At 56.8% G+C, this 202,662-nt stretch carries 177 protein-coding genes (1 of these 177 cut by a window edge); 111 read left to right on the forward strand and 66 right to left on the reverse strand.

Annotated features, from left to right (window positions below):
* A protein-coding gene (locus tag FAES_RS10845; RefSeq protein WP_015331255.1) for an acyl-ACP desaturase crosses the window boundary here: on the forward strand, window positions 1–552 show its 3' portion. It extends 414 nt beyond the left edge of the window; 552 of the gene's 966 nt are visible here — the last part of the coding sequence; its start codon lies beyond the left edge, outside the window; it ends in the stop codon at window positions 550–552.
* A 90-nt stretch (window positions 553–642) separates the two neighbouring features.
* Here FAES_RS10845 and FAES_RS10850 read toward each other — a convergent pair whose 3' ends face one another.
* From FAES_RS10850 to FAES_RS10860, 3 genes are all read right to left on the reverse strand, one after another.
* Entirely contained in the window at window positions 643–1,479 is an 837-nt protein-coding gene (locus FAES_RS10850) for an SDR family NAD(P)-dependent oxidoreductase (protein ID WP_015331257.1), read from the reverse strand.
* Window positions 1,480–1,594: 115 nt separating this feature from the next.
* On the reverse strand, window positions 1,595–3,286 hold the full coding sequence (locus FAES_RS10855) for a maltokinase N-terminal cap-like domain-containing protein (RefSeq protein ID WP_015331258.1): 1,692 nt from the start codon (window positions 3,284–3,286) through the stop codon (window positions 1,595–1,597).
* A 241-nt stretch (window positions 3,287–3,527) separates the two neighbouring features.
* The gene (locus FAES_RS10860; protein WP_015331259.1) at window positions 3,528–5,000 is read right to left on the reverse strand and encodes an amidohydrolase; all 1,473 of its coding nucleotides are present in this window, start codon (window positions 4,998–5,000) and stop codon (window positions 3,528–3,530) included.
* Window positions 5,001–5,108: 108 nt separating this feature from the next.
* Here FAES_RS10860 and FAES_RS10865 point away from each other — a divergent pair, with 108 nt between their 5' ends.
* Together FAES_RS10865 and FAES_RS10870 are read left to right on the forward strand one after the other, a co-directional pair.
* Window positions 5,109–5,837: a DUF72 domain-containing protein gene (locus FAES_RS10865; protein ID WP_015331260.1), complete on the forward strand. Its 729-nt coding sequence runs from the start codon at window positions 5,109–5,111 to the stop codon at window positions 5,835–5,837.
* Between the two features lie 61 nt (window positions 5,838–5,898).
* The gene (locus FAES_RS10870; protein WP_015331261.1) at window positions 5,899–6,882 is read left to right on the forward strand and encodes an HNH endonuclease; all 984 of its coding nucleotides are present in this window, start codon (window positions 5,899–5,901) and stop codon (window positions 6,880–6,882) included.
* Window positions 6,883–6,886: 4 nt separating this feature from the next.
* Here the strand turns inward: FAES_RS10870 and FAES_RS10875 are convergent, their stop codons facing one another.
* From FAES_RS10875 to FAES_RS10885, 3 genes are all read right to left on the reverse strand, one after another.
* Window positions 6,887–7,702: an endonuclease domain-containing protein gene (locus FAES_RS10875; RefSeq protein ID WP_041257763.1), complete on the reverse strand. Its 816-nt coding sequence runs from the start codon at window positions 7,700–7,702 to the stop codon at window positions 6,887–6,889.
* 175 nt (window positions 7,703–7,877) lie between these two features.
* The gene (locus FAES_RS29560; protein ID WP_229364460.1) at window positions 7,878–8,207 is read right to left on the reverse strand and encodes a DUF4143 domain-containing protein; all 330 of its coding nucleotides are present in this window, start codon (window positions 8,205–8,207) and stop codon (window positions 7,878–7,880) included.
* 133 nt (window positions 8,208–8,340) lie between these two features.
* On the reverse strand, window positions 8,341–9,402 hold the full coding sequence (locus tag FAES_RS10885) for an alpha/beta fold hydrolase (RefSeq protein WP_015331264.1): 1,062 nt from the start codon (window positions 9,400–9,402) through the stop codon (window positions 8,341–8,343).
* Window positions 9,403–9,569: 167 nt separating this feature from the next.
* On the opposite strand from FAES_RS10885, the gene FAES_RS10890 reads away from it, so the two are divergent.
* Both FAES_RS10890 and FAES_RS10895 read left to right on the forward strand, forming a co-directional pair.
* Window positions 9,570–9,830 (forward strand): hypothetical protein, encoded by a 261-nt coding sequence (locus FAES_RS10890; protein WP_015331265.1) that lies wholly within the window; start codon window positions 9,570–9,572, stop codon window positions 9,828–9,830.
* Window positions 9,831–9,969: 139 nt separating this feature from the next.
* Window positions 9,970–11,460, forward strand: coding sequence for an MFS transporter (locus tag FAES_RS10895; protein ID WP_229364562.1), 1,491 nt, complete (start codon window positions 9,970–9,972; stop codon window positions 11,458–11,460).
* Between the two features lie 158 nt (window positions 11,461–11,618).
* Here the strand turns inward: FAES_RS10895 and FAES_RS10900 are convergent, their stop codons facing one another.
* The 8 genes from FAES_RS10900 to FAES_RS10935 form a co-directional block, all read right to left on the reverse strand.
* Window positions 11,619–13,037, reverse strand: coding sequence for a glycoside hydrolase family 125 protein (locus FAES_RS10900; RefSeq protein ID WP_015331267.1), 1,419 nt, complete (start codon window positions 13,035–13,037; stop codon window positions 11,619–11,621).
* Between the two features lie 106 nt (window positions 13,038–13,143).
* Entirely contained in the window at window positions 13,144–14,274 is a 1,131-nt protein-coding gene (locus tag FAES_RS10905; RefSeq protein WP_015331268.1) for a glycoside hydrolase family 76 protein, read from the reverse strand.
* A 199-nt stretch (window positions 14,275–14,473) separates the two neighbouring features.
* Window positions 14,474–15,601 (reverse strand): SusE domain-containing protein, encoded by a 1,128-nt coding sequence (locus tag FAES_RS10910; protein WP_041257766.1) that lies wholly within the window; start codon window positions 15,599–15,601, stop codon window positions 14,474–14,476.
* A 137-nt stretch (window positions 15,602–15,738) separates the two neighbouring features.
* Window positions 15,739–17,364, reverse strand: coding sequence for a RagB/SusD family nutrient uptake outer membrane protein (locus FAES_RS10915; RefSeq protein WP_041258818.1), 1,626 nt, complete (start codon window positions 17,362–17,364; stop codon window positions 15,739–15,741).
* Window positions 17,365–17,496: 132 nt separating this feature from the next.
* Window positions 17,497–20,961, reverse strand: a complete 3,465-nt coding sequence (locus FAES_RS10920; protein ID WP_015331271.1) for a SusC/RagA family TonB-linked outer membrane protein — start codon at window positions 20,959–20,961, stop codon at window positions 17,497–17,499.
* A 90-nt stretch (window positions 20,962–21,051) separates the two neighbouring features.
* On the reverse strand, window positions 21,052–22,080 hold the full coding sequence (locus FAES_RS10925; RefSeq protein WP_015331272.1) for a FecR family protein: 1,029 nt from the start codon (window positions 22,078–22,080) through the stop codon (window positions 21,052–21,054).
* Window positions 22,081–22,171: 91 nt separating this feature from the next.
* On the reverse strand, window positions 22,172–22,882 hold the full coding sequence (locus FAES_RS10930) for an RNA polymerase sigma-70 factor (RefSeq protein WP_015331273.1): 711 nt from the start codon (window positions 22,880–22,882) through the stop codon (window positions 22,172–22,174).
* A 170-nt stretch (window positions 22,883–23,052) separates the two neighbouring features.
* Window positions 23,053–23,241 (reverse strand): hypothetical protein, encoded by a 189-nt coding sequence (locus tag FAES_RS10935; RefSeq protein WP_015331274.1) that lies wholly within the window; start codon window positions 23,239–23,241, stop codon window positions 23,053–23,055.
* Window positions 23,242–23,419: 178 nt separating this feature from the next.
* On the opposite strand from FAES_RS10935, the gene FAES_RS10940 reads away from it, so the two are divergent.
* From FAES_RS10940 to FAES_RS30020, 6 genes are all read left to right on the forward strand, one after another.
* Window positions 23,420–26,371: a M16 family metallopeptidase gene (locus FAES_RS10940; RefSeq protein ID WP_015331275.1), complete on the forward strand. Its 2,952-nt coding sequence runs from the start codon at window positions 23,420–23,422 to the stop codon at window positions 26,369–26,371.
* A 234-nt stretch (window positions 26,372–26,605) separates the two neighbouring features.
* Entirely contained in the window at window positions 26,606–29,902 is a 3,297-nt protein-coding gene (locus FAES_RS10945; protein ID WP_015331276.1) for a S41 family peptidase, read from the forward strand.
* Window positions 29,903–30,088: 186 nt separating this feature from the next.
* The gene (locus FAES_RS10950) at window positions 30,089–30,529 is read left to right on the forward strand and encodes a hypothetical protein (protein WP_041257767.1); all 441 of its coding nucleotides are present in this window, start codon (window positions 30,089–30,091) and stop codon (window positions 30,527–30,529) included.
* Window positions 30,530–31,447: 918 nt separating this feature from the next.
* A complete protein-coding gene (locus FAES_RS30885; RefSeq protein ID WP_083891481.1) occupies window positions 31,448–31,684 on the forward strand; it encodes a DUF8617 domain-containing protein in 237 nt (78 codons plus the stop codon).
* Window positions 31,685–31,716: 32 nt separating this feature from the next.
* Window positions 31,717–31,983, forward strand: coding sequence for a hypothetical protein (locus tag FAES_RS10965; RefSeq protein WP_041257772.1), 267 nt, complete (start codon window positions 31,717–31,719; stop codon window positions 31,981–31,983).
* A 442-nt stretch (window positions 31,984–32,425) separates the two neighbouring features.
* Window positions 32,426–32,758, forward strand: a complete 333-nt coding sequence (locus tag FAES_RS30020; protein ID WP_148289339.1) for a hypothetical protein — start codon at window positions 32,426–32,428, stop codon at window positions 32,756–32,758.
* A gap of 389 nt (window positions 32,759–33,147) precedes the next feature.
* Here FAES_RS30020 and FAES_RS10970 read toward each other — a convergent pair whose 3' ends face one another.
* Both FAES_RS10970 and ruvC read right to left on the reverse strand, forming a co-directional pair.
* Window positions 33,148–34,515 (reverse strand): PhoPQ-activated protein PqaA family protein, encoded by a 1,368-nt coding sequence (locus FAES_RS10970; RefSeq protein ID WP_015331277.1) that lies wholly within the window; start codon window positions 34,513–34,515, stop codon window positions 33,148–33,150.
* A 229-nt stretch (window positions 34,516–34,744) separates the two neighbouring features.
* Window positions 34,745–35,338: a crossover junction endodeoxyribonuclease RuvC gene (gene ruvC, locus FAES_RS10975; RefSeq protein ID WP_015331278.1), complete on the reverse strand. Its 594-nt coding sequence runs from the start codon at window positions 35,336–35,338 to the stop codon at window positions 34,745–34,747.
* 32 nt (window positions 35,339–35,370) lie between these two features.
* Between ruvC and FAES_RS10980 the strand changes: the two genes are divergently transcribed.
* On the forward strand, window positions 35,371–36,363 hold the full coding sequence (locus tag FAES_RS10980; protein WP_015331279.1) for a lysylphosphatidylglycerol synthase domain-containing protein: 993 nt from the start codon (window positions 35,371–35,373) through the stop codon (window positions 36,361–36,363).
* A gap of 74 nt (window positions 36,364–36,437) precedes the next feature.
* Here FAES_RS10980 and FAES_RS10985 read toward each other — a convergent pair whose 3' ends face one another.
* The 6 genes from FAES_RS10985 to FAES_RS11010 form a co-directional block, all read right to left on the reverse strand.
* Window positions 36,438–36,782, reverse strand: coding sequence for a XisI protein (locus tag FAES_RS10985; protein WP_015331280.1), 345 nt, complete (start codon window positions 36,780–36,782; stop codon window positions 36,438–36,440).
* 7 nt (window positions 36,783–36,789) lie between these two features.
* A complete protein-coding gene (locus FAES_RS10990; protein WP_041257774.1) occupies window positions 36,790–37,206 on the reverse strand; it encodes an element excision factor XisH family protein in 417 nt (138 codons plus the stop codon).
* Between the two features lie 91 nt (window positions 37,207–37,297).
* Complete coding sequence (locus tag FAES_RS10995) at window positions 37,298–40,732, reverse strand: efflux RND transporter permease subunit (RefSeq protein WP_015331282.1); 3,435 nt, start codon at window positions 40,730–40,732, stop codon at window positions 37,298–37,300.
* 80 nt (window positions 40,733–40,812) lie between these two features.
* Window positions 40,813–41,964, reverse strand: a complete 1,152-nt coding sequence (locus FAES_RS11000; RefSeq protein ID WP_015331283.1) for an efflux RND transporter periplasmic adaptor subunit — start codon at window positions 41,962–41,964, stop codon at window positions 40,813–40,815.
* A gap of 98 nt (window positions 41,965–42,062) precedes the next feature.
* A complete protein-coding gene (locus FAES_RS11005) occupies window positions 42,063–43,745 on the reverse strand; it encodes a TolC family protein (RefSeq protein WP_015331284.1) in 1,683 nt (560 codons plus the stop codon).
* A complete protein-coding gene (locus FAES_RS11010; RefSeq protein ID WP_015331285.1) occupies window positions 43,732–44,361 on the reverse strand; it encodes a TetR/AcrR family transcriptional regulator in 630 nt (209 codons plus the stop codon). The genes FAES_RS11005 and FAES_RS11010 overlap by 14 nt, the downstream gene beginning before the upstream one ends.
* Window positions 44,362–44,563: 202 nt before the next feature.
* Here FAES_RS11010 and FAES_RS11015 point away from each other — a divergent pair, with 202 nt between their 5' ends.
* Window positions 44,564–45,985: a high affinity choline transporter 1 gene (locus FAES_RS11015; RefSeq protein WP_041258825.1), complete on the forward strand. Its 1,422-nt coding sequence runs from the start codon at window positions 44,564–44,566 to the stop codon at window positions 45,983–45,985.
* Between the two features lie 139 nt (window positions 45,986–46,124).
* Window positions 46,125–47,936, forward strand: a complete 1,812-nt coding sequence (locus FAES_RS11020) for an ABC transporter ATP-binding protein (protein WP_015331287.1) — start codon at window positions 46,125–46,127, stop codon at window positions 47,934–47,936.
* Here FAES_RS11020 and FAES_RS11025 read toward each other — a convergent pair.
* From FAES_RS11025 to FAES_RS11040, 4 genes are all read right to left on the reverse strand, one after another.
* A complete protein-coding gene (locus FAES_RS11025) occupies window positions 47,923–48,756 on the reverse strand; it encodes a TatD family hydrolase (RefSeq protein WP_015331288.1) in 834 nt (277 codons plus the stop codon). The genes FAES_RS11020 and FAES_RS11025 overlap by 14 nt on opposite strands.
* Before the next feature lie 55 nt (window positions 48,757–48,811).
* Window positions 48,812–49,825, reverse strand: coding sequence for a glycosyltransferase (locus tag FAES_RS11030; RefSeq protein ID WP_015331289.1), 1,014 nt, complete (start codon window positions 49,823–49,825; stop codon window positions 48,812–48,814).
* Window positions 49,818–50,495 (reverse strand): polysaccharide deacetylase family protein, encoded by a 678-nt coding sequence (locus tag FAES_RS11035; RefSeq protein ID WP_051054071.1) that lies wholly within the window; start codon window positions 50,493–50,495, stop codon window positions 49,818–49,820. The genes FAES_RS11030 and FAES_RS11035 overlap by 8 nt, the downstream gene beginning before the upstream one ends.
* A gap of 182 nt (window positions 50,496–50,677) precedes the next feature.
* A complete protein-coding gene (locus FAES_RS11040; RefSeq protein WP_015331291.1) occupies window positions 50,678–51,805 on the reverse strand; it encodes a glycosyltransferase in 1,128 nt (375 codons plus the stop codon).
* 134 nt (window positions 51,806–51,939) lie between these two features.
* Here FAES_RS11040 and FAES_RS11045 point away from each other — a divergent pair, with 134 nt between their 5' ends.
* Window positions 51,940–52,458: a pyridoxamine 5'-phosphate oxidase family protein gene (locus tag FAES_RS11045; protein ID WP_015331292.1), complete on the forward strand. Its 519-nt coding sequence runs from the start codon at window positions 51,940–51,942 to the stop codon at window positions 52,456–52,458.
* Between the two features lie 9 nt (window positions 52,459–52,467).
* Here the strand turns inward: FAES_RS11045 and FAES_RS11050 are convergent, their stop codons facing one another.
* Complete coding sequence (locus tag FAES_RS11050) at window positions 52,468–52,938, reverse strand: GAF domain-containing protein (RefSeq protein WP_015331293.1); 471 nt, start codon at window positions 52,936–52,938, stop codon at window positions 52,468–52,470.
* Between the two features lie 172 nt (window positions 52,939–53,110).
* On the opposite strand from FAES_RS11050, the gene FAES_RS11055 reads away from it, so the two are divergent.
* Together FAES_RS11055 and moaA are read left to right on the forward strand one after the other, a co-directional pair.
* Window positions 53,111–53,569, forward strand: a complete 459-nt coding sequence (locus FAES_RS11055) for a hypothetical protein (RefSeq protein ID WP_015331294.1) — start codon at window positions 53,111–53,113, stop codon at window positions 53,567–53,569.
* A gap of 87 nt (window positions 53,570–53,656) precedes the next feature.
* On the forward strand, window positions 53,657–54,637 hold the full coding sequence (gene moaA / locus FAES_RS11060; protein WP_015331295.1) for a GTP 3',8-cyclase MoaA: 981 nt from the start codon (window positions 53,657–53,659) through the stop codon (window positions 54,635–54,637).
* Window positions 54,638–54,734: 97 nt separating this feature from the next.
* Here the strand turns inward: moaA and FAES_RS11065 are convergent, their stop codons facing one another.
* From FAES_RS11065 to FAES_RS11080, 3 genes are all read right to left on the reverse strand, one after another.
* Entirely contained in the window at window positions 54,735–55,316 is a 582-nt protein-coding gene (locus FAES_RS11065) for a type 1 glutamine amidotransferase domain-containing protein (RefSeq protein WP_015331296.1), read from the reverse strand.
* Between the two features lie 217 nt (window positions 55,317–55,533).
* Window positions 55,534–58,305 carry a P-loop NTPase family protein gene (locus FAES_RS11075; RefSeq protein WP_148289340.1) on the reverse strand — a complete coding sequence of 924 codons (2,772 nt, stop codon included), beginning with the start codon at window positions 58,303–58,305 and terminating at the stop codon, window positions 55,534–55,536.
* Window positions 58,306–58,558: 253 nt separating this feature from the next.
* Window positions 58,559–59,752, reverse strand: coding sequence for a Gfo/Idh/MocA family protein (locus FAES_RS11080; RefSeq protein WP_015331298.1), 1,194 nt, complete (start codon window positions 59,750–59,752; stop codon window positions 58,559–58,561).
* 131 nt (window positions 59,753–59,883) lie between these two features.
* Between FAES_RS11080 and pnuC the strand changes: the two genes are divergently transcribed.
* The 12 genes from pnuC to FAES_RS11135 all read left to right on the forward strand — a co-directional run bounded on the left by pnuC (window position 59,884) and on the right by FAES_RS11135 (window position 71,717).
* The gene (pnuC, locus tag FAES_RS11085) at window positions 59,884–60,540 is read left to right on the forward strand and encodes a nicotinamide riboside transporter PnuC (protein ID WP_015331299.1); all 657 of its coding nucleotides are present in this window, start codon (window positions 59,884–59,886) and stop codon (window positions 60,538–60,540) included.
* The gene (locus tag FAES_RS11090; RefSeq protein ID WP_041258834.1) at window positions 60,537–61,013 is read left to right on the forward strand and encodes an adenylyltransferase/cytidyltransferase family protein; all 477 of its coding nucleotides are present in this window, start codon (window positions 60,537–60,539) and stop codon (window positions 61,011–61,013) included. The genes pnuC and FAES_RS11090 overlap by 4 nt, the downstream gene beginning before the upstream one ends.
* A gap of 122 nt (window positions 61,014–61,135) precedes the next feature.
* Window positions 61,136–61,300, forward strand: a complete 165-nt coding sequence (locus tag FAES_RS30355) for a hypothetical protein (protein ID WP_158408766.1) — start codon at window positions 61,136–61,138, stop codon at window positions 61,298–61,300.
* Window positions 61,301–61,400: 100 nt separating this feature from the next.
* Complete coding sequence (locus tag FAES_RS11095; RefSeq protein WP_015331300.1) at window positions 61,401–61,997, forward strand: hypothetical protein; 597 nt, start codon at window positions 61,401–61,403, stop codon at window positions 61,995–61,997.
* A gap of 265 nt (window positions 61,998–62,262) precedes the next feature.
* On the forward strand, window positions 62,263–63,261 hold the full coding sequence (locus tag FAES_RS11100) for a glycosyltransferase family 2 protein (protein WP_262493778.1): 999 nt from the start codon (window positions 62,263–62,265) through the stop codon (window positions 63,259–63,261).
* Window positions 63,261–64,034, forward strand: a complete 774-nt coding sequence (locus FAES_RS11105) for a DUF5672 family protein (protein WP_051054073.1) — start codon at window positions 63,261–63,263, stop codon at window positions 64,032–64,034. Before FAES_RS11100 ends, FAES_RS11105 begins: the two co-directional genes overlap by 1 nt.
* 35 nt (window positions 64,035–64,069) lie before the next feature.
* Entirely contained in the window at window positions 64,070–65,053 is a 984-nt protein-coding gene (locus tag FAES_RS11110; RefSeq protein WP_015331303.1) for a polyprenyl synthetase family protein, read from the forward strand.
* A 1-nt stretch (window position 65,054) separates the two neighbouring features.
* A complete protein-coding gene (locus FAES_RS11115; protein ID WP_015331304.1) occupies window positions 65,055–65,678 on the forward strand; it encodes a rhomboid family intramembrane serine protease in 624 nt (207 codons plus the stop codon).
* A 12-nt stretch (window positions 65,679–65,690) separates the two neighbouring features.
* Entirely contained in the window at window positions 65,691–66,584 is an 894-nt protein-coding gene (locus tag FAES_RS11120) for a LytR/AlgR family response regulator transcription factor (RefSeq protein ID WP_015331305.1), read from the forward strand.
* Between the two features lie 101 nt (window positions 66,585–66,685).
* Entirely contained in the window at window positions 66,686–67,369 is a 684-nt protein-coding gene (locus tag FAES_RS11125; protein ID WP_015331306.1) for a DUF2306 domain-containing protein, read from the forward strand.
* Between the two features lie 55 nt (window positions 67,370–67,424).
* On the forward strand, window positions 67,425–68,153 hold the full coding sequence (locus FAES_RS11130) for a metallophosphoesterase family protein (protein ID WP_015331307.1): 729 nt from the start codon (window positions 67,425–67,427) through the stop codon (window positions 68,151–68,153).
* Between the two features lie 150 nt (window positions 68,154–68,303).
* The gene (locus FAES_RS11135) at window positions 68,304–71,717 is read left to right on the forward strand and encodes a M36 family metallopeptidase (protein ID WP_015331308.1); all 3,414 of its coding nucleotides are present in this window, start codon (window positions 68,304–68,306) and stop codon (window positions 71,715–71,717) included.
* A gap of 72 nt (window positions 71,718–71,789) precedes the next feature.
* Here the strand turns inward: FAES_RS11135 and guaB are convergent, their stop codons facing one another.
* From guaB to FAES_RS30360, 3 genes are all read right to left on the reverse strand, one after another.
* Window positions 71,790–73,262 (reverse strand): IMP dehydrogenase, encoded by a 1,473-nt coding sequence (gene guaB / locus FAES_RS11140; protein WP_015331309.1) that lies wholly within the window; start codon window positions 73,260–73,262, stop codon window positions 71,790–71,792.
* A 72-nt stretch (window positions 73,263–73,334) separates the two neighbouring features.
* Window positions 73,335–73,565: a VF530 family protein gene (locus FAES_RS11145; RefSeq protein ID WP_015331310.1), complete on the reverse strand. Its 231-nt coding sequence runs from the start codon at window positions 73,563–73,565 to the stop codon at window positions 73,335–73,337.
* Between the two features lie 91 nt (window positions 73,566–73,656).
* Window positions 73,657–73,818 (reverse strand): hypothetical protein, encoded by a 162-nt coding sequence (locus FAES_RS30360; RefSeq protein ID WP_015331311.1) that lies wholly within the window; start codon window positions 73,816–73,818, stop codon window positions 73,657–73,659.
* A 19-nt stretch (window positions 73,819–73,837) separates the two neighbouring features.
* Here FAES_RS30360 and FAES_RS11150 point away from each other — a divergent pair, with 19 nt between their 5' ends.
* The 6 genes from FAES_RS11150 (at window position 73,838) to FAES_RS11175 (ending at window position 79,592) form a co-directional block, all read left to right on the forward strand.
* Window positions 73,838–74,611 (forward strand): LOG family protein, encoded by a 774-nt coding sequence (locus tag FAES_RS11150; protein WP_015331312.1) that lies wholly within the window; start codon window positions 73,838–73,840, stop codon window positions 74,609–74,611.
* Between the two features lie 67 nt (window positions 74,612–74,678).
* Entirely contained in the window at window positions 74,679–75,998 is a 1,320-nt protein-coding gene (locus tag FAES_RS11155; RefSeq protein ID WP_015331313.1) for a TolC family protein, read from the forward strand.
* The gene (locus FAES_RS11160) at window positions 75,940–77,094 is read left to right on the forward strand and encodes an efflux RND transporter periplasmic adaptor subunit (protein ID WP_015331314.1); all 1,155 of its coding nucleotides are present in this window, start codon (window positions 75,940–75,942) and stop codon (window positions 77,092–77,094) included. Before FAES_RS11155 ends, FAES_RS11160 begins: the two co-directional genes overlap by 59 nt.
* 91 nt (window positions 77,095–77,185) lie before the next feature.
* On the forward strand, window positions 77,186–78,436 hold the full coding sequence (locus FAES_RS11165; RefSeq protein WP_015331315.1) for an ABC transporter permease: 1,251 nt from the start codon (window positions 77,186–77,188) through the stop codon (window positions 78,434–78,436).
* Between the two features lie 53 nt (window positions 78,437–78,489).
* Window positions 78,490–78,867 carry a four helix bundle protein gene (locus FAES_RS11170; protein ID WP_015331316.1) on the forward strand — a complete coding sequence of 126 codons (378 nt, stop codon included), beginning with the start codon at window positions 78,490–78,492 and terminating at the stop codon, window positions 78,865–78,867.
* Between the two features lie 56 nt (window positions 78,868–78,923).
* The gene (locus FAES_RS11175) at window positions 78,924–79,592 is read left to right on the forward strand and encodes an ABC transporter ATP-binding protein (RefSeq protein ID WP_041258837.1); all 669 of its coding nucleotides are present in this window, start codon (window positions 78,924–78,926) and stop codon (window positions 79,590–79,592) included.
* A gap of 424 nt (window positions 79,593–80,016) precedes the next feature.
* On the opposite strand, the gene mnmE is transcribed toward FAES_RS11175, so the two are convergent.
* From mnmE to FAES_RS11195, 4 genes are all read right to left on the reverse strand, one after another.
* The gene (gene mnmE, locus FAES_RS11180) at window positions 80,017–81,384 is read right to left on the reverse strand and encodes a tRNA uridine-5-carboxymethylaminomethyl(34) synthesis GTPase MnmE (RefSeq protein ID WP_229364563.1); all 1,368 of its coding nucleotides are present in this window, start codon (window positions 81,382–81,384) and stop codon (window positions 80,017–80,019) included.
* Between the two features lie 82 nt (window positions 81,385–81,466).
* Complete coding sequence (locus tag FAES_RS11185; RefSeq protein WP_015331319.1) at window positions 81,467–82,504, reverse strand: oxygenase MpaB family protein; 1,038 nt, start codon at window positions 82,502–82,504, stop codon at window positions 81,467–81,469.
* A 39-nt stretch (window positions 82,505–82,543) separates the two neighbouring features.
* Entirely contained in the window at window positions 82,544–83,305 is a 762-nt protein-coding gene (locus tag FAES_RS11190; protein WP_015331320.1) for an MBL fold metallo-hydrolase, read from the reverse strand.
* A 76-nt stretch (window positions 83,306–83,381) separates the two neighbouring features.
* Complete coding sequence (locus FAES_RS11195) at window positions 83,382–83,762, reverse strand: response regulator (RefSeq protein ID WP_015331321.1); 381 nt, start codon at window positions 83,760–83,762, stop codon at window positions 83,382–83,384.
* 216 nt (window positions 83,763–83,978) lie between these two features.
* Here FAES_RS11195 and FAES_RS11200 point away from each other — a divergent pair, with 216 nt between their 5' ends.
* Window positions 83,979–84,419, forward strand: a complete 441-nt coding sequence (locus FAES_RS11200; protein WP_015331322.1) for a WapI family immunity protein — start codon at window positions 83,979–83,981, stop codon at window positions 84,417–84,419.
* A gap of 9 nt (window positions 84,420–84,428) precedes the next feature.
* Here the strand turns inward: FAES_RS11200 and FAES_RS11205 are convergent, their stop codons facing one another.
* Both FAES_RS11205 and FAES_RS11210 read right to left on the reverse strand, forming a co-directional pair.
* On the reverse strand, window positions 84,429–85,868 hold the full coding sequence (locus FAES_RS11205) for a glycoside hydrolase family 30 protein (protein ID WP_015331323.1): 1,440 nt from the start codon (window positions 85,866–85,868) through the stop codon (window positions 84,429–84,431).
* A 56-nt stretch (window positions 85,869–85,924) separates the two neighbouring features.
* Window positions 85,925–89,590, reverse strand: coding sequence for a PAS domain S-box protein (locus FAES_RS11210; protein WP_015331324.1), 3,666 nt, complete (start codon window positions 89,588–89,590; stop codon window positions 85,925–85,927).
* Between the two features lie 958 nt (window positions 89,591–90,548).
* On the opposite strand from FAES_RS11210, the gene FAES_RS11215 reads away from it, so the two are divergent.
* The 5 genes from FAES_RS11215 (at window position 90,549) to FAES_RS11235 (ending at window position 96,178) form a co-directional block, all read left to right on the forward strand.
* Window positions 90,549–91,808, forward strand: coding sequence for an arsenic transporter (locus tag FAES_RS11215; protein WP_015331326.1), 1,260 nt, complete (start codon window positions 90,549–90,551; stop codon window positions 91,806–91,808).
* Between the two features lie 117 nt (window positions 91,809–91,925).
* Window positions 91,926–92,657 (forward strand): hypothetical protein, encoded by a 732-nt coding sequence (locus tag FAES_RS11220; protein WP_015331327.1) that lies wholly within the window; start codon window positions 91,926–91,928, stop codon window positions 92,655–92,657.
* A 138-nt stretch (window positions 92,658–92,795) separates the two neighbouring features.
* Entirely contained in the window at window positions 92,796–94,040 is a 1,245-nt protein-coding gene (locus tag FAES_RS11225; protein ID WP_015331328.1) for an MFS transporter, read from the forward strand.
* Window positions 94,041–94,076: 36 nt separating this feature from the next.
* Window positions 94,077–95,117 (forward strand): hypothetical protein, encoded by a 1,041-nt coding sequence (locus FAES_RS11230; protein ID WP_148289341.1) that lies wholly within the window; start codon window positions 94,077–94,079, stop codon window positions 95,115–95,117.
* 80 nt (window positions 95,118–95,197) lie between these two features.
* Complete coding sequence (locus FAES_RS11235) at window positions 95,198–96,178, forward strand: hypothetical protein (protein ID WP_015331330.1); 981 nt, start codon at window positions 95,198–95,200, stop codon at window positions 96,176–96,178.
* Between the two features lie 44 nt (window positions 96,179–96,222).
* On the opposite strand, the gene FAES_RS11240 is transcribed toward FAES_RS11235, so the two are convergent.
* The 4 genes from FAES_RS11240 to FAES_RS11255 all read right to left on the reverse strand — a co-directional run bounded on the left by FAES_RS11240 (window position 96,223) and on the right by FAES_RS11255 (window position 99,372).
* A complete protein-coding gene (locus FAES_RS11240) occupies window positions 96,223–97,572 on the reverse strand; it encodes a sensor histidine kinase (RefSeq protein ID WP_015331331.1) in 1,350 nt (449 codons plus the stop codon).
* A 14-nt stretch (window positions 97,573–97,586) separates the two neighbouring features.
* Window positions 97,587–98,270 carry a response regulator transcription factor gene (locus FAES_RS11245; RefSeq protein ID WP_015331332.1) on the reverse strand — a complete coding sequence of 228 codons (684 nt, stop codon included), beginning with the start codon at window positions 98,268–98,270 and terminating at the stop codon, window positions 97,587–97,589.
* Window positions 98,271–98,924: a hypothetical protein gene (locus FAES_RS11250; protein WP_015331333.1), complete on the reverse strand. Its 654-nt coding sequence runs from the start codon at window positions 98,922–98,924 to the stop codon at window positions 98,271–98,273.
* Between the two features lie 70 nt (window positions 98,925–98,994).
* Entirely contained in the window at window positions 98,995–99,372 is a 378-nt protein-coding gene (locus tag FAES_RS11255) for an MGMT family protein (protein ID WP_015331334.1), read from the reverse strand.
* A gap of 77 nt (window positions 99,373–99,449) precedes the next feature.
* Between FAES_RS11255 and FAES_RS11260 the strand changes: the two genes are divergently transcribed.
* Complete coding sequence (locus tag FAES_RS11260) at window positions 99,450–100,199, forward strand: DUF1223 domain-containing protein (protein ID WP_015331335.1); 750 nt, start codon at window positions 99,450–99,452, stop codon at window positions 100,197–100,199.
* A gap of 17 nt (window positions 100,200–100,216) precedes the next feature.
* On the opposite strand, the gene FAES_RS11265 is transcribed toward FAES_RS11260, so the two are convergent.
* Window positions 100,217–102,940 carry a VWA domain-containing protein gene (locus tag FAES_RS11265; RefSeq protein WP_015331336.1) on the reverse strand — a complete coding sequence of 908 codons (2,724 nt, stop codon included), beginning with the start codon at window positions 102,938–102,940 and terminating at the stop codon, window positions 100,217–100,219.
* 81 nt (window positions 102,941–103,021) lie between these two features.
* A complete protein-coding gene (locus FAES_RS11270) occupies window positions 103,022–103,726 on the reverse strand; it encodes a hypothetical protein (RefSeq protein ID WP_015331337.1) in 705 nt (234 codons plus the stop codon).
* A gap of 265 nt (window positions 103,727–103,991) precedes the next feature.
* Between FAES_RS11270 and FAES_RS11275 the strand changes: the two genes are divergently transcribed.
* From FAES_RS11275 to FAES_RS11295, 5 genes are all read left to right on the forward strand, one after another.
* The gene (locus FAES_RS11275; protein WP_173401288.1) at window positions 103,992–104,270 is read left to right on the forward strand and encodes a co-chaperone GroES; all 279 of its coding nucleotides are present in this window, start codon (window positions 103,992–103,994) and stop codon (window positions 104,268–104,270) included.
* Between the two features lie 111 nt (window positions 104,271–104,381).
* The gene (groL, locus tag FAES_RS11280; RefSeq protein ID WP_015331339.1) at window positions 104,382–106,016 is read left to right on the forward strand and encodes a chaperonin GroEL; all 1,635 of its coding nucleotides are present in this window, start codon (window positions 104,382–104,384) and stop codon (window positions 106,014–106,016) included.
* 233 nt (window positions 106,017–106,249) lie between these two features.
* Window positions 106,250–107,116: an inositol oxygenase family protein gene (locus tag FAES_RS11285; RefSeq protein ID WP_015331340.1), complete on the forward strand. Its 867-nt coding sequence runs from the start codon at window positions 106,250–106,252 to the stop codon at window positions 107,114–107,116.
* A 135-nt stretch (window positions 107,117–107,251) separates the two neighbouring features.
* Window positions 107,252–108,361: a Nif3-like dinuclear metal center hexameric protein gene (locus FAES_RS11290; RefSeq protein ID WP_015331341.1), complete on the forward strand. Its 1,110-nt coding sequence runs from the start codon at window positions 107,252–107,254 to the stop codon at window positions 108,359–108,361.
* A gap of 109 nt (window positions 108,362–108,470) precedes the next feature.
* The gene (locus FAES_RS11295; protein WP_015331342.1) at window positions 108,471–109,226 is read left to right on the forward strand and encodes a zinc ribbon domain-containing protein; all 756 of its coding nucleotides are present in this window, start codon (window positions 108,471–108,473) and stop codon (window positions 109,224–109,226) included.
* 104 nt (window positions 109,227–109,330) lie between these two features.
* On the opposite strand, the gene FAES_RS11300 is transcribed toward FAES_RS11295, so the two are convergent.
* Window positions 109,331–110,254, reverse strand: a complete 924-nt coding sequence (locus tag FAES_RS11300; protein WP_015331343.1) for a DUF58 domain-containing protein — start codon at window positions 110,252–110,254, stop codon at window positions 109,331–109,333.
* A 250-nt stretch (window positions 110,255–110,504) separates the two neighbouring features.
* On the reverse strand, window positions 110,505–110,951 hold the full coding sequence (locus FAES_RS11305; RefSeq protein ID WP_015331344.1) for a septal ring lytic transglycosylase RlpA family protein: 447 nt from the start codon (window positions 110,949–110,951) through the stop codon (window positions 110,505–110,507).
* Between the two features lie 268 nt (window positions 110,952–111,219).
* On the opposite strand from FAES_RS11305, the gene FAES_RS11310 reads away from it, so the two are divergent.
* From FAES_RS11310 to FAES_RS11320, 3 genes are all read left to right on the forward strand, one after another.
* The gene (locus FAES_RS11310; protein WP_015331345.1) at window positions 111,220–111,543 is read left to right on the forward strand and encodes a DUF3276 family protein; all 324 of its coding nucleotides are present in this window, start codon (window positions 111,220–111,222) and stop codon (window positions 111,541–111,543) included.
* A 173-nt stretch (window positions 111,544–111,716) separates the two neighbouring features.
* The gene (gene ychF / locus FAES_RS11315) at window positions 111,717–112,817 is read left to right on the forward strand and encodes a redox-regulated ATPase YchF (protein ID WP_015331346.1); all 1,101 of its coding nucleotides are present in this window, start codon (window positions 111,717–111,719) and stop codon (window positions 112,815–112,817) included.
* Window positions 112,818–112,901: 84 nt separating this feature from the next.
* Window positions 112,902–113,474: a TetR/AcrR family transcriptional regulator gene (locus FAES_RS11320; RefSeq protein WP_015331347.1), complete on the forward strand. Its 573-nt coding sequence runs from the start codon at window positions 112,902–112,904 to the stop codon at window positions 113,472–113,474.
* A 37-nt stretch (window positions 113,475–113,511) separates the two neighbouring features.
* Here FAES_RS11320 and FAES_RS11325 read toward each other — a convergent pair whose 3' ends face one another.
* The 3 genes from FAES_RS11325 to FAES_RS11335 all read right to left on the reverse strand — a co-directional run bounded on the left by FAES_RS11325 (window position 113,512) and on the right by FAES_RS11335 (window position 116,508).
* Window positions 113,512–114,912 carry an alpha-L-fucosidase gene (locus FAES_RS11325; RefSeq protein ID WP_015331348.1) on the reverse strand — a complete coding sequence of 467 codons (1,401 nt, stop codon included), beginning with the start codon at window positions 114,910–114,912 and terminating at the stop codon, window positions 113,512–113,514.
* 135 nt (window positions 114,913–115,047) lie between these two features.
* A complete protein-coding gene (locus FAES_RS11330; protein ID WP_015331349.1) occupies window positions 115,048–115,773 on the reverse strand; it encodes a porin family protein in 726 nt (241 codons plus the stop codon).
* Between the two features lie 30 nt (window positions 115,774–115,803).
* Complete coding sequence (locus FAES_RS11335; protein ID WP_015331350.1) at window positions 115,804–116,508, reverse strand: porin family protein; 705 nt, start codon at window positions 116,506–116,508, stop codon at window positions 115,804–115,806.
* A 242-nt stretch (window positions 116,509–116,750) separates the two neighbouring features.
* On the opposite strand from FAES_RS11335, the gene FAES_RS11340 reads away from it, so the two are divergent.
* Entirely contained in the window at window positions 116,751–117,926 is a 1,176-nt protein-coding gene (locus FAES_RS11340; protein WP_015331351.1) for an acyl-CoA dehydrogenase family protein, read from the forward strand.
* A gap of 21 nt (window positions 117,927–117,947) precedes the next feature.
* Here FAES_RS11340 and FAES_RS28965 read toward each other — a convergent pair whose 3' ends face one another.
* The gene (locus FAES_RS28965) at window positions 117,948–118,652 is read right to left on the reverse strand and encodes a hypothetical protein (protein WP_015331352.1); all 705 of its coding nucleotides are present in this window, start codon (window positions 118,650–118,652) and stop codon (window positions 117,948–117,950) included.
* Window positions 118,649–119,248, reverse strand: a complete 600-nt coding sequence (locus tag FAES_RS11350; protein WP_015331353.1) for an RNA polymerase sigma factor — start codon at window positions 119,246–119,248, stop codon at window positions 118,649–118,651. The genes FAES_RS28965 and FAES_RS11350 overlap by 4 nt, the downstream gene beginning before the upstream one ends.
* A gap of 223 nt (window positions 119,249–119,471) precedes the next feature.
* Between FAES_RS11350 and FAES_RS11355 the strand changes: the two genes are divergently transcribed.
* Window positions 119,472–121,985: a bifunctional YncE family protein/alkaline phosphatase family protein gene (locus FAES_RS11355; RefSeq protein ID WP_015331355.1), complete on the forward strand. Its 2,514-nt coding sequence runs from the start codon at window positions 119,472–119,474 to the stop codon at window positions 121,983–121,985.
* Between the two features lie 446 nt (window positions 121,986–122,431).
* Here the strand turns inward: FAES_RS11355 and FAES_RS28970 are convergent, their stop codons facing one another.
* From FAES_RS28970 to FAES_RS11370, 3 genes are all read right to left on the reverse strand, one after another.
* Complete coding sequence (locus FAES_RS28970; RefSeq protein ID WP_015331357.1) at window positions 122,432–127,825, reverse strand: cellulose binding domain-containing protein; 5,394 nt, start codon at window positions 127,823–127,825, stop codon at window positions 122,432–122,434.
* A gap of 106 nt (window positions 127,826–127,931) precedes the next feature.
* Window positions 127,932–129,554: a RagB/SusD family nutrient uptake outer membrane protein gene (locus tag FAES_RS11365; protein WP_015331358.1), complete on the reverse strand. Its 1,623-nt coding sequence runs from the start codon at window positions 129,552–129,554 to the stop codon at window positions 127,932–127,934.
* 34 nt (window positions 129,555–129,588) lie between these two features.
* Window positions 129,589–132,627, reverse strand: coding sequence for a SusC/RagA family TonB-linked outer membrane protein (locus tag FAES_RS11370; RefSeq protein ID WP_229364462.1), 3,039 nt, complete (start codon window positions 132,625–132,627; stop codon window positions 129,589–129,591).
* 657 nt (window positions 132,628–133,284) lie between these two features.
* On the opposite strand from FAES_RS11370, the gene FAES_RS11375 reads away from it, so the two are divergent.
* Window positions 133,285–137,292, forward strand: a complete 4,008-nt coding sequence (locus tag FAES_RS11375) for a hybrid sensor histidine kinase/response regulator transcription factor (protein ID WP_262493806.1) — start codon at window positions 133,285–133,287, stop codon at window positions 137,290–137,292.
* Window positions 137,293–137,645: 353 nt separating this feature from the next.
* Here the strand turns inward: FAES_RS11375 and FAES_RS11380 are convergent, their stop codons facing one another.
* Complete coding sequence (locus tag FAES_RS11380; RefSeq protein ID WP_015331361.1) at window positions 137,646–140,636, reverse strand: serine hydrolase domain-containing protein; 2,991 nt, start codon at window positions 140,634–140,636, stop codon at window positions 137,646–137,648.
* 307 nt (window positions 140,637–140,943) lie between these two features.
* Here FAES_RS11380 and FAES_RS11385 point away from each other — a divergent pair, with 307 nt between their 5' ends.
* Window positions 140,944–141,321 (forward strand): hypothetical protein, encoded by a 378-nt coding sequence (locus tag FAES_RS11385; RefSeq protein ID WP_015331362.1) that lies wholly within the window; start codon window positions 140,944–140,946, stop codon window positions 141,319–141,321.
* A gap of 127 nt (window positions 141,322–141,448) precedes the next feature.
* Here the strand turns inward: FAES_RS11385 and FAES_RS11390 are convergent, their stop codons facing one another.
* Complete coding sequence (locus FAES_RS11390) at window positions 141,449–142,027, reverse strand: hypothetical protein (RefSeq protein ID WP_015331363.1); 579 nt, start codon at window positions 142,025–142,027, stop codon at window positions 141,449–141,451.
* Between the two features lie 40 nt (window positions 142,028–142,067).
* Between FAES_RS11390 and FAES_RS11395 the strand changes: the two genes are divergently transcribed.
* Window positions 142,068–142,772: an SGNH/GDSL hydrolase family protein gene (locus FAES_RS11395; protein WP_015331364.1), complete on the forward strand. Its 705-nt coding sequence runs from the start codon at window positions 142,068–142,070 to the stop codon at window positions 142,770–142,772.
* Window positions 142,773–142,786: 14 nt separating this feature from the next.
* Here the strand turns inward: FAES_RS11395 and mazG are convergent, their stop codons facing one another.
* Window positions 142,787–143,617, reverse strand: a complete 831-nt coding sequence (gene mazG / locus FAES_RS11400; protein WP_041257781.1) for a nucleoside triphosphate pyrophosphohydrolase — start codon at window positions 143,615–143,617, stop codon at window positions 142,787–142,789.
* Between the two features lie 117 nt (window positions 143,618–143,734).
* Between mazG and FAES_RS11405 the strand changes: the two genes are divergently transcribed.
* Together FAES_RS11405 and FAES_RS11410 are read left to right on the forward strand one after the other, a co-directional pair.
* The gene (locus tag FAES_RS11405; RefSeq protein ID WP_015331366.1) at window positions 143,735–144,961 is read left to right on the forward strand and encodes an MFS transporter; all 1,227 of its coding nucleotides are present in this window, start codon (window positions 143,735–143,737) and stop codon (window positions 144,959–144,961) included.
* 153 nt (window positions 144,962–145,114) lie between these two features.
* Window positions 145,115–147,619 carry a glycosyltransferase family 2 protein gene (locus FAES_RS11410; RefSeq protein WP_015331367.1) on the forward strand — a complete coding sequence of 835 codons (2,505 nt, stop codon included), beginning with the start codon at window positions 145,115–145,117 and terminating at the stop codon, window positions 147,617–147,619.
* Between the two features lie 20 nt (window positions 147,620–147,639).
* On the opposite strand, the gene FAES_RS11415 is transcribed toward FAES_RS11410, so the two are convergent.
* The 3 genes from FAES_RS11415 to FAES_RS11425 all read right to left on the reverse strand — a co-directional run bounded on the left by FAES_RS11415 (window position 147,640) and on the right by FAES_RS11425 (window position 150,136).
* Window positions 147,640–148,839 (reverse strand): glycoside hydrolase family 2 TIM barrel-domain containing protein, encoded by a 1,200-nt coding sequence (locus FAES_RS11415; RefSeq protein WP_229364463.1) that lies wholly within the window; start codon window positions 148,837–148,839, stop codon window positions 147,640–147,642.
* A 287-nt stretch (window positions 148,840–149,126) separates the two neighbouring features.
* Window positions 149,127–149,783, reverse strand: a complete 657-nt coding sequence (locus tag FAES_RS11420) for an SDR family NAD(P)-dependent oxidoreductase (RefSeq protein WP_015331369.1) — start codon at window positions 149,781–149,783, stop codon at window positions 149,127–149,129.
* Window positions 149,784–149,935: 152 nt separating this feature from the next.
* On the reverse strand, window positions 149,936–150,136 hold the full coding sequence (locus tag FAES_RS11425) for a KH domain-containing protein (RefSeq protein WP_015331370.1): 201 nt from the start codon (window positions 150,134–150,136) through the stop codon (window positions 149,936–149,938).
* A 488-nt stretch (window positions 150,137–150,624) separates the two neighbouring features.
* Between FAES_RS11425 and FAES_RS11430 the strand changes: the two genes are divergently transcribed.
* Together FAES_RS11430 and FAES_RS11435 are read left to right on the forward strand one after the other, a co-directional pair.
* Entirely contained in the window at window positions 150,625–151,002 is a 378-nt protein-coding gene (locus FAES_RS11430; RefSeq protein WP_015331372.1) for a recombinase family protein, read from the forward strand.
* Between the two features lie 74 nt (window positions 151,003–151,076).
* Complete coding sequence (locus tag FAES_RS11435; RefSeq protein WP_015331373.1) at window positions 151,077–152,408, forward strand: tetratricopeptide repeat protein; 1,332 nt, start codon at window positions 151,077–151,079, stop codon at window positions 152,406–152,408.
* A 364-nt stretch (window positions 152,409–152,772) separates the two neighbouring features.
* On the opposite strand, the gene FAES_RS11440 is transcribed toward FAES_RS11435, so the two are convergent.
* Window positions 152,773–155,337 (reverse strand): DUF7133 domain-containing protein, encoded by a 2,565-nt coding sequence (locus FAES_RS11440; protein ID WP_229364464.1) that lies wholly within the window; start codon window positions 155,335–155,337, stop codon window positions 152,773–152,775.
* Window positions 155,338–155,657: 320 nt separating this feature from the next.
* Between FAES_RS11440 and FAES_RS11445 the strand changes: the two genes are divergently transcribed.
* The 3 genes from FAES_RS11445 to FAES_RS11455 all read left to right on the forward strand — a co-directional run bounded on the left by FAES_RS11445 (window position 155,658) and on the right by FAES_RS11455 (window position 157,203).
* Window positions 155,658–156,233 carry a Crp/Fnr family transcriptional regulator gene (locus FAES_RS11445; RefSeq protein WP_015331375.1) on the forward strand — a complete coding sequence of 192 codons (576 nt, stop codon included), beginning with the start codon at window positions 155,658–155,660 and terminating at the stop codon, window positions 156,231–156,233.
* Between the two features lie 74 nt (window positions 156,234–156,307).
* Entirely contained in the window at window positions 156,308–156,727 is a 420-nt protein-coding gene (locus FAES_RS11450; RefSeq protein ID WP_015331376.1) for a DUF4267 domain-containing protein, read from the forward strand.
* Window positions 156,727–157,203, forward strand: coding sequence for a DUF2214 family protein (locus FAES_RS11455; protein WP_015331377.1), 477 nt, complete (start codon window positions 156,727–156,729; stop codon window positions 157,201–157,203). Before FAES_RS11450 ends, FAES_RS11455 begins: the two co-directional genes overlap by 1 nt.
* A 572-nt stretch (window positions 157,204–157,775) precedes the next feature.
* Here the strand turns inward: FAES_RS11455 and FAES_RS28975 are convergent.
* Together FAES_RS28975 and FAES_RS11465 are read right to left on the reverse strand one after the other, a co-directional pair.
* Complete coding sequence (locus FAES_RS28975) at window positions 157,776–158,414, reverse strand: hypothetical protein (RefSeq protein ID WP_051054081.1); 639 nt, start codon at window positions 158,412–158,414, stop codon at window positions 157,776–157,778.
* Between the two features lie 77 nt (window positions 158,415–158,491).
* Window positions 158,492–158,812, reverse strand: coding sequence for a helix-turn-helix domain-containing protein (locus FAES_RS11465; RefSeq protein ID WP_051054084.1), 321 nt, complete (start codon window positions 158,810–158,812; stop codon window positions 158,492–158,494).
* 129 nt (window positions 158,813–158,941) lie between these two features.
* Between FAES_RS11465 and FAES_RS11470 the strand changes: the two genes are divergently transcribed.
* The 49 genes from FAES_RS11470 to FAES_RS11705 all read left to right on the forward strand — a co-directional run bounded on the left by FAES_RS11470 (window position 158,942) and on the right by FAES_RS11705 (window position 200,298).
* Entirely contained in the window at window positions 158,942–159,238 is a 297-nt protein-coding gene (locus FAES_RS11470; RefSeq protein ID WP_041257783.1) for a hypothetical protein, read from the forward strand.
* A gap of 54 nt (window positions 159,239–159,292) precedes the next feature.
* Complete coding sequence (locus tag FAES_RS30365; RefSeq protein WP_015331378.1) at window positions 159,293–159,451, forward strand: hypothetical protein; 159 nt, start codon at window positions 159,293–159,295, stop codon at window positions 159,449–159,451.
* Window positions 159,448–159,714, forward strand: a complete 267-nt coding sequence (locus tag FAES_RS11475) for a hypothetical protein (protein WP_015331379.1) — start codon at window positions 159,448–159,450, stop codon at window positions 159,712–159,714. Before FAES_RS30365 ends, FAES_RS11475 begins: the two co-directional genes overlap by 4 nt.
* 130 nt (window positions 159,715–159,844) lie before the next feature.
* Complete coding sequence (locus tag FAES_RS11480) at window positions 159,845–162,796, forward strand: primase-helicase family protein (protein ID WP_015331380.1); 2,952 nt, start codon at window positions 159,845–159,847, stop codon at window positions 162,794–162,796.
* Between the two features lie 108 nt (window positions 162,797–162,904).
* Complete coding sequence (locus tag FAES_RS11485) at window positions 162,905–163,144, forward strand: hypothetical protein (RefSeq protein WP_158408768.1); 240 nt, start codon at window positions 162,905–162,907, stop codon at window positions 163,142–163,144.
* The gene (locus FAES_RS11490; RefSeq protein ID WP_041257784.1) at window positions 163,137–163,316 is read left to right on the forward strand and encodes a hypothetical protein; all 180 of its coding nucleotides are present in this window, start codon (window positions 163,137–163,139) and stop codon (window positions 163,314–163,316) included. Before FAES_RS11485 ends, FAES_RS11490 begins: the two co-directional genes overlap by 8 nt.
* 282 nt (window positions 163,317–163,598) lie before the next feature.
* Window positions 163,599–164,189: a hypothetical protein gene (locus FAES_RS11500; protein ID WP_041257787.1), complete on the forward strand. Its 591-nt coding sequence runs from the start codon at window positions 163,599–163,601 to the stop codon at window positions 164,187–164,189.
* Window positions 164,189–164,485, forward strand: coding sequence for a hypothetical protein (locus FAES_RS11505; RefSeq protein WP_041257788.1), 297 nt, complete (start codon window positions 164,189–164,191; stop codon window positions 164,483–164,485). The genes FAES_RS11500 and FAES_RS11505 overlap by 1 nt, the downstream gene beginning before the upstream one ends.
* A 309-nt stretch (window positions 164,486–164,794) precedes the next feature.
* Window positions 164,795–165,217 carry a hypothetical protein gene (locus FAES_RS11515; RefSeq protein WP_015331385.1) on the forward strand — a complete coding sequence of 141 codons (423 nt, stop codon included), beginning with the start codon at window positions 164,795–164,797 and terminating at the stop codon, window positions 165,215–165,217.
* Complete coding sequence (locus FAES_RS11520) at window positions 165,214–165,711, forward strand: hypothetical protein (RefSeq protein WP_041257790.1); 498 nt, start codon at window positions 165,214–165,216, stop codon at window positions 165,709–165,711. The genes FAES_RS11515 and FAES_RS11520 overlap by 4 nt, the downstream gene beginning before the upstream one ends.
* Complete coding sequence (locus tag FAES_RS11525) at window positions 165,662–165,874, forward strand: hypothetical protein (RefSeq protein WP_148289344.1); 213 nt, start codon at window positions 165,662–165,664, stop codon at window positions 165,872–165,874. The genes FAES_RS11520 and FAES_RS11525 overlap by 50 nt, the downstream gene beginning before the upstream one ends.
* A gap of 592 nt (window positions 165,875–166,466) precedes the next feature.
* On the forward strand, window positions 166,467–166,943 hold the full coding sequence (locus FAES_RS11530) for a hypothetical protein (RefSeq protein ID WP_015331387.1): 477 nt from the start codon (window positions 166,467–166,469) through the stop codon (window positions 166,941–166,943).
* 188 nt (window positions 166,944–167,131) lie between these two features.
* The gene (locus FAES_RS11535) at window positions 167,132–167,713 is read left to right on the forward strand and encodes a hypothetical protein (RefSeq protein ID WP_015331388.1); all 582 of its coding nucleotides are present in this window, start codon (window positions 167,132–167,134) and stop codon (window positions 167,711–167,713) included.
* Between the two features lie 3 nt (window positions 167,714–167,716).
* Entirely contained in the window at window positions 167,717–170,587 is a 2,871-nt protein-coding gene (locus FAES_RS11540; protein WP_015331389.1) for a phage tail-like protein, read from the forward strand.
* Window positions 170,588–170,600: 13 nt separating this feature from the next.
* On the forward strand, window positions 170,601–171,044 hold the full coding sequence (locus FAES_RS11545) for a hypothetical protein (protein ID WP_015331390.1): 444 nt from the start codon (window positions 170,601–170,603) through the stop codon (window positions 171,042–171,044).
* Between the two features lie 41 nt (window positions 171,045–171,085).
* Complete coding sequence (locus FAES_RS11550) at window positions 171,086–171,541, forward strand: DUF1353 domain-containing protein (RefSeq protein ID WP_158408769.1); 456 nt, start codon at window positions 171,086–171,088, stop codon at window positions 171,539–171,541.
* An 86-nt stretch (window positions 171,542–171,627) separates the two neighbouring features.
* Window positions 171,628–171,912 carry a hypothetical protein gene (locus FAES_RS11555; protein ID WP_148289345.1) on the forward strand — a complete coding sequence of 95 codons (285 nt, stop codon included), beginning with the start codon at window positions 171,628–171,630 and terminating at the stop codon, window positions 171,910–171,912.
* Window positions 171,913–172,071: 159 nt separating this feature from the next.
* Window positions 172,072–172,968 carry a S49 family peptidase gene (locus FAES_RS11560; RefSeq protein WP_015331392.1) on the forward strand — a complete coding sequence of 299 codons (897 nt, stop codon included), beginning with the start codon at window positions 172,072–172,074 and terminating at the stop codon, window positions 172,966–172,968.
* Window positions 172,968–173,468, forward strand: a complete 501-nt coding sequence (locus FAES_RS11565; RefSeq protein ID WP_015331393.1) for a hypothetical protein — start codon at window positions 172,968–172,970, stop codon at window positions 173,466–173,468. The genes FAES_RS11560 and FAES_RS11565 overlap by 1 nt, the downstream gene beginning before the upstream one ends.
* A 59-nt stretch (window positions 173,469–173,527) precedes the next feature.
* Window positions 173,528–174,520 carry a hypothetical protein gene (locus FAES_RS11570; protein WP_015331394.1) on the forward strand — a complete coding sequence of 331 codons (993 nt, stop codon included), beginning with the start codon at window positions 173,528–173,530 and terminating at the stop codon, window positions 174,518–174,520.
* Window positions 174,521–174,612: 92 nt separating this feature from the next.
* Complete coding sequence (locus FAES_RS11575) at window positions 174,613–175,287, forward strand: hypothetical protein (RefSeq protein ID WP_015331395.1); 675 nt, start codon at window positions 174,613–174,615, stop codon at window positions 175,285–175,287.
* A 66-nt stretch (window positions 175,288–175,353) separates the two neighbouring features.
* On the forward strand, window positions 175,354–175,554 hold the full coding sequence (locus FAES_RS30025) for a hypothetical protein (RefSeq protein ID WP_015331396.1): 201 nt from the start codon (window positions 175,354–175,356) through the stop codon (window positions 175,552–175,554).
* Between the two features lie 9 nt (window positions 175,555–175,563).
* Window positions 175,564–175,950, forward strand: coding sequence for a hypothetical protein (locus FAES_RS11580; protein ID WP_015331397.1), 387 nt, complete (start codon window positions 175,564–175,566; stop codon window positions 175,948–175,950).
* Between the two features lie 180 nt (window positions 175,951–176,130).
* The gene (locus FAES_RS11585; protein ID WP_015331398.1) at window positions 176,131–176,382 is read left to right on the forward strand and encodes a hypothetical protein; all 252 of its coding nucleotides are present in this window, start codon (window positions 176,131–176,133) and stop codon (window positions 176,380–176,382) included.
* A gap of 45 nt (window positions 176,383–176,427) precedes the next feature.
* The gene (locus FAES_RS11590) at window positions 176,428–177,081 is read left to right on the forward strand and encodes a hypothetical protein (RefSeq protein ID WP_015331399.1); all 654 of its coding nucleotides are present in this window, start codon (window positions 176,428–176,430) and stop codon (window positions 177,079–177,081) included.
* An 18-nt stretch (window positions 177,082–177,099) separates the two neighbouring features.
* A complete protein-coding gene (locus FAES_RS11595) occupies window positions 177,100–177,723 on the forward strand; it encodes a ParB N-terminal domain-containing protein (protein ID WP_015331400.1) in 624 nt (207 codons plus the stop codon).
* Window positions 177,702–178,445 carry a GREB1-related protein gene (locus tag FAES_RS11600; protein WP_015331401.1) on the forward strand — a complete coding sequence of 248 codons (744 nt, stop codon included), beginning with the start codon at window positions 177,702–177,704 and terminating at the stop codon, window positions 178,443–178,445. Before FAES_RS11595 ends, FAES_RS11600 begins: the two co-directional genes overlap by 22 nt.
* Window positions 178,446–178,851: 406 nt before the next feature.
* On the forward strand, window positions 178,852–179,553 hold the full coding sequence (locus FAES_RS11605; protein WP_148289347.1) for a hypothetical protein: 702 nt from the start codon (window positions 178,852–178,854) through the stop codon (window positions 179,551–179,553).
* A 43-nt stretch (window positions 179,554–179,596) separates the two neighbouring features.
* On the forward strand, window positions 179,597–180,406 hold the full coding sequence (locus FAES_RS11610; protein WP_015331403.1) for an N-6 DNA methylase: 810 nt from the start codon (window positions 179,597–179,599) through the stop codon (window positions 180,404–180,406).
* 110 nt (window positions 180,407–180,516) lie between these two features.
* Window positions 180,517–180,675 (forward strand): hypothetical protein, encoded by a 159-nt coding sequence (locus tag FAES_RS30370; protein WP_158408770.1) that lies wholly within the window; start codon window positions 180,517–180,519, stop codon window positions 180,673–180,675.
* 1 nt (window position 180,676) lies between these two features.
* Complete coding sequence (locus FAES_RS11615; RefSeq protein WP_015331404.1) at window positions 180,677–180,883, forward strand: hypothetical protein; 207 nt, start codon at window positions 180,677–180,679, stop codon at window positions 180,881–180,883.
* 70 nt (window positions 180,884–180,953) lie between these two features.
* Entirely contained in the window at window positions 180,954–181,133 is a 180-nt protein-coding gene (locus tag FAES_RS29575) for a SymE family type I addiction module toxin (protein WP_158408771.1), read from the forward strand.
* Window positions 181,130–181,720 carry an AAA family ATPase gene (locus FAES_RS11620; protein ID WP_015331406.1) on the forward strand — a complete coding sequence of 197 codons (591 nt, stop codon included), beginning with the start codon at window positions 181,130–181,132 and terminating at the stop codon, window positions 181,718–181,720. The genes FAES_RS29575 and FAES_RS11620 overlap by 4 nt, the downstream gene beginning before the upstream one ends.
* Window positions 181,721–181,775: 55 nt before the next feature.
* Window positions 181,776–182,300, forward strand: a complete 525-nt coding sequence (locus FAES_RS11625; RefSeq protein WP_015331407.1) for a hypothetical protein — start codon at window positions 181,776–181,778, stop codon at window positions 182,298–182,300.
* Window positions 182,293–183,852 carry a terminase large subunit domain-containing protein gene (locus FAES_RS11630; protein WP_015331408.1) on the forward strand — a complete coding sequence of 520 codons (1,560 nt, stop codon included), beginning with the start codon at window positions 182,293–182,295 and terminating at the stop codon, window positions 183,850–183,852. Before FAES_RS11625 ends, FAES_RS11630 begins: the two co-directional genes overlap by 8 nt.
* A 335-nt stretch (window positions 183,853–184,187) precedes the next feature.
* Window positions 184,188–184,484, forward strand: a complete 297-nt coding sequence (locus tag FAES_RS11635) for a hypothetical protein (RefSeq protein ID WP_015331410.1) — start codon at window positions 184,188–184,190, stop codon at window positions 184,482–184,484.
* Window positions 184,485–184,486: 2 nt separating this feature from the next.
* Window positions 184,487–185,803: a hypothetical protein gene (locus FAES_RS11640; RefSeq protein WP_041257795.1), complete on the forward strand. Its 1,317-nt coding sequence runs from the start codon at window positions 184,487–184,489 to the stop codon at window positions 185,801–185,803.
* Window positions 185,800–186,792: a DUF6712 family protein gene (locus tag FAES_RS11645; RefSeq protein WP_015331411.1), complete on the forward strand. Its 993-nt coding sequence runs from the start codon at window positions 185,800–185,802 to the stop codon at window positions 186,790–186,792. Before FAES_RS11640 ends, FAES_RS11645 begins: the two co-directional genes overlap by 4 nt.
* Window positions 186,793–186,818: 26 nt before the next feature.
* A complete protein-coding gene (locus FAES_RS11650) occupies window positions 186,819–187,622 on the forward strand; it encodes a hypothetical protein (RefSeq protein ID WP_015331412.1) in 804 nt (267 codons plus the stop codon).
* A gap of 56 nt (window positions 187,623–187,678) precedes the next feature.
* Window positions 187,679–188,107, forward strand: coding sequence for a hypothetical protein (locus FAES_RS11655; RefSeq protein ID WP_229364465.1), 429 nt, complete (start codon window positions 187,679–187,681; stop codon window positions 188,105–188,107).
* A gap of 309 nt (window positions 188,108–188,416) precedes the next feature.
* Window positions 188,417–188,791, forward strand: a complete 375-nt coding sequence (locus FAES_RS30375; RefSeq protein ID WP_158408772.1) for a hypothetical protein — start codon at window positions 188,417–188,419, stop codon at window positions 188,789–188,791.
* Window positions 188,725–189,165, forward strand: a complete 441-nt coding sequence (locus FAES_RS30380; protein ID WP_158408773.1) for a glucosaminidase domain-containing protein — start codon at window positions 188,725–188,727, stop codon at window positions 189,163–189,165. The genes FAES_RS30375 and FAES_RS30380 overlap by 67 nt, the downstream gene beginning before the upstream one ends.
* A complete protein-coding gene (locus FAES_RS11670; RefSeq protein WP_015331415.1) occupies window positions 189,165–189,392 on the forward strand; it encodes a hypothetical protein in 228 nt (75 codons plus the stop codon). The genes FAES_RS30380 and FAES_RS11670 overlap by 1 nt, the downstream gene beginning before the upstream one ends.
* Window positions 189,389–190,240: a hypothetical protein gene (locus FAES_RS11675; RefSeq protein ID WP_015331416.1), complete on the forward strand. Its 852-nt coding sequence runs from the start codon at window positions 189,389–189,391 to the stop codon at window positions 190,238–190,240. The genes FAES_RS11670 and FAES_RS11675 overlap by 4 nt, the downstream gene beginning before the upstream one ends.
* A complete protein-coding gene (locus tag FAES_RS11680) occupies window positions 190,237–190,758 on the forward strand; it encodes a hypothetical protein (RefSeq protein WP_015331417.1) in 522 nt (173 codons plus the stop codon). The genes FAES_RS11675 and FAES_RS11680 overlap by 4 nt, the downstream gene beginning before the upstream one ends.
* Window positions 190,746–192,803 carry a DUF5977 domain-containing protein gene (locus FAES_RS11685; protein WP_015331418.1) on the forward strand — a complete coding sequence of 686 codons (2,058 nt, stop codon included), beginning with the start codon at window positions 190,746–190,748 and terminating at the stop codon, window positions 192,801–192,803. Before FAES_RS11680 ends, FAES_RS11685 begins: the two co-directional genes overlap by 13 nt.
* Window positions 192,794–193,354 (forward strand): hypothetical protein, encoded by a 561-nt coding sequence (locus FAES_RS11690; RefSeq protein WP_015331419.1) that lies wholly within the window; start codon window positions 192,794–192,796, stop codon window positions 193,352–193,354. The genes FAES_RS11685 and FAES_RS11690 overlap by 10 nt, the downstream gene beginning before the upstream one ends.
* Before the next feature lie 306 nt (window positions 193,355–193,660).
* The gene (locus FAES_RS11700) at window positions 193,661–198,892 is read left to right on the forward strand and encodes a hypothetical protein (RefSeq protein ID WP_015331420.1); all 5,232 of its coding nucleotides are present in this window, start codon (window positions 193,661–193,663) and stop codon (window positions 198,890–198,892) included.
* Window positions 198,892–200,298, forward strand: a complete 1,407-nt coding sequence (locus FAES_RS11705; RefSeq protein ID WP_015331421.1) for a hypothetical protein — start codon at window positions 198,892–198,894, stop codon at window positions 200,296–200,298. Before FAES_RS11700 ends, FAES_RS11705 begins: the two co-directional genes overlap by 1 nt.
* A 606-nt stretch (window positions 200,299–200,904) precedes the next feature.
* Here FAES_RS11705 and FAES_RS11710 read toward each other — a convergent pair.
* Together FAES_RS11710 and FAES_RS11715 are read right to left on the reverse strand one after the other, a co-directional pair.
* A complete protein-coding gene (locus tag FAES_RS11710) occupies window positions 200,905–201,372 on the reverse strand; it encodes a hypothetical protein (protein WP_041257800.1) in 468 nt (155 codons plus the stop codon).
* A 28-nt stretch (window positions 201,373–201,400) separates the two neighbouring features.
* A complete protein-coding gene (locus FAES_RS11715; RefSeq protein WP_015331422.1) occupies window positions 201,401–202,561 on the reverse strand; it encodes a tyrosine-type recombinase/integrase in 1,161 nt (386 codons plus the stop codon).
* Window positions 202,562–202,662: the final 101 nt, after the last annotated feature.

Raw genomic sequence — 202,662 nt, forward strand, 5'->3', positions numbered from 1 at the left:
GCCGATGGCTTCGACATCGGCACGGGTAGCGACCCTTACCGCAACTTCGTTTACACGTCGTTTCAGGAGCTGGCGACCAACCTCTCGCACCGCCGCACGGCCACCCTGGCCAAGCAGGCGGGTAGCCCCATTCTGTCGCAGATGTGCGGCGTGATTGCCGCCGACGAAATGCGCCACGCCAAAGCATATAAGGCGTTTGTGAGCGAAATTTTCGCGCTCGACCCGTCCAACATGATGCTGGCCTTTGACGATATGATGCGTAAGAAGATTGTCATGCCGGCCCATTTCCTCCGCGAAACCGGCGTGAAGATCGGCGAGACGTTTGCCCACTTCTCGGATGCCGCCCAACGCCTGGGTGTTTACACCGTGCACGACTACATCCGTATTCTGGAGTCGCTATTGATCGACTGGAAGATCGACGTCATCGCCGACCTCTCCGACGAAGCGCAGCGCGCCCGCGATTACCTGATGGCGCTACCCGCCCGCCTAACCCGCGTAGCCGAGCGCACTAAAACACCCTCCCTGTCCTACGAGTTTAGCTGGATTGGGTAGGGGGCAGGGTGCTCCGCGCCGGGAATAGCCGGGGTAGCTGGGTACGTCCCAACTACCCCGGCTATTCCCGGCGCGGAGCACCCTGTTTTTTTATTGTTCGTACGTAAACGCCTTCTGAATCTGGCGTTTGATAATGGATACGTAGCGGGTAGGGAATAGGCGCGTGACCCACTCAATTTGACGGGCGTCGGCACCGATCAGCACGCGGGCTTTCCGCCGTGCCACGCCATCGAGAATGATCGAGGCGGCCTGCTGCGGTGTCGTTTTGGCGGCCTCGGCGAAACTAGCTGTCCCCTGTTTATGCATGGCTTCAGTCACGAAACCGCCCTGGCCAAGCCGGGCGCTGGCGGCGATGTTGGTTTTGATGCCACCCGGATGCACGCAGGTGACCCCAATGCCGGTGTCGAGTAGTTCCATGCGCAGCACGTCGGAAAAGCCGCGCACGCCGAACTTAGCCGTGCAATAGGCCGACTGATTTTCGACCCCCGCCAACCCGAACACACTGCTGAGATTGACGATCTGCCCCCGGTTATGCTGCTGCATGAACGGCAGAAAGGCTTTCGTCATCCGAATTACGCCCATCAGGTTGATGCTCAGCAACCACTCGAAATCGACCAGATCGGTTTGGGCGAACGGCCCACTGGCCAGCGCGACGCCCGCGTTATTAACCAAGATCAACGGACTTGCTGGATTTAGCGTCGGAATCACCCGCTCGGCAAAGGCCTGAATCGCCGCCGCATCGCCTACATCGAGCAGGTACGTTGCCAATCTCCCTCCGGCCAGTTGGTTCGTTTCGGCGAGCGTAGCTTCGTTGATGTCGGTGGCGATCACGATGGCACCCCGCTCAACCGCCTGCCGGGCCAGTTCGCGTCCGATGCCCGACCCCGCGCCGGTAATGAGAATCGTTTTGCCAGTGAAATAGCTCATAGGAGGAGAGTGAATAATGTACGATGTACAATGTACAATGGGGCTGACGCAGTGGTAACACTAGTACCAGTTCCATTGCATTGTACGATGTACATTGTACATCGTGCATTACCCATTATACCAGATGAAGCGGTGCCGAGGCCATCTGGCGGTGGTGGCCGCCGGGCTGTAACTTTTCGATTTCGCGGATCACGTCGACGATGCCTTTGAGCGGAATTTTCACCCAGGTAGGGCGGTAGCTGATCTCGTAGCCCAGTTCGTATACCGCTTTTTCGAGTAAGTAAATCAGCAGCAGGTAGTTGATCTCGCCGTTGTCGTAGAACATCGGGTGCGGCGATCCGAACGTGCCGAGGTAGGCGTCCAGGTACGTGTCGCGAATGAGCTTGTACCAGCGGTCCGAAACGATCTGGAGTTTTTCGGGGTCAATGCCCTCCGTCTCGACGGAATTGAACAGCTTGGCCGACACGGCGTAGTGATACGACCGGATCATGCCCGCCACGTCTTTGAGCGGCGAATGCTTGATCTTCCGGTCGGTGATCGTGCTTTCGGGTTCACCTTCAAAGTCGATGATGACATAATCCCGATGGCCGGTATGGTCGCCCACAGCCAGCACTTGCCCGAGGTGATAATCGCCGTGGACCCGAATGCGGCATGACCCGAGCCAGCGCGTCTGGAAATCCGCCACGAAATCGTCGATCATCTCTTTGGCTTCCATGAACACCCACGCCAGCCGCTGCGCCTGCGCGTCGAGCCGACTGTAATTGTTGACCAGCAGGTCGTAGCGGCGGTCGAGCAGGTCCGTGAACCGGCCCGTCAGGAAGCGGCGGTACTCGTCGGTGAAGGGTTCCGACTGGAAGGCCGGGTCGTCGGTTTTGGCGTAGAGCGCCAGGTGCATTTCGGCGGTGCGTTGCCCCAGCAAGGCTACTTTCTCGAACACATCTTCCTTAACCGCAAAGAGCCGGTTGGGCACCGCATACAGGAAATCGTTGAGGTAATCGCCGGTCATGGCCCAACTGTCTTTGTCGTTGGGCACCATCCGCTGCATCATACCCAGCGTGATGTCGGGTTGCGGCCCGGCTGCGTTCGTCCGTTGCCACGTAAACCGCCCTGCATAGGCCGGAATGGCTCCAAAACCGCCCGTTTCGGTCAGGAAGGCGACCATCTCGACCTCCGGGTTGGTCTGCTCGAACAGCTTCCGGTAGAGTTTCAGAAAGAACAGTTCGCCCGACGGCTGACTGGGCAGAGCATAGCCAAACACCAGCGCCGAATTGCTCGAATCGACCGGCAACACGCGCGAGGTGAGCGTGGCCCCGGCTTCGGCGTCGATCAGGCCCCGCCCCCGCTGAAACGCCAACGTACCTGACGCGGAACTGCCGGACGCCGAATTGCCGGGCTGCGTAACCGAGTCGTTGGCGGCTATATGCTTAAATAGTGCGTCCCGAAACCCCGCTACATAAATGGCATCGACCAACGTACCGGGCATATCCGAAAAACGAGCTTCGGTCAGCACGCCTTTGTCAGGTACGTCGGTGAGGTCGGCGACCAAGGCGAGCGGAAGCAGGTATTGTTCGGGTTCGCCGTCGGCGTAGTGCGCATCAAGGATAAGCAGGTAAAAAGGTTGCTGTCCCGTGCCTGGCAGCGCCAGCATGGCACTGATGTGGATACCCGTTTGCTGCCGGGCTTTTCCGGCAAACCAGCGGCAGGTATTCACGTAGGGGAGTAAAATGGTCTCAGTAAGCTGCTGATGGGCGTCGGTATCGTCAAGAAAAGTAGACCACGGTTGGGTGGAGGTCAGGAAAGAGAGCATAGCGCGATTGGGTACGTTCAGAAGGCCTGCCTGCGGGTCAGCAGGAGCCGGGCAAAGTAATCGATGTCTAGCTATAATCGGTAAAAGGCCCTATTGTTTATCCGATTTGTACCATGAACCGGGTTGATAAAAGGCCCCGCCTACCCATTGGCTGATGGCCGGTTGCTACGGTGAGCGCCTTCAACCAACGGGTGGGCAGGGCCGAAACGACACGGGGTGCCAGGCGGCTGGCCGCGTGCAGCTACTTCCGGTAATCGAGGGCGGGTTTGCGATCGCCGAGCAGGGCTTCGTAGTTGAAGTTGGCACCGCGTTTCTGGACCCACTCGGCGCGCGCTTTCTCGATAAGGGCGGGGTTGTTGTACAGATCGAGGGCGGTGAGCGCCAGCGTTTTGGCCGCGACGATCATGCCTTTCTGGCCGATGCTCATGCCGCTGGCGGCCGTCGACTGCCAGCTGTGGGCGCTCGACCCCGGCACCCAGGTGGCGGTTTGCAGGCCAACCGTTGGGACGGCCCAACTCACGTCGCCCACGTCGGTGGAGCCGCCGCTGGTGGCGCTGGCCGAGGCGTCGCGGAAGTCTTTGATCTGCGCGGCGTTGGTGATGGGCACTTTCTGGTCGTCGGGGAAGGTGCTACGGATTTTCTCGGCGAAGGCGGTCTCTTCGGGCGTGTAGGTGAGGCCGCCCACCGTTTTCAGGTTCTGGTGCATCACCTCGGCCAGCGTCACGTTGGGCAGCAGGTTGTAGACGCCCCCCAGAATTTCCCACTCCACCTTCGTGCCGGTGCCTTTGGCGGCTCCTTCGGCGGCGTTCTCGATGCGCTTCCAGACACTTTGCAGGATGTCGCGGTCTTTGTGCCGGGCGTAATAATACACCTCGGCAAAGGCAGGAACCACGTTGGGCGCTTCCCCGCCTTTCGTAATGACGTAGTGGATGCGGGTGTCGCTGGGTACGTGTTCGCGCATCATGTTGACCATGTAGTTCATCGCCTCGACGCCATCAAGCGCCGACCGGCCCCGTTCGGGCGACGCGGCGGCGTGGGCGGCGATGCCCCGGAAGCGGAATTTGGCGTTTTTGTTAGCCAGCGACGTACCCGCGTCGGCGGCGTTTTGCGAGCCGGGGTGCCAGTGCAGTACCACGTCGACGTCGTTGAACAGGCCTTCGCGCACCATGTACACCTTACCCGCCCCGCCTTCTTCGGCCGGGCAGCCGTAGATTTTGACCGTACCGGCATGGCCCGACGCCTTCAGCCAGTTTTTGACTTCGACCGCCGCCGCGACCGAGGCCGTCCCGAACAGGTTATGCCCGCAGCCGTGCCCGCCTTTCTGGCCGGGGATGGGCGTGAAATCGGGTTTGGCTTCGGTGGCGAGGCCGGGCAACGCGTCGTATTCGCCCAGAATACCGATCACCGGTTTGCCCGCGCCGTAGGTGGCCACGAAGGCCGTGGGGATACCCGCCACGCCTGCCTGTACGGCAAAGCCTTCTTTCTTGAGTTGTTCCTGAAGCAGTAACGAGCTTTTTTCTTCCTGGTAGCCCAGTTCGGCGAAGTCCCAGATTTGTTTGGAGAGACCGGCGTATTCGGCAAAGCGCCCGTTGAGGTTGGCGATGACGGTCTGTTTGTCTTTGTCGACGGTGGGGGCGGTGGCCTTTTTAGCCTTCGATTGGCCCAATGCCAAGACGGGCAGCAGCAGGACGGCAGTGAGGAGCGATGAACGCATAGGATTGAATCGCCGGGGCGATGATGGAGTAGGTTGCAACAGCGATACTAAGCAAAAAGGAAGAAACTTGGCCACGCTAGTTATAGCCCAAAGTCAGCAACAACAAACATGAGCAGTCACATAGGCACGTCGGGCTGGAGCTACGACCACTGGCAGGGCGTTCTGTATCCGCCAGGTACTTCGGTGGCCAAACGACTAGGCTATTACCTGGCGCAGTTCGACACGGTCGAGCTAAACAGCAGCTTTTATCGATGGCCCAAACCCAGCGCCTTTGCGGGCTGGCGCGAGAAGCTCCCGGCTACGTTTCGGCTGTGCGTGAAAGCCCCTCGCTGGCTGACACACTACGGCAACCTGACTAACCCCGAACGCTGGCTCGACCGCATCAACGAAGGTTGGCACGAACTGGGCGATAAGCGGGCTATTCTGCTGGTGCAACTGTCGCCCAACTTTGCCTATAACCACGAGCGGCTGGCCCATTTCCTGAGCCTGCTACCCGACTGGATGCCGACGGCTGTGGAGTTTCGGCACCCGAGCTGGCATCAGGAGGCCGTCTATACCCTGCTCGAACAGCACCAGGTCGCTTACTGCGTGATGAGCGGGGCGGGCCTGCCGTGCATCCTGCGCGCAACGGCGCCGTTTGTCTATGTACGCCTACACGGGCCCGAGGGGCACACGCTCTACGGTGGCTCGTATTCCGACGATGACCTGCGCTGGTGGGCCGACCGCATCCGCGAATGGACCGAGCAGCAACGCGACGTGTACGTTTATTTCAACAACGACATCGGCGGCCACGCCGTCAGGAACGCGCTGAGATTACGGGAGTTGGTAAGTGAGTAGTGCAGCGCCTTGTAACGAACCGGACAATCAGACTACCTTGCGCTTGTAACTGGTGGCGCTCATGGCTGATAGGATGCTGAATTTTTACATACATGCTTTTTCAAACCTGAACGTAGGCGGCGGAAAGTTGAATGAGAAAGCCCCACATAAGCCTATACTGCTGCTGACGGTTGTTCAGGCTTACGAAACAGGGCTGCTGACGGATAACCAGATACCGATTACGCCTGAGCTAACTAGCTTGTTTAAGTCGAACTGGAACCGGATCGTGACAAGCGGGCACACATTAGGCTTTGCGTTGCCGTTTTTCCACCTGAAAAATGAGAAAGGCAGTTGGTGGGAACTGGTCGCGAATCCGGGTTGCGAACTGTGGGTACAATATGGCCGACTTACGTCTTTTGGCAATCTAAGCGTGGCAGTTGCTCAGGCGCAGATTGATCCCAATCTGGCTCAACTCCTGATGGATGAAACTACGCGACAGGTCCTGCGAGGTACGTTGCTGGATACTTATTTTCCCGGTCAGTCGGTCGTGCACATGGCTTTGCCTGCTGAAGAAATAGACGGATTGACACGCGAGATGGTTGACGAATCGCCGACCGAATACCGCGCCCGGCTAAAAGACTTAAAAACGCGGCTCGATCCCGAAACGTACCAGATCGAAATCTATACCCGCGACACCGTTTTTCGGCGCGAGGTTGTCCGGCTTTACGACGACACCTGCTGCGTGACAGGCGTGCGTGTCTCGGCCCCGTACTCGTTCTCGATGGTCGACGCCTGCCATATCATGCCATTTGCAAAAACGTTCAATAATCATCCGACCAACGGCATTGCGCTCTGCCCGAATCTGCACCGGGCGTTTGACAAGGGAGCTATTTCGGTCGATGAGCACTACCGGGTGATCGTATCAGATACGTTCGTAGAAAACGAAAGCAGTCTGTACAGCTTGAAATCATTGGCCGGTACGTCGATCAACCTGCCAGGTGATGCGCGATATCAGCCTGATTTGGCTGCCTTTGCCTGGCATCGGACGCATGTTTTTAGGAGTTAGTAGCTTAATCGAATAAATTCAACTGCCCGTCTTGTTTAGAAACGTACCGATACGATACTTCATCCTCACTGACCACTTGTATGCCACCCAATTTGTCGATTTTACGCTTAATCGTTCGAATCGTCTCTGGCATTTCATGAATTAAATGCTTGGTAGTGAATCGTAAAGGTGTCCAGTTAGCTACGGCAGAAATTTGGTTGTTTCGATTTTTATCATAAACTACCTGTTCGGGCTTCATATGGTATTCATCTCCATCGCACTCAACATTTATGTTGCCATTTTTGCAAAATATTGCGAAGTCACAAATCCAATTGTCAGAATTAGTCTGTAAGTAAAACTGACGCTCAGCAGGAAGTCGATGCTTTTTTAATTCAGACCACAGCAAATCTTCCAGGGGGCTGTCAGCGAAAACGTCGTTTATTTCGTCGGCCTGTTGTAGTTTGGTAAGTGTCGTTGGAATAAATAATAGTTGTCTACCCCGAAGGCTGAGAATGGGCCTTGGTAACGCTTGTAAAAGGCCAAAGCTGATTTTGTAATAAGTATTGTTGGATTTAGCGTTTATCGTTTCGGTTGGAAACAATAAACGCCGTTTTACTATAGACACACTATCTACTTGTGCTACGTGACGAATTGAGTATTTCCAGTCCCCGAAACTTTTTTTGAAGTAAAAGGCGATATAACGCATGCCGCCGTTCTTAACCAATTCAGGTACGCGTGAACTCGTTGGAATGCGATACCAACCCTCATCACGGGCAATCAAAAAATCTGATTTGTCTTTAAATAGAGCTACGAGCGTATCGTTGGGCAGGCGTTTGCTCATATGTAATGTGATCTGAAGCAAACTTAGTCGTAATTGCTTAAAGTAACGATGGTAATATATCCCTGATGCAGTTGTGAAACGGGGACAATCAAGCGCCTAGTACCCCATACGGAGTCAGGTATTTCCAGAGCGTGGTTAGACTACATACCTGAACCTGTTCGGCGGGCCGGAAATCCTAGGCTGACGGCGTAACGACGAGAATCGGGATGCCGCCCAAATCGCGGCTGGCAATGTAATTTCCCCGGCTTAGCGTGGGTGCATTCGTGTATTTGATGTCAAGACCCACCACCGGTCGACCGCCGCGTACCAACACTAAATCCAGCTCCGATCCCTCGGCGGTGCGGTAATAATACGGTCGTGTGTCGTAGGCTAGCGTGGCAATAACCTGTTGAATCACGTAACCCTCCCATGAGCTACCCACATACAGACTTCCACTGAGCGCTTCAGGCGTTTGAACAGCCGCTAAGGCATGAAACAGTCCACTGTCCCGATGGTCTGTCGTCAACCAGTTCGACAAATTCGTTTGTGATCAAGCGACTAATCATAACCCTGCAATTTTAAAGTACAATTTTAAATTTGCAGGGTTATGACCTTGAACGAAAGCCTTTAGCGCACCCGATACTTCCGTTTCCCTAGCGCTACTTCAAGGCTGCTTTATCGGTCGCTGTTGCCAGCTTTTCCTTCACGAGCGCGTTGAATTTCTGCGGCTCTTCCCAGCAGGGGAGGTGGGCCGACTCCTCGAACCAGATGAGCTCTTTATGGGGCGCTTGGACGGATGCAACATAATCCGCCACCAGGGTAGACGGGCAGTTGTTGTCGTAGCGTCCCAGGCAGAAATAGACTGGTACGTTGACCGCTGGAATCTGTTGCTTAAGGTCGAGGGCTGGCCACAGGGTTTCTACCATCGGGTAAGAAAGTTGCTGGATCTTGTTGGCCTTCAGCAGACTGAGCAAGCTATATTCTTTGGACCGCAAATAGATTTGAGAGCCGGGCATACGGAGGTGCGTATGAACCACACCGCCGTACTTCTGTACCAGATCCCGCTGCTTTTTTAGCGCATCGAGTCCGTCTTTATACAGTCCGTTTTCGGGCGGGCCGATTTGTTGCAGCGTTGCCAAAGCACTGCCATCCTGTTTTTGCTGGGCGTTGCTGAGCGCGAATTCGTACGACAACTGTTCACTTACGGGCCCGTTCGAAATGGGCGATACAGCCATAAACGCCTGATAATCGTCGGGGTGTTTCGCGATGACGTGCATGCCCAATAGCCCGCCCCAAGAATGGCCGACCAGTACGATTTTAGGCTGATTAAAGCGTTGTTTCAGCCAGGCCGTCAAGGCATGCGTATCGGCAACGAACTGATCCAGGGTCATTGTTTCGGCAGGGATCCGCGAGGAGTAGGACTTGCCGGAGCCGCGCTGATCCCAATAAACGACCGTGAAGTGATCTTCTAACGGCGCATTGTAATGCATGTATAACGGCATCGACAGATTGCCCGGCCCGCCATGTAGCCATAGCAGCACCGGGTTACGTCGATCGCTGCCTCGTATGGTCACGAACTGCCTAACGCCGTTGATGGGAACCCGTTGCATCTCGGCAATACTGGTGTCTAGTATCGTGCCATCGGCCGCTTTGAAGGGGCGGGTAGTACGACAGGCCCCACAGAAGATGAGCAGAATCAGGGAGAGGGCTTTCAGACGCATAGTAGTTGACAGAGAGCATGGTAACGCCAAGATGCGGAAAACGACAGAGAGGTTGCTTCGGGCAAGCAACAACTGATAACGAGTGCGCTGGTCGAAACGCACAGCCCGGTTTTAAACAGTTAGCCGATTACGTTGTCTAAGCTGGACAACATAAACTCTGTTCGATTATGAAAACGAGTACGATTGATCTCAAATCGTTTTGCCTGGGTGTGCTCGCTATGGGCGCGGTGCTGCTGATGGCCAACAAACCCGCCGCTCAACCCGTAGCGCAAGCGCAGCCCTGCGACGATACCCGCCGCTACCAGGCTGTCGGCGTGGACAAATATGCCATCATCATCGATACAAAAACAGGTCGGTTCCTCTACGAGTACGGGCGGCCAAACTGGCGTAAAGGCGATTTTGAAACGGTTATTGAGGCTGCTAAATAAACGCGCCGGTTGGTAGATGGGCTGGTAGTAGTGGTCTGTGTTCGTAATGGCCGGGCTGAAACGGGCTTTAAATCGGCGCGACAAACATCAGGGCGGGCGGCGGGTTACGATAAAAGACTGTTTTAAACGTTTGCTGCCCGTGATAGCCAATCCGCCTGTATCGCCCACCGCGACACCAACCCCCAACAAATGGCTGGTACTGGCCACGCTGGCCTTCGGTACGTTCATGGCGACGCTCGACAGCAGTATCGTCAACATTGCCCTGCCCACCATCCGGCGGGAACTCGATGCCGGTGACAGCGTGGAATGGGTGGTGCTCAGTTACCTGCTCACCACCACCAGCACGTTGCTCATCATGGGCAAACTCTCGGACTGGCTGGGTCGGAAAAATATGTACGTGACGGGGTTCGGCATTTTTGTGTTGGGCTCGCTGCTGTGTGGCCTGTCGTGGAATATCGGCTCGCTGATCGGGTTTCGGGTGGTGCAGGGGCTGGGGGCGGCCATGATTTTTGCCATCGGCCCCGCCATCATTTCCGACACCTTCCAGCCTAACGAACGCGGGCAGGCGCTGGGCCTGATGGGCGCTATCGTGGCAGCGGGTTCCAGCACGGGGCCGGTCGTGGGCGGGTTGCTGCTGGGTAAATTCGGCTGGTCGAGTATTTTCTTCGTGAACGTACCCATCGGCCTGATCGCCATCTGGCGGGCGCTGGTGGTGCTGCCCACGAGCTCGCGGCAGGCCCGCGGCGCGTTTGACCTAGTGGGAGCAGGGTTGTTTCTGGTGGGCGTCGTGACGTTGCTCGTTGGCCTCGACTTCGGCCCGGAGCCCGACTACGGCTGGGGCAACCCGCTGGTGATGGGCCTGCTGGGAACGGGTGCCGTGCTGCTGGGGCTGTTTATCTATTGGGAATCGCGCACGCCCGCGCCCATGTTGCAACTGAGTCTGTTTCGGGTACGTCCCTACACGTCGGCGATTCTGGCGGCGTTGCTGGGCTTCATGGCGTCGGGTGGTAACTTGTTCATCATCCCGTTTTTTCTGCAACAGTTGCTCGGCTTTTCGCCCCAAACGGCGGGGCTGGTGCTGCTGGCTGGTCCGCTGACGCTGAGCATTGTAGCGCCCATCGGCGGGTACCTGTCGAGCCGGGTCAGTACGCGCTGGCTGGCCAGTACGGGGCTATTGCTGGCAGCAGCGGGCTACTTTTCACTGTCGTTCCTGCAAACCGACTGGAATTGGCACAACGTGGTCTGGCGAACGGCGCTGGTCAGCTTCGGCTTTGCGTTGTTTCAGTCGCCCAACAGCAGCAGCGCGCTCAATGCGGCCCCGCTGCCCCAACGGGGCGTGGCCAGCAGTGTGATTGCGTTTATGCGGAACATGGGGCTGGTGGTGGGCATTGCCCTGGCCGCGGCGGTCTGGTATAGCACCCGAAATGTCTACGCCCGCATGCACCAGGCCGACCCCATGAGCGACGTCGCGCAACTCACTGGGATGCGGGCCGTTTACTGGGTGCTGACGGGACTAATTATCACGGCCGCCCTCATCTCCTTCTCGCGGGGCAAAACCCTACCCGAGCCGCACCATGCCGGCGACGTACCTGGTGAAGGCCTGGCTACGCTGGCAGGGGATAAGGTGTGATAATGGATAATGTACAATGAACGATGTACAATGGTAGGATGCGGTCTGCTGCTGCGGTACAACTAGTTACGCGGACGGGAAATAAGCCATGATAAAGGCGCGTTTACGCCACAGCGGCACGGCGTACCAGTGTACACCGTGCCGCTGTGGTGAAGAACTTACGACAACAGCGCGCGGCGTTCGTTGAAAGTTTTCAGGATAAACTCGCCGAAGAGCGTGTTGGCCCAGGCAAACCACTTGCGCGTGAACTTACTGGGGTCGTTTTTGTGGAACGACTCGTGCATGAATCCCGTGCCCGCATGGATTTTCTGCAACGTCTGAATACACTGCCGGATTTCGGCATCACTCGTGCTGGTCAGGCCCCGGATAATGATGCTCATGGGCCAGATCATGTCCATACCGGCGTGGGGACCGCCGATGCCTTCACCCGCTGTACCTTTGAAGAAAAACGGATTTTCGTCGCTCAGCACCAGCCGACGGGTATTCTGGTAAATGGGGTCGCTCACCGCTACGGCCCCCAGGTAGGGCATCGCCAGCAGGCTGGGTACGTTGGCGTCGTCCATAAGGTTATACGAACCGTAGCCGTTGACCTCGTAGGCGTACACTTTCCCAAAACGCGGGTGTGTCGTAATGGCGTGCTGCTTCAGGGCTGTTTCTACTTCGGCAGCCATCGACCGGGCTTCCGTGGCGAGCGGGGCGTTGGCGCGAATGGCCGTCAGCAGCTCGGCCATCTGCCGCAGCGAGGTTACCGCAAAGAAATTCGACGGAATCAGGTAGGGGTAGATGGTGGCGTCATCGCTGGGCCGGAACATTGAGCAGATCAGGCCGTTGGGCTTGACCGGGTAGCCGTAGCCGCCCAGCGGCACGCCGTCGGTGGCCCAGGCGGTTCGCCGCTCGAATTTGTAGGGGCCGGGACCCGTCTTGCGCTGTTGCTCGCGGAAGGTCTGCACCACCAGGCGCATGGCCTCCTGCCAGTTGGCATCGAAGGGCGCGGTGTCGCCGGTTTGTTTCCAGTAGTAGTAGCCGAGCCGGATGGGGTAGCACAGGCTGTCGATTTCCCACTTCCGCTCGTGCAGGCCCGGCTTCATGTCGGTGACGTCGTCTTTCCACTCGCCCACTTTGGTCGTTTCCTTGTAAAAGGCGTTGGCGTACGGATCAAACCGGATGCAACGCGCCTGCCGGGCAATCACGCCCGCCACCAGTTGTTGGAGGGGTTTGTCGCCCTTCATCAGGGGCAGGTAGGGCCACACCTGCGCCGTTGAGTCGCGCAGCCACATGGCGTCGATGTCGCCCGTAATCACGTAGGTGTCGGGTTTGCCGCCGTCCATGGTATGCTCTACGGTGGTGTCGAGCGTGTTGGGGAAGCAGTTTTCAAACAGCCAGGCCATTTCGGGATTGTTGATCCCTTTCCTGACGGCGGCGATGGTCTGCTCAACGGCTTCTGACCGAAAATTACGTTGGGCGGCTGCTACCCGAACGGTCGGATAATCGGCGGATGAGCGAGCGGTGGCGAATTGCCCTGAAGCCAGTGCGGCGGTGGTGAGGGCCGTGTTTTGAATGAATGTTCGGCGGTTCATAAGGGGAAAAAGAATGAACAATGTACGATGGACAATGTATAATGGGCTTGACGCACAGGTAAGGGCTTGCTACACCATTATACATTGTCCATCGTACAGTGTCCATTCACTTCAATCGGGTCATGGCTTCGAGCAGCATAGCGCCGCTGAGCTGGGTGGTGAGGTCGGTTTTGCCACTGGCGGGGCGGCTCGCCCAGTTTGGCCCGAAAACGACCTGCGGTTTCTGGGTGCCGCTCCGCCAGAGCGTTTCGGCGTTGAACGTTAGAAAATTAACATAGCGGGTGCGGGTGTCGGCGGGCACGGCGGGTTCGATGGCCAGCAGCGCAAGGTAGCGAACGAGCACGGCTTTAAACAAGCCCCCGTCGCCATCGCCTTCCGCTTTCAGCAGGCCGGAGCCCGACAAGTCGGGGTCGGCGAGGGTGAAATTGGCGGTTTTGGTGGCGTCGTTCAGGTACGTTGCCGTCTGGGTTGCCCGGTACATTTCCAGCCCGGCCCCGATGAGCAGCCCCTGGTTGTAGGTGAATTTCCAGCCCAGATCAATCTTGCCATCGTTCTGCCGGTTGATGCCGTCATACACCATGCCCGTTGCCGGATCGACCAGCGTTTTGACTTGCCAATCGTAGATATTTTTGGCCCAGTCGAGGTCAGTTTGGCGTTTCAGGCGCTGGTAGAGGCGGGCCGCCAGAATGACGGCGGGGGCGTTGGCCGGTGTGTTTTTGTAATAACGCTGGTTCTTCTGCCAAGCAATCCCGCCACCCATCACGTCGCTCCAGCCGAGTTTGATGTCGTCCCACAGCAGCTGCGTGGCATCGAGCCATTTTTTGTCGTTGGTGGCGTCGTAGGCGCGTAGCATGGCCAGCGCATTCCAAAGCATGTCGTCGTAATAGGTATTCAGAAAAGTGTTGCCGTTTTTGACGGGCACCCCTGCATACCAGTCGTTCATGTAGATCAGGTACTGGTTGTCTTTGGTGCGCGTGTAGGCGTCCACCAGCACGTCGAGCGCGTGGGCCTGGGGCCAATAGTTGAATTTGGTGCTGCCGTTGTTATTCTCGTTGTAATAGCGGCCCTGATCGTTGAAGAACTGCGCGTTCAGCGCCCGGCTACTGCTGTCGGCGATGGTGGTCCAGTTGAAAACGGTGGGCTTGGTGGCCGGACCGGCCCCCTGCCCGATGCTGTTGTCTTTGCACGACAGGCTGAGGCAGGCAATGAGGATGAAGACTTTGTTGAGTAGGTGCATATGGAAAAAGGATTGTTCGTCGCTGGGTACGTTTGGGATGATTCGGTTGCCAAAAGACTGAACGCCCGGAACAAAGGCCGAGCGTCGAGTACGTGATTAAACTAAATCTAAAAGGGGATAGAATGGATAATGTATGATGTACAATGCACAATTGGCTGACGCACCTTCATTGTGCATTGTACATCATACATTATCCATTCTATTTGACGGTAACGCGGTGGAAGTACGTCGATGTGGGGGCCAGGGAAACCAGCAGATCTACGTTTTTGCCATCGACGGCACTGTTGAATTTATACGAGTAGTCCCACTGGCTCTGGGGAATGCTGAACAGGTTGTAATAGGCGGCGGCGGTGTTGGCGTCGGGGCGAGAGTTGTCGGAGTTGCTGCTGCCCAGCCACTCGAAGGCATCTTTTCCGTCGGCACCCACCGTCGTCAGGCGGAACTTATAACGCTCTTCGCGGCCGTAGGAAACGGGAACGAAATCGATTTTCGTGTTCGACAGCGTCCAGGTGCCGTTGCCCGTGTAGGTCAGCGGGAAGCGCACGGCGTTGTCGGCACCATACCACAGGCCCAGCGATTTGATCTCGGTGAGGCGGGCGGCGGCGTTGTTAAAATCGAGGCTGATGCGGTACGTTTTGGTAGCGCCCGTCACGGTCGTAGTCCCGTTTTCGCCGATGTTCGTGCCCGTCACATTGTAGGTTTTGGCGGTGCCCGTTGTCCGGTCCACAAATTGATACGACCCGGCTTTCAGGGAGGTGTAGACTTCAAACTCACCCGGCCGGACGGCTTTCAGCTTAATCGCTTTCGCCAGGTCGGTGCCTCCTTCGGTAGCGTCGCCCGTGAGGTATACTTCGGCCGGAATTTCGGCAAACCCCGCCGGACGTTCTACCTGCAACAGACGGCTCTGACCCGCCGGTTTCACGTTGATCCCCCGCGACGCGTTGACGGTCCACTTCAGTTTACCCGTACCCAGCGAGCCAATCCCCGCCAGTGCCGCAATTTTGTTCAGAATCGCATGGGTCACGGTCGCTTTGTTCTGCACGCCGTTCTGGTCCGACGTCAGCTTGTAGATCGGCTTCGAGAAGTCGCCGCTTTCTTTGTCGAACGCCAGTTCGTAGAGCACGAGCGTCCCGTCTTCAGCCCGTGCCTGATCCCACTCGAAGACCACGGCAGCCGGGGTAGCGGGTTGTAGTTTAACCGCCTGGTTGTCGTTGGGCGCAAAAAACGTCGTGACGGTGCTGATGTTCGTATTGAGGTCGCGGCCGGGATCTTTGCACTGCATCAGCAGGCCCGCCAGACAAAACAGAAGGAGCAGGTTATGTTTCATGGGGAAAGGACCCCACCCCCAGCCCCTCCCCTGAAAACAGGGGAGGGAAGACGTGATACCGTAAGGCTCGGCCAACGTGTGGCGCATTGCCCCCCTCCTCTGTTTTCAGGGGAGGGGCCGGGGGTGGGGTATTTAGTTTACCATTTCGGATTTTGGGACAGATTGTTGTTTAAGTCGCGTTCGAGCTGGGGGATGGGCCAGAGGTAGTGCTTTTCTTTGTCGAAGGTGCGGCGGTCGACGCGCACGTAGCCATTATCGATGGTAGGGTCGCCAAATTTGGCGCCGTGGGCAAAGGTGTTCAGTACGGTTTCGGCGATGCGCCAGCGGCGGATGTCAAACACCCGCAGCCCTTCCAGCGCCAGTTCGGAGCGACGTTCGCGGCGGACAATGTCGCGCAGCGTAGCCTGGGTTGCGCCCGTTGGGAAGGTCAGGGCCGCGGGGTCCGTGAAGCCCGCCCGGCGGCGCAGCGCCCCGATCGTCTTGTCCCAGATGGCGGCGGTGAGTTGGCCCTGCTCATTCTTTGCTTCGGCATACATCAGCAGTACGTCGGCGTAGCGAATCAGCATCAGATCGATCGCCGACTGGAAGGTGGCGTTGGCTGTGGGGTCGTAATACTTGCGCACGTAGTAGCCCGTGGTCGAGGCGTTCTGCTTGCCAAACTCGTTGCGCGCATCGGCGTTGGCGGGTGTCGAACCGGGGCGAATGTAGATCGTCGTGGTGCTGCCGTCGGGTCTGCGCCACAAATAGCCATCATACACGACGGTCGCCGCCAGTCGTGGGTCGCGGTTGGTGTACGGCGTGGTTTCGACGTACCCGGAACCGGCTTCGGCAATGCCTTTGCCGTTGGTCGTGATGTAATCGTTGACCAGTTCCTGCGTGGGGGCGAGGTTGTTGACCCGGTCGCCGATGCTGATGGGCACAAAGTCGCGGAAGTTGCTGTGGGTACGTACCTCCGGCGCGTAGCCCAGCGCCAGAATGCTCTCCGAGCTGTTTTCGGCGGCCGGTAAAAACAGGCCTTCGTAACTCGGATACAGCGCGTAGGTGCCGTTGGCGGTATTGTCGATCAACTGCTCGCAGGTGGTCACCACGTCGGCCCAGCGGCTTTCGTAAAGTTGCACCCGCGCTTTCAGGGCAATGGCGGCTCCTTTGGTGATCCGGCCCCGATCGGCGGCGGCATACTGCACGTTGGTCGGCAGGTTGGGCGCGACGGCATCCAACTCCGACAGCACAAACGCGAGCACCTCGGCGCGGGGCGACCGGGCGATCGTCCGCGATTCCTCGATGGTTACGTCTTTGGTGAAGAACGGCACGTCGCCATACCAGGTCAGCAACTGGAAATAATGAAACGCCCGGATAAAGCGCGTTTCGGCAATGATGCGGGCTTTCAGCGTCGGGTCCATGTTGGGCACCCGGTCGATGTTTTCCAGCAGAATGTGGTTCGTTTTGATCCCGCCGTAATGGAAATTCCACTCGTCGCGAATCCGGCCTAGGGCAGCGTCATAAGCACCCCGCGCGATGGAGTTGGCCCCCTGAAAATCACCCAGCTGATTGTAGGCGTTGTCGGATAGGGCGTCGTTGGCAAAGAAAAAATCGGCGGTATACAGCCCACCATAGGCCGAGTTCAGCACGGTCAGCGCCCGGTCGGCATTGGTCCAGTAGGTGGCTTCGGTGAAGCGGTCGGTGGGGGCCAGATCGAGGTCTTTGCACCCCCCCAGCCACAGCGCCGCTGCCACTACGCCAACTAGTTTATGTGATCGTTTCATGTGTTGTTCGTTGTCATTAATGCGGTCATTAGTAGTCATTTGCCTTCGGCGTCATTGTTTGTCATTCGTAGTAAAACGATAAATGACCAGTAATGACGCCGAAGGCAAATGACGGCGCAGCCTAATGACTCTCTAAAAGGTCACATCAAGCCCGATTCCGTTGAATTTGGGGTTGGGATATACCCGACCGGAGTTCACGCTGCCGTTGGAAAAGCCCAGGCTGTTATTGAACTCGGTCGCTTCGGGGTCGATACCCACCTGCATGTTGGTGAGCGTAACCAGGTTCTGGCCGGTGTAGTAGATGCGTAACCGGCTGACACCGACTTTATTGGTGAGGCGGCTCGGCAGCGTGTAACCTACCTGTAGGTTTTTGAGGCGGGCGTAGGCGGCATCTTGCAGGAAGCGGTCAGACCCCACCCCCCAGTTGTTGCGCGAGGCGCCGCCCAGCGTCAGGCGGGGGTAGGCGGCGTCGGGGTTGGTGGGCGTCCAGTAGTCGGTCTGGTGTTTGAAGATGGCATCCTGATACGGCCCGTGGAAAGGCTCGACGGCTTCGCCCCGCAGGAACAGCGACCGTTGCCCCACGCCCTGCACGAAGATGTTGACGTCGAAACCACGCCAGGCCACGTTATACGTCACGCCGTAGGTGTAGCGCGGGAAGGGGTTACCCAGCACCACCCGATCGGCCTCGTCGATGCGGCCATCGCCGTTCTGATCAACGTACCTGACGTCGCCGGGGCGCAGATCGCCGGGCGACACGAACGTGGGCGTCGGGCCAGCCCCCAGCTGCTCCAGCGTCTGGAAGTAGCCGTTGCTCTGGTAGCCGAAATACGACCGCACGGGCAGCCCTTCGCGCAGGATCGTGGCCAGTTCGCCGATGTAGCTGACGTCGGTTTTCCCATCCACGGCCACCACCCGGTTCCTGCTGTCGGCGAGGTTGAGCGTCAGGTTATGCCGGACGTCGCCCGTGGTGTGGCGCAGCGTGGCGGCCACTTCCCAACCCTGGTTACGTACCTGCGCGGCGTTGTAGTTCGGTACCGAGCCACCATACAGCCCCGGCACCGACGGGTTGATGAGGATGTCTTTCGTCAGCTTGTCGAAATAATCGAACGAGAACGTTACCCGGTTGCGCCATACGGAGGCGTCGAGGCCGAGGTTGAAGGTCTGCGCCCGTTCCCAGGTAATGTTGGGGTTGGCCAGCGTCAGCCCCGTACCGGCCACGCCTGCGTTGTTGAACGCATAGGCGTTGGCGAAGTTGAAATAGGTGCTCTGGTACTGGAAATCCCCTACGTTCTGGTTACCCAACACGCCGTACGAAGCCCGTAGTTTCCAGTCGCCGAAGCGATCGCGGAAGTTATTGGCGAAGGCCTCTTCGGTAATCCGCCAGGCCAGCGCCGCCGACGGGAAGAAGCCCCAGCGGTTGGCCTTCGCAAAGCGCGACGAGCCGTCGTATCGGAAGTTGACCTCGGCGATGTAGCGGTCGGCAAAGGTGTAGTTGACCCGGCCAAACACGCTCGACAGCGCATTTTGCGAAGTACGTTGGTTCGAGTTGTAGGAAACCGGCTGGATGATGGTCCGTGAAATATCCGTGCCCAGATCGTTGTCGACGTCGCGCTTGAAGAGGCCACTCGCCTGCGACGTAAAGCCTTCGTTTGACAGCCCTACCAGCCCGTTGAAACTGTGTTTGCCAATGCTCTTTTCGTAGGACGCCAGCAACTGCACGTTGGTGAACAGCGACTTGTAGTTTTCGTCTTTTACGCTGGCGATGTTGTCGGTGCCACCCACATACGGCAGGTAGTTGATGGCCCGCTGAAACTGATACTGGTGGTTGGCGTTCAGCTCACCGCCGAAAATGCCGCGTAGTTTGAAGCCGTTGAACACCTCCCATTCGGCCGACACATTGCCGTAGACATTGTCATTGTCATACTGGCGGTAACCGCCCTGCTCGAGCCGCGCCAGCGGGTTGCTCTCCGACAGAATCGGCGACAGCACGTAGCGGCCCAGCGAATCGGTGATGGGGTAGGTGCGGGGCATCCGGGCGGCATCCACCAGCAACACGTCCGACGAAAAGGCGTGTTCCTTGATCTGATTGCGGGCGTAGGCCAGAATCCCCGTGAACTTCACCTTGCTCAGTTGTTGCGTTAGGTTCAGGCGGTAGTTATAGCGTTTTAGACCAAAATCGGGGCCTTTGAACAGGTTATTCTGGTTCAGGAAACCGGCCGAGAAATGGTAGGTCGTGTTGGCATTGCCGCCCGATACGCTCAGGTTGTGGTTTTGCTGCGGTGCCTGGTCTTTAAGGATCTCGTTCAAATACCAGGGCGACGATCCCCGCTGCTGGAAACCAGCGATCTGATCGGGGGTAAACTGCGGTGATAGTCCCGAATTGACCAGCGCCTCGTTTTTCAGCATAGCGTACTCCCAGGCCTCCACCGACTGCCGGAGCAGGGTGGGCGTCTGCATCCCGTAGGTGCCGTTGTAGGTCACCGTGGTCCGCCCGTTTTTAGCGCCTTTTTTCGTCGTAATCAGGATCACGCCGTTGGCCGACCGCGAGCCGTAGATAGCGGCTGAACCGGCATCTTTCAGGACCGAAATCGACTCAATATCCGACGGGTTCAGCACGTCGATGGAACCGGGAATGCCGTCGACAATCACCAACGGGCTGTTGTTACCCAGCGTGCTGATGCCCCGGATGTTGATGTTCAGCGGGGCGCCCGGCTCACCCGACGCCTGCTGCACGATGAGGTTCGGCGATACGCCCTGCAAGGCCTGCGACACGTTGGTGACGGGGCGCCCTTCCAGCGCCTGCTGCCCCACCTGATCGACCGCGCCCGTCACACTCGCCCGGCGCTGAGTGCCGTAGCCTACCACCACCACTTCGCTGAGTGATTTGGTGTCGGGCAGCAGTTTTACGTCGAACGTGGTGCGGTTGCCCACCTCCAACTGCTGGGTAACGTACCCAATGAAGCTGAAAATCAGCGTCGACTGGGGGTTGGCCACGTTGAGCGTAAACTGCCCCTGCGCGTTGGTCGTGGTGCCGTTCTGGGTGCCGCGTTCGATGACGCTCACGCCCACCAGCGGCCCGCCCGTTTCGTCGACGATCGTGCCGGTCACCGTTACCAGCGCCTTGTCGGTAGCGACGGTCAGCGTACTTAGCTCGCGCTCAGGTACGTTCGGCGTGCTGCGGCCAGGCAGTGTCGAGAGGCGCAGCGACGTCAGCGCGCCGTCGGTCAGGCGAAGGGGAAGTGCGCTGCCCGAGCGGTTGTGATCGACTACGATGGAGTAATACTTATCGGCTACCCGCTCAAAACGCAGCCCCACCGGCTGGAGAATCTGTTGCAGTTCAGCGTCGAGGGAGGTGAGTTGCGGCAGGTCGGCGTTGACCAGTTTGCCGCGCACCACTTTGCTTTCGTACGAGAAGAAGACTTTGTGTTTCCGTTCGAGGTCGAGCAGCACATCGCGCAACGCCCGCTGCCGGGCCGGGGCAGGCCGCACGAGCCGCGCCCGGGTCGAGGCCGTTTCCTGAGCCAGTGCTGTCGACTGCTGGAATAATACCATCCCAAACAAACCGTAACACAATCGTCGATTCAAAGATCTGTTCATAATGATTGAGGAAAGAGAGGTTCATACGGATCGGCTCAGGTACGTGGCAGAGCCGGGGCGACCAGCAACGTACCTGGCTTGCTGAACCGGTTACTGTGGCTTGAGCACCACCTGATCAACCCGGCGTTCGACCGCCAGATTGTACGAAACGGAAAGGGAACGGAGCACTACGTTGAGGTCATTGTTGGGAAGCGTGCCGGTGAGTTCGCGGCGGGCCAGTTCGCGGCTGCTGACCACCACCCGGATGCCGTAATAATCCTGAATGGCCGAGGCCACCTTGCTCAGCGGCGTATCGGTGAAAACGAGCCGATTCTGGCGGTAGGCTGCCACCTGCTCGGGCAGGGCCACCACCCTGCGGTGGAATGCCGTATCGCCCTCGGCCAGCGTCGCCTGGTCGCCGGGTTTCAGCGTAAGCGGGTGGGCGGGGGCTTTGGGTTGCACCAGCTGCACCTTGCCCTCATCCAGCACCACTTCGGTTTGGCCACTGCGCGTGTTGACGTTGAAGCGCGTGCCCAGCACCTGGACGTCGAGGTTGGGCGTGTGCACCGTGAATGTATGGTCGCGGGTGGTGTGGCGCACGCTGAAGTAGCCTTCGCCGGTGAGCCAGACGTGGCGGTCGCTGTTGCCAAAGCCAAAGCGGGGCACCCGCAGCGACGAGTGGGCGTTGAGCGTAACGTCGGACCCGTCGGCGAGGGTGATGGTGGTCGTTTGCCCAAACGGCGCGTCGATTTTTTCGTAAGCCCATTGGTCGTGCGTAACGTACCCAAGGCCCACCACGGCGAGCAGGGAGGCGGCCATGCCCAGCACCCAGCGCGTAGCGGGCCAGTTTCGCCGGGCTTGTGCGCTGCCAGAGACTGTAAAGACGGATGTTTCCGAACGCGGCCCGACCTGATGCCGGGGGTAGGGGTGGCCCTTCATGAACTGCTCGAAATTGGTCAGGGCGCGGGCGGTATCGGGTTCATACTGCGCGTGTTTGGCTTCGTAACGGGCCAGCAACTGGTAATACACTTCCCGGTTTTCGGCCGTTCGCAACCATTCTTCCACGGCCTGCTTTTGCAGCGGCGTAGCCCGACCCGCGAAAAGGTCGTAAAGTGTATGTTCGATAGACGGTCCGTTCATGAGGCAACAATTGAGTGAGTCAATGCCATGACAAGTTGGGCTAGAGCCACCCTATGTCTGGCTGAAGTAGTTTTTGGTTGGCGGCGTAGGGCTACGAAGCAAAAAAGTCACGAATGGCGGCCGCCACTGCGGTCACTTGCAGGCAGAGCAGGACGACGAATTCATTCCGCAGCATGGTACGCAGAGCGCTGAGCGCCCGGCTGATGTTGGCCTCGACGGCTTTCACGCTGATGCCCATTTCGGCGGCAATGTCGCGGTAAGGCTTCTGTTCAAAGCGCGACATCAGGAAGGTGCGGCGGCACTGCGGCGGCAGGCCGGCGATGGTCTCGTTGATCTTCTGGTAGAGTTCGTCAAACTGCACCATCTCGGCGGGCGTCTGGGCTTCGCTGCTGAAGGCCGTCGTGGCCGCGTCGCTGATGGCATCGGAGTCGCTCTTGCGGCTCAGCTCCCAGCGCAGGTAATTGTAGGCCCGGTTGCGCACGGCCGTGAACAGATAGGCCCGGTAGGAAGTCGTTATGCCTGCGTAACCTTTGTCGGTCCAGAGGGCGCAGAACACCTCGCCCACGATGTCTTCGGCCACTTCGCGTGAGTAAACGAAGCGGAGCGCGTGGTTGCACAGGGGCTGGTAATAACGCCGGAAAAGCCAGCTACAAGCCGCTTCGGGGTCGGTCTGAAACAGTTGCCGGGCCAGTACCTCGTCGTCGAGCATAATGGGTTGGGGGGCGTCGCTGCCTGAGAAAGGGTCACGCAGGTGTACCGGCTGCTGTTCGGTGAATGGGCGCATCGGTAACGGTTGAATCATAACGTAGGTGTACTGGCCTTTCGCCGTATAACGATTTACAGACAAGTTTGCACTGCCTTACCCTACACGCCGTACCAGCCAATCTGAGGCACAAAAATACGAATGGCTCCGCCAGCAGCCGTAATCGACTGTGACAGAGCCAATCAATGCATGATCCTCAGTTGGTTACGCTACTCTTTTTTTGCGTGCGCGCGGCCTGAACCGCTCTTTTTTCCACCGCCCGACTCTTTATTGACCGTGGCCCAGGCGCGGCGTTCGGCCTCTTCTTCCGATACGCCCCGGTTTTCGTAACTCTCCTCAATGTGCTCGGCCTGCCGTTTTTGCTTGTCCGTGTAAGCCGATTTGTCTCCGCGTGGCATAAGCTGATCCGTTTTGTTGAACACTCAATTTGCCGCTTAAACGACCGGCTCCGTGAATTGTTTGGTTTGGTGCGCAGGCGGCCTAAAGTGTCGTTACCGACCGCCTGACAAATCCCCATGCAACTTGCGGTGGTGTTTTTGTATCTTTAGTCGACTCACAAACTCATCCTTCTTCTTTATGCTTCACTTTGTTCGGTTACAGCTAGCGGCCTGGTTGCTCGTAGCGGGTGGCCTGGTTGCCCATGCGCAGTCGGCCAAATCCTACGACTGGAAAACAGGTACGTCGCCGGGGGGCTATACCTATAAATACCTGGCCAATGACCCCATGCAGGCCCGGTTCTACACGCTCAAAAATGGCCTGACGGTCATTCTGAGCGAAAACAAAAAGGAACCGCGCATCTACACCTTTATCCCGACGCGGGCCGGCTCCACCACCGATCCGCGCACCAACACCGGGCTGGCGCACTACCTCGAACACATGCTGTTTAAAGGGACCGACAAATACGGCTCGCTCGACTGGGCGAAGGAAAAACCGCTGCTCGACAAGATCGACGGGCTGTATGAGCAGTACAACAAAACGACCGACTCGACCAAACGGAAGGCCATTTACAAGCAGATCGACCAAACGGCGGGTGAGGCGGCCAAGTATGCCATTGCCAACGAGTATGATAAGCTGATGGCGTCGATGGGCGCGCAGGGCTCCAACGCCTTTACGTCCTACGAGCAGACGGTGTACCTAGAAGATATTCCGTCTAACGCCGTTGACCGCTACCTGGCGGTACAGGCCGAGCGGTTCCGCAAACCGGTGCTGCGCATTTTCCACACCGAGCTCGAAGCCGTATACGAAGAGAAAAACCGCTCGCTCGACAACGATGGCCGTAAGGTGAACGAAGCCCTGATGGCCGCCCTCTTCCCAACGCATAATTACGGGCAGCAGACGACGATCGGGACCGTGGAGCACCTGAAAAACCCGTCGCTGGTCGAAATTCGCAACTACTTTAATAAGTACTACGTACCCAACAACATGGCGGTGATCATGGCCGGCGACTTCAATGCCGATCAGGTCATCGGCAAGGTCGACAAGGCGTTTGCTTACATGCAGCGCAAGCCGGTGCAACTCTACACACCCGCGCCCGAGAAGCCGCTGACTGCCGTGCAGACCCGCGAGGTATACGGCCCCACCCCCGAACTGGTGCAAATTGGCTACCGGTTTCCGGGCGGGCTGGCCGCTAACCGGGCCGTAGCGGTGATGGTCGACGAACTGATGTCGAACTCAGCGGCGGGCCTCATCGACCTCAACCTCAACAAAGCACAGAAGATTCTGGGCGGTGGGTCGTCGCCGCAGTTCATGAAAGACTACGGCGTCTGGATGATGTATGGCCGACCCAAGAAAGGGCAGTCGCTCGACGAGGTGAAAACCTTGCTGCTGGCCGAAGTGGAAAAGCTCAAGAGCGGGAACTTCGACCCGAAGGTGATGGGCTCGATCGTCAACAATTACAAGAAGAACCAGATCGAGTCGTTTGAATCCAACTACGGCCGGGCCGATGAACTGCTGGACGCCTTCATCCTGTCGGGGGGTAATTCGTATCCCAGCCTGCTGAGCCTGAACGATCAGCTGGCCCGCGTGACCAAGCAGCAGGTGATGGACTTCGCCAAGGAGTACCTGCGCGACAACTACGTGGTGGTCTACAAACGCAAGGGCGAAGACAAGAGCATCGTGAAGGTCGACAAACCAGCCATTACGCCCGTGGAAATGAACCGGGAAGCGCAGTCGCCCTTCCTGAAGCAGGTCAACAACATACCGATGAGCGACGTACAGCCCGTCTGGCTCGATTACGGGAAAGACATTCAGCGCGGTAAGGCAGGCAATGCGGAGATTTTATACGTCAATAACCCCGACAATGACCTGTTCCGGATGGGGTACCGTATTCCGATGGGTACGTACCACAGCAAGTTGCTGCCGCTGGCGACCCAGTACCTGTCGTTTTTGAGCACGGATAAGTACTCGGCCGAAGAGTTGAGCAAGGCGTTCTACGACCTGGCCAGCAATTACAACATCTATTCGTCGGGCGATTACACGACCGTGCGGCTGTCGGGGTTGCAGGAAAATTTCGCCAAAAGCGTGGCCCTGCTCGACCACGTGTTGCGCAACTGCCAGGCGGACGAACAGGCCCTGGCCGACCTGAAAGAGCGGACCCTAAAGGCGCGGGCCGACAACAAACTGAACAAAGGGTTGATTCTGCAAGGGCTGCTGAGCTACGCGCAGTACGGTCCCAAGAACCCGTACAACAACCAACTCACCAACGACGACGTACAGGCGGTTACGTCGGCGCAGTTGCTGGATGTACTCCACACGCTGTTCGATTATCCGCAACGGGTAATCTACTACGGCCCGCAACCGCTGGCGGCGCTGGGTACGTCGCTGACGCAGGCGCATCAGATGCCCGCGCAGTTCAAGGCCGTGCCTGCCCGCAACAATTTCAAACAAGTGGCGCAGCAGTCGCCGGAGGTGCTCTTCGCCGATTACGACATGGTGCAGTCGGAGATTTTCTGGGTACGTAACACGGCCGATTTCGACCCGGCGCAACTCCCGACCATCGACCTGTTCAACAACTACTTCGGGGGCGGCATGGCGTCGGTGGTGTTCCAGACCCTGCGCGAATCGAAGGCGCTGGCCTACTCGACCTATGCCTACTACGACACGCCGAGCCGGAAAGATCAGCAGTATTCGGTGAATGCCTACATCGGCAGCCAGGCCGACAAGTTCCACGAGGCGATTGCGGGCATGAGCGAACTGCTCAACGGCCTGCCCGAGTCGGCCAAGTTGCTCGAAACGGCGCAGGTCAACATGAAGAAAAACCTGCAAACGGAGCGCATCCGGCAGGACAATATCATCTACAACTACCTCGACGCCCAGGAGCGGGGCATCGACTACGATGTGCGCCAGAAGACCTACGAAGCCCTCGATAAGATGAGCTACGCCGACCTGAAGAAGTTCTCCGATACGCAGCTGGCCAATAAGCCGTATACGCTCTGTGTGGTGGCCTCCGAAAAGCGCGTCACGCCCACCGATCTGGCCAAATACGGCTCTGTCAAAAAACTCTCGCTGGACGAGATTTTTGGGTATTGATTTAAGTGATAAGCCGATTGTCTTTGTCATCCCGACCGGGGCGCGTAGCCACAGGAGGGACCTTGAACTTCCCTTAGTCACAAGTTAGGAAAGCTCAAGATCCCTCCTGTGGCTACGCGCCCCGGTCGGGATGACAAAGACAGTCGATTAAACTGTAACTTACGACTGGCTAATTGAGGGTGATGAATCCCTCGTTAGCCAGTCTCTTTTTTGCTCGTCAACCAACCTGATTTCATGCAACACTCTACTCAACTGCGGCTACTTGGCGTGGCGTTGAGCCTATGGCTGGGTAACCGCCCGCTGGCGGTGGCGCAACGTACCCCGGTCGCGCAGTATGCTTTTGCCGAACCCGGCATTTCGCCTAACGGCGCTGAAATTGCCTTCGTCTCGGGCGGCGACATCTGGACCGTGCCCGCTACGGGCGGCGAAGCCCGGCTGCTGGTAGCTCATGCCGACAATGAGTCGCGCCCGCTGTATTCGCCCGACGGCAAGTACCTGGCCTTTAGCTCGACCCGCTCGGGCAACGGCGACATCTACCTGCTGACGCTGGAAACCGGCGACCTGCGGCGACTCACCTACGACGACGGGGCCGAAAGCCTCACGGCCTGGTCGAAAGACGGGAAGATGCTCTATTTCCAGTCGACGAGCCGGGATATCTCCGGCATGAACGACATCTACCGGGTGGCTGTCACAGGCGGCACACCCATGCCCGTCACGGCTGACCGCTACGCCAGTGAGTTCTTCGGCGTTCCCTCGCCCGATGGCGCCACGCTGGCGTTCTCGGCGCGGGGTATTGCGGCGGCGCAGTGGTGGCGCAAAGGCAGCAGCCACCTCGATCAGACCGAAATCTGGACGTGCAAAATCGGCACGAAAAAAGGCGACAAACTCACCTACGAACGCCTGACGGAGGGCGGGGCCAAGGAGCTGTGGCCGCTCTGGAGCCCCGACGGGCAGACGCTCTACTACATGTCGGACCGCAGCGGGAGCCAGAACCTGTGGGCCAAACCACTAAAAGGCCAACCCACGATGCTGACGACGTTCAAGGGCGGACGCGTGTTGTGGCCGTCGATGAGCCTGGATGGGCGCACGATCGTGTTTGAGCGCGATTTCCAACTCTGGACGTACGACGTTGCTGCGAAACAGGCCAAGCCGATGGCTATTCGGTTGCGGGGTGCCGCGGCCGGTTCGTCGGTCGATCACCAGAAGCTGACGAGTCAGTTTCGAGACCTGGCCGTATCGCCCGATGGCAAGAAAGTGGCATTTACGGCGCATGGTGAAGTGTTTGCGGCCTCGGCCAAAGACGGCGGCGATGCCATGCGCGTGAGCAACAGCCCGGCGGTCGAATCGCAACTGGCCTGGACGCCCAACAGCCGCAGCCTGTTGTATGTGAGTACGCGCCACGGCATGGCCAACCTGTTTCAGTACGATTTTGCCACCCGCGCCGAAACCCGCCTCACCGATTCGCCGCTTGACGACGGTGCGCCGGTACTGTCGCCCGATGGGCAGTCGGTGGCGTTCATGCGCAATGGGCAGGAGTTGCGGCTGCTGGACCTGACCACGAAGAAAGACCGGGTGCTGTACAAAGGGTATCTGGGTCGGCCGCCCTTCGCGGGCACTGGCACGGTGGCGTTCTCGCCCGATGGCAAATGGCTGGCGTTTGTGGCCTACGGGGCCAAAACCTTCCGCAACGTGTGGGTGGTGCCGGCAACGGGCGGCGATGCCAAACCGATCAGCTTCATTGCCAATACGTTTGGTGGTAACGTCAGCTGGAGCCCCGACGGCAAGTACATCCTGTTTGGCACGAACCAACGGACCGAAACGGCGCAGATTGCCCGCGTCGATCTGGTGCCCCGCACGCCCAAATTCCGCGAGGAGCAGTTCCGCGATCTGTTCAACGAGGAGGTCCCCCGCAACGTGCGCCCCACCCCGACGGCCCCTACCGCCGTGACCTCGACCGCCCCCGGCCGTAGCTCGCTCGACACGGTCGCGACGGGTAAAGCCAAAGGAGCCGGAAAAGAAGCAACGACCATTGTGTTTGATGGCATTCGGCAGCGCCTGAGCCTGTTGCCGGTGGGCATCGAAGTTGATGGACAGTCGATCAGCAAAGACGGGAAAACGTTGCTGCTGGTAGCCAGCGTGGCCGGTCGGCAGAACCTCTACACCTATTCGCTCGACGAAACCAGCGCCGAACGCCCCGTCGCCCGGCAGTTGACCACCACCGCCGGGTCGAAGAGCAACGCGCAGTTTACGGCTGATGGCAAAGAGGTCTTTTACCTCGAACAGGGCCGCATCCAGTCGATCTCGCTCGAACGGCGCGAACCCAAACCCATCGCGGTCACGGCCGAACTCGACGTGGATTTCGCCACCGAAAAGCTACAGGTATTCAGTCAGGCGTGGGATGTGCAGAACAAGGGCTTTTACGACCCCGAGTTTCACGGCACCAACTGGAATGCCGTTAAAACCACCTACGAACCCTTTGCCGCCGGGGCCCGTACGCCCGACGAACTGCGCCGCCTGCTGAACCTGATGGTGGGCGAACTGAACGCCTCGCACTCGGGTGTTGCCGGGCCGCAGGGCACCACCGACATCACGACGGGACGGCTGGGTCTGCGCTTCGACCGGATTACCTACGAAAACACGGGCAAGCTGCTCATCACCGAAGTGGTGAACCTAGGGCCGGCGTCGCTGAGCGGCACCATCAAACCCGGCGATCACCTGCTGGCGATTGACGGCACTACCATCGACGCGACGACCAACGTGGATTTCCTGCTGAACAATAAGATCAACCGGCAGGTCACGCTGGCGGTGGCCGCTAGTCCCACCGCTGCGCCGCGCGAGGTGAGCGTGATGCCCGTAAACCTGGCGACCGAAAAGGGGCTTCTCTACAAACAGTGGGTGCAGCAACAGCGCGACTTTGTGGACAAAGCGAGCGGCGGGCGGCTTGGGTACGTGCACATGTTCGATATGTCGGCCGAATCGCTCAATCAACTGTACATCGACCTCGACGCCGACAATCACGCCCGCGACGGGGTGGTAGTCGATGTGCGCAACAACAACGGCGGCTTTGTGAACCCCTACGCCATCGACGTGTTTGCCCGTAAAGGCTACTTGACCATGACCTCGCGCGGCCTGCCATCGGCACCGGCGCGGTCGCAACTGGGCCAACGGGCGCTCGAAACCCCGACAATTATGGTAACGAATCAGCACTCGCTATCCGACGCCGAAGACTTCACGGAAGGGTTCCGCACGTTGAAACTGGGCAAGGTGGTAGGCGAACCCACGGCGGGCTGGATCATCTTCACCTCGGCCGCGCAACTGATCGATGGCTCCTCAATCCGATTGCCGTTCTCGAAGATCACCGACAACACGGGCAAGAACATGGAGCTGGCTCCCCGCCCCGTCGACGTACCCGTGACGCGCCCCATCGGCGAAAGCTACACCGACCAGAACACGCAGTTGACCGTCGCCGTCAAAGAGCTACTCAAACAACTTGACGACGCCAAAGCCGGTAAATCGGTGAGTGGTAAATAAACGCAAAAGCCCCGCAACAGGTACGTTGCGGGGCTTTCTTTGGTATGCTGGTGTTGCTTGATGGCTAGCACAAACGTTTCGAACTGCTCGTAGCGTAACTTATTGCTGTTTGCATAGGGATTATGACAGAACGGGATACGTTGATAAGTGTCTAAAACGTTTTGGCTGTACACATGTCTGCTCTCTATGAAATCGATCTTTCTGGCCCTAGGATGTCTTACGGTTGCTACAAGCAATTTGCTAGCTCAGGCTTCACCGGCTACGTCAAAACCACGGGTTGCCGTAACAGTCTTCTCGGACGGCAAGCCAGTTAATCAGCAAACTGGGCTAAAAGCCGATGCAAAGGAAATTCGCTTTAAAGCGCTGTTGGACACAAGTACCAATGGCCCCTTTACGGCTTTTAAGCCAGCATTAGTAATTAAGAACAAGGAAGCTTTCTTTGTTCGGAATGGCCGCCAAATCGCTCAATTGACCGTAACGGATAAAGAGCTGCCACCTGCTTTCTTCCAAGAGGCCCAACCCGACGATCATATAGTATTCAAACTTACGTTGGTCGCGCAACGAACGAATGGCGAGTTAGTACCCCTGCCCGAGCAACCTATTTACAAGTTTACGATCCGAAAATAGAGTCATGTAACGACTATGCATAAGCAGATATGCTTTCAGGTCTAACAGGGGACAGATTACCTTTACACGTTACTGTCGATCAAATTGTGTTGATCAATTAATCAGCGATTAGCAGCTGCACTTGACTAAAAGCCAACCACTATGTGTTATCAGTGCAAATCAATCGAGCATAACATTTGATACTACAGCAAGGAAAGTGATACACGCATCAGTTATTGTCGCCTGTCAACTTGTCTTAAATTTAATTTGCAGCTACTTTCTAATCGGTAACCAACGAAAGAAATGGAAGATTTTTGCAATGATAGGCTTCCCTGTCTTGGTGTTGCTATGGCCTTTCGCCTTAATCGCTTGTGAGGTTATTCAGATGCGAGATGAAAACATAAGTTTGTGGGTTGACTTTGGAAATGGTGTGAGTTGGCTACTACCAGTTCTAGGAGCAGCCATTATTCAACTTGTTCTGAATCGTTTCCTCTTTGCTCGTATAGATAAAGCAAATGCTTAACACACCTCTTGATTGTGTACCTTTTTTATGAATAAAACCCGTCTACTACTGTTCTTCTGCTTGAGTTTTTCTAAGCTCTACGCGTTAACGGATATAACCACTAAAACGTATTCCAGGCAGGATACTGCTCTGGCTGTGCGGGCGCTATTTACCGATAAGCGATCATCGGGCAATATAGTTGCCATGGTAGGTAGCTGTTTCGTAGTGGGAGGTCTGTTCACCGCCCCCCTATTAGTGGTTGGTGCCGTACCCACTAGTATTGGTCTTATTAGGCAAATTCGCTTTAGACATCATTCTGAAGAAAAGTTGATTAAAAAGTACCAAGAGGGTGCTGAGCTACCTAAACGTATCCAGCGTCGATTAAAGGCGTGGCATTTCAGGTAGGCTAACAGGACGCAAATTATACAACTGTAGAAATGCCAAAATTTCTATGCAGATGCGGTCATATAATTCCTGCTGGTGAAATCCCTACACCTGATCAATGGAATATGATATCCGATGTAGAGTACGATAGCTTTAGTGGGTTAATAGATGCTGAAGAACTGTACAAGAGAATGACAATCGTGCTAAAGTGTCCCTTTTGTCATCGCTTGTATATATTTTGGAGTGGTTGGCAAGCAGATCCTACCTGTTACGAAACGAGTTTAGACTAAGATGATTAAGATTATACAACGGACTTTTAGCTATGATCTACCAAGTAGAGTTGGTTTTTAGTATCAAGAACGATACACTATTTGTCATAGGAGTTGAGCCACAGGATTTAATTACTGATGTACGTCCCGGAATGGTTCTACGTCGAAAGCAAAATACAGTTGAAGCAATTATTAATGGTATTGAGTACATTGACAGGCCTGAGGGTGTGTTAGTTGGACTCACTATTAGGAAGGAGAACGAGATAACTTGGAGCCGAGTAAAAACGCTGGCCCAAGGCGATCAGATTATTCTAGAGTAGCCTATTTCAGATGGCACGAAAGCAATGGCACCATGTTTTGAGGAAATAACTTTCCCAGATCAACCCCCTACAATTGAAGAAGTCTTAGTTCGTCTTAATCAGCGAACTGGCGTACAGGTTGTTTGTCGGCAACAGGAGCCTGGCTCATTCGCTGAAGTGTATACATTGTCTAATCCTGAAGACGACGGAGACGATATAGAAATATTTTATGATCAGGGCGGCCAGCTCTGTTTAGCTTGGGTAGCACCAACGACCTATCTGGTAGGAGCTGCTCTACAAACACTTGTAGCAATGGGGGGCATTACGACTCAACAATTCCAGCTTGGACTTCTAAAAAGTGGTTGGAAGTAGCTGAAAAAGTAAAATCTTTACCAAGATATGATCACCCGGATTGGGCGTTTGATTAACATATTTGCACTTATACAACAACTAAAAACTAGTTATGCCTTCAAAGAAGTGGCCTAAAAAGGAGTGGGCAGATGTTAAAAGGCGACTTACAGCTAATTTTCCACCACACTTTCAAACAGACAAAACAATTGAATTGCTTGAGCAATGTGTTTTAAGTGACCAACTGAAAGAACTTACTCCCTATATAAGTCTGGGTCGTTTATGCTTAAGTCGTAATACGAATCTTACAGGTTCTGGCTGCCCTTGCATGTATTTTCATAACCACCAATATACCGTTTCAACTTACGATAACAAGAATAAATGGTACTTTGATAGTACAGAAGAAGTAATTGAGTTTGTCAAACAGAATATACCTCTTGTTGTATAATTCGAGGAATACTTGTTTGCCAGCAAATTGGTCATTCTATTCTAAATCGAATAACATACGATTAGTTAGTTACGCGACTCAGCTTAAAAAAGAGCAATTCACAGAATATAAGGCAAATTGAACGATAGTCTGTCGCACTACAAACCAAGACAGGCTTACAGTATGACCTAATGCCACACAAGTAGGAGAGCGTATGGCGATCCCACTCCCGTTAGTATCGCTTTGTTACATGAACCGGTCGCCGTTCTCGCTGACGAAGGCACCCTAAGCTCCTTTCTTGGTCGAGCGGGTGGAGAGGGCGTGTTTGCCGATTTTTACATACCGATTTGTTACAGTATACATCTCTGGCCCAAGCTTTCAAATAGGCCGTTTAAGTTTATAATAAAGAATCATCTGCTTTTTATGACGTAGGGTATAGTTGATAATATGAAGTTTTTCGATTGGTTAGCAAACTCAACCTCACCAATCAGAGCCATATATCCGGATGCAGGTTCATCAATCTCTAGTACAAACCACTTAAAAGGCTTCTTTTTTTGAGCTATTGAATCAACGGTTAAAACTACCGACTGAGCTACCCATTGACTTTCTCGGAAGTCTTGAGTCGATGAATGAGTTCGCCAAACACGGGCTGTCGAAGCCGATTCGTCAGTTGTGATAATCAGCTTGATTTTACCTTTCTGCTGCTCAAGATTACTTTGCAGATTGGGCAGAGTTTCTCCTTTTGCTGTGGCTTGAATAAAAGCGTAGGCCGTCGGAAAGAGCCTGGCATCGTTGTTGGCTCCAACATGGTCAGTATTTGTTAGCGATAGAACCGATTTAGAACCCCGTAAACCAGACCAATACAAATTCAAGGCATCGACCGGCGTATAGTCATCATTAGTGCCAACGATGAGTAGCTTGGGCAACATTAACTGGTCTCGATACGTGTAGGCATCGACAATCTGGAGCAGATTCTGACCTTGGTTCGTATTTATTTGCTCGATTACTTTTTTTGCAGCCAAAGCGGATTGATTGAGTTCACCATAAACAGCTAAGTAATGCGGAATTTGAGCTACTGAATTTAGTGTATTGAATCCCTGAATAACGAGTCCGGTTACACGCTTGTCTACTGCAGCCGTAAGCCAAGCTGTATGACCTCGTTTAGAGTGGCCAGCAAGAATGAAATGCTCAAGAATAGGAAAAGCTTGTTGCTTAGTTAGCGCTTGAAGCGCATCTATCGCCCGAACGGCTCCCTTAACCATTGGAAGTAGCAAAGGCCAAGTACCCTCTCCGGTTTGCAGATAGCGCTCGAAGGTGTAATTAAGGAGTTCATCTTCCCATTTTCCATCAAATAGAGGCTGATTGGGTACGTCACCTAGTATGGCACAGGGCATGCCCGTAGCTTGAGCAGCTTGTAACAGTCCAGTATAAGCCTGATCGGGCTCAAACGACATTTGTAAGGATAAGAATCCCGTCGTTGATGAGTACGAAACCGGGAAGAACACGAATAAATTATGCTTCCAGCGAATGTTTCGCCACCTCTGTGATACAAGCGATAGCTGAAAGAAAGTACCCTTGTTCGTAGTTGACCGCTGGATTATTTCCCACTGATAGGCAGAGTCTGATTCACTGACGTACTGCGGTAAAATAGTATGAGGGTCTGTCTGAACGTTTCGTGTCGCAAGGGGCCCGGGTGGTTGCGAAAACGCACAAAATATACTTGTGATAAAGAACAGAGCGCTAGCCAGTAATCTGCTCAAAAAAGTATTAATAACCATACTGAGCTCGGTCTATCGTAATGTTTTTTAAGGCTGCTTCGGACTTGCACTACCTGAAAACAATCGCTTAACAGAAAAACCTTCTGCGACTCCGCTTAAAAAATTGCCATTCACAGGGGCAAGGCACATTGAGCTTTAGTCCGTCTCAAGACAAACTAAGGTAGGCTTTTAGCAAGACGAGTCTAATCTAATGCCACACGATTAAGAAAGCTGTCAAGATCACGTCCTGTCACATGACCCGGTCGCCGTTCTCGCTGACGAAAGCCCCCCAGGCACCTTTCTTGGTCGATTTAGTCGAGCGGGTGGGTAGGGCGTTTTCGTGGAAATGATGGCAGATGGCGATGGCGAGCGCGTCGGTCGCGTCGAAGAACTGCGGTTCCAGGTCCACTTTCAGCAGGTGCGACACCATGTGCGCGACCTGATCTTTTGAGGCGTTGCCGTTCCCCGTCACCGACTGCTTCACCCGGCGCGGTGCGTACTCGACAATCGGAATGTTGCGCGATAGGGCGGCGGCCATGACCACGCCCTGCGCCCGACCCAATTTCAGCATGGCCTGCACGTTTTTACCGAAAAACGGATCTTCGATCGACATCTCGTCGGGGTGGTGTTCCTCGATGAGGCGCAGCATCGTTTCGTGCAGTTTCTGAAGCTTGAGCTGGTGGGTCGTATATTTGGTGAGGTTCACCACGCCGTATTGCAGCATCCGCATCACCCCGGCCCGAACCGAGATAACCCCGTAACCGGCGATCTGCGTGCCGGGGTCAACGCCAAGAATAATTTTCTCGGGCAAATCGGGTGGTGAAGCTTTTGTCTGCAAGGCCATACGTGCAAGGTAACGCTAAGGAATCGGTTTCAATGCCCAGTTTTGCTAAAAAAATCACTTTCTGGGCCAAACTGGCGACGTTTTTCGGGCTGCTGCTCTTCATCGCCTATACCGTCCGTCAGCAACCCACCGACTGGCGAATCCTCGCCCAACAACTCCGACGAACGGATTGGACGTCGCCCAACGCGCTGATCCTGCTCGCACTAACGCCACTGAACTGGTCGGTCGAAGCCTTGAAATGGCAGTGGCTGGCCCGGCGGGTGCAACCCCTGCGTTTTTCGGAAGCGCTGGGCGGCGTGCTGGCGGGGCTGTCGCTCGGCATGGCGCTGCCCGGTCCGCTGGGCGACACCGCCGGGCGGGTCTTTTCCATCCGGGCGCGTCGCGGGCCGGGCAACGTACCTGAGCGGGGGGCGGCCATCGGGGCGGCGCTGGTCTCGGGTGGGATGCAGTTCTACGTCGCGGTGATTGTGGGGGCGGTGGCCTGGGCAACGTACCTGGCCTATGCACCTGTCCGCGATACCACGGGTGGGCGGGTGCTGCTGGGCCTGCTGGGTACGTTGTCGGCGGCTGGCGTCGTGTTGAATTTTTACCGGCATCGGTTCGTCAGCTGGTCGGAGCGGTGGCCGAGGCTGGGTACGTATGCCCGCTATTGGGCCGTGATCGGGCAGTATAGCCACGCCGATATGGCCGGGGCGTTTGGGCTGGCGTTGCTGCGGCATCTGATCTTTTCGATGCAATTGGTCGCTGCCTTCCGACTGTATGGCGTTGACCTGGCGGCGGTTCCATTGGCGGCTGGCGTCGGCGTCATCTATCTGGTGAAAACCATCGCGCCGGCGTTCAACTGGCTTAGTGATCTGGGCATCCGGGAAGCCGCCGCGCTCTGGGTCTTTGCGCCGTTTGGCTTACCGGCGCCGCTCTTGCTCACCGCCACGTTGACGCTCTGGCTGATCAACATCCTGCTCCCGGTCCTGATTGGGCTGGCGTTCGTTGGGCGGACGGTGGGCCGGGCGGTAGGGGAGCGGTAGTATCTGGCCGTTTTCTCAAACGCTACCAGTTGCGCTAGCCGTTAAAGCCATCAGCATCAATACAGTCGAAAAGGTCAGGCTGTAGCGTAACCTGTATAAGGCCGGTAACGTGGTGGTTGAAAGCCCAATACGATGTCCGTTTTCTCAATGCCGCGTTCTACCAGTTCAGCTGCAATGTCTGTATCTGTCCAGTTGGCCTGAATCCACACCTTATCATCCGCTTTTATGTCGAAGTGGAAGATGGTATTGTGAACAAACGCGTCGTTTCGCCAGCCAAGCCTGACGAGTTGAAAATGGTCTCGTTGAAGATCGGCTATTACTTGCCCCTCTGCTTCTGCCAGATTCGCAGGCGTATAGGCAGCCCACTGATTAAGCAGGGCTAATAAAATGGCCCGATATTGCTCTCGTTTGTTGCTCATAAAGTGCTCAAGGTAGTACCCATTCGACAACTGTCTGCGATATATCGTTGTAAACAAGCAGATTAAGATTGAAGTCTTTGACGGCTTCGGCGACATCGGCTTTCAAGAAAAACGAGTAATAAGCGCTCTCAGGTACTGCTAAAAACAAACGCCGAGCAGGATCGTTTTTGCGTAGGCCACGCAGGTAATTCATGTATTGCCCTAATGCTAAATGAAAATCATAGACCAGCGATGGACCAATGAAACTTTTAACTTCTACGGCAATATACTCTTTACCTCGTTGGGCACCGATTAACTTTTCGGCTCCAAGATCAATCTGAATATCTGTTCCTAAAGCTTCCAGAAAGTAGGGATCATGGGTGATCTCCCAACCTTCTTTTTGCAACGCAATTTTTACAGCCTCATGAAACAGATCCTTCGCCACGTCTTTTCTGAGAAAAAATTTAAGGAATGAATATAAGATAAAACGCCCCCAATCGTGTGATCGGGGGCGTTTTACGTTTTAGGTACGTTGGCTATACTTCGGCCGGTTCTTCCTGATGAGCCGGTACGGTCGCTTGGTTGCCTTTGCGGAACCACTTGTCGCGGACGCGCTCGTTGATCCAGTAGAGGCAGGGCACAATCACCAGCGTCAGGACGGTCGAGAAGGTCAGGCCGTAGATGATCGTCCAGGCCAGGATGTTCCAGAAGACCGAAGAGGCCCCGCCGATGATCAGGTTCGCGTCGAAGTCGCGGAAGAGGCTCACGAAGTTCATCGAGATACCAAACGCCAGGGGCACCAGACCGAGTACCGCCGCCGCTGCCGTCAGCAATACCGGCGTCAGACGAGTGCCGCCCGCTTCGATGATGGCCTCGCGCGTCGGGATGCCCCGGCCGCGTAACTCTTCGATAAACTCGATGAGCAGAATGCCATTTTTTACCACGATACCCGCCAGGGCGATAATCCCAACGCCCGACATGATCACCGAGAAATCTTTGCCCGTAATCATGAAGCCGAGGAACACACCAATCAGCGACAGCAAAATCGTGGTGAAGATGATGAACGGCTTGATCACCGAGTTGAACTGCGTTGCCAGGATCAGGTAGATCAGCAGAATGGCGATGCCGAAGGCCGACACCAGGAAGTTCATTGACTCCTGTTGGTCTTCCTGCTCACCACCCATGCGGATGCTATAGCCGTTGGGTACGTCCATGTCGTTGACCAACTGCTGGATCTGCGCTACAATCTGGTTGGCGTTGTAGCCCGCCACCACGTCGGAACTGAGGGTAACCACCCGCTCCTGATTCTTGCGGTTGATCTGGCTGAAGGTCGTCGAATACTGCACGTCCACGACCGAGGTCAGCGGTACCTGCCGCAGCGCGCCGCCCGAGTTCATGTCGCGGTACACGATGTTCTGGCTCAGCAGCCGCTCAATCTGGCCACGGTTGTCTTTCTTCAGCCGGAGCATGATCGGGTATTCGTCTTTCGGGTCGCGGAACTTCGAGATTTCCGTACCGAACAGGGCCGTACGGATGCTAAAGGCCACCTGCTGCGAGCTGATGCCTTCCCGCTCCGCCTTGTCGCGGTTGATGTTCAGGACAATCTCCGGCTTGTTGGTCACGAGGTCCGACTTCAACTGCTCGATGCCTTCGATGCCCGCCTGCTGAATACGCTGACGTACCTGCTTCTCCAACTGTTGGAGCGTGGCAAAATCGTCGCCCGCAATCTCGACCGCGATGGGTTTACCCGTTGGGGGGCCGTTGCTTTCGCGCTGCACCGAAATTTCGGTACCGGGAATGCCCTGCATGGCCACTCTGACCTTCGACAGGATGGAGTCGGTCGGGAGGCCGTCGCGGTGCTGCGAGCCTTTGAACGCGACCGTCACCTTCGATTTCTGGGGCGTGGCGTTGCGGTCGGGGTTCTGTGGGTCACCGGCGTTTTTACCCACGTTGGAGATCACCGAGTTGACGGCCGCCATCGCGTTGTTGTCGTTGAGGACCTTGTACACCCGCTTCTCGATCACCTTCGTCAGTGAATCGGTCACTTTAGCGTCGGTGCCCTGAGGCATCTCATTGTAGACGTAGATGTAATCAGGCTCACCACTGGGGAAGAAGATTACCGTCGGGGGGAAAACACCCATCAGCAGGAACGTCATCACCAGCAAACCAAAGGCCGCCGCCACCGCGCCCACCGGCCGCCAGCCGACGAGCAGGAACGAGATCAGGCGCCGGTAGCCATTTTTTAGCTTCGGCAGCAGATTTTCCTGGAACGGTACGATCAGGTACGGCGTCAGCACATAGTGGTTGAACACATACAGCACGATGAACAGCACGAACAGGTTGCCCAGCCCCCGGTCCATCACGTACCCAATCACGGCCAGCACGGTCATCACGATCAGCGGCCGTTTGATGGCGTCGAAACCCTGGTTGTCTTCGTGGTGATCGTCGTCGTGGCGGTTCATGAACGACACCGCAAAGACGGGGTTGATCACGTAGGCCACAAACAGCGAGGCGAAGAGCGTCAGGATGAGCGTCAGGGGCAGGAATTTCATGAATTCGCCCACGATACCCGGCCAGAATAGCAGCGGGAAGAAGGGCGCGATGGTTGTCAACGTACCCGAGAGTACGGGAATGAACACCTCACCGGCGGCTGCTTTTACGGCCTGCTGAATCGTCCAGTCTTTGTTCTGGTTGAAAAGCCGGTGCGTGTTTTCGATCACCACGATGGCATCATCGACCACCAGGCCCAACCCGAGCAGGAAGGCAAACAGCACGATCGTGTTCAGCGTAAAGGCCGTGCCCACAATTGGCCCCAGAATGGGCATCAACACGAAGGCCACCAGCGCCGAGAGCGGCACCGACAGGCCCACGAAGATGGCGTCACGCACACCCATGAAGAACATCAGCACCAATACCACGAAGATGAAGCCCAGTACCACCGTGTTTACCAGGTCATTGACGTCTTCTTTCGTCCGCTCCGACTGGTCAGCCGTGATCTTGATGTCGAGCCCCTGCGGGAAGCGGTCGGCTTTGTATTCTTCGATCGTGTGCTCGATTTTCTCCGATGCCGACAGCAGGTTGGCCCCGGCGCGCTTGATCACGTTGAGGGTCACGACCGTCTTGTTGTCGAGGCGGGCGAAATCCTGCTGCTCTTCGAAGCTGTCCTGCACGTCGGCCACGTCGCCCAGGCGCAGGGTTGCGCCGGTTGCGGTGCGGATCTGCAACTGCCGGATCTGATCGACGTTGGTAAACTCACCTTTCACGCGCAGCGTGCGGCGCACACCGTCCACGTCGAGGTCACCGCCCGACACGTTGATGTTTTCGCCCTGAACGGCACTCTGAATGTCGTAGAACGCCAGGCCCGACGACTGCATCCGGGGTAGATCCACGTTGATCTGGATCTCCCGTTTCAGCGCACCCACGATGTCGACCCGGCTAATTTCGGGCATGGCCTCGATGGCGTCCTGCATGTCTTCGGCGTAGTCCTTCAGCTGGTTCAGCGAGAAGTTACCGGCCAGGTTGATGTTCATGATCGGGAACTCCGAGAAGTTCACGTCCTGCGCCGTTGGGCCGCTGTCGACCTTCTGCGGCAGGTCGCGTTTCGCCTTGTCGATGGCGTCACGGACCCGTTGGAGGGCTTCGGGCACCTGCACGTCGGGGTTAAACTCGACGGTGATGAGCGAGAAGTCCTGCAAGGCGTTTGATTTCACCCGCTTCACGCCGGTGATCGACTTGATCTGCTTCTCAATCGGCTTGTTGATGGTATTCTCGATATCGGCGGGTGCCGTACCGAAATACACCGTCTGCACGATGATCGTCGGGATCTTGATGTCGGGAAACTGCTCTTTCGGCAGGTTGTTGTACACAAACAGCCCCCCCAGCGTAATGAGGATGGTGAAAATGTAGACTGCCGTCCGGTTCTCGACGCACCAGTTGGTAAAGCCGAGGGTTTTGTAGTCTGAAAAGCGCATGCGCTTGTTGGGGTTTACTGTTCAAGGTCCAACGTCCAAGGTTCAAAATGGCTCTGAACATTGAACGTTAAACCTTGAACTTAAAATGAAATGGCCTGTCCATCCGTCACTTCCTGGTAGCCTTGCGTGATGAGCTGGTCACCAGTGCTCAGGCCCTGCTTGATCTCAATCTGGCCACCATAACTCTGGCCCGTCGTTACTTTGCGGGCCTTCGCCACGCGCTTCCCGCCCTCGTTGACAGCCACATAGACGAGCTGTCCGTTCTCCGTATTCTGAATCAGGTTCTGGTTAATGACAACGGCATTGGGCGTCGAGGCATCGTTGATTTTAACCTGCGCCAGCATGTTCGGTTTCAGGTCGCTACTCGACGGCAGCGGAGCCTCGATCGTGAAGGTGCGGCTCAGCGGATCAACTGAAGTCGACACGAAACTGATGCGGGCGTTCAACTGCCGGTTGATGTCGGGGAAGTTGATCTGCACGGCGTCGCCTTTCCGAACGGTACCTGCATACGTATCGGCTACTTTCGCCACCACTTTCAGTTGCGAGAGGTTCACGATCCGCACGATACCCATGCCCGGTGCGGCCGTCATGCCCACCTTCGCGTTCACCTGATCGACCACACCCGAGATCGGCGCCGTTACGTTCGACTGCCCAATCTGCGCCTTGATGGTAGCGATGCGGCGCTCCAGCGACTCTTTGTTGCTCTTGGCCTGCAAGTACTGCAACTCGGTGCCGATCTGCTGCTTCCAGAGGTTCGCCTGCTTTTCGTAGACCGTGTTGGCCAGTGCCAGCTGCGTCTGCACTTCGTTGAGCGACTCGCGCACGATCTGATCGTCGAGCTTGGCAATCACCTGCCCGGCCCGCACCGGCGTTCCTTCCGTCACGTACATGGCCGTGATGGTGCCACCGGCTCCTTTGGGTGACACCTGCACGTTGTTCTTGGCGTCGATCGAGCCCTGCAACTCCACAAAGTGGCGGAAGGTCGTGGCCGTTACCGGCGATACGGACACCGCTTTTACTTTGGCTTCTTCCCGCTTCACCGGGTCCAGCTTGGCCAGTTCGGTTTCCAGCGTCTTGATCTTGGCGTTCAGGTCGCCCTGCTCTCCTTTGAGCTTGGCCAGCTCTTCTTTCTTGGTTTGAAGATCGCTCTTCTTCTCCCCACCGCAACTCGTCAGCAACGTACCTGAGGCGGTCGCCGCAAGCAAGAATATGGTTAAATAGGTATGTTTCATGGTTCTTTCAAATGTATAAGGGACAATGTATAATGAACAATGGGCGCTTGACGGCTGGCTACATTGTACATCATACAGTGTGCATTGTACATTCTGATTTATTGTCCGATGTATAGCCGACCCAGTGCTTTATCCTGATCCACCTTGGCGATGAGGAAATCGTATAGGGAGGCGAAATAATTGGTTTGGGCTTCGCGAAGCGAGGTTTCAGCGTTCAACACCTCGATGTTGGAACCGACGCCTTCTTTGTACTTGATTCGGGTAACGCGTACAATTTCCTGAGCCAGGTCGCGGTTGCGTTGCTGGGTTTGCAGCGTCTGAAACCCGTTGTTGAGCGTGATGCTCGACTGCCGGATTTGCAGGTCGATGGAGTTCCGCAGCAACTCGCCGCTGTTCTGTGCTTTCTGGAGCGTAATTCGCTTCTGCGCGATCTGGTACTTTTTCAGGCCACCATCGAACACCGGAATTTGCAGGCTCAACCCCGCCGTCGAGAAGTTGGGGTAAGGCGTTGTAAACATCTGCCCGATCTTACTCCGGCCGTTGTTGTAGCCGTAGTTGACAAACGCCGAAAGCGTAGGAAAATAACCTTTCTGCGTGCCTTCGATGTCGAGTTGGGCCAGCTTGATCTGCGTTTCGAGCGTCGAAAACTCAATCCGGCTGCTGTACTGGAACGTCGGGTCGGGCGCAATCAATTGCCGCAGTTCGTCGAGGTTCCGTTCCTGAAGCTGTTCCGTCAGGGCGATATCGTCATTGACACTCAGGCCCATCTGAAACTTCAGCAGCGCGTAGCTTAGCTGAATCAGGTTCTGCACGTTCTGCCGCTCGGCCCGCAGGTTGTTAGCCTGCACTTCAAGGCGTTGCACGTCGAGCTTTTCCACGAACCCCTGTTTGTTCAGGGCGTTGGTTTCGCGCAGTAGCGTGTCGAGCCGCCCAATGTTCAGATCGAGCAGTTTGGCCCGTTCCTGAGCCACCAATACGCCATAATAGGCTTTTGATACCTGTTCCGCCACGGTAATCTTGGTGGCCTGAATGGTCCGTTGAGCCAGTTCACGATAGGTGGCGGCAGCCCGCAGGCCTACGTTCAGGCTGGCGCTGTAGAGCAACTGATTCAGCGTCGCCGAGGCGTTGGCCGAATACGGCACCCCAAACTCAACGGCAATGTCGGGGGCATCGGCCGGTGCTGTTGGGTTGAACGTCTTGGCTGGTAAAAAGGCCCGCTGAATGATCAGGTTGTCGGTAAACGAACCGCTGATGCTGATCTGCGGCAGGGCCGAGGACTTCACCTCGCGAATGCGCGCTTCAGAGCTGACCGCGTCGAGCTGGCTGTTCCGCACATTGACGTTTTGCTTAACGGCAAAGTCGATGGCTTCCTGCAAGGTAAACGGCTGTCCCGAACCTGACTGCCCGTTGGGGTTAAGGCCCGTTGGTGCCGGGGCCAGGCCCGAGTTGATCGTTGCGGGTACGTTGGCCGGTTGTAGATTGACCGGCGTGTTCGACACGCCCGGTTGAGGGGTGCCGGGTAGAGTCGAGGGCTGCGACGGCACCACGGCCCCCGTACCGGGTGTGCCGGGTTGCACGATAACGGCCCCCGTGCCGGCAGGCTGTTGGGCACTGGGTTGTTGGCCACTAGGGGCGCCGCCGGTAGGCTGTTGCCCCACCGATGGCTGCGTGGGCACCGTACCCGCAGGTACCTGTGCCATAGCGATGCCCAGCGTCGAGGCGCTCAACCAACCCGCCAGCAGCCAACCCGGTAGCAAGCGAATGGTATTATTTGTTTTCATAGATACTCAGGTTGTACTCGTTCACTTTTGTTTTTAATGCCTCATAACTAGCCAGCCCGCTCGCCGACAGAATGCCCCGGATGTAGTGGTCGAGGAGCTGATCCTGGGTGGTGTACACATCCCGCTGGTGGGGAAAAACGCGCTCATCGAAGCCAAGCTGTATCAACTCAATCCGTAGCCGGGCCATCGTCTCAATGTCGAAATCGGACCGGTAAAGTCCCTGCTCCACGCCGCGTTGCAGGTTGTCGATCAGGTCTTTGGTGATGTGGTTTTCCTTGTGTTTCAGAAAGACCTCCCAGGCTTTGGGGAAGTAGCGTTGTACATCCAGCAGTAAACTCGGGTTGACTTTGTCTGCGTGCTGACGCATCATGTTGGAGGCCAGCACAATTTCTTCGATGGGATTTAACTCTTTTTCTTTCAGCCGACAGTAGTCGTTTTGCTCATGGGTCATGTGCCATTCAACGACTTGATAGACAATGTCTTCCTTGTCGGTAAAATGCTGATAGATCGTCTTCTTGGAGATGGCCAGCCGCCGGGCGATGTCGTCCATCGTAATCGTCCGAACGCCATATTTCCAGAAGAGCCGTTCTGCTTCAGCCAATATCTTTTCTTTCATTGCATGGGTAATCAACTTGGGTGTCGTTACGCATGGAACGGGGGAAACTATCGGATGGTTCGCAGCTTCCTCCGTTTTTTAGGGCATCTTTGAAAGATTAAGGAAGAACTATGAATTGTAACATCTGGGCCGTTAGCTGGCCGGTGCGGCAGCCCCTTTTTAACTCAACATGTCTGATGCCTAACTGCCATCTATACCCATGATTCTCATCGTCTGCATCAGCCTCTATCTGCTGTCCAACATTGCCATTGGCGCCTGGGCGGCGCGGCGCGTCACCACCACGCAGGACTTTGTGCTGGCGGGGCGGGGACTATCGCTGGCGCTGGCTACGTCGGTCACGTTTGCGACCTGGTTCGGCTCGGAAAGCATCATGGGAGCCCCGGCCAAGTTTGTCGAGGGAGCGCCGGGGGGCGGGGTGTTGAGCATCATCGAAGAACCGTTTGGATCGGCGTTGTGCCTGTTTCTGGTCGGTGCTTTTTTTGCCCGACCTTTATACAACGAAGGTATTACCACCTTTTCCGACTACTTCCGGGTTCGGTATGGGCGGTCGGCTGAGTTGATGAGCGCCCTCATCGTGATCCCGTCGTATTTCAGCTGGATTGCCGCGCAGTACATCGCCATCGGCATCGTGCTCAACGTCGTGATTGGGATTCCGATGGCGTGGGGCATTGTGGTAAGTGCCTCGATCGTGATGATTTATACCTTGCTGGGTGGTATGTGGTCCATCTCTATCACTGACTTTCTGCACAACCTGATCATCATTCTGGCGCTGGTGGTGCTGGCCGTGGTGCTGTATCCGCAGGTGGGCGGTATTGGGGGCGTGGTGGCCCGGATGCCCGCCGGGTTCTTTCAGTTTCTGCCCAGCAGCAATGTACCGGCGGCGCACGAACACGGCTGGGCAACGTACCTGGCCGCCTGGATGACGATCGGGCTGGGCAGCATTCCCCAGCAGGATATTTTCCAGCGGGTGATGTCGGCCAAATCGGCGTCGGTGTCGGTGCGGGCGTCGTATCTGGCCTCAGGGCTCTACCTGACGGTAGCGGCCCTGCCCCTTTTCATCGCCGTGGCAGCCCGCCTGCTTCACCCCGACCTGGCCGGTGCCGATGAACAAAGCCGACAACTGATCATCCCGAATATGGTGATGCGGCACGGTAGCCTGCCCTTGCAAATTCTGTTTTTCGGCGCACTCACGTCGGCTATCCTGAGCGTATCGAGCGGCGCGATTCTGGCCCCCGCCACGGTCTTTGGCGAAAACATCGTGAAGTTTTTCCGACCCAACCTGACCGACGTTCGCCTGTTGCGCACCATACGCTGGGCGATCGTAGTTATCTCGGTCATTTGCGTAGGCATGACGCTGGGTCGCTCCACCAGCATTTTCGATCTGGTGGGCGAGTCGTCGGCGTTTAGTCTGGTATCGCTGTTTATCCCACTGGCGGCAGGTATCTATTGGAAACGGGCCAACCTGCCCGGCTGCCTCTGGTCGATTATGCTGGGGTTCGGCGTGTGGCTGCTCTGTCTTTGGCTGGGTACGTCCTTCCCGCCGATGCTCTGGGGCCTGATCGCCAGCACGGTGGGGATGGCAGTGGGAAGTTTATTCATGGGTGAAAAGCCAAGGGAAAGCTGAACTCCTTTGGGCTGCGTCCGCGTTCAGCAATGGGTTCGCCTGACCGGCCAATTCTTGGCTCGGTCCGTATATGGGTTGCCTGGGATAATGCCAGGGCACCTTTCGCGGAGAAACTACCAACAAATACACACTCTTTTTCATGAAACTACTCTACTCGTATTTGCGCCGCTATTGGGGCCTGCTGATTCTGGCGCTGGTGCTGGCGGCGGTCAATCAGGTATTCTCGCTGCTTGACCCGTACATTTTTCGCAAAATCATTGACCAGTACGTGGTGAAGCCTGGTGGTTCGCTACGGGACGTCAATTTCTGGGGCTTCCTCGAAGCAGGGGCGGGCTTGCTGATTTTGCAGGCACTGGGCGTGGCAATGGTCAGCCGGATTGCCAAGAATTTTCAGGACTACTACGTCAACGTGATCACGCAGCGGCTGGGTGCCCAACTCTACACCGACGGCCTGCGGCACTCGCTCGATTTGCCCTATCAGGTGTTTGAAGACCAGCGGTCGGGCGAAACGCTGGGTAAACTCCAGAAGGTCCGCACCGACGTGGAGAAGCTCATCCAGTCGTTTGTCAACGTGCTCTTTACGTCCATCGTGGGCATCATCTTCGTGATGTGGTACGCCGCCACGGTCTACTGGCCCATCGCCCCGGCCTACTTCCTGACCATTCCGCTGCTGGGCTTTGTGAGTTCGTTGCTGAGCAAAAAAATCAAGAAAGTACAGCAGACGATTGTAGCCGAAACCACCGCGCTGGCCGGATCAACCACCGAAAGCCTGCGGAACATCGAACTGGTGAAGAGCCTCGGGCTGGCGCAGCAGGAAACCGAACGGCTCAACAGCACGACGGGCAAGATTCTGAAGCTCGAACTGAAAAAGGTGCGCTACATCCGGTCGCTGTCGTTTATTCAGGGCACGTTCGTCAACCTGCTCCGCAACGCCATCATGCTGTTGATGCTGTTCCTGGTGGTGCAGGGCGACATCACGGTGGGTGAATTCTTCTCGTTGTTCATCTACTCGTTTGCCATCTTCGGGCCACTGCAGGAGCTGGGTAACATCATCAATATCTACCGCGAAACGGAAGCCTCGCTGGCCAATTACCAGCAGATCCTCGACACGCCCCGCGACGTACGCCCCGCCCACCCGAAAAACATCGGTACGCTGCAAAAACTGGCCTTCGCCGACGTGCATTTCAAACACCTGACGGCCAGCAACCCCGCCCTCGACGGCATCACGTTCGACGCCGAAGTGGGCGAAACCATCGCGTTTGTCGGGCCGAGCGGTAGCGGAAAAACCACGCTGGTGAAGCTACTGGTGGGCCTGTACCCGCCGCTGAGCGGTCAGATTCTGTACAACGACGTACCTGGCGCCGAGATCGACCTTGACCAACTGCGCGAACAGATCGGTTTCGTCACGCAGGATACTCAGCTTTTTGCCGGCACCATCCGCGAAAACCTGCGCTTCGTGGCACCCAACGCGACGGACGAACAGTGTCTTAACGCCCTGCATCAGGCCGCGGCCGACTCGCTGCTGGCCCGTGCGCCACAGGGGCTCGACACGGTCATTGGTGAAGGTGGCGTGAAGGTATCGGGCGGCGAAAAACAGCGCCTGAGCATTGCCCGTGCGTTGTTGCGGAACCCGTCGCTGCTGGTCTTCGATGAGGCCACGTCGGCCCTCGACTCGCTCACGGAAGAAGAAATTACCAACACCGTCCGGAAGCTGTCGGGCCTGCACCAGCACATTACCATCCTGATCGCGCACCGCCTCAGCACCATCCTGCACGCCGACCGCATTTTCGTGCTCGAACGCGGCCATATTGCCGAGCAGGGACGCCACGAGGAATTGCTGGCGCAGAAAGGCCTGTATTACGCCATGTGGCGGCAGCAGATCGGCGAGCGCAAGGGCGGTACGGCTACCCCAATACCCCAACCGAAAGACGGCGTGCTCACACAGGCATAGGCCGGTTGCTGTTCTTCAGGCGAAGCGCATTGTCCGTCGTTGCCTGGGCTACCTCTTCGACCGACGTACCCAGCAACTCGGCCACGCGCCCGGCCACGTAACGTGTGTAGGCGGGTTCGTTGCGTTTGCCCCGGAACGGGATGGGGGCGAGGTAAGGCGCGTCGGTTTCGAGCACCAGATGCTCGAGGCCAATGTGCGGAATCACCTTGTCGAGCCCACCATTCTTGAAGGTAGCAACGCCGCCAATACCGAGCAGAAAGCCCATCTCGATGGCACGGTGGGCTTCGTCGAGCGTACCGACGAAACAATGGAAAATGCCCCGCAGGCCCGGCAGCGCCAGTTTGTCAATCAGATCGGCGGCTTCCAGCATGGCATTGCGGTCGTGCCCCGACCGCGTGTGCAGCGACACAAACAGGCCGCGCTCGGCGGCCCAGCGGAGTTGCGTTTCAAACGCCATGAACTGCTGCGGTACGAAGGTCATATCCCAATAGAAATCCAGCCCGATCTCGCCGACGGCCAGGAAGTTGGTCTGCGCCAGTTGTTGCTCCACAAAGGCCAATTCCGTTTCGACCGTCTCGCTCACGTAGGTCGGGTGCAGGCCCATCATGGGCAGGCAGCGGTTGGGATATTGGTGGGCGAGGGCCATCATGCCAGATACGGTCTCGGCGGCGCAGTTGGGCATCCATATTTCCGAAATGCCCTCCGCAAAAGCGCGTTGCAACATATCGTCGCGGGTGCCCTGCGGTTGGCCATCCACCATCCGGTCGGCGTCAAATTTCTCGTCGTAACTGTGCGCGTGTGTATCAATCAGCGAAATCATACTGCAAAGGTAGGGGTGGTGAGTGTTGTTTGACGGTTAAGGTTTAACCTCAAACTCAACTATACGCTCTCCCTTTCCAGCGTATGGGGATGGGGAGGAGGTAGTAGAGAAACGACAACGTACCCAGCCCGATCTGGCAGGGCTCGTAGAGGAACAAGTCGGGCCAGCGGTGGCCTTGCCCGGTACGGTGTAGGGTCCAGAAAGCCACGCCTGTCTGGAACAGCCACTTCGCCCCATAAATGCACAGGGCTGTTTTGGGGGCAAATAAGGCGACAGCCAGCAGGATCGGCACGAGCAGGTATTGAAACAGGACGCCACCCAGCAGCGGGATCGGCAACGAAAAAGCGCCCTGCATCCAGCGTTTGCGCTGTTGCAGGTACGTACCCAGCGTGGGCGTCGGCAGCGTTTCGGCCAGCACGTCGGGGCGGAGGCGATGGGCATGCCTGTAGCCTTTGGCCACAATGGCCTGAAAAAGCGTGTAATCTTCCACCACCGAAAACGGAGGCCCCGCAAACCCACCCACAGCGTCGTAGGCTACCCGCCGCACGGCCATGTTGTTGCCCGACCCGGTGAGGGGTAGGCGCAGGTACGTGGCCAGTTGGATAAGGCCAAACGCCAGCAGCCAGTCGATGGCTTGTAGTCGAGCCCAAAAGCTTGTTCCCTGCACCAGCGTCGTGCCCGTGACGATGCCTGTATCCGGGCCAAACTCGGCCAGCAGGCCCGTCAGCCAGGAGGGCGGCACCCGCACGTCGGCATCGGTGATGCACAGCAGCTCGCCCCGCGCCTGTTGGGCCAGTTGGGCCAGCACGTTGGCTTTGCCGTTGAGCCGGGCCGGAACGTCCGTTGGCTGGGGCCGGACGTCGATCAGGTGAACGTGTGGGTGGCCCGCGACGAAACGAAGAGCCACGAACGCCGTTTCGTCGGTCGATTGGTCGTTGCCAACCAGCACTTCGTAGCGGTCGGTGGGGTAGTCGAGGCGGGTCAGGGCCGTCAGGCAGTCGCCCAGTGTATCGGCTTCGTTGCGAGCTGCCACCAGTACCGACACAAACGGCAGGGCAGGCTCAGACATAAGCCGGTGGGCGGGTCGGCAGCGGCGTGATGGGCAGGTCGATGGGCAGCGCCTTGAATTGATACCCTAAACGGGCAAATTCATCCAGGTAGCGGGGCAAAACGTAGTGCAGGTTCGGCCACGCCTTTATGCTGTCGTGAAACACCACGATCGACCCCGGCTCGGTGTACTGGATGCTCTTTTGCAGCACCGTTTCTTTCGCCAGCGTACGGTCGAAATCGCCGGTGAGCACGTCCCACATCACCACCGTCAGGTCGGCCCGGATACCTGCCGCTTGGCTTTTTTTGATCTTTCCGTAGGGAGGGCGGAAGAGGGGCGTCGGAATACCCAGTTGCCGCTGGCACTTACGGATGTTGGCCCAATACACGTCATCGTGGGTTTTCCAGCCGTTGAGGTGGTTAAACGTGTGATTGCCGATGAGGTGGCCCGCTTCGATGATTTTGTAAAACACGTCCCGGTGCTTACCCACATTGTCGCCGATGCAGAAAAACGTAGCCTGCGCCGCATACTGCTCCAACTGATCGAGCACAAACTCCGTTACGCCCGGAATGGGGCCATCGTCGAACGTCAGATAAATCGTCGGTTCGGCCGGGTCCGCGTCGAGCCGCCACCAGAAATCGGGGTAGACTGTGCGAAACAGGAAGTTCGATTTATGCAGAAACAGGGACATGGGGAGTGAAGAATGAATAATGTATAATGAATGATGTACAATGAATGATGTCCGATGCCTCAGCATGGAGGCACAATGGCTGAATGTCAACGGTTGTGGCTAATTATCGGCCAGTCAATGTACCGCAGCGGCTAGGTGCCCCCGGCGGACCGCATTATTCATCATACATTATTCATTATACATTACTGTAGCCGTCTGCCTTTCCAGATAACGCCGGGTTGCTGGGCGGCGAGGCCGAAAAAGACGACGTAAAACGGGTAAATCAATTGCGTGGCGGGTATCCACCACAGGGCCGATCGTTTCCGCAAAAAGAGTAGGACCGACACCAGAAACAACCATTCGGGGACAATCTTCAGCAGAATAACAGCCAACGCCGCGTCTGCTGAAACAGTCCCCAACGCCCAGCCGGCCAGTGCCAACAGCGGCGTGAGATTACACAAAAAAACAACTACCGCCAGCATCGTCGGGAACAGCGAGGTATACGTGCGCCACTTGCCCGCCCATCGTTTGCGCTGCCGGTAGAAGGCAATGAGTGACGCATGCGCCGCCGTCTCGACGATCGCGTCCCGGTCTTTCAGGAACCGCACGCCACCGGGATACTGCGCTGCGATCTTGTGCATCAGCAGTTCATCATCGCCTGACGCCACCTGATCGATGCCCGAAAACCCACCCACGTCCCGAAAAACCGCTTTCTGGTAGCAAAGGTTAGCGCCGTTGCACATGGTGGGCCGGGCGTGGGCCATCGTGGCCGCGCCAGCCCCAATCAGCGAGGCAAATTCCACCGTTTGTAAAGAGCCAAAAACGGAGCGATCGGTTGTAAACGTGACGGGCCCGCTCACGAGTTTGGCCCCGCTCCGTGCCTGAAACCGGGCGATTGTGTTGAGCCAGCGCGGGCCTACCCGGCAGTCGCCGTCGGTCGTGACGATCAACGTACCCGTGGCCCGCTCGATGCTCTGGGCGATGGCCCGTTTTTTGGGCGAGGCTACCGTGGGGTCGTCGGCCAGTGCCAATACCGTGAGCGGGTAAGGAGCCGTTTGAGCAAAGGTCTGGGCGAGGGTAACGGTCGCGTCGGTCGAGGCATCGTCGGCAACGATGACCTCAAAGTTTCGGTAGGTCTGCTGGTTCAGGTCGGCCAGCAGATTGGGCAGGTTGGCCGCTTCGTTCCGCACCGGAATCACCACCGTCAGTGATGGAAGTGAGGCGGGGTCGTTGGATGCCGCCGTTGGCATGGGCAGCCATTGCCAACCCCAAAACAACCACAATGTACCAAGCGCATACGTACCCGCCAACGCCCACAGAAACCAGATCATGGGGTAAAGGTAAGCAGGTGCGAAAAAGAAGAAGGCGGGGTGGCCGCGTCAGCAGGTTCTTTTCCCATTCAATAGGTCGGGATGGCGGGGATTGTCTCTCTAGTGTTTCGGTAGAGTACTAACACAACAAGACCATGCAGGCACAGGCAGCTCCCCAACTGAAGGCTCACGAACTGGATACCCTTCGGGAAAAAATCAACGACATCCGCATTACGATGATGACCACGCAGGAGCCCAACGGTGATTTTCACACGCGCCCCATGGCGACCCACGAAATGGACCCCGACGGCTCGCTGTGGTTTTTCGCCTACGACGACAGCAACAAAGTTCGGGAGATCGGTCGGAACAGCCGGGTGGCCCTTGGCTATTCCGACCCCGGCCCTGAAACCTACGTATCGCTATCAGGCCGGGCCGAAGTCTCGAAAGACAGGGCCAAGATCGACGAACTCTGGAACGATGGCCTTAAAACGTGGTTCCCGAATGGCAAAGACGACCCCCGCATTTGCCTGATCAAAGTAAACGCGCACGCTGGCGAATACTGGGACCGTCCCGGCGGAAAGATGATGACCCTGTTTGAGATGGCCAAAGGCGCACTGACGGGCCAACCCGATTCGTCGGGACGGAATGAAAAGCTGGGCGACGAGCCTCGATAACCGACTCGGTTAGGCGAGGGCGCGGCTCATGGCATCGCCAATCTGTTCCAAAGCAGCTATCTCCTCCGCGGGGAAGTCATACGGAACGGGTTTGGCGATGCCGAGTGTGCCATACAGCGTGCCGTCGAGCAGCAGGGGCAGGGCAATGGAGCCTTCCACTTTAGTGTCGCGGGCGGCGGGCCGAGCCACACCCGATTCGTCGGTTTGCAGGTTGCAGAGCTGCACAGCTTCGCGGCGTTCGGCGGCAATACCGGCCATGCCTTTGCCAATCGGAATCTGGCTGATTTTGGGCAGTAAAAACTCGGGCATCCCGGCGTAGGCCACCAGCGTGAGCAGCCCCGTTTCGGGGTCGAGGCGGTGGATGGTGCCGGTGGTGCAATCGAACGCCTGGAGAATCTGATTGAGGGTAGCCGTCCAGTCGGGGGCGGTGCCGGTCGATGTCAGCGCGTCGAGTATGGGCTGAATGTTCGTGGTTGTCATCAGGTACGTTGGCTCACCCGTTGGGCAAGCATTTGGGTGTTTACGTAGCGAGTAAAGGTACGAACGGCCGTTTAACTACCGGTCCAATCGGGGCGGGTTACGCTATGGGCGACGCAACCGATCGTTGCTGGTTTTCGTATGGACGGCTAAATCGACGAAACCCCGTACGACCATGAAAACCCTCCTCCTCGCCGCCTCGCTGATCCTGACGACGGCCCTTGCTTCGTGCAAAAAAAGCGACGATGCTGCTCCTGCAACCACGACGACAACCGCCGACGATGTGAAACCGGTGTTGACGACAGGTACGTGGTCGGTAAGCCTGTATCGGCAACGCACCGAAATAAAGACCGCCGATTATTCGGGCATCACCTTTACGTTTTTGGCCGATGGTACGCTGACAGCCACCGAGAAAGGGAAGACTATCCGGGGTACGTGGACCTCGACGCCCGGCGGCGTAACGTACTACGGCGCGGCCCCGTCGGTTGCTACGCTGACCATCAACCTGGGCAAGGACAAACCCTACGACCGCATCAGCCAAAGCTGGAACGTCAACGCTGCCACCGTGGCGAGCAACATTAAACTTGATTACAAAGAGCCGGCCGACGACGAACACCTCGAATTGGTGCGATGAGGGGTCGCAAACCGGGTTCCGAAGCCAGCTGTAAATGAGTTATCTTGCATCAGCAACATTCCGGCGCTCGCTGCTGTTGTTTCGCTGATGCTCTTCGATAATCACAATCGCCCAATTACGTACCTGCGGCTGGCCGTCACCGACCGCTGCAACCTGCGCTGTTTCTATTGCATGCCCGAGTCGGGGATTAAGTACCTGCCTAAACACCAGGTGCTGACCTACGAGGAGATGGAACGGATTGTGGCGGTGCTGGCCCGGATGGGCGTGTCGAAGGTGCGGCTGACGGGTGGCGAACCGTTTGTGCGGGCTGGCCTGATGCCGTTTATGGAGCGCCTCGCCGCCACGCCCGGTCTGAGCGAGCTGCACATGACTACCAACGGCGTGCTGACGGCACCGCACGTGGCCGAGATGGCCCGCCTGGGTATGAAATCGGTGAATCTGAGCCTCGACAGCCTCGACCGGGCGCGTTTCCACGAGATCACCCGCCGTGATGAGTTGCCCGCCGTGCTGGGTACGTTGGCTAAGCTGCTGGATCATAACATCCGGGTGAAGATCAACGCCGTGGTGATGGATGGCAAAAACATCGATGACTTGTACCCGCTGGCCGAACTGGCCCGCACGCAGCCGATCGACGTTCGGTTTATCGAAGAAATGCCGTTCAATGGGGAGGGTAACCACTACCCCAAACTGACCTGGACGCATCAGCGCATTTTACAGGAACTGCGCACGTTTTACCCGGACTTACAAGCGCTACCCGCCGAACCCCACGCGACGGCAGCGGTGTATCAGGCACCGGGCCATGTGGGTACGTTGGGCGTGATTGCCGCTTACACGCGTACCTTCTGCGGCTCCTGCAACCGCATCCGCCTGACGGCACAGGGTACCCTCAAAACTTGCCTGTACGACAACGGCGTACTCGACGTACGGGCCTTACTCCGCTCCGGCGCAACCGACGCCGACCTGACAGCGACCTTCCTGAAAGCCTTTGCGCACCGCCCCAAAAACGGCTTCGAAGCCGAAGCCAACCGCCCTGAAGTGAGCGAATCCATGGCTACGATTGGAGGTTAAGAATTGATAATGGATAATGAACAATGTACAATGGCTTGCGCAGGCTCACTCCTCAGTCATTGTACATTGTTCATTATCCATTATTCATTATCAGTTCTTAACTCATCTCGCCTACGCCGGCGCGTTTGCCTTCTTTCAGGACGTTGATGAAGGCCTGGTTGAAGGCCGGGATGTCGTGGGGGTTACGGCTGGTGATCAGGTTGCCATCCGTCACCACTTCGCGGTCGACCCAGTTAGCACCGGCGTTGCGCAGGTCGGTTTTGATGCTGGGGAATGACGTAATTTCTTTCCCGCGCACCACGTCGGCTTCGATCAGCATAATGGGCGCGTGGCAAATGGCGGCTACGGGCTTCTTCGCCTCGAAGAAATGCTGCACAAACTTCACCGCTTTGGGCTCCTGCCGCAGGCTGTCGGGGTTGATGACGCCACCGGGGAGCAGCAGCGCATCGTATTGAGCCGGGTCAGCACCGTCGAGGGGCAGGTCGGTCGGGAAGGTGTCGCCCCATTCGGTTTCATCCCAGCCCTTTACCTCGCCCTGTTTGGGCGAGATCAGGTGCGTCTGAAAGCCAGCGGCTTCCAGGGCTTTGCGGGGTTCGGTCATTTCGACCTGCTCGAACCCGTCGGTGAGCAGAATCGCAATCTTTTTTTCAACGCTTCCGTCGTCTTGTCGATTTTCCATGATGTTGAGTTTTATTTTTCTCCATATAACCAAAGCCCCATCGAAGAGTTGGAAAATACTAGCGGGTAGCCAGGATATTGGGTTGGCTATCTTTAAAAAACTCAGGCAGCTAGGGAAACCTCTGATAAGGGTAAATCCGACGTTGCTATGCGAATGTGGGTTGGCGGCATCCCGCGAGACCCCATTATGGGTGTGGAAGTGAATCTGGGCTACCTGTTCAGGTGAGTTCAGCCGCTAAAACGTCTTTCAACACCGGCAAATATTCTTCCCAAACCGAACTTTGCCCAAATCGCTGAATCAATTCGGCCAGTCGGTCAACGAGGGCGGCACGGTTTTCAATAATGGCTGGTGCCTCTTGGGTGAAAGCTAAAAAGGCACCCATTGCTTTGGCTGCTTCGTAACCAATCGCTTCATCGCTGCTAAATAGTTCGGCCAGTTGGCGTGCATCGTCAACCTTCGCCCCGGCTTGCTGCCAGTATTCATTCCGACAATACGTTAAGGTCAGATTATATGCCGCCATCGCTCTTTGTAACGCGATGGGGGGATCGTGGGCAAAGGCTTCTGACTCGTTGAGGGCTTTGAGGTCCTCGTACTTGCGCTCGGCGGCAGGCAGGTTCTTGTCGTCCCCGTAGTATTTGGTCAGATTATATGCCGCCATCGCTCTGTGTAACGCGATGGGGGGATCGTGGGCAAAGGCTTCTGACTCGTTGAGGGCTTTGAGGTCCTCGTACTTGCGCTCGGCAGCAGGCAGGTTCTTGTCGTCCCCGTAGTATTTGGTCAGATTGACTGCCGCCCTCGCTCTTCGTAACGCGATGGGGGGATCGTGGGCAAAGGCTTCTGACTCGTTGAGGGCTTTGAGGTCCTCGTACTTGCGCTCGGCAGCAGGCAGGTTCTTGTCGTCCCCGTAGTATTTGGTCAGATTATATGCCGCCATCGCTCTTTGTAACGCGATGGGGGCATCGTGGACAAAGGCTTCTGACTCGTTGAGGGTTTTTACTTTCTGGTAATGCCGTTCTTTGTCAGGTACTTGAGAGTCTGTATGTGCCAGATTGTATTGCCACTGCGACCAATACAGAGCATCCTCAGCCGATGCCGATTGAGGAAGGTCAGTCAGCGTCAGGCTGGGGATAGCCGTTGTGGCAAAGTAGGGGTAAAAGTCCTCCACGGCCATCCAGCACATCCACCATACGTCACTGGCCTTCACGCTCCACGCAGCTTGTAGTAATGATTCGGCTTTTTGGCGGCCATTTGGCTGCCTCAATAACTCGGTAAGCTGTTTTAAAACAAAGTACTCGCCGACCAGATCGGGCTGTAGACCTGCGTATTCGACGGGGCTGTTTACGGCATCACGTACTACTGTGGCCATTCGCTCGTAAAGGTCTGAGTCAATCTGTTCCGGGAGTCCAGCGATTGCCGTCGCGTATAAATCATCTATCTTCTCGGCTGGAATTCCCCGCGCCAGCGTAGCCAACATGAGCAGGTTTTTGTGTGCCTGTCCATTGTGTTGGTAGCTAGGATGTTTTTTCCAAAACTTATCTTCGTATCGCTTGAGCAGGTTAGTCAATAATTGCTCAACATTCCAATGCCGTATATCCCCGTCGGCGGCCAGAGCCAACCCGACCAGAAAGGCGAAGAGAGGGCGGCGCTCAGGGTCCAGATCGGCCAGTTTAGCTAGCGTCTCATCTTTGTCGGCGTGCAGCGGTCCTTTCCCCTCTTTCTGGTACACTTCGGTAATAATATTCCAGATGCGTTCATCATCAAACGGAGGTAAGTCGAGAAGGGGATGATCAATACCGCCATACCGGCTTTGGTGTATGGCCGGGTCATTCTCAAAACCAGCCCACCAGTCTTCACGAGTTTCCCGTTCCAGCAACAAAACCCGAACTCGATGAGGCAACTGTCTGGCGCAGCGTTGCAGGATACCCAGCATATCCTGTACAGAAGACGCATAGGCCGCCACGTAGTCGATGACAATAAGCGTGGGGCGAGTAGGTCGCCATCGGCTCCAGCCTACAGCCTGCGCGAAACCACCTTCCAGATCACTCTTTTCCAGAAAACCGATGTGATAGCTTAGCCCACTCATGGTCTGGCAAAACTCAAATGCCAGCCGACTTTTGCCCATACCCCCCGGCCCCGTCACCATCCACCATTGAAAAGGCTTGTCTGGCTGGCTATTCATAAACTGCAACAGGGCTTCCATCTCCGGCTCGCGACCCAGAAAGGTGGTATGTTGCAGGTGGTAGTCGAGTAACTGATTGCGCGGCTGTTTGCTGAGATCATAAACCGGCAGGGTTAGGACAGGCTCCTGACGTTCATTAAGCTGACCAAGCAAGGCCTCAAAATCGCGCCGGTATGCACGAAAGTCGATCCCCTGCTTTCGGTGGTATTCCTGCATCAGTTGCAGGCTGTGCAGCACCTGTCGAAGTAAGTCGAGGCCTGTTTGCTGATGACTGGCAATATCGCCCAGCGCATCGGCTAGCTGATCGAGCTGTTCGCGCGTTCGGCGGCTGTCGAGGGCGCACTGCTCTAACAACGCTATCGAGTACCCTACCTCCGTATTATGGTCGCGTTTAAGCTCTTCCAGAAAGTACAACCCCAGTTTCTTTTCCAGGTGAATGACCAGCCAGGCAAGCAAATGCTGGCTCCGGTCGGTTGATAAGTCGGGGGTATAGGCCTGTTCGCTCCGTTCGTTCAGTAGTTGCTCTACGAAAGCGGCCCTGTCATGCACGTACCTATCGATCAGATTATCTGGTAAGTCGGCACGAGAAAGTTGGTAGGCTAACGAAGTGAAGTATCGCCCAATTTCTACACGCTCCTTTTTAGAAATCGCCTCTGGCTGCGAGCCTATATAATCAGCAGCCAATTGCTCCGGCGCGCCCTCCAACGCGGCCCGGAAGGCTTTCTCAACGTTGTGATTAATGCCAAAGCCCGACAAAGCCCGCACATCTTTCCAATAATCGCTGGTGCGGTTTCCTGCCAGGCTTTGCAATTGAGCGCAGATGCTGTCAAGGTTATCGCTGCGGAGGCCACACGTTGCCAAAAAACCAGCCAGTTCCGGGCTGTGGGTCAGGTGTTGTGCCGTGGCATATACGCCAAGCCAGGCGGCCAACTTACCCAGAGGCAGAGTCATTTTTTTGGCAACCGTACTCATGGTGGGACAGGGAAACAGGGTTAGGCCGTTTACCCTTCCAAAATACAAAAAAAGTACACAAAAAAACGGGCGATGTTGCCCGTTTTTGCTGTTACGATACTTCCCGCTCGATAATCTGGCCCGTGGCTTTCTCTTTCAGGATGAGCTTCTTCTTGCCGTAATGGGTCATTTCTTCTTTGATCAGGTAATGGTCGGCGTCGTAGTCGACGAGGTTGCTGGCCTGCTCCACGCCTTCCTGCCCGCGCCACACGGGTAGCTGCACCGGCTCCCATTGCTTCGTTTCGGCCGATTTATAGGCCGCGTCGAGAATGGCGTTCACCACGTATCCATCGTAGAAGGTTTCGGCGGGTTCGCGACCGGCCTCGCAGGCGCTGAACATGTCGGTAAACATGTGGTTGTAGCCCAGGTCGTTCACTTCATCGCCGACGGGGAAGAGCCAGCCCGCGTTGCTTTCGGCTTTTTCGGCTACGTAGTCGCTTGCTTTGCCGGTCGTGAACATCTCGAAGCCGGTGCGCAGGAAGTTGTTGATCCAGATGGTGCCTTCGGTGCCCATCACTTCGTCGCGCAGGTCCATACCGCCCCGGAACGTCCAGCTCACTTCAAACTGACCGATAGCGCCGTTTTCATATTTCACCAGCGCGATGGCGTGGTCTTCGGCGTCGATGGGTTTTACCTGCGTGGCCGCCCAGCACATCACCTCGACGGGCCGGATGTCTTTCCCGATGAAATTGCGGGCGATTTCGACGCAGTGGCAACCCAGATCGAGCATGCAACCGCCGCCCGCCTGCTCTTTGTCCCAGAACCAGTTGGAGTGAGGGCCGGGGTGGGTCTCGCGCGATTTGGCCCAGAGAATTCGGCCCAACGCCCCATTTTTAACGGTATCGAGGGCCTTCAGGAACTTAGGCGAGTAGCAGAGATCTTCGAGGTAACCGCCAAAAATGCCCGCTTCTTCGACCAACTGCATCATGTGGAGGGCTTCGGCGGCGGTGCGGCCCAACGGCTTGGTACAGACGACGTTCTTTTTGTGTTTGGCGCAGAGTTCAACGGCGGGTGCGTGCAGGTTGTTGGGCAGGGCAATGCACACCATCGTCACGTCGGGATGGGCGATGACGGCCTCCATATCCGTCGACTGGAACGTACAGCCGTAATCGGCGGCAAACTGCTGCGCTGTTTCTTCGCGGCGGGCATAAATGGCCACCACCTTGTCGCGGCTGCGCTGGCCCTGTAAGGATTCGGCGTAGAAGCGGCCAATGAAGCCGCCGCCGAGCATGGCAATTTGTTGCATAGGCTATGGAGTTTGACGTTTGATGTCTGATGTTTGGGGTTTAATGGCTACCGCATGGAAGGCGTATGTCCGACAGGGGCGCGAATCAACGTCAAACGGTAGACATCAAACGTCAAACCTAACCAGTTCTAATGCCTGCTTTCTTCGACATCAACACCATCTTTTTTACCCTGTGGGGCTACCCCATGAGTTACCTCGAATTTTTTGGGGTGGTGATTGGCGGTGTGGCCGTCTGGTTGTCGGCGCAGGCCAATGTCTGGAGCTGGCCGGTGGGAGCGGTGAGCGTGGCCCTGTTTTTCTTTCTTTTCTACCAGATTCAGTTGTACCCCGACATGGGCCTGCAGGTGTTTTTCTTCGTGACGAATATCCAGGGCTGGTGGCGCTGGACGCACCCCAAACCGGGCGAAGAAAACCGGCAGGACGAACTGCGCGTGACCCGGATGCCACCCCGGCAGGCGCTGACTTGGGTGCTGCTGGGACTACTGGGTACGTTGGCGCTGGGTACGTTCGCCCAAAACCTGCACACGCTGTTGCCGGTGGTGTTCAGCCAGCCCAGCGCGTTCCCCTACATCGACTCGTTTACGACGGTGATGAGCGTGGTGGCCACCTACATGATGGTGCAGAAACGGGTCGAGTGCTGGTATGTCTGGCTGGTGGTCGATATCATCCTGACCTATGTGTATTTTGCCAAGGGCGTGAAGCTGGTGGCCGCCGAATACGTGATTTTCTGCGGGATTGCTGTGCAGGGCGCGTATTTGTGGACGAAAGAATACCGACAATACCAATGACGACGGGACTGGTTTTTGGCAAGTTCATGCCGGTACATAACGGCCATCTGGCCCTGATCGAGTTTGCCCGGCAGCAGTGCGATCATCTGATCGTGTCGATGAGCTACACGCCCGACGACCCCATCCCGCCCGATCTGCGGTTGACGTGGCTGAAGAGCCTGCTGGGTACGTACCCAACGATCGAACTGGCCTGCGAAGCCGACGATTTTCACGACCCGACGCTCCCGCTCTGGGAGGCCACCAAAACGTGGGCCGCGTTCATCAACCGCCGTTTCCCGACGGTATCGGTCTTTTTTGCGTCGGAAGCTTACGGCGAACCGTTGGCTCACCATAGCGGACTGCGCTTTGTGGCGTTCGATCCGGCCCGGCAGCGGGTACCGGTGTCGGCTACCCAGATTCGAGCCAATCCGGCTGCGTACTGGGATTATATTCCGGCCGTTGTGCAGCCGTATTTCGGTCGTCAACCCATATAACCAAATCTCACCGGCCGGTAAGGAATGGGGCCCTTCAGTTGTCGGGCGATTGGGTAGGTAACTCGTTGGTCGACAGGAAAGATTGGCTATCTTGTAGGCACGAACGAAACCTCGTTCCGGTCATGAATAAAAACCGACAGGCGCAGTTCGGCTTTGCCCTGGGCTCGCTACCCTCGCTTTTGCTCTTTCTGAGGGTGGTAACCAGTAGTACGTGGTGGCCGGGCTGTTTTTTGTGGCTGGTAGGCTGGCTCGGTGGCCCCGATCCCGAAGCCAGCAGATTGGCTTGACTGTGCACGGGGACGACCTAGTGAAAAAGAATTGACTGGCTACACCAGTTGCTGATACACCTACGTTACTTTTCCGATCTTTTCTTAAACCGATCAACGTATGAAGCACCTCTGCTTGCTGATTTGCTGCTTACTGGTTGTGGTGACGGGATACGCGCAAGGGCCGTATCTGCGGGCCAAGAACGTGATTCAACTTGGGCCCGATTATTTGGGAATCGATCCGGCCAACGGCCTGAAATACCGCTATGCTTTTGAATACCGGCGCTATGTAGCCCGCGATCGGGTGAGTATTGGGGCTACGGTCGGGTTTATGAGCAGTCAGCGCCAGACGGTACTGGTGCCCGATCTGGTGAGTGTCGGGGCCAATTCCCGCCGCCGGGCTACCATCGATCTGACCACGAGCTACAACCTGCTTCAGGCCATCCATCATACCCTTCGGCTGGGCGTAGGACCGTCCATCTGGTATCTCCGCGACGATCTGTTCGATAAAGTCGACCCGTACCCCATCCCCGGCGGCACCGAACCGTTGGTCAAACGGCGGCATTCGGAAGGCTGGAACATCGGCGCGCACGGCCTGATCGAATACACCTACGCGCTCTCCCTCGATACACAGGTGAGCCTGCACACGGGGGCCGCCTACGTTGGCCCGTCGGGTCTGGCTCCCCTTTTCGGCCTCCGGGCTGGCTATCGGTTCTAGGGGTATTCGCCTTCAGCGTTATTGATTTGGTGGTCATTGATAGTCATTCGTGGTCATTAGGCTGCGCCGTCATTGGTAGTCATTCATGGTCATTCATCGTAAGAAGGCAACGAATGACCATGAATGACTACCAATGACGCGCAGCCTAATGACAACAAAGCCTAATGACCCAACGGGTTGGCTTGGTGTATAGCTGGTATGTACCTTTGCGGCACAGGTATGCCCCTACTTGGAGCGTGGCAGCCTTTTTTGATAGATTGTTGCATTGAGTACACCCGCCCATACGCTATCGGTAGCCTTATGTACGTACAATGGCATGCGCTACCTGCCCGAACAGTTAGCCAGCATCATCGCCCAGACGCGGTTGCCGGATGAACTGGTGTTGGTCGACGATTGCTCAACCGACGATACCGTTGCTTATCTGCAACATTGGGCGGCTACGGCGCCTTTTCCGGTACACATTTACCCGAACGAGCAAAACCTTGGTTCGACGAAAAGCTTCGAGCGGGCCGTAACGCATTGCACGGGTGATATCGTCGTGCTGTCGGATCAGGACGATGTCTGGCGGGCCGATCGGCTGCAAAAAACAGCCGACTGGTTTGCGGCGCACCCGGCCATGGACGCCGTCTTTTCGGACGCCGATCTGATCGACGACGACTCGCGGCAAACGGGCCATCGCATCTGGGAAGTGGTGCAGTTTACGCCCGAAGCGCAGCAGCAGTGGCAGGCCGGGAAAGGCTACGAACTGTTGTTCAGTGGGTACGTGGTCACGGGCGCAACGATGGCCATTCGCCGGTCGGCACTGGCGTCGCTGCTGCCGTTTCCAACCCATGTTCAATACCTGATTCACGATGCCTGGATGTCGTTGGTGCTGGCCCTGAAAGGCCGGATCGGCTTCATCAACGAACCGCTGATCCAGTACCGGCAGCACAGCAGCCAACAGGTCGGTTTCAAGCCCGCCCGCGCCAAAGTGACGCTGGCCGATCGCCTGCGCCGCGACCGGACCGAACGGATGGAGCCCATTCTAAAACTGGCCGACCGCTACCAGAAACTATACGAATTGCTCCGGGCCCGCACCGATATCGACCCGCAACGGCTGGCAAGGCTGGCGCAGATGGCCGACCACCTGAAGCAACGGGTGCAGTTGCCCGTTTTTCGCGTGTTTCGCTGGCCGTCGGTACTCGCTGAGGCAGCGCGGGGCCGCTACCAATTATTTCCGGGGCATTGGTGGAAAACCGTCCTGGGCGATTTGCTCGAACCCTAGTGAACTCACCGTTGAATACCGCTCAGCCTCCTTCTGTTATCGTTGTCATTCCGGCCTACCGGGCGTCGCTCACGCCCCACGAACGGATCTCGTTGCAGCAATGCGTAACGATGCTGGGCCATTATCCGCTGACGGTGGTGAAACCCGAAGGGCTCGATCTGTCGGGCTGGCTGGCCGACTTCCCCACGTTGCAGTTCGATTCGTTTGCCGATGCCTATTTTACCAGCATTGCGGGGTACAACGAATTGCTTTGTTCCGAGCTGTTTTATGAGCGGTTTCTGGCGTACGACTATATGCTCATCTGCCAGCTCGACGCATTTATCCTGCGCGATACCCTGGCCGACTGGTGCCGACGTGGGTACGATTACATCGGCGCGCCGCAGTTTGCTGACGTTCGGCCGGTGCGCGACGAGCCGGAAACGCTCCGCACCCGGGTGTCGAAGGTGTTTCAGCGTCCGCTGTTCAATGGTGGGCTGTCGTTGCGCCGAGTACGTGCCTGCCTGCGATTATTGCGTAGCTACCACCGGTTTCACGGGCGGTGGCCGGGTAACGAAGACGGCTTCTTCTCCCTACATTACCCGCGCCTGATCCCGTACCGCCACCTCATCCGGTCGCCCAAGCCAGACGAAGCCCTGCATTTTGCCATTGAACTGGAACCGGCGCGCAGCCTGGCCCTCAACGATGGTCAACTGCCGATGGGATGCCACGCCTGGGACAAATACGATCTGGATTTCTGGCGACCGATCCTGCGGCAATTTGGTCATGAGGTGTAGCGGCCTTAGCTTTAGCCCCGAACAACACCCATTGCATGAATCCAATAGAGTTAGCGGACGCTTTACAACGCCAATTCGAGCTTACCGAGTACGGCCGGCAACCGGCCGAGCTATACGACCCTATTCGCTACATCATGAGTCTTGGCGGCAAGCGCCTGCGCCCGCTGATGACCCTGATGACCACCGCCTTGTTTACCGACAACTGGCAGCTGGCGCTGAAGCCCGCCGTTGCCGTGGAGGTATTCCATAATTTCACGCTGCTGCACGACGACATCATGGACAAGGCGCCCCTGCGCCGGGGGCAGCCCACCGTTCATGAAAAATGGAACGCCAACATCGCTATCCTGTCGGGCGACGTCATGCTGGTGCGGGCGTTTGAGCAACTGCTCGACGTGCAACCGGCCCAACTGCGCACCGTGCTGAAACGCTTCAGCCAGACCGCTGCCGAGGTCTGCGAAGGGCAGCAGATGGACATGAATTTCGAAACCCGCGACGTGCTGACCAACGCCGTGTCGGAGGTCGAATACATCGAAATGATCCGGCTGAAAACGTCGGTGCTGCTGGGCTTCGCCATGGAGCTGGGCGGACTCATCGCCGGGGCCGATACCGACAGTACGCACCACTTATACGAAGCGGGTGTGAACATTGGCATTGGTTTTCAGCTTAAAGATGACCTGCTCGATGTCTACGGCGACCCGGCCAAATTTGGCAAACAGGTGGGCGGCGACATCATCGCCAACAAAAAAACCTTTATGCTGATTGAAGCCCTCGAACGGGCCGAAGGCGACACACGTACCCAACTGCTCGGCTGGCTGGCCTGTGATACGTTTGACAAGGCCGAGAAAGTAGCCGCCGTAACGCAGATTTATGACCAACTGGGCATTCGGCAACTGGCTGAGCAGCGGGTGGCCGAGTACGTCAACAAAGGGTTTGCCAACCTGGAACAGGTCGAAGCCGACCCCGACCGCAAGGCCATTCTCCTTGATTTTGCCCATCAGTTAGTCGAACGCGAATCCTGATATGTCGATCACACTCCTCCTTATCCTTGTCACGGTCGGCATCAGTCTGGCGGCCTGGAACAACCCCGGTCTCATGGATCGTTGGATCATGAACCCGTATGCGGTGGCGCATCAGGGCCAGTATTACCGGCTGGTGACGTCGGGATTCCTGCATGCCGACCTGAGCCACCTGCTGTTCAATATGCTCAGCTTTTACTTTTTCGGCGGGACTGTCGAGGCCATTTTTTCGCAGCTTTTCCCGGGTGTCGGGGGTATCGTGCTGGTGGTATTTTACCTGATCGCCATCATCATCTCCGACATCCCGACGCTGATCAAGCACAAAGACAACAGCCGCTACAATTCACTGGGCGCCTCGGGCGGGGTATCGGCCATCATCTTTGCCACCATCCTGGTCTTCCCGCTGACGGGTATTTACTTCTTCTTTATCCCCGTCCCGATTCCGGGGTTCATCTTCGCGATTCTGTATCTGGGCTATTCCTACTACGCCGCGCGGCAGGGTAGTTCGGGCATCAACCACGATGCCCACTTGTACGGGGCCCTGTTTGGTATCCTGTTTATGGCCGTGGTTTTCCCGCAGGCTATTCCCAGCTTTTTCGAGCAGGTTGGTAACTGGCGACCCTTTTAAGCCAACGGTTGGGTGAATAAGCTGGTCACATTCCTGCGGCAACCCTATCCCGGTCACGAGTCGACAGGGCAGATGCTAGGACGAAGTGGGCTGATCGGGGCTTTTGTCGGGCTGTTTCTGCTGGTGTTTCAGCCGTTTGGGATCAACGACTGGCAATTACCCTTTAAGTCGCTCAAAATTCTGGGTTTCGGGCTGGTTACCTTCGGGGTGTTGCTGCTCGATTCACTGGTGTTGCCCCGGCTGTTTCCCCGGCCATTTAGTGAAGCGAACTGGACGGTTGGCCGCGAGATCGCCTACATTCTGACCCACATTCTGCTCATCACGGTGGCCAACCGGCTGTATCTGGGCTGGCTGACGGGCCATTCGCTGGCGGGTGGCTGGGGCTGGGTGCTGGGTATGACGTTCCTGATCGGTGTGTTCCCGGCGGTGGGCGTTGTCTTGACCAACTACATCATTCAGCTCCGGCGCTACACCCGCGAGGCCACAACGTTGTCGGACGAACTCGAGACGCAACCCGCCCACACGCCCCCGGCCATCCCGGCTCCCTTGCTGACGCTGCTGGCTGAAAACGGAAAAGACGCGCTGACCCTGGCCCCCGACGATCTGCTGGCCATCGAATCGAGCGATAACTATTGCACGGTTTATTACCTGAAGCAGGCGCAAGCGGCCAAAGAGCTAATGCGCAGCAGCCTCAGCCGCTTGGAAACGCAGCTCGATGAGCAGCTCCCCGCCGATGGGCGGCCGTTTGTGCGCTGCCACCGTTCCTACGTCGTCAACCTCGATTACGTCGACCGGGTGTCGGGCAATGCGCAGGGCTACAAACTGCATCTGGCGCACGGGTCGTTGGTGGTGCCGGTAGCCCGTAAATACAACGACACGCTGATTCGGCGGCTTCACGCTGGCTAAGGCCTTTGCCAAACGTCCCAAACCGTGCCGAACGCCCCATTGGGCTGGCGTTGTGCCCATCGAGCCGCTACGTTTGTTCAACGCAAACGCACAAGCTGCTTATGAAAACGCTGCTAACCTCTCTGACGATTACCCATATTCTGGCCGGTGTCATTGCCCTGCTCGTCGGTGTTATCCCGATGCTGGTTCAAAAAGGAAACCGCCTGCACAACCGCGCCGGGCTGGTGTATGTCTGGTGCATGATCGTGGTGGCCGTAACGGCCATACTCCTTTGTACGCTGCAACCCTTCAGGATGATGCGCCTGTTTCTGTCAGGCATTGCCATGCTCAGCTTTTATTTCTGCATGTCGGGCTGGCGAGCTACCAAACAGAAAAAGGGGCAGGTAACCCTGTTTGACCGGGCGCTGGTCTATACGGCACTGGGCTGCGGGCTGGCAATGGCGCTGTTCGGCACGTACCTGCTCGCGCGGCACGGCTTTCAGTTTCTGCCCATCGTCTTCACTTTTTTTGGGCTGCTGTTAACCCGTTTTGGCGTACAGGATGTACAACAAATGCGGCAGCCCGCCGAAAAGATGCACTGGTTTTTTCAGCACTTTACCCGCATGGGCGCCTCGTACATCGCTACGTTTACCGCCGCTGCCGTTACCAACCAGCGCCTGCTGACGCCCGCCGACGCGCCCGAATGGGTCGCAACGGCGGTCTGGATTGCGCCGTCGATACTGGGCGGGGTGCTGATCGGGCGGACGGTGGCGTACTACAAACAGAAGTTTGCGCCCGCCATCTGAGCGGATAAACCCGGTTGGTTGGCCCAACAACCCGATTAATTACTAATTTGGGTGCATGAAAATTGCATTCATCACCGACATTCACATTGGCGCCGAAGGCGAGATGCCGGCGGGCGTCGATGTGCGGGCCAATTTCCTGAAAACACTCGATGCCATCCGGGCCTCCAAGCCTAACTGCCTGGTGCTGGGCGGCGACCTGTGTTTCGATGTCGGGGTGCGCGAGATTTACCGCTGGATCTACGAGCAGCTTCAGGATTTACCCTGCATGTGGTTCGCCATTCCGGGTAATCACGACGACTCGGTGATGCTGGCCGAAGAGCTGCACCTGACGCGCCACCTCAACGGCAACGAACTCTACAGCGCCACTCCGCTCGAAGGCTATCCGGCGTTGTTTCTCGATTCGTCGCGCGGGGTTTTTTCGGATGCCCAATGGACCTGGCTGGCTGATGAACTGGCCGCGATTCACCATAATGCACTGATCTTCTGTCACCACCCGGTGCTGCCTGCCGATACCAAGTTCATGGATGTCAAGTACCCGTTCAAACAGCAGGATCTGTGGCTCGAAATCACGGAAGAACTGCCCTGCCGGATGCAGGTGATTAGCGGGCATTACCACTGCGAGGCGGTGGCGCAGCGGGCCAATACCACGGTGTTTATTACCCCCTCCACCTACATTCAGCTCGACCCGGATACCGCCGATCTGAAGCTGGACAAAACTCCGCCCTACTACCGCGAAATCACGGTAACCCCCCACGGTCTGACTACCCGGGTTATCAGCGTTTAGGAGAACGTATTGTCGAGGCGATGAAGGAATAGCACAAAACGTGACCAACAGGTAAATAGGGATGGGTTTTCGGGTAAACTGTTGGGTGTCAGTCAAGGAACGAGTAGCTTAGATTAGCCTAAGCGATCCTGCACCTGTGACTATTCGTTTATGAATCCACCGTTTACCGGACGTACCCCGTTTGCTGCTATACTGCTGACGCTACTCTGCCTGGCGGGTTATGGGGCCTACGCCCAGTCTGACATCGAAACGGCGAAGCAGTATGTGCGCCAGTATGGGCAAGCCCAGGCAATCAGCCCGGCCGATGTCGACGAACTGATTGTATCGAGCGCTTACCTGTCGCCGACCACGGGTTGGTACCACGTTTATTTCAATCAGGGCTATCGGTCGATTGAGGTCTACAACCGGTTAATGAACGTGGTGCTAACGGGCGGGCAGGTAACGTACCTGACGCATAATTTTGTCCCTATTTCGGCCGACTTGCCCACGATTGGCTCAATCAAAAACACCCTGACGCCCCTCGACGCGCTCCGGAAAGCGACGGCTCATGTAGGGATGCCCGCGCTCGATGCGGGTCCGATTCGGGAACTCAATACGGTCAGGCTGGGTGATGGCACGCTCACGAAGACGGTGTACGCCGCCGCTGCCGTTTCCCACGACCCCGTCAACGTGAAGCTTTGCTGGCTGCCAATCGACGTGGACCGGAAGGGTGAGAGCGTGGTCGATAAACTACAACTCACCTGGAACGTAACGTTTCTGACCCCCGACGGCAAAAACCGCTGGAACATCCACCTAGACGCCAATACGGGGGTGGTGGTGCGGCAGTTCGATGAACTCATTCACTGCGAGTTCGGTACGCCCGCCCATGCGCATACTCCGCTGGTGAGCCCTGGTAAAGTACCTGATCGTGCGGTTGGCTTGCCCGCCAGGCCTTTGGCTGCCAACAGCTACACGGTGTTTGATCATCCGCTGGAAAGTCCCAGTTTCGGCGCGCGCACTGTTTCAACTAATCCGTATACCCGTTTCGTACCCAGTGGTACGGGGCCGGGCGCTACCAACGGCTGGCACACGGATGGCAGTACGAGCTACACCATCACCCGGGGCAACAATGTCTGGGCGCAGGAAGATACCAATGCCAACGATGGGGTAGGGGCCAGCCCTGCATCGGCCACGCTGGACTTCGACTACCCGTATACGCAGGGGCTAAACACCGCCGCGGCCAACCAGAATGCCGCTATAACCAACCTGTTTTACTGGAGCAACGTGATCCACGATGTGCTCTGGCGGTATGGCTTCGACGAGCCCAGCGGGAATTTTCAGCAGACCAACCTGGACCGGGGCGGAGCCGGTAACGACCACGTACTGGCCGACGCCCAGGATGGCGCAGGCACCAACAATGCCAATTTTTCGATCCCACCCGATGGGGGCAACGGCCGGATGCAGATGTATCTGTGGACGGGAAACAGCTACCAGCCCGACGGTTCGTTCGACAATGGCATTGTTTCGCACGAATACGGCCACGGCTGGTCGGTTCGCCTGACGGGTGGCCCGGCCAACTCGTCGTGCCTGCAAAACGTGGAGCAGCCGGGCGAGGGCTGGAGCGATTACTTGGCCTTGATGCTGACAACCAACTGGTCGTCGCTGAGTGCCAACGTCGCCAGTGCGAACGTGCCCCGCGGCATCGGCACCTACGTGCTGGGCCAGCCAACCACCGGGTCAGGCATCCGGCTGTATCGCTATTCGTACGATAAGGCAACCGTCAACAACCCGGTCACGTATGCGAAGGTGGGCGACGTCAGTTTTTCGCGGCCCCACGGTATCGGCTCGATCTGGGCGACGATGCTGTGGGATATGACCTGGGAAATCATCTTGCAGGATGGGCAGATCGAAGCGACCATCTACAGCACCCCAGCCAACGTAACGGCGATGCGCGGCAACGTGGCGGCGCTGAAGCTGGTCAACGAAGGGCTGCGCCTGCAACCATGTAGCCCCAGTTTTGTGCAGTCGCGGGATGCCATCCTGCAGGCCGATCAGCTGCTGTTCAATGGCCGCTACCGCTGCGCCATCGGTCGGGCGTTTGCGCGGCGCGGGCTGGGGGCCAACGCCTCAACGGGCAATTCGTCGAACGACCGGATCGTGATTGAAGATTTTACGCCCATCGATGGAGCCAACCTGAGCTCGCCCACCACCGCCACGATCTGCACGGGAACGGTTTTTGCCTACACGGCTACCTCCGGCACGGCGGGCCTGACCTACGCCTGGTCGCGGCCTGCGGTGTCGGGTATCAGCAACACCAGCGCCACGGGCAGTTCGGCCACCGTCAATGAAACGCTCGTCAATACCACCAATTCACCCATCACCGTCACCTACAGCTTTTCGATCAGCCCGAATGCGTGCGGCGCCGTATCGGTCGTGCCGGTCAATGTACTGGTCAGCCCCATCGTGACGCCGACGGTAGGTACCTATTCGATTTGCCAGAATGCCACCGTGCCCGCCGGTCAGGGGCTGGTGGTACCGATCAGCCTGCTGGGTACGTTGAGCGGAACCCTAACTACCAGTTCACCCACCTATGCCCATGCTACCGGCGACAATGTAACGGTATACAGCCCCGGTTCGACGGTATACTACCGCTCATACACGTTTACGGCTCCGGCCAGTGGTACCCAAACGTTTGAGATCACCGCCGCTGCCCTAAGCGACGGGGGGAACAACGACACGTACCTGGCGCTGTATCAGACGACGTTTAACCCGGCGAGCCCCGGCATTAATTTTCTGCGGGGCGACGATGACAGCGGCGTCGACCGGTTGTCGAAACTAACGCATTCGCTGGTGCAGGGGACCACCTATGTCATCGTGGTGTCGGCGTATAACAATGGCGTAACGGGCAGTTATACCATGCAGGCAAGCACCCCCCTGTTTGTGGGCGGCACGCCAAACTGGTTCACCAGCGCCAGTGGTGGGTCGGCTATCTTCACCGGCACCGTCTTCAATCCGGTGGGCGTTGCAGGGGCGGGGGTACCCAATACGGCAACGCCGGGAACTACCACCTTCTACGTCTCGACGGCCGAGTCGGTAGCTTGCCGTCGCGCTACCACGTTTACCATCCTGACTACCGCCCCGCCTACGGTGACCAGCACCACCCTCACGCAGGGGAACTCGGTGGTGCTGAGCGCCAGCGGGTGTACAGGCACAACGGCCCTACTCCGATGGTACCAGACGGTTGGCGATGGTGAGGTGAGTATGCCCGTCTCCCCCACCGTTACCACCCAGTACTACGCCCGCTGCCAGCGAACAACGGGTAGCCTGACCTGCCTGAGCGACAAGAGCCTCAATAGCACCGTTATGGTTGTGCCCGGTACGTCCGTTGAGTCGGTGACCTCGGGCCTTTGGAACGCGCCGTCGACCTGGAGCTGCAACTGCGTTCCCAATGGTACCCTGCCCGTCCGGATCTTGCATACCGTGACGGTACCCGATGCCTACACGGGGCAGGCCAAAGGCATTCGGTTCAGCGGGAATGGAAAACTATCGGTGCAGGGGTCGGGGCAGGTAGCGACGCTCAACTAAACCCGAACCCGTAGAAGCCACGAAGGGGAAACGGCCAGGCCGTTTCCCCTTCGTGATCATGAACAGCAGCGATTACCGCGACGAATAATTCGGCGCTTCTTTCGAAATCTGAATGTCGTGCGGGTGGCTCTCTTTGGAACCGGCCGTGGTGATTTTCACAAACTTGGCCTCCTGTAACGCTTCGATGGAAGCGGCGCCACAGTACCCCATACCGGCTTTCAATCCACCGACCATCTGGTAAACGATCTCCGACACTTTGCCTTTGAATGGCACCCGGCCCACGATGCCTTCCGGCACGAGCTTCTTGATGTCGTCTTCGGCATCCTGGAAGTAGCGGTCTTTCGAGCCGTCTTCCATCGCTTCGACCGAACCCATGCCCCGGTAGCTTTTGAAGCGGCGGCCTTCGTAGAGGACTACCTCACCGGGCGCCTCTTCCGTGCCGGCCAGTAGCGAGCCAATCATGACCGTGCTGGCCCCACCGGCAATGGCCTTGGTAATGTCGCCCGAGAAACGGATGCCACCGTCGGCCACCACCGGCACCCCCGTGCCACGCAGGGCTTTAGCCGCTTCATAAACGGCCGTCAGCTGCGGCATCCCGATCCCGGCAATAATCCGCGTGGTGCAGATACTGCCCGGTCCAACGCCCACTTTCACGGCGTCGGCACCGGCATCGGCGAGGGCTTTGGCCCCTTCACCCGTCGCCACGTTGCCCGCGATTACCTGGAGTTTCGGGTACGTTGCTTTGATGTTCTGCACGGCATCCAGGACACCGCGTGAATGGCCGTGGGCCGTGTCAACGCTGATCACATCGACGCCCGCTTTCACCAGCGCCTCAATGCGTTGCAGCAGGTCGGGCGTGACGCCAACGGCGGCCCCCACGCGCAGCCGGCCCAGTTCGTCTTTGCAGGCGTTGGGGTGGCTTTTGCGCTTCAGAATGTCTTTGTAGGTAATCAGGCCCACCAGCTTGTACTGATCGTCGACGATGGGCAGTTTCTCGATTTTGTATTCCTGCAAAATGCTTTCGGCATCTTCCAGCGAGAGCCCGGCTTTGGCCGTGATCAGGTTTTCGCGGGTCATGATCGCCGTAACGGGCTGCGACAGATCGCGCTGGAAACGCAGGTCGCGGTTGGTCAGGATACCAATGAGCGTGCCGTTGTCGTCAATGACGGGAATGCCGCCGATTTTGGATTCGCGCATGATCCGGTGCGCGTCGGCGAGGGTAGAGCCTTCGGTGAGCGTGATGGGGTCAATGATCATCCCACTCTCTGAGCGTTTCACCTTGCGGACCTGCTCGGCCTGCCGTTCGATGCTCATGTTTTTGTGGATAATACCGATACCGCCTTCTTGTGCCATCGCAATGGCCAGATCCGACTCGGTGACGGTGTCCATCGCGGCAGACACAAGCGGCACATTCAGGCGAATGGCGCGGGTAAGCTGGGCGTTGGTGTTGGTGTCTCTCGGCAGAACCTCCGAGTAGGCGGGGAGCAGCAGTACGTCGTCGTAGGTAAGCGCTTCGTACAGAAACTTGCTGGCGTCTAAGCTCATGGCAAATAAACAGGGAGTGTTATTTGCCGGACAAATCTACGAAGAATCTTTGGAAGTTAAGTCATGGAATTGTTAAGACTGCGTTTGTCGCCTCAGCTTCAGGTACAAGCCTTCCACGCGCTCCCGGGCCCAGGGCGTCTTCCGCAGGAACGTCAGGCTCGATTTCAGGCTGGGGTTACTGCGAAAACAGTTGATCGGAATGCGTTCGGCCAGTTCCTGCCAGCCATAATGCTGCACCAACTGCTCAAGAATCTGGGCGAGTGTGATACCGTGCAGCGGGTTATTGGGTTGCTCCTGAGGCATTGAGTACAGTTTCTTACTTGGATAAAAGGATTAGATGCACCGTTCGGGCGTAACAACGGAGCGCTAAAAACGCCCTGACTCAGGTGCCCGTTTACCGCTCCATTTCCCCGAAACCCTGCAAACCTACGGAAGGAACGCCAAATCGGAACGTACCCAGCCCATCGGTGACGATCTGAGCAAAGTCAGCCGGGGGCCTGATCCGGGCGCATAGCCAGGTACGTTGTCTGCCCGTACGTTTGGTGGCTAAACGCAAGTGGCTACCCCCGATCGATATGGCTGTTTCTGCACCGCCCCCAACCGTCAGCGACGCTGTTTCGTCGAAAACGCCCCCGCTGCTCGACGCGCTGACGCAAGCCCTGGAGGGGCCCAAAAGCCGCCAGTCGGAGTTGCGGTTTATCGTTCAGGTTGGCTGGCAATTTCTGAAAGGCCTGCGGACGCTGCACTTCGTGGGGTCCTGCGTGACGGTATTTGGCTCGGCCCGGTTCGGCGAAGGGCACCCCTATTATGAACTGGCGCGGCAGATGGGAGGGCGGATTCAGGCGCTCGGCTTCACGGTGATGACGGGCGGTGGCCCCGGCCTGATGGAAGCCGCCAACCGGGGTGCCTACGAAGCGGGTGGTCGTTCGGTAGGCTGTAACATTCGCCTGCCGTTTGAACAACTCCCCAACCCGTATTTGCACACCAGCGTCACCATCGATTTTTTCTTTGTCAGAAAAGTACTGTTGCTGAAATATTCATACGCCTTTGTGGTGATGCCCGGCGGCTGGGGCACGATGGACGAACTGTTTGAAACCCTGACGCTGGTACAAACGGGCGTGGTGCATCAGTTTCCGGTCGTGCTGATGGGCCGCGACTATTACCAGCCGTTGCTCGACTACATGCAGCAAATGATCCGGGCGGGCACCATCAGCGAAACGGACCTGAAACTCGTTTGCCTGACCGACGATGTGGACCAGGCTCAGGCCCATATTCAGGCGTATGTGCAACAGCATTATACGATTGTCCGGCGGCAGAAACCGCTGTGGTGGTTGCTGGAACGCGTCTGATGAATAAGGGTGAGTCGCCGATTTGTTTTTCGCCGAACTGTTGTTGCTTTGAGTAAAAAATCGCGCTATGAGTAGAAACGGTACACTCTTGTTGCTCACGACCTTATGGATGGGGACGGCTTGGGGACAAACCGTGGTGCCGACGGTGCAGGAGGCGCTGGCATTGGCCCGGCGCAACAACCCTGAACTCATCAACGCCCGCCAAAACCGGCTGGTGCAGGAGCAGCAACGGGTGGCTAGCCGGGCCGCCCTGCGCCCACAAGCCCGGCTCTACAGCAACCTCGATTACAACTACGCGCTGCCTGTGCAACTGATTCCGCTCAGCCTGTTTGGCGGTGGCAGTGATGAGTACCGGAGCGTGCGGTTTGGGCTGCCTTTTGTGCTGCTGGCAACGGGCGAAATCACGGCGCCACTCGTCAACCGGGCCGCCCGGGCTGACCTGGCGCTGGCCGAGCAAAACCTGCGCATCATCGACGATCAGACGCTGGTCTTGCAGGATGAAATCTCGACGCAGACAGCGCGGGTGTACCACGCGGCGCTGCTGACGCGCGCCGCCATTGCCCTGACCCGGCGTAACCTGCTGGCCGCCGATACACTCGTGCAGATTGCCCGCGCCCGGCTCGACAAAGGCCAAATCGAACCCCTCGAATACAACCGCATCCGGCAGGTGCAGCTCACGACCGCCGACGTGCTGTCACAGAATCAGTTAAGCTATGGTCGTAATCTGGCGCAGTTAAAGCTGCTGCTGGGTCTGGCCCCGACCGACAGCCTGCTGTTAACCGACGACTTGTTGAAAGCTTCCCAAGCGCCTGGCCCACTCCCCGACGCTACCTCCCTCGACCGACCGCAGCTCAGCATGCGCCGCGCTCAACTCGACCTGGCCCGGAGGCAGATCGGCCGGGAACAACTGGCGTTCTGGCCTACACTGGCTGCCTACGGGCGCTACTCGCAGCAGGCGCAGCGCGATCAGTTCAATTTTCTGAATGTGTCGCAGCGGTGGTTCGAGATTGGCGTGGTGGGTGTGCAGTTCAATCTGCCGCTCTACACGGGTGGCCTGCGACAGGGTAACCTGGCTCGGGCGCGGCTGCTAGTGCAACTGGCCGAATCGCAATTGGCCTACGAGCAGCACCGTCAGCAAACCGATACCGACGATATCCGGCAGGCGTATGATCAGGCCTTGCGCTCGCTCGAACTGAACCGGCAAAATGACGAACTAAGCCGCCAGAATGTACAGATCGCCCTTGTCAAATACCGGTCGGGGCTGTTTGCCTATGACCAGTATCTGAACGTGTTTAACGAAACCTTGACGGCACAAAATCGCTACCTGAATGCGCTCTCGACCCTGTTTATTAACCAGACCCTCTGGCAGATTCGGTTTGGGCAGTAAGCCCCACCTGATCACGCATGGGTTTGTCTTTTTGGCGTTGTTGTCCGGCTGTCAACCTCGTCAGGAAACCACCCGCCCGGCCTACAACGACCTTACCGAAGCGGTGTATGCTTCGGGTAATGTGTTGCCCCGCGATGAATACATCCTGCGGGCCGACGCCGACGGGACGCTGCAACAGCGGCTGGTGAACGAAGGGGATACCGTGCGGAAAGGCCAGCTCCTGTTTGTGCTCGAAAGCGCCACCGAAGAAGCCCGTCGGCAGGCCGCCGCGGCGGTACTGCGGCAGTCGCAGGCCAATTTGCAACGCGATTCACCAGTGCTGGCCGAACTGGAAAATGGGGTACACAACGCCCGTACCCGGCTGCGTAACGATTCGGTCAACTACGTTCGGTTTCGTGAATTATACGCCCAGAACGCTACCTCCCGCGCCGAACTCGAACGGGCCGAGCTGAACTACACGCTGGCGCAAAATACCTTGCGGGCCCAGCAGAATACGCTGCAACGTACCCGGAACCAACTGGGCGTCGACGTGGCCAACAGCCGGAGCCAACTGGTGACGACTGAAGTGGCAGGCCAGAATACCCGTATCCGCAGTTTCGTGGACGGCAAGGTATACGAGGTCTACAAAGACCCCGGCGAACTGGTTCGGCCCGGCGATCAACTGGCCCTGCTGGGCAGTGGTCGCCGCCTGTATGCCCAATTGTCGGTCGATGAAAGTGATTTCGGACGGCTACGGGCCGGTCAGGAGGTGCTCTTGAAAACCGATGCCTACGGCGACCGCGTGTTTAAGGCCCGCGTGACGAAGGTGTATCCCAAGCTAAACCGCGCGGATCAATCGTTTCGGGTCGATGCCGAATTCTCCGACGGGCAGCCCGACGCCTATTACGGACTAACGCTGGAAGCGAATATCATCATCAACCAGCATCGGCGCGTGCTGACCATTCCGAAAACCTACGTGGTCGGTACCGACAGTGTCTGGATCGACCAGGCCGGAAAACCGCAGAAAATCCGCTTCCGAAAAGGCGCCGAAAACTTTGATCTAGTCGAAGTGAAAGGCGGCCTGACGGAGAACACGACACTGATTAGTAAAGAGTGAAAGAGCGAATGAGTGCAAAGGCCTCCGCAGGTACGTTCCGGGTATTGCTATCACTCATTCACTCTTCCGCCCATTCACTCATTCGCTCCCTATGAATCTTCGCATTGCTGCTCAAATCGCCCAAACGCATCTGCTGGCCAAAAAACGGCAGACGCTCATCGCCATGCTGGGCGTGACGTTTGGCATTGCCATGTTCATCACCATGATTTCGTTCATGCAGGGCGTCAACCAGTTTCTGGAAGACTCGGCCCTCGACGCCAGCCCGCACATTCGGCTATACAACGAAGTCAATACCCAGCGACCCAGCCTGATCGATCAGCTGCGCCCCGGTGGCTTCAACGTCACCCACCACCAGAAACCAAAAAACGAACTGGCACGCATCAAAAACGGGCTGACCATCGCCAACCGCATCGAGCGCCAAAGCGGGGTGCTGGGTGTTTCGCCGCAGGTGGCGACGCAGGCCTTCTACAACAATGGCCCCATCCAGCTATCGGGCACGATTTCGGGCGTCGACATTGCGCGCGAAGACCGGCTGTATGGCCTGAAAAGCCGACTGAAATCGGGGAGCGTCAACGCCCTGCGCAGTAACCCCGACGGGCTGATTATGGGCACCACGCTGGCCCGCAAGCTGAATGTCGTGACCGGCGATAAGGTGACCGTGACAACGCCTACCGGCACCACGCGGGTGTTGCGGGTGGTGGGTACGTTCGGCTTTGGCATTGGTACCATCGACAACACGAAAAGCTACGCCAACCTGCCCACTGTGCAGGAACTGCTCGGCAAAGATCCCAGCTACATCACCGATATCCACGTGAAGATGCTCGATCCCATGCAGGCCATTCCGCTCGGTCGGCGGCTGCAAACGCAGTATGGGTATCACGCCGAAGACTGGGCTACAGCCAACGCCGCCATTCTGGCGGGCGAAAAAATCAGGAACATGCTCACCTACGTGGTGTCGATCACCCTGCTGGTGGTGGCGGGTTTCGGCATCTACAACATCATGAACATGACCGTCGTCAACAAAATCAAAGACATTGCGATTCTAAAGGCGACCGGCTTCGAGGGACACGATATTGTGGCTATTTTTCTGCTTCAGGCCCTGTTTATTGGGCTGTCGGGCGGGCTGCTGGGGCTGGGTATCGGCTTTTGCCTCAGCTACCTGCTGTCGATTACGCCGTTCGACGCGGGCGATTTTCTAAGCATGAAAACGTTCCCGGTTATTTTCGAGCCGAAGTACTACATCAACGGCCTGCTGTTTGGTATCATCACCACCGTGCTGGCAGGTTATTTCCCCTCCCGCAAAGCCGCCAAAGTAGACCCGGTGGCAATTCTCCGCGGATAGAAATGGGGAATTGATGAATGATAAGTGATGAATGAGGAATAAACGGATGAGTAATGAAAAAGGAACAGCGTGATCCACTCCGAGAGAAGACAATGAACATGGCTATCCGTGTTGTCAATTTAGCTCGGTATCTCAAAGAGACAAAGGCTGAACATGTGCTGAGTAAGCAAGTGTTGCGAGCTGGTACGAATCCGGGGGCGATGGTTTGTGAAGCAGCCAACGCTGAGACCGGACAGGATTTTGTGCATAAGCTAGGGGTTGCGCAAAAAGAAACAGCCGAAACGTTGTATTGGCTCGAACTCTTGTTTCGGACGAGCTACCTGTCAGCAAGTGAGTATGAGTCGATTCGCAGTGATGCGGAAGAGGTGATGCGGTTGCTCCGAAGCTCTATACTTACCAAAAAGAAGCGTATGGCTACAGGAAAGCCGTGATGTCGCCACGAAAGCCAGCATTCATCATTTATCATTCATCGCTCATCATTTTAAAGATGGTTCTCTCGGCCCGGCATCTGAATAAGTACTTCTATGATCCCGAGAAGTTTCGGGTGTTGAACGACATTACGTTTGATATACAACAGGGTGAGTTTGTCTCGATCGTAGGCAAATCGGGTTGTGGCAAATCGACGCTGCTGTACCTGCTCTCAACGATGGATACCGACTACGAGGGGCAGATTGAATTGGCCGGTACGTTGCTGACCGGCCGTAGCCAGGATTTTCTGGCGCATTTCCGGAACGAACACCTGGGCTTCGTGTTTCAATTTCATTTTCTACTACCCGAATTCACCGCCCTGCAAAACGTGATGCTGCCCGCCCTGAAACTGGGCAAATACACGGCAGGTGAGATCGAAGAACGGGCTATGCAGAAACTCCGGCTGGTGGGCATGGCTGATTACGCCCGTAAACCAACCAGCAAGCTATCGGGTGGGCAGCAGCAGCGGGTGGCTATTGCCCGCGCGATGGTCAACGACCCTACCATCATCATGGGCGACGAACCCACCGGTAACCTGGACAAGGCTAATACGAATAATGTATTCGGTATTTTTCGTGATCTGGCCGCCCAGGGGCAGACCATCATTGCCGTTACGCACGACCCCGACTTTGCGGCCGGCACAGACCGGATTATCGAGATGTCAGACGGGCAGATTGTAAAAGCATAGGCCGATTGAGTTACCGAATTTATTTGATCGATAAAATATTTTTTACAAATAGTTATAAATACAAACATCCGTACTGCGCGCAACACCGTTAGTATAGTCAACTGCACGTCGTAAGTACGTGGTTACAAAAGACTTACTTAAAAGTCCCTATAAAAAAGTAAGTAAAAAGCGATGAAGATGTGACCATGTGTTAGGGGCAAAGTCTAAGGATTATCACTACGTATAATGCGCTAAAATTACCATGAAACTCACGCGTTCTTATCCTGCTAACACCTTTACGCACTCGTTTGATTGGGTAAATACACTTACCTGGAGTGTCGTTGCACTGATCGCCACAGTTCTAAGCAGTTCACTCATCCTTTTGGTCACTAGCGTCATCTTTGGCTGATCGGTGCTGAGTGTAAAGTGAGTCGCTGATTAATTGCTACTTGCCAATGCAAAACCGGCTGAAAATTGAGTCGAGCAGATCGTCGGTAGTCACTTCGCCGGTGAGCTCGCCCAACTCGCGCAGGGCCACGCGCAGATCCATCGCCAGCCAATCGGCCGACGTACCTGCGTCGAGTGCGCTCAGGGCGCGGGCAATGGCTTCATCGGTGGCCAGCAAGTGCTGCAAATGACGTGCGTTCGTCACGACCGCGCTACCCGTCTGCATGGCGGTATTGCCCCGTGCCTGTGCCGATAGAGCCACTTTCAGCGCGTCGATCTGTGCATCTTTGGCCGATATCCACAAAACAGGCTGATTGTCGCTCAACGCCTGCCGGTTGGCATCCGACGTTGCGTCGGCTTTGTTGCCAACCAGCACATACGGTTTGCCCGACCTGTTCAGCTCGGCTACCATGTCCTGTAATTCATCGGGTGTGGTGGTGCTACCATCGAACAGGTAGACGACCAGCGCGGCTTTCTCGATCTGCTGCCGGGTACGTTCCACGCCAATTGCTTCGATCGTATCGGTGGTGTCGCGGAGGCCCGCCGTGTCGATCAGCCGGAACCGGATGCCGTCGATGAAAAGTTCGTCCTCGATGACGTCGCGGGTGGTGCCGGGAATGTCGGAAACAATCGCCTTTTCTTCGTTCAACAACGCGTTGAGCAGCGTCGATTTGCCCGCGTTGGGTTTGCCGACGATCACCGTCGGAACGCCGTTCTTGATGACGTTACCCGCCGAGAACGACTCGATCAGCGGCTGAACAACTGCCCGGATAGCCTGCATCAGTTGCCGGAGCTGATCGCGCTTGGCAAACTCGACGTCTTCTTCGCCGAAATCCAGTTCCAGCTCAACCAGCGCTACAAAGTCGATCAGTTGCTGGCGCAGGTCTTTCAACTGCTTTGAAAAACCACCCCGTAGCTGACTCAGCGCCGCCCGATGGCTCGCCGCCGAGTCGGCCGCAATCACGTCGGCTACGGCTTCGGCCTGCACCAGGTCGAACTGCCCATTCAGGAAGGCGCGTTGGGTAAACTCGCCGGGTTTGGCCAGCCGGGCGCCCGCCTGCGTGAGCTCGGTCAGGATCTGCCGGATGATGTATTCCGAGCCGTGGCACGAAATCTCGACCACATCTTCTTTGGTAAAGGAACTTGGGCTGCGGAACACCGTGACGAGCACTTCGTCGATCAGTAGGCCGGCTGCCGTACGAAACGTGCCGAAATGGGCCGTATGGCTTGGTTGCTGCGTGAGGTCTTTGCCCCGAAACAGCCGGGCCGTCAGGTCAATAGCGCCGTCGCCCGACACGCGCACGACGGCGATAGCCCCAATGCCGGGGGCCGTAGCCAGCGCCGCAATAGGTTCGAGTTGGTGGATCAAAATAAGTTTTAGGTTCAACGTCCAATGTCCAAGGTTGTACGTCACGTCATAGTAGACGTTGCACATTGGACGTTGGACCTCACACTGTTTTTGGTATCAGTTTGGGGAAGATAGGAAGTCGGTTGACCACTCCCACCAGCGACTCTTCGACCGGTACGTTGGGGATGCCCAGCGCGTCGGCATGATCGGAGCCGAGGAAAAAACGCATTTGAGCGGCCGCGAGGTTCCGCGTCGACGGGTTACCGCTGATTGTTGCGATGGCATCGAGCAGCGCTTTGGTCAGGCCCCGCCCCGCCTCTGAGGCGGCAAACTGCCGCCGCGCAATGAGCTTGTCGAGGTGAAAGGCCTCGCGCAAGTTGCGGGGGAGGAGTTCGTCAGATACCCCGTTGATAAAGCCGATTACGTTGATGTGGTGCAAATAATCTTCCTCGTCGGCCTCGGTCATGGGTACGCCCATTTTGCGCAGCCCCCGCAGCACGATGTAGCTGAAGGCGCCCATCGTGCCGACCATGTCTTCCTGGCAGACCGGTACGCCCCAGGCCTCGTTCCAGCGCGGCACGCCGTTGGTATTAGCCTGATAGGCGTACCAGCGGGCAGCGGCGTGGATTAGTCTGATTTTCAGGGTGTAGGCCACGGCTTTGGGGGGCGCATTGTGGGTTGAAGGGCGCAGCCAGTTTTTGGGTTCATTGACCGCAAAAACCCACTCGCCCGTTTCCTGAAGGCGGCGCGGTGTGTCGGTCTTGATGCGTTCGGTGAGCCAGAGCAACTGAATGCCGTTGGCACCCAGGTACGTGTAGGGTAGCGACAACGTACCCAGCGCAAGGCCAATGGCACCGGCATGTCGCTGAAAAAACGCCATGCCCCGCTGCATGCGCTTCCCGTCGGCCCAAGCGGGCAGGTGTGCGTAATCGACAAAAAATTGCCGCACGGCCTCGGGTTGATCAGCTGTGTCAACGGTATCAGTATTAGCCAGCCAGCGCATCAACTGCCCCACGGCCGGGTGGTGCCCCTGCGCGGCTACGGCGGCAATAACGGCATCGGCGGGTGGGTCGCCCTGCAACCGGGCATTAGCCAGTTGGGCATCCGTAAAAACGCGGGTCGGTTTGATGGCGATCATACCGGTACAACAACGCGAACGGTGGATGGGTTGCCGTTCCTACAGGTTGATTTGCAGGCCATCGTAGCCGAGCCGCACGCCCTCGGGGAGGGTCTGGTTGACCTCGCGGTGCAGGCCCATCTGATGGCTGATGTGTGTCAGGTACGTTCGTTCGGGCTGTATCCGTTCCACCAGAGCCAGCGCCTCGGCCAGCGTGAAATGCGACAGGTGTGGTTCGAGCCGAAGGGCGTCGAGCATCAGCACCCGAGTGCCGCGCACTTTCTCCAGCTCGCTGTCGCTGATGTAATTAAGGTCAGTCAGGTACGTAAAATCGCCGATGCGGAAACCGAAAACCGGCAGTTTGTGGTGCATCACCTCGATGGGTAGAATCGGGACACCCTGCACCTCGAACGGCTCATTGCGGATCACGTGGGTAGTGATGCGGGGAACGCCGGGATACCTGAATTCGGCAAAGATGTAGGCAAACTCGCGCTCCAGCTGCTGCAACACACTCTCCCGGGCATAGATGGGCATATCCTGCCCCGACCGGAAGTTGTAGGCCCGCACCTCGTCGAGACCGGCGGTGTGGTCTTTGTGTTCGTGCGTGAAAAGAACGGCGTCGAGGGTCAGCAGGCCCAGGCGCAGCACCTGCTGCCGAAAATCAGGCCCGGTATCGATCACGAAGCTTTTCCCTGCTACGGCAATATGAACCGACGTGCGGAGTCGTTTGTCGCGAAAGTCGACCGACCGACACACGGGACACTGACAGCCGATCAGCGGAACACCCGATGACGTGCCCGTGCCGAGGAGGGTGATGCGCATAAAGAGTGAAAGTGTGAAAGAGCGAAAGAGCGAAAGACGTCAGGCAGCACTCTTTCACTCTTTCTTCTTTCACTCTTTATTTATCAGTTAGGTGGTTGACGACTTCAACAAGGCGGTCAAAATTGAGCGGTTTCACCAGCACATCGTTGAAACCGGCTGCCTTGAACTCTTCCTCGGTGTAGTTGCGGGCGTTGCCAGTGATGGCGACAACGGGGATATTCGCCTTCGTTTGGTCGCTAAGGGCACGTACCTGCCGAACGCACTCCATGCCATCCATAACGGGCATGTTGATGTCGAGCAGCAGAATCGAGAAGTCCTCTTTGTCAAGAATTTGCATGACCTGCTCCCCATTCTTTACCGCCGTGATGTCGTAGTTCTGAAACTCCAGAATTTTGCGGGCCAGGTTTTGAATAACGGAACTGTCTTCGGCGATCAGGACGCGCTTCGAGGATGCCATACGGGTAAAAAGGTCTGTTTTAGGTCGGTGAAATTAACGCAAAAAGACCAACCACCGCCACCCCAGTTTAAAATCAGCGGGATAAATTTTCGCTACACGGGTAGCTATTGCGGCGTGCTTTGGCTAACTTTATCTGGCTTGCCTATCGTATTTATCGGTTTTATCTGTGGGCAACAAACAACGGGTGAAACCGGCCTCTTTGTGTAATCAACGACTATGAAACTAACTGGGCCTCAGGGTAATTTTGAACTGAATATACTCGACTATGAGTATAGTGATTCGGCTGATTTTCTGGATCGTAATTGGTTAATCGTCAGTTTGGTAACAAAGGAGGGCGAGCAGCAATCGACCCGTACGCTAACGTTTCTGTCGACCTGGGAATTGGAAATGCTCCACGACTGGATGCAATCGGTGATCGACAACGCCGAACTGGCTCCCAAGTTGACCTTCATTGAACCTACGCTAAGTTTTTGCAATCTGTCGGACGGGAAGGAACATTACGTGTTCCGCATTCGCATGAGCGACAACGCCACCCCTGCCTGGCACGACGACGATACCCGGCCCTATTGGCTTCCCGTGACGCCCAACAAAGACGAACTGCGGCAGGCCATCGGCGATCTGGCCCGTCAGCTCGACAAGTTTCCCGTGCGGGCCTGATTCGCCTCTTTACCAGACATACGTACCGACACTTCCGCCCGGCAGGGTTGCGATGATGGATCGCCGACCTTGCCGGATCGTGACTGTTTGCGGGGTATCCCGTTCATTCTGTACGATCAGCACCTTTTTTCCGTCGGGCGTTTTGAACGCCACAGAAGGCAGGGCGCCCAACTCGGTCGATCCAATCCTGACCGAACCCGGCCTGACAACTTTCGACGCGTGGGCGATGATGTAATACGCTACGTTGCGGGTTATCCGGTTGCCGTCGATGGTCAGTGCCCCCAGGCATTCGGTACAGCCCCCGTCGGTATGCGGATTCAGGGCCGGATCGGCGGCCAGGTTCCACTCCAGCACCGTCCGGCACCAGTTGCGGGGTGCCCCGATGATCAGGTTCCTAACGTGCCAGTTCAGGTCGCCCTGAAAGGTGCCTTTAGCGCCCGTCCACTGCTCGGTGAAATACAGATTTTTGGTTGGAAACTGGTCGTGTACCTTGCCTAAAGCGCTGATCGGGCCGTTGTAGAGGTGAAAGGCGCTTCCGTCGGCATACTGCGCCGCTTCCCGATCGGCCAGAATGTCGGTGACGTATTCGGGGTGGTCGGCGTTGTGGTCGTAGAGAATAATTTTGGTCGACAGCCCCGCCTTTCGGAAAGCTGGTCCCAGGCTTTTCTTTAGAAAATCGGCCTGCTCGGCGCTGGTCATCAGCAAGCTCGGGTTGTTGCCGGGATGCAGCGGCTCGTTCTGGATCGTGACGGCGTCGATGGGAATGCCTTCAGCCTGCATCGCCTGAACGTACCTGACGAAATACTGGGCATACACGTCGTAACAAGCCGGTTTGAGGCTGCCTCCCTTCGAACTGCCGTTCGTTTTCATCCAGACGGGCGGTGTCCAGGGCGTGGCCAGAATCGTCAGCCTGGGGTTGATGGCGAGCATTTGCTTCAGGACCGGCAGCAGATCGGCTCGTTCGGGTTCCAGGCTAAACCGGCTCAGCGTGAGATCGGTTTCACCCGCCGGTACGTCGTCATAGGTGAACACGCGGTCACTCAGGTCCGACGCCCCGATGCTGATGCGCAGGTAACTGATGCCGATGCCATCGGGGCTGATCAACTCCCGCAATAGGGCAGCGCGGTCGTCTGGTTTCAGCCGGTTGATCAGCATGGCGCTGCCGCCCGTGAGCGTGTAGCCGAATCCGTCCATCGACTGAAACGTCTGCGTCGTGTCGACTTCGATAACGGCCCCCTGACTGGCTGTCGGGCTAAAAGCGAATCCCTTTTGTTGTTGAAAAAACAGGTTTAGGGCCGGCGCCGTTAGCCAGCAGGCCACATCCGCTCGGGCAGATGTAGTCGGGGCGGTCGAAGGGGTTTGGCAGGGGGCGATCGAGCCGCCCAGCGTTACCCAAACTGGTAACGCCAGCCAGCGGCGCCAATGCCTAAAACGGGCTAATGTTGTCATGCGGGAAAGCAGGTACGTTGGCAAATAGGTAGGTTCGGTTGAGCAACGTACCTGGGTTAGGGTCTGGGCGTGGCTAGAAACTCGGCGAAGGCGGCTTCGAGGGCCTTTAACTCCTGCGCCAATTGGCTCGTATCCTGTACTTTAAGCTTACCCTCGGCTTCGCGGGCAATACGGGCCAGCCGGGCAACGCCCACTGTGCCCGCGCTGCCTTTCAGCGTGTGCAGGTGGCCCTTGACGGTGGCAATGTCGCCCGCCGCAAAGGCCGACAGCGACTCGGTGACCAGTTCGGTAGCCTCGGTAACGAAGTCATCAAACACACTCTCGACCAGTTCGGCCCCGCCAATGTCGCGGAGCTGCCCCAGAATGTCATGGTCGATGATCGGTTCAGCCTGGTAGGGAAGCAGCAGGGGAGAGGGCGCAAGGGGCTCGGGACTGGGGGCTGGGGGCGTCGTTGGGGGCGCTTCATTTCGTGGCGTTTCGCCTGGCACGCCCTTCCCCTGGCTCTTGATCAGGTCATTGACTTTAGCAATCAGGCCCTGCGCCCGGATGGGCTTGGGAATGTAGTCGTCGAGGCCCTGGCTGAGAAACCGCTCGCGGTCTTCGCGCATCGAATAGGCCGTCATCGCCACAATGGGCGGTAGCTGATTGTCGAATTGCTGCCGGAGGAACCGCGTCGTTTCAACCCCATCCATGTCGGGCATCTGAATGTCCATAAAGATGATGTCGAACGGGAGCATGGGAGAGAGGCCGGCCTCCCGTTCCTCCATCCTCCTTTTATACGCGTCGATTGCTTCGGGGCCGCTTGAAGCCGTCGTGACCTCGCAGCCGGCTTTACGCAGGATTTCGCTGGCGACTTTTCGGTTTACGGCGTTATCGTCGACCAGCAGAATCACGGGGTGATAATCGGTGAAGAAATCGGTCACCTTCATGTCGGCGGCGGCTTCCTGCGGGCTTTGGGTAGGGCTGATGGCCGTTTCTTTTAGTTCAACCGTGAACCAGAACGTACTACCCATCCCCACCGTCGATTCGACGCCCACTTCGCCTTTCATCAGGTGGGCCAGTTCTTTCGAAATCGAGAGTCCCAGCCCGGTACCGCCAAAGGTTTTCCGCGACGACGTATCGACCTGGCTGAACGAATTGAACAGCAGCCCGATGTTCTCCGGCGAAATACCGATGCCTGAGTCGCGCACTTCCACCCGGATCCGGTTGAATTTACCCCGCTTGCTCACCAGCGACGCCGCCACCTCGACAGTGCCCTGCTCCGTGAATTTCAAGGCGTTGGACGTTAGGTTCGACAGAATCTGCAACAGCCGGGTCTGGTCGGCAATGACGTACTGAGGCAACTCGGGCGTCAGCGTGTAGAATAGCCGGTTTTGCTTGGCGTTGGCCTGCTGCCCGAAGAGGGCGATCAGCTTCTCGAAAATTTCGGAGAGCGTAACCGGTGCTTCGTGGAGTACCATCTTCCCCGCCTCAATTTTCGACAGGTCGAGAATGTCGTTGAGGATGTTGAGCAGTGTTTCCGACGACCGGCGGATGGTGCGGACATAGTCGCGCTGTTCGTCGTTGAGGACGGTGTCGTTGAGCAGATCCACCATGCCGATCACGCCGTTCATGGGGGTACGTATCTCGTGGCTCATGTTGGCCAAAAACCGCTCTTTCACCTTCAGTGAGCGTTCGGCTTCTTCTTTGGCCTTCACCAGTTCGGCCGATTGCCGCTTCAGTTCGGTGATGTCGCGGGCCAGCGCCGCCACCACCGAGTAGCGCCCGTCTTCGTCTTTGAGCAGCAGCATGTTGAACATAAACTGCCGTTCGGTCCCGTCTTTGCGGCGGAGGGTGGCCTCGAAATTCCGTACCGACCGGGTACGTACCAGCTTGAACAGCGCCCGCCGGATGACACCGGGGTCAACGAAGTAGTTGAGCGCGTTTTCGCCCAGCACTTCGTCGGGGGTATAACCGCTGCGTTTGAAGACCGAGGGGCTGACCATCGTGACGTGGCCATGCCGGTCGACCCGCACGTAGATGTCCTGTAGGTTTTCAAAAATGCCCCTGAATTTCTCTTCGCTGCGTTCGAGGTTGAGCTGGGCGACCTTCCGGTTCGTGATGTCGCGCGCGATACCCGACACTTCCTCGATGACGCCGCCCGTGAGCAGAATGGGGTTCAGGTGAAGTTCAAGCCAGCTTTCTTTACCCGCCACCTCGAAACGCATCTCAAAGTTCTGCCGCTGCCCGCGGAACGCCTGCTTATAGCGCTCGTCGAGCAGCCGCCGATTGTCGTCGCCCACGCCGCGCCAGCCTTGCTTTTCGGCGCTGAGAAACAACCGGGGTTTTTCGTTGGTCAACTGCTCGATCAGTTGGGCGTAGTTCTGGTTGAAGGTCGTCAGCTGCATTGCCTTGTTGACCGACCAGATCAGGTACGTACTGCTGTCGAAAATGGCGTTGAGCCGGGCCGTTTGCTTGTTCAGGGCGGCTTCGGCCTGTTTGCGGGCGATGGCCAGCGCCACCTGCCCCGAAATGAATTCGAGCAGTTCAAGGTCGCGCGGGCCGTAGCGGTTGGGGTCATTGTATGACTTCACGCCGATGATGCCCGTGATTTCATCCCCGATCCGCAGCGGGGCCGTCAGCATGAGCTTGGGCTGCTGTTGGCCGTACAGATCGATCTGGTGTTCCTGCGCGAGCCGGTAGATGTCGGTATCGTGCAGGAAAAGCGGTTTGTTGGCCCGGATCGTGTATTCGGTCAGGCCGCTGCCGAGGCGCTTTTTGGTGAAGCGCATGTTGCCCTGAAACGACTCATCGACGTAGTAAGGGAAGATGAGGTAGCGTTTGCTTTGGTCGTAAAGGGCGATAAAAAAGTTGCTGGCATCGATGATGTTGCCCAGCTCGCGGTGAACGCGCTGGTAAAAATCATCGAGGTTGGGCGTGTTGAGCGTCCAGCTGGCAATGCTGTAATAGAGTCGTTGCGCTTTTTCGGCCCTGATTTTCTGCGTGATGTCGCGCAGAATGCACCGGAAGGCAGTGGGTTTTCCCTGATCATACCGACAGTTGACGCTGCCCGACAGAAACAACGTCCGGCCTTCTTTGGTCTTGAACACGGTTTCGAACGATGGGTTCGGCTCGCCTTCCTGCACCCGCTGTAGCCGGTCGAGGGTGCTCTTCACGAAGTCGGGGTGCAGCACGTCGAGCAAAGAGAGCGAGGCAATCTGGTCGGCGCTGTAACCCAGAACCTCACGCCAGGCCCGGTTTACGAAAATGAACTTGCCATCGAGGGTGATCAGTTGAATCAGGTCGCTGGTGTTGTCGACCAGGTCCTGCAACTGCGCGTTGGTGTTGCTCAGCGCCGAGGCGACCCGCCGTTTGTTGGTTAGGTCTTCGCCGATGAGCGTAAAGGCGTCGGTGCGGCCACCGGTGCCGCTGGGAATGAAGGAGTTGAGGTGAACGTTACGGGTCGATCCTGAGCGGGTCAGGATATGGATTTCGCGTTGCTCGGGGAAGCTACCCCGCAGCAAGGCTTCCTGAAAGAGTTTTTTCAGCGTGGTTCGGTCGGCGGCGGGCACCAGCACCTCGAAGAAATTCCGGCCAATAATTTCGTCCATCGACCAGGCCGTCACCCGTAATGTGTACGGGTTTACGTACGACACCGAGCCATCGTGTTCGACGGTTAACCCAATCAGATTCAGCTGATCGACGGTTTTTCGTACATCAAAAGGTTGGGTGGTGATCGTCATCAGAAACAGAGGGGCTCGTTTGTGGTCATTGGTGGTTACTCATCGCTACTCCTGGCAATGAGTAACTAAATTACTTCAAGACAAACGGATTAGCCAGCAAAAGGACGAATGCATTGAAAAAAGGCGGGAATAAATAGAACGGACCAAAGCCGGAAAGCGCCCCGATGCCTGATCGTCCACGGCCACTGGTAGCAAGGGGCGTAGGTACGTTGCCTGTCGCCATTGGAAGGAATCAGGCCGTTAATAGATACGGACAGTGTGCGCAAAAAAAGCGTAAACAGAGACAGCCTAATCGATTAATTCCGGTTTAACTGTTGATGTGTTCGCGTGATCAAAAAGAGAAAACGAGTTGACTCATCTTTGTGCGTTTTTGGTTTTCAATTACCAAAACAAACCCGTTAGTAAGCTGGCTTTCAGGAAACGTAGATAAACGTATCATTTAGACAAATAGCCGCCGATAAAGACAGCATTGAAACGCATTTGTATATATTAAATCTCGATTAATTGCTACACCAGAAAGTAGGTACTTACTGAACACATAATTTTGTTTGTTGTGATGGTATTGTGTTGTAAATCAGCTGATTGATTAGGGGGTTTTAGATTAAAAACAGTTTGCTGGTTCGCTAGAATTGCGAAACAATAAACGATAGGGTGGGTATATGTACTACGCAGAGCCGATGAGCGAATTGTACCCACGTCGGGCATTTAGACCACCCTGTATCGGTTCGTCTTAACAGGAAGTATCGTCATTAATTTCAACTCAACGTCATCATAAGTTGCTGGTTATAAATGAGAAAAGTTGCTGCCGCGTGCGTTTTTTTGATGCCTCATTTTACGCACCTAGTCGCGTTTTCTCGCTGAAGGCGTCAAACCCAATCAGCTAAGCCCGCGAAACAACCCCAACACTGTCGGCTGGCCGCAGCGACTTTGCCCCATTCACATCATCACATTCGTCTACATGGTCATTAGTAGTATCTGGATTATTGCGTTGCTTGCCATTGCCGGCATTATTATCCGTCCGTTTAACGTACCTGAGTTTGTCTGGGCCGTGGCTGGTGCCGTGTTGCTCCTCCTACTGGGCCTGATCACGCCGACCGACGCGCTGGCGGGCATCGGAAAAGGAACCGATGTGTATCTGTTTCTGACGGGTATGATGCTGCTGGCTGAAACGGCCCGTGATCAGCAACTCTTCAACTGGCTGGCGGCGCTGGCGACCAACCGGGCCGATGGGTCGGCCGGGCGACTGTTTACGCTGGTCTATCTGGTCGGGATCGTGGTCACGACGTTTCTATCGAACGATGCGACGGCGGTCGTGCTGACGCCGGCGGTGGCAGCGGCGGTGAGGGCTGCCAACGTGGAGCGGCCATTGCCTTACCTGTTCATCTGCGCGTTCATTGCCAACGCCGCATCGTTCGTGCTGCCCATCTCCAACCCGGCCAATCTGGTTATCTACGGCACTCATATGCCTTCGTTGGGGCACTGGCTGGCGCAATATGGGCCGCCCTCGCTCGTGTCGATTGCGGTTACCTATGCCGTGTTGCGCTACACCCAGCGGGCGAGTTTGCAGGGAAGCGTAGCCCGGGCCATTCCGGTGCCTGCGCTGCCTGCGGGGGGAAAGCTGGCGCTTGGCGGTATTGCCCTGACGGCGCTGGTGCTGCTGGGGGCGTCGGCGCTGGATGCCGAACTCGGCCTGCCGACAGCCGTGGCGGGTGTGCTGACCTCACTGGTCGTATTGGCTAAAGCCAGAACGAATCCGTGGCGGGTAGTCAGGCAGGTGTCGTGGTCGGTGTTGCCGCTGGTGGCCGGTCTGTTCGTGCTGGTGGAAGGACTCAATAAAACGGGCCTTGTTGGCTATCTGGCGGCATTGTTGCAGCAGGAGGCCGCGCAATCGATAACCCAAACGGCCTGGCTGAGTGGGGGCGGTCTGGCCCTGGCCTGTAACCTGATGAACAACCTCCCGGCGGGCCTGATCGTGGGGTCGGTTATTCAGGCTGGCGCCGTGCCTGACATGATCAAAAGCTTTCTGCTGATTGGCATCGACCTGGGGCCGAACCTGTCGGTAACGGGGTCGCTGGCGACGATTCTGTGGCTGGTGGCGCTACGGCGCGAGGGCCTACACGTCAGTGCTTGGGCGTTTCTCAAACTAGGTATTCCGGTGATGCTGCTGGCCCTGTTGGCCAGTCTGGCGACCGTATGGGCTTATTACCAACTGCCTTGAGAGCGTAACCAGCCGTTGCCCAGGCAGCGAGCGGGCTTAAGAAAACTTAATGCTTTGTTCAGGTTGGCCTCAGTTGGCGCCGATAGGTTTGCCAGCGAAACTAACTCGTTAACGCCCATGCAAACGAACCAGATTGCCCTATATACCGCCCTGCTGATAGGCACCTGTATGACATCGATTACGCACGCCCAGAGTCCGGCCGCTTCGCCGGCCCCGCCAAGTCAACTGGCCGGTGGTGGACCAACACCACCCCGTCCTGGTGGGGGGCACCCGATTCAACCCCAGGCGATTATGTCGCTGACGACGCTGTCGGGAACGGTGGGCCAACTGACGGCCAACGAAGACGGTATCCTGAACGGCTTTACGCTGAACACCAACGCTACGCCGCAGCCCGTGCGGTTTAGTACCCACCTCGGTCAGCAGGTCGAGGCGGCAATTAAAGCCGGCAGCCGGGTCACGGTCATGGGGTACAACAAGGTCAGCCCGCAGGGGGAAACGCTGTTTCAATTGGTAAAACTGGATGCGGGAAAAACGCAGCTGGTGGATGCGCCTCCGGCCATTCCCCAGCCGCCAACGACGCCCAGCAGACAGACGATCAGCGGTAAGGTGACCGACTTTCAGTTGGACCGTGAGGGCCGGGCCAACGGACTGGTTCTGACCGATGGAACGGTGGTGAAAATGCCGCCGCACGTAGCCGGGCAGCTAACGACGCTGGCGCCTAAAGGAAGCACCGTGACCGTGGACGGCTACGCCCAGCCGCTGGGCGACGGGCAGGTCCAACTTCAGAAGCATACGATCGTACGCGCCTCCGTGCTGACGGTGGGCGGGCAATCGTACCTGATTCAGTAATGATCAGGCCGGGGCCGGTCGAGGCTGGCTCCGGCCTGATTGATTAAGTGCCTGTCGCGACGAGGGCACATCGCGAATAGGTTGGCGACCCAGCCGGGGCATCGTGCCCGATAGATTACCAGTACTCAACGCTATACGATGATCGATACACTACCTGCTTCCCGCACCCGGCAACCGGGGAAGGGCACCCTGCGTGCGCTCGACGCCGCCAACTTTTTTCTGGCCGACGTCCGCGACGGCCTCGGGCCTTACCTGGCCATCTACCTGCTCACAACCCTGCACTGGGATGCCCAAAGCATCGGTATTGCCATGTCGGTCATGGGCATTGCTACCGTGGCGGCCCAAACCCCCGCCGGGGCGCTGGTCGACCGGACGCGCTATAAACGGCTGTTTTCGGTCGTGGCTTCCCTGCTGATTGCGTCGGCGGCGTTGCTAACCATCTCGTTTCCGGTATACGGTGTCATTATCGGCGGGCAGGTCGCCATGGGCGTAGCGGCAGCCTGGTTCACGCCCGCCGTGGCGGCCATCACGCTGGGGATCGTCGGCCCGAAGGCGCTGGACGGGCGCGTTGGCCGCAATGAGACGTTCAATCACGCGGGTAACGTATTTGCCGCCTTGCTGGCCGGTCTGATTGGCTACTACGTCAGCAGCGCCGGTATTTTCGTCTTGCTGTCGGTCATGTCGCTCATCAGTAGTTTCTCCATCTGGCAGATCCAGGAAAAAGACATCGACCATGAGCTGGCGCGGGGTTGCCCCGACGAATCCGGCGACAACGATGCGGACGATAAGCCTTCGAGCTGGCGGGCTGTCTTTGGCAACCGCTCCGTTCTGTTTTTTGCGCTGGCCTGCGTGCTGTTTCACTTCGCCAATGCGGCCATGTTGCCGCTATTGGGGCAGCGACTGGCGCAGGGTATCGATGCCGGTACGTCGTCGGCCTACATGTCGGCCTGTATCATCGTGGCGCAGGTCGTGATGATTCCCGTTAGTCACTGGGCCGGTAAGCTGGCGCCATCGGGTCGTAAACGGCTGCTGCTGATCGCCTTTGCCGTACTGCCCATTCGGGGCCTGCTGTACACCCTCACCAACGAACCCACGCTGCTGGTCGCTATTCAGGTGCTCGACGGGGTGGGGGCGGGCATCTTCGGCGTATTGTCGATACTGGTCGTTTCGGACCTGACGCGGGGTAGTGGCCTGTTCAACACCACTCAAGGCGCCATTGCCACCGCCGTGGGGCTGGGGGCGTCATTGAGTAACGCCTTCGCGGGAAGCATCCTGCAACGGAGCAATTACAACACGGCCTTTCTGGTGTTGGCCGGGATTGCCGTAGCTGCCGTGGCCGTACTCTGGTTTTTTGTGCCGGAAACGGTTGACAAAAGGGCTTGATACAAGCCACCTGAACAACTGAATAAACACGTTTTTATGAACCGATTTTACTGCGTAGCAGCGAGCCACTCGCTGTTGGGAGGGCTACTTATGCTATCGGCAACTAGCTGTATGACTGGTCGGCGGGCGTCAGAGGCCCTGCAACGGATGGCGCAGGATCAGTGCGCGATCGATTCGAGCCATACGTCTGGGTACGTGTTCCGGCCGGCCGCGCTCCTGGCGGGCTCTGCCGACGAAACCCTGTTACGGGGCCGCTACGGACCGCGGGCGCTGCAAATGGCGCAGGCGGTGGGGTTGATCCCGCTGCTGGTGCAACTAACCCGGTTGGAGGCCACCGAAAGCAGCGCACTACCGGCTGGGCAACCGGAAGCCGCGCCATCAACCACGTACCTGGCCGTGCGGCAGCGGATTACGGATCAACTGCAACTTGCTACCGCCGACATTGCGACGGCCGCGGCGCTGCTCGACTGCGACACCAAGCGGGCTACCCTGACGGCCACGTTGCTGACGCGCCGGGAGAACGTCCGGGAGAAACGCATGACCATCAGTGCCATTACCATCGGGGCCGTCGCCATTATCGGGGCCAGCCTGCTGAACCTGCACGAGCGGCACGTGGCCGCAGACTGGTTGCATGTGGCCGGGGGCCTAGGCGAAGGTGGGTTGGGCGTGCTGGCCCTGCGCCAGAAACCACCCCGCATTGCCTATCTGCACGGTCGCAACCCACTGCGCGACATCTGGGAGCGCCCTGATCAATCGACTCAGTTTGCGCCTTTAGTGTGGTTTTATCTGAACCAGCCCAAAACCGGTGTAACCGGCACGCCCCGGTCGGTCGCCGCTGACTTACGCGAACGCTGGGAGATACTGATCGCGCTCGATGCCGTTGGAAAACGCGCCCGCAAGCCTCACCACGAGGTTGCTTACTTCGGCGAGGGAGGTGACTACGACGCCGAAGCGCTGACGTTGCGCGCCACCATGGTGGGGCAGCTGGAAACCGAAATCAGACTGATGAATAATGACTTAACCATTCTGCTTAACGAAATCGTGAGCCCCAAAAAAGGCCAGGCACCGCGTCGTTGAGGCATTGGGTGAATTAATTCTTTCTTAAGCCTTTCTTCATACGGGCTGGGGATTTTTGGTTCGTTAAACCGACGAAACCAATGAAACGAATCATCCTCACCGCCTCCGTGCTGGTAACGATGCTGATCACGGGCTGTAGCCCAACCGCTACGGTCAACCCCGATGAGCCATCGGTAACCAACGCCCGGGCCGGTGCCTCGAGCCAAACCCTTGCCCTGATTACGCCGCTGCCCACCTCGACCTTGCCCGGTGGGGTAAAAACATACCTCGACCAGAATTACGCGGGGTATTCGCTCATTAAAGTGGATCGCAGACGGGAGCCCGGCACCACGACGCTGACGGGGACAACCGTAAAATTCCTGCAAAACGGGACGGTGATTCGTCTGGATTTCGACGCCAGCAACGCCCTGGTCGCTAAGCCCGCCGGGCCCCAGGGTGGTCCAACGCCGCCAGCGGCTCCCGCGGGCAATCACTCGGTCAGCTACCTGGCGCGGCCGGAATTGCCGGCAGCCGTGGCCAGCGTCGTTACCAGCAGTACGTATGCTGCTTATACGTATGGTTGGTCTGAACTGCACGTTCATGATGGCGTGACGCAGTACGATGTTAAACTGTTTAATGACAACCTGCCCGTAACGTTGCACTTAAGCGCCAGCGGGGCCACTGTCACCCCGGCACCGCCCGCCGGTCCGGCAGCTCCTGGTTCGGGTACCGCTACGGCACCAGTATCGGGTACGGCCACGCCGCCTAAACCGGCTGGTCCGGTGTCAGGTACGGCTACGGCGCCTAAATCACCCGTACCGACTGGTCCCGGTTCATCGACGGCTACGCCACCCGCGCCCGCTAACCGCACGTTTATCATGGACGCCAGCAAGCTACCGTCGGCAGTGGGAACGTACCTGCAAACGAATTTCAGCGGGTACACCTTCCTTGGGGCTGAACTGGCAACGCCACCGACGGGCGCTACTGGCGAGTATACGCTCGACATCGCCGTAGGTAAGCAACTCTACAAGGTCCGCGTTACGGCAACGGGCGAACTGGTAATGGCCGAAGCCCGCAGCTAGCCGGTTACCAACCAAACCGTGTCAATTTTGCGAGGGGATGTTCGTCAGGCGGGCATCCCCTCGCTGCTAGGTAGTCGTATCTCGGTCCGGAACCGACCTTCCGCGCCTGAAACGTGCAGCGTGCCTTCCATGAGTCGTGTCACCTGGTGGCTGATCCACAAACCAAGCCCATAGCCATCATGGTGCGGGTCAGCCTGGTAGAATTCGCGACTGAGTTTGTCTGGGTCGGGAATCGGGGCGGTGGTCTGGTTGCTCAGCGTCCAGCTCAGCTGATCGGCCTGCTGGGTCAGGCTGAGGTCGAGGCGGGTACCGGGCGTCGCATATTTCACGGCATTGTCGAGCAGGTTCAGCAAGACGTTGGTCAGCTTATCCAGGTCGGCCCAGGCGGTCAGGTGGTCAGCGGTTTCGTCAAACGAAATCGCCAGGAACAGGTGACGTTCGTTGAGGGTTCGCTGATAGCGTTCGGCCAGGTGGAGTGTCAGATCGTCGAGAGCAATGCGCTCGGGGCGAAGACGCAACGTACCTGCCCGCAATTGACTCATCGCCAGCAGATCGTCGACTAGTCGGCTAAGGCGGCGTAACTCGGTTAGCTGGCTGTGCAGAAAGCCCCGCTCGCGATCAGTAATGGCCTCGCGCAGCGTGACTTCGATCTCCGTGCGAAGGATGCTCAGCGGGGTCCGAAGCTCGTGTGAAGCGGCCGCAAAGAAAGCGTGTTGCGTATCGACAGCCTGCCCGATTCGGGTCAGCATCTGGTTGATGGTTTCGGCCAGTTCCTGCAATTCATCGCCGGAGTTGGGAATGGGGATGGGCGTGGTGTGCTCGGCCCGACTGACCGACTGAGCGGAGGTAATGATGGCCCGCAGTGGCCGCAGGAGCCAGCCACTCAGCCACCAGGCGCTCAGCCCCGACACCAGTATACTGGCCAGCAACGTGAGCAGGAGCAATAAGCCCATACTGCGTAGCTCGCGGTGAAGCGGTCGGCTGCTATGGCCCACCAACGTAATGAGCGTGCCGTAGCCGTCGTCGGCGTGGCGCACCGAACGGGCCAGCCGGAACGTGTCGGCTTCAACAACGGCGGCACTTGTCAGCAAGGATGAATCGGCTGGAAAGCGGGGCGATTGATAGAGCCGTTTGCGGGCGTTGCCACTGATCAGCCACAGGGCCATCACCTCGCCCCGGTCGGGTAGGGGAATGACCAGCGGGTATACCGAAGTGCGGTCTGAGAGCCGCCCTGCCCGTTCGGCAAGGGTGCGGTTATCCTGCTCAACCAGCACCGCCCTGACGCGTTTGAACAGGTACCCGGCGGCCCCGGTGAACCCCAGAAAAAACGTAGCCCCGAAAACCAGCCCCATTTTGAAGCGGATGCTGCGGGCCGGGCGGATGGCGGTCATCATGATTATGGGCCGGGTCAGGCAGACGTCAACGTACCCCGCAGCCGGTAGCCAACGCCCACCACCGTTTCGAGCAGGGGTGTCGCGAAGCCTTTGTCGATTTTTTTGCGAAGCTGATGCATGTGCACTTCCACCACGTTACTACCCCGGTCGAAATCCGAATCCCAGACTTTCTCGGTCAGTTGGGCCTTGGACAGCACCCGCCCCGGCTGGCGCATAAACTGCTCCAGCAACTGAAACTCGCGGGGTGTCAGCGCGATGGATTTTCCGGCACGGCTCACTTCGCGGGTTGTCAGGTCCATGGTCAGATCGGCCACGTGCCAGATAGGCAGACGGCTACCGGCCTGCCCCCGCTGCACCGTTCGGATACGCGCCAGCAGTTCGTCGAGTTCAAAAGGTTTACGCAGGTAATCGACGGCCCCCAGATCGAGCCCCCGCACCACGTGTTGCGACTGGTTGAGCGCACTCAGAATCATAACCGGCGTGTCGATGCCGAAGTCGCGCAGGTTACGTAGCAAATCGAAACCGGTGGTGCCGGGCAACATCAGGTCGAGGAGAATCAGGTCATGGGTGCCCAGCGCCGCCTGTTCTAGTCCGGCTGACCCGGATAGGGCCACGTCGACCGAATAACCCGCCTGATTGAGCCCTTTTTGCAAGTGCAGGGCTAGCTTCTCTTCGTCGTCGATCAGGAGTATTCGCATTTATAACGCAAACGTTTGTCCGTTGATAGTCAGTGTTGTGGGGTGGAGTAAGGTCCGTCCCGTTTTGTTTACAAACCCCGGTTCGGTGCGCTCGTAACCCGTCAGTTCCAGTCGACTCACCCCCACCAGTAGCGCCTGAATCGACTCGCCCTGATGGGGTTTGAGTTCGATCACGAACCGGCTGGTTAGCAGCGCCACCAACCGACCGGCCTCGTCGCGCAACTGACCCGTCAGCGGCTCTTCGGCCTGGGTCAGTCGGCCCCGGGTAGGCAGGGGTGGTGGAACGTCGGCAATCTGAACGCTCGTTTTTCTGGCCTGCTGCTGAAGGCGCACCAATTGGTAACCAGGACCCGCAGGTGCCTGTGCGCCACCGGGGGGGGCGGGTGGTTCCGGTGGGTGGGGTGCTCTGACCACTGTGGCGCTGACGGCCTGTCCTACAGGGGCGAGCTTCAGCACCTGCGCGGCCGCGTGGGGCGGAAACCGGATCCACAGCACACCGGCAGTGGTACGCAGTTGCAAGCCATCGTAATCGCCAATTCGGTTCGCCATATAACCCTGCACCCGCCCCGACAGCGTCTGGGAAGGCTGCGCGCTCAGGGCGAATGTCCAGAAAAGTCCGATACAGGTGTAGCGATAGCGTCGGTGCCAGTTCATGAGTGGGAAAGGTAGGCGCCTGCTATGAAGAAGGGCTTAACCTGCTATTAAGAAAACTTCAGGTACGTGGTTAGGAGGCTAATTCGATCGAAGGATCCCACAGGCGGTTCTTGAAGTCGACCACGGTGTCGTCGTCGACGGCTACGCCTTCGGCTTCGAGCAATTCCTGCATGCGGGTAGGAGAGCCAAAGAAGTTTTTGCCTGATAAAATGCCCAGCCGATTCACCACCCGGTGTGCCGGTACGTCGTCGCGGCCGTGGGCGGCGGTCATGGCCCAGCCTACCATGCGCGCACCGGCCCGCAGGCTGAGATACTGGGCAATGGAGCCGTAGGTGGTGACGCGGCCAACGGGCACCTGTTTGACCACCTCATACACATCCTCGAAATAGTCGCGCTGCGGATCGGCCACCGAACCGTCCGCCGTGGTTAGTTTTCGTTTGTCAGCCATACACGAAAGTACGACCAAAACGCACCGATCGCGCCGCTTACGCGTTTCAGATCCATACCGCTATCGCCTCGACGACTATGTCTACGCAACGCCTCGTGCTGCTCCTGCTGGCGGGTGTCAGCCTGTTTATCTGCAACGCCAACCGGGTGTTTACCAACGCCCCAAAACCCGTGGCGGTCATCGAACTCTTTACGTCGCAGGGCTGCTCAAGTTGCCCCGCCGCCGACCGCCTGCTGGGCGAGACCATCCGGCAGGCCAACGCCGAGGGGCAGGCTGTGTATGCGCTCTCCTTCCACGTCGACTACTGGGATCGGCTGGGCTGGCGCGACCCCTTCAGCGGGCATCAGTACACCGAGCGGCAACGCCGCTACGCGCAGCTGTTCAAGCTCCAGACGGTCTATACACCGCAGGCCGTGCTGAATGGCAGGCAGGAGTTTGTGGGTTCCAACCGGGCACGGCTTAAAGCTCTGATGGACAATGCGTTGCAGGACGGCGCGCGCGTGGGTGTCCAACTCGCCACGCAACGGAAAGGCAATACCATCACGGTCGACTATAGCCTCACGGGTAATCTGTCAGGTACGTTGCTCAACGTCGCCTTAGTGAGTGGGTCGGTCAGTACGGACATAGGGCGGGGCGAAAATGCGGGGCGCAAGCTCGTGAACAACAACGTGGTGCGGGCTTTCGCTACGGTACCCGGCCGGGAGCACGGGCAGGCTACGCTCGTGGCACCCGCCAACTTCGATCCGGACGACGGGGCGGTAATCGCCTACGTGCAACAGGAAAAAACGCTGACGACGCTGGGGGCCAGCCAGATTGCGCTGAGGTGAAACCGCCCCGCGCTCGGTTAGCGCGCCGGTAGTTTTTTGGCCTGTGCTTCCAGAATCAGTTGCAGGCTGGCGGTTTCGGGCGTGACGTGCGCGAAGGTGCCCTTGCCCCGTTCAGCTAATTGCTTGAGACGCTGCCCCATGATGGGGTTCTTGCCGAAGGTAAATACCGTCAGGTAGATGTCCTGCCGGGCAAAGTCGCTGATGAGTTGGGTCGTTTCGTCGCTGACGGGGAATTCGCCATCGGTGGCCAGCACAATGCGGTTGTTGCCCGCCCGGAGGTAGTTTTTGTTCGCCACTTTATAAGCGAGGCGCAGGCCTTTGTTGCCGTCGGTGTCGCCATCGGATTCCAGCTCGTCGATGACGCGGGCAATGTCGCTCGCCCATTTGCCCGACGTTGGTTCCAGCACTACCCGCGCTTTGCCCGAATATACCACCACCGAGATCTGGTCCTCGGGCCGAAGCAGCTTCAGCAACGATTTGATAGATCGTTTGAGCAGGGGCAGTTTCTCGGGCGCGTCCATCGACCCCGATACATCCAGCAAAAACACCATGTTGTTGGCCGCGAAGCCAGCCAATGAGGGCACCACTTCTGCCGGGCGACCACGGTCGACGTACACCGTATCGACCCGGGTACGTTCCACATACACCGTATCACGGCCCGCTACGGTCTTTTGCGGGGCGGAGCCCGGTTGCTTGGCGGGTTTGTCGGCTCGGCCAAGGAGAGGCTGGTCGGCTGGCTGGGTACGTTGCGGCGACGGAGGTAAACCGCCCGACGCGGCTACCCGCTGGAAAACAAACACGTCGGGTTGGATGACGGCTTTGAGCAGGGGCTCTTTGGCCAGTTCGGTGAATCGGTTATAGTCGTCGACCAGGTGATTGAAGCCGTAATAAACCGATTGGTAGGGGTGTTCACCCGTTCGCGCCAAAAGAGGCCGGGCCTTTCTGATCTGCCCGGCCAATTGAATAGAGGCTTCGGCAATGTCTTCGTAGCGCGAGTAGGGGCACAGGCCGTTGCTGCGGCCCAGCCGGGTTAGGTTGTTCAGGTTGGCATATTCGTTGGCGATCAGGTGGCGAGCGGCCGAGTCGATCGGGGCGGTTGGCGGCAGTTGCGCGGCGCGTAGGCTGTAGAAGTCCCTGACGCCAAACAGGGCGGCTTTATCGTGGTCGAGCAGGGCAAGTAACGCTTTGCCCGATCGGTTCCAGGGGCTGGCTGGCACGGCAACCCGGTAGCGCTCGAACACGCGCCGAACATCGGCGTACAAGGTTTCTTTACGCTGATCGAACCGCTCGAATAGGTAGGCGTAGCGGTCCAGAATGGCGTCGGCGCGCTGCCACCGATCCTGTTGGTACTGCTTGCCGGTGGTGTAGCCTGTTAACTCAATACTCAACTGATCCAGCTCGGTCAGCATCGCCAGCAAGACCTCGGCCTGCGTCGTCAGCGACGTACGGTAGGGCTCGGGAATCGCCTGGCTGTTGCGGAGCAGCAGGCGGTAATCGGCCGTGGGTACGTGGTAGTTGTCGTGTGAATAGGTCAGGTCGGCTCTACGTTGGGGCCGATCGCGGTACAGGGCTATCGACGACTGGTAATCGCGGGCGACGACCTGAAGCTGATGCAACTGCCGCAACGATTCGTTGATAACGTCGACGTAAGCGTTCAGCACCCGGAACGTACCTGAGCTGATGGGTGTAGTCGCGGGCTGGACCGTAAAGGGTGGGGCTGGTTTATCGGTGAACGGCGTCGGCTGGGTACGTGTCGGCGGCGCATCGGGCTGGGCGGTTAGCCGAAACCTGGGGCAGTAAGTGGGGTAGTTGAGCAGCGGCCTGGCCGACTGACTGTAGCCAACAAAGGCCCGATGGCTGGCGATGAGGTCGCCGTTGACGTGATTGATCAGGTCCAGGTAAACCTGATTGCCGTACCTGGCCGACTGCCGGGCGGCAAAGGTGTACTCATTGACAGCCTGCCGTTTTACGGCCTGAATCGCCCGTAGCGCTTCCCGGAAACGACCGACCATGTCGGAAGCCGGATAGGCGAGTTGGGCATTGGTCTTCCCGAAACTGGCCAGGGCTTCCTCGTCGGCCAGCAGGCTTTGCTGCACCCGCTCTACGGGCCAGGCCGTGGGCTGGTCGTCGGTCAGCACAAAGGAGAGCGAGTCGAGCAGGCGCTGCTGTTGGTGCAGAATCTGCTCCATCTCGCGCTGCGTCGCCAGATAGGGGTTAGTTGGCTGGTGGGGCACGTACCGGTTTTGGAGCTGCGCCAACTCCCGGGCCAACGCATCGCGGTCTTGCCCGCATTGCTCGGTCAGGGTTTGCAACTGGGCCATCAACGCCGCTGACCGGCTCAGGCTGTCGCGCTCATAGTCCTTCAGGCGCACGTAGGTTTCCAGCGCCTTGCCAGTTTGGTCAAGCTGATTGAGGCGTTGCCACAGGCGTTCGGCAGTGGCAACGAGCGGTTTCTTCTCCGCGGCGGTCAACCCCGTCCCGGCCAGCGCTTTCTGGTAATAATACGTCTCTAGCGGCCCCGACGACGGCAGCCGGAGCGACCGGTCGGGGTGGCGCTGGTAGTGCCTCACCTCGTCGTGATAGGCTTTGAGCCCGTTCAGCCGCGCCAGCACCAGCTCAGCCGACTGGTTCAGAAACGCCACAAAGCCGTTTAGCGTCTGCGTGGGTGTTTCGGGTGGCGGGGCGGCCCAACTGAGGCCAAGACCCAGCACGAACGTAAGGAACAGAAAGAGGGATCGCATAGGCCAACCAGCCGATAGGAGTGAGGCGACAGCCGCCCGTCGCTATCGGGAAAGGTAGCACGCACTGGCGCCGATTTGTGCTCAGGCCACGGCCTCGTTGAGCAACTGTTGAGTTATCGGCAAAATGGTCTCCTGCTCTTCAAGCACCTGACGGCTCTCAACCCGGAACGCGGCCGGGTTGGGTAGGTCGTAGCGCCGGGCCAGATCGACTTTCAGGCGCTCGAAGGTAGTGCCCAGGTTACGGCGCAGCCGGTCACGCAACAGCCAGTGCACATGGCGCCCGCCAGGTACGTTGGTGTCATACAGCGTGAGCCGGTACTGATATACTGACAGATCGGCGGTATGCGTGTAGTGGACGAAGAGGTAGCCTTCATCGCGGTGGAGCGGGAGCAGGCCCACCGGTTCCAGCGTTAGGGTGGCGGCCAGATCGGCCCAGCGTTGGCGGCCTTCGGTGAGGGTTTCGTGGAAACGGGGCAGGGCAAACGACACAATATCGTCGACTTCCTGCATCAGCGGGTTGTCCGGTAGCTCGGATTCGTAGTTGATCCGGGGTGGCGGGCCACTGATTCCGGCCACACGCTTGGGAAAGGCGGCAGTCAGTGTACCTTTGCCCCGCCGAAAACGAAGGGTATCGTCATAATGACGTTGCAGATCGGGGAGGTCAGGGCAGAGCCGGTTTTGGGCAAAGCGCTGCCCAACCCCCTGTAGATACGCCAAAACGACATATTGTTTGTATTCGGCGTCGAGTCGGTCTTGTGTCAGCCAGTCAGACGGAAGCGAAATCATAGGCAGTTTCGGTCAGTTTAAGCAAAGCATGGCGTTGTGTCAATGTACGTTGAAAACGGATTTTGGCAAAAGAAATGCGCTTATCATGCCGAATTTGCCAAACAAGTGAGGCGTTTTTCGGCTAAACGGCCCTAAAAGTTATCATCGACTGAAATTTTGTCAGTGTTCAGCTTTGGCATAGTGCTTGTCCGGCAGGCCGATGTCTGATTCTTCGTAATCAATCATTTAATAACCTTAATCATCGCTTTTTGCAATGACTACAGCAATGGAAGACGTAAAAGTGAAACCCCTCGCAGACCGCGTGGTGGTAGAACCCGCACCCGCTGAAGAGAAAACAGCTTTCGGGATCATCATTCCCGACACGGCCAAAGAAAAGCCCCAGCGTGGCACCGTAGTGGCCATCGGTACGGGTAAAAAAGACGAGCCGCTGACGGTTCAGGTGGGCGACACCGTACTCTATGGCAAGTATGCCGGCACCGAGATCACCATCGAAGGCAAAGAGTACCTCATCATGCGCGAATCCGACATCTTCGCCATTGTGTAAAAATTAGTTTAATGTCTAACGTTCAATGTCCAAAGTTTGGGTTGCCGAGCACTGTTTGAGTCGCCGAGCAACATTGGACTTTAGACCTTGAACCTTGAACGATTCCAAAAAATGTCTAAGAAAATTTTCTTCGATACCGAAGCCCGCGATAAGATCAAGAAGGGCGTCGACACACTGGCTGATGCCGTGAAAGTAACCCTCGGCCCCAAAGGCCGTAACGTCATCCTCGACAAAAAATTTGGCTCACCCGCCATCACCAAAGATGGTGTGACGGTAGCTAAAGAAATCGAGCTGAAAGACGCTATGGAGAACATGGGCGCTCAGCTCGTGAAAGAAGTAGCCTCAAAAACGGCTGACTCAGCCGGTGACGGTACCACGACGGCGACCGTACTGGCGCAGGCGATCTACTCGATCGGTGTGAAGAACGTAGCCGCCGGTGCCAACCCGATGGACCTGAAGCGGGGCATCGACAAGGCCGTACTGGCCGTAACGGCCAACCTGTCGGAGCAGTCGCAGACGGTAGGTGACGACTTCAGCAAAATCGCGCAGGTAGCTACCATCTCAGCTAACCACGATGAGGAAATCGGTACGATGATCGCCGAGGCGATGAAAAAAGTAGGTAAAGAAGGCGTGATCACGGTAGAAGAAGCGCGCGGTACCGAAACGGAAGTGAAAACCGTTGAAGGGATGCAGTTTGACCGGGGTTACCTGTCGCCCTACTTCGTGACGAACACCGAGAAAATGGAAGTTGAACTGGACCGCCCGTTCATTCTGATCTCGGAGAAGAAAGTATCGTCGATGAAAGAACTGCTGCCGGTGCTGGAGCAGGTGGCTCAGACGGGCCGTCCGCTGCTGATCATCGCAGAAGACGTTGACGGTGAAGCCCTGGCTACACTCGTCGTAAACAAAATCCGTGGTGCCCTGAAAGTAGCGGCTGTGAAAGCACCGGGCTTCGGCGACCGTCGGAAAGCCATGCTGGAAGACATCGCCATCCTGACGGGTGGTACGGTGATCGCCGAAGAGCGTGGTTACAAACTGGAAAACGCCACGGCCGATTACCTCGGTCAGGCTGAGAAGATCATCATCGACAAAGACAACACCACGATCGTAAACGGGGTGGGTCAGAAAGAAGATATCTCGGGCCGCGTTAACCAGATCAAAGCGCAAATCGAAAACACGACGTCTGACTACGACCGCGAGAAGCTGCAAGAGCGCCTGGCGAAACTGTCGGGTGGTGTGGCTATTCTCTACATCGGTGCTGCTACCGAAGTAGAAATGAAAGAGAAGAAAGACCGCGTTGATGATGCCCTGCACGCGACCCGCGCGGCCGTTGAAGAAGGCATCGTAACGGGTGGTGGTATCGCCCTGATCCGCGCTATCTCGGCCCTCGACGGTGTCAACACCATCAACGAAGACGAGAAAACCGGTGTGAACATCATCCGTGTCGCGCTGGAGGCTCCCCTCCGCACGATCGTAGCCAACGCCGGTGGCGAAGGTTCGGTTGTCGTGAACAAGGTTCGTGAAGGGGAAGGTGGCTTCGGCTACAACGCCAAGAACGACACCTACGAAGATCTGTTCGCGGCGGGTGTTATCGACCCGAAAAAAGTAACCCGTCTGGCCCTGGAGAACGCAGCGTCGATCGCTGGTCTGCTGCTGACGACGGAATGCCTCATCGCCGACGAGCCCGAAGAGGCACCGGCTGGTGGTCATGCACACCCCGGCGGAGGCATGGGCGGCATGATGTAAGCCACGTACCCAGGTACGTTCGCTACCCGTATAGAAACGCCCCCGGTCGGACGATCGGGGGCGTTTTTGCGTTTACCTATGTATTCTTCGTTGCGATCCAGCTTATCCGTGCGCAGGCCACAACGACCCGTCGGTCTATAGAAGAATGCCATTTACGAGCCTGTACGGATTCAGTAGATGCGCTACTGGCCAAATCTTTGTAAGTTTACAACTTGACGCTAAAGTCGCTCAGCATGACCACGTTCCCGAATACCGACCAGAATCCGCTCGCCAGCCTGGACGAGTGGGAAGACGACCTGCTCCTCCGCTATCCGGAGCCGGAAGCCAAGGCGAAAGAAGAGTATCGTAACTACGACGACCCGGCCCGCGATACCGTTCGTGAGTTTTACCGGCTCAACCACACCTACCAGACTTACGACTTCGTCCGGCAGAAAGAGCGCGAGTTCCTGGCGTTCGATAAGAAAGAGCTGCCGGTGTGGGGGGCAATGGAGTTTCTGAACACGCTCGTCGACGATTCTGACCCCGATACCGACCTCGATCAGTTGCAGCACCTGCTCCAAACCGCCGAAGCCATCCGCGCCGACGGCCACCCCGATTGGTTTGTGCTGACGGGCCTGTTGCACGACATGGGCAAGGTGCTGTGTCTGTTCGGTGAACCACAGTGGGCCGTGGTGGGCGATACGTTCCCCGTCGGCTGCGCACATTCCGACAAAATCGTTTACCCCGAATATTTCGAGCAGAACCCCGATTCGCACGACGAGCGCTACAACACCAAATACGGTGTCTATGAGCCCAACTGCGGGCTGCGGAACGTACACATGTCGTGGGGGCACGATGAGTATCTGTACCAGATGATGAAGGATTACATGCCCGAGCCAGCCCTGTACATGATGCGGTATCACTCGTTCTACGCACAACACCGCGAGAACGCCTACGACCACCTGCTCGACGACCACGACCGGGCCATGTTCAAATGGGTCAATGCGTTCAATCCTTACGATCTGTATTCGAAGAGCCCCAAGCCGCCCGTCGTGAGCGAGCTGAAGCCCTACTACGAAGACCTGATCGCCAAATACCTGCCTGCTACGCTGAAGCTGTAAAGAACAGGTAACCCGCACCGAAGCGCCCTCTTTTGGTTAAAGGAGGGCGCTTCTGCGTTAGCAGGCCCGCTACCTTTGTTCCCGCAGCCAGTGACTCACTGACTGACCCTTAAGATTGTACTCCTGTTTGTATCGATGAGCCAACCGATCCTCCGCGACCTGACCAACTACCTCGACGCCTTTGCGCCCCCTGCCTACCAGGAAGCCTACGACAACGCCGGCCTGATCGTGGGCGACCCGAACGTACCCATCACGGGCGTGTTGGTGTCGCTCGATGCCACCGAAGCTGTTGTCGATGAGGCGATTGCCAAAGGCTGCAACGTCATTGTCGCGCACCATCCCATTGTCTTTAAAGGCCTGAAAAAACTGAACGGGAAAAACTACGTGGAGCGGACGGTGATTAAGGCGTTGAAAAACGATGTCGCCCTCTTTGCCGCCCATACCAACCTCGACAACGTGGCGGGCGGCGTCAATTTTCATATTGCCCAACGGCTCGGCCTGCAAAACGTGCAGATACTGGCTCCCAAAGCTCAGACGCTCAGCAAGCTCGTCGTCTACACCCCCGAGGCCGATCTGAACGGCGTCCTGACGGCGTTGTATGAAGCCGGAGCGGGCCGCATTGCTACCTACGACCACTGCTCGTTTCGGGTAGGCGGCACCGGTACGTTCCGGCCGCTCGACGGGGCCAACCCGGTGGTGGGGGCCGTGGGCCACGACGAGACCGTGCAGGAACTGCGGCTCGAAGTGCTGCTGCCAACGTACCTGGAAGGCGCCGCCGTGCGGGCCATGCAACAGGCCCATTCCTACGAAGTCCCCGCCTACGACCTATACGCGCTCAACAACACGAACCAGACCGTCGGGTCGGGGGCAGTGGGCGACCTGCCCGAATCGATGGATGAACGTACCTGGCTCCGGCATCTGAAAACCAGTATGGGCGCTACGGTGGTGCGCCATACGCCCCTGCGCGACCGGCCCATCCGGCGTGTAGCCGTATGTGGCGGAGCAGGCAGTTTTCTGCTGGGCGATGCCCTGCGCGCCGGTGCGGATGCGTTCGTAACGGCCGATTATAAGTACCACGAGTTCTTCGACGCTGAGGGCCGTTTGGTCATCTGCGACATCGGACATTACGAAAGCGAAGTCTTTACCAAAGACCTGATCCAACAGCATTTGGCCCAAAAATTCACTACCTTTGCGGTAATTTTGTCAGAAACCAATACGAACCCCGTTTCGTACTATTTTGACTGAATAATGAACCAGTCCTGCTGACGATGACTTGGGCGCCACCTCGAGCGGCCGAACTTTCAGCGCACCGCGTGCATTATTCATTATACATTAAAAAAACATACTCCCCCGAATGGAACTAACGGTAGCGCAAAAGTTAGATGCACTTCTTAAACTGCAAACCATTGACTCTCAGTTAGACGATATCCGCAAAATGCGCGGCGACTTGCCTGAAGAAGTTCGCGATCTTGAAGACGAAATCATCGGGTTCGAGACACGGATCGGCAAGTTCAACAGTGAGATCAGCGCGCTACAAGAAGAAGTAGATCGGTATAAGAGCACGAAGAAAGACGCCGACAAGCTCATCGCCCGCTACAAAGAGCAGCAGATGAACGTGCGGAACAACCGCGAATTCGACGCCATCTCGAAAGAGATCGAACTGCAATCGCTCGAGATCGAACTGGCCGATAAGAAAATTGGCGAATCGCAATTCCGGATTCAGTCGAAGCAGGAAGAGATCAACGCCACGCAGGAAACGCTCAATACCCGCAAAGAAGACCTGCGCGTGAAAAAGCAGGAACTCGACCAACTGGTTGCCGAAAGCGAAGCCGACGAGAAGCAACTCGCCGTGGAACGCGAAGCCCAGTCGAAAAACGTAGAAGAGCGTCTGTTGCTGTCGTACAACAAAATCCGGAACAACGCGCTCAACGGTCTTGCCGTGGTAACCGTAAAACGCGGTGCGTGTGGTGGCTGCTTCAACGTAGTGCCGCCGCAGCGCCAGGCCGACATCAAAGACAAGAAGAAAATCATTGTCTGCGAACACTGTGGCCGTATTCTGGCCGACGTCGACGCCGTTGTGGAAGTAGCCACTACGGGCCGGGGACGGTAGTTGAATGAACAATGTATAGTGCACAATGCACAATGGGGGCTGACGCAAGAGTAATATGCGTCAGCCCCCATTGTGCATTGTGCACTATACATTGTTCATTCAGATTATTTCATCTTCGTCCGCTTCACCAGGTAGGCGCTCAGGATGGGTTCGAAGCCCTCGGCAATGTCGGCTTCGATGAAGTCGATGCGGTACTGGGCACAGCGGAGTTTGAGCGCCTGTAAATAATCGCCCACGGCCTGCTTGTAGGCCTCACGTACCTGGTTGGGCTGAAGCTTCACCCGGGCGTTGGTTTCCAGATCGATAAATTCGTGCGGCTGATCGGCGAAGGCGAAGGCCTGCTCGGTGCTGCGGTCCGTCACGTGAAAGATCAGCACCTCGTGCAGGTTGTGGCGCAGGTGTTGCAAGGCCGAAAACAAGGCATCTTGCCGCGCCGGGTCAGCGCCGGCCGTGTCGAACATGTCGCTGAACAGCACCACCAATGACCGCTTGTTGATCTTCTCGGCTATTTCGTGAATCACCTCGGCGGTGCTCGTACGCCGGTTGGGCGCGTTTGATTTCAGCAGCTGATTCAGGTGCTCAAAGATCTTGTGCACGTGCCCCGGCGTCGATTTGGTAGGCGTTTGCAACTCAATCTCGTTAGCAAACGTGCAAAGGCTCACAGCATCGCGCTGCCGTTGGAGCAGATACGCCAGACTCGCCGCGCCCATCGCGCTGAAGGTCACCTTCCCAAAATCCTTCTCGGGGTAATACATCGACGACGACACGTCGAGCAGCAGGTGGCAGCGGAGGTTGGTTTCCTCTTCATACCGCTTGACAAAGAGCTTGTCGGTTTTGCCGAATACCTTCCAGTCGATGTGGCGGGTGCTTTCGCCAGCGTTGTAGAGCCGGTGCTCGGCAAACTCGACCGAGAAGCCGTGAAAGGGTGACTTGTGTAGGCCCGTAATGAACCCTTCGACCAACTGACGGGCCAGAAATTCGACGTTCCCGAACGAACGTACCTGCGCTAAGTTGAGTGTTGCTGCCAAGGGGTCAAATGCCGAAGCGCGCTTCGGTTGTTTTAGACAATACTACGCTTTCTGAACGTCCGAAGGTGAGGCTTCGGTACGAGTGAACAAAAAAACCTGATTCGTGGGTCTGGTGCCTTGCAAAAGGGAATTGCAAAAAGGGGGCCAGCCCGTGAATCAGGTTTTATAGAAAACGGACTGTACTCGTCCGCACAGCCAAATCGGCAGCGGTACAACCTACGTCGCTCAGCTTGTGGTTATACCGGTTGGTTTACTGAACCGGCATCAGATCCGGTACCAGTGGCGAACGCCCATCGAGCGTCAGCGAATTATCGAGCATGGACACCATTCGGTTAGGGTTCACCACTCGAAGTGTAACATTGGCGACGCCTCTACCGAGCAGGCCAATGGCTTTGGCGGCGGCATGCGTCATATCGACGATGCGGCCTTTGTGAAAAGGACCCCGGTCGTTGATGCGGATGATCACCGACCGTTGGTTGGTAACATTGGTTATTTCAACCAACGTATTGAAAGGGAGTGTGCGGTGAGCACCCGTGAAGATGTGCTGCTTAACCCGTTCACCACTGCTTGTGCGGCATCCACTAAACTTGGTAGCGTAGTAAGAGGCTTTACCTGACTGCTGTACGGGGCCTTCCTGAGTGGCCTTTGCCGGTTTCAAACTGCCCGCGAACAGCAGTAGGGACATTAGTAAACTCATACAGTTTTTGGTTAGTGAAACAATTAAAAGAAGACCCGTTCAAAACGCTTCATAACGCCCTCTTTCACCAAAAAATGCAATTCCCTGATAACAAAGGTAGGGATAAATGGCTGATTGTCCAAACGTTACCACAGAGTTGTGTAGTCTCTTCTACACTAAGCTTATCTGCCAAATATGACTTTTTGGGAAAATTATTTTGTGGCTTTCCTTTTTAGTTACGCCCGCTCCGGTCGTATTTTGATGAGCTAACCGCATAACCACCGACTGCATGGACGAACGAGAAAACGATAAAATTTACTCAAAACGAGTGCGTGCGGGCAAACGTACCTACTTTTTTGACGTAAAAGCGACGCGAGGCAACGACTACTATATCATCCTGACGGAAAGCCGTCGTTTCCCGCAGGGAGAGGGGTTTACCTATGATAAGCAGAAAATGTTTCTCTATAAAGAGGACTTTGCCAAGTTTGTCCAATCCTTGCAGGAGACCATCGATTACGTGAAAAATGAGCTGATGCCCGACGTTGATTTTACCCAATTTGACCGCAAAGAGGCCGTCTCAGACGACTTCAATTCGGAGCTAAAATGGGAATAATACAATTTGGCTGGTAAAGCCAGGAAAGCCTCAGCGGGTTGCTGAGGCTTTTTTATTGTAATTTTGCGGCTAAACGAGATGCAACCCTTTGCGTCTCGTTCAACGTCAGCAACGAGTATACGGATACAATCATCCGGTGCTGAGGCGCAAAGGGTTGCGTCTCTACAAATCATATGGGACTACAATGTGGTATCGTGGGCTTGCCCAACGTAGGTAAGTCGACACTCTTCAATGCGATTTCGAGCGGCAAGGCCGAAGCCGCCAATTATCCTTTCTGCACAATTGAGCCCAATGTGGGCGTGGTAACGGTGCCCGATACACGGCTCGACTCGCTCGAAGCGCTGGTGAAACCGCAACGGGTGGTGCCGACCATCATTGAGTTTGTCGACATCGCCGGGCTGGTGAAAGGAGCCAGCCAGGGGGCGGGGCTGGGCAATAAATTCCTGGCCAATATTCGGGAGGTCGATGCCATCATTCACGTGGTACGCTGCTTTGAAGACGACAACATCGTGCACGTGGAAGGGCGCGTCGATCCGGTGTTCGACAAAGAAATCATCGACGCCGAACTGCAACTGAAAGATCTGGATTCGGTCGATAAGAAGATTCAGAAAGTAGAGCGGAATGCCAAATCGGGCGATGCGAAAGCCAAAGCCATGCTGGAGACGCTGAAGGTATACAAATCGGCACTTGAGCAGGGCAAAAGCGCCCGCGCAGTGCAGGTATCGCCCGAAGAGAAGGAAGAAGCGATTGGTGATATCGACCTGCTGACGGCCAAGCCCGTGCTGTATGTCGCCAACGTCGATGAAGCGTCGCTGCCATCGGGCAATAGTTATTCAGAGCAACTACGCGAAGCCGCCAAAGCCGAAGGTGCCGAGATGGTCATTATTTCGGCGAGCATCGAGTCGCAGATTGCCGAGATGACCGACCCCGAAGAGCGGGAACTGTTTCTGAGCGAATATGGCCTCACCGAATCGGGCCTGAGCAAGCTCATCAAGGCGTCGTACGCGCTGTTGGGGCTTATCACCTACTTCACGGCGGGGGTGAAAGAAGTACGCGCCTGGACGATCCGGCAGGGCTGGAAAGCCCCCGCAGCGGCTGGCGTGATCCACTCCGATTTTGAGAAGAAATTCATTCGGGCGCAGGTGATGAAACTGCCTGATTTTGAGCAGTACAAGACTGAAGCCGCCGTGCGCGAAGCCGGTAAGCTATCGGTCGAAGGCAAGGAATATGTCGTGCAGGACGGCGACATCATGGAATTCCTGCACGGGGCGTAACTTAAAGAATGAACGAGCGAATGAGTGGAAGAGTGACGCGAATCCATCCCTCTTCCACTTATTCGCTCGTTCACTCATTGATCAATGGCACGACCGAAAGCTTTTGCGGAACAGGATGCGCTGCATGCGGCAATGGAAACGTTCTGGCGGCAGGGGTACCACCAAACATCGATGCAGGATCTGGTCGATTCGATGGGAATCAACCGGGCCAGCCTCTATGATACCTTTGCCGATAAGCACACCCTTTACAAACTGACGCTCGAACGGTATCACGACCTGAACCGGGCCGATATTGCCGAGGCTGTCGCGGGGCTGTATTCGGCACGGGCCAAAATCCAGACCATTTTTGACCGGGCAGTGCAGGAAACGCTCGACGATTCCGAACGACGCGGCTGTTTCATGACCAACGCTACGCTCGAGATGCGCCCACACTACGCCGACGTAGCCCCGATCATCGAGCGGCACTTCAACTACCTGGGTACGTTGTTTCGGTCGTTGCTCTACGAAGCCATTGACCAACACGAGTGTCGCACCGATCTGCCCGTCGACGAAACCGTTGCGTTTCTGGTCAGTCAGCTCACCGGCCTGCGGGTGCTGGGCAAAACCAACGACCCTACGCTACAGGCCGTCGTTGCCGTAACGATGGGCGTTTTGTAGAACTCGCAATAGCTTGCACAGTCCGCCGCTGTGGGGCCTACAAGGCACCTTCCAGTTTAAAGACCCAGGCGTGCTGGCAGGGAATGGTGCCGGGCGACAGGGTAGGAGCCGTGAGTGCCAGCCCATTGCCGCTGCTTTTGACAGGTACGTTGCCCGCGTAGCCCAACAGGCTGACCCGCTTCGGTTTCCGCACGCCCGGAATCGTCAGCGGGGCATCGGGCCAACGGGTGCAGATAGCGTACAGATCGTTGCCTTTTTTCGTGAAGAAGAGCGTGGTTTTGCTGTCTACCTTCGGGCTCTTCTCCCACTTGCGCGTGCCGTAGATCGCTTCCCCATTGACCGTCAGCCAGTCGCCGATGTCTTTGAGACGCTGTTGCATAATCACCGGGATGCGGCCATCGGCGGTAGGGCCAATGTTGAGCAGCAGGTTACCGCCCCGCGCTACCTTGTCGACCAGAATATCGATGAGCTGTTTGCTGGTTGAATAGTCTTCGAGGTTTTCGGCCCGATTGTAACCGAAGGACGACCCGATGCCCCGGCATTCTTCCCAAGGGCGGCTGAAGGCCATTCCCTCCGAGTTGGCATCGTGAACAAGGTCATACTCGGTCGTGAAAATGCCGCCATGTTTGCCGCGGGTTTCCTTGCCCCAACGGTCATTCACCACCACATCCTGCTTGACGGGCGACTCGTTGTAGAGCCATGCCAGAAACTCGGTGCTCCGCCAGGTCTCCGACGGATGGTCCCATTCGCCATCGGTCCAGACAATATCCGGCTGGTAGCGCGTCACGAGGTCTTTCATCTGCGGAAGCATGTGGCGGTCAACGTACCCGGCAACGTCGGTTTTGTATAGTGGATTGAACCATTCGTATAGCGAATAGTAGTAGCCCATCCGAATGCCTTTGGCCTTCACCGCCTTGATCAGGTCACCCGCCAGATCGCGGTGGGGTCCCACGTCGGCGGCGTTCCAGTTCCAGGCCTGTGCGCTCGGCCAGAGGGTGAAGCCTTCGTGGTGCTTACTGGTCAGCACGACATATTTGGCGCCCGATTGCCGGAACACATCAGCCCAGTCGTCGGGTTTGAAAAAATCGCAGGTGAAGCCCTCCACAAAATCCTGGTACTTGTGATTGGGGCCGTAGGTACGTTCCTCGAAACGCTTGAAGATCGGGTACGTCTTGTTCTTCGGGTTACTGTCGGTCGATTTGCGCCAGTACCATTCGGCGTATCGATCATACACGCCCACGCTGTCGCGGGCGGTGGGACCAAAAGCGGGCACCGAAAACAGGCCCCAGTGGATGAAAATACCAAACTTGGCGTCTTCGAACCAGGCCGGAACAGGCCGACTGTCGATGCTGGCCCAATTGGCTTCGTAGCGCTGTTGGGCCAGGGTTGAGCAGGTGATACAGAGTATCAGGAGCAGGGTAAGTAGCGGCCTGTACATAGGCGTAGGCGTGAGTTGGTTTGCTTACCAAAGAAGCAAGCCCGCCAAACTTACCAGCGGGCTCAGTGCCCTAAAATGACCGAAGCCATCACATGACGCGATGGCTTCGATTCAGGTCGAGACAAAAAGAGCTCGTTAACGGGGCCGGATCGGTAATTTGCGATCACCCGGCTGATACTCGCGGCCGATCCCGAAATTATACCCCAGCCCAACCGTGATCATCTGGTTGCGCACGTCGGTGGCGTTGGTCACGATGTTGGTAACCCCCTGCGTGTAGCGGGCGTCGACCGTGAAGCGCTGCCGGTCGCCCGTGCGCCAGTTGAGCTGAAAACCTGCTGTCAGGCCCAGATCGGCCGTGCGGTAGAGGCTCGTCACGTCGTTGGTATACGTTACGCCGTTGCCACTGGCTTTTTCCCGGGCGTTCAGGCGCAGCGCCGGTATGGCACCGACATACACACTTGGCCGGAAGTTGCCCGACCGGTTCAGGAAGTACCGGGCGGTCAGGGGCAATTCCAGGTAGTTAACCCGATTGACAATCGTTTGCGGGTCGCGGACGCCGGGCGCGTTGTTTTTCAACTCGTTGCCCCGTTGCGAATACAGCAGGTCGACACCGAAACCAAACCGGCTGATGTCGCTATACAGAAACCCTACACCCGCCGAGAGGCCGGGCGTCAGCCGGTTGGCTTCAACGTTGGGAAACGGATTGCGGGCGATCACATCGCTGCCCACAAAATTAGTCAGGTTAACGCCAACGCGGGGGCCGAAACTCCACCGTTGCCGGGATTGAGCCTGCGCTAATTGGCTATGAAAAAAGGTGCCAGCGACGGAAGCCAGCAGCAGCATATGTTTGATACGGTTCATGGTGTTGAATGGATTGGGTTATCCTTGATTCTAGCGGATGGGCAGCTTGCGGTCGCCCGGCTGATACTCGCGGCCAATGCCGAAGTTGTAACCCAGCCCCAGCGTAATCATCTGGTTGCGGATGTCGGTTGAATTGGTAACAATGTTGGTGATCCCTTGCGTGTAGCGCGCATCGATGGTGAAGTGCTGCCGGTCGCCAGTGCTGAAGTTCAACTGGATACCACCCGTCAGGCCCAGATCGGCTGACCGGTACGAGTCAGTGACGTCGATTTTGCTCTCACTGCCGCCAAGGTTCAGCTTACTAACGGCGTTGAGCCGCAGCGCCGGTACGGCACCCAGGTAGATGTTGGGGCGAAACTTGCCACCGGCCGTCAGAAAATACCGCGCTGTCAGGGGCAATTCCAGGTAGTTAATGCGAGTCAAGTTGGATACGCCACTCGTTTCGATTTTATTGCCGCGTTGCGAATAGAGCAGATCGACGCCAAAGCCAAACCGGCTGATGTCGCTGTACAGAAACCCTACACCCGCCGAGAGCCCGGCCAGCATTTTGTTGGCGTTGGGGTTGTTCTGGGTGGCGTTCTTGATGTCGTTGCCCACGAAGTTCGTCAGGTTGACGCCGACTCGGGGGCCAAAGCTCCACCGTTGCCGGGATTGGCCGTAGCTAACTTGCTGAGCCAGAACGAGTGCAAAGAAAAGTAGTGTGAACGTTGATTTTTGCAAATGTACGTTTTGCATAAAAAAGTGATTGGTTGGTTGCGCTTACGGGTCTATTTAGATACAATATGCTGTAGAACAGTGATTTGTATCTGTATGGCCAACTGATGACCATAAGTGCAGTATAACATTTTTAAGTTGGCGTCTTGGTGGCATAACGGCGTCCTGCGCGTTTTGTTTCAGAAATCGGCATTGTTTTTACGAACGGCCTGCATTCCGTAGCTTTGGTTTTAACGCGATCAACAGACAGAGCACTAACTTCTATGAAACGCCCTTCCCTTTATTTTACCGACGAACACGAGCTATTCCGGCAGAGTGTCCGGCAGTTTATCCGCAGCGAAGTGGTACCACATACCGACGAATGGGAAACCAACCGCCGTATTCCGGCCGCTGTGTTTCGGCGTATGGGGGAACTGGGTTTTCTGGGGCTGCCGTTTGCCGAGCCGTATGGTGGCGCCAACGCCGATTTCTGGTTTTCGGTGGTCTTTCTGGAAGAGTTGGCTCGCTGTGGCATGGGCGGCTTCACCACCGCCGTGAGCGTACATGAATATATGGCGATCAACCACATCGCCAAGGCGGGCAGCGAAGCGCTCAAACAGAAGTACCTCGTGCCAGCCATCGCCGGTGAAAAAATAGCCGCGCTGGCCATTACCGAACCCGATGCGGGCTCCGACGTGGCGGCGATTCGGACCATGGCCCGCCGCGAGGGCGACGTGTATATCGTGAACGGTGCCAAGACCTTTATCAGCAATGGCACCTATGGTGATTTTGTTACGCTGGCGGTGAAAACCGCACCCGCTGGCGGCCCCAATGGCGTGAGCCTGATCGTGGTGGACCTGAACAGCCCCGGCGTGTCGCGCACCAAGCTCAACAAGATGGGCTGGCACAGCTCCGATACCGCCGAAATCCGGTTCGACGAGGTGCGTGTGCCCGTCGAAAACCTCATCGGGACCGAGCATGCGGGCTTTTACTACCTGATGGAGAGCCTGCAACTGGAGCGGCTGGTGGCCGCGGTGATGGCCGTGTCGGGCGCCGACCTGGCCCTCGACTGGACGCTAACGTACCTGCAGGAGCGCGAAGCCTTTGGTAAACCCATCGGCAAGTTTCAGGCGATCCGACACAAGATTGCCGACGTGGCTACGGAGATCGACGTGGCCAGGCAGTTTGTGTATCACACCTGCTGGCTGTTTACGCAGGGCGAAGTGGTGGTGAAAGAATGCTCGATGGCCAAGCTGCACGCCTCGGAGATGCAGAAGCGGGTGATTGATAGCTGCCTGCAATTCTTCGGCGGATACGGCTATATCGAAGAGTACCCCATCTGCCGCGCCTACCGCGACGCCCGAGTGGGTACCATCGCGGGTGGGACGTCGGAGATTATGCGCGAGATCATCGCCAAGATCGTCGTCGACGCCGTGGCCTACAAACCGGCCTATTCGTAATGGCTTCCAGGAACCGGCAGCCTACTGCCGGAAGGCCCGCTCCGTATCGACGGCGTGCCGGCGTTGGATGTCGGCTTCGCTGATGGGCAGGGGCATGATATCGGTATCTTCAATCGTCAGATCAGGTACGTTGTGCGCGACAGAAATGGGCTTTGCTGCCGTGGCCTCAACCAACTGGGTACGTTCGGCGGCAGGCACCGCCCGAACAACGGGCTGTTTGCGGGTACGTACCTGCGCCACGTTCGTAGCGGGTTGAGTTGGCATTGGGGCTGCTTTCGGAGCTTCGTCGGGTGCGGTAAGGCCCAGCGCTTTCGCATCGATTAGCACGGTGCCGGGCTCGATGGCATCGACCGCCCGTAGGTGGCCCCGGTTTGGGATGACGTAGAAGAAGTAATAGAGCGCGACGCAAACGACCAGCAGAATCGATGCGGCGGCGCTCGTTACCCAGAGGGGCATGAGACGGCGGGGCGTGGCAGTTTCTGCGGCAATGCCCTCCACCCGTTCCTCCAGTGCAATGTGCAGATCGCGCGTGTGGGTATGCAGGTTGGCGCCCACCTGCTGGAGGGCGTCGAGGCCATCGAGGGCGTCGGCGTAAAACGGATTTTCGAGCAACAGTCGCTCAACCCGGTGGAGGGCCGCGCCCGTCAACTGCCCCGCCCGGTAGGCCCGGAGGTCATCGATGGTCAGCTGATCGGCAGGTTCGTAGGCGTGTGCGTAACGGTTCATTTCTGTAAGATCAATTTCAGGTTACGGCGTCCATTTTGCAGGTAACTTTTAACCTGCTTGAAATCGTAGCCTGTGAGGTCGGCTACGTCGGCGTAGCTCTTCTGTTTCAGGTAAAATAAGTCGATGCAGATGCGTTGCGGTTCGGGCAGCCGCTCCAGGGCATCAGGCAGTCGGCTAAGGGCTCGTTCCAGATCAAGCGCGTCGTCATCGTCGGGCCATTCGGCGATGCTGAGCTGATCGAGTCGATCCTCGTCAGGTAGGTCGGTATCCATACCGGCCCCAACGCGCACCCGCTGACTGCGCAGGTGCATCAGGCAATAATTGCGGGCCACCGAGTGCAGCCAGCTTTTGAAGTTGGTCACCTCATGCCGACGCAAATCGGTCACGAGTTGCTCAAACAACTGCATGACGGCATCCTTACTGTCGTCTTCGTCGCGCAGGTACTTATAACAGACGGCATATACCAAATCGATGTGGCGCTCGTATAATTCGCCCAGCAGATCAAGGTTGCCCGTGGCCTTATACGCCGCCACGAACTCCGCGTCGGTGGTGGGGCGGGGGCGATTGGGCTGGCGTCGGAACCGTTTAAAGAACATAGGCGCGGGGCGTATACCGGTAAAACAACAAAGACAAGGTATTGATGCCGCAACGGCTTTATTTCCATAAGGACCCGATCAAGTTACGGGTAAATCGCGCTGGCTGGAACAACGTACCCCGGCCAGCGTGGCCCGGCCTCAATTATGGTTTTGTGAAGTATGGTTAAATCCGCTTGGCAGATGCTTATTTCGCAGGTTCCTGTCTCGTCAATCCGTATCCTTTATGAAGAAGTACTGGTTCGTTCTGTCGACGCTGCTCCTGTTGGGTGGCTTCTTGGCCTGCCAGCGGGCCAACACCTCCTCGGGGCAGTCGTCGGAAGCCACTGAAGTATACAAACAGCTAGCGGCCAAACGGGTCGAGTTGCCCAACGGCTGGTCGCTGACCCCGCCCGGTCGCAGCCTCAACCTCGACGACCTGCCGCTGACCATTGCCCTGTCGCGCTCGCGGACATTGATGGCCATCACCAACAACGGCCAGAGTACGCAGCGGATTACGCTCATCAACCCCGCTACGGAGCAGGTGCTGGATACGACTACGGTGGCCAAAGCCTACGTTGGGCTGGCGTTCAGCGACGACGAACAGCGGCTGTATGCCTCGGGTGGCAACGACAATAAAATCTTGGTGTACGCCCTCGACAACCGGAAGTTACGCGCCCTCGACCCGATTCCGCTGGGCAAGCCGTGGCCGGTGAAGATCTCGCCCGTTGGCCTTTGTCTGGACGATGCCCGCAACCGGCTCTATGTGGTTACCAAAGAAGATAGTGCGCTGTACGTGGTCGACACCAAAGCCCGGCGGGTGCTGCATCGGCTCAGCCTGGGTGCCGCCGGGTACACCTGTACGCTCTCGCCCGACAAAAACGAACTCTACGCCTCAGTCTGGGGCGGGAGCCGGGTGGCCGTAATCAACGTAAACACGGGCGATGCCGCGCCGACGCAGGTGGCGACCATCCCGACCAACAAGAACCCGAACGATCTGCTGCTGACCCGCGACGGGAAGTACCTGTTTGTGGCCAATGGCAATGACAACACCGTCGGCCTGATCGACGTGGCAAACCGCCGGGTGGTCGAAACCCTGACCGCCTCACTCTTCCCCGATGCGCCCGTCGGCACAACGCCCAATGGCCTGGCCCTGAGCGACGACGAACAAACGCTCTACATCGCCAATGCCGACAACAACTGTCTCGCCGTCTTCGACGTGACGACGAAGGGACAAAGCCGCTCGACTGGCTACATCCCCACGGGCTGGTACCCAACGGCGGTGAAAGTGGTAGGCAATCGGCTGTTTGTAACCAATGGAAAAGGCTTTACCTCGAAAGCAAACCCGAAAGGCCCGAACCCAAACCGGTCGCGGGTGCCGCAGCAGATTGGACCCAATCCGCAGGCCAATGCGGGACAGCCCCAGTACATAGCCGGACTGTTCAAAGGGACGTTATCGATCATCGACGTACCTGACGCTGGCAAGCCCGAACCCGAGGTACTGGCGGCCTATTCGCGGTTGGTCTATGCCAACACGCCCTACACTAAACGCAAGGAAACCGAAGCCGAGGGCGAGGCGGGTAACCCCATTCCGCGCCGGGTGGGTGCGCCATCGCCCATCAAATACGTCTTTTACATCATCAAGGAAAACCGCACCTACGACCAGATTTTGGGCGACATGAAGGAGGGCAACGGCGACGCGGCGCTGTGCCTGTTTCCCGAAAAAGTAACGCCCAACCAGCACGCGCTGGCCCGTGAGTTTGTGCTGCTCGACAATTTCTACGTCGATGCTGAAGTGAGCGCCGATGGGCACAATTGGTCGTCGGCTGCCTACGCCAACGATTACGTCGAAAAAAACTGGGTCACGAGCTACGGTGGCCGGGGCGGTACGTATGATTACGAAGGACAGAAAGAAATCGCCCATCCGCGCGACGGCTTTCTGTGGGATCATTGCCTGCGGGCCAACATTCCGTTTCGCACGTACGGCTGGTTTGCCGATGACGAAAAACCCAACATCAACGCGGTGGCGGGCCGGTTGTGTCCCACCTTCAAAGGCTATGACCTGAGCTATATGGATGTGAAGCGGGAGGAAGCCTGGGAGGCCGATTTCGACCGGTTAGTAGCGACCAATAACGTACCCAGACTGAGCACCATCCGGTTTGGCAACGACCACACGTCGGGCGCGCGGCTGGGTGCCCCCACGCCCGACGCCGCTATTGCCGATAACGATCTGGCCGTGGGGCGTTTTGTCGAACACCTCTCGAAGAGCGCGATCTGGAACCAGTCGGTGGTGTTTATTCTGGAAGACGACGCTCAGAACGGCCCCGACCACGTGGACGCCCACCGGTCAATTGCCTTCGTGGCGGGTGGCCTGGTGAAGCGGAAGTTTGTCGACCACACCATGTACTCAACCTCGGGAATGTTGCGGACGATTGAACTGATTCTGGGCTTAAAACCCATGAGCCAGTACGACGCGGCGGCCACGCCCATGTGGCGCTGCTTCACGAATAAGCCCAACGCCACGCCGTTCGTCGCCCGGGAGGCGGGTATTGACCTGAATCAGAAAAACGTAGCGGTCAACCGCAATTCGCGCCGCTCGGCGGAGTTTGATTTTAGTCGCCCCGATGTGATCAATGATCTGGTATTCAGTGAGGTGGTGTGGCAAACGGTGCGGGGCGAACGGAGTGTGATGCCCGCCCCCCGCCGCGGTGCCTTCGTCAAACTGGCCGAACGGGGAGACGACGACGATGACGACGATTAAGTGATAGGCACCGCACAGCGGCGGACCGTACGGATACAATGGTTCAAACAAGAGATGACATATGATTTGTTAGTGGCAATGACGATCTCGGTCGCCGTGCCGATACCGGGAACCGACATGACCAAGTCAAAGAGTTGACTTAGGTGCGAATCGGCTGCGATTAGTGCGTCGATCGTTTTCTCTACTGCTTTATGGTCTTTTTCAGGGCGGTCAGTGATGCCTGGCAGCTCTGGCCCAGTTGCTTTTGCAAAACTGGGTCGGCAAAACTCTGTTGCTCGGCTGAGGGGCCAGCCAGTTGATGGTAGACGCTAATAAGTTGCTGACGAGCCATACGAAAAGCCGGCGACCGCTTGCTACCGTTTTCTTTAAACTGGTTCGAGGCTAAACAACCAAACGAGCCCCTAAAAAGCCTGCTCGTTTGGTTGTTTAGCCTCGAACCAGTCCTACTAATTTGCCTTTAGTACCTTCAGCGTTTTAGTCTGTGAAGGGGTGCTGACCTGGAGCAAGAGGAGCCCCGTTGCCTGATGACCGATGTCGAGTCGATGCTGCTCGACCGGCAGGGCCTGCTCAATGAAGTGGTTACTCACCGCTTTACCATTGATGTCGGTCAGTTGTAACCGCAGGGGTTGCCCGTTAGCGCCCCGTACTTCGACGGACATATGCGGGCCACTTACCGGGTTACCCAGCAACGTCACTTGGAGCGGAGCTTCCGAAACTTCCCCCGACCCGGTGCGGGCTCCGGCGGCTGGCTCCTGCCCCCAGATTCGCTGGCCTGCCAGATACACCACCACCCGGTTGTTCTCGACTGAACCACTTCCGGCGACGGTCGAGTAATCGTTGCTCTTGATAAAATCCGTCCAGTCATCCTTGGCAATCCGGTATTGAATGTCGCCGGTGTTACTGGCCGGATAAAGAGCTCCCAGGCTGGTATTGACGCTCAGTTCCAGGTAAGCATCCGCATTGGCGAGTACCGGGTCCAGCTTGACAAACCGACCCGTTACGTTCGGGTTACCCAACAGGGCGTAGTCCAGGTAGAACCGGAGTTTGTCCGGATTGGCATCGGCTGTCAGGTAGTACCGAACCTTAATGTCCTGATAGTTTACCGGTACATTACCCTCGTTGCGAACCTGTAAATATGTGTTGATGGTATTGGCTCCAACCGGGCGATTATCGGTATAGACCGTCAACTGCTGCTGAGCGGGCACCTCAGTCGGCTCAATTCCCCACGCCAGTTTTCCATTCAGATAGCCGGTTACGTGATCATTCGCTACCAGCGCCTGGGCATTGGCATAGGAATAGTCGTCAGCTTCATTGACGTTGGTGTTAGTCTGCTTGGCAATGCCACTCTGGATGTCGCCCGAGTTACCACCGGGAGCCAACTGACCCGCTGACTCTTCGAAACGATATTCGATATAGCCCCAGGCGCCCTGCCGGGGTTTGTCCAACGCTACATACCGCATCTTAACGTTGTTGTTACCAAGCTGCGCGTAATAGACAGAAAGGGTAGAAAGCGGGGCAAAGTTCTCCACGGTCAGCCAGTAGCGTAGGGTAAGCTGGCTGTACACCAGCGGGGCGTCGCCTTCATTGACGATCTGAAGCGTCGGCTTGATCACATTATTCCCCACGCTATTGTCGACATCCCGGTGCAGCACCCGCACTTTCGCCGAAGGGGCCGCCAGTACGGTAAAGCTCCGGGCGCCGGAGGTAACCACTAGGCTATCGTTGTCGGTCGCTTTCGCCGTTATCGTATACGTACCCACCGGGGCGTTGGTCAGGGTGAACGCGTAGGGCGAGGAAGTAGCCGAGCCGAGCAAAGCGGTGCCGTTGTAGAAGGCAACTTTGCTTACCGTACCGTCGGCGTCGCTGGCGGTAGCGGCCAGTTCAACGGATGTTCCCTCCGTAAATGTAGCACTTTCGGCTGGCGACGTCAGGCTAAGTGTTGGGCGAGCATTGACCCGAACCCCCGATGCATTGCTCGACTTAACCGTGGCAGACCAATCGCTTTTCCAGAGACTTACCGACCAGTTACCCCCTTTTATCGGGGCCGCACCCGACGGGATGGTAAGCGTTATGGCCTGCGTACCCGAACCGGCTTCCACCTGAACATTTTTAGAGGTGATGGTCTGCCATGTAGCATTGAACAGGTACACATCGATGATGCGCCTGGTCGTGGCCGTATAGTTGACATTTACCGTGTACGATTGCCCCGGATTGACAACCATCGGCGGTTTATTGAACGCGATGGACTCCTGCACTACAGCCGCACCAACGGTGATCGACACCGGCGACGATGTTGCTGTAGCACTGGTGCTGGTGGTCACTTTAGCCGTCAGGACGTACGCCCCGGCGGCCACGTTCGTCCACGCGAACCTATAGGGGCTAGCCGTTGCCGAACCCAGCAGCGTGGTGCCATTGTAAAACTCCACTTTGCTTACACTGCCACTGCTGGCACTGGCCGAGGCCGTTAGCGTCAGGGTAGCCGGGGCCGTAAACGTAGCGTTGGCCGCTGGGCTGGTGATAGCCACGGTGGGCAGGGCGCTGATCGCCCGAACAATGACATTATCGAAGCGCGACGGGCAGTAGAACGAGTAGAGGCCAATTTTTCCACCCGCAAAGTCGGTTGTACTCACATTATTAAATACCGTATTGCCGTTGATTTTGACCGTCGTTGTGCTGCCGTTGTTGGTGATCGAAATGGCATGGCTGGCCCCCGTGCCGCCACCGGTGAACGTAGTCGAGGCAATCGTGGTCAGGGTACCGTTCACCTTTTTCTTCAGGTCGACCGTTTTTGACTTCGAGTTAAAGACCACGATGTAATAATTATTGGTGTTCTGGTAGTTGAACACAACCCCAATATTGTTGTCCCAACTGGCCGTAGCATCGACCGAATACGAGTAATTGGTAAACGAAGCGCCGTTGTAGAACGACGTGAACTCACCGTTGGTGTTGGTGCTTTCGTAGCGCTGGTTGGCGGCCGTCCACGTACCGCCGTTGGCCTGCCAGCCGACAGCCGTATTGGTGTTGTAATCCTCGGCGTACAGCACATCGGAGCCCAGGCCGTCGACCGTAATTTTGACGGCATCCGATACGTTGGTGACGCCCGCATTGTCGGTGGCCCGGGCCGTAACAAAATAGACACCCACGGGTACGTTCGTCCACAGGTACGTATACGGTGCTGCCGTAGCCGTGCCGACCAGTGCCGTGCCGCTAAAAAACTCCACTTTCGTGATGGTACCGTCGGGGTCACTGGCCTGTGCCGTCAGGCTGATGCTCGAACCCGGGGCGTAGCGGGTATTGTTGAGCAACGAGTCGATTTTGCAAACCGGTGCCTGACTGGTTGGGTCGTTGGCATTGCCCCAGAACTCCACCTCACTGACATTGCCGTAGCCGTTGCCTGGTGAAAGAAACCGATAATACCGGTACAGGCCGGGACTGGTAAACCGGGCCGTCGTATAAAATCCCTCAATGGGCGTCTGACCAAACGTGTACAGGTCAACCGGACTGGTAAAATCAGGCGAGTTGGAACCCTGAATTTTAGCCCCCACAATGCGCAGCGCCCAGGCCGTCCGGGGGACGATTCGTGCCTTCCGGACCATTTTGGCCACGCCCATGTCGACCCCTACCCATTGGCCGGCAGCCGTAGCCCCATCAAAATAAGTGGAAAGATCGCCGTCGAGCGCTTTGACAAAGGTCTTGCCATTGTTTTCGTAGGAGCCCGGCGAGCCAATGCCGGTACCGGCGAACTTAACGTACCCATCCGTCGATTTGACGGTCACCGTATCGACAGTTGATGCGGTGGTGGCATAAAGATCGTCAGTGGCCACGGCCTTTAGCAGGTACGTTCCTTCGTCCACTTCATTCCAGGTAAAGCGGAAGGGCGAGGCCGTAGCTTCCCCAATTTTGGCCAAACCGTTGTAGAATTCCACTTTGGTCACGCTGCCGTCCGAATCGTTGGCCGTCGCTTCCAGATCGATGGTGGCGGGTGCGTTAAACGTCGCGCTCCGCACCGGCGATGTCAACGTAACGGTGGGTGCCACGTTGTCCGGCGTGTTGTTCAACACCGGCACCAGTGCCTCGAACCAGGCGTTGGCGTCTTTGGTAGCACCCTGTTTGCTCAGGTGCAGATCATCAAAGAAATCGCCGGGGTCCCAGGTTGCCAGCATCTTCTGATAAATGTCGGCCAGGTAGATATTGTCGGTCGCGCTGGCGTTGGCTATCTCCCGGATTTTGGCATTCAGCGCGCCCAGGCTCTTGTCGGAGGGGTTACTGCCCCAGGTCTTATCCCACTTGACTGGCTCAACGGTGCCCAGAATCAACCGAACGCCGGGCTTGAGTTGCAGAATCTTATTGACCAGATCCTGATAACGCTGCGGAGCCGACTCCCGGTAGCCAGGTACGTGGATGTCGTCGCCAAACATATCATTAACGCCAATGGCCAGCAGCACAATGTCTGGATTGGCTTGGGGCAGGTAGTTCTGAATATGCTCAAAAAGGCCCGTCGTTTCACAGGTTGGGCAAAACTTGTTGATGTCGGGGCCGATGGTGTAGCCGCCGTGCCCGGCGTGGTCATTATCGTTGGGGATGGTGTCACCGTCGGCAACATTCTGCCGGTCGCCCACATAGTCGAGTTTATAGCCGTTGCGGATCAGCCGGGTACGCAGGAAGCCCCGCCAGCTGCTCTGGGCGTTGCCACCCCCACCGCCTTCGGTTTTAGAATCGCCCAGGGGCATGATTCGGAAGGTTTTGGCGGGCGCAAAGTCGGGCGCGGCGGGTGCCCGGCGGTTGGTCAGGTCACTGACGGGACCACCCCCCGGACTGCTCGGGGTATTGTTGGTGATGACGTACAGATTTTTGAACAGCACCCTAATATCACTGGTCCAGTCGGTACTGCCCAGGCTCCCGTTGATCTCATAGCCGTAGCGTTGCTTGAACTCCTTTCGGACCGAACCATCGGGGCCGGTTTCGGTAATGAAGGCATAGTAATCCCCCGCCGTGTTATCGACCGTATAGGCGCCGTAGTCGCGCATGGCGCGGGCCAGAATCAAACCGGCTTCTGTTTTCAGGCCCAGGCTATTGTCGCTCACGCTGTTGAGGACAACGTCTTTGTTCAGCGCCAGCAAGGCACCAATCTTCATCTGGGGGTTGGTGCCGCCATAGTAGTTAAAGGCCGTCGGATCGTTATAGCCGCCATCCTGATTGGTAGCTGGCCAGCGGTATCCTCCCGACGCATCTTTATAGAAGTTCTCTTTGCCGAAGAGGTTGATCTTGATCGCGTGCGGAATCTTACCGGACGAAAATTCGCCCACCCGGATGGTACCGCCAATGGCTGACAAATGGCTGCCGCCATGCGCTCCTTCGATACATTCCCCGGTAAGCACGCAACCGCTGGGGTCCCATTTAAACTGAGCGGTGGCTACGTCGGTGCCACACTTGGCAAACGGCTGAGCCTGCCAGATTTTACCGTCTGGCTGTAAGATCGAAACCCCGGCATTGGGCGTATTCCCCGACCAAACAGTTTTATCGTAGATGTAATCGGTCGGGATTGGGGCTGAAAATAAGGTAGGCCCCTGCACCGGACAGCGGTCCTGCCCCGACCAGCCGGCGTTGTTGGTTTCCACCTTCATCAGGGGCGCGCCCGGCCGCAGAATGATAATGTCTTCGTCGGCCTCGAAGTAACTCGCATCCTGAATACCGGCGGGTGCATAGACCGCATTGTTGTGGATGGGAATATTCCAGATGGACGTTTTGGCAAAGGGCCACTTGAGCGGGTCTCGCTGGGCAAGGGCGGAGTTACTGAGCATGGCAAGCCCAGCAACGACCGCAAGCATCGTTTTTCTCATCGTTGATTAAGGAAAAGGGTGAACTAAATAACGTTGACTGACGAGCGACTGAACGGAGTGGTCGGGCTGTACCAACGACCACTCCGTTTACGGATCTATCCGGTACTTACCAGCCCGGATTCTGCTGAAGGGCAGGATTCAGGGCTATTTCATTGATAGGCAGGGGCCATAAATAATCCTTTGCCGGATTGAACTTGCGGAACGTAGCGGCCTGCACCAGAATATAGTTGTCGGGAGTCAACTGAGGTGTCGCGATCGAACCGAACTCGCTCTTGAAGAAGTAGTTACCGATTACGGGTTTTGGCAGTTCAACTTCAGCAATCTTCCACCGAATCAGGTCCCAGTACCGGAACCCTTCCTGCGCCAGCTCGACCCGGCGCTCCCGGCGGAGTTCGTCGCGCAGGCTCAGGCCGTTGGCGGTCACAAACGCGTTCGTTAGTTTGGGGATTCCCCCCCGTTGCCGCAAGCGGTTCACCGACAGGTCGAGATCGGCATCGCTGATGTTGTTAGTCAACTCATACGTTGCTTCGGCATAAATCAGCAGCACCTCGGCATACCGCAGCAGGGGGCGGTCGATCAGCGATGTCTGGGTGTTCCAGTCATCGAGGTTAGCGGTTTTGCGAAAGGTAAAGCCTGTTCGCTGCCGCGACAGATCAGCTACGTCGTAGATCGGCTTGGTTACCATATAGCTGTCACCTGCTTTCAAAAACGTGGCATTCATCCGTTCATCGCGGTTTTGAAACACCTCAATCGACCGTTGCGGTGTTTTGTAGAGCGGCGACTTTGTGATGGGTAGTCCATCCTTCATCAGGTAGGCATCGGCCAAGGCCTTCGTCGGTGTCAATGTTCCGCCCTCAATGGCACTCCGGTAATAGTTATTCGTGCTCACCTGTTCGGTAGGCGACACCCCGTATGGCCGCACCAGCACGTTCTCCAGATTCTGCCGCCCTTTCCCGGCCAGTTGAAACAGATCAAAATAGCTGCCGCTGAACAAATCGTGCTGTTTGCTGTCTATCACGGCTTTGGCGGCCGTGGCGGCCGCCTGTAGGTGCAAGGCCGGGTTGCCGTAGCTATGAAACTTGGCACGCGTGCCTTCAAACAGAGCCACGCGTGCTTTGAACGACAGCGCCGCGGTGTTGCTGATACGGCCATAGTCGGCGTTTCCGATAACGGTGGGCGTAGGCAATCGCTGAGCGGCAAAATCAAGGTCCTGATAAATCTGAGCGATGACTTCGTCGCGGGAGTTGGCCGGTGCCTGAAGCTCAGGCGAACTGTCGGTCAGCGTTTTCAGAATCAGGGGTACGCCACCGAAGCGTTGCAGGAGGTTGAAGTACCCCCAGGCCCGAAAGAAGCGGGCTTCGGCCACATACCGGTCAATGACGTTGGCCGCTGTGGTAGACGCCGCCCGTGGGGCTTTCTCCACGATGTTGTTGGCCGCCCGGATGAGGTTGTAGTTGTTGTTGTAATTCCCATCCGTAGCCGGAGCCAGGCGCGAACCGTCGCTGATGCTGTTGGCCGACGACCCGTAGGCATCGTCAGACCATACATCATCCGTAGCCCAGCCGGGCAAAAACGTGTAGAGGAAGTTAGCGGCTGATCGCAAGTCGGCTTCCGATCGCCAGAATGTTTCGTCACTGATGGACGTCTCGGGTAGCCGCTCGACTTCACAAGCGGGGAGGGCAACTGTTATGGCAACCGCCAAAACAGCATGTTTTATCATTGATTTCATAAACAAAGCCTTCGACTAAAGTTGAAAAACGCGCTTAGAAGGAAACATTAAGTCCAATCGAAGCGGTAGCGAAGAAGGGATAGTCATTTTCGACCCCATCCCGCATTTCTGGGTCATAGTACCCCTGAAATTTGCCCAGACCGGATACCGTGAGCAGGTCTTGTCCCGAGAAGAAGAACCGAGCTTGGTTGATGCCTACTTTCTGCGTCAGGGTGATGGGCAGCGTATAGCCAAATTGCAGGTTCTTCAGCCGCATGTAGCTGGCATTCAGTACCCACTTGTCCGAGGGGACGTAGTTATGCGTAGCGGCAACAAACGGACGGGGGAAGAGCGCATTGGGATTTTCGGGCGTCCAGTAATCGCTGTGAATAGCCAGTGGCTGTTTCCAGGTAACCATCAACGGCGCAATCGACTCCTGAGTAGGCGCATAATTGCGCTTGCCAACGCCCTGCAAAAAGACGGTTAGGTCAAATCCCTTCCATTGGGCGCCCAGTGTTACCCCGAACAGATACCGGGGCTGGGTGGTACCGATCAGAATCAGGTCGCCACGGTCTGCGACCGTACCTTTTCCCCACGTTAAGCGACCATCACCGTTCTGGTCCACGTATTTTACGTCGCCTGCTCCCGTGCGGTTATCCTGGAAAGCAGCGGCTTTCACCTCATCGGCCGATTGAAAATATCCCGCCGTCTGATAGCCCCAGATCGTGTTGATCGGATACCCTTCGATCAGGTTGTTCGTCCCCGCCGACACGACGGTCCGCCCTGAGTAGCTTTGCAACCGGTTTTGGTTATCGGAGACGTTAACGGCAACCGAATAGGTAAACTCTTTGCCGATGCGGTCGCGAAAGCGCAGTTCGGTTTCCCAGCCCCACGATTTCAACTCACCGTTATTTTTACGGGGCGTACCGATGCCAATCGTACCGGGCAACTGCTGAGGGGTGAGCATGTTGCGGTTAAACTTGACGTAGTAGTCGCCGGTAAACTGCAACCGGTTCTGGAGGAAACCCAGGTCGATACCCCCATTGGTTGTTTCGATCGTTTCCCATGACAGACTCGATGAAGGAATCGAACCTTGATTGACGTACGTCGTACGTGAGTTGCCCAGAACCAGGTTCGACCCCCGGCTGAGCTGATTCAGGTAATCGTAGTTACCGATACCGGTACCCAACGCCCCGCCCAGGCGGCCCCAGGAACCCCGTAGTTTAAATTCGGAAAAGAATGGCAGGGTGCTGGCGAACCAGTCTTCGCGGTGCATATTCCAGCCCGCCGAGGCAGAAGGGAATATCTTTTTACGTAAGCCGGGAGCCAGACGGGAGCTTTCATCCTGGCGCAGGGTGGCCTCCAGCAGGTACTTATCAGCGTAGTTGTAGTTGAACCGGCCAAAAACAGACTGAAACGCATTTGCCTGAATGTCCTGCGTGGCCACCTTCGTCTTATCATCCCCCAGATTCAGGGTGGGCAGGTCGTTACTCACCAGGTTGGAGGCGCTGCTGTAAGAAGACTGGTAGCGGAATTCCTCCCACTGATACCCCGCGAAGAAGCCAAAGTTGTGCTTGTCACCAACCTTAACATCATAGTTGGCCAGCAACTGAATGTTGGTATTCTTGGTCAGTTCATTGGTCACCTGGAAGGAATTCACCGGGTTGATGTAACTAGTAATTCTTGATTTGGCCCACAAAGGCACGGTGCGGTTGAAGAGTTCACGGTACGCCGGGCGGTACTGCGTTCCAGCAATGGCGCGCAGGTTAAGGCCTTTGATCAGATTGGCGGCCTGTAGGGTGAACACCCCATCAAAGAAATTGCGATCGTAGTTATTGTAGCCACCTGCTTCCTGCAACGGCAGCGCCAACGACCCCGATCCGATACCGTTGTAGCGACCCTCCGGCGTTAGAAAGGGATTGCGGTTGCGCCAGCGTAAAGCGTAGTTCAATAGACCGTAACTCCCGTTGGCATCGGCCGAGGCCCGGCGGGTCTGCTCCAGGGTATACGATAGCCGGGTATCAATGGAGATATGTTTGGTTAGCTGAGCGCCCAAATTGACGCGCAGGTTATAGCGTTTCATGTTATCAGGCCCCACTTTGAAAACGCCCTGTTTTTCGTAGTAACCCCCTGATACCAGGAAGTTTAGTTTGTCGGTTCCACCGCGCGCCGTCAGGTTGTGCGTCCGCATGGACGTGTACTTGCGGAGTACCTGGTCAGCCAGTGGCTGCTGGTTGTAGTACAGATACGCACCCGTGTCGGCCGGGTTCACCACGTAGGGAATGTTGTCGCGGATGCGTTGCAGGTCATCACTGGTATATTCCGGTGCACTACCCGAATTCTGGCGGGCGAGGTTAGAAAACAGCGCTTCGTCGATCAGGCTCAACCGTTTGGGGATGTTGATCGCCCAATCAGTGCCGTACTGCGCCAGGTAGTCGAAAGTCACTTTGCCCGATTTTCCTTTCTTGGTTGTGATCAGGATGACGCCACCGGCAGCCTGAGCGCCATAAATAGCAGCGGCAGCGGCATCTTTAAGCACACTGATGCTTTCCACGTCGTTGGGATTGAGCGTCGTCATGGTCGAGATAGGCGCGCTGACCCCGTCCAGAATCACGAGTGGGTTTACGCTTCCGTTTGCCGACGTCACCCCCCGAATCTGAATACTCACCGCTTCGTTACCCGGTTGCCCACTCTGGCGTGTGATGTTTACCCCCGGTGTAACCCCTTGCAAGGCATTGGCCAGGCTGGTAGAGGGCCGATTCTGGATGGCTTTGGCATCAACGGTCGACACGGCCCCCGTGAGATTGATCTTTTTCTGGGTACCATAACCCACCACCACCACTTCGTCCAGCGACTTGTCGTCCTGCTGTAAGGACACATCGATTACGGTACGACTGCCCACCGGAATTTCCTGACGGGTGTAGCCGATAAAGCTGATCACCAGCGTTGGGTTGGCCCCGGACAGTTTGAGGCTGTACCGACCCGTGTTGTCGGTGGTGGCGCCTTGCGAGGTTCCCTTCAGCACCACGCTGACGCCCGGCAGAGGCTCATTGTTCTCGGCTGCGGTAATGCGGCCACTAACAGTCTGAGCCATCACGTAGCTACTGAAGCTCAGGACACAAATGAAGCCTGCCAAGAGCGACACCAGTAAACGTCCACGAAAGAGAGGTATTCGTCTGGTCATAATTTGATTTTGTTTAAGTGTAAACACAGAGGTACACTAGCAGCCCAACGCCCAGCAGCAACAGACCGACTAGCAGGTACTCACCCCAGACAAGCCTGGACAATTGATTACCGAAACGGGAGCGAGCTACAACTCGTCGGAAGGGAAGCATAAGCAGCTGCCAACTAAAATGGATTATATTTTATGTAAGAATTGCCCAACAAAAGTCTGGCAAATGGGTCCGATGGACGTTCACTGGGTTTGCAAACTGTTGTTCCCAGTTTGCAACAGGGACCTTTCAAACCGCTTTTTTTCTATTTTTTTAGGGAGAAATGCCGAACAACCGGTACATCCGCACAACAAGCGACCAGTTCAGCAGCCTGATGTCAAACTTGGCGAGATGCCCTACACAGGCGGTATTTATGGAAGCAGCGTTTACCGGTAGAAATGGAGGTAGTTGACTTTTTAGGTGTATAAGTATCACTCAACCAATACATATTTCAGGAGATTATGGCTGCCTTCTCGCTCACCTTACGGCAGTCTCATCGGGGTTGGCGTTCATGGTTCATGGGCCTACTTGTAGGCGTGATGGGGTGGAGCAGGTTAGCTTCGGCCCAAAATCACCAAGTACGTTTTGAGCGCCTTGGTCCCCTGCAGGGGCTAACCCATAGTACGGTTCATACCATTTATCAGGATCGACAAGGCTTTTTGTGGATTGCCACGCGTGATGGGCTCAACCGGTACGACGGACAGTCGTTTCGTACGTTCCGCCATCGTTTTGGTGAACCGAATAGTCTGCGGGGAAGCGATGTGGTGGCGTTAGGGGAGGATCTGTCCAGTCACCTCTGGGTAGGTACGTATTCGCGGGGGCTACAGCGGCTCAACCCCGATGGATGCACATTCAGCCCTATCGAGCGGACTACCGCCGGGCTCGACGTCAGTCAATGGAGCATCTCCTGCCTGGCTACCGATCGGCAAGGGCGCGTTTGGGCCGGAACGCTAGGCAGTGGCTGGCTGGTTGTCGATACAAAAACCAATCAGGCAAGCCAGTTTCTGTTACCCAAATCGGCAGGAGCAGCCAAGGTGATTACCTGTGCCATGACCGATCGGGATGGAAGTATGTGGTTTGGAACAGACGATGGCACTGTGGCTCGCTTTAATGCTGCCGGTACGTTGGCTACCATCTATCGCTTACCTGATGCAGCCAGACAGTATCGCAGTTCGAAGCGGATAACGGCGCTTTTTCGCACGCAGTCGGGCTTGCTGCTGCTGGCCTCCCGGAACCATGGGCTTTATACCCTGAATGAGCGTAGCGGCCAGGCGGCCAAGCTCTTCGGAGCGGTCAACTCTGAACGGAGTGACAACATCATTACCGCCATCGCTGAAGATAAAAACCATACGGTGTGGATTGGCACTGACGACGGAATCCGCCGCTTTTTGCCCAACCAGCCGTTGCAGGTACAAGTCCTGCGGGCTGATCCGAATGATGAGTCAAGCTTATCGACCCACGCGGTTCAGTCGCTGCTGACCGACCGGCGGGGTAATGTCTGGGTAGGCACCTGGGAAGGCGGCCTCAACGTGTGGTATGCTGATCCGCCTCGGCTCGAAGTAATAAGTCAACGTCCTGCCGGACCGCGCCGACTCGTCACGCCGAAAGTATCCGCTGTAGCTACGGATACCGCCGGAAACCTATGGATAGGGTCCGTACGCGGGTTGCTTCGTCTACCGAACAACGGCCAGCCTATTGAAACTGTACCCATTCCGGCGGCATTTGGCAGCCGTGACGTCTACCGAATGTTCTCCGACCGGAGCGGCCATCTCTACGTTAGCTTCTGGAAGGGCGGGCTTGGTTTATACCACGCACAAAAGGGGCTCAGTCGCCTGCCCCTACCCGGCCTCCCGGATGGGCACGTCGCCGCGTTTGCAAATAAGCAAGAGGGAGGAGTCTGGATGATTCGGAACGACCAGCACCTATGCGCCTATACGCCACAGCAAAACCGGGTCGATACATTGGGGCACATTCATCGTATCCTGCATACATCCCCTTTTATTACATTCACCTGTCTGTGGGAAGATCGGCAAAAACGGCTCTGGTTCGGCACCTACGACCACGGACTGTTTGTCTGGGATCGGCGTAGCGGGCAGGTTCGGCAACTTACGGCCCAAACCAGTGGTCTCAGCGAAAATCATATCACCTGCCTGTTCGAGGATTCGGCGGGCGACCTGTGGGTGGGGACCAATGGCGCTGGCCTTAACCGCAGGCGGCCCGGAATCGAGACATTTACGACCTACACCAGGCAAACCGGCTTGGCGGGCGATATGATTGCGGCCATCGAAGAGGATCGCCACGGCAACCTGTGGATCAGTACGACCGAGGGCCTCACGCGCCTGAACCGTTCGAGCGGCCGGATGTCCGTCTACGGCGAGACGGACGGCTTACCGACCCGCGAATTTGTTAACCCCGGCAGTGTGCGGCTACCCAATGGCGACCTTGCCTTCGCCAGCACGCAGGGGCTGGTGCTGGTGCATCCCGACCAGTTCTTCAAACCGCTACCACCTCCCCGGGCGTATCTGGCCGACCTGGCCTTGTTTAACAAACCGGTGGCTGTTGGTGGAGCCGACTCGCCTCTTACTGTCGAACTGGCCCAGACAACTGAGCTTACCCTGACTCCCCGACAGACCGTCTTTACGCTGGAATTTGGCGCTTTATGCTGGGGCCGGAACCGCCACGTCCGCTATGCCTACAAATTGGATGAATTTGACCCGGACTGGCGCTACACAGATACGGAGAAAAACACGACGTATACCAACCTATCGCCCGGCAGTTACCTGTTTCGGCTCAAGGCTGCCCAGACAGACCAGCCCTGGGGCCCTGAGCAGCACCTGCTCATCACCGTGCAGCCGCCCTGGTTCAAGACCCGATGGGCTATCTGTTTGTACATCGCCCTGTTAATCGGGATCGTCGTGCTGATCCGGCACATTATCCGGGTGCAGGAAAAGCTTAGGGCCGACGTGAAGATTCAGGAGATGCGTACCCAGGCCATCCGGCAGCTCGATGAAGCCAAGACCAGCTTTTTTACGAACGTATCCCACGAGTTTAAAACGCCCCTGACGCTGATTCTGACCCCGCTGGAGAAGCTACTGGCCGATGAATTACCGCCAGCGGATCGTTTACAGCACCAGTTTCAAGTGATGCACCGCAACGCCAACCGGCTACTTCGCTTAATCAACCAGTTGCTGGATCTCTCGAAGCTGGAGAACGGTGCCTTGAAGCCGCAGATCAGGCGTAACAACCTCGTGCAGCACGTCGACGCTATTCTGCGCTCGTTCGAGGAGGTAGCCCGGGCTAAAGGCATATCCCTGAAAAGTCAGCTGGACCCGGCCTTACGCAGCGTTTGGTCCGATCTGGATTTCGTTGAAAAGATGGTTACCAACCTGCTGTCCAATTCGGTGAAGCATACGCCCGACGGGGGACAAATAATGTTGACGGGCCACGTGCAGCAAGACCACCTGTTCCTGACGGTCACCGATACGGGTATTGGCATGTCGCTCGAAGAGCAGTCGCATATTTTTGAGCGCTTCTATCAGGTGCAAACCGGTAAATCGTCGGGTACGGGTATCGGTCTTTCGCTGACGAGGGAACTGGTTGAGCTGCTCGGGGGAAGTATTGAGGTGGCAAGCACACCCGGCGAAGGCAGTTCGTTCACGGTACGCATACCCGTCCGGGCCGACGCTTTTGAGGCTAGCTGGTTCGTTGACGAGGAGACAAACCCGCCTAGCCTGCTGATCGATCAGGTCATTCCCGATTTGTCTTCTGCATCTATTCCGGAACAGGCCCAGGTGCTGCTGATTGCCGAAGATGATCCTGACTTGAACGCCTTTCTGACCGATCTCTTTAAAACCAGTTTTCGGGTTCTGTCCGCAACCAATGGTGAACAGGCGCTGCAACTCGCCCGGCAGCACATTCCCGATGCCATCATTACCGACTGGATCATGCCGGAACTGGAAGGCCCCGAGCTGTGCCGCTTGCTGAAGACCGACGAAAAGACGAGCCATATTCCGATCATTCTATTGACATCGAAAGCGAGCATGGCCAGTCAGTTGGCTGGTTTGGATGTGGGTGCCGACGATTACGTCACCAAGCCCTTTAGTGCGGCCCTCCTGCGGGGGCGCCTGCAAGGCCTTCTGGCCAATCGGCTACGGCTGCGGCAGGCGTTTGGCCAGGAGGTATGGCTACGCCCCAGCGATGTCAAGTTATCGAATGTTGATGAAGCCTTTCTGCAGCGGGCCACAGCCTGCATTGAAGAGCATATCGATGATGCCAATTTTGACATCGATCAGTTACAGGAATTGCTGAATATGAGTCAGATGCAGCTCTACCGCAAGCTCAAAAGCCTGACAAACATGGCCGGGCGGGACTTTATCCGCTACATCCGGTTGCAGCGGGCGGCTCAGTTGCTGGAAACGGGGCAGGTGACAGTATCGGAAGCGGGCTACCGGGTTGGCTTTAACGACCGGAGCTATTTTAGTCGGGCCTTCAAAAAACAATTTGGCCACGCTCCAACGGAACACCTGTCAGCAAAAGATCAAGCCTGATATTGTCGGCAGACAACCCATACCGACTTCAGTGAGGCATGATCTCTCTAATTGCCTTCCCTATTGGATGAACTTTGTTAAAACTATCAGGAAGCACCTGTTTATGACTCGTCCTGCACTAACAGTCAATTAATTAGCCGATAAAGCTTGGCAGATGCTTTTGGGTCTGTGCCATGCGTATGCCGCTAAACCCGACCGCCTCACTTAGAGCGGCCCCTAAAGCAGACCTTGCGCCTGCCAGCTTTGCCGTTGCGATTGGGTAGCCCGCTCGATTTTCTTTTATCGGCAAGCTACCCAATCTTGGCATCTTACCGGCCCTCAAATTTCAAGGCCGTTGCAGTTCCTATCAGCTATCAAATTCCCCGGTTGATAGCCCGGTAGAAGGCGTCGGCTACGCCGGTGCGGATGCCGAGTTCGGTGATCTTGTTGTTGTTGCGCGTTGGATAGACGCGGTTCGACAGGAATACGTAGTTCAGGCCAACGGCTGGGTCAATCCAGGTGAACGTACCGGTGAAGCCCGAGTGCCCGTAACTAGCCGGACTGGCGAGACGGGGGGCATTGCCGTTGTATTTGTAAGCGGGTTTCTCGAAGCCCAGCCCCCGGCGGTTGCCCAACTCAGGAAACTGGTAGCGGGTAAACTCAGCAATCGTTTCGGGACGGATCAACTGCCGGTCGCCGTATTGGCCGCGTTGCAGGTACAGCTGCGTCAGCTTCATCAGGTCGTTGGCCGTACCAAACAGACCCGCGTGGCCCGACAGACCATTCAGCATGGCGGCACCTTCGTCGTGCACACGGCCCCAGATCAGCGTCTTGCGGAACAATGAGTCGTATTCCGTCGGTACGATGCGGCTGAGCGGGTAGAACCGGCGCGGGTTGTAGGTAAGCGTGGTGGCCCCGATCGGCGCATACAGGCTGTCTTTCAGGTACGTTTCAAACGGTACGCCCGTGATCCGCTGCACGATCTGCGGGTAGAGATAAAACGACAGGTCGCTGTAGACGTACTCTTTCTTTGCGTTCAGCGGGGAGTCTTTGATCGCCTTAAAAATCGTGCGTGGGTACTTTTTGAACAGGAAGAGGCTGTCGGTCACTTCGATCGGATACCGGTTCGAGCGAACGTTGGTGAACGTTTTATTCTTGAACGTACCGTCGGGGTTTTTGGTCGTTTGCCAGAACGGAATCCAGGCTTTCAGTTTGGCCTGATGCGTCAGCACGTCGCGCCAGCGGAGCGTGTCTTTGTTTGATTTCTTGTAAGCAGGCAGGTATTGGCCCATCGTGCCGTCAATCTTGAACTTGCCCGCATCGACCAGCCGCATCAGCGCGGGCGTTGAGGTGCTGACTTTGGTGACCGACGCAAAATCGTACAGATCGTCGAGGCGGGTAGGCTCGGCGGCACCACCCAGGCTGGTGTCGTAGGTGTGTTGCCCATACGCCTTACGGAAAATCACTTTCCCGTCTTTCGCCAGCTGCACCACGCAACCGGGGTACGCTTTGGCCTGCAAGCCCTGGTTCACCACCGAGTCGACCTGTTGCGCCAGGTACGTGCTGCTGATGCCTACTTCCTCGGGAATGGTGTATTTGAGACGGCCGATGGGCGCAATGGTTTTGCCATCGCCCACCCGGAACTGCTGATTGACGGTCACGGGCAGGCGACCCGCCGCGCCAATCGCGCCAAAAATCAGTTGGGCCGACAGGTCTTCCGTATGGGTGGTGAGCTGATAGGGCATCACCAGCGCCCGTGCCTGATCCACGTCGGTAAAGGCGTCGAGCGCGTAGGCGTTACCAAAAACCGTCACGACGGCTTTGCCCGTGTTGGTCAGTTTTTGTACCAGTTCGACCGTGCGGGGCTGGATGCCGTATTTCGCGCCTGGCCGGATGTTGTTGAGGTGAACCCCCACCAGCACCAGATTAAACCGGTTCAGCGAATCCAGCAGCGCGGCAATCTGCGCGTCGGTGGCCTTCGAGTTAATCTGGTAGGGCGTTACGGTCGTGTAATCGGCCAGGCGGTTCTGGAACACCGTAGGCGCGGTAGCCTCAACCGACACCGACGCAATGCGCAGCGTATCGAGGCGTTGAAGGGGCAGCACGTTCCGGGTGTTGGTCAGCACCGTCAGGCTGGCTTCGGTGAGGTGGCGGTTGATCACCTCCGACTCCGGGCGGTTCAGGTCGGCCAGCAGGTTATCGAGCACCACGGGCTGGTAACGGTTCAGGCCCGCCCAGTATTTGGCCAGCAACATGCGGCGGCAGCGGTTGGCAATTTGCTGGGCTGTAACCGTGCGGTCGTCGACGGCCTGGCAAATCTGGCTGATCGCCATCGGGATATTTTCGGTGAACTCGAGGACGTCCATCCCGGCTTCCATCCCGCGCCGGTCGGCCAGGCCCGAAGGGAAGTATTTGGTCACGCCCTTCATGTTCATAGCGTCGGAGAAAACCAGGCCGTTGAACTGCAATTCATTCTTCAGCAGCTTCGTCACAATGTTGGGCGACAGCGTCGACGGGCGATTGCGCGTGGTGTCGAGAGCCGGAATGCTCAGGTGGGCCACCATCACGCCCGCCGCCCCGGCGTTGATCAACTCCCGGAACGGATACAGTTCCAGGCTGTCGAGCTGCCCCCGGCTTTTGTTGATCAAGGGAAGGTCGTAGTGTGAGTCGGTGCCGGTATCGCCGTGGCCGGGAAAGTGCTTGATGCTCGTTAGCAGGCGGTTATCCTGCATGCCGCGCAGGTAGGCCAGCGCCTTGCGGGCTACGGCATACTTGTCTTCGCCAAACGACCGGAAGTTGATGACCGGGTTGTTGGGGTTGTTGTTCACGTCGGCATCGGGCGCAAAATTGACGTGCATCCCTAGCCGTCGGGCCTGCCGGGCAAGGTCAGCACCCATCTGGTAAATGAGGTTATCGGCCGAGGCGGGCATGGCGCCCATTGTCATCTGATAGGGGTAGCGTACGGTACTGTCGAGGCGCATGGCGATGCCCCATTCGGCATCCATCGCTACCAGCAGGGGTACGTTCGAGGCGGCTTGCAGGCGGTTGTTCAGCTTCGCCTGCCGCATGGGCCCTCCCTGAAAAAACACGACCCCGCCGAGTTGGTGGGTACGTACAAGGGTCGTCAGCGAATCTTCGTAGCCCGGCGTACGGTTCGAGTACCCCGCCACCATAATCAGCTGCGCTACCTGCCGTTCGAGCGGCAGATCGGCCATAATGGAGTCGGCCCAACGGGTGGCCGCGAGTGTATCGCGCAGAAAGGGTGGGGGAGTAGGGCGGGTGGCCGTTCGCGTTTGGGCCAGCAGCGGAAACGAAAAGACAAGGAGTATTGTAAGCGCGGCAATTATCCGACGAAGAGCAGTCATGCAGAAATGAGATGGATTGGCAATCCTCAAAAGTACGGACAAACCGACGGGAATGCTGCGCTGTTGGTCACCATTTCCCTCGTCAGCCGATAGGCTTATGACCGCGGCCGTTGGCGAATAGGAGTGGGTAGCGCTTGGGCGGCTGGTAGGAGCGGCTTGTCGCCGGATAGCGGGGCAATACGGTGGCTGGGTACGTTCGAGAAGAGGCTGGATAACATTGGGCTAACATTTTCTTAACATTCGCTTAACATTGAGACCGAAAGTTTGTATTATTACATGAACGAAGAGTTATAAACCTGCCATCATCATGAAAACGCTTGTTTTTACCATGATACTGAGTGGGCTGCTTGCAGCAGGCGCAACCGCCAACCCCGTTAAGAAGCCGAACACGACCCCAAAGGCGAGCGTGGAACAGCAATTAGCTGACCGATTAACCGTACCCAAGGCGTTACGGGCCTCTCGAGAAAACAGCGTGGTGGTGGTACAGTTTCGGCTCGATGAACGGAATCGCGTCAAGAACCCGCAGATCTTTACCGGTGATCAGTCGCTGAACGATGAACTGACCCAGCAGCTAATGAACCTGCGTCTTGTGCCGACTGAGCCGGTAGCCTATGTTGAACAGGTCTATACCGCCCGGTTGCGGTTCAGAGCCCCGCAGCACATGGGTACCCTGGCCAGCCGCTAATAAATTGCCAATCAACGTACTACGTAGCCAAGATTAGACGACTATACACCCGTTACTGAAAAAGCGGCTGGCTCATGAGCCAGCCGCTTTTTCAGTAACGGGTGTTGGCAAGCTGCTACGCCTGCCTTTATGATTCGGTGTATTCGGCGCAGCCGCCGATGGTGTAGGTACCAGTAAACTGAATGCGTTCGGCCAACAGCAGACCCAGGATCCGGGTGGCTTCGGCTTTGACGTCGGGGTATATTTTTTCGAAGAGGGCCTGAGGGTCAACCGGCTCGGGTTCGGCAGTGAGCTTGCGCCGCAGCGATCGGGGAGCGTCGGCCGGAACAAAGAGCTTGCCGTATTTGTATCCTAGCGTATGCAGAAATCGCTGTCCGTTGATATACCGTTGGTATGTATCCAGTAAGGCATCAATCGCTTTATCCTTCCAGATAATGCACATGAGCGTTTCAGCCAGTTTCTCTCGTTCATACTGTGCCCAGTCGATGTACTTGCGGAGGAGGTCTTCCAGCGAATGGCGGGCATCAGCCACTTTAAAATCAGTCGAAATCAGCCGAAAATAGTCATCTTCTGTTACCAGTTCTTTCAATTCTGGTGTTTGACCAACCCACTGTTCAAAGGCTTCCGGGGTGATTTTACCATTGAAGAAGTCGGACAAATGTGCGCTGACAGTTTCATCCATAGCGTTGGCTGTATATCTGAGCATGAATTATGGGTAGGCAAATACCATTGCCAGAGCAAATACTATGCTAGATCTTGCCAATGCCCTAAAAACGTTGATTTTCGCGGTTACATGCCTTTGTTGCACCCAAGCCGCCGATACGCAAATGACCACGCCACCCTCCGCCAACGCCAAGACCTTTCTCTCGCTGGGCGACTCCTACACCATCGGTGAAAGCGTCGGTGAAGCCGACCGCTGGTCGGTCCAGCTGGCGCGCATGCTCCGTCAGAAGGGCGTCGATCTGGCCGACCCCGACATCATTGCCCGCACAGGCTGGACAACGGCCGAGTTGCAGGAGGCCATCCAAGCGTCTGGTAACCAGAAGACCTACGACCTCGTTTCGCTCCTGATTGGCGTGAATAACCAGTATCGGGGCCAACCGACCGACCGCTACCGGACGGAGTTTCGGCAATTGCTGCAAACAGCCATCCGCTACGCCAACAAGCGTCCCGACCGCGTTGTCGTGCTGTCGATTCCCGACTGGGGGCAGTCGCCGTACGCTGAAGGGCGTGATCGTCAGCAGATTGGCCAGCAAATCGACGCCTTCAACGCCATCGCACGCGACGAAAGCCAGCAGGCGGGAGTCGCTTTCATCGACATCACGCCGTTGAGTCGGGCGGCGGCTGGCGATGCGTCTCAGTTTGCCAATGACGGACTGCACTACTCGGGTAAGCAAATGAAGCAGTGGGCCGGGCAAGCGCTCCCCTTAGTAGATAAACTGCTCAAATAAGGCCTTCCGGGGCCTTATGGCATCCGTTTTGCGGCATTCCAGTACACATCCATTTCGGCCAGCGTCATGTCGCTAAGTTGCCGACCGTTGGCCCGCGCCTGCTCTTCGAGGTACTTGAAGCGCTTGATGAACTTCCGGTTCGTCCGTTCCAGCGCCGTTTCAGGGTTGATGTTAATAAACCGGGCGTAGTTGACTAGCGAAAACAGCAGGTCGCCAAACTCACCCTCGGCGCGTTCGGCCTGCTCCGGTGCGCTGGGTACGTTGTCGTGGCTGAATTCGGCGCGAAACTCCTGCATTTCCTCTTCCACCTTCTCCCAGACCTGTTCTTTCTCTTCCCAGTCGAAACCGGCTCCGCGTGCTTTTTCCTGAATGCGCATGGCTTTCACCAGCGCCGGTAGCGACTGCGGCACGCCACCCAGCACCGACTTGTTGCCTTCTTTCAGCTTTAGTTGCTCCCAGTTGGCCTTTACCTGCTCTTCGGTATCGGCAACGGTATCGCCGTAGATGTGTGGATGGCGGCGGATGAGCTTCTCACTGATGCTGTTCAGCACGTCGGCCACGTCGAAACGGGTAGGGGAGTCGGCTGGTTGTTCGGAGCCGATACGGCTGTAGAAGACCATGTGCAGCATCAGATCGCCGATTTCTTTTTTCACTTCGGTGAGGTCGCCTTCCAGAATGGCGTCGGAGAGTTCGTAAGTCTCCTCGATCGTCAGGTGGCGAAGGCTATCCAGCGTTTGCTTGCGGTCCCAGGGGCACTGTTCACGCAGTTCATCCATGATCGTCAGCAAGCGATTGAAAGCCATTAGCTGCTCCTGGCGACGCGGCGGTAATTGATCGAAAGTCATACGGTAAAGATACGAAAGAGTGAAAGCGCGAAAGAATGAACGCGTGAACGGCTAGCTTAGCGAGTGAGTTGCTGTACAAAACCGCCCGGCCTTTTATCGCTCGTTTATCTGTTGCTTATGAATCGGTTACCCCTGACTACCATTTTCGTTACGGTTTTGCTCGACGTGATTGGCGTGGGTATTGCCACGCCTACCATCACGCCACTGTTGCTCCGGCCCGATTCGGGATTGCTACCACCCGGTTATCCTGTCGATGAGCGTACGGTGATCCTGGGGTTTCTGCTGGCCTCGTTTTCGATCGCTGGTTTCTTCGGTGGCCCGCTGCTCGGCGCCTTATCCGATCGGTACGGGCGGAAGCCGATGCTTATTTTCTCGCTCTGCCTCACGCTGGCCGGTTACCTCATTTTTGCGCTGGGGATTCAGCAACGCAACCTGTCGTTGCTGTTCCTGAGCCGTATCGTGTATGGCCTTGGCGGTGGTAACATTGCTATCATCCAATCGGCCATTGCTGACGTGAGCGACCCGGCGTCGCGCATCAAAAACTTTGGCCTTGTTGGCGTCGCCTTCGGGTTGGGCTTCATCATTGGCCCCACGTTGGGGGGTGAACTGGCTAATCCAAAAACGGTAGCCTGGTTCAACTTTACCACGCCGTTCTATGCGGCCGCGCTGCTCGCGATCCTGAACCTGCTGATGGTGCTGGTGGCCTTCCGCGAGACGCTGGCGGCACCCCTCATCCGGCCCATCACGCCGCTGACGGGCTTTCGGAACATCGCCGAGGCCTTTGGGAACGCCCGACTGCGCCTGTTGTTCGTGGGCGTATTTTTTTATGCGCTGGGCTTCAACTTTTACACCCAGTTTTTCTCGGTTTACCTGCTCAAGCGCTTTGATTTTGATCAGGTGCAGATCGGGCGGTACTTTGGCTTTGTGGGCATCTGCATCGCGCTGATGCAGGGGCTGGTGGTGCGGCGGGTCGCCAGCCAGTACACGCCGCAGCAGATCGTGCGGGTGAGCGTGCTGGGGCTGGCCATTGCGCTCTGGTGCTTTCTGCTGCCTCAGCAGGCCTGGCAGGTCTTTCTGGTGGCTCCGCTGATGGCACTGTTTCAGGGGCTGACGTCGCCCAACGCCACGGCGCTGGTGTCGGCCAGTGCGGGAGCAGGTGAGCAGGGCAAAATTCTGGGTATTAACCAGTCGGTGCTGTCGGCCTCGTTTGCCTTACCGCCCATTATCGCGGGCTACATCGAAACCATTGACCTGCGGCTTCCCCTGGTTCTGGCCGGCTTTATGGCGCTGCTGGGTTGGATTTTTCTAGTCCGTTTCATCAATAAAGGCGAAAGCACGGCCTGAGTCGGTCACATCAACGTGACATTACCCCCAAATAGAGTCTAAAAACAGAGCCTTGTTCAGTTGGCGTGTTGTCGATGCGTTTTTTTCGGTAACGTGCCGCCAACAACTCGACGTTTACCTGACCTGTAGAGAGTCCCTAATCCATCACATCAAATGAAATGGCCGACGTTTACCGACGCCTCTCCCAATGCCCAGTATAATTTTACGTCATCGCCCGGCGACCAGCGCCCCGTCCGCATACTGATTGTTGTCGGCCTGTTGTTCATGGCCGCGTTTGGGTGGGTGTACTTCCAACCTGATAATGTGGGGTATTCGTGGCTGTACGTGCTGCTGACGATTTCGGTCGTTTTCAAGCTGTTGCGCTTGTTGCACGAGTGGTACCATTACTGGAACGTAAAACCGCCCGTTCGCCCCGCTACCATCGATCATCCGCTGACGGTCGACGTGCTGACGACCTACTGCCCCGGTGAGCCGTACGACATGGTGATCAATACGCTGAAAGCCATTCAGCGCATTCGCTATCCCCACACCACGTACCTGTGCGACGAAGCCAACGACCCGTATCTGAAACAGGTCTGTGCCGATATGGGCGTACGGCACGTGACGCGCACCGAAAAAAAGGACGCCAAGGCCGGTAACATCAACAACGCCCTGCAGGAAGCCACGGGCGACATTTGCCTTGTCATCGACCCCGACCACGTACCCGTACCCGATTTTCTGGATCAGGTCCTGCCGTATTTCAACGACCCGCAGATCGGGTTTGTACAGTGCGTACAGGGGTATTACAACCAGAAAGAGAGCATTGTCGCCTTCGGGGCTACCGAGCAGACCTACAGCTTCTACGGCCCGATGATGACCTGCATGGGGCACTACGGCACGGCGCAGGCGATTGGGGCCAACTGCACCTTCCGGCGCACGGCCCTCGACAGCATCGGTGGCCACGCCAACGGCCTGTCCGAAGACATGCACACGGCCATGCGGCTGCACGCGAAAGGCTGGAAGTCGGCCTACGTACCGCTTCCGCTGTCATACGGGCTGGTGCCGGCCACGATGGCGGCCTATTACAAGCAGCAATTGAAGTGGTCGCGGGGTACGTTCGAACTGCTGGTAACGACCCTGCCGCGCATCTTCAGCGGCCTCACGCTGCGCCAGAAAGTGCATTACACCACGTTGCCGCTCTATTATCTGCTGGGCCTCGTCTACTTCTTTGACTTGCTGATTCCCATCGGGGCGCTGGTATTGATGGAGATGCCCATCCGGCTCGATCTGCTGGTGTTTGGTACCGTCTATACGCCCCTGCTACTGACGGGTTTTCTGGTACGACAATACGCCCAGCGCTGGCTCATCGAAAAACACGAACCGGGGTTCCACCTCGTGGGCGGCATGCTCGCCAGCGGGACGTGGTGGGTCTATACACTTGGCCTGATTTACACCATTTTCCGGGTGAAAGTGCCTTACATTCCCACGCCGAAAGATGACCGACCCCGCAACAACTTCACGCTGATACTGCCGAATCTGCTGATGCTGCTGGCCACGATGGGGGCTATGAGCTACAGCATTTTCCACTACTGGCGGTTTGCGCTTCGAAACGAGTTCGTGCTGCTGATGCTGAGCTTTGCCTTTATCAATGCCACCGTGTTGAGTATCAACGTGCTGGTTGGGCAGGAGGCCTTCGTGCTGAGGGCCATCCGCTGGCTCGACCGGCTGAGCCTGCGCCAGTCGTCGATTCACACGGGCCGGGTGGTGATGTGGCAGGTGCGTTATGGCCTGTATGGCTGGCTCCGGCGGTCGGCGCTGCCCCTGTTTGGCGCACTGCTGCTGCTGGCGGGTGGGCTTATGGCCTACACCGTGGTGCGAAAAACGCGTCAGCTACCCCATGAGCTTCGGTACGCCAACACGCAGCCGTTCTACTTCGGCAGCGAAACGCCGCAGCAGGCCGTTAGTGCGTTGCAGCCGGGCGGACAAACCATTGTGCCTCAACACCTGAACTGGCCCCTCAACACGTTTGAATCCATTGCGTCGCCCAAACTGAACAGCAACCCCGGCGAGTTGCCCCTGCTGTATCTGGAGCCGGAAATTGGCCAGCCCAATACCGAGCGGGCCGTGCAGGTCTTTCTCGGAGATGTGGTCAACGGTCGCTACGACGCCCCGCTGCTTCGGCTGGCCACTACGCTGCGCACGTACCCAGGCTTGGTGCTCATCAGCCTGATGCCCGAATTCGACGACCCGACGCAGGCATGGGGCATGCAACATCAGTCTACGCTGCTACAGTATCGGAAAGCCTGGCAGTATGTGGTCACGTTTCTGCGCGATCAGCGGGCCTACAACCTGTATTGGGTATGGTGTCCATCGCGCCCCAACACCATCGTAGAGCAATATCCGGGGGCCGATTACGTCGACTGGCTGGGGGTAACGGTCTACGACAATCCGGCGCAGAACCCCGATTCGCTGCATCACTCGTTTGCCTATTTGTTTCAGGAAACGCACAACACCATTCGGATGCACAAGGCGTACAGCATTCGGCAGAAACCCGTGCTGATTACGCACTTCGGGACCACCGCTTCGCCCCAGTCGCCCGAGGGGGCCAACTGGAAAACCGAGGCCTTCACCATGATTCACGAGCGTTACCCGCAGGTTCGCGGCGTTATCTTCGACTAAACAACGCGAAGGGGGGAGGATCAGTCCCCCTTTACCACCCGGAAGGTGAGGTTGGCCGTCGCGACGTGGTTGTGCTGATCGTAGGCAAACACAAACAGCCGGTAGGGGCCCGGCGTCGACGGCAGCACAAATGACAGCCGCTGCCCATTGATGGGCGAGCGCGTCAGGCCTTCGATCGCCGGCATGGCGGTGCCCATAAAATGGGCTTTCTGCTGCGCCTGCGGCTTGATCTCCCAGTGATACGTCAACGTATCTCCGTCGGGGTCGGTGGCGAGTACATCGGCTAGCTGGAGCGTCGATGAGGCCGTGAACTCCCGGAAAGGCATCGACTGACCGTTCACGCGCAGGGCTTTGATAATGGGCGCACGGTTGCTGGGCGACGTACCTGACCATAGCTCCTGCATCAGGCCGACCATTGCCGACTCGCGCCCCGTTTCGTCGAATGCGCTGAACCAGGTGCTCGTCTCCTCCTGCTTGTTGCCCCAATAGAAAAAGTACGAACCCAGGCACTTGGGTGGCCGGGAGCCGATATGCTGCTTGTAAGCCTGTTTCACAAAATCGTATTTCTCCTGGCTGGTCGGCTCAACGGGCGTCACCCAGGGCGACGTACCTGACTCGCCCCAGAACCCTTTGGCACCGTACTCCGAGAAAATATAGGGGCCTGTCCAGCCGCCTTCCTGAAGCCGCTGGGGCAGCTTATCGATTTCGCCGTACACATTGACCGACAGGATATCGAGGTCGGGGCAGCGTTCGCGCAACAGCCACACCTCGCGGCTGCTGTCGAGCGAGAGCGCCGTGGTTACCGGGTGCTCGGGGTCGAGTTTGTGCACTAGCTGCATAAGCCGGTTCATCTCGTCGTAGGCATGCAGGTTGGTGGCATACAGACCCACTTCATTGCCTACGCACCACATCAGCAACGCGGGGTGGTTGCGGTATTTCAACACCGTTTGCCGGATGCGTTCCTGCTGTTTCTGAATGGCCTCGCCGTTGTTATAGTCAAACCCTTCGGTCTCCCGCTCGACCCACAGGCCCAGCATCACCGTCAGGCCGAGTTTCTGGGCTTCGTCGAGCACCCGTTCGGCATCGTTATCGTCCCAAATCCGAATGGAATTGCCGCCGCAGGCTTTCAGGCGATCGAAGTAACGTACCCCACCCGCCCCTTCGATGAAATACGGTTTGCCGTGTCGGAGCAGCGTAAAGCCGGTAGCGGTGGATTGCACAGCTGTAGCAGGCTGGCTGGCGTCGCCCGGAAGGCGTTGTTGGGTTGAGCTGGTATCGTGACAGCCCCCAAGTGTGAGGACGAACAGGCAAAACAGCAACAACCGCATGATAGATAGGTCAGGGGAAAACATGCACCTATCTTGACCCATTGCGCTCCAACAAGTCACGTACCATTCAGCAGATTTTTTGGCAGCAGAGCCCCCCCGTTGTCCCTCTCAAGACCGCGTAGGGCCGCAAACGAAACGCGCCGGCAGCCGCTCCTGGTGCCTCGTTTCGTGCCCGCCCGTTAGTGGATGAGTTCGAACGTCCAGGCAAAGCGGGGTTGCTGGTGGATTGACCAGAAGGCTTCCGCAATCCGATCGGGCGAGAAATGCTCGTTGCTACCCACACTCCCGTTGATGGTGACGGTGGCCACATGAATGCCTTGCGGCTCAAGCGTTTGGCGCACACATTCGGCCATCGTTCGGACGGCCGCTTTGCCCACTGACAACGACAGCAGCGGACCCGAGGGGTGGAGGGCCGACCCGCCGCCCGTCACTAGCACAGTGCCAGACCCGGCGGCGATCATGGCCGGGCACAAGGCCTGCACGGCTACCAGCAGCCCGCCCCCGTTGATGCGCATATCCTGCATAAACAGGGCTGGGTCGAGCGTCAGGGCGTCGGCTTCGCGGTAGACCGAGGGGTTGTAGTGCAGTACCGTAACGGCGCCCCGTTCATTAACCGCCTGCTCAAGGCGCCGTCGGAACCCGTCGAAATCGGCTACGTCGGCCGCATACGTCGCCACGTCGACGCCCAATGCAGTAAGCTCAGCGCGTAGCTGATCCAGCGAGTCGGGCTTACGGGCCAGCAGCGTAACGCGGAAGCCTTCACGGCCAAACCGCCGGGCTACACCCATCGCTACGCCCGGCCCGGCGCCAATAATCAGAAGATGCGGTTGTATCATACTTGGTCTGCGAAACACAGTTCGTTGTGGCCGTAAGATACGCACGCAACCAGTTGATTAGAGTAGGCTAATTGCTGGAAAAGCGCGTGAGCAATTGAGCTGAAGGGGTCTCGACCACGCCAAATGCCTGGGCCGGCTAGGGTAAAGCAACGTCATCTACCCGCATATTCATAACCCGCTGCAATCAGGATTTGGGCGTAGCTGGCGGCCAGCACCCAGATTTTTCCGTTGTTCCCCAGAACGCGAGCCCAATCGGCCGGGCGATCACAGCGGTAGATGAAGCGAAGTGCATCCGCCACGGAACTGAACTCGGTACGCAGTTTGCCATTAGCGACAATCTGTTGAGCAGTCATGTAGGTATGTATGGTTCGTTGACAATCTGGCTGTAACTTTCTTTTACGTGAAATGGAATGGCTTGGATGTCAATTAGTTGAAGAATAAAAAAGTAAGTAACTAACCTATTTGTCAATCAAGTGACACGTACCTCGACTGTATCGACTACGCGGAAACGTAATACGCTCCCGTCAAAAAATGGGTAAATCAACCGGGGTCAACTACCTGCTGGGTTCGAAGGCCCAACTGAGTCGCGACACTAGTTAATTCCCGCCGAAAGGAGTTTGTTACGTACCTGACGAAATACTTTGATAGAGCTAACCTATTGTTTTTCAATCCACGAAGGGAAAGGTAAGCCTTCACTTGTGCTTTCCTAAACCAGTTCGTTTCTGGAAACGGGTGGCGTCGGTGCCACCCCTATTTCGTTGTGTTTTCCGCTTCCAGAATTGGGTTTCCGTAAGCAAGTTCCACTATCTTGTAAACGGATGGCAAAATTGGAAACAACCCGATGATTTTTGGCTATTACCGAGTATGCACCCAGGATCGGCAAACCGACGTCTTTGAGCGAGCATGTTGCCCGAAGCGCTTTATCGAAAAAGCCGACGGTGCCAAAATGAACCACCACCAACTACAGATGCTGCCTGAGCAACTGCGTTCTGGTGATACGTTCATGGTAATAAAGCTCGGGCGGCCCGGACGTAGCCTTCAGCGCCTGATCGATATTGCCCACGAACTGGAAGAGGGTGGGGTTGACTTCGTTTCCGTTCAGGATAACATTAATACCAGCCCTGCAACAGGCACAAAGTTGGGCAGTGGTTCTGGAACGTTAGTCAGGCACTTACACCCTAGAGGCGCATCAGATGATGCCAAGCAATTAGTACGCTAGACGTATACCTTCAACGATAGCCCGTAGCCGTATACGCTTTTTTACCACGACAAGATTATTGGTCAATTCAGCCAGTGGAAACAAACACGATTATTAAACTGCCATCTGCACGGGTTAAGGCCTTTTTAAAGCGCCTTCAGCAATTAGCCTGGCTCGAGTTATTCGAAAAGTGGTTTGGCGTTGGAACAAAATTATTGTGGCTCACGCTCTTTGTTGCCTTTAGCGTGTACCTCCGCAAAGAATACAAGCGGAATATCTTCTATGTACAGGATTTCAAGGTGCCTCCTGCTTGGGTAGAGCAGGGCTACAGCGGCGAAGTGGTCAAGCAAGCCATCCTCGACGAGATCGACAAGATTATGAATGGCATGTATGCCAATGATAAGTCCATGATCGGTAGCAACGAGGATAAAACGGAGCTTTTGAATGAGCTTACCGTTGAGGGGTTTAACCTTAAAGCCGTAACCAAATCTATCCTGGCGCTCTTGGGCAAAAAAGATAAAAGCATTGGGGGCTACATTACGCTCAGTGATTCTACCCAAACGGTAGCAATACAGGTTACCGACCAGATCACGCAGCCGTTATCCGTTGAGCAGAACGAACCCGCTCAACACCTGATTCACAAAGCCGCGATGGAAATTATGAAGGTGCGGTCGCCCAAAGCGCTGATCACCTATTACATGGTGAAAAAAGACAACGCTATGGTTGACAAGACGTATGCGTATTTGAGAAAACACCGGGAGTTGATGAACGATTATTTTTTCTACATGACCTCGGTTGCCGTTGCCTTGAACAGCCAAAACTATGAGGATGCTTTTGCTTGGACGGATAGTGCCGCTACGCGGTTTCCAAATGATAGATTAGCTTATTACACCCGGGCCGAAATCTACATGACCTTGGCTTATCATGCGAAAGCAGATGCCCCGACGATCCAGAAGTATAAACGCTTGTTTATCGAGAATATGCGTAAAGCCAGCGAGCCAGGCCTGCCGTCAGAAGCAGTCGAGTTGCCCCAGACGGCCAATCGGTATTTAGCCAACTTCTATACCAACGAAAATGATTTTAAGTCGCTGGTTGATCTGGTTGAGCGGAACCAGATGGAGCAAACGCTGAGCGCGCCTCTGAATAACGGGCTAGCATATGCCTACTTGAGTCAGAAGAAGTATAAGAAGGCCGAGGAGGCCCTCAGAAGAGCGACGTTTCAGGCACCCAATATCGGTGACTATTGGGACTCGCTAGCTGAGCTATACAGCATTCAAGGTAACGATTCAGCAGCCGTTATCAACCTAACTAAGGCGCTGGGATCTCCACAAAAATCAGAAGTAGTCTCAGCGAAGGCCTATCAAACAGATACTCGCTGGGGGCGATTGCGAAAGCGCCCCGATTTTCAGCAGCTACTGAACCGATAGTAGCCTACTAGCTGCCTATATAGTTTTACCTTAGTGCGGGTTATGGTTGGTTTTAGGACTTCTTACGAAACACGCCTATACGATTACTGAGAAGAGTAAACTTTGCGGCAGATACCAAGACAGCGCCCCTAATTACGCTAAAGCGGCTTACTGTAAACGTTGGTATGTGTTGTGATAGAGGCAATGGCAACCTGACTAATCAGGTTGCCATTGCACTTTTTTTCAAGATAAGCCGTATACACAACCTCATGTAAAGAGGTTGTTCTGAGACAGTTCAAGGAGTCTAGCGCCGAAGCGGCCATCTAAAGCGAATAGTCAACGCATTGGATGTACCCGTTAACGAAAGCCAAAACGAGGCGATGTGTCACTTCTTCTGCTGAGATAGAAACGTAATCAATGAGGCGAATTCTTCGTAGGATAACGAATTCGCCAAGCCAGTCGGCATCATTGAATTCTCCATCTCTTTACGGGAAACCACCTCAGACGCTTTAAGTGTGTAGACTTTCCCCGTGATGTCGCGCATGACAATCCGGTTAGCCGATTCTTCGGTGACGAAGCCCGTGTAGCTCTTATTGCCTTTAGCCGTGATGAATACCGTGGCGAAGCCCTGCGAGATGGATGCGTCCGGCTTGAGAATGGATTCAGCAATCTGCTCGCGGGTCATGATTGACCCAATCTGCCCCATGAACGGGCCTTTCATGGGCTCGTTTTTGTTGAGACTGTGGCAGGCAATACATCCCTGTTGCGCGAACAAGGTTTTGCCCAAGGCCGCGTCCCCTTTGATGTTACCCATGGCCAGCATGACGTCCTCAATCGACGACTCGCCAATCTGCCCTTTCTTAGTTCTGATTTTTTCCAGGTCAACCTTGGGCTCCTCTTTGGCGATGACGGTTTCCTCGACGCCAAACTCAGGGATTTCCAGCCGAAGCCGGCTGTTCAGTTCGGTAAAAAAGGGCTTCTGATCACTCTTTTTCCACTCCTCGATGAGCCAAGTTTTGATCTGTGGTGACGACGCCCAATCAATAGCGCGGTAGTAGGGACCGTGAGTGTCAGGACGCGTGCTCCACCACCACGAACCATCGTAATCAGCTTCTTTTTTGTAAAGCCGGGCCACGGCTGTTAAGAGCTTGGCTTTCTGGGCAGCATCGGTTGTTTTGGTATACGCCATCAGCAACCCATTTACCGCTTTCGGGTCATGCATATACTGCAACGCCCAAAGAGCCAGCGTCGATTGATTCGTATTGAGGGCGTTGACGCAGGCGTCGACCGCCTGCAGGTTAACCAGCGCCCGTACCGCCAGGTGAGCCGGAATAATGGCCGAATTGGGGGTAGCATGCGGCCCTTCGGTGCCTGATGCGGGCGTCACGAACGAATCGGGCATACGTACCTGTAGTAAGGCTTGCGCCGCTTCGGGCTTGCCCAGGCGGCCAAGGCCAATTATGGCCGCGGTCTGAACGCGGGGCGAGGAACTGGTCAGGCCCGCCAGGAATGGCTCAAGCGGTACGTTTGCAGCGAGTGTCTTGCGGTCAGCCAGGGCGCGCAGCGCATATTCCTGCATCGTTTCGTCAGCCGTTAGTTTGACCAGATTGGGTATTCCGGCATTACCAGCTGACTGAGCATACGTGTACATGGCCGCAATGCGACCAGGTAGGGCTAACTGTTTATCGGTAGCAATCGACCAAACTGTTTTCGGTACGCTGGCATCGGCTCGGCCCAACAACTCCTGCTGAGCCGCCAGCCGGGCCACAGCACTGTTGGAGCGCAGCAACTGAACCAGTTTTTTGACCGACATTTTCTTCACATTGCTAAAGGGTACGTATGTCCAGTCTTTCGGAACGGCCCGGGCTACGTACCCTTTGCCAGGGTTTCCGGTATAGCCAGCGCCGTCCCAGGCGGCCAGGTACATCCGCCCGGAGCCATCGATATCGACATCGGTGATCTGAGGGAGTTTGATGAAGGCTTCCTCTTTTTGCACAAAGCTGGCTCCGTCGCTTGTCACCCGGTGCAGGTAAAGCTGGTTGCGGCCCCAATCAGCCATCATTGGTACATGGTTGTATTTTTCGGGCCATGAAGGTTCATCCATGTAGAGCGAACCGGTGCCGGACCCCCCGCCCACGTCGACTAGCGCTGGAATAATTTCGTTCGTAAAGTGCTTGAAAAGAGCGGGATAGCCGTACTCGCCCGATTGAATGTGGTGTGAGAACCGAATGTTCCAGCCGCCTCCGTCATTGGTGTTGTCGCGGGTAAACGTATTCATGTACGGATCGATGGCTACGTCGTAGATGTTCCGGGTACCGTGCGTGTATACCTCCATTTCGGTCCCATCGGGCCGCACCCGGACAATACCGCCCCCCAGCATAGTCAGTTCTTTGCCTGTCCGATCAACTGCCTTGTGAAACCCAAAATCACCCACTGCAATGTATACCCAGCCATCAATGCCCATCCGAATGCCATTGGTGGCGTGGTCCGTACCGCGCTTCTGGATAAAGTTTACGTTGCTGATATGCTGGATCAGGGGTTTGGACGGTCCGTCGGCGACTCCATCCTGGTTTTTATCCTCGAAAACGACCAGATCCATGCCGGTTGCTTTCTTTGTTTCCGGCGAAAAGGTGGTGTGCAGCACCAGTAATTGATCGCCCAGCGGCAGAATTCCCCGTGGATTATCGACCTGAGCGAATTCCGTATGGCTGTCCATCTGCCCATCATTATTTGCATCGATGAGCCGCACGATGCTTCCTTTACCGGGCTCTTTGCCCAGCGATCCCATTTTATCGACGCCCACGTACACTTCCCCCGTAGGCGCCACGGCTAAGCAGGCCGGGCTAGGCGTTAGCGATGGGCCTGCGAAGGCATTTAACAGTAGCTCATCGGGCCAACTGGCCGCTTTCAACAAGGTATCAGCTCCTTGCCGAAGCGGCGATCCATTCATTTTGTAGGACGTTGACTCCCTGCTTATCATTCCAGCCATTAACCCGAGGGTGGCAACCCCTACTCCTACTACTACAATTGACCGTAACATCATTGATTTTAATCCAGTGAACCTGCTTACCTAAGTAGCACCAGGGGCATTACCTACTTGATAAGTATGGTGTGAATGTTCCTTTTTTTCTTTTTGGATCGGTACCGATCTGCCCCAACTTGCCACGAAGGAGGTGTATCGTACACGACTGATGGAATTTGGCAGTTGGTAAAAAACACAGTCTCATCATTCACCTGGTCAACCAACGTGATTCCGTGCTTATTTTGAGTATGAATCGACTGCTCAACAGCATTCAGCACTATATTCCCCTCTCCTCAGCGGATGAAGCGATCATTGCTACGTTAGTTCGTCGACATACGTTTACGAAGGGCGAACACCTGTTGCAGGCTGGGCAGGTCTGCAAAAGCGTCTTCTTTATTGAGAAGGGCCTGGTCCGCTATTATACCAGTATCGAGGGGGAAGAGAAGACCAGCTACTTTAACAAAGAGGGCGAATTCGTATGTGATTACGCCAGCTTTCTGCCCCAGAAGCCTTCCCTAACCAACATTCAGGTTCTGGAAGACGCTACCATCTACAGTATCAGCCAGGCTAATATGGACCTGTTGTACCAACAGGTTGAACAGGGGGAACGGTTTGGCCGGCTGGCCATCAGCGAGGTTTTTGTGAGCGCTATTCACCAGATCAACTCCCTCTACACCGACCCACCCGAGGTACGTTATCAGACGTTTCTGGCCCGGTTCCCCGAGATAGCCCAGCGCATTCCCCAATATTACATTGCCTCCTATGTAGGCATCAAGCCCCAATCCCTGAGCCGCATTCGAAAACGAATGGCTCAGGCGCATTAATTAACTTGGGTGAACGAGGGGCGGTTTTTGGGTGGTGAGCTTTGTGATCAAAATCGAACACAAAGCTTATTACTATGAAAACAGACTATGCACTGGCCCCCTGGGGCTGGCGGTCGCCATCCTACTGGATGATCCTGCCCATCGCGCTGGGAATTCTCTTCATTGGTCTCCGATTCTTGTTGGCCCCCCAGATCAGTATGGACGATTTCGGGATACGGCCCTTGACTGATTCAGCCCTTGCCTATGGCCGCATCAAGGGGATACGCGATATTTTTTCGGGAATAGCCTTACTGGCTTTATGGCTGACCCGAATGAAAAAGGCGGCCGCGTGCGTGTTTACGGCTGCCAGCATCATCCCCTTTACGGACTGTCTGCTACTCTACCAACAGAACGGAGTGGACTTACCCCGCCTGCTGGTTCACGGCGGTACGGCCGTGTACATGGTCATCACGAGTTATTTTTTATTCAGTAAGTCTAAACAATTAACTGCCTGATGGATGCATTCACGCTCCGACAGGTGTTGCTAGTGCTGCACCTGTCGGGTCTGGTCATAATGGCTGGCACCACGATTACTGAGTGGGTCGTGTTTCGCTCGTTCCTAGGCCTGTTGACAAAGCAGGATAAGGCAGCCCTCAGCCTTTTCAGCCTGCTGTCGGGTTTAGGCCGACTCTTATTGGTCGGCGGGGGCATACTGTTACTTTCCGGGATTGGCCTGACGATACTCAGTGAGGGCGTCTATTTACAGCAGCTCTGGCTGCAAGTAAAGCTGGGGTTAATCTTGCTGCTGCCGCTGAATGGGCTGCTGGTGGGCAGCCCGCAAATGAAGCAGATAAGAAACAGCCTTCTATCGGAGGGGATCAGTCTGCCTGTAGCGATCCAGCCTGCGGTTACGAAGCTGACTTGGTTTCATAGCAGTCAGTTACTGGTGTTTTTTACCATTATCATCTTGGCGGTCTTTAGATTCATCTAGCCTATAGAAGCCCAACGATCGTCATCGCAATGAGGAGTCTGACCGAGCCTTTCATAGCTACTCCGCACTAGCTGGCAATGGGGTAACCTGCCGCCTTGCTGGCCGCTCTGGCAGGCCGTGTACTATTTTTGACCAATAGAAGAAGGCTGATCTTTTCGAGCAGATTAACGATACGTTGAACCAACTTGACCGCTAGTCGGTCGGTCGTGCCTCGCTTCCTTTAGTACTATGCGCTGACACGCAGTCTGTTAAATTATCGCTTATGATCTAAGAGTTTCGGAAGCCGTGGCATAAAACTCTGGTGCCAATTGGTCTAGTACATTCGCCCTGTTTTCCGGCAAAACGTACAAGGACATCACAAGCCATATGCTATTTCCGTACACGTAACAAAAGCAAAAACGCCTAACTAGCTTCATGTGAACTAGTTAGGCGTTTCGTTTGCGGACTGGACGGGGCCGAAGAAGCTATTATAAGGTATTTATAATCAGCGGCTTATAAATACCTGTTGAAACAAGTTTGAAATAATGTCAGGCTAAATGGGGTAAGTGACCGCTAGAGGTCAGCCCCTGACTTTATTTCCATTTAAAGCCTTCTACATCAAATTCAATCTGACGAAGGCCCTCATTATAAAATTCAGCTTCGATCACCATCCTCTTAGCTGTCCGTAGCTTCTTAATTATTCCATTCGAAGAGTTGATGAAAACGATGTCGCTACTACCATCAGAGGCACCTGAGAAAGAGTAGGTAGTCGGTTTGCCCTGATCGAAGCGAATGCGCACAGTACCACCGTCATATGTGCTATTAAACTGCCCCTTTGATACTTTGAGATATGTATCGGTTTCGCCTCCTTTTCGACGTACCACGAACGAAGCTGTTGAGCCGCCGTTGTACGGAAAATCAAACTCTAGCAACTCCTTAGCATCAACCGTCGTAACTGTACTCTTGGCACCCATTTTATCCTCATTTTCGAATGAGTACCAATTGGATACGGGTTCTACAGGTTTTTCTTCAACCGCCGTGGTTGCCAACATTGTAGTATCTGTTGGGCTAGCTTCGACGGAACTGGTAGTAGAAGCTGCTGGAGAATTATCATTCGATAGCTGTCCGAGAATGATAAGGCCACCAAAAATACCAACTACCCAGGGCCAGATCTTTTTGCCTTTCTTCGGTTGAGGGGTAGGTTGTTGTTGAGGTATAGGTTCCAATTGCATATATAGATTGTTTGACAGTTGCTGTAGACTCTTTAGTTGAGTGATGACATTGATAATAATATGGCTCGCAAGAGCACCTAGACTTTTTGACGAGTAAGCTCCTTTCGTTGATACGAGATCAACTCTTCTTGCATTTCTAGTAGCTTATTCTTCTCAATCAGTTGATAACCTTGAGGAATAGGATCGCTCTCGATTGTGCCGTCTATCAGATAAGCAGCAGTCGTGTTGAGCAGGGAAGCCAAGCGTTTTAAGTCGCTTAGGGATGGTTCAGATTTGTTTAGCTCCCATTTAGATACGGTCTGTTTCCCACTTTTCAGACCCATCTTTTCCGCTACTTCTGATTGACTCAGATTGGCGGCTTCACGCGCTTCTTTTATTCTGTCCCCCAGAGTCTTCATTTATTATTGGATAAATGTGATACCATATGTTGACAGGTAATATTTAAAGTATTACTTTTGGGTGTGCAGACATTACACAGTATCGCATACTGTGTAAATGTAAGACTTAGGTATTACGCAGTCAACCCTATGAGTTACCCAAATCAACGAGCGGTGAATACGCAGGCCCTAACGGTCGATTACTGGCGTGGCCGCCTACAGGACCTGCTGCCTCCCAAATATTCGCTGAGAGGTTTGGCAGCGGCGTTAGCTAAGACTGATGATTACTATGCCGATGTGGTAGGCTATAGCCGAATGCAGAACATCGTCAATGGCCGAGGGAGCTTACAGGCTACGGCCCGCACGGTCGACCTGATTCTACGCCTATTTCCTATTGACACGGCTGGTAAAGCTGTTTTGGACTTGCCTACAAAATCCAATTCATAAAAATGCCCCGGTACTGTCTCGAACACAGTACCGGGGCCAAAACTGTAAAGCTGAATGCAAAACTACATCACAAATCCCCTCACGCAACATGCCCGCGTGCAGACCTATCAAACCTACGCCGCCCGACTGCTCCGGGCCAAACTCGACGAAAGGCCTGATTTGGTCGCTCATTACCGAAATAAGATGGCAACAACTCTACCTGCTCGCTCATGATCGTTAACCTATTTCTGCTGCTGGAACTGCAAGCGCAGGACCAATTGGGTACGTTGACGTATGACCAGCTTTCCGAAGCTGAGGCCGTCATTGCCGGTACCGAAACCGCCTTTAAAGCCATGTGCGTGGAGGAGGCCATATACACGATGTATGACCGGAATGACCGCATCCAAAAGACGGTCAGCCTGACAGTACCGAAGCTGGAGAGTCTACACACCAGCCTAACCAATATGCTTACCGTGCAATACGGTTGCGCGGACTAACCCGATCGGGCGACCTGTTAGGAGCAGGTCGCCCTTTATTATTCCCCAGTGAGATGAGGTCTTTATCCTTTTGGGGCGCACCCGCTGCGTCCTTACGCGCCAATTTTATCACCCCCTCCTTCGTGGCTCAATGACCAACATCACGCCACAGCACGTTTATGATGCCACAGGGGGAGGCCTCGACATCATTCTAGCGTACTACCCGCAGGCTGAAGCCTGCGTGCATAGCCGCTCCAAGAAATTCAGCATCCGCGACGAACGTACCCCTTCCTGCACAATCAGCGAGTACAACGGCGTATGGTACGTCAAAGATTACGGTTCCTCTAAGCGTTCGATGTCGCCCATCGACGTGGTGATGCGGGAAGAACAGATCGAGTTTAGCGACGCCATGAAGCTGCTCACTGACCGCTACCAGTTGGTGGGCGATGATCCTAAAAAAGCGCCCCGCGGTTATGAGTTCGAGAAGCGCCCGGCTACTGCCGACGAGGTTGAAGGCGAATACTACCCGCAGCTAAAACCGTTCTCGATCGCTGATCTGAAACACCTGTTTGCCAAGCAGGTGTGGACGTACCTGAGCCGCATGGGCCTGATGGCAGCGGAAGCCCCCAGCGACGAAAACGCCCTGGCCAATGCCCTCCCGATCTGTCAGAAATATAACCTGCATTCGCTGGCCAGCTACACCTTCATCAAGAACCGGGAAGCCCTCATTTTCAAGTCGACGGATGCCTACCCGATGTTCCTCTACGACGAGGGTGATTGGAAAAAGTACTACATACCCAAAGCGAAGGAGGGCGGACTGCGGTTTTTCTCGACGGGCAAAAAGCCCAGCAAATACATGTTCGGCCTGCCGCAGATCAGAAAGCGGCTGGACGAAATGAAACCCCAAGCCAGCGCGGCCGTCGACGATGATGGTAACCCTGTCACCACGAAAGAGGAAAAGAAAGGGCCAACCAAACTGCCCGAAATCATTCTATGCAGCGGCGGATCGGATGCCCTGAACGTAGCCGTGCTGGGCTATTTGCCCGTTTGGAAAAACTCGGAAACCGACCTGCTGGAGAGCTACCAGTACAACGAGTTGAAGGGGCTGGCCGAGTACGTATATAACCTACCGGACATCGACGAAACTGGCCGTAGGGAAGCGCATAAGCTGGCGATGGAATATCTCGACCTACGGACGATCTACCTGCCGGAGGAGCTACAGAAACGCCGGAGCCTGTCAGGGAAGCCCTGTAAAGACCTACGCGACTACTTCAACTACTACACCACCAAGAGCTTCGATAACCTGCTGAAGCACGCCTACCCGCTTAAATTCTGGGATGAGGAGGTGCGGCGCACCCGCGATGGGGAGTTGGTCACCAAGTTTGGCCGGCCCCTCTACGACTACAAGCCCAACAACGAGCTGATCTATCATTTCCTATATCGGAATGGATTCGGGCTGATGGAAATGCCCACCGATAAGAAAGGCGAAATTCTGGTGCACGTGGATGGCAACGTGGTGCGACCGATCGAGTTTCCCCAGATCAACCGCTTCGTCAAGAATTTCCTCAATGACCGCTACAGCTCGCTCGATCTGCTGAACGCCTTCCACCGCTCGACCAACTTTAGTAAGGATTCGATGAATAACCTGAAGCTCATCAAACTGACGTTTGAGGACTTCGGGCGGGATTTCCAGTGGCTGTTTTTTCAGAATGAAGCCTGGCGCGTGACGGCCGATGGCGTGAAGGCGGTCGAGTCTAAAAAGTGCGACGTGTATGTGTGGGAAGACGAAGTAGCCAAGCACGATGTCAAGCTGCACGACGCCCCGTTTACGGTCACCAGAGACGAGAAAACGGGGGAACTGGACATCGAGATCACCAACACGGATTGCCTGTTCTTTCGCTATTTAATCAATGCTTCGCGGGTGTACTGGCGCCGCGAACTGGAGGATAAGGCCGACGAGCTGCCCCACAACGAGCGCCATGCCTACCTGAAGAAACACCAGTTCGACATTGCCGGGCCACTGCTTACCAAAGAGGAGCAGTACGAGCAGAAACAGCATTTGCTGAACAAGCTGGCCAGCCTGGGTTATCTGCTGCACCGCTACAAAGACCCGGCCCACGCCTTTGCCATCTGGGCGATGGACTACAGCATCACCAACGTCGACGAGAGCCAGGGCGGTACCGGCAAGTCGATGGCCTACACTTCGCTGGATTGGCTCATGCAGACGATGATGCTGGCGGGCCGAAACGCCAACCTGACCAATAACGCGCACGTACTGGAAGGCACCACTGAGCATACCGATTTGATGCTGATCGACGATGCCAATAAGCATCTGGACTTCGAGTTTTTCTATTCGATGATTACCTCGTTCACGGAGGTCAACCCCAAGGGCCAGGCTAAATACACGATTCCCTTCGCCAAGTCGCCGAAACTGTGTATCACCAGTAACTACCCGCCCTCGAAGCTCGACAAATCGACGTACCGCCGCATCTGGTTTACGGCCTTCTCAGACTACTACCATAAGAACCCGGAGGGAACCTACCGGGAGGAGCGCGTACCGATCTCGGAGTTTGGCAAGTCGCTGTTCGCCGATTTTACACCCGCCGAGTGGAACCACTATTACAACCTGATGGCCCGCTGCGTGCAGCTGTGGCTTCAGCATGGGCAGATCCTGCCGCCGATGGATAACGTCATGCTCAACGCCTACAAGTCGCAGATGGGGCCAAATTTCCATGCCTGGGCGGATGCGTATTTCAACGCCGATGATAAACGCCTGGATCGGCTGGTACCGCGCTACATGGCCTACGAAACCTACAAGACCAATGTGCAGGGAAACTTGTCAAGTCAAGGCTTCATGGACAAGCTCAAAGCCTGGTGCAACTACAACGGCTACACGTTGCAGCCCAATGATCTGAAAGGGAAAGATGGCCGGATCATGTGCCGGCACAACAAATACACGCTCCAGCGCGGAGAGTGGGTCACCACCGGCAACACCGCGACTGATGAATACCTGTACATCCAGACCGATAGCCTGCTTGTGCCTGAGCGCCGCTATTGGGACGATCAGGACGGCTCGCTGCCCGAAAGCAGCCTCAACTTCTAGTACAAGTGATGTTCACCGCGGCGGCGGACCGCATAAATCCAAGTAAGACAAATGATTGATTATCAAGAACAGAGAGACGACAAAGGTCAGTTTCTGTTCTTCGTTCCGATGGTTCAATACCCCCTGAACGACGAACAAACGCTACTGGTGTTCCATACACCTCAAGAACCTGATGCATTAGACGGACATGGCCAGATTGAGTGGATACCGCTGGGGCGGCTCGATGACCAGAGCTTTATCATCGAGAGCATGACCCGTAACAGCCTGATCCGTGACGGCTGGGATTTCGACAAGTACCCAAATCCCTACGTTGCCATTGGCAACCCAATCGAGCAGAGCCATGAATGAACTTGAAATCTTGCTCGACGAATTACAGAGCATCAAAGAACGACTATCCGATTACGTTAGCCAGAACGCGACCGAGCTTGACGAAACCGATCCAGTCCACGAAGCCCTTCACTCAATGGATGATGTAATTGACTGGATGGAGCAGGCCGTAGGTACGGACGAAGATGGTTGATGATCCCAACGAAGCCAGGCTGGCGAGAAATCTGGCCAGCCTGGCCACCGATCCACCGGCGCGCGTGCAGTACGATCTGATGCTGCAAATCGTCTCAGACTGCCGCATCTTACGCCGCCCCCTATTGCCCTTCCTGCAAGGGCTGGCCACGTCGGAGAACCCTGCTCCTCCCGCGCCCTCTGTCTCTGAATCAGCGTTCGTATGCCCGGACTGTAACAAGCCGTTCAAAACGCACCACGCCCTATGTGGCCATCGCAAACTGCATCGCTCCCAGAATGCCTAATGAAGTGGCTGCTCTACCTGCCAGCCGCATCGATCTGCCTAATGCTGGGTCTGATCTGTCTGCTGCTGCTCATGATGGTAAGACCGCTGATCGTGGATTGGATGGGGGTGCGAAATCACAAAAATCAACTCGTTAACATGGCTAATCTGAATCTCGTCGATAAACACTTACTCACGGTGGCCACCGCAAAAGCCCTAAAGGAAAAAGGGCTCAGGCTATCCACGCATTTCTCCTGGTTCGTAATAGACGAGCATGATCTTACACATCCGGCTTTGGTTCGGACATCGACTTTGACCGAAAGAGACTTCCCTTGCTATCCCGCCTCAAGTTTTTCGGAGATATGGGAGCTTCTGCCCTGGAAACTGGAGATCAACGGCGAAATGTGCGGCCTTCACCTTCAGGGGATGAATATGTTCGGGCAGTACGTCGCCCAATATTACTACTACCCTAAAATGAAGTCACGGCTGGAGGGCCAGATCACCGCCGCTACGGCGGTTGAAGCGGCAGGTACGTTGCTGCTGCGGCTATTGGAAGAAGGGTTGGTAACAGCTGATCAAATCAACCAGGTACAAGACAAACTCAAGCAGTAATGGAAGACCTAAAATCAAAAGAGACAGTGCGCGATATGCTGGCCACGCGTGAAGAGCTTCGAGCATCCATGACCGAGTTAGAATGGGGGTGGATAATGACTTTGAAGCAAATGGATTTGCGGATGGTGATGGCTAAACACAGCTGCGACGCAATCGAGGCGGCTGATAAGATTGTCGACCTGCTGGAAGTGAATCTGGCGCTGGAGGACAATGTACGTGAGGTGCATAAGGCCGCGTATATACTGGCGGCCGTCGAACTGATGGGGCCTGAGTTTATCGCCTCACTGACCGAGTAGCAATGCTATGCCCATCGACCGGAAGAAGTACCCCCGGAAATGGCGGAAGATTAGCTACTTCATTCGGTTCGTCCGAGCGAAGGGAAAATGCGAGGAGTGCGGAGCCAAACACGGCGAACCGCATCCCAAGACCGGTACGGAGGTTGAACTACACACGGCCCATCTGGATCACAACCCCGCTAACTGTAGCTTTTTCAACCTCAAATCGTTGTGCCACGTCTGCCACCTGGCGCACGATCGACGCGATAACTGGCGCCGGCGGCTATATGGCCCGACCGGCCAATATCACAACCAAATCAAGCTATTCGAATGAGTAAGACACCTGTCGTTCGGTTCAATTACAACGAGCCGATCCACGTGCTAGGCGTGTCGAAATACATCAGTACGTTGGGTTTGTATTCATTAGATGCCTGCGTCTATGCTGATCTGAATGGCATCAAAGAGCGCGTTGCTGCCTATTTCGCTGCCTACCCCCGGCACAAGGTGCTGGTGCGGATGGAGCAGTTCAAGCACGAAGAAGATCCCGACGGGAAGGGCCGGGCCTTCAAGATGATTGTCGGTTCTGGAAAGGCCCCTAAGCTGAAAGCCAAACCGACGACGAAGCAGGGCAGGGCCACCTCGAAACGCATGAAAATGCTGACTAAAGAAGCTAAACACCTGCGGACCGAAAAACCGAATATGACATGGGCCAACGCTATGAAGCGGGCAGCCAAAAACCTCAAGAAGAAGTGAAAAAGGACGATAAAAAAGAGGCGGCACGGGCAGCACAGATGCTGATCAACGCAAACCTGAGCGACTTGGGGCGTGAGTCGAGCGAACGCATCGCGGCGCACCTACAATACGTCGACGGCTACTACATCGACTACCAGAACGAGATGAAGCGGGCGGTAAGCGAAATGCCGCTGGAAACGGCGCTGGCCGAACTGCTGGGGGAAAAGTGGACGAAGATGAGCCGTACCCAGCAGCGGCAGTGGCTGACCAAGGTTGGCTGGGAAATGGCGGCTACGCTGGAGTTTATTCATCGCTTTGGCGGGGCGCTGTCGGCTCAGGCCACGATGATCGAGCAGTCAGAGAGTTTGCGCGTGGAGGCCCTAACGGCCAAGTTGGCAAAAGACGAACCCTACAACCAAGATCAGGATGAACACAGCCCAGACGCCCCCGGCCCCTCAGAAGGCCATGCTCAAGAGCACAGTGCCATCGGAAGTGGTGCTGCGGCAGTACAGTAAGTGGATTGATGCGGCCAACTTCCGCTTATTTATCGTACTCGACGCCTGGCATGGCCTGCATGCTGACACCAAACTTCTCGACGTGCAGAAGGAAGAGGAGGTCTACCGCACCACTGAGTACGTGATGGGCCGTATCCGCGACGGCAGCTTGCTGCCGTTCTAACTAAACACAATCCTATTTCTAAGGGGCCTCGCGCCCCTTTTTTCGTGCCGCACGCCACCACAGCCGCCGTTTCTTTGCAATCTTCCCCTTATAACTACGTTTGGGCTGTAACTCTGTAACAAAGAGGGGGGAGGGACGGGGCAAACACTGTGGTTGTCAAGCCATTAAGGTGTTACAAAATAGATTTTGTCTTTGTAACAAAATTGACTCTGTTACAAAAATCTGTAACACTTAATCCCTTGACCTTTCGCCAGTTAGCGCTGATACAAACCCAACGGGGGTTGTTACAACCCCTTGGACAAACCGTAACAGGCTGTGTATGCTGGTAGTCAACTACTTAGCCGCCTGTTACAGGATTACAAAAAAATTACACGTTTTACCGACTCTGGCCCAGCAACTAACCAGCGGCAACTTCCCGGCAGCTGAGCGACGCTGTTGTGTACTTTCCCCTAAAAAATGCAAAATGGTAGGTGTACGTATGAAAAATTATTGCATAGTTTTTCACTAGGTAGTAACTTGTGATGTAATGGTCCCTGCCATTCCACTACCCGCCGAATAGCTTGCAGCTGATTCGACAACCTCTTTCTACTCAATGATTAAGACCTGTGTACCTGTCCGCGATCGTCACGTTCGTCAGTTCATCTGTGCCCGCTTCGGCAACAACACCACCACCGTCGAGCTTTCAAGAAAATCCATGCTGGGCGTACTGGCCGAGCTAAGCTGCGAGAAGGTGGGCTACCGCCATGTAATCCCTTCCTGCGCGGTCGATCAGGCCACATCGGTCATCCTGATGTATCCCGACTCGCTCAAAAACCACTTCATCCATCCCAACAAGTTGCAGCTGCTGGAGAAGATGTTCAGCTACATGTTTTCCCAGATGTTCCTGGAGGCCTGCGAGGTGAGTCTGATGCTGGGCATGTCGGATTACGACGCGGTGAACCTGTTTATGGATCGGTACGGCATCACTGAAGACATGGTGGCCTCCGATACGCTCCGAAAGAAATGGCGCGATCACCAGCGGTATATGAAGCGCAAAGTGACCAACATGCTACAGCAGTCGCTGAATTGAAAAAAAAGGTTGGGCAGTTCTTCACCCGTTTTTGGGGGGTACTCACCGATATACCGACTTGTTCGTTCATCTGACGAGTTGTTCACGGCAAAAAACCGCCTTCCTGCGCTGGAAAGGCGGTTTTTTGCCGTGAAAGGGGCTGTTTCTACGTCCTACTAAATGGCTATTCTTCGGGGGTACTTTGCCGAATGACTCCCGTCGACCGGACCACTGACATTCCTGCACTACCGAAACAGGCCGGTCAAGCAAACGTGCCTGGTATTCGCCGCCTCTGGCTGGTGGAAGACCGGCACGTGCTGGGGGTTGTCGATCCACGCACCCAACCAGGTACGCTCACCAGCTGGTCGCTGCCCGAAGGTGGGCTGACGCTCATCGACGGCGAAGCCTTCCCCTACGTGGCCCTCACCTGCCGCGCGGCGCTGGGTACCTACAACCAGCGGACCGTGGCCAGCGTGCAGGGCGTCGGTTACGCCCAGACGGTAGGCATCACCCTACCGCGCTACCATCCCCAGACCCAGCTGGTGCTAGCCCGGATCATGGGTCGACGTTGGGTAGCGGTCATTCAGGACGCCAACGACCTGGGGCATCTGATCAGCTTGCCGCAGTATCCACTTCGTTTCGAGGCCGCCTTTGGGGCGAACCCCAGCAGCTTCAACCTGGTCGGCTCGACGCTCACGCCCCAACCGGCGCTGGGCTTTTCCGATTTCTGGCTATTCGAGAACGCAGGCGCGGAATTCTCCTACGCATTTTCTGACGAGTTCAACTCATAATTTATGGCGCAGCCTTACCAGCCTTCCGACGTGAAGGCGTTTTTTCGGAGGTGGCTCAAACCCACGCCGCCCGCCCCGCCTCGCTCCATCAAGGCGGAGTACCTGGCCGATGGCATCGACCAGATGATCGACATGCTGTCGGTCAACACCTGGGCTCCAGTATTTGGCCTGGTCAGCGACGGACTACGGCTGGTGATCCAGATCGTCGACTGGACCGGTGGCCTCGGCCCCAAGCCGAATACGGGTGAGTACATCGGCACCACAGGCCGGGTGGCCAACATTGCCGACGCGGTGAGCATTCGTGGCACTCAGGGCATTAAAGGCTGGTCGCCCCTTCTGCAATTGCAAAGCACTGCGCCGGTAGGTGGCACCTGGGTCGAGGGCATAGTACTGAAAGTGGTCGACTGGACTGGTGGCGAAGGCAACAAACCGGGTCTGGGTTACGTGGGCGCGAACGGCATCGTCGCTGACGCGAGTCAGGCGGTCAATGTTCGCGGGGCTTCGTGGTTTGCCTCCGACACGGTACCGCTAGACCTGAGCGATCCGGCTGCCTTTGGGCAACGGGGCGATTTGTGCCTGCACACGCTGACCGGCGACGTGTACCGCTGTGAGTTGGGTACGGGCCGCTGGATGCTGAAAGGCAACCTGCGCGGCATTCCAGGCCTGAACTGGCGCGGGGCCTGGGTGGCTAACACGGTGTACGCCGTTGGCGATGTGGTGGCCACTGGTGGCAGCGCCTACGTGCGGAAAGTAGCCGGCTCATCAGGTAGCAGCTTTAGCGGCGTGGGAGCCAATTGGGACCTGTTGGTGGCCAAAGGCGACAAGGGCGATCAGGGCAACCGGGGCTGGACGCAGATAGCCGTACTCGTGAGCGATGGCAACCGAGTAGTCCGTCAGGTGACCGACTACATTGGCGGTGAAGGGCCAAAGCCCACGGATTACATTGGCCAGTATATCACCAGTACCGGCTTCACGACCAATATTGCCTTGGCGCAGGACGTGCGCGGGCCACAGGGGATTCAGGGCCTTCCGGGCACATTAACGGCTAGTGCATTTCCTGAAGTCAATAACGGCGGAGGTATTGCCGACACTACCTACGCGGTACTGCAACAGGGCACCACCCTACAGCGCATTCCGCTCAATGCGTTGCCGATCCGAATGAACAGCCTTTTCGGGCCAACGGGCAATATTGCTCAAGACCTGAGGGGGCTTCTATTCAGCCAGTATACCGATATATTTCAAGGCAGGTTATTGGAGTCGTGCGAAAAATGGAATACGGGCACGTCGGCTTGGGATGTGCAAAACGCGACGGTTTCACTGGGCTTCCAGAAGCTACTGGCAGGCCGCCCCTTTTTGGCGTCACAAACCATCATTTACGCGGGTGACAAATACCGTCTGACCATCCAGACCGATAATTCAAGTGAAGGGGCCATGCTAGCTATCTACATGGGCTACTTTACGGGGGCGGTCGGCTTTGGGACAAACTTGAAAGTAACGGTAGAAACGTCAAGCAATGGCGGAACCAGCTACACGACAAGGCTAGCTGAAACCAATATTACGTTCTCCAGCTACTACCTGTTTATGCCGGTTGACTTAGGCGGCAACCGAGTGCGAGTAACATTGGATGCTGTAGGCGCGGCAGGATCGAACTTCGCACTGCATGGCCTAGGTGGGTTTTCGGGAAAGAGTTCAAACCAAGGACGGTTCTGGAATCGGCTACCGTTTGGCTGGAACTATAAGCAGTATGCTTCATTTGGCTTTCAGGCCAACGATGGCCCACCCGATTGCGCGGCGCTGGAAGTACGTTCGACCGATGCCGGGTTTTTGTTTCCACGCATGTCGGGTGTCCAGCGTGACGCGATTCCGTCACAAACAGATGGGCTGACACTGTACGTAACTGACTCAGGTGCGCCTGGCGGCTTCTGGGGGCGGATTGCTGGCTTCTTCCATAAGTTCTTAACCGTTACGGCGGCAGGTGTACTGAACCTGGACGAGCTACAGCTGCCGAGCGCCTTCCGCAACCGGAAGCTAGTTATGTGGCAGGTGACGGGTAACGATCATCAGTTCATCGGGCTGGGGGCCAACAGCGGCGAGTTTCGGCTTCAGGTTGATGGGAGCAACACCGATTACAATTGGTACGCCGGTACGTCGCCCGCTCTATCGGCCCTGCTCATGCGCCTGACCGGACTCGGTAAGTTGCTGCTGGGCACGAACGCCCTGACCAACAGCAACGCGCAGGCGGAGATTGCCGGGACGAACGCGAACGACGGAGTCATTGCCACCTTTACCAATAAGTTTTCTGCCGCAGGTCGTAAGGGTGCCCAGCTTCAGTTTCATAACACCGGCATATCGATGTGGCGGATTGGGCTAGCCGCTGGGGACGATCAGGCGGGTGATGCCTTCGTGTTCAAGGGGTGGGCCGGTGGGTCGTTCCCGGAACTGGTACGCATCACCGCCACCGGCTCCATAGGTATCGGCACCGACAACCCCCAAGAGAAGCTGCACGTGATGGGCCGGGTACGTTCAGCCGGTATCGTAGCTGGCGGTACCACACCGGGTATCGTTGCGCGACCCGGCTTGGGGACTGGCGCGGCGGCAGCCATCAGCGGGGCCGACATGGCTGGCCTGATCAGCCTGACCGCCGGCAGTGGTACTGGCGCGAATGCCGAGGTCTGCAAGGTGACGTTTGCCACCGCCTACACGGCAGCGCCCAAAGTGGTGATGCTCGACGCCCGCAGCAAGAACGGCAGGTATCAGCTGGGGCGGCTGTTTGTGTCGGCCATTACGGCCACCGACTTCACGATCTCAACGACCGACAGCGCGATCGATGCCGGCACGGCAAACATTGATATTCAGTACGTGGTGATTGCTTAATCTTTTCTTTTCGATGTCGACCATCCAACAACCCATTGCCCCCCAGCCGCTGACAGGTCTCAACCGGCTGGGCGTTTTTGCTTCATTCACCATCCTGGCTAACCGTGAGATGGTGCAGCAGACCAACATCGTCTACTGCGACGATCAGGGCGTATCGCTGCTGGAGAAAGCGGCGGCCGACGAAACGCTGACCGAGCAGCAGCGCCAGGAGCTGGCCACGCTCTACCAGACCAAGCTGGTCACGCGCACTACGGAGGGGGCCTTCGTGGATGCGACTGGTCAGGTCGTAGCGGCGGATGCGGAAGGAGCCATTCCGCAGCTTCAGTTCTTTCGGAGCCTGACCTTCGCGCAGGTGATGGCCATGGCAGGCCTGACCGAAGAGGATAGCTTCGCTGACGGGCTGTACGCGCTGATCAGTGCTGAAATTAGTAAAATTGATGGACGGGGCGGACTGTGATGGTACAGCGGATTAGTAACGACGATACCAGGTATCGGGTCTTGGTCTATCTGGACAGCGAAACCCAGAAGTCAGACCAGTTTGTGGTTGCGGAGCCAATTTTCGTCGAGTTATTTGATAGCCGGGTAGTGGTTATTCCAGCCGACTTCGTGAGTGATGGCCACTCGACGCCGAGACTGCTTGATGTGCTGTTGCCTCATTACGATGCGAAAACCAATCTGGCGGCGATCGTACATGACTTTCTGTATATGCACTGGGAGGTGTTTGAGCAGCAGCAAAAGCAGCTTCGGGCGGCAGTCCTGGAATGCCCGTCTCGGTTGCTATCCATCGACATCGATGATCCACGCGCTTATGCCGATGAGGCGTATTATCGCTTAATGGAGCAAATGGCGCCGTGCCAATGGCGAAATGGCCTGTATTGGGTAGCGGTGCGATGTTTAGGCTGGTGGAATTGGCGAGGATACCGCCGAAATGACCGTACACGAAAGTTTCAGTAGAGATACTTAGCGGTTTTTGGCTTTTGAAACGGTGTGATTCATATTTAGGCTTCCAAAACTGTAAATGAATCACCATGGACTTTGAGATGGAAAAGCAGCTCATCAAACAATGGGTAACTGAAGCTGTTCATAGACAGTACGCTGATGTGGAACTGACGTTCACCTTTGTGCCGGTGCTAAAAGAGTTTGCCCGAGTTGTATGCAGACGGGAGCAAGAACTTGTCGTTGTGGTTAACTACAATGAGTTTCCGAATGCATCGGTTGATACTAATGAGGGGCAGCTTGCGCTGATAGTGGCTGGGCATATAACCGATAGGATATTGGATCGTTTAGTCCAGGCCAAGTGGCATCCTACTGGGGTTGCTCAGTGATTGATAGGATCGTCCCGGTTGTCAACGTATAAGTTACGGTAATAGGGAAACCCCGTCTGTGGTTACAGACGGGGTTTTTTGTGTCCTATGGTGAGGGGTTTTGACCCAGCATGTTTGTAGCCGGGGCCGCCCGTGCGGTCCTTTTCCAGACAGACACTCATGACGGGCTTTTCTTTTGCTGGTACCTGGTACCTCGACTATGGCTACGCCGAACGGATGCGGGAGGTAATCCGGCCCCGCCTGGAGGCTGGCAAACACCCTCTGCCCGAATCGCTCCTGCTGGCCAATCAGCACGAAGGGGCCTCGCTCATCCAGCAAATCACGCCGCGCGGGCAGCTGGCCATCACCGCCGGGCTGACGGGTAGTGAACAACGCATTGCCGACTACTTCCGCACCAAAGACGGCATTGGCATCCTGTCGATCAATGGGGCCATGTCGCGCTCGGGGGAACTCTGCTCGTATGGTAACGAAACACTCATGGCCTGGGCCAATATCCTGGGCCGCGATGAGTTTACCCGCGCCATTCTGCTGCGCGTGAACTCACCGGGCGGTACCGTCGACAGCACCAAGGCCTTTGCCGACACAATCCGGGCCGTCGATGCCATCAAGCCAGTAGTGACCTGGACGCCGTTTGCCGCCTCGGCAGCGCTGTTCGTGGCCAGCCAGGGGCGCGAAATCTGGGTGGAAGATCAGCAGGTAGGCGGTATCGGCTCCATTGGCGTGCTGATGGTGCTGACAAACCAGAGTAAGGCACTCGAAAAGCAGGGCATCGAGGTGGAAATCATGCGGGCGGATGGCTCCCAGGACAAAGCCTTGGTGAATGGCGTCGAGCCGATTTCGGACCTCACGCGGGCCGAGTTGCAGACGACCCTTAACGCCTGCCGCTCGGAGTTCGTCGGCTACGTGCGCCGGGGCCGGGCAGGCAAAATCAAGTCCGATGAGGTGTTCACCGGCAAAATGTACCTGCCTAATCAGGCGGTCAAACTGGGCCTGGCTGACGCTAAAGGTACGTTTCAACAGGCCTATCAACGAGCAATTCAACTTTCCAAACAATAATGGCTAAAACCACTAAACCAGTTACGGCGATCATCGCCGCCCTGTTTCCGAAGTCTGAAAAGGCGCTTTCGGAAGCCCTGGGTACCGAACAGTTCAACGCCTTCGCTGAAGACGCGCAGGAAGTACAGGATCGGCTCGACGCCCAGGCCGAGGGTAATCAGGCCGTGGCGAATGATCTGGCCACGGCCAACGCGACGCTGAAGGAAACCCAGGACAAACTCACGGCCTCGGAAACGGCGCTGGAGAAAGCAAACGGCGACCTGACGGCTGCTAACAAGCTGGCTACCGAAGCGCAGGCCAAAGCGGGCCAGTGGGATGCCTATCAGGCCTCGTTGAAAGGCACCAACATGGGCAGCGATACGAGCAACGGTAAGGAGAAGCCAGCCCCTGTCAGCACGATGAGCGATAAGGATCAGAAGATTCTGGAAGACAAGAACCGACTCGCGGCCAAGTATCCCGGTCTGATGGCTGGCCTGCATACGGTCGCCGACGAGGAATAGCCCCAACCGGCTCCAAGCGCCTTTCACCCTCTTTTTTCACATCTTAATTTTTTTGCGACATGTCAGTTGACGTATCCAGACTAGCGGCCAAACTCAAGGAGAATGTAGCCGACTACTCTAAAATTTTTCGCCTCAACCAGTCCAACGGTTTCAATATCAAGCAGGACCGGTTATTTACCCCTTACCAGATTCGGGACAAGGTGCCCCTGATCCGCAGCTCGACCACGTCGATGCTGCAACCGGGCCGTAAGGGTGGTACCCCTAACTTCAAAGGTGGGGTCGAACTGGCGGGCCGTGAGGGTATGCTGCGCCCGTTTCAGGCCAACCTGAAGCTGGATGAGCAGACGCTGTACGCCTGGACTAAAACGTACCTGGCTAAGAAAAAGCCGACCGACTCAAGCGATATCTACAGCTTCGAGGCTATGAACTGGTACATGGAAAACGTGATGGCGCAGTGCCGCAAGGACGCGCTGGGCTTTGTCTACAAGGGCGTCTACAACGCGACCGGTACCAACGCGATCGACATCATGGATGGTCTGAAGCTGAAGTTTACTCAAGGTATCGCCACGACGGGAACGGGTTGGGTTGGCGACATCCCGGTGGCCAACATCGTGACTTCGGCCGCTACGATCAACGCCAGCAACGTGCTGACGGAGTTGCAGAAGCTGGGCCTGCTGTTCTTCGGAGCAATGGACGAGCCGCTGGAGGAAGAGGTGATTATCGCCGTCGATCCGATGCACATCGTCTACATCACCCAGGCGCTGGATTCGCAGCTGAGCAACAACCAGCAGATCGTGTACCGCGAGAATGGTAAGCTGCGGCTGGCGTTCCTGCCAAAATCGTCGATCGAGCCGCGCACGTGGCTGAAAGGTACCGATAAGCAGCTGCTGACGCTGCCGGGCAACCTGGCGGTGATGGGGCCAGAAGACACGACCGAGGACATTCCCTCGATCCAGATCGAATCGGCGGATCGTAACCTCAAACTCTTCCTGGACGGGGAACTGGGCATCGACTACGCCGATGGCCGGGTACTGTTCATGAACGATAAGTAAGCGGTCCAACGATCGGCAGTCTGAGTCACAGCTAGGATGTTCATCACAGATGTTCACCGCTTTTTTACTTCACCTTTTTCTCTCTTTTGACAATGAAGAATTTACGGCTTATCGGTTCGTTTCTCTTCGCGCTGGTAATGGTTGCCAGCGCCGTTTTTCCCGCTGATGTGCAGGCGATGGTACCCGTGAGTCTGCACGACTTCATGTTCTCGGCTGATCCGATCGTCTGCGGCGCAGCTGGCGCAGTATTCACCGGCATCAGCCGCAAAGTACGCGGAGTGGCCAACATCGGCGGTATCACCAAAATGGTACTGTTTGCCGATACGGACCTTACCACCGACTGGCCCCTGCAAAAGGACATTACGGCGGGTGTTCTCTCGACCCCACCCCCGGTAGCCGCTGGGGTAGTTGGTGCGGTGCTGACCTTCGATACGAATACTGGCCGGGCCAAATCCGCCCGGAAAGGGGACCTGGGCTATCAGACTGTCGACGTGGACGGAGAGGGCAAGTTTGCCGGTTACGAGGCGGCGCAGATCGATGCGCTGGATAAAACCTTGAATAGCGGCGGGGTGGCCATCATCTACTACAAAAACGGCGATCGGTCGGTATACGGCACCAAGCTGGAGCCGTTGACCTTCGAGGATGCGAGCGATACCGGTGCTAAGGGCGACGATAAGCTCCAACTCGACTTCAAGTTCAAAGGGTCGGGCTACGCCTTCCACCCGCCCCTGCTGGGCCCCACGGTGGTCGTGCCCCTGCCGGCTTAACAGGTACGTACCTAAACCGGGCCTCTCTCGTCAGGACGGTACGCCGCCGCGGAGGGGCCTTTTTTTATGGCTAAACGCAGTAAACTCCCAATCAACGTGTATCAGGTCAAAGACGAATTCGCGGGCAAGATCAAGCTCGAAACGGGCGAGGGCGAAACGCTGCTCGACCACAACACGCCCCAGTTGGCGCTGGCCACTCTGTATGAGGGCTCAGATTTGGCGAAGGGTTATATTGAACTGGTAGCTTCCCCTGAAGCTGCCCAATAAAAACAGCTCATGTACAACTTAGACAGCAACAAAATTGACGGCGTGCTCAAGAGCCTGGGCAACGCGGGCAAAAACGCGGTGGCGGCGCTCAACGCCATGACTAATGGCGAGTTCAAAGGCTCGGCGCTGGAAACTGACCCGCTGGGGAATCTGGGCTACATCGTGCGAACGCTGCAAAACGCGAAGGATCAGGCGGCTATTAATGCCCAATTTGCGGGCAAGACCCCGGAGGAGATCACGGCCATTCAGGAGCAGGCACGAGCCGACGAACAGGCGGCGATCCAAGCCAAATTCAACGAGCAGCTGGCCGAGATGACGAAGGAGCCAGAGCCTGAACCCGAACCCGACGAGGAGGGTGCTGGTAGCGAGGATGACCCGAACCAGCCCCAGAATTAACCCCGTCAGCGAAAGCCTAGCCCTTGACCCGGCTGGGCTTTTTCGTATGTTTGTGCCGCTAACTTTCAGTTTTTCTCGATGACCAACCGGCGTGACCCAAGACACGTCGGTTGGCACGTCGTTGTGAGTACGACACGGTCATCGAGAGATGAAAGTTAGCAGTGACCAACCGGCTCCCATATGCCCATTCCAGCGCCCGAAGGGTTTACCGACCTGCGTGTTCATCTGCACGAGGCGGGCGTGGATGCGGCTCATTTAAGCTTCGTGCTGGAGCGTTATCTGGAGCTACCCGCCAACAAACCGCCAAGCGATTGGTTTACCGACGTACAGGCCGAGCACCAGGCCTGGGCCTACCGAGAAGCGGTCGGGACCTTCCAACAACTGATCGTCGACAAGCCCGATGATGGCAATGGTGACGATGACGAGGCCTAATGCCCGTCCTACCCTCACCCGAAAAGGTGGGGGTTTTTTGTTGGCATGAATCTTCAGGACCTCATTCGCCAGCAAAAAGCCACCGTACAAATGCTAGAATCGCTCGTAGGGGCGCGACGAGCATCCCAGATGGAGCTAGATGGGGCAAAGGCGCGTTTGGCCGATCTGGAGGCACAGAGAGACTTTAAACCCCTTCCTTCAGCATCGCCGCGAGTTGACCAGCCGCAGGCCTATGCGCCTGAACTGGAAGGGCCGACCCTGAGCGGTGATGAGTACGCTCGACTCCAGGCCGAGATGTCCGCCGACGCTGACAGGTTGAACCGGAAAATGGCCGGCCTCAGCAACCAGTTGTACCAGGTACCTGACGGCGTGGCTTGCCCGGAACTGACCGGCCCAATTCTGGACCTCAAAGCGCAAATCGAGGCGATCTGGGACCGCAAACGCTACTTGGAGCGTAACCGGCGGTTACCCGAAGAAAAGGCCGAAGCCAGCCACGATGCCGGGCTGCCGCAGCTGCCGGGTGATGATCCTGAACGCTACCAGCTGGCCTACCAAAAGCGGCGGCTGATCGATCAGAAATCGAAGCTGAAGAAAAAGCTGGCCAACCCAAAAGCTAAACTAGGCAAGCGGGCCGAGTGGGAACGCGAACTGGCCGAATGTGAGCTGAAGATTCAGGAAATGGACTTTAAACTGAGTTAGTCAACGTAGTTAGCACCCATGTTAGAGAAATTAGCCTGGACAACGCAGCAACGCAAGGTTGTTGATCTGTTGCCCTACGAGTACAACCCGCGCAAGATGACGGCCCAGCAGAGCCGCAAGCTGCGCGAGAGCCTGGAGAAGTTTGGGCTGGTTGAGATCCCGGTCATCAATGCCGATGGCGTCCTGCTGGCCGGCCACCAGCGTTGCAAAGCGATGGTGGCGCTGGGGCGGGGTGATGAACTGGTCGACGTGCGCGTACCGAACCGGCAGCTGACCGATGCCGAGTTCAAGGAATACAACGTGGCCAGCAATGCCATCAAAGGGGATTGGGTCGACGAACTGCTGCGGGAGCATTTCGCGGAGGTCGATCTGGCTGATTTCGGCATTAGCCTGGCGGATATGGAGCAACTGCACGAGCAGACCAGCACCAAAGCCGACGTACCTGAACTGCCGATCGTGGCCAAGTTCTCGGAGCAGTACAGCGCGGTCGTGATCATCTGTACGAACGCCATCGACGCCAACCACGTGGCGGAGGTATTGCAGCTAGAACAGGCTAAAAGCTACAAATCAGACCGGGTAGGCCGTACCAGCGTCATTCACGCCAAACAGTTCATCGACGCATGGAAAGCTGCAAAATCGTAATTCCGAGCCACAAGCGGGCCACGCGGGTACGGACCACTGCCGTCGTCGAGAACACGATCATCTGCGTACCGGACGCCCAGGCCGACGACTATCAGCGTAATAATCCGGGCTGCGAGATTGTCACACACCCCGACTCAGTAATTGGGCTGGCCCGAAAGCGCGACTGGATCATCAAACACTTTGGTTCGGTCTTCATGCTCGACGATGACATTGCGTCGATGCAGCGGGTGTATACGGAGCCGGGGGAAAAGTCGCAGGTAGACCCAGCGACAGCTTACGCGCTGATCCAGGCTACGGCTGATGCCTGTCGGCAGGCCGGGGCGTTCCTGTTTTCCTTCAGCCACGTACCCGCTCCGGTGCTATACAACCCGATGGGGCCGATTGATCTGGCCGGCTATCATACCGGCTGCGCGCATGGTGTACTGTCAGGATCGAAGCTGTGGTATAGCCCGGAGATTCGGGTCAACGAGGATTACTGGATTAGCTGTTTGAACGCATACGAACACCGGCTCAGCTGGAAGGATACGCGGTTCTACTTTGCCCAGAAGGACACATTTGTCAATCCGGGCGGGCTGTCGGAGTTTCGGAACGTGGAGGCTGAGGAAGCTGATTTTAAGCTGCTGCAGCGCGTATTTGGGTCCGACATTATTACGTTGAAAAAGTCGAGTGCGAAAAGCAAGCTCAAGCATCCATTTCAGAAAACCTTAAAACTTCCATTCTAGCCATGATTTTTTAGGGGTTTGAGACTGCAAACTCTCTGGTCTGCATCGGGTTATAGAGACTTAAAGGTTACGCTATGCAGACGAATCGGTACAATGTTGGGCGAGGCCTGGGCGGCTGGTATGTAGAAGATGAGGCTAATCAGTCTATTGTTGGCTATTTTCCGACTCGGGAGGCGGCAGTAATCTACGCTACTAAAAAAGCAAAGCTTAGTGAGTTGGTTGGCTTAGCCACCCCTGTGAGGCGGCTCCATCCAATACGATAAGGAAGCCCGCTCAACTTGAGCGGGCTTCCTTATTTTAGTAAAGCACAGAGGATTTTATTGGAAAAAGTAAGGAATGATAAATTGTTAATCCGTTCTGCTGGGAGAATATACAGGGGATGTTCAACCCCAATATATCTCAGAAAATGGAAGCGCAAGCACCGCAGCGGCGGACCGCCCAGACCCCGCCCCGCAGAAACCGGGATCGGTTCATGACCACCACCGGCAAAAGCGAAGCCGATTACAATGCATGGGCTAGCCAGGTAGGCCGCCAGATGCACATTAACAACCTCGACCGGTTGATTTGCGCCCAGCTGGGCATCTACACGGTGGCGCACCTGGCTCAGCTGCCCACCCTGCTCCCGGAAGGCGTGGAGAGTGAAGCGCAGGAAACGAGTTATCTGCTCGAGAACTCGGTCAACCCCCTGGAACTGGCCCGCCTGTGGCAGCGCGTTCGCATCGATGCGACGATGTACCTGTCTGCTGAAACGGTCCTCAACGAGTACCTGCGGCCTTTCCCCAAAGACAACTTCGAGCGCTGGGGCGATCGCAACCACCTGGGCGACGTATCGAAAAGCTGGTTCAAAAAGACCGGGATCGAGTTGGATGTGCAGCTACAGGAAATCAACGAGGTGGCACCCATCCCGGTCACGATGGAGGACGCTATTGAGTTCGTCAAAAGCTGGAAGCCGGGCGGGTTCGTCTCGCCGCTCCAGTGGCAGCTGACTCACATCGAAAGCCGGTTTCAGGGGCTGACCACCTTCCGCATCAAGGACTACTACGCCGAGCACCTGCTGAAGATGACCCAGCTTGTTCACCCGGCCCTGACCGATACCGTTCCCTTCTGATCACCACGCCCCGTCACTCGACGGGGCTTTTTCATTTACTGCCATGCCGAAATCAACCGACGTGCCGCACGAGCTGCGGGCGCTCAATAAGGTATTTTCTACAAACGACTACAAATGGGATTACGCGGACTCCTTCCGCGATTGGGTCGACTTTCTGGTGGAGGCCTTCATGCCGGTCCGTCAGACGGATCGCCGCCCGAGCGAATGCGAGCGGCTGAAGCAGAAGCACGGTTCGCTCGACTGGTTCACCGATATGACCCGCGAATGGTTGCTGGTGCAGCAACAGATGATCGTCGGGGATGGTCCGGGCGACTGGTACGATGCGCTGGGTACGTTCTACGAGGTCATTGCGCCCAACTCCAAAAAGGGCGTTTTGGGTCAATTCTTCACGCCCCCGGAGGTCTGCGATATGATGACCATTATGACGGGCTTCACGCCCGATCTGAAGGGGAAGGGCTTCAGCATCCAGGACCCATGCAGCGGCTCCGGGCGGATGTTGCTGGCGGCTCATACCTCGGCTCCGGGCAACTACCAGTACGCCGCCGACCTGGACCGCATTTGCGCCAAGATGTCGGCCGTCAATATGTGCATACATGGCTGCGTGGGGCAGGCGGTATGCATGAACTCCCTGACGCCCGATGACTGGTTTTTCGGCTACAACATCAACCCGCGCCTGAACCGTACAGGCTGTCCGAGCATCGAGCCGATCACCAAAGAGCAGTGCCGGGCGTGGCGCTTATGGCAGGCTGAAAAGGCTGCCTGGGAGGAAAAAAAGCGCGTCGACCCGAAAGCGCCGGCACCCGTACCACCCGCGGCTAAATCGGTCCAGATGGGGCAACTGAGCCTGTTTTAGGGCTGAAAAAAAACGAAAAATATTTCAGGATTGACGAATTGTATAACCGATCTGCTGGGAGAATATACAGAGGTAGTCGAGACACATAATCCCCTGACTACGAAGCTAAAATGTTCACGTTCACAATTCATTTCCAAGAGGTCAACGGCCCCAATGGTAGCACCAAAATCCAGTGTAATCTCATTCAAACGGCCATCGCCCTATTCGAGCAGGAGTACCCTACTGCCATCATCCTACACGTTAACACCAGCCTAAACCGCCCCTACTAAGATGTACATCCGCAAGCCCCGGAAATTTGAGAACCCGAAAATGACCAAGAAGAAAACGCTGCTGCGGCACGTGATGAGGGAGGCGCATCGCCTGTGGAAGAAACGCATCTGGCTGTTCTTCGGTGAATGCCTGCGTGATGCGTGGATGAACATCCGATCGGGGATGCGGAAGAAAACGATCAACGTGGCTCAGGTGAGCCTGTTCTAAACAAATGAGGGCCGGTGCTTACGACACCGGCCCTCAGTCTAAGCTAGGATGTTCACTTCCAATTCAGACGATGCAAAGTAAACGAAAAATCGGCGCAATGACGCGCAAAAATGCCCGCCGCCAATTGGTGTGGTTCCCAGCCCTGCAACTGGCTGGCCAGTGGATGACCCAGGCCGGGTTTGAGATCGGCCAACAGGTCGTGGTAACAATCGAAAACGGTAAAATCATCATCCATCAATTTGAGCTATGAGCAAGTACGAGATAAAGACAAAGAAGGGGTACGATTTCTACGAGGTCAGCAGTGCCATGCAAAAGTGCATCCGTCGGGATCGGGAGCAGGAAGCGCTATTCTGGGCGGTGGAGCTATACGATTCGGGGTTCGTGGAATACGCCTGGAAGCGGCTGCGGATCATGTGCAGCGAAGATATTGGGCTGGCTGAGCCGGGAATGCCCGCGCAGATTTGGGCGCTCTACCGGATGCATCAGGAACAGGCCAAAAAGAAGGAGGACAAAAACGAGCCTCAGCGGCTGTTTCTGACGCACGCGGTGCTGCTGCTGTGCCGCGCCAGAAAGTCGCGTATGATCGACTGGACGCTTATCTGGGCATGGCTCACCCACCCCTTCAGGATGCTGGAGATACCTGACTTCGCGCTCGACAAGCACAATGAGCGTGGTCGAAAGCTCAAACGCAGCTGGGCGCATTTCTTTGACGAGGGAACGCAGCTGCATCCGCATCACGACGTGGACGGTGAGTCGGAAATGCGGATGAATGCCATGAAAGCCATCAGCAATCCGAGCGGACAGAGCCTGTTTGCCGATGCTGGCGAGTCGGTCTAACGTCCTACCCTGCTAACGAGGTACCTGTCAATTTTGGCAGGTACCTCGTTTTTTTATGCTGCCCGTCCCTTCTCCCCAACTACCCGACAAGTCCAGCGACCAAAAAAAGGCCGAAAAGCTCGACAAGTTCCGGGATCACTTGCTGCACCAGACGCACCTGACGCCCAAAGAGGAATTGATGCTAGAGAAGTATCGCAAAGCCTTTGCCTGGCGCTGCAAGCTGTTCTCGCCCCAGCAGTGCGTCTCGATGCTCATGCAGGAATACAGTATCAAGTACTCGCAGGCCTACCAGATCATGAGCGAGTCGACCAAACTCTACGGCAAAGTGGAGGACATCGACAAAGCCGGTACCACCAAAATCCTGATTGAAACGCTGTACGTGGCCATGAGCCTGGCCGTGAAAGACAAGAACGCCGAGGCCATCATTGCCGCCACCCGCGAGATTGCCAAGCTCACCAAGCTGCACGTCGACGAGATCCCGATGTCGATCGACGAGCTAATGCCCGCGCGGGTCGCCAAATACGTGCAGAACAATGTCACGGTAAACAACTACGGCCCGGAGAGCCCAACCAATGAGTAAGGAGGCGATCATCCGGCTCAACTCGAAGCAGCTGCTGTTTCATCAGTCCGTAACGGGTAACCAGGCTGATTTTGTCAAGAACGGGCAGGCCTACCAAAGTGGCTTTCGGGCTACGTTCCAGGGTGGGCGGGCGTCAGGAAAAAGCAGGGTCCTCCAGCACCTGATTGCCGAATCGGCCTTTCAGCTGCCCCGCGCGAAAGCAGGCCTGGCGGGCCTGACCTTCCGGCAGGTGCAGGACATCATTCTTAGCCAGGCATCGGCTGTATTTGAAGAACACGGCCTGTACGAGTACAACTCTAAAACCGGGTTCGGGCAGTACGTAATCAACCGCCGCCCGCCCGATCACTGGCGCAATGCGCTCAACACGGTGCGGACCTACGATAACTGCCTGGTCTTTGCCAACGGCTACACCGTGCAGTTTGTCTCAGCCGATCGGCCCGAAACCATTCGGGGTGCCAACTTCGATCAGCTGTACATCGACGAGAGCGCCACCATCAAGGAGGAGTTTTACAACAAGGTGCTGCGGCCCACAGTGCGGGCCAACAAATCCATCTACCGCGATCCCCGTCCCGGCCGCAAAGGCTTCAACCACCCGCTGCACTGGCTCATTACGGACTACACCAGTGTACCCTGGACGCCCCAGGGTAACTGGATATTCAAGACCGAGGAGCTGATGCCCCAGAATCCCAGTAAGTACTTCTTCATGCAGTCGACGGCCTACGATAACCTGGACTTTCTGCCGGGCTCCTTCATCGAGGATCAGCGCGAGGCCTGCGGTGACGAGCTAACGTTTAATATGGAGATCCTGAACCAACGCCTCACAACGGTAGGGCGGGGCTTTTACCATGCCCTGGATACCGCTAGGCACGTCTACAATGAGGGCTATGGCTACCAGTTCGACGAGGAGAAGCGGCTGTATGTCTCGGACCGTACCGACTACGATCCAACTAAAGAACTGGACACCTCATGGGATTTTAACGCGGCCTTTACTTCCCTGATCGTGGGACAGGACCATCGCTCGGAATACCGGCTGGTCGATGAACTATGGGTAACCAATGCTACGGAAACCCTCGTGGAGAAACTGGCTACCACCTTTGCCGATAAGTACCAGGCTCACAAAAAGAAAGTGGTCAACATCTATGGCGACAACGGTGGCAATAAGAACGACCCTGGCCGAACGCGCACCTACTTTCAATTAGTCAAGGCTACACTCAAAGCCAAAGGCTGGACCGTTATTGATAAGGTTCAATCATCTTATCCTTCGTATCCTGTTCGGTATCGTGTTATCAATGGCTTGCTCCAGGAAACCAACACACGCATCCCCAAGATCAGGATCAACCACACCCGTTGTAAGTCCCTGCTGATTAGCCTACAGTCAGCCCCTGTGGATGGCAGCACATACCAGAAGATCAAAGCCTCGGAGCAGAACAAAGCCTTGCCGCAGCAGTATGCGACGCACCTGAGCGACTGCTTCGATTATCTGCTGTATAAGCGCTTCGGCCAATACGTCACCAGCGGCGGCAACCGTCAGGGCGGTATCACCATCCGCTAAGGCCAACTCAGCCCGGAACGCTCATCCCATCGGCCACTGCCCAGCGCCACCCCGCGCCAGGCAGTGGCCGACGTGTATGGCGTGTATCGTTACCCCGCCCCACACGCCCGGCATATATTCATTTTTTCGTTTTGGCGATCGCCTGTTTCGCTACAGCGCGGGCCTGCGAAGTGAGACAACCGGAAAAAGTAGCCCCGGTTTTGGGTGCAACTACCTGAGGGCCACGGCTGAGGTTTGGGAGCAGACCGGAAAAAGTCCAGAATGCCCACCCATCTAGTTGCGTCCTACCCGCGCGAAGGGACCAAACCGATCATTGTACCACCAAAACGGGGACAATGAGCGCAATCTATCTCTCACAAGTGCTGACCAGCTACCGGGCGTCGGGCCTGTCGGGCCACTCGCCCTACTTCAGCCTGACCTACCGCAAAGCGGACGGCAGCTTCGGCCAAAAAGCCGGCGTGCGGCGGCAGGCGGGCCAGCAGCCGGGCGGCAAGAAAGACCTCACCAGCATCCAGCAGGAGAACCGGCAGGCCGGAAAGCTGCATCTGGTGGAGGCCTCCGGGCGGCAGTTCGAGTTGCACATTCCCCTGCTTGTCACATTCAACGGTCAGCGCATCGACCACCGATTTTAGAGATGACGGCAACGAAACAAGGTGGCGTAAAGCTGCTCACCATTCGGCCCAGCGCCATTGCCCAACCCAACGAAGGGCAAAAAGACGGTAACTCAGTCGCGGGTACCAATAAACGCTCCGTGCAGGGCACGGCCTACAAGATTTACCCCTGGGGAAGCGACAACCAGCTGGTCAACCAGATGGTCGACCTCTACCGCAGCAACGGCGACGTAATGAACCTGGTGCAGACGCGGGCCGACTTCCTCTACGGGGCGGGCTGCGGCTGGTTCAAGCACCGCACCGAGAAGGGAAAACTCATCCGGGAGCCGTACACCGACGCCAAGATTCAGGCGTTCGAGGTGGTTAACGACCTTCAGGAGCTGGTCAACACCCAGCTAACGTACCTGGTCGAGACGGGCAACGCCTTCGTTAACCATAGCCGGGAAGGCAGCACGCTTACCCTCTCGATGCGTGACAGCCTGACGGTGCGGGCGGTGGTGGCCACCAAAGGGTTCGTCGATACCTGGCTGCTGGCTCCCGACTGGAAAAATGCCAAGGCAAAAGACATCGTGCCCGTCCCCGCCCTGACGGCGGACACGCTCACCGCGCCCGAAACGCTGCATCAGATCAAACGGCGGCAGAGTGGCCAGTTCTACTACGGGTTCCCAATCTGGTGGGCGGCAGCGGAGTGGATCAAGCTGGCCAACCGGGTGCCGACCTTCCACAACAACGGGCTGGATACTGAGTACAACGCCTCGCGTATCTGCCGGGTCGCCGAGGACTTTTTTACCAAGTTCGGCGGCGATAGCGACGAGTCGAAAGCCGAGTTCCGGGAGAAATTCTACGATCAGGTTGAAAGCCTGCTAAGCGGCGCGGAAGGCGAACGCCGGGTCATTTTCGACGAGTGCGCCATCGGTAGTGATGGTAAGATGACGCCCTGGATTCAGTTCGAGGAGATCAAAACCCAGCTGACGGGCAAGGAGTACACCGAGCTGTACCAAATGGCGGTGACCGCCTTCGCCAATGCGTCGGGCATTCTCTCCGGGCTGGCCGGCGTAACGGACGGCAAACAATTAGGCGGCTCAGGCTCCGAACTGCGCGTGTCGGCCGAATACCAGCAGTTCTACCGCACCCCGCGCGAGCGGCAGGCGATCGAGAGCTACTGGAACCGGCTCATCAAGCCCGAATTAGGCCTGCCTGCCGACGTGTATTTCGGCTTCAACAACATCCTGCTCGAAACGCTCGACAAGGAAAAGTCCGGTTCGTCGACCAAGCAGACCGGCTCTGGTGGCGGGGCGACCGAACCGGATAACAAACCGTCTAAACCCGCCCAGAAATGACGCTGATCAACGACATCACCCAGCTAAAACGCTATTTGGGGCGGGCCATCAACAAGGCCACCACCTGGGATTTTATCTTACCCTATCTGGAGTTGGCGCAGTACGAGTACATCGCCCCGGCGCTCGGCCCGGAAATGCTCACTGAGCTACAGACGCAGCTGGCAACAAACGCGCTGACGCCCGTGAACCGGCTGCTGCTGGAGTTGACCCAGAAAGCGCTGGCCTTCTACGCCTACCAGAAGTATCTGCCCTACGCGATCGGCAACGACGGCGACAACGGGATGCAGGAGCAGGGCACCGATGCTACCAAGCCCGTCAGGATGGGCGTGCTCGATCTACGGCGGCGGGAAACGGCGGAGAATGCCTCCAAAGCCATTGAGCAGGTGCTGGTGCAGCTGTTCACCTTCGTGGAGCAGTACCCCACCTGGAAAAACTCGGCCAGCTACCACGCCGCGCGGAGCCTGTTTATCGGCAACGCCACCGAACTGACCACGTACCTGCCCCAGACCGCAGGCAGCTACCGGCTGTACACCTCGCTGAAAACGTACCTGGCCGAAGCCGAGCGCGTGGGCATCAAATCATTGCTGGGTAAGGCCCAGTTCGACGCCCTGAAAGCCGCCCAGCTGACGGGCAATCTCTCGACGGCGGAGGCCGATCTGCTGGAAAAGGTCGGTAAGGCGGTGGCCACGGTGGCCTATGCCGAAGCGCTTTACAACCTCAACGTGGTGCAGACCCCCGGCGGGCAGCTGCGGCTGCTCTCGGATTTCGATGGCATCTACAACCAGAAGGCCGTGACGGGCCACGAACTGGCTGAAGCGCAGCGCCGGGCCGATGGGCAGGCAGCGGCGGGCCTCAACAGCCTCAAATCGTTTCTGACCGCCAACGCCGCCGCCTACCCGCTGTATAAAACCAGTAGCAGCTACGCGGCCCCCGGCCCCAACGCGTTCCCGGATAACGCCAAGTACAAGAGCGTGTTTCGGATGCGCTGACATAGACAATCTTCCTCTTTTTAACCATGAAAAACACCCCCAAAACCGACGTGGTAGCCCGTCAGAACACCCTCCGTCCTTCGCCGTTCACGGTCGAGCACCCCGAGGAAATCCCCGGCCCTGATGCCGAAGCGCAACTGACCGAAGTGTCGGCCGAAGAAAACGAGATCGCCCAGCAGCTGGAGGCGCTCAACCAACGCCGGGCCGAAGCCGCCCAGAAACGCCAGCAGGCCGAAGCCACCGCCCGGCAGGAGAAAGTCGACCAGCGGGCGGCGCTGCTGGAAGATGCCGCCGACTGGCGCGAGATTGCCCGGACCAGCCCGGACGAAGGGCGGGCGAAGGAGTATCTACGCAAGGCCCGCGCGGCGGAGGCCGAAGCCACCCGGCTGGGCGTCGAGCTGAACCTGATCGATCCGGCCACCGTCGCCGAAGCCGATACGAAACCCGCCCCGCGCCCCATTTCGACGGGCAACGCCATCTGGCTCATTATCGGGCTGTTTCTGGCCTTTCTGGGCGCAACGTACCTGGTCGGTCAGCCCATCGCCCAGGACCCCATGAACGCTATCGGCCAGTCGATGCTGGTCAACGCGCCCCTGCGCGGGCTGCTGGCCTTCACGCTCACCTTCGCCACGTTCCTGGTATCGGTCTTTTTCATTCGTTTCTGCTTTCCTCAATTCTACCGCATATGGCACAATCGCGTCGATTCGGAGCGGTCGCTCGAATCCCTCATCCACGAAGCCCCCGCCTGGGTGGTCTTGGCCTGCTTGCTGGGCTTGTTCTATACGTTCATGCAGGTCTTTGCCAGCTACTACCAGGCACTGTACGCGTAGACTCCCTCAACCGGGTACGTACCTGCGTGCTGGAAACCGCCGAGGGGCAAACCTTCGTGCAGGAGAAGACCAACAACAACGACCACCCGCAGATCAATGAATACTTTCGGGCCTGTGGCATCAAGCACCCGGAGCGTATGGCCGCGAAAGCCAAGCCCTACTGCGCGGCGTTTGTGGCGTGGGTCTTCATCCAGTGCAAGGTGCCGATGGGCAAAGGCTCCTGGACGGCAGTGGCCGCCTTCAACAACGTCCGGGCGCGGCACCTGAAGAAAGGGCAGACGCCGCTGCCGGCGGACGTGATCACTTACACGATCTGGTCCCACGCCGAACTGCTGAAGCACTGGCCACCCGATCCCCGCGTCCGCATTTTCGTGGCCAACGGAGCCAACACCACCGCTGGCAACAACCGGCAGGGCGTGTACGCCAACATCCCGCGGCCTAAGTCCATCGTGCGGCATATCGTCCGCTTCATTCCTGAAACATGAAAAAATTCTTCGATGAAAATGGCGTGGGGGTGATCGTGATCGCGCTGCTGCTGCTGGTTGGCGTGGGCTACTACGTCCTGTCCGGCCCAAAGGCAGCGGCCCCCAAACGTCCGGCCACGGCGGGGTTCGACTCGACCACGTACTACAAAAACCTCAATCAGCAGGGCCAGCTGAATTACGAAGTCTACACTAAACTGAAGGTTTATGAGTCAGAACTCAAGGCGCTTCGCGGCGACCTCAACCGCGAGAAAGATCGTATTGATCGGTTGTCTGGGGATGAGTTGCAGCGTGAAGTTGATCGCCAGTTCAATGACGAACCCAACCGGCGTGGCGGTGTACGACAGCCTCAAACGGCTCCGCCCCGTCGAGGTGCCACCCAAAACGATTCTGCTCACCGAGGAGGGCGCGCGGCTGGCGCTCCGCTACAAAGCCGAGGCCCTTTCGAGCCGGGCCACGATTGTCCTGAAAGACTCGTCGATCGTGGCGCTGGGGCGGTTGGTCGACCAGAAAGACCGGCAGATCGAGCAGATCAATCGCCAGCAGCAGGCCAAACAGAACATCGGCCAGCAGGCCCAGGCCCATACCGACGAAACCCGGACGAAGTTGCGCGCAGCGCGGTGGGAGAACTGGCTGTGGCGGGTGAGCGTGGCGGTGTTCGTAGCCGCGAAGTTCAAACTCATCTGACCTACTGGCGGCTGATCAGTCGCCAGGGGTACCGTTACCCCGACGTGGCGTGGGCGATCAGCGCCGTCGAGACGGGCTACTGGTGGTCGCCGGTGGCGTTAGCCAGGCACGGCCACAACCTGTTTGGCATGAAGAAAAACGGGCGGGGCTACTACACGTCGGTATCTGCCGATGGCTACTGCCGGTACGCTGGGCAACTGGCTTCGTTCGACGATTACGGCGATTACGAAGCGGCCACGATCCGCAAGTATAGCATCGCCAGCCGGGCCGAGTACCTGGCCCACATCTGCCGGCGGTTCTGTCCTAACCCCAGCTACGGGGGGAAGCTAGCTTTGGCCTTTCAGAAACTGAAACGCATCCAATCGCTAGTCTGATGCTTGAGAAGTACAGCAACCTTATTGCTACCCTAACCGGCCAGGTCGTTAGTTTCGGCCTGGCCGCTTTTGCTTGGCAGTATTTCCAGGAACGGCTCAAAAAGATCGACGACGTGGATCGACGGGTGTACCGGCTCGAAATCCGCGAGGAACAACGTAAAGAATTGGAATCGGGCAAGCCCGTTCGCCCGCGCAGCGAACCCGATCCCGCCCAACCGAAGCTATGAAAACCATTGAATTTGGCTCGAAAGCCTACCGGGTTGCCGAAAACTGGGCCGAACTGACCACGGAGCAGTACGTGCAGCTGATCCTATGCCCCCGCCTCAAAGCGGATGGCTCGTTTGATACCGTCGAGCACCAGGCCGCCGCCTGCCGGGTGTGGCTGGGCATGAGTCCGCGCGTGTGGCGTGACCTGATTATTACCCCCTGGCAGTGGGGCCAGTTGCGGCAGCAATTCGCCTGGCTGTTCAACACCGCCCCGGAAGGTAAACCGCCCCTGATGTCGTTTGAGTGCGGCGGGGTCAACTACCACCTGCCCGCCGCCGATATGGCCGACACCACCGGGGCCGATCTGGCCGCCGCTAACATGGCCTATCTGGAGTTTGCGGCCCCACCTGAAGATGGTGTAACCGACGTGGATAGCAAGACGAAGGCGCTGAACCAGTTGGTGGCCATCCTGTGCCGGCCCCGGCGGAAAGACTGGCGCAAATTCATGAACAGCGATGAGTGGAACGGCGACGTGCGCGAGCCCTTCAACGAGGCCCGCGCGCAGGCCCACGCCGAGCAGCTGGATAAACTCCCGCTGAACCTGAAGATGCTGGTGCTGGATTACTTCGAGCGCTCCAACAACGCCTTTCTGGCCCTATACGGCGAGCTGTTTGGCAAAAGCCGCGAACCCCGCTACCAAGACGGAAGGGGCTGGGTGATGCTACTGAAGAACGTGGCCAAAGACGGCCACTTCGGCGATTACGAGAAAGTCTGTACCATGCCCGCCCACCTGCTGTTTGCCTCGCTGCTCGACGATCTGCTGAACCAGCAGGAGGCCCAGGAACGCGAAAAAGCCCAACACCCATGACCCCGATCACGGACCTGCTCAGCCTGACGGCCTTCATCGAAGAGGCCGTCCAGCTGGTGCCGACTATCGAAAAATTTATGCCCCTCTCTAACGGGCTAAAGGCCATCAACGAGATCGAGGCCTACTACACTAACGACTACGCCGGCATCACCTGCTTTTTACAGGTAGCCGAGTCGCAGCCGAAAACGAACGGAGCGGGGCTGGACTCGCTCACCTTTCTGTGCAGCCTGACGGTGGCCATGAAGCCCGATGATCCGGGCGCTCAGGCCGGGCTGCTGGCCCGCAACGAAACCCAGAAATTGCTGCTGCACCTGCTGGGCCGACTGCGGGCAATGGCTGACCGCGACGCCGAGGAGTTGGAAGATTTGGGCGAACCCTTCGAGCTGATGATCCAGCCGGGCCAGAAGATGTTCCCGATCGGGCTGCTGGCCAACGTCGAACTGGAGGGCTATTACATCGACGTCGACGTGACCGTACCCGCTAACCGTTTACTCTTTCCCGAAGCATGGATAATCTAGCGACGCTCGCCTTTCGGCCCCTGCGGTTCTCGCGCAACCCCATTGCCTACGTGGTCGACGCGGCCCCCGATACGCTGGCCGATCGGGCCGCCCTGTCGTATGTGCTGCGGCTGGAAACGCCCAAAACCTTCGGCTCCGGCGAGTTCACCGAGCTGGTTACCCTGCCCGGTCGGGAGGTACCACCCCGCCAGGAGTTTGGGGCGACGGTGTATCCGGGGGCCGCTTTCGACGTGGCGGTGTACCTTGATGACGATCTACAACGGACGCCACCAATGCCTGATCAGGCGGGCTTTGTGGCCTGCGCGGGCCTGATCACGCCGTTTCTGGTGCAGACCTGCATTCTGCAAAACGGTACGCTGGTACCCGATACGAAACAGACCCTGCCGCTGGAATACGCCCTGAAGGGCGCGTTATCGGTGGAGCAGTTCGCCAGTTGGCGGGATGACTTTTTTACGAGTTACCTGAGTCAAACGAGGCAGTTTCTCACCTGGCAGCCCGCCCGCAAGTGGGTGGAAACCGACCAGCCCGAATTTCTGTATCACCTGGTCAACTACACGCCCAAGCCGACTGAGCTACACTTACGGGCCGAGGTGACCTACACCGATGGCACGAGCGAGATGCTGACGCCGATGCAGACCGCCAACGTGGCGCAGTACACCGTCTACAGCGTGCCGGTGGGTTTTGTGGCGCTGGGTCTGCCCGAAAAGGAAGCGGCCACCGGCAAGGTGGTGCTGAGCTACGTGGTTTGGCTGGCCAACGAAGCCAACGCCCGGTTATCGGAGGTCCGTACCTATTGGGTGAACCGGGAGTATCAGCCGAATGTGTTGTATCTGCTGCTGGCCAACTCGCTCGGCGGGTTTGATACCCTGCGCTGCACCGGGGCGTCTAGTCGTCGCCTGCTGGTGCGGGGAACCGATATCCAACGACCGCTGGACCCCAATTACCGGCCCGGCACGGCGGAGTTCGTCAAGCTCAACCGGCGCGGGGAACGTACCCTGACGGTGGCCACCGGCCTGCGCGACGGGGCCGAACTGGATTATTTGAGCGAACTGCTGTTTGCTGAGGAGGTGTATCTGGTGAGTCAGGAAGGGTACGTCGCCCTGACGCTGGCCGCCTCGGGTGATACGGCGCTGGAACTGCGGGGAGCCGAGGAAGATTTGGCCGGTCGGGTGCTGACCTTCGGCCTGGGTAAAACGGAGGTTGGGTATTCGGCCCTGCCCGTCGCGCCGCCCGCCGCCGCCCGGCCCACGCGCTGGGTACCCGTCAATACGTTCTGTCTCATCAACGAGCAGGGCATCCGGTCCGGGTTGATGGGCGCCGTGCAGCTGGAGCAGCGCTACGTCGATGACTTTAGCCTGGTCAAACCGCGCCGGGTGAAATTGAACGTACCGGGTACGGAAGGCTATCAGGCCCCCGTACCTTCGGCGGTCTGCGCGGCCACGCCCTTTACTAACGCCCGCATCGAGCAGACGGGCCGCTTTGCCCGCAACAACTGCGGCGAGGGCAAGGAAGGTGGCCCGGCCACGCTGGTCCTGGAGGCGGGCAGCATCGGGGCCGAAACGGCTGAGCAGCTATCGGCGCGGGTGGCCTCGGCGCTGGCGGCAATGGATACCCAGGCCTACGCCAATCAGTACGGCTCCTGCGCGTTGAACCCCAAAGATTATGTGGTGACGGTGCCACCGGGTTATTTCCATTTTCGCACCAACCTGCCCGATAACCTGTCGGTATATTATGACGGCACGCCGGCGGCGGGTAATGCCTGGCATCTGGCGCTCGACCCGAACAATCCGGATGTGTGGCGCTACCCGAAAAACAACGTGGCGCTGCCGCTTCGGAGCATTCCCCACAACTGGCTGCTACTGCTGCGGGCCGACTTTGGCGGCGTGGGTGAGGTGCTGGTGTATCGCAACGGAGTACTGATCAGCACCCGGACGTTACCGCTGAACGCGGGCATGGGCTACGTCATGCTGGGCGTTGGGGAAACGGTGGCCGATGGCGATCGGCTGTTTATCGAAGTGCTGAACCTACGCACGACATGGTACTAAATCTGACGCTGGAGGAGTTCGAGAGCGCGGCTACCGAGATCGTGGGCCGGGTGGTCGCCGAGGCTCAGATCACCATGCAGCGCAAGCTCCAGGCGGCGGGCTTCGTGCTGACGGGCGATCTGCTGAACTCGATGCGGCATGAGTCGCTGGTGATCGGCCGCGATCTATACGCAGAGATGTCGCTGGGCTTTGCCGGGTACGGCCGCTTCAAGGATATGCGTAAGCTGCTCTACAACAAGATGCCACCGATCGAGGTGCTGGAAGATTATGTGCGTGAGATTGGCCTGGACAACTTCAAGTACGTACCGGGCTATCTGCTGGGAGCCAGGTACCGGACGCTGCACATCCCGGAGAGCCGGGCCATCAACCGCATTGCGTGGGGTATTGCCGTTAACCGCTTACATCTGGGGAGCGCCACCCGATCCAAGGCGAAGGCGTTCTACAACCCGGTACGTGGCCGGCTGATCTACGACATGGCCAACCAGCTGCTGGAGACGCTGCCGACGCCGATCCTGCGCGCGATGAAAGAACAACTGGAGCAATCTGCTTAACTTAGGGTATGGATTCATTTATGGACAGTTATCTGAGTGGGAAAATTCGCCCAGATGACATTGATGACTACATTGATAGGTGGCATCATGGCAACTCGACAGAGCCGCTTCACGTATACCTTGGGATGACCAGCCTGGAGTATAAAAGGTGGGTTGAGGATTCCGATTCGTTATACGATATCTTACTTGAAAGGCAGGCCCAGTTGGTCTAACACAGGCCCGATCAGCATTGGTCGGGCTTTTTTATGTCCTACCAGGTCGCCTTGGTGGGGTATTCTTTCGCTGCTGGTCTAATCCACCAGCACAATGCAATTCAAAGAGGAAGCTGTATTTACCCTGAAGTTCGACGGTAAGCCGGTCGTCAACCAGTTGGGTGAACTCGAAAAGCAGCTCAACGACGTCAAAGAAGCCCAGAAAGGGGTTGAGAAAGGCACTAAAGAGTGGGCTGAGAATAAGGCGCTGATCAAAGAACTCGAAGCCAGCATTAAGCAGGTCCGCGAGGAGATGGGCGTGTCGGGGATGACGGTGCAGCAGCTGAAAGGCTACTACAAGCAGCTAGCCGCCGAAATCGACAAGCTCACGCCTGGCACCGAAGCCTACCTGAAAAAGGCCGGTGAACTACAGGAGGTCAACACCCTACTGGCCAACCACCGGGCAACCACCCGCGCCACCAACGAGGAGATCGAGAAGCAGCCCAGCCTGTGGGAGCGGGCCAAAGGAGCCGCCACCGGCTTTCTGGCGGCATTCTCGGCGACGGAACTGATTCAGCAGGCCTTCAACTTCGTGGCGGGTGGCATCAAAAAGGCGCTCGAACTCGAAGATTCGATGTCGGGCGTGGCCAAAGCCACCGGCCAGAGCCGGGATGAGGTGCTGGGCCTGAGCGAAGAACTCGATAAGATCGATACCCGCTCGACGAAGGAGAGCCTGATGGGCATTGCCCAAATTGGCGGGCAGCTGGGCGTAGCCAACACCGAACTGCTGGGCTTCGTCAAATCCGTCGATATGGCTAACGTGGCGCTGGGCGACGAGTTTAGCGGCGGGGCCGAAGAGGTCAGCAGTAAGCTGGGCGGGCTTCAGAAGCTGTTTAAGGAAACCAAAGACCTTCAGGCGGGTGAGGCTATCAACAAAATTGGCTCAGCCATCAATGAACTAGGTGCCAGTGGCTCGGCCACCGGGCCGGTCATCGCTGACTTTACTGCCCGTATGGGGCAGCTAGGTGATTTGAGCCCGCAGATCAGTCAAACGATGGGACTAGGCGCGGCCTTCCAGGAGTTGGGCCTGTCGGCCGAGATCTCGTCAGGCGGTTTAACCAACATTCTGAAGGGGGCCGCCGTAGCGACTGACCTGTTCGCCCAGCAGCTAGGTATTACGGAGCAGCAGATGATCGATCTGATCAACACCAATCCGAATGAGTTCCTGCTGAAGCTGGCCGAAAGTATGCGGGGCCTGCCCACCGATCAGGTTGAGAAACGGCTGAAAGAATTGGGAATCACCAGTCAGGAGGCCTCTAAAGTGATGTCGATTCTCAAAGATCAGACTCAACTGGTCCGGGATAAGCAACTGCTGGCGAACGAGGCGATGACTCAAGGTACCAGCCTGCAAAAGGAGTTCAACACGGTTAACCGCAACGCCGCCGCTGAGTATGAGAAATCGCAGAAAGCCCTCGATCTGATTGCTACCGAAATCGGGCAAGCTCTGCTGCCAGCGGTGACGGCCGTCACCCGGGGCGTGGTCACGTTCGTCAACATCATCCGGGCGGTACCGGAGTTTATTGACGAGAACCGGACTTCCTTCTACGCCCTGGGGATCGCTGTTCTTGCCTTCAATCAGTCGCTGATTCTGGCCACCGCGAACAGCATTGCCAATGCGGCCGCTGATAAAGCCCGCGCTATTGCCTCCAGTGTGGCCGAAGCCGCTGATAAGGCACGGGCCGCAATGGCAGCCCGAAAAGCACTGGCTGACACCGCAGCAACGGTGGCAACGGTCGAGTCCACTGTTGCCGAAGAAACGGCAGCTGCCACAAGTGGAAAGCTGACCATCGCTCAACGCTTGCAGGGGGCTCAGACAACGATTCTGAATGGGTTGAAGGCGGCACAAGCGGTTGCAACCAACGGCCTGACCATTGCCCAGAATTTCCTCAATGCCGCCATGACGGCCAATCCGATTGGTTTGGTCATTACCGCTGTAGGCATTCTGGTGGCGGGATTCATTGCGCTCTATAATAATAGTAGCACCCTGCGCGGAATCATTTCGGGTACGTGGGAAGCCATGAAGACCGGAGTCGGCATAATCGCGGACGTGACGGGCAAGGTGGTTGACTTCATCGCCAGTGGGCTTGAACCGCTCAAACCGGTGCTGGACGGGATCGGCGATCTGCTCGGTCTGGTTTGGGACGTGCTGGGCGTTGGCGTTAAGTGGTTCAACTCGCTGTCTATCGCCGTTAGTTCTTTTGTTTCGGGTAGCCTGAGTAAGATCAGTTCCGCCCTAGAGCCGGTCCGCAGTAGTCTGGCGAGTTTTCTAGGGATCATTGACACGACAATCACGAAGATTAAGCAGGTTGGTTCGGCCATCTCGTCCTTTCTGCACGTGGACGAGCTGGTAAGTAAAGTAAAGTCAGCGGCGGGTAGCATTGGGGATGCCTTCAATAAAGGGTACGGTGATAAGCTCAAAGAAGGCCAAGAAAAGCAGACCGACGATCACAAAAAAAACCTGGACACCAGAAACAAGAATGAATCCAAGTCTGCCAACGAACTGGCTGATATCGTCACCTCGTCGGACCAGAAGGCCCTCGATAAAAAGGCCGCGCAGGCCGAGAAACACCGGCAGACCGAGCTAAAACAGGCGCAGGAAGCCGCCAAACGGCAGGCGGAAGAGGTCGCCAAAGCCGAGGCCGATGCGATTAGAAAGACCGAGGAGGCCCGTATCAACGCCATTAAGGACGATCTGGAACGGGACCTGGCCCGCCTCAAATCCAAGTACGACAACGAGGTGGCCGCCATTGCCAAGAGCAAGGCGAGTCAGACCACCAAAGCCGTCTGGGAAAAAGCCCTGACCGAGCAGCTGCACCGGGACCAGGATAAGATCGAAACCGACCACCGGCTGAAGCACGAGAAGGAAGAGTCGGAAGCGGCCAAACGGGTACTCGACCTGAAGATCAAGCTGTCGGGCGATGAGAAAGCCGACAAGCTGCAAAAGCTGGAGGACGTGGCCACGGCTCAACGCATCCAGATCGAGAAGGACGTAAAAGACGAAACCGACAAAGCGGCGCTGCTGAAGCAGATCAACGATCGGCTGGTGGCCGACAAACAGAAAGTCGAGGAGGAGTACCGCCAGAAGAAAGCCCGCGAGGATGCGGCCCTTCAGGATGCCCAGTTCCGGGCAACGGTGGCCGATGCCGACGCGCGGCTGCTGCTGGCGGGTACCAACGCGCAGGCCATTTACGACGCCAAAAAGCTGCGGCTCGATGCGGAGTACACCTACAACAAAGCCAAACTGGAGCGCGAAGCCGCCGAGCAGGTAGCCCACAACAATGCCAACATTGCCGATACGGATCGACGGGCAGCGGCCAATAAAGCCACCGACGACCAGCTGAAGGCGAATCTGACGGCCAACGATGTCAAGTACGAGAACGATAAAACGGCCCTGACGGCGGAGAAAAACGAGGCCCGCCGTCAGAATCACCAGCAGTATTACAACGCCATCAAGGCGCTGATGGAGGGCGATTTCAAGGAGTTTACCGACATCCTGACCAAAAAACTTCAGGGGGAAAAAACGCAGCTGACCGAAAAGCAGAAATCGAACATCGCCACCATCGACGCGATCGGGGAGTACACGCTGATGGCCGTGAACGCGCTCAACAAGCTCAACCAGATGAAGCTGGAGAAAGAGCTGAAGAACATCCAGAACGAGCGCGATTCACAGCTGGCCGCCTGGAAGGACAAATACAACCGGGGGCTGATCAACAAAGACGAGTACGAGAAGGGGGTCGATAAGATCAATAAGGACGCCGACAATAAAATGAAGGCGGCGCAGGTGCAGGCCTTCCGCAACCAGCAGAAGCTGGACATCGCGATGGCCATCGTCAACGGGGCGCAGGCCGCGCTCAAATCACTGGCCACGCTGGGCTGGCCACTAGGTCTGATCGGGGTAGCGGCGGCGGCGGTGACCACCGGCATCCAGATCGGCATCATCAAAAACCAGCAACCGCCCTCGATGCGTCGGGGTGGGTACGTTCGCAATGCCGGCGTGGTCGAGGGGCCGAGCCACGGCAACCGCTACGGTGACTCAGGCCTGGCCATCACCCGGCGCGATACGGGCGAAGAGGTGGCCGAAATGGAAGGTGGTGAGCCGGTGATGGTGCTGTCGCGGTCGACCTACCGCAACAACCGTCGGCTTATCGACGGGCTGATGCATTCCTCGCTGCACCGTAACGGTGCCCCCGTCATGCGCGACGGTGGGTTCTTCGGTTCCGATGGCGGCAGCTACGGCGATTACGTCAAACAACGCTTCCAAAAGGGCGGGGTCATGTTTGACGGTGGGGGCTGGATGGGCGAGATCGAGGAGGAATACGACAGCGGGGGCTATAAGGAGCCGGTCCAGGATTATAAGCCGTCAGGTTCGGAAGAAACCGCCGAGAGTGCCGCCGCGACGATCGACAGCGTCACCGATGAGCAGATCAAGCAATCGCAGGCGATGATGGAACTGATCGGCAAGAACACCGGGGCAACGGCGCTCACCCTGCTGGACACGAATATGGCGCTGGCGAAGATGACGCTCCAACAGACCTACGATCTGGGGCAGGTGATGGAAGTGCTGGGCCTGTTTAGGCTCGATGTGCGGGAATACCTGTTTCAGTTGAACACGGAGCAGGCCAAACGCAACGATACGCTCATCCGCACGCTGGAGGTGTTGCTGGGCAACCTGACCAAGAGCCTGTCGACGGGCCTGAGTGGGCTGGGCGTGGATTTAAAAGGGCAACTGGTCGATCTTAAACAGCAAACGACCCAAAGCCTGACGGAGCTAAAGCAGGGGCTGAATTCCGACATCAAGCAGCTGGAGAAGTCGACCACCGTGGCGATTGATATGCTCAACACGGGTACGCAGACGGCCCTGTCGGACCTTCAGGCCAGCAACGAGAAAGAGGCAGAACGAAATCGATCGGTGCAGCAGATAACGATGCAACAGATGTCCACGGACCTGACGGGCGGGCTGACGAGCTTGCAGACTACTACGCAGCAGGGTTTCGGCCAACTTAGCGAAACCAGTAAGCAGGGAATGACGAGCCTGCAAACCACCACGCAAGAGGCATTGGGCCAGCTGAACGAAACCAATAAACAGGGGCTGACGAGTTTGCAGGCCACTACCCAGCAGGGGCTGGACGGCGTACAGGGTGCGGTCAACAACACCAACCAGACCCAGAACTACCAGTCGCAGCTGCTGAACCGGATTGCCGATAAAGACCTGTCGGTATCGTACCAGGCCTTCGTGAACGTACAGAACCAGATCGACGTCGTGGTTCAAAAATCTGAATTTGCCTAATGCTTGATATTCGCATCGATGGGGAGTCGGTAGACCTGCTGCCCTCAACAAGCCTGACGCTGGAGCGCTTCAACCCGCTGTTTTCCTTCGACTCGGTACAGGGTAGCCGGGTCTATGGGTTCGATTTGCCCGCGACCCCCACCAACCGGCGGCTGCTGGGTTACTTCTACCAAGATCAGGTCGGGTATCAGGCTCGCAAATTCCGTTGCGAGAAGTATTTCGCCGGCCAGCTGATCGAGCAGGGGTACGTGATGATCCATGACGTGAAGCCGTCCGGGTATAGTGTCTATTTTACGCAAAATCTGGGCGAGATCTTTGGCGACAGCCAGAACGTGCCCCTGTCACAGCTGAATCTGGGCGTCGATCCGGTTAGTGGCTCCCCTGACGCCAATCACCTGGTCGACCCCTACGCCTTTCCGACGATCCGCAACGAAAGCTTCTACGGGAATCAGGCCGTGGCCGGCTTTAACGGCCTAATGAACGAATGGACGGGTGGCGTGCCCAACGCGGTGGCCAGGGTACCCATGCCCTTTTTGGGACAGGTTTTGGGACAGTTCGGGGTGTTGACTGGCTGGCAATTCAAGGGGCAGTATACACTCGATGCCGATCTTCAGCGGCTGCTGCTGTACAACACTTACAGTCTTGACGGCTTAACGGCCATCAACGCCAACAACCATCTGCCGGGCCTGACGATGCCGCAGTTGCTGATCGATCTACGGAAGTTGTTCAACCTGTATCTGGAGTTTGACGTGTATAACCGGGTCTGCACGATGGACTTCGCCGCGCAGGTACTGACGGGCGGGCAGGTGGTCGACTGGACCGATAAGGCCCAGCCGCAGCATACCAAAGCGCCTGATCTGACGAACCGCCTGGAGCTTTCGTATGAGTTAGATAGCAACGATGCCCTGCTGAAGCCGATCCCCGCGCCCCTTGAAGCCTACACGAGTTCAGAAACGACGGTGACCGAAGGCGGTGCCCTGCTACCGATTCGGTCGCGGGTGTCGACGCTGCTCACCGATGCCGGTACGGGTAGGGCCATGACCGCGCAGGTGGGTAGCTCGCCGCTGAACAAGGAAACCAAGAACCCGTCGACGCCCAAACTGCTGTTCTGGCATGGGCTGGTGAATGGGGAGCCAACCGCCACGGCTGTCCATGGCAATCGGTCGCTCTACTGGCATGGGCCCAATAACCTCTTCGATCGGGGATACCGGCAGCTGGAGCAGTTCAAGGCCGATACGTTCACCGTCACCAAAGTGGTGTACCTGACGCCCGCCGATCTGGCGCGGTTTTCCTTCCGGCAGAAAGTACATATCAGCGGGGTCAACTACCTGGTCGGGTCGATGAAGGCCCAGCTGAGCAGTGGCCGACAGTTGATTCCCGTTGAAGTGGGTCTATTGAGAGGTTGACGCCTGCGCCTTTGCCTCGGTAACTCGACTCGTATCGGCGGGCTTTTATCCGCTACTGGCGTGTAGCGAGCCGATTCGATCGTAGAGGTCATTAAAAAAGCTTCGGGTCAATGAGCCCGAAGCTTTAAGAAATACGCTTTATCCAACTAAAAGAAAAGTTGATCACCTCATTAAGGCCAGATCGCTACGACCAGCAGATAGCAGAAAGTGACCGATATGAGTAGGATACCGGCCCAGACCAGGGCGCTTACCCAATCAATCTGACAGGAGGTATCGTGTGTAGCCGTGTGTTTAGGTAGCATAGCGTTAAGTGAATGGCCAAATGTATGATAATAATTATACTTAGTTGTTTTTTTTGAGGGATCATTTTGCCTGATTTTGCTCAGGTTTAAAGCTGATCGGTTTTATACCACCAGCCGTCCAGCGGAACACATAACAGGCGCGGGGCTATTCTAGGGAAAGTACAAGCGATGACGGGTGCAGGGAGGGAAGCAAGGCGTAGGATTCTGGCAAGAGCTGTTTTTTAATAGATGTTATGTTAAGGGAAAAAACAAAGAGTCTGCTAAACCCATTAGCAGACTCCCGACTTTGAAAAATGCAACGACCTTACTTCTTCCTGAAGAATCGTTTGACCAGCTCGTAAAAAGCGGCGTAGGCAAAACAGCATGTAAGTGTGATGTACGATGGTCCGAACAACCAGATCACCAATGTTAGGAAGCGTTCTTTATATATGTAAGCAGTAAATGTTCCTACACCCAAAATAGAGATAGTCAAAAGCGCTGTCATCATTGGTATTACCCACCCTGATAGGTTTCTCTTAAAGACTAATGGATCTTGATCAGATATAGCCAACAAGAAGAAGAACGCTAGGAATGTAAACTGCCATTGAGCAGCTAACGTGGCTCCTGTAATCAGATAGATATATGTAGGAGCGTACTTGTAGAAAGAGGGTGATAACAAATAAATAGCTACGAGCCATCCAAAGAAAAGAACCAAAGCATTGAATAGCATTCCCCACACATTTGAAGCTACTGAATCGATAATGGACTTTGCTGCATCTAAATTCTCCTTCATAAATAGTGTAATTGGTTAAGTGGTTGCGTTATTCGGGTAGTAAGTTAATCTCCTCACGTTTGCGGTCGTCGTCTATATGCACGTAGATCATGGTCGTTTCAATCTTTTTATGACCGAGCAGTTGCTGGAGCACCTCGAGTCGGCCACCATGCCGAAGGAACCGGGTAGCAAACGTGTGCCGTGCCCAGTGGAATGATACTGCCTGACTGAGGCCAAGTTTGGCGGCTACCTCTTTGATCAATTCATTCATGTTCTGTTCTGCAATTGTTGGGATGAGTACGCCACGCTGTTCAGGAATCAACTTCATGGCTGAAGGATGCAACGGCACGGAAATTAGTGGTACGATGTCCCTTGTTCGCTTGAGGGGTTTGAACGTGAGCACCTTACCCCGTACTTCCTTCCAGCTTACTCGTTTCAGATCAGAAATCCGCAGGCCAGTGTAACAGGCGAACAGAAAGGCCCGGAGAGTTACCAGGTGGGCAGGCTTTAGTTCATCGCTATAGAAGTGGTCCCGAAGTGCCAGAAATTCCTGCTCCCCCAGAAACTCCAGACGGCTTTCAGTGGCTGGCATTGCAAAGCCCTTAAACGGATAGTCGAAGAAGTACCCAGCTCCGATGGCTGCGTTGCAATAGGTCCGCATGTCGCGAAGCTTCTTCCAGACCGTATTGCCGGAATTGATGTCGGGATGACGGTACAACCAGGCCTTGTACTCGGTCAGTAGCTTTTTATTCAGCGTGTTGAAGGGCAGTTGACCACAGTAGTCTTTGAGCGTTTGTAAACTCGACTTGTGGCACGTGTGAGTTGGCTTACTGATAAGCCCTTTCTCGAAACGCTCATCGGCTTCGCGGCTCCAGAACGCAATGAAATCATCACGACTGGCGGAACAGGCCAACTCACGCGTGAATAACTCAATCGTCAACTCGACCTTGGCCAGTCGGGCCCAGATGAACACCTCGTTGATTTCACCCGCCCGGCGCTCGATCTGTCGACAATAATCTTCATGCAGCTTATCGCCTTTTGAGCGGGGAAGTATTTCCGACTTGTCATCGTCGAAGTGGGTGGCCGGCCAATAAAGGTCCAGTGCCAGGGTGGTTTTTCGGCGGTCGATAATGACCTGGAAGAAGAGGGCTGCCGTGCCGTCACGACGGACACGATGCTTATTCAAACGCAGCTTGTAGCTGTACTTCATGTTGAAGTCTGGTTGAAACCACTAGCCTTATACGGGCGTGAAATGCGGTGTTGAAGCCCGGTTGAAACGCAAAAAACGCCCTCAGCGCGTTGCTGAGGGCG

Source organism: Fibrella aestuarina BUZ 2, from assembly GCF_000331105.1.
GTDB lineage: Bacteria > Bacteroidota > Bacteroidia > Cytophagales > Spirosomataceae > Fibrella > Fibrella aestuarina.

What these genes read in the sequence shown, in the direction of transcription:
- FAES_RS11175 (WP_041258837.1), top strand. Translation starts at nt 78,924, where the DNA reads ATGGTTCTCTCGGCCCGGCATCTGAATAAGTACTTCTATGATCCCGAG.
- FAES_RS11465 (WP_051054084.1), bottom strand. Translation starts at nt 158,812, where the DNA reads ATGAAGACTCTGGGGGACAGAATAAAAGAAGCGCGTGAAGCCGCCAAT.
- FAES_RS11160 (WP_015331314.1), top strand. Translation starts at nt 75,940, where the DNA reads ATGCGCTCTCGACCCTGTTTATTAACCAGACCCTCTGGCAGATTCGGT.
- FAES_RS11640 (WP_041257795.1), top strand. Translation starts at nt 184,487, where the DNA reads ATGACGGCAACGAAACAAGGTGGCGTAAAGCTGCTCACCATTCGGCCC.
- FAES_RS10875 (WP_041257763.1), bottom strand. Translation starts at nt 7,702, where the DNA reads ATGAGCAAACGCCTGCCCAACGATACGCTCGTAGCTCTATTTAAAGAC.
- FAES_RS11670 (WP_015331415.1), top strand. Translation starts at nt 189,165, where the DNA reads ATGCTTGAGAAGTACAGCAACCTTATTGCTACCCTAACCGGCCAGGTC.
- FAES_RS11000 (WP_015331283.1), bottom strand. Translation starts at nt 41,964, where the DNA reads ATGAAACATACCTATTTAACCATATTCTTGCTTGCGGCGACCGCCTCA.
- FAES_RS30025 (WP_015331396.1), top strand. Translation starts at nt 175,354, where the DNA reads ATGGCTAAACGCAGTAAACTCCCAATCAACGTGTATCAGGTCAAAGAC.
- FAES_RS11425 (WP_015331370.1), bottom strand. Translation starts at nt 150,136, where the DNA reads ATGACTGCTCAACAGATTGTCGCTAATGGCAAACTGCGTACCGAGTTC.
- FAES_RS11110 (WP_015331303.1), top strand. Translation starts at nt 64,070, where the DNA reads ATGAATCCAATAGAGTTAGCGGACGCTTTACAACGCCAATTCGAGCTT.
- FAES_RS11115 (WP_015331304.1), top strand. Translation starts at nt 65,055, where the DNA reads ATGTCGATCACACTCCTCCTTATCCTTGTCACGGTCGGCATCAGTCTG.
- FAES_RS10900 (WP_015331267.1), bottom strand. Translation starts at nt 13,037, where the DNA reads ATGAACCGCCGAACATTCATTCAAAACACGGCCCTCACCACCGCCGCA.
- FAES_RS11290 (WP_015331341.1), top strand. Translation starts at nt 107,252, where the DNA reads ATGAGCCAACCGATCCTCCGCGACCTGACCAACTACCTCGACGCCTTT.
- FAES_RS10965 (WP_041257772.1), top strand. Translation starts at nt 31,717, where the DNA reads ATGATCTACCAAGTAGAGTTGGTTTTTAGTATCAAGAACGATACACTA.
- FAES_RS11055 (WP_015331294.1), top strand. Translation starts at nt 53,111, where the DNA reads ATGAAAACCCTCCTCCTCGCCGCCTCGCTGATCCTGACGACGGCCCTT.
- FAES_RS11605 (WP_148289347.1), top strand. Translation starts at nt 178,852, where the DNA reads ATGGAAGCGCAAGCACCGCAGCGGCGGACCGCCCAGACCCCGCCCCGC.
- FAES_RS30370 (WP_158408770.1), top strand. Translation starts at nt 180,517, where the DNA reads ATGTTCACGTTCACAATTCATTTCCAAGAGGTCAACGGCCCCAATGGT.
- FAES_RS11560 (WP_015331392.1), top strand. Translation starts at nt 172,072, where the DNA reads ATGACGGGCTTTTCTTTTGCTGGTACCTGGTACCTCGACTATGGCTAC.
- FAES_RS10995 (WP_015331282.1), bottom strand. Translation starts at nt 40,732, where the DNA reads ATGCGCTTTTCAGACTACAAAACCCTCGGCTTTACCAACTGGTGCGTC.
- FAES_RS11190 (WP_015331320.1), bottom strand. Translation starts at nt 83,305, where the DNA reads ATGCGCATCACCCTCCTCGGCACGGGCACGTCATCGGGTGTTCCGCTG.
- FAES_RS11600 (WP_015331401.1), top strand. Translation starts at nt 177,702, where the DNA reads ATGGAAAGCTGCAAAATCGTAATTCCGAGCCACAAGCGGGCCACGCGG.
- FAES_RS11565 (WP_015331393.1), top strand. Translation starts at nt 172,968, where the DNA reads ATGGCTAAAACCACTAAACCAGTTACGGCGATCATCGCCGCCCTGTTT.
- FAES_RS11050 (WP_015331293.1), bottom strand. Translation starts at nt 52,938, where the DNA reads ATGACAACCACGAACATTCAGCCCATACTCGACGCGCTGACATCGACC.
- FAES_RS11555 (WP_148289345.1), top strand. Translation starts at nt 171,628, where the DNA reads ATGGAAAAGCAGCTCATCAAACAATGGGTAACTGAAGCTGTTCATAGA.
- FAES_RS11220 (WP_015331327.1), top strand. Translation starts at nt 91,926, where the DNA reads ATGCAAACGAACCAGATTGCCCTATATACCGCCCTGCTGATAGGCACC.
- FAES_RS11040 (WP_015331291.1), bottom strand. Translation starts at nt 51,805, where the DNA reads ATGATCTGGTTTCTGTGGGCGTTGGCGGGTACGTATGCGCTTGGTACA.
- FAES_RS10910 (WP_041257766.1), bottom strand. Translation starts at nt 15,601, where the DNA reads ATGAAACATAACCTGCTCCTTCTGTTTTGTCTGGCGGGCCTGCTGATG.
- FAES_RS11390 (WP_015331363.1), bottom strand. Translation starts at nt 142,027, where the DNA reads ATGCTCAGATATACAGCCAACGCTATGGATGAAACTGTCAGCGCACAT.
- FAES_RS11265 (WP_015331336.1), bottom strand. Translation starts at nt 102,940, where the DNA reads ATGCGATCCCTCTTTCTGTTCCTTACGTTCGTGCTGGGTCTTGGCCTC.
- FAES_RS11335 (WP_015331350.1), bottom strand. Translation starts at nt 116,508, where the DNA reads ATGCAAAACGTACATTTGCAAAAATCAACGTTCACACTACTTTTCTTT.
- FAES_RS11035 (WP_051054071.1), bottom strand. Translation starts at nt 50,495, where the DNA reads ATGTCCCTGTTTCTGCATAAATCGAACTTCCTGTTTCGCACAGTCTAC.
- FAES_RS11685 (WP_015331418.1), top strand. Translation starts at nt 190,746, where the DNA reads ATGGATAATCTAGCGACGCTCGCCTTTCGGCCCCTGCGGTTCTCGCGC.
- FAES_RS10985 (WP_015331280.1), bottom strand. Translation starts at nt 36,782, where the DNA reads ATGAGCAACAAACGAGAGCAATATCGGGCCATTTTATTAGCCCTGCTT.
- FAES_RS11395 (WP_015331364.1), top strand. Translation starts at nt 142,068, where the DNA reads ATGCTAGATCTTGCCAATGCCCTAAAAACGTTGATTTTCGCGGTTACA.
- FAES_RS11385 (WP_015331362.1), top strand. Translation starts at nt 140,944, where the DNA reads ATGAAAACGCTTGTTTTTACCATGATACTGAGTGGGCTGCTTGCAGCA.
- FAES_RS30020 (WP_148289339.1), top strand. Translation starts at nt 32,426, where the DNA reads ATGCCTTCAAAGAAGTGGCCTAAAAAGGAGTGGGCAGATGTTAAAAGG.
- FAES_RS11130 (WP_015331307.1), top strand. Translation starts at nt 67,425, where the DNA reads ATGAAAATTGCATTCATCACCGACATTCACATTGGCGCCGAAGGCGAG.
- FAES_RS10935 (WP_015331274.1), bottom strand. Translation starts at nt 23,241, where the DNA reads ATGCCACGCGGAGACAAATCGGCTTACACGGACAAGCAAAAACGGCAG.
- FAES_RS11325 (WP_015331348.1), bottom strand. Translation starts at nt 114,912, where the DNA reads ATGTACAGGCCGCTACTTACCCTGCTCCTGATACTCTGTATCACCTGC.
- FAES_RS11530 (WP_015331387.1), top strand. Translation starts at nt 166,467, where the DNA reads ATGATTAAGACCTGTGTACCTGTCCGCGATCGTCACGTTCGTCAGTTC.
- FAES_RS11365 (WP_015331358.1), bottom strand. Translation starts at nt 129,554, where the DNA reads ATGAAATCAATGATAAAACATGCTGTTTTGGCGGTTGCCATAACAGTT.
- FAES_RS11690 (WP_015331419.1), top strand. Translation starts at nt 192,794, where the DNA reads ATGGTACTAAATCTGACGCTGGAGGAGTTCGAGAGCGCGGCTACCGAG.
- FAES_RS11045 (WP_015331292.1), top strand. Translation starts at nt 51,940, where the DNA reads ATGCAGGCACAGGCAGCTCCCCAACTGAAGGCTCACGAACTGGATACC.
- FAES_RS11380 (WP_015331361.1), bottom strand. Translation starts at nt 140,636, where the DNA reads ATGACTGCTCTTCGTCGGATAATTGCCGCGCTTACAATACTCCTTGTC.
- FAES_RS11585 (WP_015331398.1), top strand. Translation starts at nt 176,131, where the DNA reads ATGCCCATTCCAGCGCCCGAAGGGTTTACCGACCTGCGTGTTCATCTG.
- ychF (WP_015331346.1), top strand. Translation starts at nt 111,717, where the DNA reads ATGGGACTACAATGTGGTATCGTGGGCTTGCCCAACGTAGGTAAGTCG.
- FAES_RS11635 (WP_015331410.1), top strand. Translation starts at nt 184,188, where the DNA reads ATGAGCGCAATCTATCTCTCACAAGTGCTGACCAGCTACCGGGCGTCG.
- FAES_RS11305 (WP_015331344.1), bottom strand. Translation starts at nt 110,951, where the DNA reads ATGAGTTTACTAATGTCCCTACTGCTGTTCGCGGGCAGTTTGAAACCG.
- FAES_RS29575 (WP_158408771.1), top strand. Translation starts at nt 180,954, where the DNA reads ATGCAAAGTAAACGAAAAATCGGCGCAATGACGCGCAAAAATGCCCGC.
- FAES_RS11225 (WP_015331328.1), top strand. Translation starts at nt 92,796, where the DNA reads ATGATCGATACACTACCTGCTTCCCGCACCCGGCAACCGGGGAAGGGC.
- FAES_RS11170 (WP_015331316.1), top strand. Translation starts at nt 78,490, where the DNA reads ATGAAAAAGGAACAGCGTGATCCACTCCGAGAGAAGACAATGAACATG.
- FAES_RS10980 (WP_015331279.1), top strand. Translation starts at nt 35,371, where the DNA reads ATGCCCAGTTTTGCTAAAAAAATCACTTTCTGGGCCAAACTGGCGACG.
- FAES_RS28975 (WP_051054081.1), bottom strand. Translation starts at nt 158,414, where the DNA reads ATGCAATTGGAACCTATACCTCAACAACAACCTACCCCTCAACCGAAG.
- FAES_RS11505 (WP_041257788.1), top strand. Translation starts at nt 164,189, where the DNA reads ATGGAAGACCTAAAATCAAAAGAGACAGTGCGCGATATGCTGGCCACG.
- FAES_RS11320 (WP_015331347.1), top strand. Translation starts at nt 112,902, where the DNA reads ATGGCACGACCGAAAGCTTTTGCGGAACAGGATGCGCTGCATGCGGCA.
- FAES_RS11270 (WP_015331337.1), bottom strand. Translation starts at nt 103,726, where the DNA reads ATGATTTCGCTTCCGTCTGACTGGCTGACACAAGACCGACTCGACGCC.
- FAES_RS11630 (WP_015331408.1), top strand. Translation starts at nt 182,293, where the DNA reads ATGAGTAAGGAGGCGATCATCCGGCTCAACTCGAAGCAGCTGCTGTTT.
- FAES_RS10865 (WP_015331260.1), top strand. Translation starts at nt 5,109, where the DNA reads ATGAGCAGTCACATAGGCACGTCGGGCTGGAGCTACGACCACTGGCAG.
- FAES_RS11010 (WP_015331285.1), bottom strand. Translation starts at nt 44,361, where the DNA reads ATGAAAGAAAAGATATTGGCTGAAGCAGAACGGCTCTTCTGGAAATAT.
- FAES_RS11080 (WP_015331298.1), bottom strand. Translation starts at nt 59,752, where the DNA reads ATGCAACAAATTGCCATGCTCGGCGGCGGCTTCATTGGCCGCTTCTAC.
- FAES_RS28970 (WP_015331357.1), bottom strand. Translation starts at nt 127,825, where the DNA reads ATGAGAAAAACGATGCTTGCGGTCGTTGCTGGGCTTGCCATGCTCAGT.
- FAES_RS11250 (WP_015331333.1), bottom strand. Translation starts at nt 98,924, where the DNA reads ATGAACTGGCACCGACGCTATCGCTACACCTGTATCGGACTTTTCTGG.
- FAES_RS11375 (WP_262493806.1), top strand. Translation starts at nt 133,285, where the DNA reads ATGGGGTGGAGCAGGTTAGCTTCGGCCCAAAATCACCAAGTACGTTTT.
- FAES_RS11185 (WP_015331319.1), bottom strand. Translation starts at nt 82,504, where the DNA reads ATGATCGCCATCAAACCGACCCGCGTTTTTACGGATGCCCAACTGGCT.
- FAES_RS30885 (WP_083891481.1), top strand. Translation starts at nt 31,448, where the DNA reads ATGCCAAAATTTCTATGCAGATGCGGTCATATAATTCCTGCTGGTGAA.
- FAES_RS10870 (WP_015331261.1), top strand. Translation starts at nt 5,899, where the DNA reads ATGGCTGATAGGATGCTGAATTTTTACATACATGCTTTTTCAAACCTG.
- FAES_RS10850 (WP_015331257.1), bottom strand. Translation starts at nt 1,479, where the DNA reads ATGAGCTATTTCACTGGCAAAACGATTCTCATTACCGGCGCGGGGTCG.
- FAES_RS11540 (WP_015331389.1), top strand. Translation starts at nt 167,717, where the DNA reads ATGGCGCAGCCTTACCAGCCTTCCGACGTGAAGGCGTTTTTTCGGAGG.
- FAES_RS11545 (WP_015331390.1), top strand. Translation starts at nt 170,601, where the DNA reads ATGTCGACCATCCAACAACCCATTGCCCCCCAGCCGCTGACAGGTCTC.
- FAES_RS11295 (WP_015331342.1), top strand. Translation starts at nt 108,471, where the DNA reads ATGGAACTAACGGTAGCGCAAAAGTTAGATGCACTTCTTAAACTGCAA.
- ruvC (WP_015331278.1), bottom strand. Translation starts at nt 35,338, where the DNA reads ATGGCCTTGCAGACAAAAGCTTCACCACCCGATTTGCCCGAGAAAATT.
- FAES_RS11135 (WP_015331308.1), top strand. Translation starts at nt 68,304, where the DNA reads ATGAATCCACCGTTTACCGGACGTACCCCGTTTGCTGCTATACTGCTG.
- FAES_RS11215 (WP_015331326.1), top strand. Translation starts at nt 90,549, where the DNA reads ATGGTCATTAGTAGTATCTGGATTATTGCGTTGCTTGCCATTGCCGGC.
- FAES_RS11370 (WP_229364462.1), bottom strand. Translation starts at nt 132,627, where the DNA reads ATGGCTCAGACTGTTAGTGGCCGCATTACCGCAGCCGAGAACAATGAG.
- FAES_RS10945 (WP_015331276.1), top strand. Translation starts at nt 26,606, where the DNA reads ATGCAACACTCTACTCAACTGCGGCTACTTGGCGTGGCGTTGAGCCTA.
- groL (WP_015331339.1), top strand. Translation starts at nt 104,382, where the DNA reads ATGTCTAAGAAAATTTTCTTCGATACCGAAGCCCGCGATAAGATCAAG.
- FAES_RS11065 (WP_015331296.1), bottom strand. Translation starts at nt 55,316, where the DNA reads ATGGAAAATCGACAAGACGACGGAAGCGTTGAAAAAAAGATTGCGATT.
- FAES_RS30375 (WP_158408772.1), top strand. Translation starts at nt 188,417, where the DNA reads ATGACGAACCCAACCGGCGTGGCGGTGTACGACAGCCTCAAACGGCTC.
- FAES_RS30365 (WP_015331378.1), top strand. Translation starts at nt 159,293, where the DNA reads ATGCAAAACTACATCACAAATCCCCTCACGCAACATGCCCGCGTGCAG.
- FAES_RS28965 (WP_015331352.1), bottom strand. Translation starts at nt 118,652, where the DNA reads ATGAACCGTTACGCACACGCCTACGAACCTGCCGATCAGCTGACCATC.
- FAES_RS11020 (WP_015331287.1), top strand. Translation starts at nt 46,125, where the DNA reads ATGAAACTACTCTACTCGTATTTGCGCCGCTATTGGGGCCTGCTGATT.
- FAES_RS11330 (WP_015331349.1), bottom strand. Translation starts at nt 115,773, where the DNA reads ATGAACCGTATCAAACATATGCTGCTGCTGGCTTCCGTCGCTGGCACC.
- FAES_RS11095 (WP_015331300.1), top strand. Translation starts at nt 61,401, where the DNA reads ATGAAGCACCTCTGCTTGCTGATTTGCTGCTTACTGGTTGTGGTGACG.
- FAES_RS11450 (WP_015331376.1), top strand. Translation starts at nt 156,308, where the DNA reads ATGAAAACAGACTATGCACTGGCCCCCTGGGGCTGGCGGTCGCCATCC.
- FAES_RS11700 (WP_015331420.1), top strand. Translation starts at nt 193,661, where the DNA reads ATGCAATTCAAAGAGGAAGCTGTATTTACCCTGAAGTTCGACGGTAAG.
- FAES_RS11030 (WP_015331289.1), bottom strand. Translation starts at nt 49,825, where the DNA reads ATGTCTGAGCCTGCCCTGCCGTTTGTGTCGGTACTGGTGGCAGCTCGC.
- FAES_RS11090 (WP_041258834.1), top strand. Translation starts at nt 60,537, where the DNA reads ATGACGACGGGACTGGTTTTTGGCAAGTTCATGCCGGTACATAACGGC.
- FAES_RS11150 (WP_015331312.1), top strand. Translation starts at nt 73,838, where the DNA reads ATGGCTGTTTCTGCACCGCCCCCAACCGTCAGCGACGCTGTTTCGTCG.
- FAES_RS11675 (WP_015331416.1), top strand. Translation starts at nt 189,389, where the DNA reads ATGAAAACCATTGAATTTGGCTCGAAAGCCTACCGGGTTGCCGAAAAC.
- FAES_RS11515 (WP_015331385.1), top strand. Translation starts at nt 164,795, where the DNA reads ATGAGTAAGACACCTGTCGTTCGGTTCAATTACAACGAGCCGATCCAC.
- FAES_RS11125 (WP_015331306.1), top strand. Translation starts at nt 66,686, where the DNA reads ATGAAAACGCTGCTAACCTCTCTGACGATTACCCATATTCTGGCCGGT.
- FAES_RS10925 (WP_015331272.1), bottom strand. Translation starts at nt 22,080, where the DNA reads ATGAACGGACCGTCTATCGAACATACACTTTACGACCTTTTCGCGGGT.
- FAES_RS11710 (WP_041257800.1), bottom strand. Translation starts at nt 201,372, where the DNA reads ATGAAGGAGAATTTAGATGCAGCAAAGTCCATTATCGATTCAGTAGCT.
- FAES_RS11205 (WP_015331323.1), bottom strand. Translation starts at nt 85,868, where the DNA reads ATGACAACATTAGCCCGTTTTAGGCATTGGCGCCGCTGGCTGGCGTTA.
- FAES_RS11445 (WP_015331375.1), top strand. Translation starts at nt 155,658, where the DNA reads ATGAATCGACTGCTCAACAGCATTCAGCACTATATTCCCCTCTCCTCA.
- FAES_RS11155 (WP_015331313.1), top strand. Translation starts at nt 74,679, where the DNA reads ATGAGTAGAAACGGTACACTCTTGTTGCTCACGACCTTATGGATGGGG.
- FAES_RS11715 (WP_015331422.1), bottom strand. Translation starts at nt 202,561, where the DNA reads ATGAAGTACAGCTACAAGCTGCGTTTGAATAAGCATCGTGTCCGTCGT.
- moaA (WP_015331295.1), top strand. Translation starts at nt 53,657, where the DNA reads ATGCTCTTCGATAATCACAATCGCCCAATTACGTACCTGCGGCTGGCC.
- FAES_RS10970 (WP_015331277.1), bottom strand. Translation starts at nt 34,515, where the DNA reads ATGGTTATTAATACTTTTTTGAGCAGATTACTGGCTAGCGCTCTGTTC.
- FAES_RS11475 (WP_015331379.1), top strand. Translation starts at nt 159,448, where the DNA reads ATGATCGTTAACCTATTTCTGCTGCTGGAACTGCAAGCGCAGGACCAA.
- FAES_RS10890 (WP_015331265.1), top strand. Translation starts at nt 9,570, where the DNA reads ATGAAAACGAGTACGATTGATCTCAAATCGTTTTGCCTGGGTGTGCTC.
- FAES_RS11165 (WP_015331315.1), top strand. Translation starts at nt 77,186, where the DNA reads ATGAATCTTCGCATTGCTGCTCAAATCGCCCAAACGCATCTGCTGGCC.
- guaB (WP_015331309.1), bottom strand. Translation starts at nt 73,262, where the DNA reads ATGAGCTTAGACGCCAGCAAGTTTCTGTACGAAGCGCTTACCTACGAC.
- FAES_RS11350 (WP_015331353.1), bottom strand. Translation starts at nt 119,248, where the DNA reads ATGTTCTTTAAACGGTTCCGACGCCAGCCCAATCGCCCCCGCCCCACC.
- FAES_RS11145 (WP_015331310.1), bottom strand. Translation starts at nt 73,565, where the DNA reads ATGCCTCAGGAGCAACCCAATAACCCGCTGCACGGTATCACACTCGCC.
- FAES_RS11430 (WP_015331372.1), top strand. Translation starts at nt 150,625, where the DNA reads ATGATTTTTGGCTATTACCGAGTATGCACCCAGGATCGGCAAACCGAC.
- FAES_RS11420 (WP_015331369.1), bottom strand. Translation starts at nt 149,783, where the DNA reads ATGATACAACCGCATCTTCTGATTATTGGCGCCGGGCCGGGCGTAGCG.
- FAES_RS11620 (WP_015331406.1), top strand. Translation starts at nt 181,130, where the DNA reads ATGAGCAAGTACGAGATAAAGACAAAGAAGGGGTACGATTTCTACGAG.
- FAES_RS11525 (WP_148289344.1), top strand. Translation starts at nt 165,662, where the DNA reads ATGCTCAAGAGCACAGTGCCATCGGAAGTGGTGCTGCGGCAGTACAGT.
- FAES_RS11650 (WP_015331412.1), top strand. Translation starts at nt 186,819, where the DNA reads ATGAAAAACACCCCCAAAACCGACGTGGTAGCCCGTCAGAACACCCTC.
- FAES_RS11200 (WP_015331322.1), top strand. Translation starts at nt 83,979, where the DNA reads ATGAAACTAACTGGGCCTCAGGGTAATTTTGAACTGAATATACTCGAC.
- FAES_RS11705 (WP_015331421.1), top strand. Translation starts at nt 198,892, where the DNA reads ATGCTTGATATTCGCATCGATGGGGAGTCGGTAGACCTGCTGCCCTCA.
- FAES_RS11230 (WP_148289341.1), top strand. Translation starts at nt 94,077, where the DNA reads ATGAACCGATTTTACTGCGTAGCAGCGAGCCACTCGCTGTTGGGAGGG.
- FAES_RS10855 (WP_015331258.1), bottom strand. Translation starts at nt 3,286, where the DNA reads ATGCTCTCTTTCCTGACCTCCACCCAACCGTGGTCTACTTTTCTTGAC.
- FAES_RS11595 (WP_015331400.1), top strand. Translation starts at nt 177,100, where the DNA reads ATGTTAGAGAAATTAGCCTGGACAACGCAGCAACGCAAGGTTGTTGAT.
- FAES_RS11210 (WP_015331324.1), bottom strand. Translation starts at nt 89,590, where the DNA reads ATGACGATCACCACCCAACCTTTTGATGTACGAAAAACCGTCGATCAG.
- FAES_RS11405 (WP_015331366.1), top strand. Translation starts at nt 143,735, where the DNA reads ATGAATCGGTTACCCCTGACTACCATTTTCGTTACGGTTTTGCTCGAC.
- FAES_RS10930 (WP_015331273.1), bottom strand. Translation starts at nt 22,882, where the DNA reads ATGATTCAACCGTTACCGATGCGCCCATTCACCGAACAGCAGCCGGTA.
- FAES_RS11645 (WP_015331411.1), top strand. Translation starts at nt 185,800, where the DNA reads ATGACGCTGATCAACGACATCACCCAGCTAAAACGCTATTTGGGGCGG.
- FAES_RS11025 (WP_015331288.1), bottom strand. Translation starts at nt 48,756, where the DNA reads ATGATTTCGCTGATTGATACACACGCGCACAGTTACGACGAGAAATTT.
- FAES_RS11590 (WP_015331399.1), top strand. Translation starts at nt 176,428, where the DNA reads ATGAATCTTCAGGACCTCATTCGCCAGCAAAAAGCCACCGTACAAATG.
- FAES_RS11500 (WP_041257787.1), top strand. Translation starts at nt 163,599, where the DNA reads ATGAAGTGGCTGCTCTACCTGCCAGCCGCATCGATCTGCCTAATGCTG.
- FAES_RS10915 (WP_041258818.1), bottom strand. Translation starts at nt 17,364, where the DNA reads ATGAAACGATCACATAAACTAGTTGGCGTAGTGGCAGCGGCGCTGTGG.
- mazG (WP_041257781.1), bottom strand. Translation starts at nt 143,617, where the DNA reads ATGACTTTCGATCAATTACCGCCGCGTCGCCAGGAGCAGCTAATGGCT.
- FAES_RS11440 (WP_229364464.1), bottom strand. Translation starts at nt 155,337, where the DNA reads ATGAATGGATCGCCGCTTCGGCAAGGAGCTGATACCTTGTTGAAAGCG.
- FAES_RS11340 (WP_015331351.1), top strand. Translation starts at nt 116,751, where the DNA reads ATGAAACGCCCTTCCCTTTATTTTACCGACGAACACGAGCTATTCCGG.
- FAES_RS11240 (WP_015331331.1), bottom strand. Translation starts at nt 97,572, where the DNA reads ATGATGACCGCCATCCGCCCGGCCCGCAGCATCCGCTTCAAAATGGGG.
- FAES_RS11580 (WP_015331397.1), top strand. Translation starts at nt 175,564, where the DNA reads ATGTACAACTTAGACAGCAACAAAATTGACGGCGTGCTCAAGAGCCTG.
- FAES_RS11535 (WP_015331388.1), top strand. Translation starts at nt 167,132, where the DNA reads ATGACTCCCGTCGACCGGACCACTGACATTCCTGCACTACCGAAACAG.
- FAES_RS11625 (WP_015331407.1), top strand. Translation starts at nt 181,776, where the DNA reads ATGCTGCCCGTCCCTTCTCCCCAACTACCCGACAAGTCCAGCGACCAA.
- FAES_RS11480 (WP_015331380.1), top strand. Translation starts at nt 159,845, where the DNA reads ATGACCAACATCACGCCACAGCACGTTTATGATGCCACAGGGGGAGGC.
- FAES_RS11610 (WP_015331403.1), top strand. Translation starts at nt 179,597, where the DNA reads ATGCCGAAATCAACCGACGTGCCGCACGAGCTGCGGGCGCTCAATAAG.
- FAES_RS11575 (WP_015331395.1), top strand. Translation starts at nt 174,613, where the DNA reads ATGAAGAATTTACGGCTTATCGGTTCGTTTCTCTTCGCGCTGGTAATG.
- FAES_RS11410 (WP_015331367.1), top strand. Translation starts at nt 145,115, where the DNA reads ATGAAATGGCCGACGTTTACCGACGCCTCTCCCAATGCCCAGTATAAT.
- FAES_RS11680 (WP_015331417.1), top strand. Translation starts at nt 190,237, where the DNA reads ATGACCCCGATCACGGACCTGCTCAGCCTGACGGCCTTCATCGAAGAG.
- FAES_RS11235 (WP_015331330.1), top strand. Translation starts at nt 95,198, where the DNA reads ATGAAACGAATCATCCTCACCGCCTCCGTGCTGGTAACGATGCTGATC.
- FAES_RS10885 (WP_015331264.1), bottom strand. Translation starts at nt 9,402, where the DNA reads ATGCGTCTGAAAGCCCTCTCCCTGATTCTGCTCATCTTCTGTGGGGCC.
- FAES_RS11285 (WP_015331340.1), top strand. Translation starts at nt 106,250, where the DNA reads ATGACCACGTTCCCGAATACCGACCAGAATCCGCTCGCCAGCCTGGAC.
- FAES_RS10860 (WP_015331259.1), bottom strand. Translation starts at nt 5,000, where the DNA reads ATGCGTTCATCGCTCCTCACTGCCGTCCTGCTGCTGCCCGTCTTGGCA.
- FAES_RS11005 (WP_015331284.1), bottom strand. Translation starts at nt 43,745, where the DNA reads ATGAAAACAAATAATACCATTCGCTTGCTACCGGGTTGGCTGCTGGCG.
- FAES_RS10950 (WP_041257767.1), top strand. Translation starts at nt 30,089, where the DNA reads ATGAAATCGATCTTTCTGGCCCTAGGATGTCTTACGGTTGCTACAAGC.
- FAES_RS11570 (WP_015331394.1), top strand. Translation starts at nt 173,528, where the DNA reads ATGTCAGTTGACGTATCCAGACTAGCGGCCAAACTCAAGGAGAATGTA.
- FAES_RS10905 (WP_015331268.1), bottom strand. Translation starts at nt 14,274, where the DNA reads ATGCACCTACTCAACAAAGTCTTCATCCTCATTGCCTGCCTCAGCCTG.
- FAES_RS11490 (WP_041257784.1), top strand. Translation starts at nt 163,137, where the DNA reads ATGAATGAACTTGAAATCTTGCTCGACGAATTACAGAGCATCAAAGAA.
- FAES_RS11455 (WP_015331377.1), top strand. Translation starts at nt 156,727, where the DNA reads ATGGATGCATTCACGCTCCGACAGGTGTTGCTAGTGCTGCACCTGTCG.
- FAES_RS11260 (WP_015331335.1), top strand. Translation starts at nt 99,450, where the DNA reads ATGTCTACGCAACGCCTCGTGCTGCTCCTGCTGGCGGGTGTCAGCCTG.
- FAES_RS11470 (WP_041257783.1), top strand. Translation starts at nt 158,942, where the DNA reads ATGAGTTACCCAAATCAACGAGCGGTGAATACGCAGGCCCTAACGGTC.
- FAES_RS11310 (WP_015331345.1), top strand. Translation starts at nt 111,220, where the DNA reads ATGGACGAACGAGAAAACGATAAAATTTACTCAAAACGAGTGCGTGCG.
- FAES_RS11485 (WP_158408768.1), top strand. Translation starts at nt 162,905, where the DNA reads ATGGTTCAATACCCCCTGAACGACGAACAAACGCTACTGGTGTTCCAT.
- FAES_RS10920 (WP_015331271.1), bottom strand. Translation starts at nt 20,961, where the DNA reads ATGAACAGATCTTTGAATCGACGATTGTGTTACGGTTTGTTTGGGATG.
- FAES_RS11615 (WP_015331404.1), top strand. Translation starts at nt 180,677, where the DNA reads ATGTACATCCGCAAGCCCCGGAAATTTGAGAACCCGAAAATGACCAAG.
- FAES_RS11195 (WP_015331321.1), bottom strand. Translation starts at nt 83,762, where the DNA reads ATGGCATCCTCGAAGCGCGTCCTGATCGCCGAAGACAGTTCCGTTATT.
- FAES_RS30355 (WP_158408766.1), top strand. Translation starts at nt 61,136, where the DNA reads ATGAATAAAAACCGACAGGCGCAGTTCGGCTTTGCCCTGGGCTCGCTA.
- FAES_RS11355 (WP_015331355.1), top strand. Translation starts at nt 119,472, where the DNA reads ATGAAGAAGTACTGGTTCGTTCTGTCGACGCTGCTCCTGTTGGGTGGC.
- FAES_RS10940 (WP_015331275.1), top strand. Translation starts at nt 23,420, where the DNA reads ATGCTTCACTTTGTTCGGTTACAGCTAGCGGCCTGGTTGCTCGTAGCG.
- FAES_RS11255 (WP_015331334.1), bottom strand. Translation starts at nt 99,372, where the DNA reads ATGGCTGACAAACGAAAACTAACCACGGCGGACGGTTCGGTGGCCGAT.
- pnuC (WP_015331299.1), top strand. Translation starts at nt 59,884, where the DNA reads ATGCCTGCTTTCTTCGACATCAACACCATCTTTTTTACCCTGTGGGGC.
- FAES_RS11245 (WP_015331332.1), bottom strand. Translation starts at nt 98,270, where the DNA reads ATGCGAATACTCCTGATCGACGACGAAGAGAAGCTAGCCCTGCACTTG.
- FAES_RS11275 (WP_173401288.1), top strand. Translation starts at nt 103,992, where the DNA reads ATGGAAGACGTAAAAGTGAAACCCCTCGCAGACCGCGTGGTGGTAGAA.